At 46.7% G+C, this 230,686-nt stretch carries 185 protein-coding genes and 3 tRNA genes (1 of these 188 running past the window's edge); 79 read left to right on the forward strand and 109 right to left on the reverse strand.

The window, feature by feature from the left end; all coding sequences use genetic code 11:
- Positions 1-7 precede the first annotated feature (7 nt).
- The 4 genes from ABIE50_RS00310 (at position 8) to ABIE50_RS00325 (ending at position 3,805) form a co-directional block, all read left to right on the forward strand.
- Positions 8-2,158: a sensor histidine kinase gene (locus ABIE50_RS00310; protein ID WP_209857017.1), complete on the forward strand. Its 2,151-nt coding sequence runs from the start codon at positions 8-10 to the stop codon at positions 2,156-2,158.
- A gap of 19 nt (positions 2,159-2,177) precedes the next feature.
- Positions 2,178-3,275, forward strand: a complete 1,098-nt coding sequence (locus tag ABIE50_RS00315) for a sensor histidine kinase (RefSeq protein ID WP_142685707.1) — start codon at positions 2,178-2,180, stop codon at positions 3,273-3,275.
- Entirely contained in the window at positions 3,259-3,678 is a 420-nt protein-coding gene (locus ABIE50_RS00320) for a response regulator (protein ID WP_185937227.1), read from the forward strand. Before ABIE50_RS00315 ends, ABIE50_RS00320 begins: the two co-directional genes overlap by 17 nt.
- A 54-nt stretch (positions 3,679-3,732) precedes the next feature.
- Positions 3,733-3,805: transfer RNA gene (locus ABIE50_RS00325), tRNA-Ala, on the forward strand.
- A gap of 134 nt (positions 3,806-3,939) precedes the next feature.
- Here ABIE50_RS00325 and ABIE50_RS00330 read toward each other — a convergent pair.
- The 5 genes from ABIE50_RS00330 to ABIE50_RS00350 form a co-directional block, all read right to left on the reverse strand.
- Positions 3,940-5,223: a hybrid sensor histidine kinase/response regulator gene (locus ABIE50_RS00330; protein ID WP_209857015.1), complete on the reverse strand. Its 1,284-nt coding sequence runs from the start codon at positions 5,221-5,223 to the stop codon at positions 3,940-3,942.
- 76 nt (positions 5,224-5,299) lie between these two features.
- The gene (locus ABIE50_RS00335; protein WP_209857013.1) at positions 5,300-5,872 is read right to left on the reverse strand and encodes a chemotaxis protein CheB; all 573 of its coding nucleotides are present in this window, start codon (positions 5,870-5,872) and stop codon (positions 5,300-5,302) included.
- Positions 5,873-5,889: 17 nt separating this feature from the next.
- Positions 5,890-6,717: a CheR family methyltransferase gene (locus ABIE50_RS00340; RefSeq protein WP_209857011.1), complete on the reverse strand. Its 828-nt coding sequence runs from the start codon at positions 6,715-6,717 to the stop codon at positions 5,890-5,892.
- A 2-nt stretch (positions 6,718-6,719) separates the two neighbouring features.
- A complete protein-coding gene (locus tag ABIE50_RS00345; protein ID WP_209857009.1) occupies positions 6,720-7,097 on the reverse strand; it encodes a response regulator in 378 nt (125 codons plus the stop codon).
- 1 nt (position 7,098) lies between these two features.
- Positions 7,099-11,109, reverse strand: a complete 4,011-nt coding sequence (locus ABIE50_RS00350) for a response regulator (RefSeq protein WP_209857007.1) — start codon at positions 11,107-11,109, stop codon at positions 7,099-7,101.
- Between the two features lie 135 nt (positions 11,110-11,244).
- Here ABIE50_RS00350 and ABIE50_RS00355 point away from each other — a divergent pair, with 135 nt between their 5' ends.
- Positions 11,245-11,667, forward strand: a complete 423-nt coding sequence (locus ABIE50_RS00355; protein ID WP_142685700.1) for a response regulator — start codon at positions 11,245-11,247, stop codon at positions 11,665-11,667.
- Between the two features lie 149 nt (positions 11,668-11,816).
- Here ABIE50_RS00355 and ABIE50_RS00360 read toward each other — a convergent pair whose 3' ends face one another.
- On the reverse strand, positions 11,817-13,217 hold the full coding sequence (locus ABIE50_RS00360; RefSeq protein WP_209857005.1) for a S41 family peptidase: 1,401 nt from the start codon (positions 13,215-13,217) through the stop codon (positions 11,817-11,819).
- A 127-nt stretch (positions 13,218-13,344) separates the two neighbouring features.
- Here ABIE50_RS00360 and ABIE50_RS00365 point away from each other — a divergent pair, with 127 nt between their 5' ends.
- Positions 13,345-15,708, forward strand: coding sequence for a hypothetical protein (locus ABIE50_RS00365; RefSeq protein ID WP_209857003.1), 2,364 nt, complete (start codon positions 13,345-13,347; stop codon positions 15,706-15,708).
- Between the two features lie 5 nt (positions 15,709-15,713).
- Here ABIE50_RS00365 and ABIE50_RS00370 read toward each other — a convergent pair whose 3' ends face one another.
- Together ABIE50_RS00370 and ABIE50_RS00375 are read right to left on the reverse strand one after the other, a co-directional pair.
- Entirely contained in the window at positions 15,714-16,130 is a 417-nt protein-coding gene (locus ABIE50_RS00370; protein ID WP_209857002.1) for a VOC family protein, read from the reverse strand.
- Between the two features lie 59 nt (positions 16,131-16,189).
- Positions 16,190-17,413, reverse strand: a complete 1,224-nt coding sequence (locus ABIE50_RS00375; protein ID WP_209857000.1) for an ROK family transcriptional regulator — start codon at positions 17,411-17,413, stop codon at positions 16,190-16,192.
- Positions 17,414-17,646: 233 nt separating this feature from the next.
- Here ABIE50_RS00375 and ABIE50_RS00380 point away from each other — a divergent pair.
- From ABIE50_RS00380 to ABIE50_RS00400, 5 genes are all read left to right on the forward strand, one after another.
- Positions 17,647-17,728, forward strand: a tRNA-Leu gene (locus tag ABIE50_RS00380).
- A gap of 216 nt (positions 17,729-17,944) precedes the next feature.
- Complete coding sequence (gene tig / locus ABIE50_RS00385) at positions 17,945-19,324, forward strand: trigger factor (RefSeq protein ID WP_209856998.1); 1,380 nt, start codon at positions 17,945-17,947, stop codon at positions 19,322-19,324.
- The gene (gene clpP / locus ABIE50_RS00390) at positions 19,314-20,015 is read left to right on the forward strand and encodes an ATP-dependent Clp endopeptidase proteolytic subunit ClpP (RefSeq protein ID WP_142685694.1); all 702 of its coding nucleotides are present in this window, start codon (positions 19,314-19,316) and stop codon (positions 20,013-20,015) included. Before tig ends, clpP begins: the two co-directional genes overlap by 11 nt.
- Before the next feature lie 219 nt (positions 20,016-20,234).
- Positions 20,235-21,479 (forward strand): ATP-dependent Clp protease ATP-binding subunit ClpX, encoded by a 1,245-nt coding sequence (gene clpX / locus ABIE50_RS00395; RefSeq protein WP_142685693.1) that lies wholly within the window; start codon positions 20,235-20,237, stop codon positions 21,477-21,479.
- A gap of 54 nt (positions 21,480-21,533) precedes the next feature.
- Positions 21,534-21,821, forward strand: coding sequence for a hypothetical protein (locus ABIE50_RS00400; RefSeq protein WP_209856996.1), 288 nt, complete (start codon positions 21,534-21,536; stop codon positions 21,819-21,821).
- 112 nt (positions 21,822-21,933) lie between these two features.
- Here the strand turns inward: ABIE50_RS00400 and ABIE50_RS00405 are convergent, their stop codons facing one another.
- From ABIE50_RS00405 to porX, 7 genes are all read right to left on the reverse strand, one after another.
- The gene (locus ABIE50_RS00405) at positions 21,934-22,092 is read right to left on the reverse strand and encodes a hypothetical protein (protein WP_209856994.1); all 159 of its coding nucleotides are present in this window, start codon (positions 22,090-22,092) and stop codon (positions 21,934-21,936) included.
- A 147-nt stretch (positions 22,093-22,239) separates the two neighbouring features.
- Positions 22,240-22,692 carry a hypothetical protein gene (locus ABIE50_RS00410; RefSeq protein WP_354027821.1) on the reverse strand — a complete coding sequence of 151 codons (453 nt, stop codon included), beginning with the start codon at positions 22,690-22,692 and terminating at the stop codon, positions 22,240-22,242.
- A 455-nt stretch (positions 22,693-23,147) separates the two neighbouring features.
- Complete coding sequence (locus ABIE50_RS00415) at positions 23,148-24,287, reverse strand: acyl-CoA dehydrogenase family protein (protein WP_209856990.1); 1,140 nt, start codon at positions 24,285-24,287, stop codon at positions 23,148-23,150.
- Positions 24,288-24,302: 15 nt separating this feature from the next.
- The gene (locus ABIE50_RS00420) at positions 24,303-25,325 is read right to left on the reverse strand and encodes a ComEA family DNA-binding protein (RefSeq protein WP_209856988.1); all 1,023 of its coding nucleotides are present in this window, start codon (positions 25,323-25,325) and stop codon (positions 24,303-24,305) included.
- 73 nt (positions 25,326-25,398) lie between these two features.
- Entirely contained in the window at positions 25,399-26,160 is a 762-nt protein-coding gene (locus ABIE50_RS00425) for an MBL fold metallo-hydrolase (RefSeq protein WP_209856986.1), read from the reverse strand.
- 23 nt (positions 26,161-26,183) lie between these two features.
- Positions 26,184-26,507, reverse strand: coding sequence for a hypothetical protein (locus tag ABIE50_RS00430; RefSeq protein ID WP_209856977.1), 324 nt, complete (start codon positions 26,505-26,507; stop codon positions 26,184-26,186).
- Between the two features lie 26 nt (positions 26,508-26,533).
- Positions 26,534-28,087: a T9SS response regulator signal transducer PorX gene (porX, locus tag ABIE50_RS00435; protein ID WP_142685686.1), complete on the reverse strand. Its 1,554-nt coding sequence runs from the start codon at positions 28,085-28,087 to the stop codon at positions 26,534-26,536.
- A gap of 340 nt (positions 28,088-28,427) precedes the next feature.
- Between porX and ABIE50_RS00440 the strand changes: the two genes are divergently transcribed.
- The 8 genes from ABIE50_RS00440 to ABIE50_RS00475 all read left to right on the forward strand — a co-directional run bounded on the left by ABIE50_RS00440 (position 28,428) and on the right by ABIE50_RS00475 (position 36,296).
- Entirely contained in the window at positions 28,428-29,672 is a 1,245-nt protein-coding gene (locus tag ABIE50_RS00440; protein WP_209856975.1) for an HD domain-containing protein, read from the forward strand.
- A 68-nt stretch (positions 29,673-29,740) separates the two neighbouring features.
- Positions 29,741-30,790, forward strand: coding sequence for a UDP-3-O-(3-hydroxymyristoyl)glucosamine N-acyltransferase (gene lpxD / locus ABIE50_RS00445; RefSeq protein WP_079473567.1), 1,050 nt, complete (start codon positions 29,741-29,743; stop codon positions 30,788-30,790).
- Positions 30,791-30,830: 40 nt separating this feature from the next.
- Positions 30,831-32,246 carry a bifunctional UDP-3-O-[3-hydroxymyristoyl] N-acetylglucosamine deacetylase/3-hydroxyacyl-ACP dehydratase gene (locus tag ABIE50_RS00450; protein WP_209856973.1) on the forward strand — a complete coding sequence of 472 codons (1,416 nt, stop codon included), beginning with the start codon at positions 30,831-30,833 and terminating at the stop codon, positions 32,244-32,246.
- 4 nt (positions 32,247-32,250) lie between these two features.
- Positions 32,251-33,051 carry an acyl-ACP--UDP-N-acetylglucosamine O-acyltransferase gene (lpxA, locus tag ABIE50_RS00455; RefSeq protein WP_079473565.1) on the forward strand — a complete coding sequence of 267 codons (801 nt, stop codon included), beginning with the start codon at positions 32,251-32,253 and terminating at the stop codon, positions 33,049-33,051.
- Positions 33,035-33,652, forward strand: a complete 618-nt coding sequence (locus ABIE50_RS00460) for an ABC transporter ATP-binding protein (RefSeq protein ID WP_209856971.1) — start codon at positions 33,035-33,037, stop codon at positions 33,650-33,652. Before lpxA ends, ABIE50_RS00460 begins: the two co-directional genes overlap by 17 nt.
- Before the next feature lie 47 nt (positions 33,653-33,699).
- Positions 33,700-34,974, forward strand: coding sequence for an MFS transporter (locus ABIE50_RS00465; RefSeq protein WP_209856969.1), 1,275 nt, complete (start codon positions 33,700-33,702; stop codon positions 34,972-34,974).
- A gap of 44 nt (positions 34,975-35,018) precedes the next feature.
- Entirely contained in the window at positions 35,019-35,858 is an 840-nt protein-coding gene (locus tag ABIE50_RS00470) for an MBL fold metallo-hydrolase (protein ID WP_209856966.1), read from the forward strand.
- Between the two features lie 57 nt (positions 35,859-35,915).
- Positions 35,916-36,296, forward strand: coding sequence for a co-chaperone GroES (locus tag ABIE50_RS00475; RefSeq protein ID WP_260607463.1), 381 nt, complete (start codon positions 35,916-35,918; stop codon positions 36,294-36,296).
- 83 nt (positions 36,297-36,379) lie between these two features.
- Here ABIE50_RS00475 and ABIE50_RS00480 read toward each other — a convergent pair whose 3' ends face one another.
- A complete protein-coding gene (locus ABIE50_RS00480; RefSeq protein ID WP_142685680.1) occupies positions 36,380-36,583 on the reverse strand; it encodes a helix-turn-helix domain-containing protein in 204 nt (67 codons plus the stop codon).
- A gap of 21 nt (positions 36,584-36,604) precedes the next feature.
- The gene (locus ABIE50_RS00485; protein ID WP_209856964.1) at positions 36,605-37,087 is read right to left on the reverse strand and encodes a DUF2975 domain-containing protein; all 483 of its coding nucleotides are present in this window, start codon (positions 37,085-37,087) and stop codon (positions 36,605-36,607) included.
- Between the two features lie 166 nt (positions 37,088-37,253).
- On the opposite strand from ABIE50_RS00485, the gene ABIE50_RS00490 reads away from it, so the two are divergent.
- Together ABIE50_RS00490 and ABIE50_RS00495 are read left to right on the forward strand one after the other, a co-directional pair.
- Positions 37,254-38,807: a helicase HerA-like domain-containing protein gene (locus tag ABIE50_RS00490; protein WP_209856962.1), complete on the forward strand. Its 1,554-nt coding sequence runs from the start codon at positions 37,254-37,256 to the stop codon at positions 38,805-38,807.
- 51 nt (positions 38,808-38,858) lie between these two features.
- Positions 38,859-39,905 (forward strand): Gfo/Idh/MocA family oxidoreductase, encoded by a 1,047-nt coding sequence (locus ABIE50_RS00495; RefSeq protein ID WP_209856955.1) that lies wholly within the window; start codon positions 38,859-38,861, stop codon positions 39,903-39,905.
- A 217-nt stretch (positions 39,906-40,122) separates the two neighbouring features.
- Here the strand turns inward: ABIE50_RS00495 and ABIE50_RS00500 are convergent, their stop codons facing one another.
- Positions 40,123-42,027: a RecQ family ATP-dependent DNA helicase gene (locus tag ABIE50_RS00500; RefSeq protein WP_209856953.1), complete on the reverse strand. Its 1,905-nt coding sequence runs from the start codon at positions 42,025-42,027 to the stop codon at positions 40,123-40,125.
- Positions 42,028-42,517: 490 nt separating this feature from the next.
- On the reverse strand, positions 42,518-44,635 hold the full coding sequence (locus ABIE50_RS00505) for a heavy metal translocating P-type ATPase (protein ID WP_209856951.1): 2,118 nt from the start codon (positions 44,633-44,635) through the stop codon (positions 42,518-42,520).
- Positions 44,636-44,830: 195 nt separating this feature from the next.
- Here ABIE50_RS00505 and tsaE point away from each other — a divergent pair, with 195 nt between their 5' ends.
- Together tsaE and ABIE50_RS00515 are read left to right on the forward strand one after the other, a co-directional pair.
- Positions 44,831-45,268, forward strand: a complete 438-nt coding sequence (gene tsaE, locus ABIE50_RS00510) for a tRNA (adenosine(37)-N6)-threonylcarbamoyltransferase complex ATPase subunit type 1 TsaE (protein WP_209856949.1) — start codon at positions 44,831-44,833, stop codon at positions 45,266-45,268.
- A 42-nt stretch (positions 45,269-45,310) separates the two neighbouring features.
- The gene (locus ABIE50_RS00515) at positions 45,311-46,528 is read left to right on the forward strand and encodes an alanine dehydrogenase (RefSeq protein ID WP_142685673.1); all 1,218 of its coding nucleotides are present in this window, start codon (positions 45,311-45,313) and stop codon (positions 46,526-46,528) included.
- Positions 46,529-46,671: 143 nt separating this feature from the next.
- Here ABIE50_RS00515 and ABIE50_RS00520 read toward each other — a convergent pair whose 3' ends face one another.
- The 3 genes from ABIE50_RS00520 to ABIE50_RS00530 form a co-directional block, all read right to left on the reverse strand.
- The gene (locus ABIE50_RS00520) at positions 46,672-47,472 is read right to left on the reverse strand and encodes an undecaprenyl-diphosphate phosphatase (RefSeq protein ID WP_209856941.1); all 801 of its coding nucleotides are present in this window, start codon (positions 47,470-47,472) and stop codon (positions 46,672-46,674) included.
- A gap of 75 nt (positions 47,473-47,547) precedes the next feature.
- Positions 47,548-47,823, reverse strand: coding sequence for a DUF3098 domain-containing protein (locus ABIE50_RS00525; protein WP_209856939.1), 276 nt, complete (start codon positions 47,821-47,823; stop codon positions 47,548-47,550).
- 37 nt (positions 47,824-47,860) lie between these two features.
- Positions 47,861-48,733 (reverse strand): cell division protein FtsX, encoded by an 873-nt coding sequence (locus tag ABIE50_RS00530; protein WP_209856937.1) that lies wholly within the window; start codon positions 48,731-48,733, stop codon positions 47,861-47,863.
- Between the two features lie 260 nt (positions 48,734-48,993).
- Between ABIE50_RS00530 and leuS the strand changes: the two genes are divergently transcribed.
- Positions 48,994-51,759, forward strand: a complete 2,766-nt coding sequence (gene leuS / locus ABIE50_RS00535) for a leucine--tRNA ligase (RefSeq protein WP_209856934.1) — start codon at positions 48,994-48,996, stop codon at positions 51,757-51,759.
- Between the two features lie 147 nt (positions 51,760-51,906).
- On the opposite strand, the gene ABIE50_RS00540 is transcribed toward leuS, so the two are convergent.
- The 3 genes from ABIE50_RS00540 to ABIE50_RS00550 are packed head-to-tail and all read right to left on the reverse strand — an operon-like array spanning position 51,907 to position 54,344.
- A complete protein-coding gene (locus ABIE50_RS00540) occupies positions 51,907-52,173 on the reverse strand; it encodes a hypothetical protein (RefSeq protein ID WP_209856932.1) in 267 nt (88 codons plus the stop codon).
- Positions 52,174-52,183: 10 nt separating this feature from the next.
- Positions 52,184-53,593 (reverse strand): radical SAM protein, encoded by a 1,410-nt coding sequence (locus ABIE50_RS00545; RefSeq protein ID WP_209856929.1) that lies wholly within the window; start codon positions 53,591-53,593, stop codon positions 52,184-52,186.
- Positions 53,586-54,344 (reverse strand): prolipoprotein diacylglyceryl transferase, encoded by a 759-nt coding sequence (locus ABIE50_RS00550; RefSeq protein WP_209856927.1) that lies wholly within the window; start codon positions 54,342-54,344, stop codon positions 53,586-53,588. The genes ABIE50_RS00545 and ABIE50_RS00550 overlap by 8 nt, the downstream gene beginning before the upstream one ends.
- A gap of 66 nt (positions 54,345-54,410) precedes the next feature.
- Here ABIE50_RS00550 and ABIE50_RS00555 point away from each other — a divergent pair, with 66 nt between their 5' ends.
- Together ABIE50_RS00555 and ABIE50_RS00560 are read left to right on the forward strand one after the other, a co-directional pair.
- Positions 54,411-55,097, forward strand: a complete 687-nt coding sequence (locus ABIE50_RS00555; protein WP_142685665.1) for a peptidoglycan DD-metalloendopeptidase family protein — start codon at positions 54,411-54,413, stop codon at positions 55,095-55,097.
- A 109-nt stretch (positions 55,098-55,206) separates the two neighbouring features.
- Complete coding sequence (locus ABIE50_RS00560) at positions 55,207-56,058, forward strand: endonuclease/exonuclease/phosphatase family protein (RefSeq protein WP_209856924.1); 852 nt, start codon at positions 55,207-55,209, stop codon at positions 56,056-56,058.
- Positions 56,059-56,135: 77 nt separating this feature from the next.
- On the opposite strand, the gene ABIE50_RS00565 is transcribed toward ABIE50_RS00560, so the two are convergent.
- From ABIE50_RS00565 to ABIE50_RS00575, 3 genes are all read right to left on the reverse strand, one after another.
- Entirely contained in the window at positions 56,136-56,897 is a 762-nt protein-coding gene (locus ABIE50_RS00565) for a hypothetical protein (protein WP_209856922.1), read from the reverse strand.
- Between the two features lie 138 nt (positions 56,898-57,035).
- A complete protein-coding gene (locus ABIE50_RS00570) occupies positions 57,036-58,349 on the reverse strand; it encodes a M28 family metallopeptidase (RefSeq protein ID WP_209856920.1) in 1,314 nt (437 codons plus the stop codon).
- Between the two features lie 8 nt (positions 58,350-58,357).
- The gene (locus ABIE50_RS00575) at positions 58,358-60,769 is read right to left on the reverse strand and encodes a TlpA family protein disulfide reductase (RefSeq protein ID WP_209856918.1); all 2,412 of its coding nucleotides are present in this window, start codon (positions 60,767-60,769) and stop codon (positions 58,358-58,360) included.
- 105 nt (positions 60,770-60,874) lie between these two features.
- Here ABIE50_RS00575 and ruvB point away from each other — a divergent pair, with 105 nt between their 5' ends.
- Positions 60,875-61,903: a Holliday junction branch migration DNA helicase RuvB gene (gene ruvB, locus ABIE50_RS00580; RefSeq protein ID WP_142685660.1), complete on the forward strand. Its 1,029-nt coding sequence runs from the start codon at positions 60,875-60,877 to the stop codon at positions 61,901-61,903.
- 180 nt (positions 61,904-62,083) lie between these two features.
- Here ruvB and ABIE50_RS00585 read toward each other — a convergent pair whose 3' ends face one another.
- The 3 genes from ABIE50_RS00585 to ABIE50_RS00595 form a co-directional block, all read right to left on the reverse strand.
- Positions 62,084-62,785, reverse strand: coding sequence for a response regulator transcription factor (locus ABIE50_RS00585; RefSeq protein WP_142685659.1), 702 nt, complete (start codon positions 62,783-62,785; stop codon positions 62,084-62,086).
- A 123-nt stretch (positions 62,786-62,908) separates the two neighbouring features.
- A complete protein-coding gene (locus tag ABIE50_RS00590; protein ID WP_142685658.1) occupies positions 62,909-63,700 on the reverse strand; it encodes a DUF3108 domain-containing protein in 792 nt (263 codons plus the stop codon).
- Positions 63,701-63,709: 9 nt separating this feature from the next.
- Positions 63,710-64,576, reverse strand: coding sequence for a lysylphosphatidylglycerol synthase domain-containing protein (locus ABIE50_RS00595; RefSeq protein ID WP_502913886.1), 867 nt, complete (start codon positions 64,574-64,576; stop codon positions 63,710-63,712).
- 154 nt (positions 64,577-64,730) lie between these two features.
- Between ABIE50_RS00595 and ruvC the strand changes: the two genes are divergently transcribed.
- Together ruvC and ABIE50_RS00605 are read left to right on the forward strand one after the other, a co-directional pair.
- Complete coding sequence (gene ruvC / locus ABIE50_RS00600) at positions 64,731-65,291, forward strand: crossover junction endodeoxyribonuclease RuvC (RefSeq protein WP_185937224.1); 561 nt, start codon at positions 64,731-64,733, stop codon at positions 65,289-65,291.
- 182 nt (positions 65,292-65,473) lie between these two features.
- Positions 65,474-66,169, forward strand: a complete 696-nt coding sequence (locus ABIE50_RS00605) for a response regulator transcription factor (RefSeq protein ID WP_209856914.1) — start codon at positions 65,474-65,476, stop codon at positions 66,167-66,169.
- A 3-nt stretch (positions 66,170-66,172) separates the two neighbouring features.
- On the opposite strand, the gene ABIE50_RS00610 is transcribed toward ABIE50_RS00605, so the two are convergent.
- The 5 genes from ABIE50_RS00610 to rsmA form a co-directional block, all read right to left on the reverse strand.
- The gene (locus tag ABIE50_RS00610; RefSeq protein WP_209856912.1) at positions 66,173-66,562 is read right to left on the reverse strand and encodes an HIT family protein; all 390 of its coding nucleotides are present in this window, start codon (positions 66,560-66,562) and stop codon (positions 66,173-66,175) included.
- A gap of 84 nt (positions 66,563-66,646) precedes the next feature.
- On the reverse strand, positions 66,647-67,120 hold the full coding sequence (gene greA, locus ABIE50_RS00615; protein ID WP_142685653.1) for a transcription elongation factor GreA: 474 nt from the start codon (positions 67,118-67,120) through the stop codon (positions 66,647-66,649).
- Positions 67,121-67,305: 185 nt separating this feature from the next.
- Positions 67,306-67,677 carry an NAD(P)-dependent oxidoreductase gene (locus tag ABIE50_RS00620; RefSeq protein ID WP_354027823.1) on the reverse strand — a complete coding sequence of 124 codons (372 nt, stop codon included), beginning with the start codon at positions 67,675-67,677 and terminating at the stop codon, positions 67,306-67,308.
- Complete coding sequence (locus ABIE50_RS00625) at positions 67,619-68,236, reverse strand: NAD(P)-dependent oxidoreductase (protein ID WP_354027824.1); 618 nt, start codon at positions 68,234-68,236, stop codon at positions 67,619-67,621. The genes ABIE50_RS00620 and ABIE50_RS00625 overlap by 59 nt, the downstream gene beginning before the upstream one ends.
- Positions 68,233-68,988, reverse strand: coding sequence for a 16S rRNA (adenine(1518)-N(6)/adenine(1519)-N(6))-dimethyltransferase RsmA (rsmA, locus tag ABIE50_RS00630; protein ID WP_209856910.1), 756 nt, complete (start codon positions 68,986-68,988; stop codon positions 68,233-68,235). The genes ABIE50_RS00625 and rsmA overlap by 4 nt, the downstream gene beginning before the upstream one ends.
- A 130-nt stretch (positions 68,989-69,118) precedes the next feature.
- On the opposite strand from rsmA, the gene pdxA reads away from it, so the two are divergent.
- A complete protein-coding gene (gene pdxA / locus ABIE50_RS00635) occupies positions 69,119-70,180 on the forward strand; it encodes a 4-hydroxythreonine-4-phosphate dehydrogenase PdxA (RefSeq protein ID WP_209856908.1) in 1,062 nt (353 codons plus the stop codon).
- A 2-nt stretch (positions 70,181-70,182) separates the two neighbouring features.
- On the opposite strand, the gene ABIE50_RS00640 is transcribed toward pdxA, so the two are convergent.
- The 11 genes from ABIE50_RS00640 to ABIE50_RS00690 all read right to left on the reverse strand — a co-directional run bounded on the left by ABIE50_RS00640 (position 70,183) and on the right by ABIE50_RS00690 (position 97,867).
- Complete coding sequence (locus tag ABIE50_RS00640; protein WP_142685649.1) at positions 70,183-70,479, reverse strand: winged helix-turn-helix domain-containing protein; 297 nt, start codon at positions 70,477-70,479, stop codon at positions 70,183-70,185.
- A gap of 102 nt (positions 70,480-70,581) precedes the next feature.
- A complete protein-coding gene (locus ABIE50_RS00645; protein ID WP_209856906.1) occupies positions 70,582-71,232 on the reverse strand; it encodes a hypothetical protein in 651 nt (216 codons plus the stop codon).
- Between the two features lie 11 nt (positions 71,233-71,243).
- A complete protein-coding gene (locus tag ABIE50_RS00650) occupies positions 71,244-73,400 on the reverse strand; it encodes a TonB-dependent receptor (RefSeq protein WP_209856904.1) in 2,157 nt (718 codons plus the stop codon).
- Positions 73,401-73,510: 110 nt separating this feature from the next.
- Positions 73,511-88,660 (reverse strand): DUF8696 domain-containing protein, encoded by a 15,150-nt coding sequence (locus ABIE50_RS00655; protein ID WP_209856902.1) that lies wholly within the window; start codon positions 88,658-88,660, stop codon positions 73,511-73,513.
- A gap of 421 nt (positions 88,661-89,081) precedes the next feature.
- Positions 89,082-90,659 (reverse strand): F0F1 ATP synthase subunit alpha, encoded by a 1,578-nt coding sequence (atpA, locus tag ABIE50_RS00660; protein WP_142685645.1) that lies wholly within the window; start codon positions 90,657-90,659, stop codon positions 89,082-89,084.
- 82 nt (positions 90,660-90,741) lie between these two features.
- Positions 90,742-91,302, reverse strand: coding sequence for an ATP synthase F1 subunit delta (gene atpH / locus ABIE50_RS00665; protein WP_209856900.1), 561 nt, complete (start codon positions 91,300-91,302; stop codon positions 90,742-90,744).
- 69 nt (positions 91,303-91,371) lie between these two features.
- Positions 91,372-91,866, reverse strand: a complete 495-nt coding sequence (gene atpF / locus ABIE50_RS00670) for a F0F1 ATP synthase subunit B (protein ID WP_142685643.1) — start codon at positions 91,864-91,866, stop codon at positions 91,372-91,374.
- A 123-nt stretch (positions 91,867-91,989) separates the two neighbouring features.
- The gene (gene atpE, locus ABIE50_RS00675; protein WP_079471016.1) at positions 91,990-92,247 is read right to left on the reverse strand and encodes an ATP synthase F0 subunit C; all 258 of its coding nucleotides are present in this window, start codon (positions 92,245-92,247) and stop codon (positions 91,990-91,992) included.
- A 94-nt stretch (positions 92,248-92,341) separates the two neighbouring features.
- Positions 92,342-93,493: a F0F1 ATP synthase subunit A gene (atpB, locus tag ABIE50_RS00680; RefSeq protein WP_354027825.1), complete on the reverse strand. Its 1,152-nt coding sequence runs from the start codon at positions 93,491-93,493 to the stop codon at positions 92,342-92,344.
- A 284-nt stretch (positions 93,494-93,777) separates the two neighbouring features.
- Positions 93,778-95,538 carry an ABC transporter ATP-binding protein gene (locus ABIE50_RS00685; protein WP_209856896.1) on the reverse strand — a complete coding sequence of 587 codons (1,761 nt, stop codon included), beginning with the start codon at positions 95,536-95,538 and terminating at the stop codon, positions 93,778-93,780.
- A 130-nt stretch (positions 95,539-95,668) separates the two neighbouring features.
- Complete coding sequence (locus ABIE50_RS00690; RefSeq protein ID WP_209856894.1) at positions 95,669-97,867, reverse strand: hypothetical protein; 2,199 nt, start codon at positions 97,865-97,867, stop codon at positions 95,669-95,671.
- Between the two features lie 369 nt (positions 97,868-98,236).
- Between ABIE50_RS00690 and ABIE50_RS00695 the strand changes: the two genes are divergently transcribed.
- Both ABIE50_RS00695 and ABIE50_RS00700 read left to right on the forward strand, forming a co-directional pair.
- Entirely contained in the window at positions 98,237-98,920 is a 684-nt protein-coding gene (locus ABIE50_RS00695) for a response regulator transcription factor (RefSeq protein ID WP_079471020.1), read from the forward strand.
- A gap of 168 nt (positions 98,921-99,088) precedes the next feature.
- Entirely contained in the window at positions 99,089-100,138 is a 1,050-nt protein-coding gene (locus ABIE50_RS00700; RefSeq protein ID WP_185937222.1) for a sensor histidine kinase, read from the forward strand.
- A gap of 77 nt (positions 100,139-100,215) precedes the next feature.
- Here the strand turns inward: ABIE50_RS00700 and ABIE50_RS00705 are convergent, their stop codons facing one another.
- Positions 100,216-101,463: a porin gene (locus tag ABIE50_RS00705; RefSeq protein ID WP_354027826.1), complete on the reverse strand. Its 1,248-nt coding sequence runs from the start codon at positions 101,461-101,463 to the stop codon at positions 100,216-100,218.
- 254 nt (positions 101,464-101,717) lie between these two features.
- Here ABIE50_RS00705 and ABIE50_RS00710 point away from each other — a divergent pair, with 254 nt between their 5' ends.
- Complete coding sequence (locus ABIE50_RS00710; protein ID WP_209856890.1) at positions 101,718-102,641, forward strand: helix-turn-helix transcriptional regulator; 924 nt, start codon at positions 101,718-101,720, stop codon at positions 102,639-102,641.
- 6 nt (positions 102,642-102,647) lie between these two features.
- On the opposite strand, the gene ABIE50_RS00715 is transcribed toward ABIE50_RS00710, so the two are convergent.
- From ABIE50_RS00715 to ABIE50_RS00780, 14 genes are all read right to left on the reverse strand, one after another.
- Positions 102,648-104,132 carry an MBOAT family O-acyltransferase gene (locus tag ABIE50_RS00715; protein ID WP_142685636.1) on the reverse strand — a complete coding sequence of 495 codons (1,485 nt, stop codon included), beginning with the start codon at positions 104,130-104,132 and terminating at the stop codon, positions 102,648-102,650.
- A complete protein-coding gene (locus ABIE50_RS00720) occupies positions 104,119-105,405 on the reverse strand; it encodes a GDSL-type esterase/lipase family protein (protein ID WP_209856881.1) in 1,287 nt (428 codons plus the stop codon). The genes ABIE50_RS00715 and ABIE50_RS00720 overlap by 14 nt, the downstream gene beginning before the upstream one ends.
- On the reverse strand, positions 105,377-106,783 hold the full coding sequence (locus ABIE50_RS00725) for an SGNH/GDSL hydrolase family protein (protein ID WP_209856879.1): 1,407 nt from the start codon (positions 106,781-106,783) through the stop codon (positions 105,377-105,379). Before ABIE50_RS00725 ends, ABIE50_RS00720 begins: the two co-directional genes overlap by 29 nt.
- 21 nt (positions 106,784-106,804) lie before the next feature.
- The gene (locus ABIE50_RS00730; protein WP_209856877.1) at positions 106,805-107,380 is read right to left on the reverse strand and encodes a glucosaminidase domain-containing protein; all 576 of its coding nucleotides are present in this window, start codon (positions 107,378-107,380) and stop codon (positions 106,805-106,807) included.
- Between the two features lie 327 nt (positions 107,381-107,707).
- Entirely contained in the window at positions 107,708-108,196 is a 489-nt protein-coding gene (locus ABIE50_RS00735) for an amino acid--tRNA ligase-related protein (protein ID WP_354027827.1), read from the reverse strand.
- 4 nt (positions 108,197-108,200) lie between these two features.
- On the reverse strand, positions 108,201-109,181 hold the full coding sequence (gene aspS / locus ABIE50_RS00740) for an aspartate--tRNA ligase (RefSeq protein WP_354027828.1): 981 nt from the start codon (positions 109,179-109,181) through the stop codon (positions 108,201-108,203).
- A gap of 13 nt (positions 109,182-109,194) precedes the next feature.
- Entirely contained in the window at positions 109,195-109,461 is a 267-nt protein-coding gene (locus ABIE50_RS00745; protein WP_354027829.1) for an OB-fold nucleic acid binding domain-containing protein, read from the reverse strand.
- A 128-nt stretch (positions 109,462-109,589) separates the two neighbouring features.
- On the reverse strand, positions 109,590-110,639 hold the full coding sequence (locus ABIE50_RS00750; protein WP_209856876.1) for an NAD(P)/FAD-dependent oxidoreductase: 1,050 nt from the start codon (positions 110,637-110,639) through the stop codon (positions 109,590-109,592).
- Between the two features lie 72 nt (positions 110,640-110,711).
- Positions 110,712-116,726, reverse strand: a complete 6,015-nt coding sequence (locus ABIE50_RS00755; RefSeq protein ID WP_209856874.1) for an alpha-2-macroglobulin family protein — start codon at positions 116,724-116,726, stop codon at positions 110,712-110,714.
- 147 nt (positions 116,727-116,873) lie between these two features.
- Positions 116,874-117,761, reverse strand: coding sequence for a succinate--CoA ligase subunit alpha (gene sucD / locus ABIE50_RS00760; protein ID WP_209856872.1), 888 nt, complete (start codon positions 117,759-117,761; stop codon positions 116,874-116,876).
- A gap of 221 nt (positions 117,762-117,982) precedes the next feature.
- The gene (locus tag ABIE50_RS00765; RefSeq protein WP_142685628.1) at positions 117,983-118,798 is read right to left on the reverse strand and encodes an ABC transporter ATP-binding protein; all 816 of its coding nucleotides are present in this window, start codon (positions 118,796-118,798) and stop codon (positions 117,983-117,985) included.
- A gap of 2 nt (positions 118,799-118,800) precedes the next feature.
- Positions 118,801-119,544 carry an MlaE family ABC transporter permease gene (locus ABIE50_RS00770; RefSeq protein ID WP_142685627.1) on the reverse strand — a complete coding sequence of 248 codons (744 nt, stop codon included), beginning with the start codon at positions 119,542-119,544 and terminating at the stop codon, positions 118,801-118,803.
- A gap of 62 nt (positions 119,545-119,606) precedes the next feature.
- Positions 119,607-120,638, reverse strand: a complete 1,032-nt coding sequence (locus ABIE50_RS00775) for a hypothetical protein (protein WP_142685626.1) — start codon at positions 120,636-120,638, stop codon at positions 119,607-119,609.
- A gap of 242 nt (positions 120,639-120,880) precedes the next feature.
- Complete coding sequence (locus ABIE50_RS00780) at positions 120,881-123,196, reverse strand: NADP-dependent malic enzyme (RefSeq protein ID WP_209856871.1); 2,316 nt, start codon at positions 123,194-123,196, stop codon at positions 120,881-120,883.
- 145 nt (positions 123,197-123,341) lie between these two features.
- On the opposite strand from ABIE50_RS00780, the gene ABIE50_RS00785 reads away from it, so the two are divergent.
- Positions 123,342-123,782, forward strand: coding sequence for a DUF4293 domain-containing protein (locus ABIE50_RS00785; RefSeq protein ID WP_209856868.1), 441 nt, complete (start codon positions 123,342-123,344; stop codon positions 123,780-123,782).
- Between the two features lie 77 nt (positions 123,783-123,859).
- Here the strand turns inward: ABIE50_RS00785 and uvrA are convergent, their stop codons facing one another.
- Positions 123,860-126,676, reverse strand: a complete 2,817-nt coding sequence (gene uvrA / locus ABIE50_RS00790) for an excinuclease ABC subunit UvrA (protein WP_209856866.1) — start codon at positions 126,674-126,676, stop codon at positions 123,860-123,862.
- 286 nt (positions 126,677-126,962) lie between these two features.
- Here uvrA and ABIE50_RS00795 point away from each other — a divergent pair, with 286 nt between their 5' ends.
- Entirely contained in the window at positions 126,963-127,544 is a 582-nt protein-coding gene (locus ABIE50_RS00795; RefSeq protein WP_235015960.1) for an RNA polymerase sigma factor, read from the forward strand.
- 578 nt (positions 127,545-128,122) lie between these two features.
- On the opposite strand, the gene ABIE50_RS00800 is transcribed toward ABIE50_RS00795, so the two are convergent.
- Positions 128,123-129,322, reverse strand: a complete 1,200-nt coding sequence (locus ABIE50_RS00800; protein WP_209856864.1) for a thiolase family protein — start codon at positions 129,320-129,322, stop codon at positions 128,123-128,125.
- A gap of 245 nt (positions 129,323-129,567) precedes the next feature.
- Between ABIE50_RS00800 and ABIE50_RS00805 the strand changes: the two genes are divergently transcribed.
- The 4 genes from ABIE50_RS00805 to ABIE50_RS00820 all read left to right on the forward strand — a co-directional run bounded on the left by ABIE50_RS00805 (position 129,568) and on the right by ABIE50_RS00820 (position 135,066).
- On the forward strand, positions 129,568-131,496 hold the full coding sequence (locus ABIE50_RS00805) for a hypothetical protein (protein ID WP_209856862.1): 1,929 nt from the start codon (positions 129,568-129,570) through the stop codon (positions 131,494-131,496).
- 147 nt (positions 131,497-131,643) lie between these two features.
- Positions 131,644-132,687 carry a dual-specificity RNA methyltransferase RlmN gene (gene rlmN, locus ABIE50_RS00810; protein WP_142685621.1) on the forward strand — a complete coding sequence of 348 codons (1,044 nt, stop codon included), beginning with the start codon at positions 131,644-131,646 and terminating at the stop codon, positions 132,685-132,687.
- Positions 132,688-132,744: 57 nt separating this feature from the next.
- Positions 132,745-134,307 (forward strand): pseudouridine synthase, encoded by a 1,563-nt coding sequence (locus ABIE50_RS00815; protein ID WP_209856860.1) that lies wholly within the window; start codon positions 132,745-132,747, stop codon positions 134,305-134,307.
- Between the two features lie 15 nt (positions 134,308-134,322).
- Positions 134,323-135,066 carry an RluA family pseudouridine synthase gene (locus tag ABIE50_RS00820; RefSeq protein WP_209856858.1) on the forward strand — a complete coding sequence of 248 codons (744 nt, stop codon included), beginning with the start codon at positions 134,323-134,325 and terminating at the stop codon, positions 135,064-135,066.
- Positions 135,067-135,121: 55 nt separating this feature from the next.
- Here ABIE50_RS00820 and ABIE50_RS00825 read toward each other — a convergent pair whose 3' ends face one another.
- The 7 genes from ABIE50_RS00825 to ABIE50_RS00855 form a co-directional block, all read right to left on the reverse strand.
- Complete coding sequence (locus ABIE50_RS00825) at positions 135,122-136,855, reverse strand: metallophosphoesterase (protein WP_209856856.1); 1,734 nt, start codon at positions 136,853-136,855, stop codon at positions 135,122-135,124.
- A 24-nt stretch (positions 136,856-136,879) separates the two neighbouring features.
- Positions 136,880-138,424, reverse strand: a complete 1,545-nt coding sequence (locus ABIE50_RS00830; protein WP_209856854.1) for a RagB/SusD family nutrient uptake outer membrane protein — start codon at positions 138,422-138,424, stop codon at positions 136,880-136,882.
- Between the two features lie 20 nt (positions 138,425-138,444).
- Positions 138,445-141,750, reverse strand: coding sequence for a TonB-dependent receptor (locus ABIE50_RS00835; RefSeq protein ID WP_354027830.1), 3,306 nt, complete (start codon positions 141,748-141,750; stop codon positions 138,445-138,447).
- A gap of 255 nt (positions 141,751-142,005) precedes the next feature.
- Positions 142,006-143,013, reverse strand: a complete 1,008-nt coding sequence (locus ABIE50_RS00840; RefSeq protein ID WP_209856852.1) for a FecR family protein — start codon at positions 143,011-143,013, stop codon at positions 142,006-142,008.
- 171 nt (positions 143,014-143,184) lie between these two features.
- Positions 143,185-143,787 (reverse strand): RNA polymerase sigma-70 factor, encoded by a 603-nt coding sequence (locus tag ABIE50_RS00845; RefSeq protein WP_209856850.1) that lies wholly within the window; start codon positions 143,785-143,787, stop codon positions 143,185-143,187.
- A gap of 311 nt (positions 143,788-144,098) precedes the next feature.
- Positions 144,099-144,734, reverse strand: a complete 636-nt coding sequence (locus ABIE50_RS00850) for a peroxiredoxin (protein WP_209856847.1) — start codon at positions 144,732-144,734, stop codon at positions 144,099-144,101.
- A gap of 435 nt (positions 144,735-145,169) precedes the next feature.
- Positions 145,170-145,799, reverse strand: a complete 630-nt coding sequence (locus ABIE50_RS00855; protein WP_209856845.1) for a hypothetical protein — start codon at positions 145,797-145,799, stop codon at positions 145,170-145,172.
- Between the two features lie 139 nt (positions 145,800-145,938).
- Between ABIE50_RS00855 and ABIE50_RS00860 the strand changes: the two genes are divergently transcribed.
- On the forward strand, positions 145,939-146,943 hold the full coding sequence (locus ABIE50_RS00860) for a helix-turn-helix transcriptional regulator (RefSeq protein WP_209856843.1): 1,005 nt from the start codon (positions 145,939-145,941) through the stop codon (positions 146,941-146,943).
- Between the two features lie 46 nt (positions 146,944-146,989).
- On the opposite strand, the gene ABIE50_RS00865 is transcribed toward ABIE50_RS00860, so the two are convergent.
- A complete protein-coding gene (locus ABIE50_RS00865; protein WP_209856841.1) occupies positions 146,990-147,712 on the reverse strand; it encodes a LolA family protein in 723 nt (240 codons plus the stop codon).
- Between the two features lie 108 nt (positions 147,713-147,820).
- Here ABIE50_RS00865 and ade point away from each other — a divergent pair, with 108 nt between their 5' ends.
- Complete coding sequence (gene ade / locus ABIE50_RS00870) at positions 147,821-149,461, forward strand: adenine deaminase (protein WP_209856839.1); 1,641 nt, start codon at positions 147,821-147,823, stop codon at positions 149,459-149,461.
- Positions 149,462-149,512: 51 nt separating this feature from the next.
- Here the strand turns inward: ade and ABIE50_RS00875 are convergent, their stop codons facing one another.
- Positions 149,513-150,604, reverse strand: coding sequence for an anhydro-N-acetylmuramic acid kinase (locus ABIE50_RS00875; RefSeq protein ID WP_209856836.1), 1,092 nt, complete (start codon positions 150,602-150,604; stop codon positions 149,513-149,515).
- 99 nt (positions 150,605-150,703) lie between these two features.
- Between ABIE50_RS00875 and ABIE50_RS00880 the strand changes: the two genes are divergently transcribed.
- The 5 genes from ABIE50_RS00880 (at position 150,704) to ABIE50_RS00900 (ending at position 156,124) form a co-directional block, all read left to right on the forward strand.
- Complete coding sequence (locus ABIE50_RS00880) at positions 150,704-152,575, forward strand: vWA domain-containing protein (protein WP_209856834.1); 1,872 nt, start codon at positions 150,704-150,706, stop codon at positions 152,573-152,575.
- A gap of 43 nt (positions 152,576-152,618) precedes the next feature.
- Entirely contained in the window at positions 152,619-153,272 is a 654-nt protein-coding gene (gene upp / locus ABIE50_RS00885) for a uracil phosphoribosyltransferase (protein ID WP_142685606.1), read from the forward strand.
- Between the two features lie 170 nt (positions 153,273-153,442).
- Positions 153,443-154,456 carry a PorP/SprF family type IX secretion system membrane protein gene (locus ABIE50_RS00890; protein WP_209856832.1) on the forward strand — a complete coding sequence of 338 codons (1,014 nt, stop codon included), beginning with the start codon at positions 153,443-153,445 and terminating at the stop codon, positions 154,454-154,456.
- 190 nt (positions 154,457-154,646) lie between these two features.
- On the forward strand, positions 154,647-155,411 hold the full coding sequence (locus ABIE50_RS00895; protein WP_142685604.1) for an EI24 domain-containing protein: 765 nt from the start codon (positions 154,647-154,649) through the stop codon (positions 155,409-155,411).
- Positions 155,411-156,124 (forward strand): SAM-dependent methyltransferase, encoded by a 714-nt coding sequence (locus tag ABIE50_RS00900; protein ID WP_209856830.1) that lies wholly within the window; start codon positions 155,411-155,413, stop codon positions 156,122-156,124. The genes ABIE50_RS00895 and ABIE50_RS00900 overlap by 1 nt, the downstream gene beginning before the upstream one ends.
- A gap of 36 nt (positions 156,125-156,160) precedes the next feature.
- Here the strand turns inward: ABIE50_RS00900 and ABIE50_RS00905 are convergent, their stop codons facing one another.
- Both ABIE50_RS00905 and ABIE50_RS00910 read right to left on the reverse strand, forming a co-directional pair.
- Positions 156,161-156,550, reverse strand: a complete 390-nt coding sequence (locus tag ABIE50_RS00905; RefSeq protein ID WP_209856828.1) for a hypothetical protein — start codon at positions 156,548-156,550, stop codon at positions 156,161-156,163.
- A gap of 24 nt (positions 156,551-156,574) precedes the next feature.
- Complete coding sequence (locus ABIE50_RS00910; RefSeq protein ID WP_209856826.1) at positions 156,575-157,948, reverse strand: M20/M25/M40 family metallo-hydrolase; 1,374 nt, start codon at positions 157,946-157,948, stop codon at positions 156,575-156,577.
- Positions 157,949-158,127: 179 nt separating this feature from the next.
- Here ABIE50_RS00910 and bshA point away from each other — a divergent pair, with 179 nt between their 5' ends.
- A complete protein-coding gene (bshA, locus tag ABIE50_RS00915) occupies positions 158,128-159,267 on the forward strand; it encodes an N-acetyl-alpha-D-glucosaminyl L-malate synthase BshA (RefSeq protein WP_142685600.1) in 1,140 nt (379 codons plus the stop codon).
- On the opposite strand, the gene ABIE50_RS00920 is transcribed toward bshA, so the two are convergent.
- The 8 genes from ABIE50_RS00920 to porU form a co-directional block, all read right to left on the reverse strand.
- Positions 159,264-160,637, reverse strand: a complete 1,374-nt coding sequence (locus ABIE50_RS00920; RefSeq protein ID WP_209856824.1) for a murein hydrolase activator EnvC family protein — start codon at positions 160,635-160,637, stop codon at positions 159,264-159,266. The two genes, bshA and ABIE50_RS00920, sit on opposite strands and share 4 nt — an antisense overlap.
- Before the next feature lie 88 nt (positions 160,638-160,725).
- Positions 160,726-162,162 carry a murein hydrolase activator EnvC family protein gene (locus ABIE50_RS00925; RefSeq protein WP_209856822.1) on the reverse strand — a complete coding sequence of 479 codons (1,437 nt, stop codon included), beginning with the start codon at positions 162,160-162,162 and terminating at the stop codon, positions 160,726-160,728.
- A gap of 90 nt (positions 162,163-162,252) precedes the next feature.
- Complete coding sequence (gene lolB1, locus ABIE50_RS00930; RefSeq protein ID WP_209856820.1) at positions 162,253-163,089, reverse strand: lipoprotein insertase outer membrane protein LolB1; 837 nt, start codon at positions 163,087-163,089, stop codon at positions 162,253-162,255.
- 24 nt (positions 163,090-163,113) lie between these two features.
- Complete coding sequence (locus ABIE50_RS00935; protein WP_209856818.1) at positions 163,114-164,850, reverse strand: tetratricopeptide repeat protein; 1,737 nt, start codon at positions 164,848-164,850, stop codon at positions 163,114-163,116.
- A 3-nt stretch (positions 164,851-164,853) separates the two neighbouring features.
- Complete coding sequence (gene dut, locus ABIE50_RS00940) at positions 164,854-165,297, reverse strand: dUTP diphosphatase (protein WP_111579902.1); 444 nt, start codon at positions 165,295-165,297, stop codon at positions 164,854-164,856.
- Positions 165,298-165,334: 37 nt separating this feature from the next.
- Positions 165,335-165,823: a 2-C-methyl-D-erythritol 2,4-cyclodiphosphate synthase gene (ispF, locus tag ABIE50_RS00945; protein ID WP_209856815.1), complete on the reverse strand. Its 489-nt coding sequence runs from the start codon at positions 165,821-165,823 to the stop codon at positions 165,335-165,337.
- A gap of 123 nt (positions 165,824-165,946) precedes the next feature.
- Positions 165,947-167,119: a type IX secretion system outer membrane channel protein PorV gene (gene porV, locus ABIE50_RS00950; RefSeq protein ID WP_354027831.1), complete on the reverse strand. Its 1,173-nt coding sequence runs from the start codon at positions 167,117-167,119 to the stop codon at positions 165,947-165,949.
- A 103-nt stretch (positions 167,120-167,222) separates the two neighbouring features.
- Positions 167,223-170,525, reverse strand: a complete 3,303-nt coding sequence (gene porU, locus ABIE50_RS00955; protein ID WP_209856813.1) for a type IX secretion system sortase PorU — start codon at positions 170,523-170,525, stop codon at positions 167,223-167,225.
- A gap of 255 nt (positions 170,526-170,780) precedes the next feature.
- On the opposite strand from porU, the gene ABIE50_RS00960 reads away from it, so the two are divergent.
- Positions 170,781-172,331, forward strand: a complete 1,551-nt coding sequence (locus tag ABIE50_RS00960) for an SUMF1/EgtB/PvdO family nonheme iron enzyme (protein ID WP_142685592.1) — start codon at positions 170,781-170,783, stop codon at positions 172,329-172,331.
- Between the two features lie 225 nt (positions 172,332-172,556).
- On the opposite strand, the gene bcp is transcribed toward ABIE50_RS00960, so the two are convergent.
- Positions 172,557-173,018, reverse strand: a complete 462-nt coding sequence (gene bcp / locus ABIE50_RS00965) for a thioredoxin-dependent thiol peroxidase (protein WP_142685591.1) — start codon at positions 173,016-173,018, stop codon at positions 172,557-172,559.
- 30 nt (positions 173,019-173,048) lie between these two features.
- Positions 173,049-174,737, reverse strand: coding sequence for a M23 family metallopeptidase (locus ABIE50_RS00970; RefSeq protein WP_209856811.1), 1,689 nt, complete (start codon positions 174,735-174,737; stop codon positions 173,049-173,051).
- A gap of 331 nt (positions 174,738-175,068) precedes the next feature.
- Here ABIE50_RS00970 and gldA point away from each other — a divergent pair, with 331 nt between their 5' ends.
- The 8 genes from gldA to ABIE50_RS01010 all read left to right on the forward strand — a co-directional run bounded on the left by gldA (position 175,069) and on the right by ABIE50_RS01010 (position 181,519).
- Positions 175,069-175,995, forward strand: a complete 927-nt coding sequence (gldA, locus tag ABIE50_RS00975) for a gliding motility-associated ABC transporter ATP-binding subunit GldA (RefSeq protein ID WP_209856809.1) — start codon at positions 175,069-175,071, stop codon at positions 175,993-175,995.
- 89 nt (positions 175,996-176,084) lie between these two features.
- Positions 176,085-177,374, forward strand: a complete 1,290-nt coding sequence (eno, locus tag ABIE50_RS00980; protein WP_142685588.1) for a phosphopyruvate hydratase — start codon at positions 176,085-176,087, stop codon at positions 177,372-177,374.
- An 87-nt stretch (positions 177,375-177,461) separates the two neighbouring features.
- Positions 177,462-177,773: an FtsB family cell division protein gene (locus ABIE50_RS00985; protein WP_209856807.1), complete on the forward strand. Its 312-nt coding sequence runs from the start codon at positions 177,462-177,464 to the stop codon at positions 177,771-177,773.
- Positions 177,774-177,883: 110 nt separating this feature from the next.
- Complete coding sequence (locus ABIE50_RS00990) at positions 177,884-178,102, forward strand: hypothetical protein (RefSeq protein ID WP_209856805.1); 219 nt, start codon at positions 177,884-177,886, stop codon at positions 178,100-178,102.
- Positions 178,103-178,141: 39 nt separating this feature from the next.
- Complete coding sequence (nth, locus tag ABIE50_RS00995; RefSeq protein ID WP_209856803.1) at positions 178,142-178,789, forward strand: endonuclease III; 648 nt, start codon at positions 178,142-178,144, stop codon at positions 178,787-178,789.
- Between the two features lie 50 nt (positions 178,790-178,839).
- Complete coding sequence (locus ABIE50_RS01000; RefSeq protein WP_209856801.1) at positions 178,840-178,986, forward strand: hypothetical protein; 147 nt, start codon at positions 178,840-178,842, stop codon at positions 178,984-178,986.
- A 104-nt stretch (positions 178,987-179,090) separates the two neighbouring features.
- On the forward strand, positions 179,091-180,308 hold the full coding sequence (locus ABIE50_RS01005; protein WP_209856799.1) for a nucleoside permease: 1,218 nt from the start codon (positions 179,091-179,093) through the stop codon (positions 180,306-180,308).
- 20 nt (positions 180,309-180,328) lie between these two features.
- Positions 180,329-181,519 (forward strand): Gfo/Idh/MocA family protein, encoded by a 1,191-nt coding sequence (locus tag ABIE50_RS01010; protein WP_209856797.1) that lies wholly within the window; start codon positions 180,329-180,331, stop codon positions 181,517-181,519.
- 55 nt (positions 181,520-181,574) lie between these two features.
- On the opposite strand, the gene ABIE50_RS01015 is transcribed toward ABIE50_RS01010, so the two are convergent.
- Together ABIE50_RS01015 and ABIE50_RS01020 are read right to left on the reverse strand one after the other, a co-directional pair.
- A complete protein-coding gene (locus ABIE50_RS01015; protein ID WP_209856795.1) occupies positions 181,575-182,162 on the reverse strand; it encodes a DUF6134 family protein in 588 nt (195 codons plus the stop codon).
- A 130-nt stretch (positions 182,163-182,292) separates the two neighbouring features.
- Positions 182,293-184,143 (reverse strand): 2-oxoacid:acceptor oxidoreductase subunit alpha, encoded by a 1,851-nt coding sequence (locus ABIE50_RS01020; protein WP_142685581.1) that lies wholly within the window; start codon positions 184,141-184,143, stop codon positions 182,293-182,295.
- A 281-nt stretch (positions 184,144-184,424) separates the two neighbouring features.
- On the opposite strand from ABIE50_RS01020, the gene ABIE50_RS01025 reads away from it, so the two are divergent.
- The 3 genes from ABIE50_RS01025 (at position 184,425) to ABIE50_RS01035 (ending at position 186,655) form a co-directional block, all read left to right on the forward strand.
- Positions 184,425-185,165, forward strand: coding sequence for a Bax inhibitor-1/YccA family protein (locus ABIE50_RS01025; RefSeq protein ID WP_142685580.1), 741 nt, complete (start codon positions 184,425-184,427; stop codon positions 185,163-185,165).
- Between the two features lie 251 nt (positions 185,166-185,416).
- Complete coding sequence (locus ABIE50_RS01030) at positions 185,417-185,734, forward strand: carboxypeptidase-like regulatory domain-containing protein (RefSeq protein ID WP_142685579.1); 318 nt, start codon at positions 185,417-185,419, stop codon at positions 185,732-185,734.
- A gap of 174 nt (positions 185,735-185,908) precedes the next feature.
- Positions 185,909-186,655, forward strand: a complete 747-nt coding sequence (locus ABIE50_RS01035) for a head GIN domain-containing protein (protein ID WP_209856793.1) — start codon at positions 185,909-185,911, stop codon at positions 186,653-186,655.
- A 103-nt stretch (positions 186,656-186,758) separates the two neighbouring features.
- On the opposite strand, the gene ABIE50_RS01040 is transcribed toward ABIE50_RS01035, so the two are convergent.
- The 6 genes from ABIE50_RS01040 to ABIE50_RS01065 form a co-directional block, all read right to left on the reverse strand.
- Positions 186,759-188,111, reverse strand: a complete 1,353-nt coding sequence (locus ABIE50_RS01040; protein ID WP_354027832.1) for a 2'-5' RNA ligase family protein — start codon at positions 188,109-188,111, stop codon at positions 186,759-186,761.
- Positions 188,112-188,120: 9 nt separating this feature from the next.
- Positions 188,121-189,389 (reverse strand): kynureninase, encoded by a 1,269-nt coding sequence (gene kynU / locus ABIE50_RS01045; RefSeq protein WP_209856791.1) that lies wholly within the window; start codon positions 189,387-189,389, stop codon positions 188,121-188,123.
- A gap of 400 nt (positions 189,390-189,789) precedes the next feature.
- Positions 189,790-193,347: an efflux RND transporter permease subunit gene (locus ABIE50_RS01050; RefSeq protein ID WP_209856789.1), complete on the reverse strand. Its 3,558-nt coding sequence runs from the start codon at positions 193,345-193,347 to the stop codon at positions 189,790-189,792.
- Positions 193,348-193,376: 29 nt separating this feature from the next.
- The gene (locus ABIE50_RS01055) at positions 193,377-194,498 is read right to left on the reverse strand and encodes an efflux RND transporter periplasmic adaptor subunit (RefSeq protein ID WP_209856787.1); all 1,122 of its coding nucleotides are present in this window, start codon (positions 194,496-194,498) and stop codon (positions 193,377-193,379) included.
- A 36-nt stretch (positions 194,499-194,534) separates the two neighbouring features.
- Positions 194,535-195,893, reverse strand: a complete 1,359-nt coding sequence (locus tag ABIE50_RS01060) for a TolC family protein (protein WP_209856785.1) — start codon at positions 195,891-195,893, stop codon at positions 194,535-194,537.
- Positions 195,894-195,897: 4 nt separating this feature from the next.
- Positions 195,898-196,509 carry a TetR/AcrR family transcriptional regulator gene (locus ABIE50_RS01065; RefSeq protein WP_209856782.1) on the reverse strand — a complete coding sequence of 204 codons (612 nt, stop codon included), beginning with the start codon at positions 196,507-196,509 and terminating at the stop codon, positions 195,898-195,900.
- Positions 196,510-196,674: 165 nt separating this feature from the next.
- Between ABIE50_RS01065 and ABIE50_RS01070 the strand changes: the two genes are divergently transcribed.
- The 16 genes from ABIE50_RS01070 to ABIE50_RS01145 all read left to right on the forward strand — a co-directional run bounded on the left by ABIE50_RS01070 (position 196,675) and on the right by ABIE50_RS01145 (position 212,551).
- Positions 196,675-197,283 (forward strand): DUF502 domain-containing protein, encoded by a 609-nt coding sequence (locus ABIE50_RS01070; protein ID WP_209856780.1) that lies wholly within the window; start codon positions 196,675-196,677, stop codon positions 197,281-197,283.
- Between the two features lie 108 nt (positions 197,284-197,391).
- Complete coding sequence (locus ABIE50_RS01075) at positions 197,392-198,372, forward strand: zinc dependent phospholipase C family protein (RefSeq protein ID WP_354027833.1); 981 nt, start codon at positions 197,392-197,394, stop codon at positions 198,370-198,372.
- A gap of 193 nt (positions 198,373-198,565) precedes the next feature.
- Positions 198,566-199,636 carry a 3-phosphoserine/phosphohydroxythreonine transaminase gene (gene serC / locus ABIE50_RS01080; RefSeq protein ID WP_209856777.1) on the forward strand — a complete coding sequence of 357 codons (1,071 nt, stop codon included), beginning with the start codon at positions 198,566-198,568 and terminating at the stop codon, positions 199,634-199,636.
- Between the two features lie 99 nt (positions 199,637-199,735).
- A complete protein-coding gene (locus tag ABIE50_RS01085; protein WP_209856774.1) occupies positions 199,736-200,980 on the forward strand; it encodes a DUF1015 domain-containing protein in 1,245 nt (414 codons plus the stop codon).
- A gap of 64 nt (positions 200,981-201,044) precedes the next feature.
- Positions 201,045-201,884, forward strand: a complete 840-nt coding sequence (locus ABIE50_RS01090) for a CPBP family glutamic-type intramembrane protease (RefSeq protein WP_209856772.1) — start codon at positions 201,045-201,047, stop codon at positions 201,882-201,884.
- Between the two features lie 95 nt (positions 201,885-201,979).
- Complete coding sequence (locus ABIE50_RS01095) at positions 201,980-203,053, forward strand: tetratricopeptide repeat protein (protein WP_185937214.1); 1,074 nt, start codon at positions 201,980-201,982, stop codon at positions 203,051-203,053.
- A 94-nt stretch (positions 203,054-203,147) separates the two neighbouring features.
- A complete protein-coding gene (paaN, locus tag ABIE50_RS01100; RefSeq protein ID WP_209856770.1) occupies positions 203,148-204,803 on the forward strand; it encodes a phenylacetic acid degradation protein PaaN in 1,656 nt (551 codons plus the stop codon).
- Between the two features lie 60 nt (positions 204,804-204,863).
- Complete coding sequence (locus tag ABIE50_RS01105) at positions 204,864-205,529, forward strand: YceI family protein (RefSeq protein ID WP_209856768.1); 666 nt, start codon at positions 204,864-204,866, stop codon at positions 205,527-205,529.
- 82 nt (positions 205,530-205,611) lie between these two features.
- Entirely contained in the window at positions 205,612-205,902 is a 291-nt protein-coding gene (locus ABIE50_RS01110; protein ID WP_142685565.1) for a 2TM domain-containing protein, read from the forward strand.
- A gap of 28 nt (positions 205,903-205,930) precedes the next feature.
- A complete protein-coding gene (locus ABIE50_RS01115; protein WP_209856766.1) occupies positions 205,931-207,745 on the forward strand; it encodes an AMP-dependent synthetase/ligase in 1,815 nt (604 codons plus the stop codon).
- A 60-nt stretch (positions 207,746-207,805) separates the two neighbouring features.
- Positions 207,806-207,877: transfer RNA gene (locus tag ABIE50_RS01120), tRNA-Arg, on the forward strand.
- Between the two features lie 364 nt (positions 207,878-208,241).
- On the forward strand, positions 208,242-209,624 hold the full coding sequence (locus ABIE50_RS01125) for a hypothetical protein (protein ID WP_209856764.1): 1,383 nt from the start codon (positions 208,242-208,244) through the stop codon (positions 209,622-209,624).
- A 33-nt stretch (positions 209,625-209,657) separates the two neighbouring features.
- A complete protein-coding gene (locus ABIE50_RS01130) occupies positions 209,658-210,167 on the forward strand; it encodes a hypothetical protein (RefSeq protein WP_209856762.1) in 510 nt (169 codons plus the stop codon).
- Between the two features lie 235 nt (positions 210,168-210,402).
- Positions 210,403-210,915: a hypothetical protein gene (locus tag ABIE50_RS01135; RefSeq protein WP_209856760.1), complete on the forward strand. Its 513-nt coding sequence runs from the start codon at positions 210,403-210,405 to the stop codon at positions 210,913-210,915.
- 57 nt (positions 210,916-210,972) lie between these two features.
- Entirely contained in the window at positions 210,973-211,527 is a 555-nt protein-coding gene (locus ABIE50_RS01140) for a hypothetical protein (RefSeq protein ID WP_209856758.1), read from the forward strand.
- A 493-nt stretch (positions 211,528-212,020) separates the two neighbouring features.
- On the forward strand, positions 212,021-212,551 hold the full coding sequence (locus ABIE50_RS01145) for a 2'-5' RNA ligase family protein (protein ID WP_354028278.1): 531 nt from the start codon (positions 212,021-212,023) through the stop codon (positions 212,549-212,551).
- Here ABIE50_RS01145 and ABIE50_RS01150 read toward each other — a convergent pair.
- The 7 genes from ABIE50_RS01150 to ABIE50_RS01180 all read right to left on the reverse strand — a co-directional run bounded on the left by ABIE50_RS01150 (position 212,548) and on the right by ABIE50_RS01180 (position 217,331).
- Positions 212,548-212,871, reverse strand: coding sequence for a hypothetical protein (locus ABIE50_RS01150; protein ID WP_209856754.1), 324 nt, complete (start codon positions 212,869-212,871; stop codon positions 212,548-212,550). The genes ABIE50_RS01145 and ABIE50_RS01150 overlap by 4 nt on opposite strands.
- Before the next feature lie 53 nt (positions 212,872-212,924).
- Positions 212,925-213,272, reverse strand: coding sequence for a hypothetical protein (locus ABIE50_RS01155; RefSeq protein WP_209856752.1), 348 nt, complete (start codon positions 213,270-213,272; stop codon positions 212,925-212,927).
- A 12-nt stretch (positions 213,273-213,284) separates the two neighbouring features.
- Entirely contained in the window at positions 213,285-214,037 is a 753-nt protein-coding gene (locus ABIE50_RS01160; protein ID WP_209856750.1) for an SDR family oxidoreductase, read from the reverse strand.
- Positions 214,038-214,078: 41 nt separating this feature from the next.
- A complete protein-coding gene (locus ABIE50_RS01165) occupies positions 214,079-214,819 on the reverse strand; it encodes an SDR family oxidoreductase (protein WP_209856748.1) in 741 nt (246 codons plus the stop codon).
- A gap of 85 nt (positions 214,820-214,904) precedes the next feature.
- Positions 214,905-215,843 (reverse strand): AraC family transcriptional regulator, encoded by a 939-nt coding sequence (locus tag ABIE50_RS01170; protein WP_209856745.1) that lies wholly within the window; start codon positions 215,841-215,843, stop codon positions 214,905-214,907.
- 76 nt (positions 215,844-215,919) lie between these two features.
- Positions 215,920-216,864 carry a polysaccharide deacetylase family protein gene (locus ABIE50_RS01175; protein ID WP_209856743.1) on the reverse strand — a complete coding sequence of 315 codons (945 nt, stop codon included), beginning with the start codon at positions 216,862-216,864 and terminating at the stop codon, positions 215,920-215,922.
- Complete coding sequence (locus tag ABIE50_RS01180; protein WP_354027834.1) at positions 216,864-217,331, reverse strand: DoxX family membrane protein; 468 nt, start codon at positions 217,329-217,331, stop codon at positions 216,864-216,866. The genes ABIE50_RS01175 and ABIE50_RS01180 overlap by 1 nt, the downstream gene beginning before the upstream one ends.
- 17 nt (positions 217,332-217,348) lie before the next feature.
- Here ABIE50_RS01180 and ABIE50_RS01185 point away from each other — a divergent pair, with 17 nt between their 5' ends.
- A complete protein-coding gene (locus ABIE50_RS01185; RefSeq protein ID WP_209856741.1) occupies positions 217,349-218,194 on the forward strand; it encodes an AraC family transcriptional regulator in 846 nt (281 codons plus the stop codon).
- Between the two features lie 51 nt (positions 218,195-218,245).
- On the opposite strand, the gene ABIE50_RS01190 is transcribed toward ABIE50_RS01185, so the two are convergent.
- The gene (locus ABIE50_RS01190; protein ID WP_142684896.1) at positions 218,246-218,527 is read right to left on the reverse strand and encodes a hypothetical protein; all 282 of its coding nucleotides are present in this window, start codon (positions 218,525-218,527) and stop codon (positions 218,246-218,248) included.
- A 147-nt stretch (positions 218,528-218,674) separates the two neighbouring features.
- On the opposite strand from ABIE50_RS01190, the gene ABIE50_RS01195 reads away from it, so the two are divergent.
- Positions 218,675-219,262, forward strand: coding sequence for an SMI1/KNR4 family protein (locus ABIE50_RS01195; protein ID WP_209856739.1), 588 nt, complete (start codon positions 218,675-218,677; stop codon positions 219,260-219,262).
- On the opposite strand, the gene ABIE50_RS01200 is transcribed toward ABIE50_RS01195, so the two are convergent.
- Positions 219,250-220,248: an AraC family transcriptional regulator gene (locus tag ABIE50_RS01200; RefSeq protein ID WP_209856737.1), complete on the reverse strand. Its 999-nt coding sequence runs from the start codon at positions 220,246-220,248 to the stop codon at positions 219,250-219,252. The two genes, ABIE50_RS01195 and ABIE50_RS01200, sit on opposite strands and share 13 nt — an antisense overlap.
- A 142-nt stretch (positions 220,249-220,390) precedes the next feature.
- Between ABIE50_RS01200 and ABIE50_RS01205 the strand changes: the two genes are divergently transcribed.
- Entirely contained in the window at positions 220,391-220,786 is a 396-nt protein-coding gene (locus ABIE50_RS01205; RefSeq protein WP_142684893.1) for a nuclear transport factor 2 family protein, read from the forward strand.
- A gap of 791 nt (positions 220,787-221,577) precedes the next feature.
- Positions 221,578-221,904, forward strand: a complete 327-nt coding sequence (locus ABIE50_RS01210) for a hypothetical protein (RefSeq protein WP_209856735.1) — start codon at positions 221,578-221,580, stop codon at positions 221,902-221,904.
- A gap of 4 nt (positions 221,905-221,908) precedes the next feature.
- Here the strand turns inward: ABIE50_RS01210 and ABIE50_RS01215 are convergent, their stop codons facing one another.
- The 7 genes from ABIE50_RS01215 to ABIE50_RS01245 form a co-directional block, all read right to left on the reverse strand.
- Positions 221,909-223,129, reverse strand: coding sequence for an ABC transporter permease (locus tag ABIE50_RS01215; RefSeq protein WP_209856733.1), 1,221 nt, complete (start codon positions 223,127-223,129; stop codon positions 221,909-221,911).
- 12 nt (positions 223,130-223,141) lie between these two features.
- Positions 223,142-223,891 carry an ABC transporter ATP-binding protein gene (locus ABIE50_RS01220; RefSeq protein ID WP_142684889.1) on the reverse strand — a complete coding sequence of 250 codons (750 nt, stop codon included), beginning with the start codon at positions 223,889-223,891 and terminating at the stop codon, positions 223,142-223,144.
- Positions 223,888-225,123, reverse strand: coding sequence for an efflux RND transporter periplasmic adaptor subunit (locus ABIE50_RS01225; protein ID WP_142684888.1), 1,236 nt, complete (start codon positions 225,121-225,123; stop codon positions 223,888-223,890). Before ABIE50_RS01225 ends, ABIE50_RS01220 begins: the two co-directional genes overlap by 4 nt.
- A gap of 13 nt (positions 225,124-225,136) precedes the next feature.
- The gene (locus tag ABIE50_RS01230; RefSeq protein WP_354028279.1) at positions 225,137-226,432 is read right to left on the reverse strand and encodes a TolC family protein; all 1,296 of its coding nucleotides are present in this window, start codon (positions 226,430-226,432) and stop codon (positions 225,137-225,139) included.
- Positions 226,433-226,870: 438 nt separating this feature from the next.
- Positions 226,871-227,332, reverse strand: a complete 462-nt coding sequence (locus tag ABIE50_RS01235; RefSeq protein ID WP_209856731.1) for a DUF983 domain-containing protein — start codon at positions 227,330-227,332, stop codon at positions 226,871-226,873.
- A 14-nt stretch (positions 227,333-227,346) separates the two neighbouring features.
- Positions 227,347-228,225, reverse strand: coding sequence for a helix-turn-helix transcriptional regulator (locus tag ABIE50_RS01240; protein WP_209856728.1), 879 nt, complete (start codon positions 228,223-228,225; stop codon positions 227,347-227,349).
- A 129-nt stretch (positions 228,226-228,354) separates the two neighbouring features.
- On the reverse strand, positions 228,355-230,686 hold the 3' portion of the coding sequence (locus ABIE50_RS01245; protein ID WP_209856726.1) for a S9 family peptidase. It continues 65 nt past the right edge of the window; the window shows 2,332 of its 2,397 coding nt (coding positions 66-2,397); its start codon lies off the right edge, out of view; the stop codon is at positions 228,355-228,357.

Here is a 230,686-nt window from a genome sequence, read left to right on the forward strand (position 1 = left end):
TTTCGTGATGCTGTATAAGATTGTAGGTTTATGGTCAATCTTTACCCTGATATCCCTGTTCCATGTAACGGCGCAACCCGTTGTATATAAAAACAGCAAATCCCTGTTACAGATAGGCGGCTACCTGGAACTGTATACCGATAAGGCAGATACCCTCACCATCGCCTCCGCTCCTATGCAGCCTTTCAGGATTTCCAAACAGGACGTACCTAATCTGCAGATCACTCCATATACACAGTGGGCAAGATTTTCCATCAACAACCAGTCGAAGTCAGAAAAATTGTTGCTGGAAGTAGAATACCCGATTATTGATGACATCACACTGTATGAACTGAAGCCCGATGGCACCATTAAACAAACCCGGCTGGGAGAATTCACCGCCTATAAGAACCGGGGATATGATCATCAGAACTACCAGTTTCCCCTGCGGCTGCTGCCTGGTGAAACAAGGCAGTTTTACCTGAAAGTTAAAGCAGGAGAGCAGTTGCAGCTGCCCATTTACCTGGGTACGCCGGAAAGCGTTTATGAAAAAAACAACAAACGGGAGCTCATTTTTGGTATATACGTAGGCGTTATCCTTGCAATGGCTTTCTATAATCTCTTCATTTTTATATCTACCCGCGACAATAGTTATCTTATTTACGTAAGCTACATCATTTGTGTGGGTCTTACCCAGGTAACGCTGCAGGGATATTCGTTCCGTTTCCTGTACCCCAACTATCCGTGGCTCGCCATGCATGCCACCGTACTGGTACCGATATTCAACGGGATTACCGCGCTGACATTTATCCAGAAGTTCCTTTCCACCAGGGTGAATTACCTGCTGGGACACAGGCTGATGAATGCAGTGAATATATTGTACCTGCTTTGCCTGATCCCTACTTTCCTGAACATGTACACGTTTGCGCAGATATTTGTACAACTGGATGCTTTCCTGGCGTCGACGATGGCCTTTGTTGTTGCCTGGCGCATCAGCCTGAAAGGAGTGAGAGACGCGCGTTACTTCCTGCTGGCATGGTCTGTATTCCTGAGCAGTGTGTTCATTTTCGTATTGCGCAATTTCAATGTGCTGCCCTATAATAACTTTACCTACTACGCACTGCAGATCGGTTCGGGTATAGAAGTATTGCTGCTGTCGTTTGCCCTGGCACATAAGATCAATGTATTCAAAGCGGAAAAAGAAGCCTCACAGCAGATGGCCCTGGCTATATCACAGGAAAATGAAAGACTGGTAAGAGAACAGAACATCATCCTGGAAAGTAAAGTAAAAGACAGAACAGAAGACCTGCAGGCCACCAACCTGGAGCTGAACAATGCGTTAACCAACCTCAAAGATGCCCAAACCCGGCTGGTGGAGAAGGAGAAAATGGCGTCGCTTGGTCAGCTCACAGCTGGTATTGCCCATGAGATCAATAACCCGATCAACTTTGTTACTTCCAATATCAAACCGCTGAAACTGGATATTGCCGATCTGAGAGAATTATTGAACCGTTATGACGAATTGCCGGGAAGTACAGATATATCCAGGTCGCTCGCAGAAATTGCAGCATTCAAAAAAGAGATTGATATTGATTATATCCACGAAGAAATTTCCTCTCTTATCAAAGGAATAGAAGACGGAGCTACGCGCACTGCGGAAATAGTGAAGGGGTTGCGTACTTTCAGCCGGCTGGATGAGAGCGAGGTAAAGTCCATCGATATCCATGAAGGGCTGGACTCCACGCTGGTGCTGCTGCGTAACGCCATTCCTCCTTATGTGAACATTGTAAAAGATTATGCAGAGCTGCCAAAAATTGAGTGCTATGCCGGTAAAATAAACCAGGTGTTCATGAATATTTTCAGTAACGCACTGAACGCGATCAAATCCAAGAAAGAACATCACGACGAATTCATCTCCATAAAAACAAAACAGGAAAACAGTTTCATTGTTATTACAATCAAGGATACGGGTATCGGTATGTCGGAAGCTGTACGGGAAAAGATCTTTGATCCCTTCTTCACCACCAAGGATGTAGGGGAAGGCACAGGGTTGGGATTATCTATTGTATTCAGTATCATTGAGAAGCATAAAGGCAGGATTATCGTGCATTCAGCCCCTGGCGAAGGAGCGGAATTTATTATATATTTACCTCTTAATATCGCTAATCATTTATCGTAATTAACCATAAGGTCTTTTAATGAAAGAAAACCGCATAAGAATATTATACATAGATGATGAGATTCATAACCTGAATGCGTTCAAAGCGAGCTTCCGCAGAAGTTATGAGATTTATACGGCTACTTCAGCGCAGGAAGGTAAACTGCTGCTGAAAGAGATCATGGTGCATATTATCATTGCAGACCAGAAGATGCCAGTATCTACCGGTGTGGAATTCTTCAATGAAATAAAAGATACGCTGCCCGACCCGATGCGTATCCTGCTGACCGGTTATACGGATGTGGAAGATATTATAGACGCCATTAACAAAGGACATATCTATTCCTATATCAAGAAGCCCTGGGATGAGCATGAGCTGCATAAAACCATCAACAATGCCTACGAGATATACCGTACACGCAAACAACTGCGGGAGAAGATAGAAGAGCTGGAGAAAACGAACGATGAACTGAACCGTTTCATTTATTCCACTTCCCATGATCTGCGTTCTCCCCTAATGTCTGTATTGGGTATTATCAATTTATCCAGGCTGGATAATTCGATAGTGGATCCCAACGGTTATATGAACATGGTAGAGGCCTGTGTATTAAAGCTGGATGATTTTATCCAGAAGATCATCGAGTACTACCGCAATTCCCGGCTGGAAGTAGAATATGAAAGGATAGACTTCAATACACTGCTAAATGACTGCATCACTGCGTTCAAACCGCAGAACACCCAGATCCTTTTTCAGACGAATGTAGACCAGGCAGTGGATTTCAGGGGCGACACCTTCAGGATCAGCGTTATTTTAAACAATCTTATTTCAAATGCTGTTAAGTACCAGAAACCGGAAGAGACCAACCCGATGGTTAATCTGTCTGTTAAAGTAGAACCGCATAAAGCCACCATCTGCATACGTGATAATGGTATCGGAATTTTAAGCGAGCATCTCAATAATATTTTCAAGATGTTCTTCCGGTCCAAAAATAATAATAAACCTGGTAGTGGTATTGGCTTGTATATTGTTAAGGAAGCGCTTAGTAAAATAGGTGGCACCATTAACGTAGAGTCCAAATATGGCGAAGGCACCCAATTTGAAATTACCATCCCTAACAGAAATGAATTCGATACCTGACCTGCGAGTCATATTGATTGATGACAATGAGATTGATTTGTTACTGCATGAAAAGTTGATCGGATTTCAACAAATCAGCAGAACCGTGATATCATTTGCCAATGCCAATAAGGCACTGGAATTCCTGTCTTCCAACATCGCGTTGCCCAAAATTCCGCCTACCGTTATCCTGCTGGATATACAGATGCCCGAGATGGACGGCTTTGAATTCCTGCAGGCCTTTGACTCCTATCCCCAGAAGATCAAGTCGCAATGCCATATCGTAATGGTATCTTCTTCACTGGATTATGGCGATATTACCCGTACCAATGCCAATCCCATGGTAGTTAAATTATTACGAAAACCCTTACTGCTAAAGGATCTGAAAGAAACCGTGGAAGGAATTTTCAAAGATTTTCTATAAAATGTTGGTGTTTACAGGAAAAAATATATTTTTGCATCCCGAACAACAATAAACGGGGGATTAGCTCATCTGGTAGAGCGCAAGCATGGCATGTTTGAGGTGAACGGTTCGAGCCCGTTATCCTCCACCCGTAAAGCCTGGCACTCAGTGTCGGGCTTTTTTTATGCAGATACCCGCTGCCCGTGATCAGGGATCAAGCTGAAAAGTTCGGGGATGTCCATAAATTTTAAGGGATCAAGCTGAAAAGTTGGGGGAAGGGGCTTACAACAACGCTTCGCTCATTTCGGCAGGTATGGTCCTGGGCTGTTTAAGAGGCAACACAATAATAAAGGTGGAGCCCTCTCCCTCCCTGCTCCTGGCGGTAATAAGGCCGCCATGCTTGTCAATTACCTTTTTGGCGATAGCCAGCCCGATGCCCGTACCTTCATAAAGATCGGAGGTATGGAGGCGCTGGAAGATGGTAAATATTTTAGAGAGATATTTTTCATTGAACCCGATACCATTGTCGCGGATAATGATGCGGCAATATTGCCCCTCCGTAAAGGCCGCGCTGTCCGGATTCAGATCGGTTACCGTATCGGCGGAAATATTTATTTCGGGAGGAGCATCTTTGCGGGAAAATTTCAGTGCGTTACTGATGATGTTTTGAAACACCTGGCGTATTTGCCCCGGAACCGCTTCAATCTGAGGCATTTTTTCCACAGTGATGACCGCATTCCGTTCCGTGATCATCAATTCCAGGTCTACCAGGATCTCCTCAATAATTTTATTGAAGTCGGTAATTTCGTTTATGCTTGCCACGGATAAACGTGAATAGCTCAACAGGTCGTTGATAAGCCTTGCCATGCGTTCTGAGGAGCTAACGATCCTTTCCATATAAGAGAGGGCGTTAGGGTCTGTTTGCAGGAAGCGGTCTCTTAAAATAGCTCCGAAAAGCTGGATTTTACGCAGAGGCTCTTTCAGATCATGGGAGGCTACGGATGCAAACTGCTGCAGATCATGGTTACTGGCTTCCAGCGATTTATTGATCTCCCTCAGCTCTTCTGTTCTTTCCCTTACTTTCTGTTCCAGCATATCATTCACCTGCTGCTGATGTGCAATCAGGGCTTCCTGAGCGAGCTTTCTTACTTCTACTTCTTCCTTAAGCGACTGATGCATTTGCTTCAGTTCCTGGGACTGCTGGTAAAGGCGGGAAAATGTTTTCACCTTCATCAGGAGTATATCCGGATCCACGGGTTTGGTAATGTAGTCAATACCACCGGAGTCATATCCTCTTACAATAAAACGTTTGTCTTTATTTACGGCCGACAGGAATATAATGGGAATGTCTTTGGCTTTACTATGGCCTGATAATGCTTCAGCTACTTCAAAGCCGTCCATGCTGGGCATTTGCACATCCAGGATAATGAGCGTATAGTTGTGCTTCAATATTTTTTTTAACGCTTCTTCACCGGACAATGCAGTGTCTACCTCGAACTGGTAAAGTTCCAGGGTTTTCCTGATAGACAATATATTTTCCGGCTTATCATCTACAATTAAGATCATACAGCATAATCATTAAACCCAGTGGGCAATGCTGGATACCGCCCCCTGTATTTTTTTTACAATGGCCTTTCAATAATCATACCCCTGCCATCCGGTTAATGAAAGCCGCCATTTCCTGCGGTTGCAGGATAATGTCAACAGGAGCCTGCATGATAGCTTGTTTTGGCATATAATCCACTTCCGCGCTGGCGGGGTCCTGCACGGCGGTGGTTCCCCCCGCATTATGTACGTCTATCAGGCCTTCCGTGCCATCGATGTTGGCGCCGGAAAGCAGTAATGCGGTCATGTTGCTTCCGTAGGCCAACGCTGCAGACGTAAAGGTAACATCTATGCTCGGCCGGCTGAAATTCACTTTTTCCGAATCATCCAGGGAAAAAGTATGATCGGTTTCTATCAGCAGATGGTAATCTGCCGGTGCAATGTAAACAGTGGCCGGTTGCAAGGGCTCCTTTTCCGCCGCTTCCACTACCGGCAGGCAGCATCTGGTAGATAACAGGTCTGTTAATATAGATTCATAATGGCTTTGACGGTGTAAAACGATCAGAATGGCTGCGGGAAGCGAGGCTACTAGCCCCGGCAGCAGTGTTAAAATAGGTTGCAGCCCACCGGCTGAACCACCTATTACAAATAAATACGGTGCTGTACTCATAAACTACTTATTTAGTATTACAACTGCACCTTCCGCCAGATTTTTTCCCGGTTCTCCAGTTGCCGGAACCTGTCGGCCACACTGGTGAAGTTAAGGGTTTCTTTACTTCCCAGTGCAAGGAAACCTAACTGCTCCAGACTGTCGCTGAACAGTGTGAGTACCCGGTCCTGCAGTTTTTTATTAAAATAGATCAGCACGTTGCGGCATATGATCAGCTGAAATTCATTAAAGGAGCCATCTGTTACCAGGTTATGCGGGGAGAAGATGATCTTCCTGCCAAGATCTTCCCGGAACTTGGCATATTCATAGTTGGCCGTATAATACGACGAAAAGTCTTCCCTGCCCCCTGCTTCCATATAGTTGCGGGAGTATTGCTGCATCTGTGAAAGCCGGAACATTCCCTTACGGCCTTTTTCCAACACGCCGGCATTGATATCTGTTGCATAGATCACCGCCTTGTGCAGTAGTTTGGCTTCTTTGAGCAGGATAGCAAAGGAGTATACTTCTTCCCCGGTAGAACAGCCTGCATGCCATACGCGGATAGACGGATAGGTGGCCAGCACCGGTAATACCTGGGTGCGCAATGCCTGGTAGAAAGAAGGGTCACGGAACATTTCCGTTACATTTACCGTAATCTCTTCTACAAACCGTAACGCATATTCCGGATCGGAAATAATGCGGTAGCGGTATTCAGCAAAGCTGGGGAAACGGTCGGTCAGGTACAGGTGGTTTACCCGCCGGTTAATAGAGGCGGGAGCGTACTCTGTAAAATCATATCCATATCTTTCGAGTACGTCATTCAGCAACAGGGATACTTCCTGTTCACTTACCGGGTTCCTGCTCACATTTATACTGATAAATATTGCTGTAGCTGTAACAATAACTCATCTACATCAATCGGTTTTGAAATATAATTATCGGCGCCCGCTTCAAGGCACTTTTCACGATCGCCCACCATTGCCTTTGCTGTTACTGCTATCAGCGGCAGGCGGTTGTTTCCGGGCAGCGCGCGGATAGCGGCAATGGTTTCGTAACCGTCCATATCGGGCATCATAATATCCATCAATACCGCTCCTATCGAATGGGCTGCGGACAACAGCCTTATTGCCTCCATACCGGTGCCAACAGCTATTGACGGAATATTCCTGGATCTCAGCACCGCTTTTAATGCAAAAATATTGCGGGCATCGTCATCTACAATTAATACCAGTTTCTGTTCCATCATATTATTTCATGGATTTATCGTATAGCCATACCCGTAGCAACGACAATAACTGGTCCACATCTACAGGTTTAGAAATATAATCGGAGGCGCCTGCCTGCAAACATTTCTCCCGGTCGCCCATCATTGCCTTTGCTGTTACGGCAATTACCGGCAATGCTCTCAGCCCGGGTTGTTTCCTGATGGCAGCAATAGCATCATACCCATCCATTTCGGGCATCATCATATCCATCAGCACTATGTCTACCCGGTGTTCTTTCAGCTGCTCCAAAGCTTCTTTACCATCAATGGCCGACAACACTTTCATCTGGTGTTTCTCCAACGCTTTGGTAAGGGAGAAGATATTACGCACATCATCATCTGCCACCAGTACTGTTTTATCTTTCAGCACCTCATTCAGTACGCCCATTTTCCCGTTCCCTGTATGAGCTGCCGGTGCTTTTTCTGATACCAGGTGCAGGAACAGCGACACTTCATCCAGCATGCGCTGATAGGAATGGGCCGTTTTCACCACAATGGAATCTGCATACTGCTTGATACGCTGTTCTTCTGCCTTCGATAAACTTTTGCCGGTAAAAATGATAATGGGAAGATTTTCCAGTCCTTTTATTTCCTTAACCATTTCCAGCGCTTCATAGGCCCGCTGATCGGGAATACCCATGTCGAGGATCACACAATCAACATCCTGCTGCTGCAAAAGCGATACACCATCTTCCACATTATTGCTGATCTCTGAATTTACCTGGTAGTTACTGAGGAAGTAAGCCAGCGCTTTTGCATGTTTGGCATTTTCTTCCAGGATCAATACTTTCTTGGTGGAGCGCTGCAATACGAATTCCATTTTTTCAAAGATCAGCTGCATGCTCTGCGGGTCTACCGGCTTACTGATAAAGTCGACTGCACCTTTCAGGAGGCTTTCTTTTTTTGCTTCCATGGAAGACATGATATGCACCGGTATCGGCCTGGTGGCCGGATCGTTTTTCAATTCTTCCATTACCTGCCAGCCATCTTTTATTGGCAGCTGTATATCCAGCAGGATACCGATAGGCTTGTAGAGGCGCGCCAACTCCGCAGCTTCATCGCCCCGAACAGATACAATTCCTTTATATCCTCTTGCATGGGTGAAATCAAGCAGTGCCTTTGCAAAATGAGTGTCGTCCTCCACGATAAGGATCACCGGATCACCGGTTTCAATAAGTCCGCGGTCATCGTACACATCTTCCGGCACCGTAGGTGACAGGAATCTCTTCTTCTGTATTGTTTCCAGGTCCTCCACTACCGGCGACGGCAATACGGAAGGCTGCCCCGCAGTCACTACCTCCTTACGCATTATAGGAACTGTGATTATAAATTCACTTCCATCCCTGCCATTGCTCTTCACCGCGATCTGCCCGCCAAGCAGTTTTGCCAGTTCCCGGCTGATAGACAGTCCCAGGCCGGTGCCTCCATATTTCCTCCGGGTAGATCCGTCTGCCTGCTGGAAGGCTTCGAAAATCACCTGTTGTTTTTCTGCCGGGATACCAATGCCGGTATCTTTTACCGAAAAACGGATAGTTTGCAGATCTTCTCCTTCCACTACATCCAGCCGTACAAATCCTTTGGCGGTAAACTTCAGCGCATTCGACAGCAGGTTTTTAAGTATCTGTTCCAGCCTCACCTGGTCTGTTTCAATAGTGGCAGGTATGCCGGCATCTTTATGTATCTGCAGTTGCAGGCCTTTTTCTTTTGCTATAGGTTCAAACAGTGCCTGCATATTGGAGCATATATCTGAAATGGATACCTGGGTAAATTCCAGTTCCATTTTACCGGATTCGATTTTCGAAAGGTCGAGTATCTCATCGATCAGGGTGAGCAGGCCTTTACCTGAACTGTTGATCACCTGTGCGTATTCCACCTGGTCGCCATTGAGATTGGCGTCATGATTTTCAGAAAGCAGCCTTGATAACAATAAGATGGAGTTCAGCGGGGTGCGCAGCTCGTGCGACATATTTGCCAGGAACTCTGATTTGTACCGGGTGCTGAGCGCCAGCTCTTCTGCTTTTTTATGTATATCCAGGTTGCGTTCTACGATGATCTGGTTTTTCTCTTCCAGGAGCCGGCTTCTTTCTTCCAGCTCTGCATTCGACTGCATCAGTTCTTCCTGTTGCACTTTCAGTTCTTCTTCTGATACCTGGAGCTTTTGGGTTTGCGCTTCCAGTTCCACATTGAGGCTTTCCAGTTCACTGTGTTGCGTTTGCAGTTCTTCTGCCTGGGCCTGGGTTTCTTCCAGCAGTTCCTGAAGGCGTGTGCGGCTCCTGGTGCTTTGCAGGGCGATCGCAATATTTACTGCTGCCTGTTTGGCGAAATCCATCACATGCTCTTTAAAAGGGAACAGGGAGCCTATCTCTATTACGCCTTCCACGATACCTGCATGGCTGAGCGGAATGATGAGCACATAACCAGGCTGTGCGGAAGCTGCAGCACCTGCAATGTGCAGGAAATTATCCGGTGCTTCCGTAAGGTATAATGGTTCTTTCTGTAATACACTTTGCCCAAGTAAGGTTTTTCCTACCTCGATAACCTGGGGGGCCGGGTGGGCAGGTGATAATGCGTATTCAGCAGATAAATGCAGTTCGCCTGAATGCCTGATGTACAGAACGCCCGTTTGTGCCCCGGTGTATTGTACAACATCTGTTAAAGCGTCTTTGCTGAGTGACTCCATATCCTTTTCACTGAGCAATGTTTCACTTACCCGGTTAAGCCCGGTTTGAATCCACATTTTCTGTTCGGCGTTGGAGCGGAACGCCTTCAGGTCGGCCGCCATTTTTACCACTGCATTACCAAGAATATCGTCTTCACTGCGTGGCTTCACATCTATGTTGAAGTTTCCTTTCCCTATGCTATCTGCCGCCATGGCCAGGTCCTGGTTGGTTTGATCAATTACGTTAAAGGAGCGCGCCAGGCTGCCGATGGCATCTTTTGTATGTACCTGTGGCGCTGCTCCGGGCACTCCCCTGGAAATCTTCACTGCAGCTGCCTGCAGCATTTCGAGGCTGTCTGTGATACCTTTAATGGTATAAGTAATAAATACTATCACCAGTACAATGATGCCCACCAATACCAGCAGGTACCGGGTTTTCAGGTCACTTTCCTTTTGGGAGATAATTTTTGCATCCCTGCTTATCTTGTCCATCACGGAGCGTTGCAGCTGTTTTAGCTGATCTACAGACAAGGAAGAATTATTCCACCAGGAATCTGCATTGAAAAGGGTATCAATTTTCCGGGAGGCGATAGTGCTCCTGATAAAATCGTTGGTAACGGTCATCTCATTGGAAGACTCCATTTTCAGATAATCCTTTGAAATAGCCGGGGAGGCTTTATCTACCAGTTCCGCCCGCAGGGAGGCGTACATATCAGCATTGTTTTCCACACGGGCAAAATCTTCAGGCCATACTTCCTTTTTCAACATGAAATAATAAATATCCATGCGGATCATTCCCTGGTAGGCGGCCATCTGCGCCAGCAGGTATTGTGCATTCATATCCTGCTGTACCGCTTTCAATACGGGGATATCAGGGATATTGGTGGTTGCAAGATCGTTGAGGCGGAAAATAAGATTGGAGTAATAATCGAGCACTTCCCGTTGAGGCATGCTTTTATTGTCAATATCTTTTCTCTTTTTTGGAAGCGTATTTAGCAGGGAATATTCGAAGAAACGGCTATCATTGGCCAGCAGCCTGCCTTTCACAGCATCGATGGCAAGATCTGTTTTGGCGCGTTGCGTAAGCAGATCATTCAGGCTCCCGGTCTGCAATACATAGTTCACACTATTCCGGCGTTCCATATGAATTTCATCCGCCACTTTCATAATGGTGGTAGCGGTGGTAATTTTCTGTAACAGGTTATCGATAGTAGTTATATCTTCACTCTGCTTATTGAATACAGCTATGCCAAAATATACAAGACATACCAACGGTATTACAGCAACTAACATCAGTTTCCTTGGAAGTGGAAGCTGCATAAAGAATTTATTCATCTGCCTGAGCTTGTTTAATTTTTATAGGGTACTGTTCTGCAAACGGTGTTGCACACCGGCTTTTAGCATATTTCATTCCAACTGTACCACTAAACCGAATTATAATGATAATAAAATAACAACAAAATCATAGATTTGTCTCTATTCCAAAATGATATGCCTGATAGTTGTAAATATACCTCAGTCCTTTTAATTGACGATGATATAGATGACAGGATGATATTTGGTGAAGTATTAAAAGAACTGGCGCCAGATATCATTTACCACGAAGCTATAAACGGCGAAGATGCGCTGTTGAAGCTGAATAATGACATTGTACCCGACCTTATTTTCGTGGATCTGAATATGCCGCGGGTAGACGGAAAACAGTTCCTTGCAGAAATACAGCAGCAGGAACATTTGAAACATATTCCTGTCGTGATCTATAGCACATCCTCACATGAGTCGGATAAAAAAGAAACCAGGGAGCTGGGCGCGTCGTACTTCCTCACGAAGCCTAACAGTCTTCGTGAGCTTACACACATACTGACGGACCTTTTACAGCAGAAGTTATTTTAACAGAAAAGCCTCACAAGGAATTGTGAGGCAACGTTTCTACCATTGTTACTATTTTTAAACCCTCATATATGCGTGAGCATATGCTTTGTATCATAAAGATGGGTTTTAAATGATATCCAAGTGTTAACCAGATCTTAAAGACTTCTGCATTAAAATTGTTTTACTACTTCTTCCAGCCAACCTGCTGCATTAAAATTTATTTTCACCGCAGGCTGAATCCCTTTATTATCAATACCCTGACCAGCAGCCACTCTCCTTGAGCGGGTAACGGGATAATCAACCGAGAAATCGGGAGCTGTAAATTTCACCCTCGCTACATTTGAATAATCCAGTGCTCCGGCGGTAGGTGTTCCCATCAGTTTCACTTTCTGGCTCTGGGCGGCCTCCAGTAAGAACTGCTCCGCAGTATTACTGCAGCGACCATTGATCAGCACCGCCACTTTAGCCGGTAGGGGCACCGGAGCTGGCAGGATCATGTTTTCATCCGGTCCCATACTTACCAGCCGGCCCTGCAACCCGTCTCCCTGGTGGATGGCAGTGCGGATCTGCTCTACATATTCTTCAGGCAGTTTCCCGGTTTGTTCATCCAGGATATGGCCCCAGGCTGCAATGTTATCAGGGGTCGCATAAAAGTCGGCCCCGGTGATCCGCACGGGCTGGGTATACAACAAAGGCCGGAGCCGTTCAATGAGCTTATCGGCACCTAACCCGGCGTTACGGACATCTATCACCAGGTTGGGGTTTCTTCGCAGGTATTCATCGTTGGCGTTCAGTACGGAATCTGCCAGCGGATAAACAGTGGCGTCGAAGCTGCTGACCCTGAAGTAGGCTGTGCTGTCATTTATTTGCCGGAAGAAGAAAGGCGCTGCCGGCATATCGGTGAAGGCAGGAACTTCCGGTGTTATGCCGGCAGCCTGCTGTGGCAGTCCCGCCCCTGGCTTTTGCCAACCCATTGCAGCAAGCCCGTCATACAGCTTCCCAACGGTTAGGGTATCAAAATTTACGTGTTGTTCTGCATAGCTGATCAGGTCAAATTTATCCGGCCCGGTAGCGGCCAGCTCAAATAGCACGTCGCCAGGTTGCCAGCCGGGCACCGACGATTCCATGATTACAGCGGCGTAGGTACGCAATCCTCTCAGGTTTTTTACCAGGGCCACCTTATACAGTGACCCTGCCTGGTAAATGCCGGCGATACCACTTAACGGTTGCTTCTGGAGCAGATCGAGCTGCTGGGGTGTAAGGACTATTTTTTCCTTTAGCGGCGTATAGCCAATGTACAGGGAAAGATGCCGGTCTTTGAAAAAGCGCAGGTAACGGTTCACCAGCAGCAGGCAATGTGTAGCGCCTTTGATGGTGGCAGCCTGCAAACGCATCTTTGTAAGCATGGCCGTATAAGCCTGCTGTGTAACAGGGGTTACTTTGTCGATAAAACCTACATAATTCTTTCTCAGATAAACCTGTACACTATCAAATTTCTTCCTGCAATCGCACTCCTGCGCATATACTGCTGTGTTGCACAGGAGTAATAACAATACTGCTATTGCTTTCATGGCAAAGGATTGAAGTTTCTGGCTGATAATAAATGGTCTTTAAATATATATATTCGGCGGGAAACTATCAGAAAATATTTATCATCATCCCCAATATTAATAAATTACAGGTCCTAATAAAGCGCATATGTATTTAGACGAACTGGAAAGGCTGTATAATGAACAGGCGTATACGGAAGCAATTACCAAACTTGAAACATACCTGCAGGATCATCCGGGAGAGGCCCGGGGCTGGCAGCTGCTGGGCTTGTCGCAGCTGGAAAATGCCAAAGCCACCGATAACCGGGACCTTGCCACCGCCATGTATAATGAGGCTTACGAGGCATTCAGCCAGGTGCTGAGCATTGATTCCTCACATACTCAGGCCCGTGTACACCGCGCTTATATGGGAGCCAATATCATGGCCGACAAGGGAGATGAAACCATCAGCGATTGTGATATACTCATTGCCGGTGGCGATGAAGAATTAACTACCAAAGCATTATTATACCGCTTCCAGGTATGGGTGTTAAAGAATGAAACCGGCAAGGCGCTGGCAGATATGCACCATAATCTGCAGGTATATGAATCGTTGTATGCAGATGACCTGCCACAGTTGAATGTGGCGCGTTTTCAGTGCTTCACCCGTATCGGAGATGTATATTACCATACTGAAAACCGGCCGGCGGCACTGGAATACTATAAGCGGTCTTTTGAATGCACCGTGTTTAATAACCGGCTGTTATCCACCACATGGTTTGCCCTTGATATGGCAGATTATGAGTTTGCCGCCAGCATGCTGCAGGTAATGATCTCCTCAGGAGAGAATACCAAGGAAGATATGCTGCGTTTGCTCCGGCATATTCAGCAACTGCTTGCCGATGGCGTACGGAATGCGTCGCTGGCCAGGGAGTTCTGCAAAGGCACCACTGAATTCTGGCCGGAGTTTTTCGGGAACGATGATGATGAAGGCACCCTTGAACAGATTTCCACCGGCAAACGATTTATTTCGGAATACCCGGAGGAGGCCTATTTTTATCATTATACGGCTACTGCTTTCTTTAATATCGGCAGCTATCATGAAGCGCTGCCCTGGTATGAAAAATCACTGGCCATTAAACCGTATCCGTTCAGCATGGTAAGGTGGTATTTCACCAGCTATAAGGTAAACGGACAGTTCCCTGAAAGCTGGCCTGAAGTGGAGCATAACATCCCGTACGACTGGTACGCAGCCGGTGTTATCTTCACCGAGATTATCCAGCTGGAAAATGATAACGGGGTAAAACAGGCGACTGCTGCGCTGAAGCGGTTCCTGTATAAAAAAGCATTTGATATTTATCATGCCTACTGGTATGAAAATTCAGGCAGCTCCTATGCCGGTCATCCTCACCATTTCGCCATGTGCTGCAACAACTATGGCATTGCTTTATATGAAGGCGGCATCTTCGTGGAAGCGGCGCATGTACATACAATAGGCTACAATATGTCGCCCTTCTGGGAACAACTGGAATCCAGGGCAGATGCGTATCACAGCATGGGAAAACTGGCAGAGGCCATTGCCGACCGGCAAACCATCCTGGACAACTTCACCGGGGTATTACCGCTCATGTATTATGTGTCTATCCATGAAAGAATGATAGACGACCTGTGCGCACTGGAGAAACATCCTGAGGCATTGCATCTCTATGAAAAAATACTGGAAGAGTACAATACCTGGATTGTGAAGGATATGGAATCGCTGGAAGACTACGATCGTGAAACCATTATCTATAACATCGACCGTATTAAAACCGGGCGCGCGTTTATCCGGACCAACAGTGCAGACGACCTGAATGAGCGCATACAGGCACTGGAAACGCACCTGGTGGAAAAGCCCGACGACAGCGACGCTTACTTTAACCTGATGTACCTGTATTTTGACAATGCACAGTATGAGCATTGTATCGGCGCTATCAATAACCGTATTTCCATTGGCGGCATTCCTAAACTGCCGGTGATTTCACAGATGAAGATCTATTACTTCAGGGGAAAGGCCGCGTTAAAACTGGGCCGCTTCAAAGCCGCTATTGCCGACCTTTTACACACGCTGCAGATCATGTCTTCCGGCGATGCAGCGGATAATGCACCGAACTACCGGTTTGGCGTATACGCTTTCCTGGCGGAAGCCTATCTTGGTAACAGAGAATATGATGAATGCCTGTCTTACGCCACCCAATGCCTGAATATTTACGCCGCTAATAACTGGGCATGGGATACCGAAGCTTCTGCTGTAAGATATACTATGGCGCTGGCTTACGAGGCCAGGGAAGATATGGGCGCCTGCAAAAAGATCATTGACCAGATTGTTACCAACGATCCGGAATTCCGGCCTGCAGCAGAGAAAAAAAATGAATTGCGGGGAGGAGGATTGTTTTCTTTTTTCAGGAAGAAAAAAGAAAAAATACAGCTGTTTATTTTCCTGATGTCCCGGAAAGTAAACAGCTGTAAAGTTTATCGTCTCTTTAAAAGATAACCTGGTTACATAGGCTTGTTAAAGCTTACCATCCAGGGGATTCCGTACTTATCGGTAAACATACCAAAGCGGTGCGCCCAGAAGGTTTCTGCCAACGGCATTGTAACCTTGCCTCCGGCAGATAAAGCATTGAACAGTCTTTCCGATTCTTCGTTGGAGTCGGTGCCCAATGCAAGTGTAACGCTATTCCCGTTTGCCGGTGTTTGTCCCATCATACTGTCGGATGCCATGAGTTCAAACCCTGGTGCTTTCAGGTATGCGTGCATCACCAGGTCCTTTGCGGCCTCGGGTTGCTTATCGCTTTCCGGGGCTTCACCCATGGTCATGATCTGCAACTCTCCTCCGAAAACGCTTTTGTAAAAATTCATTGCTTCACGGCAGTTAGTGCCGAATGTGAGGTACGTTGTTAATGTGGTGGACATAACAATCATTTTTTAGGGTAAGAAAATGGAATTCAGGTAGATGATAAAGTTAGGTAAAACTAGCTTATGAGCACCTTATTTCTTACCAGCAGGCAGGCGCCGATAATACCGGCGCTTTCGCCCAGCCGCGACATTTTCAATTTGGAATCGTTACTAACCAGGCTGAGGGAATATTTTTTCATGGCGCTTTTTATAGGCAGGCGGATGTGGTCCTGTGTAGCGGCCAGTGCCCCGCCGAGTATCACCAGTTCGGGGTTGAAGATATTCATAAGCAGGGCTACGCCCCGGCCCAGGTTCTCTCCTACTTTGGCGATAAGCTCTATGGCCAGCATATCGTCGTTGTTGGCAGCCGCTATGATGTCGTGCAGGTGAATATCTTCCGGCGACTGATGGGTACGGGTGAGCATAGACGAAGATCCTGCTGCCAGTTTTTGCCGGAACATATTTACCAGTGCCCATCCGGAGGCTTCTGTTTCCAGGCATCCTTTTTTCCCGCAATGGCAGATGATTTCGTTGTCGAACATCGGGATATGCCCTACTTCCCCGCTGTAGCCGGACTTACCATAATACAGCTCCCCGTTGATAAGCACGCCCATACCAATGCCGTAGTCCAGGTTCAGGAACAGTACATTACGCTCTCCATTTACAAGATCGGAGCAGAATTCGCCATAGGCCATTGCCCTTGAGTCATTCTCCAGGAAAACACGGATACCTACTTTAGCGGCAATGACTTTACTGAGGGGTTCGTCGTCGAAATAGAAAAGGCTGTAATTGTACCCGGTAGCGTAGTTGATACGTCCCTGGATGTTGATGCCGATACCGAGGATCTTTTCCTTGGGAACTGTGAGCCCGTCAATAAAGTTGTTGATCAGGAGGCAAAGCTGCTCCAGGGAGGCTTTGGTGTTATCCAGTGCGTAAGGCAGTCCCTCCACCGTAGTAACGAGGTTTTTATGCAGGTCGGACAGGCCAAGGTTGAGGTGGTCGTGTTTCACGTCTACGCCGATGAAGAAGGCCGAATCCGGCACCAGGCCGTACAGGTTGGGCTTACGGCCGCCGGTAGACTCTATTTTGCCATAGTCCATTACCAGTCCGTCGGCAATGAGATCATTCACCAGGTTGGTCACTTTGGGAGTGCTGAGGTTGAGCTCCTTGCACAGGTCGGCAATGGTGGCGTTGCCGGAATTGGCGAAATAAGCCAGGGCAGCCTTTTTCAGGTTGATATTTTTATAGGCTACACCGGTAGCATTTGCGCTGTTCAGTTCTTCGAAGAAGGTTTTGGTCATAGCATCAGATAGACTTTTACAGTAATTGCCCTCCAATTTAACTGCTTAATTCTGATTTTTTAAAAAATTAGGGGAGGAAAGCGGCTGAATGTTGTCTATATAAATGATTTTGTTAATTCCCAAAAAATAATACCTTTGCAATCCTTTTTGAGCTAAAAAGGGACTCTTGTCATGTACACCCGGGCGGTTTTCCGGGCGGGGGAACAGGGAGGAGTAAGTTCTTTTTATTTACTGCGGATGTGATGAAATTGGTAGACATGCCAGACTTAGGATCTGGTGCCGCGAGGCATGGGGGTTCGAGTCCCTTCATCCGCACATATAATATTATGTGGCAATGCGTCAATATGGCAACGTGATAATGCTATGCTCCCCCTCACTTTCATTGTCACTTATGTCTTATTCAGACACAGTTTCACCTGATTTTATTCAAAAATAATTTCCTGCCATTCCTACTTGCCGTTGTGACTTCATGGCAGAAAAATAAACAAGGAATCATTATTGCTTCTAAAGAACATTTTATACAATTCAATTATGGCAACCGTTACGAGAGAAAACATTGGTTTATTGAACGATAAGATCACTGTGAAAGTGAGCAAGGAAGATTACCTTCCTAATTTTGACAAGGCAGTAAAGCAATTCAGCAAAAATGCGAACATACCAGGCTTCCGCAAAGGAATGGTGCCTGCAGGTATGGTTAAGAAAATGCACGGTCAGGCTATCTTTGGCGACGAAATTCTGAAAACTGTTGAAAGAGAACTGATGGGTTATGTGCAGGCAGAAAAACTGGAAATCTTCGGCCAGCCATTGTCCCTGGAAAAACAGGCAAAAGACCTGGATTACAACAAACCTGCTGATTACGACTTCGAATTTGAAGTGGGTCTGAAACCATCCTTCACCGTTACTCCCCTTGAAAATAATAAGACCACCCTCACCAAATATAAAGTAACCGTTACCGACGAAATGGTAAACGATGAAGTTCAGCGTTTACAGCTGAAAGGTGGCAAAACAACAGAACCTGAAACAATTACTTCTGAAGATAACGTGATTAACGTTAAATTCGAAGAATCAGACAAGGACGGTAATGTAGTAGAAGGTGGTATCGTAAAAGAGAACGCCTTACTGGTAAAATACTTTGCACCGGCTATCCAGGCTGAATTGCAGGGTAAAAAGAATGAAGACAGCATTGTATTCCAACTGGCTACTTCCTTTGATGAACAGCGCCTGGGCTGGGTCCTGAAAGATCTGGGCTTTGAAGCCGGCGACAAGGAAGCGGCAAAGAAATATTTCAAACTGACTATCACCAAAGTGGGTCTGATTGAAAAAAGAGAACTGAATGAAGAGTTCTTCAAAGAAGTTTATCCGGGAGAAGATATCACTACTGAAGAAGCTTTCCGCGCTAAACTGAAAGAAGAAATCGGCAAATACTGGGATTCTGAGAGTCGCAACCATCTTCACAACGACCTGTTTGAAGTACTGGTGCACGAAACGCCGATCGAATTACCAAAGGATTTCCTCAAACGCTGGCTGCAGGTAGGCGGTGAAAAACCAAAAACTGCGGAAGAGGCGGAAAAAGAATTCCCTTCGTTTGACCATCAATTACGTTGGACACTCATCAGCGATAAACTGGTTAAAGAAAATAAACTGGAAGTTTCTTTCGAAGACCTGAAAGAAAATGCCAAACAAAAAGTATTAGGCTACTATGGCGGCGCCGCTGCTGATGGAGCAGAATGGTTAGACAGCTACCTGGACCGCCTGTTACAGGATGAGAAATTTGTAGACCAGACTTACCGCGAAATGATCACTGCCAGGCTATTTGACTGGGCTGAAACAAAGGTGAACGTGAAAGAAGAGGAAATCAAAGCAGAAGATTTTGTTAATTTACCTCATAAACATCACCATCATGAACATTAATAATGAATTTAGAAAATATGCCATCCAGCATCGGGGAATCAGCAGCTTGGTAGTAGACAGTTACGCTAAAAGCCACCAGATCAACAGTCTGACTCCTTATATCCTTGAAGAACGCCAGATGAATATGACCCAGATGGACGTTTTCTCCAGGTTGATGGCTGATCGTATTATTTTCCTGGGAGACCCGGTGAACGATTACGTGGCAAACGTGATCACCGCACAGCTGCTGTTCCTGGAATCTTCCGACCGTAACCGTGATATACAGATGTACATTAATAGCCCCGGAGGAAGCGTTTACGCCGGCCTGGGTATTTATGATACAATGCAGATCATTTCTCCTGATGTAGCCACTATCTGTACGGGTATGGCGGCCTCTTTCGGCGCTGTACTGCTGGTAGCGGGCACAAAAGGAAAACGCACTGCGCTGAAACATGCACGTGTAATGATCCACCAGCCTCATGGCGGTGCCGAAGGCCAGACTTCAGACATCGAAATCACTGCGCGTGAATTCGTGAAACTGAAAAAAGAGCTGAACGAAATCATTGCAGGCCATTGCGGACAGCCGATCAAAAAAGTGGAAAAAGATTCTGACCGTGATTACTGGATGACTGCGGATGAAGCAAAAGAATACGGCATTATTGATGACGTACTCCAGAAAAATCCAAAGAAAAACCTGGAAACACCTCAGTAATAGGCTTAACGCTCAAGGCATAAATAAAGCTATTGTAGCGAAGATGACGGCGATACATATTAAAAAACGCTTCTATCTTCATTACAATAGCTTTTGTTTTGTGAGATGATAAGCTTTACCGTATTAAGACTTACGCTTTCGGCTATTTAGTGTAAATTTGTAACCCTGCAATATCAATGCAGACAATGATAGTTTCGTAGAAAAATAATCTATTCCGAAATGAAAGAATCTAAAATCCGATGCTCCTTTTGCAGCCGCTCCAAAGAGGAAGTGCAGATACTGATTGCAGGCGCAGAAGGACACATCTGTGAAAACTGCGTAGCCAACGCGCAGGAGATAATTGACCAGGAGTTATTTACCCCGGGCAAGAAAGCAGCTGCGGCCGTAGCTCCAAACTTCGCCCCAAAAGTGTCTAAACCCATTGACATGAAAAAATTCCTGGACGAATACGTGATTGGCCAGGATGATGCGAAGAAAATACTGGCAGTAGCCGTATACAACCACTATAAAAGACTCAATCAGCAGATTACCGATGATGAGGTAGAGATAGAAAAATCCAACATCATTATGGTGGGAGAAACCGGTACAGGTAAAACCCTGCTGGCTAAATCTATCGCTAAACAGCTAAACGTTCCCTTCGCTATTGTGGACGCTACCGTATTTACAGAAGCCGGCTATGTGGGTGAAGACGTGGAAAGTATCCTCAGCCGCCTGTTACAGGTATGTAACTATGATGTGGAAGCTGCTGAACGCGGCATCGTTTACATTGATGAAATCGATAAAATTGCCCGTAAGAACGATAACCCTTCCATCACCCGTGATGTAAGCGGAGAAGGCGTTCAACAGGGGCTTCTGAAGTTACTGGAAGGCACCGAGGTATTGGTACCACCACAGGGTGGCCGTAAACACCCGGAACAAAAACTGATCAAACTGAACACGCAAAATATTCTCTTCATCTGCGGTGGCGCATTTGATGGCGTGGAAAGAATTATCAGCAGAAGGATACAAACACACTCTATCGGCTTTACCGTTAACAAGGAAAAAGAAGAAGAGAACAGGAAACAGATCCTGCGTTACATCAATTCACAGGACCTGAAATCCTTTGGTCTGATTCCTGAATTACTGGGCCGTTTACCCGTGGTAACCTATCTCAACTCGCTCGACAGGGATACCCTGAAACTGATTCTTACCGAGCCTAAAAATGCATTGGTAAAACAGTACAAAAAACTTTTCAAGGTAGAGAACATCGATTTACAGATAGAAGAGGAAGCGATCGATTATATCGTTGACAAGGCAATGGAATACAAACTGGGTGCGCGTGGTTTACGCTCCATCTGTGAAGTGGTGCTGAGTGATGCGATGTATGAGCTGCCGTCTGCCAATGAATCACACTTCCATCTTACCAGGGAATATGCACAGGCAAAACTGGAGCAATCTACCCTCGTTAAACTGAAAGTGGCCTAACTGTTCCCGTTATCCGTGGGCAGTGGCACTATCTCTAACCATAAAACTCTATTTATGCAGGAACTCATTCAGCAATTACAGGACAAAGCCGGGCTTACAGCCGAACAGGCCGCACAGTCTATTGATGTGATAAAAGAATATGTGAAAGGCAAATTACCTCCTTTTATTGCAGGTACAGTTGATAACTGGTTTGCAGGTATGTCAGGAAAAACCGAGGAAAAAAAGGCGGGCCTGATGGATCAGGCAGGGGATTTTCTGGATAATGTGAAAGATAAAGCAGAGGATTGGGCAGAAGAAGCAAAAGAAAAAGTGTCTGACTTCTTCAACAAAGATAAAAAGTAAGTACAGATAATAGTGAAGAAGGGCTTTCCGGGAAGTATTTCCGGAAGGCCCTTCTTCTTTTTTAGAGGCTTCTGAGATAAAGATACAAAACGGTTAATTCTTCATCCGTGTACTAAGCGGTCATATTCCACGGCATATCTTTCACCTGCAGCTGCTTTCCCTCCGGCGTTCTGCCGGTACGCAGCGTGGTTATAAATTCGTTACAGTTCCATTTCCCTACATACCTGATATCAGCTACTGGAGTAGCATCCCCGGACCGGGTTATCGCCAACCGTTAATACCGCGTTATGGTAACCTGTGCAGGAATCCGCCAGATATTGGCCATATTCTTTTGTGTCGGATTGTTAATGGAGGTGATCAATTTTTTCAGTAGGAAACAACGGGATCTCTCCCTGCACAGAGAGGATTCTTCTCAACGTCACTGCCCGGGAATGGAAGGGGTACCTATTTGAAGCTGTGCGCTGCAAAACGCAATTACAGCCGCTATATCGGGATCATCCGTCCGGGTGAACTCTTCTGAAGGCGGGAGCAATAAAGGCTTATTTACGGTATTTAAACCATGCTTCGAGGCCTTTAACCGGTCTTCATTGTCGTAGTTCCCCTGCAAGCCTGCTGTTTCATAGGGAATATCACCTGCGACAATATGCCCGATGGCAGGATCATCTACCACCACTTTACCGCGCAGGTTTGCGCTGTGGCATTCGCTATAGCCCTTTATTCCATGTAAAGACCGGCCTCCGGCAATAGTTACCGGATCATCCGGGATGGGAATGTTTCTTACCGTAACTGAATGCTTTTTGCTGGCATGCTGATGGAAAAGAAAACTGGAAGCACCGTATATCAACAATACGATTATAAGCAGGACCGGCACAATGCGTACCGCCCGTTTTAAGATTCCGGAGAACATAACAATATCCGAATAATTACGGATGTAAAAGTAATAGGGATAAATATTACAGGTATCAGTAGAACTACTGAATTAAAGAAGAATCATAACGTGGATTACAGGCTTCACATTTTACTAAGCATCTTTAATACGGGATAAACCAGCCAGACCCGGTATAGAAAAGCACCCGTGTTACAGGGTGCTTTTCATTGCGTAAAAGTGTTTCAAATCTTTCTTGATTTTGTGTGTTAAGGTTGATAAACGGTAAAGAGTGATGAATTAACCCAAATTTAACGTTCCTTTTGCAATATTCAATAACACTAAAGGGGTAATATTAAGTTATTTTGAAAAAATGATGAGCGGCTTATAAACGGGTTTTTAATAAATTATAAAAATCACGATACCTCAATAGAATCAGTATCAATTGCAAAATCGTTATTCTATCTGAGCGCTTCCCGTGCAATCACAATTTTCTGGATCTCTGAGGTGCCTTCCCCGATGGTGCATAATTTTGCATCTCGATAAAATTTTTCTACCGGAAAGTCCTTCGTATAACCATATCCACCAAAAATCTGTACCGCATCATTGGCCACCCTTACCGCTACCTCCGATGCATAATATTTGGCCATAGCGGCCTGCATGGTCATTTTTATCTTGCGGTTCTTCATATCAGCGGCCTGCATGGTAAGCAATTCTGCGGCGGCTATTTCGGTAGCCATATCTGCCAGTTTAAAGGAAATGCCCTGGAAGTTGGAAATGGGCTGATCGAACTGGTGCCGTTCTTTTGAGTATTTCAGCGCCGCATCCATGGCGCCTTTGGCGATACCGAGCGATAATGCGGCGATGGAGATCCTGCCCCCGTCCAATACTTTCATGGACTGGATAAAGCCATCCCCCTCCTCTCCCAGCATATTTTCCGCAGGAATGCGGCAATTGTCGAATATCATCTCGGCGGTTTCGGATGCCCGCATTCCCAGTTTATTTTCTTTTTTGCCCCCGCTGAAACCCGGCGTTCCCTTCTCTACAATAAAGGCGCTCATGCCGTGACTATCACGCACGTCGCCGGTACGGGCTATTACCACCGCCACATCACAGCTTTTGCCGTGCGTGATCCAGCATTTGCTACCATTCAGTACCCAGTCGTTTCCCTCCCTCCTGGCCACACATTTCATATTCATGGCATCTGAACCGGTATTGGGCTCTGTAAGTCCCCAGGCGCCAATCCATTCGCCGGTAGCCAGCTTTGGCAGGTAGCGTTGTTTCTGCGATTCATTGGCAAACTGCAGGGTATGGCCGGTACATAAGGAATTATGAGCCGCCACACTTAACCCTATAGCTCCGCAAATACGTGCAATTTCACTGATCACTGTTACGTATTCCAGGTACCCAAGTCCGCTGCCACCATATTCCTGTGGCACGAGTACGCCCATAAGGCCCAGTTCTCCCAGCTGTTTGAATACCTGCACGGGAAATTCCTGTTGTTCATCCCATTCCATCACGTGAGGCTGCATGTTTGTTTTTCCAAAATCCCGGATCATTTGTGCAATCTGCTGTTGCATTTCCGTAGGCGCAAAATTCATAACCGTGTGGATTTATTATTTGATCTCAATGTAATGTTCAATTTTACGATAAATAATCTCATCCACCAACGGCAGGTTGCGGAGGTCGGATACCGCCCTGAAACCCGCGTGGCTACTACGATACTGCACTATAAGACGGGCCAGTTTATAGCGTATGTATGGATGAGCTGCCAAAGATTTTTCATCTGTGAGGTTGAGGTCTAGTTTTTTTAGAGAACTGCTACCGATCTGTAAGAACGGTTGAATTTTTTGAAATGTGGAGTCGGGTAAGCCATAGCATTCCGCCACCTGTTCCACGGAATAAAAGCCTCCCAACCGGTCGCGGAAGGCAATTATCCGCCTTGCAAAGCCTGGTCCGATGCCGGGAAGGGATTGCCAGGCAGTGCTGTCTGCCAGGTTAATATCAATAGGAGCAGCCGGAGCTTTCTTACGATAACGGGTGAACGAAATGGTATCATTTCGGGGGTAACGGTGACTGCTATCCTGGTAGTTATTGCTGTAATCCCCCGAATAACGGCGACTGCTATCCTCCCTGCCACCGCCATAGTGCCCGGCATAATAGCGATCCGGCCTGTCATATCTCCCGGACACCCCGGTATCCTCTTTACCTTCAATGCGCACATAAGGCATCAGCTGTGTGCACAATGCCGGCGGCAATCCATAAATCTTCCCAAGATCAGCTGGTTTCCTGAACCGGCCGCCACTGGCCAGGTATTTCCTTATAGTAGCAGCTGTACGTTCACTTACTCCCAGCTGCTGCCAACCGGCAACGGGCAGGGTATTCGGATCAAAATAACACAGGCCGGCATGTGCAGGCGGCAACACTACCGGTTCTTCCTCAGCAGTCCCCATTCCCGCTTCAAAGGCCAGCACCGCCGCTTTCAGATCATCACTACCGGTAGCAGGCACACGCCGCTGAAAATAAAAGACCAGGTCGGGAATATAACCGGTGATGAGCATAAGTATTGCCAACGTTATTATTCCAAACTGTTCCTTCCGTGAAAACCGCAGGTATTCGCGGGCAAATGATCTCCACATGGGTCAACAACAATTTTGTTCCCAAGCTATTCCTTTATATGCGGTAATCTGTTAACAGAAATAAAACGGCTCCTTAAATTTCAAGGCTCAGCCCATCATAAGCCAGGTGCGTACCGGCAGGTAACTCTTTTGATACCGATTCATGCAACCCCAGCTGGTGGCTGATATGCGTAAGGTATACTTCCGGTACATTTAATTCCTTGCCCAGAGCAATGGCTTCATCGAGTGTAAAATGAGAGATGTGTTTTTCGCGGCGCAGCGCGTTCAGTACAAGGGTTTTTGAGCCGCGGATCTTTTCTTTTTCCTCCGGCGCAATGTAATTGGCATCTGTAATATAGGTAAAGTCATGAACGCGGAAACCCAGTACAGGCATCTGGTGATGCATAACATGGATAGGCGTAACCGTTAGCCCGTTCACGTCAAAAGGGCCATCTGAAATAGTTTGCAGGTTAATCTCCGGGATACCGGGATACTTGAAATCAGCAAAGGCATAAGCAAATTCGCGCTTAATAACGCTCTGCGAAAACTCAGTGGCATAAATATTTATAGCGCTTTTCTGAAAATAATTAAAAGCGCGGATATCATCCATGCCTGCAATATGATCTTTATGGGAATGGGTAATGAGCACAGCTTCCAGGTGGCCTACCTTTTCACGCAACATCTGGTAGCGGAAATCCGGGGTGGTATCCACTACAATATTCCCCGCGGGAGCGGTGATCATAATACTGCTGCGTAAGCGTTTGTCTTTTTTATCGGTCGAGGAGCAAACTTCGCAACCACAAGCTATAACCGGAACTCCCTGCGACGTGCCCGTACCTAAAAATGTAACTTTCATCCAACATCATTTGTCTTTTTGGCCTATTCCGCAGCCTGTTCGCCCGGAGCCCCGTTTTCTTCTTCTCCCGCTTCGGGAATGGGTTTACTGGACTGTATCTGTTTGTACAGTTTATGCGACTCCGCCGTGAGCATTTCTTCGTCCAGCGGCAGGGTCGATAAAATATCGATCAGCGTATTGATACGCCCCTCCAGGTTCAGGAATTTGTTGATCACTACCACCTTCTTATGTTCAAGGATGCAGTAACCGGACAGGAAACTACCTTTTTCGAAGCGCAGTACATATTTAGCCTCCTCGAAGATCTTTTCCAGTTTGGTCAGGTTATTAGGTGTGATTTTGATATTCATGTTGCAAAAATAGCAAAAAGGTGTTGTTACTTCGTTACCATCCTGGCGAAAGGTACAATCATTTCTTCCAGGGAAATACCGCCATGCTGGAAGGTATTGCGGTAGTAATTCACAAAATAATTGTAGTTGTTCGGATAACAGAGATACCCGTCCCCTTTTGCAAAAATATAGGAAGAGTTTACGTTGGGCTTTGGCAATCCGGCATCACGGGGATCGCGGAAGGCCAGCACTTCTTTCGGATCATAATTCAGGTTGCGCCCGTGTTTGTAGCGCAGATTGGTAGTGGTTTGTTTATCCCCTATCACCTTCACAGGCGTTTTTACCCTTACGCTGCCATGGTCTGTGGCAATGATGAGGTTTATTTTTTTGTCGCTGATGCGTTTCAGCGCCTGGTGCAGCGGGCTGTGCTCAAACCAGCTGGCGGTAATAGAGCGGTAAGAGGCTTCATCGCCGGCCAGCTCCTTGAGTACTTCCATTTCCGTACGGGCATGGCTGAGCATATCCACGAAGTTGTATACGATCACGCTCAGCGGGTAATCCAGCATATTATGGATGTTGTTGAGCATTACCTGGGCATCGGCATGATTGGTCACCTTGGTGTAGGAAAAGCGGGGATCCAGTTTGAGCTGTTTCAGCTGGGCGGCGAAAAAATGTTCTTCATAAAGGTTTTTCCCACCTTCCTCATCATCATTCTTCCATTCCTGGGGGAATTTATGTTCAATATCCACCGGCAGCAGGCCGGCAAAAATGGCATTACGGCTGTATTGTGTGCTGGTGGGCAGGATACTGTAAAAAGATTCTTCCTCCACCAAACGGAATGATTCCTGGAAAATAGGCTGGATCGCTTTCCACTGGTCGTACCGCAGGTTATCTATCAGCAGGAATACATTGGGCACGTTGGGATCCAGGTTAGGCACTACCTTATCGCGGAACAGGGTATGCGACAATACCGGGGCTTCCTTTGCCTTCGGATGTAGCCAGTCGCTGTAGTTACGGCTGATGAATTTGGAGAATTCGTTGTTGGCCTCCGTTTTCTGGGCGTTAAACACTTCCAGCATTTCCGGGCTATTGGTTTTGGTCATTTCCATTTCCCAATACACCAGTTTTTTATAAATGTCCATCCACTCATTAAAGTCGGGATTGGAGCTGAGAGCCATAAACAGGCTGCGGAACTCCTGCTGGTATGCGGTGGTGGTCTTTTCGGCCACCAGTCTTTTGTTATCAATTATTTTTTTGAGAGATAATAATACCTGGTTGGGATTTACCGGTTTAATAAGATAATCGGTGATCTGGGAACCGATGGCATCGTCCATTACGTTTTCGGCCTCATTTTTAGTGATCATCACTACCGGGATCTGCTGGTCAATTTCCTTGATCTTGCTAAGGGTTTCCAGGCCGGTGATACCGGGCATGGATTCGTCCAGCAGCACCACATCCACCACCTGTTCTTTCAGGAATTCAAGTGCATCATGCCCGTTGGTCAGGGGGGACACCTTATAGCCTTTGCTTTCCAGGAAGATAATCTGTGATTTGAGGGACTCTATTTCATCATCTACCCATAGTATATTTATCTGACTCATAATAATATTTAAGGTTCCGCTAAAAAAAGGAATTTACCCTTATTTTTTGGCAAATATCATTCCCCGACTATCATTTGCCGGTAATTATATGTTAAAAAGGGCAGAACACGGTAAAATGATAGCAGGAAAAAGTGAACAGCCTGATAAAGTTATTTACCTTCGCATCCATGATTTACCTGTAACCTACCAATTGTTTTATACTGTCATAGGGGTATCGTGGATGCAGCGCGTCTTTATAAGTAAAAAAATTACATATAATTAATTTCGGGTGTAGTTTTGCATACAGGCACCAGGGATTCAGGCGCGGATGCCCCGCCTGAGATCGTATAATTAAATGCAAATGACCGAACGCAAGCGAAAAATTGTTAATGATCCGGTGTATGGCTTTATTACCATAGATCACCCGTTGATTTTTAACCTCATTTCACATCCATATTACCAGCGGCTCCGCCGCATACATCAGATGGCACTGGCCCACCTGGTGTATCCTGGTGCTATGCATACGCGGTTTCATCATAGCATGGGCGCCTATCATCTTATGAGCATGGCGTTGCTGGAGCTTCGCAGCAAAGGAACAGAAATTACCCCTGAAGAAGAAGTGGCGGCAAAAATGGCCATTTTACTGCATGATATCGGGCATGGGCCTTATTCCCATGCACTGGAGAACGGTATTATTGAGGGCGTGTCGCATGAAGAGATCTCCCAATGGCTGATGGAGGCATTGAACAGGGAAATGAACGGGGCGCTGTCGCTTACACTGGATATTTTTAACGGGCGTTATCATAAAAAATTCCTGCACCAGCTGGTCTCTAGCCAGCTGGATGTGGACCGGATGGATTACCTGAACCGCGACAGCTTTTATACCGGGGTGGCCGAAGGCACCATTGGGTACGACCGCATTATCAAGATGCTGATTGTACATAAGGGGGAGCTGATGGTGGAAGAGAAGGGCATTTATTCTATTGAGAAGTTTATCATTGCCCGGAGGCTGATGTACTGGCAGGTATACCTGCACAAAACTGTGCTCAGTGCCGAAAATATGCTGGTAAAGATCCTGACCAGGGCGAAAGCACTGGCCCAGGAGGGAAAGCAACTGTTCTGCTCCCCGGCTCTGGCATATTTCCTGTATAATACCATTACAAAGAACAACTTTGAGTGCGGGCCTGAATGCCTGGAACTATTTTGCCAACTGGACGATTATGATTTAATGGGAGCTATTAAGGTATGGACAACACACGAGGACAAAGTCTTGTCGCTTTTATGTAAATGGTTAATAAACAGGAACTTATTTAAGGTCGTATTAAGTAATCAGGCCTTCGACGGAAGTGCAGCACTATTATTGAAGGAACAGGTCAGACAAAAATGGGGGATTGAGGGTGCAGACCTGGATTACTTTGTTTTTACCGGTGCGGCCTCGCTGAGGGCTTACAACGTTAACGACGAGAAGATCAATATCCTATTTAAAGATGGAACTGTAAAAGACATTTCCTCCATCGACAATGCACTGATTAGCCATACACTGGCGATACCGGTAAAAAAATTCTACATTTGTCATCCAAAAATTCAGGCTAACAACGTTTTATAAGGAATAAAATGTTAAATAATAAGTTCATACTATCCGGTGTAGCCTGGAAAACATTACAATTTTAAACTATGCAGTTTAGCGCATTACAATTAGCTACCATGTTAGATGGTAAGCTGGAGGGAAATCCGGACGTAAAGGTGAGCAACATCGCCAAGATTGAGGAAGCTGGCGAGGGTATGCTCAGTTTCATTGCCAATCCTAAATATGAAGAATTCATATATACCACCAATGCCTCCATTCTGATCGTGAATGAGAGCCTGGTGATTGAGCGTCCCATCAAATCGACCCTTATCCGGGTAAAGGATGCCTATAGCAGCTTTGCGCTGTTACTGGAGCAGTACAGGTACCTGACCGGCAATAAGTCGGGCATACAGCAACCCTCCTACATTCCAGCCTCTGTAAAGATGGGTGAGAATGTATTTGTAGGCGCGTTCGCATACCTTGGCGAGAACGTAGTACTGGGCAATAACGTAAAAATATATCCCGGCGTATACCTGGGCGATAACGTGATTGTTAACAATGATTCTATCCTGTATCCAGGCGTAAAAGTATATGATAACTGCATTGTGGGCAGCCGCGTAATGCTGCACGCCGGTTGCGTGATTGGCGGCGATGGCTTTGGCTTCGCTCCCCAGCCGGACGGTTCCTATAAAAAAGTGCCCCAGATCGGCAATGTAGTGATCCACGACGATGTGGAAATTGGCGCCAATACAACCATCGACCGGGCTACCATGGGCAGTACGGTGATCCGTAAGGGCGTAAAACTGGATAACCTGATCCAGGTGGCGCATAATGTGGATATTGGCATCAATACCGTAATTGCCGCCCAAACCGGGGTTTCCGGCAGTACCAAAATTGGCCAGAACTGCGTTATTGGCGGCCAGGTGGGCATGGTAGGACATATCCATATCGCCGACAACACCAAGATCAACGCCCAGAGCGGCTTATCCAAGTCTATTACAGTACCTAATACCTCCCTCACCGGCTCCCCGGCGTACGATTATAAAAGTTCGCTGAAAAGTCAGGCAATTTTTAGAAATTTGCCGGACCTTGAAAAGCGCGTGAAGGAACTTGAAGAGATGGTAAAACAACTGCTGCAGGAAAGGGCGGGTGTATAAATGATTACTGATTAAATAGTTATATATTAGTTAGCTTATTATGGAAATTCAACAGTTGCAATACCAGCATACCCTGAAAGGCGAAATTACCTTATCGGGTATCGGCTTGCATACAGGCGCCCAAGTTAATATGACCCTTAAGCCGGCAACACCGGGGCACGGGATTAAATTTCAGCGTATCGACCTGCCGGGACAGCCCATCGTGAAAGCCGATGTGGATTATGTGGTAGAAACAACCCGCAGCACTACACTTGAGCACAATGGCGCCAGGGTAAGTACCGTGGAACACATCATGGCTGCCCTGGCAGGTACTGGTGTAGACAACGTGCTGGTGGAACTGGATGCCGGAGAAATTCCAATCATGGACGGCAGCGCCTATGCCTTTATTGAAGCGATAGAGAAAATTGGTTTACAGAACCAGGACGCAAAAAAAATATACTATACTATTGATACCAACATCAGTTATTATGATGAGAAGAAAAAGGTAGAAATGGTGGCGATGCCGGCAGTAGATTACCGTATTACCTGTCTTATCGATTTCAACTCTCCGGTGTTGGGCACCCAGCACGCTAAAATGAAAGGGATTGAGGAGTTCAAAACCGAAATTGCACCCTGCCGTACTTTCTGTTTCCTGCATGAGCTGGAATACCAGCTGTCGCTTAACCTGATCAAAGGCGGCGATATCAACAATGCGATTGTAGTGGTAGATAAACCGGTAACGGAAGAAGAGCTGACCCGGTTGGCAAAAGTATTTAACAGGGAAACCATTTCCGTACAGAAAGAAGGTATCCTGAACAATATAGAATTACGTTTCCCGAATGAGCCGGCACGTCATAAACTGCTGGATGTGGTAGGCGACCTGGCCCTGATCGGTTACCCGATCCATGCACATATCATCGCCAACCGCCCGGGCCACGCATCAAACGTGGAGTTTGCCCGTGCCATTAAAGCGTATATCAAAAAGAACAAGCATAACAAAGACGTACCTGTATACGATCCCAATCAACCACCTGTATTTGATACCCCACGTATTGAAAGGACATTGCCGCATCGTTACCCGATGCTGCTGGTAGATAAGATCATTGAACTGGGAGAAGAGAAAGTTGTAGGTATCAAGAATGTTACCTTCAACGAACATTTCTTCCAGGGCCATTTCCCTTCCAACCCTGTAATGCCGGGCGTTCTGCAACTGGAAGCGCTGGCGCAGGTAGGCGGTATCCTGGCACTGAACCGCGTACCTGATCCTGAAAACTATGATACCTATTTCCTCAAGATAGATAACTGCAAATTCAAACAGAAAGTAGTTCCGGGCGACACCATGATCCTGAAAATGGAGTTGCTGAGCCCCATCAGAAGAGGGCTTGTGGAAATGCGGGGGACAGTATTCATCGGCAATAAAGTAGCTACTGAAGCCGACATGATAGCACAAATTATAAAAACAAGAGAAGGCAAATAATAGCATGATCCACCCGCTTACATACATACATCCGGACGCCAAAGTTGCGCCTAATGTAAAAATTGATCCATTTACCGTTATACATAAAAACGTAGAAATCGGTGATGGTACCTGGATAGGTTCCAACGTAACCATTATGGAAGGAGCCCGTATCGGCAAAAACTGCCGTATTTTTCCGGGCGCTGTTATTTCTGCCATCCCCCAGGATTTGAAATTTGCGGGTGAAGAAACTACCGTTGAAATCGGCGACAACACCACTATCCGTGAATATGTGACGATTAACCGCGGTACTAAAGACAAATGGAAAACCAAAATCGGGAATAACTGCCTGATCATGGCATACAGCCACATTGCACACGATTGCGAAGTAGGTAACTACTGCGTATTTTCAAATAATACCACCCTCGCCGGGCATATTACTGTGGGCGACCACGTAGTGCTGGCCGGCATGGTGGCCATCCAACAGTTTTGTAAAGTAGGCGATCACGCATTTGTAACCGGTGGTTCCATGGTGCGTAAAGATGTACCTCCTTTCGTAAAAGCAGCACGTGAACCACTTTCCTATGTGGGCGTAAATTCCGTAGGACTGAAGAGAAGAGGTTTTTCTCTTGAAAAGATCAACTCTATCCTGGACATTTACCGCGTTATCTTTGTAAAAGGTTATAAATTATCAAAAGCCGTGAATATCATCGAAGCAGAATTTCCTGCCACCGATGAAAGAGATGAGATCCTGTCGTTCATCCGTGAATCAGGACGTGGTATCATGAGAGGCTATACTTCCAGAACCAATGACGATATCTCTTAACCAGGCAGGTAAGCGTTTTAACTACGACTGGATCTTCCGTCGGGTAACCCTCACCTTTAGTGAAGGACAACGCTATGCCATACTGGGTCCCAATGGTTCAGGGAAATCCACTTTATTACAGGTGATCAGCGGCGCCATTCAACATAATGAAGGCACCGTTACCTACAGCACGCCGGAAAAACCCATCGCTCCAGATGCGTTTTTCCGGTATTGTGCCATTGCAGCTCCATATCTTGAGCTCGTTGAAGAGTTCACTCTTACAGAGATCATCCAATTTCATCAACAGTTCAAAAATTTCCTGCCCGGTATCACACCGGCCATGGCCATGCAGCTGGTTGGACTGGAAAAAGCCGCCAATAAACAACTCCGCAATTTTTCTTCCGGGATGAAACAGCGTATCAAGCTGGCCCTGGCTATACTCTCAGATGTTCCTGTTCTCCTGCTCGACGAGCCCTGTACCAATCTTGATGCTGCAGGCATCTCCGTATACCAGCAGCTCATCAATGATTATGGAGGCAACCGCCTTATTATTGTAAGCTCCAACGATGAACAGGAATACTTTATGTGCCGCGAACATATCCATATCATGGATTATAAATAAAGATAAAATCAACGGGAATATTATCTTCGTGAAAAGCTAAAAGCTATATGAAGACTGCCAGTAAGAAAGTGATTAATGGCTGGGCCATGTACGATTGGGCTAACTCCGTGTACAACCTCGTTATCACCACTACTTTTTTCCCTATCTATTTCTTAGCAGTTACAGGCGAACATGTTTCCTTCCTCGGAATGAACTTTGTAAACTCCGCATTGTACAATTACTCCATGGCTGCCGCCTACCTGTTGGTGGCCTTCGCCTCTCCTATCCTGTCGTCTATTGCGGATACCAGGGGCAATAAAAAGAATTTTCTGCGCTTCTTTACTATACTGGGCTCGCTCTCCTGCAGCGCGCTCTATTTTTTTGATGGCGACCATCTGCTGCTGGGCGTGATATGTTTTATCCTCTCTACCATCGGCTATTGCGGCGGCCTTGTATTTTATAATTCGTACCTGCCGGAAATCGCCGCTCCGGAAGACAGGGACCGTATCAGTGCCCGCGGCTACAGTTTAGGATATGTAGGCAGTGTGATTTTACAGTTGCTGGGGTTTGGCCTGGTAGTAATGGGACCTAAACTGGGACTGGGTAAAAGCCAGCCGGTACAGCTTACCTTCCTGCTGGTAGGTATCTGGTGGTTTGGTTTTGCACAAATCACTTTTGCCCGCCTGCCCAAAAGCATTGCTACCAACCCACAGCACGGCGGCAGCGCATTTACGGAAGGTTTTAGAGAACTAAGGAAAGTATATGCCCAGGTAAAACAATTGCCGGTACTGAAAAGGTTTCTCCGTGGATTTTTCTTTTATAGTATGGGCGTGCAAACTGTAATGATGGCAGCCACCATCTTTGGCGGTAAAGTATTGAAACTGCCGGATGAAATGCTGATCGTTACCGTAGTGATTATCCAGATAGTGGCCATTGCCGGCGCATGGAGCATGGCCAGGCTTTCTGCACGCTTTGGCAATTTACGTGTATTGATTGCCGTTGTTATATTCTGGATAGGCATCTGCATTGCCGGTTACAAAATGCAAACAGCCATGCATTTTTATTTGCTGGCCACTGCGGTAGGGCTGGTAATGGGAGGCATACAATCGCTCAGCCGTTCTACGTATGCCAAGCTGATGCCGGAAACAGAAGATACCACTTCCTTCTTCAGTTACTACGACGTTACCGAAAAGCTGTCGATTGTAATTGGTATGTTTTCATTTGCTTATATAGATGATATCACCGAAGACATGCGTAATTCCGTACTGGCGCTGGTGGTATTTTTTGTGATCGGGCTGATCTGGATCATTTCCGCCCTGCGCAAGCAAAAACAGCTGGCCTGAATTAAGTACCTTTCAAAAAGCAACTACGGTAAAACTTAAGGATAATGAAATTATACACCATTGAAACAGGATTCTTTAAACTGGATGGCGGCGCCATGTTTGGCGTAGTGCCCAAAACTATCTGGAATAAACTGAATCCTGCAGATGAAAACAATCTATGTACCTGGGCCATGCGTTGCCTGCTCATTGAAGACGACAACCGCCTCATCCTGGTAGATAATGGCATTGGCAACAAACAGGACGCAAAGTTCTTCAGCCATTATTATCTGCATGGCGACGCCACCCTTGATAAATCACTGGCAGCACATGGTTTCCACCGTGATGATATCACCGATATGTTCCTGACCCATCTTCACTTTGATCATTGTGGCGGCAGCATTATCCGCCAGGGCGAACGGCTGGTTCCCGCATTTAAAAATGCTACCTACTGGAGCAATGAGGACCACTGGAAATGGGCCACACAGCCTAACGACCGTGAAAAGGCCTCTTTCCTGAAAGAAAATATACTGCCCATACAAGAAAGCGGTCAGCTGAAATTTATTGATCATCTTGAAGGCGTGAATTTTACCGAACATGTTTCGATCCGCTTTGCCAACGGGCATACCGATGCCATGATGCTGCCACAGATCAGCTACAAGGGTAAAACTATTGTATACATGGCCGACCTGTTACCTTCCACCGGTCATATTCCATTGCCATATGTAATGGCATATGACATGTTTCCACTGAAAACATTGCAGGAAAAGAAAAGCTTCCTGCAGGAAGCTGCTGACAAGGAATTTATCCTTTACCTGGAGCACGACCCGGTAAATGAATGCTGTGTGCTGCAACAAACTGAAAAAGGTATCCGGGCAGGTGAAACTTTTTCACTCAGCAGTATTTAGATCCCTGTCAGACTGTCATTTTTTTTGCTGCTGCATTATATTTGATAGCAACAATGTATGGCTATACATATAACAACAGATAATAAATTGAAAAAACTGATCGTTGTGGGCGACCGTGTGCTGATAAAGCCAGCTACTCCCCACGAGCGTACCAGCAGCGGGTTATACCTACCCCCCGGAGTACAGGAAAAGGAAAAGGTTCAACGCGGATATGTGATTAAAACAGGGCCGGGATATGTTATACCGGTACCGGCCGACAATGACGAAGCCTGGAAACCGGAAGAAGAAAAAGTAAAATATATTCCATTACAGGTGAAAGAAGGCGACCTGGCTATTTTCCTGCTCAGTGGTTCCACAGCGGTGGTATACGAGGAGGAAACCTATTATATCGTACCGCAGGCTGCTATTTTAATGCTGGAAAGAGAAGAAGACCTGTAAAACATCTTATTCATCTTATTAAATAAAAAAAATCTGCTAACGAATAGCAGATTTTTTTTGTCTATCATGTATGAAAAAGCACTCTATTCCTTGTATTCCAATATATCGCCCGGCTGGCATTGCAGTACCCTGCAAATCTCTTCCAGTGTGGAAAAACGGATCGCTTTCGCTTTGCCGCTTTTTAGTATACTGAGATTTGCCATCGTAATGCCCACCTGTACACTCAGCTCTGTCAGTGACATCTTTCTTTTGGCCAGCATCACGTCCAGATTGACAATTATCCCCATTGTATATTACAGTTTAGGTCATTAAATGGTGAGCGCCTGTTCTTCCTTGAGGCTTACCGCTCTTTCGAAAACGATGGCCAGCGCCAGGATCACCATGAAAGCCATCAGCAGCTCCCAGCTGGCTCCCAGTACACTCAGCAATCTGAAATAAAGCCGGTTGTTGTACACCTTCACATTATCTGCTGCTATCCATGCAAAAACAATTTTGGTGAGCAACAGCCCCGACAAAACAAGTAAGATCCCCTTTACTGCACTCAGATTTTTCCGGGAGATAATATCTTCACTCCCCGCGCCAATCAGCAGCCGGAACAGGTAAAAGGTCATTAACAGGTAAAGTAATCCAAGTATAGTATTCTGAAGCACTGCTGCTTTCAGGCCCGGCGTATCAGGATTAAATCCTGACTGAAAAAAAGCAACACCATTAAAGATCGTGATATAAACACTGATCAATACAGAAACGAGCAGCACGATTTTCAACGGGAGAAGATACTTACTGATTTTCATGTTACGCCCTGTTTATTACTTCAAAGGTATTTCTACTTTATCGAAATTCAAAATAAATTTATCGATTATCAATAATTAATGATCGATAAACAGTACATAATGCCTGATAATAATTTGAAGCTCAACCGCTTGTTCTTTTTATTATCTTCATAAAAAAAATTACGTCATGGCCAATCAGGATGCATTTCTGGAATATATCAAAAGCGGCTATACTTTTAAAGGCGAGCATTTCAAGCTGGGTTGTGCCATGCTGAACGGTGAAGTAGTAACCGGCGCGGATGTTTTCCTGCCGCTTAAAACGCTTAACCGTCATGGATTAATTGCCGGCGCTACCGGTACAGGTAAAACAAAAACATTGCAGGTGATCGCTGAAGGGCTTAGCGATGCCAGTGTACCGGTGTTATTGATGGACATTAAAGGAGATCTCAGTGGTATCGCTGCTGCAGGTACCGACAATCCCAAGATTGCGGAACGTTACCAGAAAATAGGCGGTACCTGGAGCGCCGCAGCCTACCCTTCTGAGCTGTTATCGCTCAGCCAGGAAAAGGGCGTACGCTTACGCGCCACTGTTAGCGAATTCGGACCTATCCTCCTGTCGAAGATACTGGAGCTGAACGATACGCAGGCTGGGCTGGTAGCCATGCTTTTCAAGTATTGCGATGATAATAAACTGCCCTTACTCGATCTGAAAGACTTTAAAAAAGTATTGCAGTTTGCAGGTGATGAAGGTAAAGCAGACCTGGAAAAAGATTACGGGAAGATATCTACTACCTCCACCAGCACAGTGTTGCGTAAGGTGATTGAACTGGAACAACAGGGCGCCGCGCTTTTTTTTGGAGAGAAATCTTTTGAGGTAGATGACCTGATGCGTATCAGCGACGATGGCCGTGGTATCATATCCATATTGCGTGTAAGCGATATACAGGACCGGCCGAAACTCTTTTCTACCTTCATGCTCAGCCTGCTGGCAGAACTGTACGCCACTCTTCCTGAAGAAGGCGACCTGGATAAGCCCAAGCTGGTAATGTTCATTGATGAAGCCCATCTTATTTTCAATGAGGCCAGCGATGCCCTGTTAAAACAGATAGACACTATTATTAAACTGATCCGTTCAAAAGGTGTGGGTATTTTCTTTTGTACCCAAAACCCGATGGATGTACCTCCTTCTGTACTGGGACAACTGGGTCTCAAAGTACAACACGCCCTGCGCGCCTTTACTGCCAACGACCGGAAAACCATCAAGCAAACTGCGGAAAACTACCCGCTGTCCGACTTCTATAAAACAGATGAACTACTTACCCAGATAGGCATTGGTGAAGCGCTCATCACCTGTTTAAATGAAAAGGGTGTTCCTACCCCCCTGGCCGCCACCATGCTGGTATCGCCCAGGTCACGCATGGATGTGCTGACAACCGCAGAAATTGACGGGCTGGTAAATAACTCCAAGCTGGTAAAAAAATACGGCGAAGAAATTGACAGCCAGAGCGCTTATGAGATCCTTACCGCCAAGTTGCAGGAAGCAGCCGAAAAGACCGCTGCCACTGAAGCAGCACCTAAATCTTCCGGCAAACAAAAACAGGAAAAAGGCGTATTGGAACAGGTAATGGACAGCTCTGTAGCCCGGCAGGTGGGCCGCACTGCCGCCAGTATTATCACCCGCAGTCTCCTGGGCGCATTGGGCCTCGGCGGAAAAAGCAGTAAAAGTAAAAGCTGGTTTTAATTACGCAACGACAGCAATTCGCTGTCTGCTTACATCAATATATTTAAGAGTATGAGTAGAATTATTAAAACGGGCGTATGCTCGTACGGCATGTCTGGACAGATATTTCATGCCCCTTTCCTGCATGTGAACCCTGGATTTGAATTTACAGCAGTAGTAGAAAGAAGTAAAAACCTGGCACGTCAGCGCTATCCTAACGTTAAAGTATATACGAGCGTGGAAGATATGCTGGCCGACAAAGACCTGGAACTGATTGTGGTAAATACACCCAACTACACACACTTCGATTTTGTAAAAGCCGCACTGGAGGCAGGAAAGAATGTGATCGTGGAAAAGCCCTTTACCGTCCACGCCGGAGAGGGGGAAATATTAGCCGCATTGGCCGCTGAAAAAGGCCTGCTGCTCAGTGTTTACCACAACCGCCGCTACGACAGCGACTATAAAGTTGTAAAACAGGTATTGCAGTCCGGTCAGCTGGGCGATGTACTGGAAGCAGAAATACACTACGACCGTTTCAAGGAAGAGCTGAGCTACAAAAAGCATAAAGAAGTAGGAGGCCCCGGTACCGGCGCCCTGTACGACCTGGGCTCTCACCTCATCGACCAGGCCATTACCCTGTTTGGCATGCCTAAACGGGTATGGGCTGATATCCGCATCATCCGCCGCGACTCTGTTGTGGATGACTACTTTGAACTGGTACTTTACTACGATAACCTGCGGGCCCGCGTAAAATGCAACTACCTGGTGCGTGAAGCCCTGCCGGCTTACCAGCTGCATGGCCGTATCGGTTCCTTTATCAAAACAAAATCCGATATCCAGGAAGCACAGCTGCAGAGAGGCTTATTCCCCGACAGTCCGGATTGGGGGGCAGAACAACCACATGAATGGGGCCTGCTTCATACAGAAATTAATGGCGAAGTGGTAAAGAAGTATATTCCCGGTGGCCATGGCAACTACATGGATTATTACCAGGGCATTTACGAAGCATTGGTAAATAAAGCCCCTAACCCGGTACCTGCGCAGGATGCCATTAAAGTGATCAAAGTAATTGAAGCTGCTTTTGAAAGCAGCAAAGAAGGCAAGGTGATCGATCTTTAACGCAGATTTTGTCTGACGCGGATTTTGTCTGACTCAGGATTACGCTGATTATACTGATTAATTTGATTGATCATGTCTGATTTTAAAGGATTCGGGGAGATGGGAGCGAATATCTGCTTTTATCTTCCCGAATTTTTTATTAATCCGGTAAAATCAAGAAAAATAAAATCAAATTAATCAGTATAATCAGCGTAATCCTGAGTCAGACAAAATCCGCTTATGGGCAGGAGAGCCGTCCGGCGTCGTCCCGTACTACCAGCCCTTCTTCGTTGAGGAATTGCAATACTTCCATCAGGTCGCTTCTTTTTACATCAGGCAGTTTATTTTGCAGCATATTAAACAGCAGTGGTTGCTCTTTCAGCACTGTAATAACATGGTCGGATATACGTTTAAATCCGGCGGCATCTATTGGTTGTGATTTCTTTTTCAAACAAACATCACAAACGCCGCAAGGTGCAGCATCTTTTTCCCCAAAGTAAGCCACCAGTTGCTGTGTGCGGCATATATCACGGTTACGGGCATACGTAAACATCGCTTCCAGCCGGTCGGCATACACTTTTTTACGCACTTCCACCCTTGCCATATTGATACGCAAGTTTTGTGCAGATACCCGTTCCTGCAGGAAGCACAGCTGCGGTTCATCGCGGCGGGGCTGATAATTTATTATGCCATATTGGTGCAGTTGCTGTAGCTGGGCCGCGATCTCATCATCTTCCGTAAGCATAATACGGCCTATTTGCCGCTCGTAAACGGGTACTGCATTATCGAAAATCCCTTCGTAAGTGCGTAACAGTGTTTTAATGATTTCCTCCAGGGCGGGGTAAGCATTTTCAAATTCATAAAGAGACTCCTTATTGGTAACGAATTCTGCACGAGACGGGAGGAATACGCTTTCACTGAGTTGCAGCACGCCTTCCTGTTCCAGCAGGCGCACAGCGCTGTATGCCATGGTGAGATTAAGGTGAAAAGTGCGGGCAAAATCGTTGATATCAAAATCGAAGTACAAACCTTCTGCGCTGCCAACGGGCACCTGCAGGTAATTAACAATGCCCTGGTATACTTCCCTGACCTGTTCCAGTGTAGGAAACTGCAATGCAATCCGCTCATGCATTTCGGCAAGCTCCTCTTCATTGTATAACAGCACCGCATATGCTTTCTGTTCATCCCTGCCCGCGCGGCCGGCCTCCTGGTAATAGGCCTCCAGCCCGTCGGGCATATCGTAATGCACTACAATGCGCACATCGGGTTTATCGATGCCCATACCGAAGGCGTTGGTACAAACCATGATGCGTGTTTCATTATTGATCCAGGCTTCCTGTCTGGCGGCTCTTTCAGCCTGTGGCAAACCGGCATGGTAATAACTGGCAGGAATACCCTGTAGCTCCAGCAGCGACGCAATTTCTTTGGTACGTTTGCGGTTACGGCAATAAACAATGCCACAACCGGGCACGCGGTCCAGTATATGTTTTACCTTATCAATTTTAGTGGGTTCTTCCAGTACGCTGTATGAAAGATTAGACCTGGCAAAGCTTTTGGTAAAAACCCTGGCATCTTTCATCAGTAGTTTCTCGCAGATATCTGCCTGTACCCGTGGGGTGGCTGAAGCGGTAAGCGCCAGCACCGGTGCATCGGGAAAAAAGCTACGGATATCTGCTATCTGCAGGTATGCCGGGCGGAAATCGTATCCCCACTGCGAGATACAATGCGCTTCATCAACAGCCAGCAAATTTACCGGGAGCCCATCACAATAGGTTTGAAAAAGTTTGCTTTGCAGTCGCTCGGGAGATACGTACAGGAACTTGCATCCTCCACGACGGGCGGCTTCCAGGACTCTTTCCACTTCCTGGAAGGGCATTCCGGAATATACAGCATAGGCGGTGATCCCTCTTTTTTTGAGATTAGCCACCTGGTCTTTCATCAGCGCAATGAGAGGAGTGATCACCAGGCATAGCCCGGGCTTTATCATGGCCGGCACCTGGAAACAAATGGACTTGCCACCGCCGGTGGGAAGCAAAGCCAGTGTATCCTGTCCTTCCAGTACAGCGTTCACGATATCTTCCTGTAAGGGGCGAAACTGTTCGTATCCCCAATATTGCTGTAATATGGCTACGGGCGTACTCAAATAAAAATTTAATGGTTAATACGAAGATACGCGATTAGCGTGGATTTTGTCTGACTCAGGATTATGATGATTTAGGTGATTACCTGATTTTAGTGTTAGTATATCAGGGATCACGGAGGGATAATGCTCTGCATAACAGGGCCGGGAGATTTGCGAAACAGTGGTAATTGATTGGGAGTACAGATACTTCCTGCATACCTGTCGCATACTTCTCAGATACTTGGGTGTCGTCTATATGTAGTACTCACTATACAGTCCTCATACAATCTTCATATACTCTTCATACGGTCAACACGAACTACTGATGCACTTTCAATGCTTAGTGCATGCACTTAGCCCTGTTTGAGGCGTAAAAGCGCTTTGTAAATAGTTTGGCAAAAAACGGCAAAAACGGCGGATTGGTTTTGCCGCTTATTGCCCTGATGGTAATTTAGTGGTAGCATTTATAAAAAAAAATCAAAGTAATCAGCGAAATCATCATAATCCTGAGTCAGACAACCTTCGCGCCGGTCACTTTTTTATAGCGCAGCCTAATGGAGTTTATGGCCAGCACCACGTCTGAAATAGCCATAACGCCCGCGCCCACAATAGGGTTCAGGAAACCGAGGGCCGCTACCGGTATCGCCACTACGTTGTAAATAAATGCCCAGAAAAGATTCTGTTTGATAGTGAGATAAGTATGTTTGCCAAGTCCCAGTGCCAGTGGCAGGGAGCCAAGGTTATTATTGAGCAGTACTACGTTGGCGCTTTGCATGGCTACCTGGGTGGCATCACTGAGAGAGATACCGATGGTGGCCTTTGCCAGTGCTGGCGCATCATTGATACCATCGCCCACCATAGCGGTAGGTGCGACTTTCATGAGCGCGTCTATTTGCTGTAGCTTTTGTTCCGGCGACTGCTCCGCATATACTTCCGTGATACCCAGTTTGGCAGCCAGTTCGCTGCATTTGCGGGTAGTATCGCCACTCAGCAGAACGGCCTTAATGCCGGATTGCTGTAGTTGTGTGATCACCTGGGCGGCTTCCGGCCTGATTTCATCGGTAAAATCGATCCATCCCGCCAGTTGCCCGTTCTTTATGAGGTACAGGTTATGGCTATCATCTTGCGTAACTCCACCCGCCATGCGGAAAGAACCTAACTGCCATTCATTACCAGCCTTATCGCTGGCGCGCATACCCAGGCCCTTGTGTTCCCGGACCTGCTGCAACGGCACTTCCCCGGCAGATTTCCAGATCGCCGCTATAGACCGCGCAATAGGATGTGAAGAATATTTTTCCAGGCTGTATACCACCTGTTTAAAGTCTTCCTCCGGCATATCAAAGAAGCGGTATTCTCCCAGCTGAAGCTTTCCTGTGGTGAGTGTACCTGTTTTATCGAATACAACCTGCCGGATGTCTTTAAACATTTCCAGGGTATGCCCTCCTTTGATGAGGATCCCATTGCGGGCAGCGCGGCCCAGTCCTACCATTACAGCGGCCGGTGTGGCCAATCCCATAGCACAGGGACATGAAATAACCAGTACGGCTACACTGCGCATCATGGCGGTGGCCAGGGTGGTATGCCCTATAAAATACCAGCCCAGGAAGGTAACCAGGGCGATGCCTAATACCAGGGGAACAAATATGGCGCTGATACGGTCGGCCAGTTTCTGCATGGGTGGTTTGTCGGATTGCGCCTGCTTTACCAGCTCAATGATGTACGACAGCACCGTGTCCTTACCGGTGGCAGTAATATATACTTTGATGGTCCCGTCTTCCAGTATGGTGCCACCTATTACTTTATCTTTTTCTTTTTTGCCCACGGGTGCGCTTTCACCGGTGATCATGGATTCGTTGGCATGGCCGCTGCCCCAGTAGATAGTACCATCCATAGGTATTTTATCACCGGTATTCACCAATACGCAATCGCCTGTACGCAGGGTACGGTTATCTACTTCACGAATGTGCTCATGACCATGGCTGGTGTCGATAAGCCGGGCAGTGGTGATCTGCATGCGGGCCAGCTCGGCAATAGCGGTGGTGGTCTGTTTCACGGATCTTTCTTCCAGCAGATTGCCCAGGAATACCAGCGTAATAATAGCCGCTGCAGTTTCATAAAACATATAATCCGGGTTGCCATACACCAAGGTGCCTACAAAGCTGTAAACAAAAGCAGCCGTTGCTCCCAGCGACACCAGCACGTCCATATTGGCCATACGGTTAATGATGGAGCGTATCGCACTGCGACCGAAGTGCCACATTCCCACCAGGTATACAGGCAGCGTAAGACCAAACTGTACCCATGGCTCATGTAACCAGGACCAGCTAACCCACATATGCAGCAGCAGGGGCAATGTAAATATGAAACAAAAAATAAATTTGAATGTAAGTGTAGAGTATATCTTCTTTTCTGTGGGTTTATCTTCCGGCATTACTACACGGTATCCCATTTGGGTGATCCCGTTGAGAATTTCCGTTGAGTTAGCGCCTTCCGGTGCGGTGAAGCTCACTTCTTCGGTGGCAAAGCTGACATTAACGTCCTGCATCCCTTTTTTCTCCAGGTATTTGGAAACGCCCAGGGCACAACTGGTGCAATGCATTCCTTCTACCTTGCAATTAATGGCTATCATCTGACATCTCTCCGTTTTTTACAAAGTTAGCAGCAGATGAAATAGGCAGATAAAATATTAATGCAACGAAGCGGCAGAACTACAGGGGAAGCACCCGGAAACAGGCTGGACAAGGGCTTTAGCCTATTTTTGACGCAGTGCTGCAACTTTTGCAGAATCAGGTGAGGATCTATTGCTTTCTCCTTATTTTTGGGGATGGAATGGACATTTACACTGGATCAATTACCGGAAACCGCCCGGCAGTTCTGGGATCAATTCGCTGATAAACAGGTTTTCACGCTTGACGGCCCAATGGGGGCAGGGAAAACCACCCTGGTAAAGGCTTTATGCGCCGCCAAAGGCGTGCAGGACGCTACTGCGAGCCCTACTTTTTCGATCATTAATGAATATGCCTATACGGATACCCAGGGAAAACCCCGCAGGATCTTCCATCTGGACCTGTACCGGCTGCGGGACGAAGCCGACGCCATCAGCGCCGGCGTGGAAGACACCCTTTACCAGGACGCTATCTGCTTTATAGAATGGCCCGATTTAGTAGCCCATATGCTCCCCCCGGATACCGTTCACCTGCGGCTGGAAGTTCAGCCGGATCAAAAAAGGGTTCTGCGTGAAATCGCTTCATCTTCCAAATGATGTATCTTTGAATACTTCGATTTAAAAAAACTGAACACGCATATGGAGCAGAGGCAAAAACCTGTAGTAAGTGCCGGGTTTACCTATTCACCACTGGAAGAAACGCTGGATATTCCGCAGAAAAATTCCCGTTTGTTTATAGGTATCCCGAAAGAAACATCCTTCCAGGAAAACCGGATTGCCCTTACGCCCGATGCAGTCAGCATTCTAGCGGCACACGGACATCATATAGTAGTTGAGCATAAAGCCGGGGACGGCTCCCATTATTACGATACCGACTATTCAGAAGCCGGGGCAGAAATCGTATACGACAAAAAAGAGGTCTTTAAAGCGGAGATCATCGTGAAATCCGCACCGCTGAACGATGAGGAGATAGAACTGCTGCACCCGCACCAGATCGTTATTTCCCCTATTCACCTGGCTGCGCTGAAAGCGCCACAGGTGCAGAAAATGATGGATAAACGCATCACGCTGCTCTCTTTCGAGAACCTGAAAGATGATGCAGGCACCTACCCTATTGTAAGGGCCATGAGCGAAATAGCAGGAGGGGCCTGTATGCTGATTGCCGGACAATACCTGAGCAACGATAACAAAGGGAAAGGGATACTCCTGGGCGGTGTTACCGGTATCCCGCCTACTAAAGTAGTGATCATAGGCGCCGGCATCGTGGGTGAGTTTGCAGCCCGTACTGCGCTTGCCCTGGGATCTTCCGTAAAAGTATTTGATAATAATATTTACAAGCTGAAAAGGCTGCAGAATAACATCGGGGTACGTGTATTCACCTCTGTTATCCAGCCAAAAGTGCTGGCAGAGCAGCTTCGCAATGCCGATGTGGCCGTAGGAGCGCTATCATCGCAAAGCGGCCGCACACCTGTGGTGGTCAGTGAATCGATGGTGAGCAATATGAAAGCGGGCTCCGTGATCGTAGACGTGAGCATTGACCGGGGTGGCTGTTTTGAAACCTCTGAGATCACCACCCATGAAAACCCCGTATTCAAAAAGTATGATGTGGTGCATTATTGCGTACCCAACATTCCTTCGGGGTTTGCCCGTACCGCTTCTGAAGCCATCAGCAACGTGCTGATGCCTCTACTGGTGGAAGCGGCCGATGACGGCGGGTTTGAAAACCTGGTATGGATCAAGCGGGGCGTACGCAATGGCATTTATCTGTACAAAGGAGCACTTACCAACTACCATCTCAGCGAGAAGTTCAAACTGAAATATACTGATCTTGAGTTGTTGCTGGCGGTAAAAGGTTAACGCGGATTTTGTCTGACTCAGGATTTTAATGATTTATTTTTTTTTAAATAATTAAGGGAAATATAAGCTGATATGTGCTTGTATCTCCCTTAACTGTTAAATAAATAAATCATCAAAATCCTGAGTCAGACAAAATCCGCGCGTTATACTTCGAGCTGGTAGCCCAGCAGTATGGCCGCTATTATGATAATGCCCACCACAATGCGGTAATAGCCCCACATTTTGAATCCGTACTTCTTTACAGCGCCTATAAAGAATTTGATAGCGCCCAGGGCTACAATAAATGCCACGATATTACCAATCAGCAGCAACTTGAGGTTTTCCGGGTGCGCAGTTAATAACTCCTTCCCCTTCAGCAGTTTATAGCCGGTTGCAGCAGCCATGGTGGGCACTGCCAGGAAAAAAGAGAACTCGGCGGATACATTACGGGACAGATTTTGCTGCATACCGCCAATAATGGAGGCTGCACTGCGGCTGGTACCGGGAATAAGCGCCAGGCACTGGTAAAGTCCAATACGTAAGGCGGTGAAAATATCTATTTTTTCTTCTGTGAGAATCGTAGGCTCTTTAAACCAGTTGTCTACAAACAGGAGGATAATACCACCTACCAGCAGTGTAATACCTACTGTAAGCGGGCTTTCCAGCATGGCATCGATCTTTTTGCTGAACAGGAAGCCGAGGATTAACGCGGGGATCACGGCTATGGCCAGCTTCAGGTAAAAGCTGAAGCGATTTTTATCAAAAACCAGGAATTTTCTCCAATAAAATACCACCACCGCCAGGATGGCACCCAGCTGGATCACAACTTCAAATAGCTTGGTGAACTCATCTTTACCAATACCCAGCAGCGCGCTCACAATGATCATATGCCCGGTGGAGGAAACCGGCAGAAATTCCGTTAAACCTTCCACGATGGCAATAATGATAGCCTGAAAAACATTCATCGAATTTAATATGGTTAAAAGTTAAAAAAAAAGCGATGAGGGATCATCGCTGTTAAAATACTTTTATAGAAGCAATTATGCCTTTGGTTTTGGGCGGTGCATAATAGCATACACTTCTATCACCAGGCCCAGCACAATAACAATGGGGGCCAGGGTGATTCTGCGGAAGCTATATACCTGTTCCGGTTTGAAGCTGTTAGGATCACTGGAATCGCCTCCCATCATAAGAAGGAAGCCCAGGATGATCACCACAATACCGGCCAGCATGAATTTGTAGTTTTCTTTTGGAAAAATAGGGCGGCTATCGGCCAACGCGTTTTCTGCCTCCTTATTTAAAGCTGTTTTAGCCATAGTGTTTGGTATTATATCTTCATTAAAGATTTTAAAATTAATACAGATCGTCCAGTTTAAGGCGCAGGTACTTCATTACCGAGCGGTGTGTGCTCACCAGTGAAATACTGATCCCTATCAGGATCATGCCTACGAAAAGGAGCGCTATCATCAGGTTATCACGCAATCCTGCCAGTTCGGGCAACAGCTTATCGGCTACGGACATAATGCCTATCAGGCCGGCGATAGCTATTACTGCGGCAATGGCGCCATTGGCAATACTCCGCAGATCGAACGGTTTGGCGATAAACCAGCGGGTGGCCCCCACCATCTGCATGGTTTTGATCAGGAAGCGGTTACTGAACATGGCCAGGCGAATGGTATTATCTATCAGGAATATCACCACCAGGCAAAGCAACCCGCTGATGATCAGGATAATTAATCCTATCCTATTTACATTTTCATTCAGTTTGCTCACCAGCATGCGCTGATAGGATATTTCCCGTACAATGCTTTGCTGTGAGAGCTTATTTTCAATGATCTTCAGGCTGTCGTTGTTCACATAATTGGCGTTAGCCTTTATATTGATACTGCTGTACAGCGGGTTATATTGCAGGAGGGTAATAAAATCTTCCCCGAAATCCTTCCTGAACCGCTGTGCTGCCATGTCTTTAGACACATACTCAATGGACTTAATATATGGCTTGTGCGACATGGAATCGCGCAGGGCTATGGCCTGTGCTTCTTTTACGTTGTCCCGGAGGATTACCTGTATCTCTATGCTTTCCTTAAAATACACACTCAGCTTATTAGCATGTATTACCACCAGACCCAGTGTGCCCAGTAAAAACAATACCAGTGCTACACCAATGATGGAGTACAGGTAGGATGGTTTCGACTTCTTTGCTGATGATTTCCCGGATTGCGCCATTAATCTGCAGTTTATCGGCGAAAATAATAAAAATTAGTAGTTATGTGTTTAATTTTGCCAACCCGGTCAGGTAATACAGTCTTTCCGGGCAATAGAACAGCAATATAGAGAGATGTTAGGGAATGACATTGGAGTATTAATGAATTTAACATTATTTTGCTGAACAGGCATTGTACAACTTTTTAAATTATAACTGATAACGCCTTAATGACCGGACGTATTGTTTATATCCGGACAATTAAGGTTCATCTACAACCGATATGGAATACAATTTCAGGGCAATCGAAAAAAAATGGCAGCAACAATGGGAGCAATCGCATGCTTACCGGGTGAGCAATGACAGTCCAAAGCCGAAATGTTATGTACTAGACATGTTCCCCTATCCTTCCGGGGCCGGCTTACACGTGGGTCATCCGCTGGGATACATTGCAACGGATATCTATTCCCGCTATAAAAGACTAAAAGGCTTTAACGTACTCCACGCAATGGGATACGATGCTTTTGGTTTGCCTACGGAGCAATATGCCCTTGAAACAGGTCAGCATCCTGCAGTGACCACCGAACAGAATATCAAAGCGTTCCGTGAACAACTGGATAATATTGGCTTTTGTTACGACTGGGACCGGCAGGTAACCACCAGCGATCCTTCCTATTATAAGTGGACACAGTGGATTTTCCTGCAGATCTTTGAAAGCTGGTACAACCGCAGCACAAAGAAAGCGGAGCCTATTGCTTCCCTGGTAGCTATTTTTGAGAAAGAAGGCAATGCCGGCCATATCTGCCCCGGCGACCGGAGCATACAATTCACTGCGGCTAACTGGAAAGGCTATAGCGAGAAAGAACAGCGCGATATACTGATGCAATACCGCCTGGCCTACCTGGCGCATGCGGAAGTAAACTGGTGCGCCGCACTGGGCACTGTGCTTGCCAACGACGAAGTAGTAAATGGCGTAAGTGAGCGCGGCGGGTACCCCGTGGTAAAGAAGAAAATGAGCCAGTGGTTCCTCCGTATCACCGAATATGCCAACCGTCTGCTGGAAGGACTGGAAACAGTGGCCTTCAGCGATGCCATGAAAGAAATGCAACGTAACTGGATCGGCAAGAGCCAGGGCGCCGAAATTAAGTTCGCCCTGAAAAACTCAACCGAACACGTAGAAGTATACACTACCCGCCCTGATACCATTTTTGGCGTGGACTTCATGGTACTGGCGCCTGAGCATGACCTTGTAACGCGGATCACTACCCCGGAACAAAAAGCAGAGATCGACAAATACCTGGAATATGTGCAAAGCCGTTCCGAACGGGAACGTATGGCCGATGTAAAACAAATCACCGGCTGCTTTACCGGCGCCTACGCCATCAACCCGTTCGATGGCCGTGAAATACCTGTGTGGATAGCGGAATATGTGCTGGCCGGTTACGGCACCGGGGCTATTATGGCAGTGCCCTGCGGTGATCAGCGCGACTATGGCTTTGCCCGGCATTTCAATATTCCCATCACCAATATCATTGGCGACGCCTTCAACGGGCAGGAAGCTAATCCTACCAAAGAAGCCAAACTGCAGAACAGCGGCTTCCTCAATGGCATGGACATGAAACCCGCTATGGATGTGGTGATCACCAAACTGGAAGAACTGGGTATCGGCAAACGCCAGATCAACTATAAAATGCGCGACGCCGGCTTCAGCCGCCAGCGCTACTGGGGAGAGCCCTTCCCAATCGTTTATAAAGACGGGGTTCCATATGCCATGGACGAAAAAGACCTTCCACTGGAATTACCACACGTGGAAAACTATAAACCCGGGGAAGAAGGTGAAGGTCCCCTGGCCAATATCACCGACTGGGTAAACATCGCCCCCGGCGTAAAACGCGAAACCAACACCATGCCCGGTTATGCCGGCAGCAGCTGGTATTTCCTGCGCTATATGGATCCGCACAATGATAAAACCTTTGCAGACCGTAAAGCCACCGATTACTGGAACCAGGTAGATGTGTACGTAGGCGGCACCGAACACGCTGTGGGGCACCTGCTCTATTCCCGTATGTGGACCAAGGCATTGTACGACCTGGGACATATTGGTTTTGATGAGCCGTTTAAATCGCTGATCAACCAGGGTATGATTGGTGGCAGTTCCCGGCTGGTATATCGTGTTCGCGGAACGCATCAATATGTATCGCACGGTTTGAAAGACCAGTATGAAACAGATGAGCTGCACGTGGATGTAAATATTGTAGATGGGGTGGAACTGGATACAGAAGCATTCAAAAAATGGAAGCCGGACTTTGCAGATGCAACATTCATACTGGAGGATGGCAAATACATCTGCGGCGTACAGCTGGAAAAGATGAGCAAACGTTTATTCAATACCGTTAATCCAAATGACCTGGTAGAAAAATACGGCGCTGATACTTTCCGCATGTACGAAATGTTCCTGGGGCCGGTAGAACAATCCAAACCCTGGGATACTAAAGGTATTGAAGGCGTTCACCGCTTCCTGAAAAAACTGTGGCGCTTGTTTGCCGACGAGCAGAAAGGTATCCTTGTTAATGAGCAACCTGCTACACCGGAAGAGCTGAAAATACTCCACAAAACCATCCAGAAAATAGATCATGATACTGCCAGCTTCTCCTATAATACAGCAGTAAGCCAGTTTATGATCTGTGTAAATGAGCTCGCCACACTGCGTTGTCACAAACGGAGCATCCTGGAACCTTTGCTGATCCTGCTTACCCCATATGCGCCTCACCTGTGCGAGGAACTGTGGCAGTACATAGGCAATAATGAAAGCATCCTGAATGCACTTTACCCGGTATTTGAAGAGCAGTATATCAAAGAAAGCGCCTTCAATTATCCGATTGCCATCAACGGTAAAACCCGCTCTGAAATGGGCTTCCCCCTGGATGCTGCTATACCGGACATTGAAAAGGAAGTTCTTGCCAGTGAGATAGTACAGAAATGGCTGGAAGGTAAAGCGCCTAAAAAGGTGATCATCGTAAAAGGGAAAATGATCAATGTAGTGATATAAGGATCACTGAATTTTATAGAAAAGGGGGGTGTCAAAAAATGACACCCCCCTTTTTTTTACCCGATGGAGATAGCCGGTAATGTTAGATCCTTGTGGAAGCAGCGATGCCAGCACCGCATGATTTAAAATATTCTTCATGTAGGTATCTTACCTGATAACACTTATCCCGCTTAAAGCAATCCCGCACATAGATAACCCGATCAGCAAAATAATCCCTGAAGAAAGCAACATCGCCTTCCCAATCTGATTTTTATTTGCAATGATCAGGATGAGGCCAACTATAAAATAACCACCCACCAGTACGAGGGCCAGGATCCCCGCTATCACAATGCCTTCATCACTCATGCACATCAACAGTAAAATGGCCAGGGGGATAAGTGTAAATAAAAGTACGTTTTTGAAAAACTCATTCATACATCATCGTTTAAATAATGGGAATAAATGTCCGTTCTTCCTGGAGTTGCTTCAAATATGTTTCCTTATCATCACGGTAAAACAGGTTCATGGTTTCAAACGGGATGATACGGCCATCTTTATGAACAATATGGACACAGGATTTCTTGATAGCCCGTACATCAAAATCGTATGCGTCCAGGAAGCGCATGATCACGATGCGGAACAGGTTCGTATAGTCGAGGCCGGGAGCCTGTACCTGCGGCAGGCAGCAAAGCAGCGACTGCATATCATTAACAGCGGCATCAGTAGAGATACCGGTACTGAATATTTTCAGGATGTGCTGATGCAGTCTTTCATCCTGCTCATATACGATAGTATTTTTTGAGTTGTTCAGTAGTATGGCCGGGTCTACATAGCGGGTAAGCGGGTACACCTGACCGTCAATTTTGAGCGCATAGGCCATAGCCAGGGCGTCTGGGTTACAGGGAACGGGAATAATGTCATGATCATTCCAGACCGGCGATTGTTCGAGGATGCGCTGTCTTACTTCTGTTAGCGTAATACGGTCGGTAGCGGGGTCAAAGCCATCAGTACGGCCAGCCACCTGTACCGGTTGAAAGGTAACACCGCGAACGCAGGGCTGCTTCAGGGCATAATCGATGATGGCTCCTATTTCATCTTCATTCACCCCGCGTTGCAGTGTAACCACCAGTGTAGTACTGAGATTCACTTCATTGAGATTTTCCAGCGCCTGTTTCCGGACATCCGTAAGATCCTTTCCCCGCATGCGTTCCAGCGCCTCCGGCTTAAAGCTGTCGAACTGAAGATATACTTCAAAATCCGGCATATAGGTAGCCAGGCGTGCGGTGAACTCTTTGTCCTTTGCTATGCGCACACCGTTGGTATTGATCATAAGATGCCTTATAGGCTTACGTTTGGCGATATCCAATATTTCAAAGAACTGTGGGTGGATAGTAGGCTCTCCCCCACTGAGCTGCACCACATCCGGCTGTCCTTCATTTTCCACGATGATATCCAGCATCTGTTCTATTTCTTCCAGGGTGCGGTGCCGGCCGTAATGTGGCGATGACATTGCATAACAGGTAGGACAGGTAAGGTTACAGCGATCTGTTACCTCAATTACACTCAGGCAGGAATGCTGCTCATGATCCTTACAGAGGCCACAATCATATGGGCAGCCATAATACGTGCTGGTATTGGTTTTAAGCGGGGCTTCAGATGGTTTGTTATAGTTACGGGTATTCTTATAATAATTAATATCAGTGGCTATCAGCACTTTCTCCTTTCCGTGATGCGGGCAATGTTTTACCATGAAAACCTTTTCATCTTCAAATATCACCTTGGCATCTACACGACGCAAACAGGTACTGCAGATACTGAGGGTAAAATCATAATAGGTATAATTTTTTTCAGGCATATTGTTTTTGTGTTAGTCGTGATGGGAAAATGATCACCGGTGAATAATAAAGCAACCCTGCCAAACAGGCCAGCTGTATGGATCCCAGGCCGAAAGCAAAACGGTATCCGGGCTTGATAAAATCGAGCCCGAAACGGAACAGCAGGTAGCTGATCATGAAAAGTTTAAACCGCGCGCCGTTTACCAGGGGATAGCGCCGGCCGGCAGCTCTCAGCATCTGCCATAATAATATCAGAAAAATAATTTCGTAGAGAGATACAGGATGCCGGGAGATACCGTCGCCCAGGTCAAGGCCCCATGGCAATGAGGTGGGCAGACCGTAGGTTTCTTCATAAATGCCCATGGTAAAGCAGCCTATACGGCCTATGATCATGGCCAGTATCAGCGGATACACAAAAAGGTCGCCGGTAGAATGCCGCTCTCCTACCGCTTTTTTGATCAGCTCCACTCCTGCCAGGCCGCCGAGCAATCCTCCTACAATAGTTTTATTCTGATAAATGTAAAGCAACAGGTTACCGGCCTGGTACAGGCCCGGAGGATTCTCCAGCGCACCTAACAACCGGCTTCCCAGCAAAGCGCCGAAAATAGCGCCTATAATGGCCCAGAGGCGGTTATTATTCTCCACCTGGTCGCCCTGCTGCTTGCGCAGGTATAAAAAATAGCGGAAGCCGGTAAACATGCCCAGGGTTTCCGTTACTGCATGCAGCGGAAGGTGTAAGGAAAACAAATTGATATAAACGGGGAACTGCAAAGGACCAGCATTATTTAATACACAAATTAATATTTATATTTAGACGAAAGTCAAGCCATACAAAATATGTTACAGGAGGTTTTAAAGAAACACCAATCCGCCTTCAAGCCGGTTATTCCGCTTTTGGGAGATCATGAATCCCTGCTGGTAATGGATTTCACCGCCAATAACACTACGCTCACTAAAAACATACTCCAGGATATCAACCGGTTTAGCAGGTATATAAACAATACACTGGAACAGAGCGGCTGCCGGCTGGGTATTGGCGGCTATGCCGAACACCGTACTATTTACGCGGTAAGCCCTCATTTTGACGCGGGGGAAGAGCCGCGCCGCCTCCACCTGGGCATTGATATATGGGGGGAGGCCGGTACCCGGCTTTATGCGCCTATGAATGCGCATGTACATAGTTTCCGTTTTAATGACCATTTCGGGGATTATGGCGCCACCATTATACTACAGCACCAGCTGGACGGATACACCTTTTATACGTTGTATGGCCACCTGAGTATTTCCAACCTGCAGGGATTATATGAAAATATGCCCATTACAGCCGGACAACCGTTGGCGCATTTCGGTACCCCGGCCGAAAACGGCGGATGGCCGCCACACCTGCATTTCCAGATAATTGAAGATATGCAGGGATTCCGCGGGGATTATCCCGGTGTATGCCGTTACAGTGAAAAAGAAAAATACCTGCAAAACTGCCCCGACCCCGATGTGATCCTCCAGCTGAATCAATACACCCACTAACAGGCAATTTTCCAGGATCAGACGATTCAATATCTTATTAATAAATTATTCCCCGCCATTAGGATTTATCCGTCCCCGTGCTATTTTTACAGGCTAAAATTGAATTTGTATGAGAAGATTATGGCTGACGGCTTTTTGCGGCCTGCTGGTGAATGCCCTTGCAGCACAGGTTCCATTGAAGGTGATGACTTTCAATATACGCTATAATAACCCGGACGACAGCGCCAACGCATGGCCTCACAGGAAAGATAAAGTAGCTTCGGAAATCCTGTTCCTGGGTGCAAATACACTTGGTGTACAGGAGGCGCTGAATGACCAGATGCAGGACCTCCAGCAAAGACTGCCACAGTATAAAATGATTGGCGTTGGCAGGGACGACGGAAAAACAAAAGGAGAATACTCCGCTATATTTTATGATACCGCCCGTTTACAATTATTAAAGAGCGAAACTTTCTGGCTGTCGGAAACCCCAACGGTAGCGGGTCACATAGGATGGGACGGCGCCTGCACCCGTATTGTAACCTGGGGAAAGTTCAGGGATAAGAAAACGAATAAAGTGTTTTATCATTTCAATACCCATTTTGATCACAGGGGGAAAATTGCACGCAGGGAAAGTGCAAAACTATTGCTGCAAAAAGTACATCAGATCACAGGGAAGGAGCCAGCTATTATTACCGGCGATTTCAACGCCACTCCGGATGATGAGCCCATTCAGATTATTATAAACCCAAGTGATCCGCTGCATTTAACGGACAGCAAGGCGATCAGTAAAACGCCTCACTTCGGTCCTGCCGGCACTTTCAACGGATGGAACATTGCAGAAATGGATGACCAGCCCATTGATTACATCTTTCTCAAAGGAAAGTATGATGTTTTAAAACACGCCAGTATCTCTGAGATCTGGAAAGGCAGGTATGCTTCCGATCATTTTGCCGTATACGCGGAAATCAATATCAGGTAGTGAAATAAATAACGGATCTGCAGAGAGATGCTCATCGTCTATCTCCCACAGATCCGTTATTTAAAAGGTTCTGCTGATTAGTCGTGGGTATGTTCCACCGACATGCTGTTTTCCAGGGCGTTTACCACTTTATTGTGGAGATTGCCGTTAATGTCTACACTGATCTTTAACTTACCATTGGCGAAGGAGCCGGTAAAGTCGCCGATCTGCAGTTTGGTGAGGATGAGGTCCATAGAAATTTTGAGGGAACCTTTCCAATCAATGTTGGTATCGGTTACCACTACATCCTTTCCTTTCGCCAGCAATTCGATCTGACCGGAGAGAAGTATTTCTACCGGTATTTTTTTGCTATCCCAGGTAATAAATCCTATCAGTCTTACAGCAGGATCTTTCTTATCTCCTTCTACCCTTGCATACACTCTTACCTGCTGGTAAGTTCCTTTAGGAATTTTAATGGCGCCCAGTATAGTAGGTACCTGTTTAAGGTCAATCTGCCTGTCTGTCTTCAATTTGAATTCCACTTCATCTTTACCACGTTTGGCATCGAAGCGGATTTCCCTTAAACGTGCGGTAGCAGTGTCCCAGGTAATGTCGAAACCACCAGAGGCTGCTTTAGCCATAGATGCGTCGCCGGTGATCGCAGACAAACGTCCGGAGGCATCAGGTGATAAAGTAGCTGTTGGATTGATCGCTGAGATTTCGTAGCTCACGCTGGCAGCGTCCGCATCGTCGATTGGTTGATTAGTATCTGGTTTCGCCATGTCCGTATTGGCACACGAGGATAGCAAGATACTGGCAATGCCTATGGCACCACAGAAGTGTAAGATTCCGGTTTTCATATCGATATGGTTTTAATGACTATGGGGAAAAATTCGTGGGCTAAATTTAACAAAGAATTTGGAAAAAAAAATCAGTTTACTGTTAATTAATAAAGAATGATCCGGCTGAGCTTCGTTCAACCGGATCAATATATGATGCTATTTCTTCAACAGCTCTTTTTCAATTCGTGTAGGCGTATCCGTTCCATTCACAATTGACCCTGCGCTGATAGCTATTGCCTTAATAATATCTGTAATATTCCTGATATCCAATGTCGCCAGTTCATCTTTTACGGTATGATAATAGGCATCCTTATCGATCTGTGTGGTGGAAATGGTATGCGCCGGTACCCCTTGCCTGGCGAGGGTGGCATTGTCTGACCGGTAGAACAGGTTTTGTTCGGGGTAAGGATCCGGATGGAAACTGAAGGTAGATCCTTTAAGGTTCCGCTGAAGGATAGGACCGAAATCGGATCGTTCAAACCCGGTGATAAAGGCGCTGTTCTTACCAAATTTGGATTCCTTACCAATCATCTCGATATTAAACATGGCCATTACTTTTTCAGGATCCTGGTGCTCGGAGAAATAGCGCGATCCATGTCCGCCGGATTCCTCTGCAGTGAAGGCAACAAAGATCACCGAGCGTGCAGGCGGGTGCTTGCTGAAATACTTCGAGAGCATGATCACAGCGGTGGTGCCCGAGGCATCGTCATCTGCGCCATTGGCGATACTGTCGCCCGCTTCTGAAGGCAATATCCCCAGGTGATCATAGTGACCGGAGAAGATCACGAACTCATCCGGTTTTGTTTTGCCCCTGATCATACCAGCTACATTGGCAAAGTGCTGGGCTGTAATTTCCCTTCGGATATGGATACTCCAGGAAGCGGTATCGGGTACGTCTCTGGGTGCGAATACAAGTATCACCTGCTTGCCTGCTACAGGCACTGCTTCCAGTTCATCTTTAGTATCATAGCTATGTTCTGAAAAAGAAGCGGTGATGCCGCTGAGGTAACCATTCATAGCGGCTCCCACCCAAACAAGTGTGTTTTTCTCCACTGCTGCAGGGTTACGCAGTATTTTCATGAGCTCAGCAGGGGCATTGGCGTGCACAATATTGTAGCTGCTGTCCTTTTCCCAGTCGAAGCTGCTGCCGGTACCCACCGGAACAACGGGCCAGTTCTGTTTCTCCCCGCTAACGGTAAGGGATACACTGGTAGTTTTCAGGCTGTACTTACTAAATTCCTGCAGGAAGTTCTTTTCACCGGGAAGCGGCTGAAGACCGGCTTTGCCAAACTCGCTGCTGATAAACTGTGCGGCCTTTTCAATACCGGGCGTGCCGGGGAAACGGCCCTGCATATCATCTGCAGCCAGGGTGCCGATAATGCGCGCTACCTCTTTTTCTTTAATGTCCTGTGCAAAGCCGGTAACGGAAAGGCTGCCGGCAGCCAGTAATAATAACAATGATTTCTTCATATAAGCGGTTAGTCCTTTTTTTTGTTGTTTATTCTGACGGGTGGTTGCTGCCCTTTTTCATTTGTAAAATAAGCATTACTATATGTTTGCAGGATGGCAGCATAATCTGCTCCAAACTGCAAGTCTAACATTTTCCCGTCAGGTGAAACTAACACTTTGGTAGGATAACCTCTTACTTTATATGATTCTTCTATCCGGGTATCGGAATGGGCTGCGGGGAAAACATATTTGTTGGCGGCTATAAAATCGCGGGCTGTTTCCAGTGATTCATGGCAGGAAATGGCCAGGATGGCATTCTGCGGGCGTTTTCCTTCATTTATTTCTTTTGCCAGTTCATTGAGATGGGGCAGATCCTCCCTGCATGGTGCGCACCAGGTACCCCAGAAATCCAGCAACAGCCATTTTCCCTGGTAATCCGCCAGGCGGATGTCTTCATTATTCATGCCTTTCAGGGTAAAATCCGGTGCGTCTTTCCATTCTTTCAGCAATACATCCCGGAAATAATCATTAAAGGATTTACCGGGAAAATGTGCATTAAAAAAAGCCCTTGTGCTGTCCAGCATATCCGGCTGAACGGCCAGCTGCCCCGATAGCACTTTCATGGCGTCCTCCGGCTGGCCTAAAGCCGCCAGCTCCCTGGCAAAGTAAGTACTGTAGTTTTCTTCTCCATGAAGAAGCACCCGGTCGTAAAAGCTTTCGTATGCTTTGTCTGCATTACTTTTAGGCTCCGTGGCGGCAGCCATGGACAGGTAATTCAACGCGGCTTTCTTATCAGTTAGTTTGGTGGTTTCGTATTTGAGATAATAAGCGTGTGACAGCAGGTATTTATTAGCGGCCTTTTTTTCTTTCAGCTCCGGGTGCGCTGTCCAGAAGACAGTATCGGCCAGGTTCACTTTAATATCGTTCAAAACCTTATCCAGCAGGGTATCCGCGGCAGCGGGCATATTGGCCTTCCGGAGTATGTCCTGTACCAGCAACTCGTACCTGGCGGCTTTGCCTAACGTCATTTCTGCCGCGCCTGGGTTACCAAAGCTTGCGACAATAGTTTTTAATATAGCCGTATCCGTTGTATGCATAGCTTTGTTCCACAACGACATAGGCCTTACGGACACCTGTAAAACACTATCCTTCTCCTCCAGCAACCGGTTCATCAGCAATTGCGCGCCGGCAGGCGCTTTCCTGCTTTCCTCAAATATCTTCGCAATGCGGGCTTCGGAAACTCCCTGGCTCCGGAACTCCTTTCCCGCATCTGTTGTATCAAATTCACGCTGTGGCAGGTTTTGTACGAAAGACTGATCCAGCCAGGAATTGAGCGACCACTGATTGGTGGATAGTAGTTTGATCAAAAACATCGCACTATCCACATTTTTGTAGTATGTATCCTGTAATTTGTTAAACAGATGCGAGAAGGATCCTGCCAACGCTGCTGCGGGCAAGTCTTTCAGGGCATTCCGGTATTGCTCGTACATGTACTCGGAATCATGTCCGTAAATGTCGAGCTTCGCCCGTTTAAAGGCCAGCCGGTCGCCATACCTGGGTGTATTCACTGCCAGGAACTGTGCAATTTTTGCAGAATCAGCCTCATTATTCACCTTTAGCCAGTTGCTGTAGTTGCTCATGCGCATCAGTGTATTGAACCAGGCGGTATCGGCTGGTAAAGGTTTTGAGACGGCAGGTATTACGGTCACGTCTTTCGCTACCACGACGCTGCCGTTCTGCAGTACCTGCAGGCTCCGTAATTCCAATGCGTGTACATTGCCTTTATTACGGAACAGGCTATACGAAAAATTACCGGTTAGCCGTATACTGTCTTTGTTATTTTCTTCCGGAACACCGGTTACCCTTACCAGGTCTTTATCTGCACCGGTAATACGAAAATTCCAGGGATGTTCATTCCATTCTTTGTTTACAGCAAGCTGTGTTGGTTTACCGGGGAAGAAATACTTCAATTCAGCATGCATGAATGGCCAGGTGTATGTCAGTACTCCCTTAATATTATCGGTGATGGCCACGGAAGCGGCAGCCGGTTCAGCAATGGCCATGGCATTCACCGGGGCGCTGATGCTATCGTTGGGGAATATTTTAAACATTAACGGCCGGTGTAGCAACAGCATGAATTCCATCATACGCCAGTCGCCGGTATATGTAGCAGGCTTCCCGGAATTAAAATCAAGTCCCGGCCTTTTCAGAGCCACACTTTCCAGTTCATAGGCAACAGTAGCACCGCCATCCGGCTCAGTGGCGGTAATGGTAAGCCTGACGGTTTTAGTTATATACGTTGCCTGGTTACCGGGAACGCTGTCTTTTGTGATCACCTGGTACCGCCAGGAATCATTCTTTTTAAACTTTGACTGGGCGGAAGTACGAAGGGAGGAGCCAGCGAGGATGAGGTAAACAAGGAGCAACAGGTACTTTTGCATATAGGGGAACTTGATTTTAGATATTTAAAATACGCATATAAAAATGAACCAGCAATAGCTGCCTGCTACCTTTGAATATTTGTGTATTTTTGAGCATATACAATTATGTCCAATCAGCCTTTAAGACCAGAAGAGAGTAAGCTCAGCGCTGCTGACAAAGAGTTCGAAAATAGTATACGTCCCCGGGAGATCGTTGATTTTTCCGGCCAGGACCAAATTATCGAGAACCTGAAGATATTTATTAAAGCGGCGAAAATGCGTGGGGAAGCGCTTGACCATGTGTTGTTCCATGGCCCTCCGGGCTTGGGTAAAACCACCTTGTCACGTATTGTGGCTAATGAACTGGGCGTAAATATCCGTGAAACTTCAGGGCCGGTAATTGAGAAGCCCGGCGACCTGGCCGGTTTGCTCACCAATCTGGAAGACAAGGATGTGTTGTTTATTGATGAGATTCACCGGTTAAGCACAGTAGTGGAGGAATACCTGTATTCTGCCATGGAAGATTACCGTATTGATATTATGATCGACACCGGTCCGAGTGCACGTGCTATCCAGATCAACCTGCTACCGTTTACCCTGATCGGAGCCACTACCCGGTCTGGGTTGCTCACTGCCCCGCTGTTATCGCGGTTTGGGATCAAATCGAGACTGGAATATTACAATGCAGCCACCCTGCACAAGATCATTTGGCGGGCTGCGGGTTTGCTGAATACAAAGATCACTTCAGATGCTGCGAGTGAAATAGCACGGCGTTCGCGTGGCACCCCCCGTATTGCCAATGGGCTGCTGCGCCGGGTACGCGACTTCGCCCAGGTAATAGGTAATGGGGTGATTGATATGGAAATAGCCCTCCTGAGCCTGAAAGCGCTGAATGTGGATGAATATGGCCTTGATGAGATGGATAACCGTATCCTCAATACCATCATTGAAAACTTCAAGGGAGGCCCGGTAGGCATCACCACTATTGCTACTGCGGTAGGGGAAGAAGCGGGTACCCTGGAAGAAGTATACGAGCCATTCCTGATCCAGGAAGGGTTCATCAAACGTACCCCGCGGGGAAGGGAAGTAACGGAAAAAGCGTATATCCACCTGGGCAAAACCCCTTTCAGGGGTGGGTCCAATTTATTGTTCTGACACGCGGGTTTTGTCCTTGAACACTGATTACGATGATTATAATGATTTGTTTGATTTAATCATATTGATTTAAAAAATTAAGGGAGATAGAAGCATATCGGCTTTTATCTCCCTTAAATATTTTAAAAGATATCAATGAAATCATCAAAATTATCCTAATCAGTGTTCAAGGACAAAATCCTAGTCTTTTACCACCAGGCGGAAGCCGTTACCATGAATGTTTACGATCTCGATATTGTTATCTTCTTTCAGGTATTTGCGCAGTTTGGCTATGTATACATCCATGCTGCGGCCGTTGAAATAAGTATCGCTACCCCATATTTTCTTTAATGCAAGTTCCCGTGGCAGCAGATCATTTTTATGTTCACACAGCATGTGCAACAGTTCGTTTTCTTTAGGAGATAACGTATGTGTTTCACCGTTATGTGCCAGGGTGCGCAGGCGGGAGTTGAACGTATAAGAGCCGATCACAAATTCGTGCACTTCTTCTTCCTTGTTGTTCAGTTCCTGGTTGCGTTTCAGGATAGCTTTGATCTTCAGCAGCAGCAGTTCGCTGTCGAACGGCTTGGAAATGTAATCATCTGCGCCGAGCTTATATCCCTGGATAATGTCTTCCTTCATGGTTTTGGCAGAGAGGAAAAAGAGGGGGATATCCGGGTCTACGTCCCTGATTTCTTCCGCCAGTTTAAATCCGTCCATATTGGGCATCATAATGTCCAGCAGGCAGATGTCAAATTTTTCGCGGCGGAAGGCTGCCAGGGCCAGGATACCATCGCGGCATAATTCCACATCATAGTCGTTCAGCTCCAGGTAATTCTTCAGCACCATGCCCAGGTTGGTATCATCCTCAGCCAATAATATTTTCGGTTTACGTTCTTCCATAATCATAAAGGATTGATTATAACAAATATAAAGTTTTCTGCGGCACGAAAGGTCGGTAAAATTTGGGGGCCGGCCCTCAAATGAATTGTTAAACTTATGGGTCGGGTGGCGGCTTAAGCCTTGTTATTTCTTGTTTAACAGCGAGGTGAAGGGGTAACGGAGGTTAGAGTAATTAATCATATCTACCACGATATTCCCTACAGATATAGGGCTTTCAATGCGAAGCGGCACCTTGTTGGCGTCGTCGCTTACCCATACCGTCATTTTTTCACCGCCTTCGAAGATGGTTCCTTTGATGAGGAGGGGTTTAAACTTAATGGCCCGGAATTTCCCGAATTTGGTATTTACTTCTTCCTTACCCATGTACCTGATGTAGATATTGTATACCTGGTCGTCCAGGAACATAGCGAAAGGCACTTTATCGCCGGTGTTATACTTGTTAAAGTCGATGTTGCGGGCATAATAGATAGCGCTGATCACGTCCTGTACACAGGGGGGCACGGCAAAGGTGCCGTTTGTGCTGATAGCCTGATGAGCGGCCTGGTTAAACACCACATTATTAAAGATCTTGTACCCGCCTTCGTTTACATTCCGGATAAATTTGAGGGGTTGCAGGGTGGCGGTGTCTATGTAGCTTTCGTATTTGTCGCGCACTTTAAAGATCCAGTCGTATGCCCGGTAGGTTTTGCCCTCGCCGGTAACATGATAAACATCGCGGTTGGCGAAGCGTTCCAGAGCCACGTTAAAGGTGGCTTCACCTGCGCCTACATACATTTTGCCGAGGTTATAGAATACTTTCAGGGTAATGCTTTCACCGGCATTGAAACTGGAGTTACGGATGGAGCAAAAATCGTTTTGTGCTTCAACGGGTTGAATACAGGAAAGTCCTAAGATGATGAGTAGCAAATACTTCATGGATGGAAGCTATTTTTCCTTAAAAATTTTTACTCCTAACAACAGCACACTTCCCAAAACGGCCGGCAGTACCAGGTTAATCAGCCATATACCTACAGTGGCGGCCACAATGGCCACGGTATTGGAGCTGAGTAACCCAAGAAAAAAGATACTTACCTTTCCGCGAACGCCTAATTCAGCGATGGCGATGGTAGGAACTCCTGCCATTACCAGGTAGATGACACTGTTGAGCAGGAAGGCCTGCCACCATAGAAATTCCATGCCAAGTGCGTCCAACAAAATCAAATACTGTGCCGAGAAGACTACGTACCGGAGGGCTGAAAGCAGCAACAGGTAACGTAAATCGCCGGATGAGTACTTAACAATGATCTGCACAAACACCTTCGCTTTCCGAAGGAAGGGTATCTTTTCAAATACAGACAGAATGATTTGTAACCGAAAATATAACAATATCGTCAGGCCACAAATTACTGCGCCTGTAATCAGCACTAATTTCTGCCATAAAGAAGACGTAAGGAAGCCGCTTTCTTTTGCCAGTGCGAAGTTATTGATATAATAGAGCAGACCAATTAACCCAAAAATAATAGTGACAATCAGCTGGCTGAAGCTTCCTACAATGGTAGCCGCAATGGCTTTCAGCTTATTATGGTTTTTGAGATAAAGGATCCGTCCACCGTACTCGCCTACACGATTTGGGGTATTTATAGACAGGGATACGCCGGAAAGGATGGCACTGAACGACCGCAGGAAAGAAACTTCCTCCAGCGGTTTCACCAGCTTCTGCCACTTGCGGGCTTCCAGTCCCCAGTTGAAGAGCATAAGTACCATAACGAGGAAAATACCCACCCAGCCTCTCTCCTGTAGTGCTCCCCACATATGCCGCACAGATTCCTGCAGGTTATCACGATGGATGAGTTGCGAATAGATAGAGTATGCCAGCCAAGTAAAAAGCCCCGCTCCTAATAAGTAATTGAGAATTATTTTGGTACTTTTGTTCAGACAGTCAAATTTTGGCAAAAATAAACTCCTGTTGGCAAACAAGTCAAAAATAATTCTCGGCATTGACCCTGGCACCCTTGTAATGGGCTACGGGCTTATACTTATAGAAGGAAAAAAAGCCAGCCTCCTGGAGATGAGTGTATTGAAACTCTCTAAATTCAAAGATCACTACGAAAGACTACAACTGATTCATTGCAGAGTACAGGAGCTGATTCAGCAGCATAAACCAAGCAGTTTTGCCATTGAAGCGCCCTTTTTTGGTAAGAATGTGCAAAGTATGCTAAAACTGGGCCGTGCCCAGGGCGTGGCTATTGCGGCTGCTATTCAGGCCGGCCTTGAGGTCACCGAATATTCCCCGAAAAAAGTAAAACAATCTGTTACAGGTAATGGTAATGCAGATAAGGAACAGGTTTGGCTGATGTTGCAACGCATCCTCAGTATCTCAGAACGCCCTGATTACCTTGATGCTACAGATGCCCTCGCAGTGGCGGTATGCCACTTTTATCAGGAAAATAATCCGCTCGCAGGAATCACCAAGGCAAAAGGCTGGGATAAATTCCTTCAGCAGCACCCCGAAAGGATCTCAAGGTAAAAAGCACCCGGCTAAAAGGTTATTTCATAAATCCGTAAATTGTAGTTACTTTGGTTGAAATAAAAACCCAATTAAAAGCTAACGGCCATGCGCCCGGATAACAGCTTAACTATGAAAAGTCATCATTTGTTATACATGAACCGTATAACAAGCTTTTTTATATTAATCAGCATCAGGCAGATATGAAAGCAAGAATCCTATTGGTGGAAGATGATCAAAATATTGGTGCGGTTACAAAGAAACGATTGGAAGAAGCGGGCTATGATGTAGTGCACAGTATAGACGGCCAGGCAGCCTGGGAACAATTCCAGTTACGCTCATTCGATATTTGTTTGCTCGACGTGGTAATGCCCAAAAAAGACGGTCTACAACTGGCGCAACAGATCCGCGAACTCAATGACCATATTCCTATATTATTCCTCACTTCTAAAAATGAAAAAGAAGACAGAATAGCCGGACTCCAAATCGGTGCTGATGACTATATCAGTAAACCATTCAGTATGCAGGAACTGATCCTTCGGATAGAAGTTTTCCTTAAACGTACCATGAGCCGCGGGAAAGATAAATCGAACCTGTATACTATAGGGCAACTGACCTTTGACTATGAGGATCTGCGCCTCTATACTTCCAGTGGTGATATATCCATTTCTGTTACACAAAAGGAAGCAGACCTGCTGAAATACTTCTGTAATAATCCCAATAAAACTTTAAAAAGAGAAGACATCCTTTCCAATGTATGGGGAAAAGATGACTATTTCCTGGGACGCAGTATGGATGTATTCATCACCAAACTGCGGAAACATTTCAAATCAGATCCGCAAATCAAGCTGGAAACCGTACATGGTGTAGGATTCCGCTTTAATATCCCTTCAAAATAGCCACTACATTGCAGCGATAATCTGCGCCTGTAGCGCTTTAAATTCTTCTACAGACAGCTTTAGCTTACTGCGGGAAAAGTTCATATCATCTGCGGAATTGATCGGGATCAGATGCATATGCGCATGCGGCACTTCGAGGCCTACCACACTAACGCCTATACGATTACAGGGAACCACTTTTTCTATGGCCTGTGCAATAGGCTTGGCAAACAATAACCACTCCTGCAGCAGGTTGTCGGCTACATCAAAGAACTTATCCGTTTCAACTTTGGGTATCACCAGGGTATGTCCCTGTACCAGCGGAAAAATATCCAGGAAAGCATAAAAATGTTCGTTCTCTGCAATCTTATAACTTGGAATCTCGCCTTTGATAATTTTCGTGAAGATGGTCATAGTATCTAGTTCTTGGTAACATGATAAAAAGAAACAGGGGCTGCAAATGAATGCAACCCCTGCAAATATCACGAAAAAGTAGGCTTATGCAGTTATATTATCGATCTTAAATTTAATCTGCCCGTTTGGCGCCTGTACTTCCGCTACTTCGCCTACATGCTTGCCTAAAAGGCCTTTACCGATCGGGGAAGTCACTGAAATTTTGCCGGCCTTCAGATCCGCTTCCGTTTCTGAAACAATCTGGTAGGTAAAAGTCTTTTTATTAGCTACATTGGTAATGGTTACCTTACAAAGGATAGACACTTTTGAAGTATCAATTGCATCAGCACTCACTATCCGGGAAACAGCAATGGCATTTTCCAGTGCGGCAATCTTCGCTTCATGCAAACCCTGCGCTTCTTTGGCGGCATCATATTCGGCATTTTCCTTTAAGTCACCCTTTTCCCTGGCTTCTGAAATAGCACGTGCAATTTCTGCCCTTCCCTTTGTTTTAAGTAAGGTCAGCTCATTCATCATTTGATCAAGGGTTTCTTTCGTAACGTAATTTATGCCAGACATAACCTGTTTGTGTTTTTTTGGTTATAAGAAAAAAAAATCAACGCCTCCATTTGCACAGAAGCGTTGTTTACTGGTATTATTGCAAATATAATGAAATTTGTATAAAGAAAAAACCTCCTTATTTCGGATATAAATAAATTGATAATCAATCATTTATATCCAAAAAGCAACCTGTAGGGTCAGGTCTAAAGAATATTCAGTTTCTCCAATACAATACGGGCCATTTTGATGCTTGCCTGATGGGAATACCCGGCAATATGCGGGGTTACCACTACATTATCGGCTTTCAGCAACCAGGCCAGTTGTTCTTTTTCTTCTTCGTTATAAGTAGTCAGTTTTTCATTTTCCAGCACATCCAGGCAGGCGCCTGCCAATACTCCGTTACTGAGTGCGGCAATCAGGTCGCGGTTATTCACCAGCTTGCCCCTTGCCACATTCATAAACCACACCGGCCGGGCAAAAGAAGCAAAAAAGGCCGAATTGCCCAGGTATTTTGTTTCAGCGGTAAGTGGCAGGTGCAGGCTTACTACATCTGCTTCCCGGAATATCTCCTCCATGGTAGCCTCTTTCACGGCTGCTGTACCAAAACCGGTTTTTATATTTATCATATGCCAGGATGTTGACATCGAACCCCTGCAATTTATGCGCAAAGGTGCTGCCTGTATTACCATAGCCGATTATTGCCACCGTTTTGCCGTTCAGCTCATATCCCCTGTTCCCGTCGCGCTCCCAGATCCCCTGCCTGAGCTCCAGGCTGCTCTTCAGCACATTATTCAACAGACACAACAACATGCCCACGGCCTGTTCACCTACTGCATCACGATTACCTTCAGGGCTGCTCACGCAATGAATCCCTTTGCTTTCTGCGTAAGGTACGTCTATCAGTTCCATGCCTGAGCCTAAACGTCCGATCCACTGAAGCTGCCGGGCCTGATCAATCATCTTTTTATCTACATGGATACGGGTGGTAACAATCAGCCCGGTACAGTCCCCGATTTCCCGGTATACTTCATCATAAGTAACAGCTGGCAGGTAGGTAACTTCATACCCCTTGTTTTCGAGCTGTTCAATCAGATACGGATGTGTTTTCGCTGTAATTAATACTTTTCTGCTCATATCATCTTATGGGATAATGCTGCAAAATCAGCCACACTCAGCTCCTCTGCTCTTTTTGTAAAGATGGGATCCTGTGCTAACAGCTCCTTGTCGAACATCGTTTTAAGCGGATTACGCAGTTGCTTGCGCCGCTGGCCGAAAGCCGTTTTCACCAGTACAAAAAATTTGCGCTCAGAGGCAATATCTGCCGGTTGCTCCAGCCTGGTAAGGCGGATCACGGCAGATTTTACTTTTGGCGGCGGATTGAAGCAGTTTTCATGTACTTCAAACAAATATTCAATCTTATAATAAGCCTGTAACAATACGCTCAGGATACCATACTCCTTGTTCCCATGAGGCGCTGCAATACGTTGCGCCACCTCTTTCTGGAACATTCCTACAACCACATCCACCTGCTGGCGCCAGTCCAGCACCTTGAACATGATCTGGGTAGAAATATTATAGGGGAAGTTGCCGATCAGGCGGAACGGGCCTTCAAAAGGCAGGGCTGCATCGAGGATGCTTTCATTGATCAGCTTACCTTTGATGGCAGGGTATGTTTTTTCCAGGAACTCTACCTTCTCCTTATCCAGTTCTATGGCTTTAAAACGGATGCCGGGCAGCTGCAACAGGTATTTTGTGATGGCGCCCCCGCCAGGGCCCACCTCCAGCACTTGCTGGCCGTCGATTACAGGTAGCGACTCCACAATCTTTCTCGAGATGTTTTCATCTGTGAGAAAGTGCTGGCCGAGTGATTTTTTTAGTGTATACATTGTGAAGCGCAAAGATAAAGTATTATTACCTTTTGGCCCTTGCCTTTTAGCTTTTGAGGAGGCTGCCGGCTAAAAGCTGAAAGCTAACCGCTAAATACTTTATATTTGCCATTCATTGAGGCAATTCAGCATGAGTACTACCCAGATCAACAAACCGGTAATCGGTATCACCATCGGTGACATCAACAGCATAGGCGCCGAAATCATTATCAAAACCTTTATGGACACGCGTATGATGGAATTTTGTACGCCGGTGATCTTCGCGTCCAACAAAACCATCAACTTTTACCGGAAGCTGATGAATGAAAATAATTTCAACTACCAGAGCATCAAAGACTTTACCCGGCTGAATCACAAGCAGGTGAACGTGTATAACTGCTGGGAAGAGGAAGTTCAGATCACCCCCGGAGTACTGAATGAAACCGGCGGCAAATACGCTGCCCGGGCGCTGGAAGCAGCCATCAACTGTTTAAAGGATGGATATATCTCCGGCCTGGTAACAGCCCCCATCCATAAAAACAATATTCAAAGCAGCAACTTTAACTATACCGGTCACACTCCTTACCTGAGGGATTCCTTTAATGCAAAGGATGTGCTCATGTTTATGACCGCTGATAATATGCGCGTGGGGCTTCTCACGGAGCACGTGCCCCTGGCCGATGTAGCAAAATACGTCACCAAAGAAAACATCCTGGGCAAACTGCACCTGATGAGAGATAGCCTGGTTAAGGACTTCGGTGTAGACCAGCCAAGGATCGCGGTATTGGGGCTCAACCCGCATGCCGGCGACGAAGGGTTGATAGGCCGGGAAGAAATTGATCATATTATCCCTGCCATCCGGCACGCTAAGGGCAACGGGATACTCTGTTTCGGACCATATAGCGCCGATGCCTTCTTTGCAAGGGAAATGTTCAGACAGTTTGATGGTGTACTGGCTATGTACCACGACCAGGGCCTTATTCCATTTAAGTCGCTGGCCAGCGGCAATGGTATTAATTATACCGCCGGATTGGGTATTGTACGTACTTCCCCGGATCATGGCACCGCCTTCGATATCGCCGGTAAAAACCTGGCAGACCCTGATTCTTTCAGACAAGCCATCTTCACCTGCCTGGAAATACTGGAACAGCGGCAGCGCTATGCAGAAAATACCCGGAACCCGCTGAAGAAAACAGAGCTGGCGTCTGAATAGCTTTATGACTTACCCGTTTTCAGGTAAGATTGAATGGAAGTAACATAATTTCCGAAGGCTTTCCTGCCGGCGGGTGTTATTTTACAGATGGTTTGCGGATAGTTATCTTTAAACTGTTTCACTACAGAAATATATTCCGCGTCGCGTAACTTATTAATCTGCACGCTCAGGTTGCCTGCAGTAGCATTTGTTTTTTCTTTCAACAGTGTAAATTCTGCTTCTTCTTCACTGATCAACACGGACATAATAGCCAGCCTCAATTGTGAATGTAATACCGGGTCCAGATCTTTAAAGTCCATGAGCTTAATTTCTTATACAGTTATTTTGATATTCAGCTATTTTGTTTCCATGGTAATACCAGGGAAACAAAATAACTAAATATCCGGTAATATACTACCCTGCTATTTCTGACTTTGTTCCAGCAGCTTACGGGTATATGCTTCTCCCCAATGTGGCGCTATACTGCTTTCCGGCTTGAATGCCGCAAATTTTTCCAGTGCCAGTTCCAGCGTTGTTTTCGCTTTTGATTTACTGCCACCCCATTGTTCAGGTGTAAATAATAAAGATTGTCCCTCTAACATATAAATCCGGGGATTTTCCGGATTGAGGCTTTTCGCCTGTTCAAGCTGGGCAGCGGCTTCCGGCCCAAACTTCATACCGCGCGTCATGGGGTCTACTGTTAACCGGGCGGTAGCTACCAGTGAACGGATACATGCAATTTCTGAATTCTTCGGACTTAGCGCTTCCGCTTTATCCAGGTTACTTTCTGCCTTATCTGCCAGCGGATCTATCTGGCTTTTGTCTTTTAGTGTAAATGCCTGCATCACCTGCATATAGGCAGCATAGTAATAAGGCAGCCACTGGCTTTTTTCCGCATCAGCAATACGTTCAAAAGTGTTGGCCTTTTGTTGTAACGCCTCCTGGGTAAAAGTACTGCTGCTATCCAGGTCAGACGTTTGCTTCGTCATGGCTTCTGTGTATTGAGCGCTTTGCGCAATGGCAGCCGTAGCCAGGCTACCGGTAAATAAAAAAGCAAGAAAGAGTCGTTTCATATTTATTGTGATTAGAGGTTATTAATAACATCCTGTCTTCTGTCGATTCCGAAATTCATGAACATACCCAGGTAAATAAATCTTGGTACGTTGGGAACTACCTCATCCCTGCGTAAACCATCGGAGGAGTAATGATAGCCAAACACCTGTTTATTGCCCAATACGTTGCTTACGGATAATACAAAAATGGTAAACGCTTTCCGGATATTAGTCAGATAACTGGCGCTCACTCCCACGGAATTATAGGTCATTGTGCGGTCGGACATGAACTTATCTGTGGGCTGATTTGGATTATAATAAGGACGACCTGTTGCAAATGAATACGTTAATCCCAGGTTGGTACTGAGTTTGGGCAGGAAATGCTTGTACACAATGCTGGCGGTGTGATTGGCCGCGAAATCTGGTTGTACCCGGAACGGATAATTCAGGTAATCGCGTTTTGTATCCAGGTAAGAATAGGAGATCCAGTAATCCACATTTTTAAAAGTTTTCCTGTCGCGCCAGAATAACTCTACACCCTGGGCATATCCGCTGCCATTGTTGTTATACATTGGTACTGTTTTTACCAGGTCGGCATATTTCTTATAAAACACTTCCGTACGGAAAGTATAATCAGTAGCCACCCGTTGATAACTGAGGATGTAGTGTGTGGCTTTCATATAACCAAGGTTGCGGTCGAACCGGATATATTGTGGCTCCGGCTTCTGGTAATAATCACCATAAGCCACAGAGAACTGGCTGAAGTTATTTACTTTGTAGGCCAGCGACACACGGGGCGCAAAGTTCATTTCACCAAGAACAGAACTGTATTCAGCGCGGCCACCTACACGCCCTACAAAGCTGGGCGTAAAATAAATATCCCCTTCTGCAAAAGCAGCCGTATAATTATCTGTAAAATTGGCTTTGTTCCGGTTAAAGGCAGATCTTTCTTCAGCATACTGGTATTCACCGCCGAAGCGCAATACGGAGAAGCGGCCGAGGTTCTTGTAAAACATCACCCTGCCCTGGCTAAGGTTCGACTGTACTTTGATCAGTGAGGGCCCGGGATTTTTCTGTAAGGTATCTGCATCAATATTATCAGTATTACTGCTGAAAGAAGTCCCGATATACAGGTGCCAGTCGCGGCCGATGTTCTCCCGGTAAGTAAGATTCGTATATACGTTATTGTTGTGCAGCTTAAAAGATTCCGTATAGCCCGGGTATTCCAGGCTGTTGGAGTTGAATCCCATTTTGGTCCAGTTCCCGTAGCCATAAAATTTGAGCATGCCTGTACGGGAGGTTTTGCGCCGGAAATTAACGGAGGTGCCAATGATTTCAGGGCCGAGATTGGGTGCATTCTTAGGCTTAATAATATTAAAGTAAGGCGCGAGGTTGGTATAATCTGCCTCTATCCCGTAGGATGTTTTTTTATCTTTTGAAAGATTGTCCAGCCCTGCATTCACACCTATTACAGATACGCCTACTGTGGAAGAAGAGCGTTCGGGCAGATCGATAGATTCGAGGATAAGCGCAGACGACAGTCCCTGGCCATACTGCGCGGAGTAACCTCCACTGCTGAAGGTGGTGCCCTTAAACAGGAATGGGGAAAAGCGGCCACGGCCCGGGATATCCGGCAGGCTGCTGTAAAAAGGATTCCTTACCAGCATGCCATCAATCAGGGTTTGCGTTTCATAACCTGTACCACCCCGTACAAACAGCCCTTCGCGATCGTTTGTTTGCTGGGCGCCCGGTAATGTCTTGATGGCATTGGCAATATCGGCGCCGGCGCCGGCCGTAGTTACAATATCCAATGGTTTCAGTACCGTGCCTTTCTTATCGTCGCTGGCTTCAAAGCTGCCAGCCGAAATGGTTACCACACGTAACGCGTTTACCGCACTCTTCAGCACAATATTCAGCTGCTCCCCTGCTGCGGTATTTATTTTCAACTCAAGCGTCTGGTAACCTGTAAGCGAGGCGGATAATAGCTGGTCGCCGGTAGCCGTGGTAGTAAAGGAAAAAGAGCCGTCGGCCGCAGTAGTAGCGCCGTCGTAGGAACCTTTTAATGCGATGTTCACGCCTGGCAGGGGATGCTTTTTGCTGTCGGTCACTTTACCGCTGATCTTATTCTGTGCCAATGAGAATAAGGGTGTAAAAATGAGGAGACACAGATACCGGCTGATGTTAGACATATGAAGGGATTAATTACACATCAAACATAAACTAGTTTATATTATAAACCAAATACAATAAAAGAAACCGGGTAAAATACCCGGTTTCTTCCGTAATTATCAGTTTTTAGCTATCGAAGCAGCTCAATCCAGCCTTTGTAGCTTCGTTCGCCCGTTGGTGTATTCAGCTTGAGTATGTAGTAATAAGTGCCTTCATTCAGGGAATCACCGGTCCATTCGTTCTGGTAATTCTTCGACTGATACACCATACTTCCCCAGCGGTTATAAATAAACAGGGAAGAATTGGGGTATCTCAGGATGCCGATGATAACGAACTTATCGTTCTTTCCATCACCGTTAGGCGTAATCACATTCGGCACCAGGATATCATCGCCTGTAACGGTAACTACCTTACTCACCGCGATATTGTTGGATCGGTCCGGATCAGGTAACAGCGAGGTAGCAGTGGCACTGTTAATCACATCGCCGGTATTGGTGATCCGGGTAGTATATTTCAGTGTAGCCGTTTGCGTGAGTACCAGGCTATCCAGGTGCCATACCAGTATCCGGGTGGCAGGGTCATAAGTAACTTCTCCAATGCCTGCATCAAATCCATTGATAATATCCAGGTTATCTTTCAGCGTATCCCTTACTTCAATCCGGGTGGCGCTAAACGGACCAGCATTATTCAATGTTAACACAAAGTCCGCCTTGCTTCCAACCTGCATAGGCGCCGTGCTGAGCAGTTCTTTCTGCAATTGCAGATCTGCCGTTGGAATAGCCGACACAGTGGTAATTACAGTGGTGCTGGTATTATTGGCTGAAGCTGTATCCACCGTGCCTGCCGGAGCGGCAATAACCGCCTGGTTACGCAACTGTACCGTACTGTTCACCTTACCGGTGATCACTATTGTAACAGCTGCTTCTGCCGGGAATGTGCCTATAGTAGCTTTTACCACATTTCCTGTATTCGCGGTTTGCACATTACCTGCCCCACCGTTTACAGTTACCGACCGTATATAAGCTCCCTCAATATTTGCCGGTAGTATATCTGTGATCACGGCCCCGTCGCCTGCCGCCGGGCCACCGTTTCGTGCAACAATGATATAGGTGATCGAATCATTTTCCATGAGTTGAACCGGGCCTGATTTGGTCACAGAAAGATCCAGCTTCCTGATACCGGGTACTATTTCAGTTGTTACAGGATCTGACGGCACAGGCGTACCCGTTCCCTGTTTTACAGTAGCTGTATTAGTAACGCCAGTGATCTCCGCATCTTCGGGGATAACGCCTTTAATATTCACCTGGATGGTATTAGCGCTACCTGCCTCCAGGTTACCGGTTACAACGATATTATTGCCGCTACCTGTTGCCCCGGCGGTTACCTGCGAAGTGCCATTGGCGGTGGCAGTCCAGGTTACCTGCGTAATGGCAGCATCCACCACATCAGTAATATTGATGCCTGCAGCAGCGGAAGGTCCTGCATTGGAAGCAATGATCACATAACGGATAGTGTCTCCTGCATTCACGCGGGCAGATCCCGTTTTAACAATACCCAGCTGCGAACGGCTGCTCACCTGTGTGGTAGCCGTTGCCGTTACGGTTGGATTATTTGCATCCTTAGCGCTGGCAATATTGGTAATACTACCGGTGAAGGTGGTATTAATTTTACCGTTGATCTTTATGTTGATGGCATTACCAGGGCCTGCACTGATATTACCATTCAATAACACATCGCCGCTGCCACTGCTGTTGCCTGTGATCTGCGCGGCACCTTTGGTGGTAGCCGTCCAGCTAACCCCGCTCAGTGTATCGGATACCATATCACTGATCTGTATGCCTGTTGCATCGGATGGGCCATCGTTGGTAACCGTAATGTTGTATTGTAAGCTGTCACCTGCAATGGCGGTTGCTACTGCCTGTTTCACGATACGCAGGGATGGTTTCTTCGTTACCGTTGTTGTTACCGGAATACTTGGAATGGAATCACCGGCTGATGGTTTCAACGTAGCGATATTTGATAATGCAGTAACTGTTGCGTCTGCAGGCACCACTCCGCTTACATTGACTACTATAGCATTGCCGTTGCCTGCGGCAATATTACCGGTTACCAGCACCTGGTTACCACTGCCCGATGCACCGCTGCTAACCTGTGAAGCACCATTGGCTATTGCTGTCCAGGTAACGCCTGTAATAGCAACCGGCACCGCATCGCGGATGCTTACACCTGCCGCATCAGAAGGGCCGGCATTAGTAGCGGTGATCACATAGTGAACAGAGTCGCCCGCATTTACCTGGGCATTACCTGTTTTTGTAATAGCCAGTACGGATTTGCCAATAGCCTGTGTGGTAACAGAGGAAGTAACTGTTTTTCCGCCGGCATCTGTGGCACCGGCAGTGTTAACGATGCTATCCCTAAGCCCTGCTGCGGTTTTACCGGTGATCCGGAGTTGCACAGTATTATTGTTGCCTGCAGCAATATCTGCCGTCAGGTTAACTGTGTTGCCGGTACCGGCTGCGGCGCCCGTGATCTGCGCATTACCGGCGGCTATGGCGGTCCAGCTTACGCCGGTAAGTGTAGCCGGCACAATGTCACTGATCTTTACATTATGTGCATCAGAAGGGCCGGTGTTACTTACAGTGATCACGTATTGCAAGCTATCGCCCGCATTTACAGTTTGCGGCGCCACCTTCACAATGCTAATGCCCGGCGCATTCTGTATATTGGTTGTTACTGTTGGCGAGCTAACCGTATCACCACCTGCGGTTCTTCCGCCGGCCGTGTTCACAATAACGCTTGTAGCACCTGCTGCAATATTGCCATTCACTGTAATCTGTATGGTGTTACCTGCGCCTGCAGCAATATCGCCCTGCAATTGTATACTGTTGCCTGTTCCGGCGGCAGGTGTTGTTACCTGAGCATTACCTGATGCCACGGCTGTCCAGCTCACATTGGCGATGGCCGCAGGTACTACATCCGTAATCGTAAATCCTTTCACATCAGACAATCCCTGATTGGATGCAGTAATCACATAACTGATACTGCTACCTGCCTTAACTGCAGCAGGGCCTATTTTATCCAGTTTAATAACGGCTTCTTTAACAACCGTCATACCTGTAACGGATGTGTATTCATTACCGCGACTATCAGTTGCTGTAGCGGTATTTGTAATCTTACCTTCGTACTCCGGATCTATCTTACCGCTGATAGTCACCCGAATACCATTAGCAGTACCGGCAGGCACATCTCCACTAAAGGATATCCGGTTACCCACTCCGGTTACCGGCGTACCGGCAGCCAATGTGGCGGTTCCCCTCGTGGTAATAGTCCAGGTTACATTTGTTATCTGCGGCGGCACTACATCTGTTACCGTTGCATTTACCAGATCAGATGGACCCTGGTTGCCAAGATCTATCACATAACTCACATTGCTGCCCGCGATAGCTTTCTGGGGACCGGATTTTGTGAATTGTACGCCCGGTTTATTGAGGATATGCGTATTAACAGAATCTCCTGAAACTATATTTCCGCTTATACTTACCAGTGCTTTATTCTGTACGATACCTGATAATCCCGGCGCAACAGTTCCCGTAATAGTTACGAGTATATTATTGCCGGCGCCTGCCGGAATGCTGCCACGCACCGTGATATTGTTACCGGTGCCGGATGCAGCGCCAATCAGGGTACTGCCGGTAGCTGCCGCATTCCATGTTACCTGTTGTATCGCGGCAGGCACCAGGTCTGTAATAGTAATGCTGTCTGCATCTGATGGGCCTGCATTAGCTACCAGTAATGTATAATTAATAATGCCACCCGCAGTTATTGAATCGGGCGCTGATTTATTGATCCTTATAGTGGCTCTTTTATCCACCTTTGTAATTACCGGCGCTGTATTGGTGCTTACCGCATTCAGGCTATAGGCAGCGATATTGGTAATATTTCCGGAGAAGAAAGCCGGGATGGTTCCACTCACACTAACGACTACACGGTTATCTGCACCTGCGGGCACGTTGGCTGTAAAGCTAACGTTACCTGCCCTGTTAACAATATTGCCCCCGTTAATACCTGCAGTTCCCTGTGCGGTAGCGGACCATACCGGGTTTTGCAATTCCGCTGGAAGCACGTCTGCTACAGTTACATTCAATGCATCGGAAGGCCCGTTGTTGCTTAACACAAGGTTATAGCTGATGGTACTGCCGGCTGCAGCAGTTGGCGGACCGGATTTGGTTAACTGTATTCCCGGCTTGCTGCTGATCTGTGTTACCACCTGGTTAGACGGATAATCCACCCCACCCGCAGTAGCCCTGGCCTGGTTGGTTAAGCTGCCTGTTTGTGAAGAAGGAACCGTAGCTGTAACCACTATATGGATAGCGTTACCGCTACCTGCAGGAATACCTGCGGTGAAGTTTACGTTACCAGGTTGCTGCTGCAGGTTGCCGCCATTAATGGAAGCAGTGCCCACTGCAGAGGCAGACCATCGCACATTTTGCAGGCCGGCCGGTAACGTATCTGCTATCACAATATTGGTGGCATCAGAAGGGCCATCGTTATATACATCTATCGAATAGGAAATAGTATTACCGGCAGCCACTGTATCAGGCGCCGCTTTCACCAGCCTGATACCGCTAAGGGTTTTTATTACAGTGGTTACCGTATCCGTTAAAGCAGCGCCTGTAACAGGTGTTACAGCAGCTATATTCACCAGCTCGCCGGAAGCGGCAGGATCTGCTGTTCCATTCACGGTTACCAGTATAGTATTCGCACTGCCCGGTGGTATAGTTGCCTGGAAGCTCACATTACCTGTCTGGTTACTGAGGTTACCTCCACTGATAACCGCGGCGCCGCCGGCGGTGGCCGACCATACCGTGTTCTTCAGCGCTGACGGCAATACATCTGTAACCGTTATTCCCTGCGCAGTAGAAACACCTGTATTGGTAACAGTGATGGTATATGCCAATGGCGCACCGGCAGCCACGCTGGCCGGACCGGATTTGCTGATGCCAATAGCCGGCCGGTTGATCACCTGGGTATTTACTTCATTACTCAAAACAGATTGCCCGTTACTTTCCGCTACGGCCCTGTTCATTATATTTCCTGTAAATGCAGGATCTGTGTTACCCGCAATCGTTACTCTTATCAGGCCTCCAACAGGGATGTTTCCTGTTATTTGCAGTGAATTACCTGTACCGGTTCCGCCGCTGATAATGGTGGCATTGGCGGAGGTAGCGCTCCACCGCACATTTTTCAGTTCTACAGGAATGCTATCCCTGATACTTGTACCGTTAGCTACAGATGGCCCGTTATTGCGGATATCAATTGTATATCTCACCGTATCGCCACCTGCAATCTGTGCGGGTCCTGATTTCAGAACAGATAATCCGGGTGCGGAGGTTACCTGTGTATTTACAGATACTGTGGCGGGGGTCGGATCCGTTACTCCTGCCGGTGGAGTGGCGGCAGCCGTATTAGTAAGTATGCCGTTAAAGGCGGGATCTACCACGCCTTCCACTGTGATAGTAATAACACCACTGTTAGCCGGTATATTTCCGGTCAGTGATATGGCATTGCCGTTACCGCTACTGTTATTTACAGTAGCGCCGTTGGTACCTGCAGCTGTCCAGCTTACATTGGTAATGCCTGCAGGAACATTATCTGTGATCGTTGCTCCTGTTACATTTGCCGGCCCTGCATTGGTTACTGTGATCACATAGGTGATCTGCTTACCTGCCGCAATGACTGCAGGCGCTGTTTTATTAATTCTAAGATCAGCAGAGTTGTTGACCGAAGTAACTACAGTACTTACTTTATCGGTACCGGCAGAAGCGGTAACCGTATTTGTGATTGTAGTTGCGGCCAATGGGCTTACAGTACCCGTAATAGTGATAGTGATAGTGCCACTGTTGCTGGCTCCCAGCGATGCTCTTTCATTGCTGACAGAACCGCTGCCACTGAGATTTACCATGGATGCATTGCCACTCACCACAGCAGACCAGGTAACGCCTGTAATATCTGCAGGAACATTATCAGTAATAAACACTTCATTCGCATCAGACAGCCCGTTATTACTCAGCACAATGGTATACGTAATCTGATCATTTACATTCACACTTGCAGGCCCTGATTTAGATACCTGTAAACCAAGATCTGTAGTAACGTTGGTACTGATGCTGCTGGTGTTATTAGCAGGATTGGTTTCGGTTACAGTGGATGGCATGTCAACCGTAGCAGTATTCACTATGGTACCAGTAGCAGACGGATCTACAGTACCGGTAATGGTCACCGTTACTGTGTTGCCCGGGCCCCCTGCTATACTTGCATTCAGGGTAACGGTATTGCCTGTAATCACGGGATTGCCGGCAATAGCATTTCCACCAACCATTGCACTTACGTTGGTAATATGGATGGATGCCGGCACCACATCGGTAATGCTGGCAACATCCACATTGGAAATGCCATTATTGGTGACTACCAGCTTATAGGTGATTTGCTGTCCTGCTGCAATATTGGCCGGACCTGATTTCACGATCACCAGGTCGGCTTCTTTCCTCACATTTGTGACTACGCTGGAAGTAGCCGGGTTGGTATTGGTCATGTCCGGTGGTGGCGTTACTGTAACGGTATTGATAATATTGGCGCCGCTTACCGTAGCAGGGTCCAGGGTTCCGTTTACAACAATGTCGATGCTGCCACTGCCTGCAGCTATATTAGCCTGCAGGGTTACATTCCCGGTGCCGCTGCCTGCTGATACAAAACTTCCTGCGCCGTTTGACACCGCAGTCCATGTTGGTTGCAGTATACCGGCAGGAATAATATCCGAAATTGTGGCTCCACTTACATTAGACGGGCCTTCGTTGGTCACTTTAATGGTATAGCTAACCCGCTCACCCGCTACTGCGCTGGCTGGCCCGCTCTTCACCACCCGCAAAACCGCTTTGCGGCTGGTGATGGTAGTTACAGCCGCAGTCACCTGTGCCTGTCCGGGGACAGTAGCTGCAGCCGTATTAACAATCTGGGCACCGGTAAATTCCGGATCCAGTTTACCCGTTACCGTTATATCTACTGCATGCCCGGCGGATGCAGGAATATCAGCTGTAAGCTGGATATCCCCTGTGCCGCTATTACTGCTCACTGTGGTACCTGCACCGGCAACGGTTGCCGTCCATACCGGTTGTAGTATTGCCGGGTTAATAACATCTGCAATAGCTATACCCTTTGCATCCGATGGTCCGGTATTGGATACACGGATGGTATATGTAATTGTATCGCCGCTGAAAGCGCTTCCCGGGCCATTCTTTGTGAGCACTATGCCGGGCTGCGAATCAACTGCAGTAGTTAGTGTATCCGTTAACGTTACAGGAAGTTCAGGAGAGGTAACATAGGCAATATTCCTCAATGGCGCTCCGGTATAAGCGGGATCAACTGTTCCTTCAACAGTGACCACGATACTGTTGGCGGTAGCTCCTGCTGCAAGATCTGCGGATAGATTTATAAGATTGCCTGTATCTGAGCTGCTACCATGTATCACGGCATTTCCTGTTGCAACGGCTGTCCAGGTAACATTACCAACAGCAACAGGTACAGTATCCCTGATTTGCAAACCGGTAGCGTTAGACGGACCATTGTTATGCAGTGTGATCTGGTAAACGATCCTGGCGCCCGCAGACACTGATGCCGGGCCTGTCTTACTTAAAAGTAAAGCAAACTGTTTACCTATGTGTGTAGTAGTTTCATTGGAACTAACAGGTGTGCTTCCCGCCGGCGTAACAGTAGCGGTATTCCTGATATCGCCGGTGGCAGCAGGGTTCACGGTACCATGAACAGTGATTATTATACTGTTACCTGCGCCTGCGGCGATAGCACCGTTTATGGTAATATTATTTCCATTTCCGGCACCTGTTTGTACAGATGCGCTACCAGCAGTAACGGCCGACCAGGTTACGTTTTGCACGGTAGCCGGCACTACGTCTGCAATAGCAATAGCCTGCGCATCAGACGGGCCAATATTGGTTACTGTAACCGTGAAGGTAATATTGCTGCCGGCAGGAATGGTATCCGGCGCGCTTTTCACTACCTGTATGCCGGGCGCATTAATCACTGTAGTGGTAATGCTGTCGCTTCTTACTGTATCTTTGCCGGGCACTGCTACAGCCGCCGCATTCATCAGGGTGCCGGTATAGCTGGAAGCCAGTGTACCGGTAATATTTATGAAGATATGATTACCGGTGCCTGCATCCAGGTCTGCATTCATTGTTACATTGTTACCGGTACCTGTAGCCCCACTGGTAATATTTCCGCTGCCTGTAAGACTGCTTGTCCACTTCACATTTTTAACGGCTGCCGGTACAATGTCCTGTATAATAATGCCCCGGGCGTTGGAAACGCCAAAGTTGGTGATGACCAGCTGGTAACTCACCTGTTCACCGGCTTTTACCTGGGAAGGACCTGTTTTACTGATATGTATGGCAGGATCATTCGTGATTAATGTTGTTACACTGGCTTCCACTGTTGGAGCGCCTGTTACCGCCGCGGTAGCGGTATTTTCCAGGGTACCTGTCGCGGCTGCGCTTACAGTGCCGTCTATAGTTACGGTAACGTCGCCTCCTGTTGGAATATTTGCAGTCACCGCTACTGCATTGCCATTACCGGTACTTCCTGTTGTTATTGCGGCCCCGCCGCCGGTGGTAGTTGTCCAGCTGGTATTTTGTACGATGGCATTTACATTGTCCGATATATTTACGCCCGTTGCGTCAGATACACCTGTATTCCTTACCTGTACAACGTACCGTATGCGTCCTCCTGCTGAAAGGGTGGTAGCGGCAGTTTTGGTGATCTGCAACTCCGGCTTGCCGGTAATATGGGTTTGTACAGTATCAGATGTAATCGTATTGCCGTTAACGTTAGCGGTAAAATGATTGGATAATGTTCCGGTAGCAGATGGCGCAAGCGTTCCCTGTACGGTAATAACAATGGCCTGTCCTGCGCCGGCAGGAATATTACCGGTAACATTTACTGTATTACCGGTACCTGAAGCGCCGCTGGTAATAACCGCCCCGCCCATGACAGTAGCGGTCCACTGCGTATTTGATAAAGACGCAGGTACCACATCTGTGATCGCCACGTTAACAGCGTCAGATAACCCACTGTTTGTTGCTGTCAGAGTATAGGTAACCGCTTGCCCTGCCACTGCAGTATCCGGAGCGCTCTTGGATAATTCCACACGCGGACTGTTTACTACATTTGTAACAACAGGATCAGATGGCACCTGTGTACCACCTTCGGTACCAGCAACAGCCCGGTTGGTTATCGGGCCGCTGAAGGACGGGTTTATCCTGCCACTGACATGGATCAATATATAATTGCTGTCGCCTGCCGGAATGTCGCCAACCAATTGTAATATCCCGCTATTAATTTCGGCAGTTAAATAAGAAGCAGTACCCTTTGTTGTTACCGTTAGCACCGGGTTCTGAACAGGTACCGGCAGTGTATCAAACAGTGTAACCTTAAACGCATCAGAAGGACCACCGTTGTTGATTTGCAGGAGATAATCAATAGCGCCGCCTGCATCTGCTGTTGCGGGTCCACTCTTTGTGAGTGTAAGACCGGGCCGGTTGTTGATCTTTGTAATGATCTCCTCTGAGTTAACAGGCGGCTGATCAGTTACTGCCACACTTGCCGTGTTATTGATATTACCTGTTGCACCAGGGCGTATGGTACCATGCACTATAATGGTCACCTTATTATTATTTCCCGCTGGAATGTTGGCATTCACTAATATCGTATTGCCGTTACCGTTAGCACCGCTGTTGATCACAGCGCTGCCGGAAGCAGTAGCGGTCCAGCTCACATTTGTCAGTAATGCAGGAGCTATTTCGTCCGTAACAACAGCCTGCATTGCGTTTGAAGGCCCGCTATTGCTAACTGTGATTATATAGGTTACTTCCGTTCCTGCATCGGCTGTTGCCGGACCTGCCTTTATAATCTGTAATCCGGGTTTATTATCTACCACTGTTTTATTAACAGCTGTAACAATGGTATCACCGGGCAATTCCGCAGTAGCGGTATTGGTGAGTGTATCCACTGCGCCTGGAGATACGATGCCATTGATCTGTACAAGAACTGCATTTCCTGTGCCGGCCGGGATATTCACTATTGTGCTCACGTTATTGCCACTGCCTCCGCCAACACCACCTGCAGCAACAGCCGCTGTACCGGTAGTGGTAACCGTCCAGCTGGTATTGGTTATAGCGGCAGGCACTACATCTTTGATTGTTATACCGGTTGCATTTGATGGGCCGGCATTCACCAGTCGCAGCACATAATTCACCGGCTCTCCGGCGGCTACATGTCCTGTTGCCGGGCCTTGTTTAACAAGCGTAAGACCGGTGGTACTTATCAGTGTGGTATTAACGGTATTGGAAGACACCGCCGTACCCGCCGGAGGTGTTGCTGTAGCGGTATTTGAAACACTGCCGGTGGCAGCAGGATCTATCGTGCCATTGATATTTACAGTGATGGTATTGCCTGCACCGGCAGGTAAACCAGCTGTAAAATTAACAGCTCCATTGCCGCCAGGAACACTGGTTGTAGCGCTGCCACCAGCTGTCACTGTCCATACCGGGTTTTGTATCTGTGCAGGCAGCTGATCTGCAATTACCACGTTCGCTACATCCGAAGGGCCGTTGTTAACGATCAGCAACTGGTAACTGATACCGGTACCGGCTGTAGCGCTGGCCGGGCCTGTTTTTGTAATGTCAATATCTATCTTAGGATCAGAAGTATCAATATCAGATGCAGTATTACCGGATGGATTAATATTGTTATAACCGGATGGAACATCAATGCTGGCAGTATTTGTAAGAGAGCCCGTAAATCCAGATGGTATACTTATCGTTAACGTATATACGATTTCACTGCCTGCCGGCAAATTCACCTGTTCATTAATAGCACCCGATCCTGAGGTAGCGGACTGGCTTCCACCGGTGGTATTGGCTGTCCATGAAGCAGTGGTAATACCTGCTGGCAGCGGATCTCTGAAGGTGGCGCCTATCAGGTCAGATGGTCCTGTGTTCTGTACACTGATCTGGTAGGTGGTAGAAGTACCCGCGGTGTAGGTAGCTGTATTATCGGTTTTGGTCACTTTTACCTCTACGGATCTGCCTACCGGTGTAACCAGTGTGCTGGTGGCAGGTGTGGAATCTGTTGTGGAGGCCGGAGGTATTGCTTTTACGATATTGGTCAACCCGGTGCCTGTATATCGCCCTTCTACTTTGCCGGCAATCGTTAGTGTTACCGATTTTCCCGGGGGTAGTAATACTCCTGTCCAACTGGCATTACCGGCTGAATAAATTCCTTCAGACGGCGTATAGTTATTTGCTATAAAGCCAGCCGGCAGGGAGTCATTTACGGTGAATGTTTCTCCCTGTGAAATAGTGGAAGGCCCGTTATTGGTAACCGTAATGGTATAAGTAAGAGGCAACCCTGCAGTGGCGTTGGCAGGAGAAGCGGTTTTAGTAACGCTGAGATCAATTACGCCAGCCTTCACCACAATATTTACTATTCCTATAGCACAAGCGCCCTGGTTATCACATACCTGGTACCTGTAAGAATCAGTGCCCACGGCACCTGCGGCCGGTGTATACGTAAATGTGCCATCAGCATTCTGTATAACGGTGCCATAAGATGGCTGTTCTATCAATGTAGTGGTTACCGTGATAGGCTGATTTTCCGGATCACTGTCGTTGGTCAATACATTGCCGCTTACCGGCACATCCCTGGTGGTGGTGTAATTATCCGTTACCGCTACCGGTGGATTGTTAGGCACAATACCGCTCACCGTGGAGCTGTTGTTGGCCGCAACCGGATCGGGCGTATCTGCCGGGCTGACTACGGAGGCCGTGTTGTTGATGGCATCGCCGCCTATTGCAGTTGCAGCAACTGTTCCTGTTACGGTGATCACAATTCTATTACCGGCTGCAAAAGGCAGGTTTCCTGTGGCATTCACAGACGGCCCTGTACCTGCGGCAGGCTGTACGCTAACGGCAGTACCACTTACAGAGGAAGTCCATGAAGCGTTCTCCATTTTTACCGGGAGCAGGTCCTGTATCTGTAAGCCGGAAACATCAGATGGCCCCAGGTTTTCAATGGTAAGTGTATAGGTAAGCGGGCTACCGGTTTTATACGTATTGCCTGCATCCGATTTGGTGATCTTCAGATCTGCCTGCCGGATATAATTGAGTACAACGGTATCATTTGATGCTGCGCAGTTTCCGTTGGAAATGGTCCAGACAAGCGTAGCGCTGGTATTGGACTGTAGTGTAACATTGGTATTAGAATTGGCGGTATCTGCAATTACTGCTGTTCCGCTGATCAGCGTCCAGGCGCCGGTACCATTTACCGGTGCATTGGCGTTCATTATAAAGCTGCCATTGTTGTTTTTTGTCTGGTCCGGGCCGGCATTCGCCACATCCGGCTGCGCGTACACGTGTACCTGTACGGTATCTGCAGAAGAGGCACAGATGCCGTTACTGATAGTCCAGGTAAATATATAGGTACCTGGTGTAAGATTTTGTATCCCTGTATTTGGTGAAGCTGCGTTTACAAAAGTAACGGTGCCCGGGCCGGCTATCTGCCTCCAGGAGCCTGTACCTGTAGTGGCAGTATTAGCGGCCATTGTAGTGGTGCTGACGTTGCATAACTGCTGATCCGGACCGGCATTTGCGGCAGAAGGCAATGCATCAATTTTAACAGCAACTGTATCTGTAATAACATCCGCACAACCAGATCCTGCACTGGTCACCAACCTGCGGAACCAAGTGCTCTGGCTAAGTGCAGGGGCGTCATATAGTTGTTGCATGGCGCCTGAAATATCTGTAAAGTTGATACTGTCTGTTGATGATTGCCAACGGTAAGTATATGTTCCTGTTCCGCCGGAAGGTGCAACAGACTGGGTAAATGCAGCAGGATTGCCGTTTGCACAGAATAGCTGGTTACCGCTGATAATTCCCGGTGTAAGTACCGGGTTTACTTTGATCAGTATTGCCAGGCTGGTGTCGCTGCAACTACCTGCTGTAACCACCCTTCTGTACCAGGTAGATTGCTGTAATGCCGGTGGCGTATAGTCTTTTCCGTTAGATGTTCCGACAGCAGTAGCAAATCCGCCGGTGGCACTGCTGGTGCTGCTTTGCCATAAGTATACCGGTGTTCCCGTAATTGCGGGACCCACTAATGGGGTGGGCACGCTGCCAAAGCAAACAGATTGTTCTGCAGTCACTGTATTACTTTGTATAGTTGGAGAAACCGAAACAGAACTGGTGGCGATATTATTACACCCAACTCCTGACGGATCCCCGTTACATTCCACATCCGGGTCGGTAGGCCCTGTACCGGAAGCGTTAGTAGCATCGGGGTCTGTTACGTCAGCTGGGCGGAGTATACTCGATTTGGTTACCAGGTTACCGCCGGAGGGCACTGCAGATACCGTACCTGAAATAACAAAAGAGATCACAGCGCCGTTGTTCATATTTACGGTAGCGCTGTAAGCATTTCCAATTACGCCACCAGACACGATTGCAGCTGTGCCTGTAATGGTGGGTGTAACGGTGACGCCGGTTAATTCTGCCGGAAAAGAGAAGTTAAACTTCGCACCCGATGCGGTATCTGGTCCATTGTTCCTGATGCTGGTAGTAAAGGAAATCCTGCTACCGGCACAAATAGCCGGCAAACTGGGGATGTTGTCAACCACCTGCAGATCGGCCTGCCTTTGCTTTACTGTGACGGTGATGGCACGCGGAGCACCGAATACATAAGTCCATGTATCAAGCAACACAGCATCGCCATAATTATTCGTATACCTATGCCCGTTAGTAAGGCTGTTAATTCCCGGGCTTGCAGAGGCATTAATAGGTACCGGTGAGCCGGCGCGAGCGCCCAGCAATTCATCATTCCAGTAAACAGCGGAATTAGGTGCATTAGGGCCGTTGGTACGCGTAATAACAATTCCGTTTGCATTGTTTTCTACATCTATGTAAGGGAAATGCACTTCCCCCGAAAACAGCACAACGGATATGTTAATGGCTGTACCATTCGCCACATCGTTACCCTGGCCGTCCTTACCATCCCAAAAAACAACATTCTCCCCTATGACCGACGATCCGTTAATGATACGGTCTGTAGGATCATTAGTGCTCCCATTATTGTTTACATCCAATGAGATTCTGAAGTTACAATTCTGGTTGGCTGTAAACCGGATATATCCTCCAGCCAGGGGCGGCGTACCTGGTTGACTGGCTGCACCTTCTTTTCCGGTAAAAGAGATATTGGTAACAGTGGGGATAACAGGTGCGTTGATTAGCCAGGTAGATGAAGCCCTACCGCCTATCCAAGCCGGGGCGGTAGCTGGCATTGTCATGTCGGGGGAATTATAGAATATCTTGTGGGTGATGTTGGTAGCATCATCCGGTATATTGGGAGTGTTAATAAGGTAGGTGTTATTGGGTGGAAAAACCTCGTTAACGGTCGCACTTTTGTATATAGGCGCGCCGGTTGTATCCTGGACACCTTTATTATTTACAAAGAAAGCAAAGAGAAAGGGCTGAATACCATTGGTGGCTACGGTGTAACTAAAGCCATCTTTTGTAAGCACATTAAACCGGCCATAAAAAGTGGATGTAGCTGAGCCTGCATTCGCAGTAAAAATATTCATGTATGCCCGTCCTGGCTTTGCCACTCCGGCACTTGCCACTGTAATGTCCCAGGCTACAATAAACGGCAGCGCACTCACCATAATTTGATTGGCGATTGTCCAATTGGCGTCTGCCGCCTGCGTGATATACATGGCTCCTGAAAAGGCAAAAGGATTTGGGGAAGTAAATTCCACGGTCCATATCCCTTCTTCTTCCGCTAATACAGTTCTGCTGTAAGCATCATACCCACCTGCGGCGAGTGCTGAAGGACCAGCTAGCTCTTCTGTCCTGCTATTGATCCGGCCTGTGGTAAGGGAAGCTCCCGTGGTATATACGGTACCGTTAGGCGCCACCAATCTCGTAGTTCCTGCCCCTATGCCCTGTGCACTGGAGCCGATATAGATCACCTCTCCCGCTTTCGCATATACGAACATCCTCCCGGGGTTTTCAATGTTCGTTGCACTAGGCGAACTCGCCATATACGCCCGGTTGCCCTGGGCGCCGGAAGGGTATATGTCCTTACTACCTTCTGCCAGGCAGCTCACAATAGGAAATAAAGCTAATAATACAATTGAACAAAGGGTCAGAAGTTTTCTCATAGAAAGGTTTTGCATTTCTGCCAACTGCTGAACAAACACATTTTCGTAATCGCATTAACCCGGGGTTCAGGCAACTGTACTCGATTTCAGGAAAAACGAACTAATTGTTTATGGATAGTGTACGGACTATTTTGGTGATACTTACTCTTTAGTGGTAAAGGCTATGAACAATACTTCGAGTGGAAGGGATTATGAACTGATCAGGACTCCTTACGAATAGATTTTGAACTAGCTACAGCAGCAAATTTATAGCGGCCTCACCATATAAAACGCGGATCTTTTATATTTTCTTTTTAAGAAGATTTATAAAATATAATATAATGAATTTTTAAAATTAGATAAGAACTGGTACCCGTATAAAAAAAATCCCCTCTGCCAGGATGGCAAAGGGGATCTGTATTTTTAGCGATAAATGCTGTTACTATGCGAATCTTGGCTTCAGTTCATTAGCCAGTGTAACCATTTTTTTCAGGCCATCTTCAGGCAGGTTACCTTTTTTGAACTCTGCGAGTACTTCTGGTAAACGCACCTGCATTTCATTCAGGAACGCTTCTTCGAAAGCACGAACCTGTTTAACAGGAACGTCGCGCAGTAAACCGTTGGTACCAAGGTAAATTACTGCAACCTGTTTTTCTACGGCATACGGGCTGAACTGGGCCTGCTTCAGGATCTCCACGTTACGTGCACCCTTGTCGATAACTGCTTTGGTAGCAGCATCCAGGTCGCCACCGAATTTGGAGAAAGCTTCCATTTCACGGTATTGTGCCTGATCGAGTTTCAGGGTACCGGATACTTTCTTCATGGATTTGATCTGCGCGTTACCACCCACACGGCTTACAGAGATACCTACGTTGATAGCAGGACGGATACCGGCGTTGAACAGGTTACCTTCTAGGAAGATCTGACCATCGGTGATGGAGATTACGTTGGTAGGAATATAAGCAGATACATCACTTGCCTGTGTTTCGATGATAGGCAATGCAGTCAGGGAACCACCGCCTTTCACCAGATGTTTGATAGATTCAGGCAGATCGTTCATCTGTTTTGCGATAGCATCATTGTTGATGATCTTAGCGGCACGCTCGAGCAAACGGCTATGCAGGTAGAATACGTCGCCAGGATATGCTTCACGACCCGGAGGGCGTTTCAGCAGCAGGGATACCTCACGGTAAGCAACCGCCTGTTTGGACAGATCATCATAAACGATCAGTGCAGGGCGGCCTGAATCACGGAAGAACTCCCCGATGGCAGCACCGGCAAACGGAGCGTAGAACTGCAGCGGTGCAGGATCAGCAGCGTTTGCAGCTACGATGGTAGTATAAGCCATAGCGCCTGCTTCCTGTAATGTTTTCATTACACCGGCAACAGTAGATGCTTTCTGGCCAATAGCTACGTATATGCAATAAACAGGTTTACCTGCATCGTAAAATTCTTTCTGGTTGATGATCGTATCGATACAGATAGCTGTTTTACCTGTCTGACGGTCACCGATTACCAGCTCACGCTGTCCACGGCCTACAGGGATCATGGCATCGATCGCCTTTACACCTGTTTGCAGTGGCTCTTTTACCGGTTCACGGTACAATACACCGGGGGCTTTACGCTCCAGCGGCATTTCATACAGTTCACCTTTGATAGGGCCTTTACCATCTATCGGCTCGCCCAGTGTATTGATTACGCGGCCAACAACACCTTCTCCCACGTTAATGGAAGCGATCTTGCTGGTACGGCGTACTTTATCACCTTCTTTAATACCTGCTGACTGACCCATCAATACCACACCCACATTGTCTTCTTCCAGGTTCAGTGCAATTGCTTTTACACCATTGCTGAATTCTACCAGTTCACCGTAACCTACATTGCCCAGTCCATATATGCGGGCAATACCATCACCCACCTGCAATACAGTGCCCACCTCTTCCAGGTCGGCAGAAGCATTGAAGTTGCTTAACTGCTGGCGTAAAATCGCCGAAATTTCATCAGGTTTAATATCAACCATAATTATGATTTTAAAAAAAGTCGTTAAAGAAAATTAGTATAACGACAACAGCTTTGCGTGTACGCAGCGGCTGCTGTATTGATTAACGTAATTCAGATACGTAAATATTCTTGTTAAACTGCTGTTTGATATCTTTCAGATCACGCAGGATAGAAGCATCAAACAACTGGTCGTTGGCTTCAAGTACAAAACCACCGATCAGTTCAGGATTTACGGCTGTTTCCAGCTGTACCTGCTGAGTGGTTTCACTGGCAATCTTCTGTTTGATCACATCCAGTGTAGTATTATCCAAAGCAACAGCAGTGGTGATTTTCACCGGGCTGATGTTTTTCAGTACCATGTACTGGCGTGCAAACTCGGTGGTCATTTCAGCCAGCGCGCTTTCACGGCCTTTGCTTACCAGCAGGTTTACAAAAGAACTGGTAGTAGTGCTGATACGGCCTTCAAATATGGCGGCCAGTATTTTCTGTTTCTTATCGGCCTTTATGATAGGGCTTTTAAGCAAACTCACCACATCAGGGTTGCTTTTCATCACCTGTTGTAAGAACAGCATGTCTGTATGCACCACTTCCAGCTGGTTCAGTTCCTGAGCCAGGCTTATCAATGATTTTGCATACCGGGATGCTAAACGGGGATTCTGCATATTAAAAAAGCTTTTAGCTTGCAACGTTCAGCGTTAGCTGTTTAACAGCCGGCGCCACCCGCTGGTATCTTAGTTCAATTTGATTTCTTCTGCCAGTTGTTTCACGTAACCTTCCTGTGCTGCTTTATCAGCCAGTTCCCTTCTCAGTACTTTTTCAGCTACTTCGATCACGAGATTGCCTACCTGGTTCTTCACATCCGTTAACGCTGCCATTTTCTGGTTTTCGATAGCGGTGTATGCTTCACTGATGATCTTCTTTGCTTCTGCCTGCGCCTGGGTTTTGGCTTCGCTGATGATCATGTCTTTCGCCTCTTTTGCTTCTTTCAGGATCTTGCTTCTTTCAGCTTTAGCTTCCGCCAGCACATGCTCATGTTCAGCTTTCATCTGGGCCATTTCTTCCTTCACTCTTTCTGCAGTGGCAATAGAGTCGGTAATGGAACCTTCCCTTTCCTTCAGGGTAGCGAGGATTGGAGTCCAGGCAAATTTTTTCAGGATCAGGAAAACGACGATGAAAATGAATAATGAAATAAGAAACAAGCCTAACGCGGGTTGCAACAGATCCATATAATTAGAATTTTATTTTTTTTATGTTGATGTTTTCTGGATTCAGGTAGATTGATGATTCGCCTGTAATAAAAGATTACTGCATCCATTGCCCTGTGCGCCGGATGCAGTAAAAAGTTTGGCTTACAGAACTACCGCCAACAGACCAGCGATTACACCGAAGAGAGCAACACCCTCAACCAGTGCAGCAGCCAGGATCATGTTCGCACGGATGTCGTTAGCAGCTTCTGGTTGACGAGCGATAGACTCCAGAGCGCTCTTACCGATGTTACCAACACCAATACCAGCAGCGATAGCCGCGATACCAGCACCAACAGCACCACCAGCTTTAGCCAGACCAGATGCAGCAGCAGCCTGCAATAAAATAGACAAAAGTGCCATAATGAATATGTATTTGAATTATAAAAAATTTCGAACTAATAAAGCGGTCGGCATTTAACTTTCGGGCAAAGGCTTAAAAGCTAATTCCGTATGCTTAGTGGTGGTGTGCCTCATCATGTGCACCTTCCATGGCCTGGCCAATAAATACGGCTGTCAGGTTAGCAAAGATGAACGCCTGGATAAATGCTACCAGCAGTTCCAGCATCATCATCACGATATTAAACAGAACAGTGATAGGCAGGAAGCCATAACCAGCTACCTTGTTTAAAGATCCGAAAATGAACACCAGGGATATAATACTCAGGATAATAATGTGACCTGCCAGGATATTGGCAAATAACCTGATCATCAGAGATACCGGTTTGGTAAATACGCCGATCAGCTCTACCGGCGCAAGGATGAACTTAACTCCAAAAGGAACCGGAGGATTGAAAATGTGACCCCAGAAATGTTTATTGGTGCTGAACATAGTGGCAATAAAGCTGATGATAGCCAATGCCGCCGTTACTGCCAGGTTACCCGTTACGTTGGCGGAGCCAGGCAACAATCCCAACAGGTTGTTGATCAGGATAAAAAAGAATATTGTCAGAATAAAAGGCGTATACCTTTCTGCATGCTTGCCGGGAATATTAGGCTTTACCACTTCATCACGCATGAAAATGATCACCGGCTCTATAAGGCTTTGGAAACCTTTCGGGGCTTTCTTTGAACCACGTACCCTGTAAGCCTTTGCTACGCTCAGCATCAGGATCACCAGCAATACAGCGGCAATGATCATGGAAGTGATATTCTTGGTCATTGAAAAATCGTAGATCTTTTCATCGGTAGGGTTGCCATTGGCATCTACTGCAATCACCTTACCATCCATGTATTTGGCCGGATCCAGCCCTTTTTCATGCAGGTAGTGCGAATTTACCAGCTGGTAACCATCGTACGCTTTATGACCATGCTCAAATTCAGAAGAGGAAAATACAGAAGTACCACGTGCAGGGTTGTAAATGATCACCGGTAAGGGGATAGTTACATGAGTGTCGCCCATACTGAACAGGTGCCAGTCGTGGGCATCCTTTACGTGTCCGAGAATTACTTCCTTAGCATCAAATTTTTTAGTCTCACCTTCTTCTCCTCCCTTACCTTCTTCTCCTTCATGAGGTGCAGCTGCCGCTGTTTCATGGTGGGAAACCTCCTGTGCAAAGGAAAAATTACTAAAACTGTGAAGGCCTAAAACCATCACAAGTGCTACCATTCTATGTTTGAACCAATTGAAAGAAATCACCGTTTTCTGAAATTTTGCGCAAAGATACTCGTTTTTATCTTCAAAATTAAGCGACTACGGAAAAAAAGTAAGATATATTGTAATTACATTGATAACCAGGTTATTGCAGGTTAAAAATGCCCCTTTTTTTAATTAAAAAAGACCGTTGAAAACAACAGCCCCGGAAACTATTTTCATATTAATATTTTTATCATTCATTGAGGCTCCGCTTTGCCCATCTCCGGCTGATATACAAATTATATCACCTAAGCTTCTCACACCCTGCTCACATTAAACTGCATGCTATGCAGTTTGAAGTAAAAACCTTCCAGTTTCAGCAACTCATCATGGGTACCCATCTCCTTAATTTCCCCCTTATCCAGCACGATAATTTTATCGGCCTTGCTGATGGTGGAAAGCCGGTGGGCAATAATGATAGCCGTGCGGTCGGCAATCAGCTTGTCGATCGCCTGCTGTATCATCATTTCCGATTCGGTATCCACAGAAGAAGTGGCCTCATCCAGTACCAGGATAGCCGGATCGTATAACAACGCCCGCACAAAAGAAATCAGCTGCCGCTGCCCCAGGGAAAGCGTGCTTCCCCGCTCCATTACCTGGTAATCGTATCCACCAGGCAGCTGCATAATGAAATCATGGATCCCTATCAGCCGGGAAGCCTCTTCTACCTTTGCCCTGCTGATGTTACTGTTGTGCAGGGTAATATTATCATAAATAGACCCGGCAAACAGGAACACATCCTGCAATACCACCCCTATCTTACTGCGCAACGATTCCAGGGAATAAGCCGGCAGCTCAATATCATCTATCTTAATACTTCCCTTCTGTATTTCATATAACCTGTTAAGAATACTGATAATAGTGGTTTTACCGGAACCGGTATGCCCCACAATTGCTACCGTATCGCCAGGCTTTGCATGAAAACTGATATTTTTCAGCACATAACGCTCATCTACATACGCAAAGCTCACATTGTCAAAAGTGATAGCCCCTTTCATGTTTTCGGCCGACTGATGCCCCCTGTCCGGAATATAATCCTGGTTGTCGAGCACTTTGAATACCCGTTCACTGGCCACCATGCCCATCTGCAGCGTGTTGAACTTATCTGCCAGCATCCGCAGCGGCCGGAACAGCATATTCAGGTACATGATGAAAGCGATCATCACCCCCTGGGTAACCTCGTAATTCAGTACCTTGTTGGCTCCCCACCATACCATTAACCCCAGCGAAATAGCCAGGATAATTTCCACCACCGGGAAAAAGACAGAATAGGCAAAAATGGCATCGATATTGGCTTTGCGGTGCTCCTTATTGATATGCTTAAAACGGGCAAACTCTCTTTTTTCAGCGGTAAAAGCCTGTACCACTACCATTCCTGTAAGATGCTCCTGCACAAAGGCATTCAGCGCCGATACCGCGTTACGTACCCTGTAAAAGGATTTATTCACGCTTTCCTTGAAGATGTATGTGGCAAAGATGAGCACCGGGAAAGGCGACAGGCTGATGAGGGTCAGCCGCCAGTCTTCCATAAACATCACTACCAGTATGGCAATGATCATTAACAGATCTGCCACAATAGAAATGATACCTTCGGAAAACACATCATTGATGGCCTCAATATCATTGATAGTCCTGGTGGTAAGCGTACCAATGGGGGTTTTATCAAAGAACGCCAGGTTCAGGTGCACAATCTTTTTATATACCGTTACCCGCAGGTCTTTTACCACAGATTGCCCCAGCCAGTTGGTGAGATAGGAAAAATAGAACCGCACCACGGTTTCCAGCAGTAACAACCCTATTTGCACAATCGTTACCAGCACCAGCATCTGCATCAGCTGACCGGCTATATACTTATCTACCGTTACCTGGATCAGGTAAGGGCGTAAAGGGGAAATAGCGGCCAGTACCACCGTTAATATCATGGAGATGTAGAAGGATCGTTTGTAAGGGGCCGCGAATGAGAAGATGCGCCGTAATAAACTGAAGTCAAATACTTTCTTTACCGCAAGATTTTCCAATGTGCCAGGTTTAAACTATGTAACAAACCTACGATAAAAAATAATTACGCAGGACTTACTGCGAATGTCGGGTACACAAAAAAAGAAGGCGCAGGAGTCCTGCGCCTTCCGGGAAAATAATTTATAACCCTTATTTCTTTTCGTCTTTCATAATCTGTTTGTAGGCCTTAATGAATATGGCGCCCAGGTTTTTATGCGGCGGCACATAATCGCTGAAAAGGTCTTTGTTGCGGGCATCACCGGCAAACCGTTTGGTGAGCTGCGCCCACATGATCACCCAGTCCACATTCTTGCCGGAACGCACCTGGTCTTCCAGGCTGTGGATAATAGGTTCGTTTACAAAACGGGTACCCACCTGTTTGGAGGAAATGATATGCGCCTCCGGCGATTTTTCCAACACGGTAGCCAGGTTATGATAACCGCCACAGGATCCCAGCACCACTATCTTGGCAGAGCTTTGCAGGTTATCCAGGGTGGTATTGATATGATAGCTATGTCCGCGGTGAATGAAGATAGTAGGATGGATATCATTTTCATCCAGGTATTCAGACAGTTTGGAAATAGCTTCTTTATCCGCAGGCTCATCTGTTGGCAGGTTTGCGTAAATAGTAGTGGGCTTTCCCTTCAGCGAGGTGATGGTAGTCCAGTATTTATTTTTGCTTACTCTCCAGTCGGACGAAGGGAAGTTGGTCATGAAGCTGGCGTACGACTCCTGGCCGTCTTTATCTCCATAAAAAAACACCTGCTGATACACTCTTCCGCTATCGCTCTCAAGTGTGTTAAAGGTAACGTAGTTGATAGGCGGCAACTGCAGCTTGGCAGCCATATCCGTGGCTTTGGACGAATCATTCTCTGACTTCGATTCGGTTTCAAACAGGCTGCTGAGCAGCTGGTAAATAACGGTTCCGCGTTTATCGTTATGCTTTCTTACATAGTTCAGATTCTTCTTTACCTCCTCGCGAAGGAATTCCAGCAGTTTCTCATCACGGATACTTCCAAAGGAGTTGGCCACATCCACGGCGTCTTCCAGGTCTTCGGTCTTTTCCAGGTTCTGCACGTATTTCTGCATGAGATAGTTGGAATTTTCCGGGGCCATGGACTTCAGGAAATTATCCAGTGTATTGAAACCGGCGGCCATGGCAATGAACTTTTTGAAACGGTCAAAATTCACCATCATCAGTAAGCTGTCGCCACGCGGAGGCTTCATACGGAGCATCATCTGGTCGTACAGGCCTGCATTATTGTGATTGGTATAACTCGAAGTGTACAGTTCTTCCTGACCGTTAATGATCAGGTAATACAGTTCTTCCGGCGTAAAGTTCTTGACGATGGCAAACCTTACCGGGGCGGGCTCTTCATGCAGGTCGTTTACGGAGCGAATATACAGCAGCGATTTTGCCTGCATATTTTCCATCATGGCTTTCAGGCCGTATGGATTTTGTCCGTCGCTTTTCATTTTCTGCAAGGCAATAGTGGACTTTACCATCTGTTTGAAATACTGGTAGTCGTTGTCTACTATTGGCTCCAGTTTCTCCACGGTAGTGGTACCTGCCAGGAGCTCGTCGATGAAAGGCAGTATCCTGGTGCTTTGGGGCGACTGCCCTATACGCACAATCTGTTGTACAATCGGATCCTGGTTACGTTTGATAGCATTGGCCATCGGGGTGTAGGAAGTAGCATAGGTAAGTATCTGGTTGGGATATTTACGCGCTACGGCTGCCACAATGGAATCGGTGCCCGGGTAGTTGAGATAATCCGCCAGTTTGGGCATTACCGTTTCCAGGTTATTGAAGGCATATTTAGAGAATACCTGTCCCCTCGCATCTTTGTAGCCGGGGTTATCATGAAACGATTCGATGATCCTTTCGGATGCGTCATAAGAAAGGTTATTGATATAAGGCAGGATACTCTTCCCCTTGATATCGGCATGCATCATATTGCGGAAGGCAGCCACCATAGCGGGAGCTTCTTCCGGATCAATTTTACTGCGCGCCCGCTTCTGGTTGTAATCTTTCACCATTACATAAATAGCGGAGAGATACTTTACCTTCAACCGGTGATCCAGTGAATCGTTGTCCTCTATTTCCTGCTGCATATCATCCACCTCTTTTATCAGGGCGTTAGTCACCTGCAGGTTGATGGTCTGATCCTCCGAAACTTTCACGAGGTCATCCGCTTTCCCGTCAAATTTGGCGGCAGCGGCCTGCTCTTTATCGATGTTGTCATGAAACCCTTGTCTGCTGATTGGAATCGGATGGTGGCTGCTTTGCGCCTGCATGTGGCTTGCTGCCAATACAGTCAGCGCGGTTACTAATAAAAATCTTCTCATACTAAATGTGATCTTTTCCCAGGGACCAGATAGCAAATTTACAACCAAATACAGAGTTTGCCAGCATTTGGTTACTATCTATTGTTTTTTAAGAAGAAATATATTCATAATATTTCATCTGTAAATAGACGATCCGGGTTTGGCTGATATTATCTTCAGAAAAACACAGAACGGGTTACTTTTTTCATAATCATATAGCTATGAATAGCGAATAGTTGGCATATTGACACTGCATCATTATTTGGCGTACCTTGTTGCGGAACGCGGAAAACCAGTCTGATATTGAATTAACAATTTCATAATGTTAATTTTCCATTAATCACGGAGATGGCTTTATAATTTTGTCCCGTCTTTTTAAAAGCAAAATTTATGATAGACCAAGCGGTTGCAGGAAAAATTCTGGTAGTAGATGACGAGTTGGATATTCTGGAAATTATCAGTTACAATCTTAAAACAGCAGGTTACGATACCGTAACGGCGAAAGATGGTAGCGAGGCTATCCAGAAAGCAAAGATATTCAGACCGGATCTGATTATGCTGGATATCATGATGCCAAACAAGAATGGGATCGATACCTGCCGCGAAATCAGGAAAATCCCTGAGTTCAAAGACACGATGGTATTGTTTCTAACTGCGCTCAATGATGAAAAATCGGAAGTAGACGGATTAAATATGGGAGCAGACGATTACATTGCCAAGCCCATTAAACCTAAGTTGCTGGTAAGCCGTATCAATGCGCTTTTCCGCCGTTTACACAAACCCGAGGAAACCCGCGTAACACTGGGCGACCTGATCATCGACCGGGAAAAGTTCACTGTTACATACAAAGGGCAGGAAATCATCCTGGCAAAGAAAGAATTTGAGCTGTTGCAGTTACTGGCGTCCAAGCCCGGCCGTGTATTCCTGCGTAACGAGATCCTTAACCAGGTATGGGGTACCGAAGTGATTGTGGGCGACCGTACCATCGATGTGCATATCCGTAAGATACGCCAGAAAATAGGCATCGATTTAATCACGACCGTAAAAGGTGTAGGCTATAAATTCGAAATGTAGTCTGCCGCCTGTTAGCCTTTAGCTGCCGGCATTCCCGCCGCAGCGTATTCAAATCCCACCAAAACATTTCGCCGGCAGCTAAATACTGCTGGTTAAAAGCTATTACTGTTGTCAAATAAAAAATTTAAAGTAATTTCCCATTATTACCTTAATTACTCACTTTGGAGTATGTTTAAAGCAAAAAACCTGTCCCCCCAGAAGTTAGCGGGGTTTACAGCCCTTATCATATCTGCCGTTATTGCGCTGGGCAGCCTGGTAATAGATGGCAACTGGAAAGTGGTAGTGGGAGCTTTTGTGCTTACTTTCCTCGTGTCATATTACCTCTATCTTTATACCCTGCAGAATTTCATTTACAGGAAGATAAAGCTGATCTACAAATTCATTTACCAGACCAAAGCGTCGAAACGGGAAGAGTTCTTCCAGAAAAATATTCTTCCGTTGAAAACCATTGAAGAGGTAAGTGAAGATGTAGAGAAATGGGCCAGCCAGAAAAAAGAAGAACTGGAGAACCTCCGCCGGAATGAAGAGTTCCGCAAGGAATTCCTGCTGAACCTTTCCCATGAGCTGAAAACACCCATTTTTGCCGTTCAGGGCTATATTCACACACTGCTGGATGGCGCGCTGGAAGATCCCAACGTAAATAAGCTGTTCCTGAAAAACGCTACCAAGAACATCGACCGTCTTTGCCGGCTGATCGATGACCTGGATGAAATATCCAAACTGGAAAGCGGGGAAATGACCGTGAATGCGGAAGTATTCGTTATCCAGGACCTGATAAAGGATGTATTTGATACCCTGTCGCTGAAAGCCAATACCAAAGGCATTAAGTTCAGTATCAAAAAAGGCTGCGAAGCGCCACAGCCGGTATATGCCGACAAAGAAAAGATCCGGCAGGTGCTCATCAACCTGGTAGATAACTCTATTAAATACGGCAAACCCGATGGCCATACCATTGCCAGCATTTACAGCATGGATGGCAAAAGAGTGCTGATAGAAATTTCCGACGATGGTATAGGAATGGCAGAAGAACACCTGCCTCGTGTATTTGAACGGTTTTACCGTACCGACAGGGCTCGTAGCCGCGATATTGGCGGCACCGGCCTGGGCCTGGCCATTGTTAAGCATATCGTGGAAGCCCACGATCAGTCCATTACCGTACGCAGCAAACCCGAAATAGGCAGTACGTTCGGGTTTACAATGGAATCAGGAAGAGAATAAATTAATCATTACCGATAAAGAGGAAGAGGCAAACAGGTAGTATCCTGTTTGCCTCTTCCTCTTTATAAGCCGGGCTGTTAAAAACGATACTGCATCCTGCAGGTAAGCACATTATCTTTCAGGTCATCTTTAAACCCTTCCAGTTCCGTGCTTTCATTGGTAACCCAGTCGTAATACACCATGAATTTCAGGTGTTCATTGGCATAGTAAAGGTAACCGATGCCTACCGTGTTATAGCGTATATCCGCGGGGGTTAGCCCTGCACCCGGGGCGCCGATCTCTTTACCTTTTACCTTTGTATTGGGATCGTACCAGTCGTACTTCAATACTGCCTGGTGTTTTACACTACCGAGGTTTTGAATATAATAAAGATATGCACCGTCAAAACTGCGGATATACAGCGGTTGTAAACTTCCGTCTGCCGCTACAGGGATAGTGCCTGGCGTTTCAGTGGTGGACGCTGTGGCTGTTTGTTTTCCCCGGAGATACTCTGCGCGGAACTGGGTATAACCCCTCTTTTCACCATTGGAGATCTTCCATTGTACATCCGCCCCGAAATAGTGCCGGGGAGCGATTCTTCCTACATTGGCCGCTGATGAATCTACCATAAAAACAGGCTTCCCGCCGGTGGCCCCCATGGTGTAAATTTGTTTGGTAAACTGCTGCATGCCGCCGTATAATACAGAGGCGCCACCCGATAACTGGCTTTTTGTTCCCTTTATCTTCTGCGGCTTTATGGCAATACGCCCGATAAAATCTTTATGGCTGTCGAAATCAGTGGTGGCGGTCAGGCCCTGCCCGTTAAAAGCGCCTGCATCTATTTTCAGGAAACGCAGGGGATGATCTTTACGGCGGGGCTCAAAGGAGATCATTGCTCCGAGGTCCCGTTCCGTTTTCATCAGGATCTGTGACATCCGCCCACGCTCAGGGGTTTCACGGTCGGCCGACGACAGGTTCACTTCATAACCAAACGGGCGGGCGAACATTCCCCCCACCAGCGAGAACAAATTAAATTTCGTCTCAAAAAAACGACCATAGAAGTCCCGGATATTTACACCTCTTTCAGTACCATCGAACTGGAAAGCAAACTGCACCACCGGCATGTCTTCCTTGTTATAGCGTTCGTAATCCACCCGGATACGTCCGCGGCGCAGGGTAAAGCGGTTATCGGAGGCTGCCGGGAAATTCCCTGCCGCATAGCTTTGGGCGCCCCTCGACTGCGCCATCTGGAATTGTGGCTGAATATACCCGCTGAACCGCAGTGCATCATATTTCATATACATGGATATCATCCCCTTCCCCATTTCGGTAGTGGTATCTATCATATCCATCAGAAATTGCGCACGGGCAGTTCCCGTGAAACATAACATCAAAATAACGATCGGAAAAATTCTGGCAGTGCGCATCAGATACTGAAATTATTGCGCAAAAGTATAGAATTAGCCATTATTTAATCCAGTTGTTTATGCTTTAAGCGGGTAAATCGTTAACAGCTCGTTAATCCATTCCTGTTGCGGCCGGCTTATCTGTTGCCTTCGGGCTTTAAAGTAAATTAGGTTACTCCAAAAATTACGCCTCCATGAAACCATCAACTTTTAACCATTGGGAGAAAAAATTGCAACTGGCCATTTCATTATCCCATGACGATCCCCAGGGCGACCGTGGCCTCAAGGAAGTAGCTGCACTGATCAGCGAATCTGTGGATAACTTCTCGCATAAATTTGCAGAGATGTACGGAATTTCTTACATGCATTTCACAAAGAGACGGAGAGTGGAAGCAGGTGCAGGATACCTCCGGCACAGTGATTACAGTGTGGGAATGATCAGTGAAATGTGCGGGTATACACAATCCAGCTTTACCAAAGCATTCAGGGAATTCTTTAATGAGGCCCCCATCAGCTTCCGCAACCGGCTTCACCTGGAAAGTGAGAAGAATACGCTGGAACGCACCAAAATTGCCTCCACACCACATGATGATCCACAGCATCTCATTTTCACTACAGACCGTACGGAAGACATCAGGCTGCAGGATTACCTGCTGTATTATAATATCCTCCCCAGGAACGGCGGCGACCCGGTGAGAACAATGGTGGAATACCTCAGTAACTACCAGAAGCAGCTTTACGCCATTAAAACATCACTGGAACTGCCCGGCGCCATGATCATCACAGGTACCCTGGACATAGTGCCCGTGACCGATTATTCAAAAATGATGATGTATGTAGGTATTATGATTCCCATGCAAAACGAGTACGATAAAGCCCACAATCAGGTGCGAAGCTCATTCCAGCAACCATACAGCCTTTTTACGAAACGTGTTCCAGGCGGTCATTATAAAAAACTGCCGGTACCCATGAACTTCGCAGCGGCCGGCCTGCCCATGTACGAGTTTATTAACAACAGCTGCCGTGCAGGATACTTCAAAATGAGCGGTAACCACTTCTTCATTTCACTGACAGGCGAAAATGATTCTGAAATCTATATTCCCTGGCAGAAACGGTAAAAGATATTAAAACTGGAAATAGATCGGGATCATTGGTTGGGTACTTTTTACCTGTACCAGTAACCAGATGAAAGCCACCATGATAGCTACACTACCCGCCACTGGAATACGGCCAAGTATCTTCTCCACGGAGAATTCCACTCTGGAAGGCAGGAAATGTAATATAAAGCCGAGTACCATTACCCAGAACACAGCGGTATAACCGTTATACAGCTCCAGGGCTATCTCGGGCTGAAAATCGTATACTACCTGGTGTATCAGCGACCATGCGTCATGAAAAGTGGCTGCCTTGAAAAATACCCAGCAGAAACAAACAAAGTGGAAAGTGATAAGCACCCCAAGTATTTTAAAGAAAGTAGCTTTCCATCCCGTGATCACTTTTTTGCTTTTCTTCAGGTAATCGATCCTTACCTTATCAACCGCCAGCGCACTACCGTGCATGGCCCCCCAGAAAATGAAATTCCAGCTGGCGCCATGCCAGAAACCCCCAATCAGCATGGTTAGCGCCAGGTTAACATATTGGCGCACCTTTCCTTTACGGTTACCTCCCAATGGTATGTACAGGTAATCGCGCAACCAGCTGGACAGCGAAATGTGCCAGCGGCGCCAGAATTCCGTAATGGAAGAGCTCTGGTACGGAGAATCAAAGTTGGGAGGGATCTTAAAACCGGTCCACCGCGCAATACCCAGCGCCATATCAGAATAACCGGAGAAGTCACAATAAATTACCAACGCATAACCATACACGCCCATTAAACATTCCAGGCCGGTATGCTTACTGGGATCATCAAAAATATATTGTACAAAGTTCTGGTAAATGAAATCCGAGATAACAATCTTCTTAAATAATCCCCCCATGATCAGGTACATTCCCTTACCGATATCTTCTGAACTGAGACGGTAAGGCATGGAAATCTGCGGGATAAAATCCGCCGCGCGCACAATTGGCCCCATCATCAGTTTCGGGAAAAAAGAGAGGAAGAAAAGATAGTCCATAAAATTATCCACGGGCTTGATTTCATCCCGGTACACATCTATGGTATAGCTAAGGTTTTCAAAAGTATAAAAAGAGATACCAATAGGCAGGATCAGCTTTAGCGTGGAAATATGCCCTGCTGTGATATCGTTGACGATCCCGATAAAAAAGTTGGTGTACTTGAAATAAAACAACAACCCGATATTCAGGAAAATACTCAGTATCAGCAGCGATTTCTTTACCTTTTTATCGGGGCTTTCATGGATCCATCTCGACAAATTAAAGTCTACAATCGCTGAAAGTATGACCAGTCCTACGTAATAGCCGCAGGCTTTATAAAAGAAATAAAGTGAGAATACCGTATATACCCATACCCTGGCGGTTTTATTCCTGCTTACCAACAGGTAACACATCAGGAATAGCGCAAAGTAATAAAAGAAGAACCCACTGTTAAAAAGAACCGGGTCTGACTCATGGTACGACAGTTGGTATAACAATTTATTAATGTCGATCATCGGAGGTTAATGGATTTTTCTTTGTTTGCTGTAGATAATGTGTATAAGAACGTTGCAGGGCTTCGTATAACAACTGTCCCTGTAACTGGTATCCTCTTGCATTAAAATGAATGTGATCGGGGGCCCAGCCTCCTGCAAATCTGGCTTTCTGCGCTTTATTTACCGCATTAAAATTCCAGCAGGCGATGCCGTGCTGCCGTGCGTATCCCATGATCTGCTGGGTCACCATCGAGATATACGGATTAGGATAATAAGCGGTGTGGTATACTGTTCTGTATTTCTTTTTGCCTACTTTTTTACGGGTAGCTTTACGCACTGCACGCATACAATCGGGAGGAGTGGTGAGCAGGATGTTTACGGAGGGGTCTTGTTCCCGGAGCACGGTTACCGCTTTGTCTATTTCATCCCTGAAAGCCAGGGGATCCATTCTGCCGCCATAGGCTTCGTTAGTGCCCAGGGAAATGATAACCAGCCGGGGTTTCAGCACTGCCATCTGCGCCAGCAGGATATTGCTGATTTCATTGTAATGCTGGAACATGGCCCCGTTAATGCCAATACTGTGGTACAATACCCCGTTGCGGCTGTTTTCCATAATAGCGCCATAAAACCTGAAGGGACCGTTGCCGGTGCCTTCCCATCTTGCCTGGAAAGATTGTGATGTTTGCAGGAAATCGAGAGTAGCTTTGCTGAGGGTAGATGAACCAGGAAAAGGGGCAGGCGTTACTGTTACCGTAGCATCCGGCACCACAAGGGTATTGTTGGTATTACCGGCATCATACAGGAGGGTTACTTTACGGAAATTATTATCCATTGCACCATCTGTTTTACCGCTGAACGACAGGGTAGGCGCGTCATTCTGGGAAATGATGACAATACCGCCGGGACCCAGTACATCAGATTTATTCCGGTCTACCACCCGTTCTGAAGCCCACCTCACGGTGCTGTTCCACTTGAAATCTTCTGGTCCGTTGGTTCCTGCCAGGTTGTATGGGAAAACATATCCCCTGCCGGCATAGCCAAACCGGCTTTGCAACATGGAAGCAACAGTAAGCGGGAAGTATCCTGCCTGCACGTGGGAATCGCCCAGGTGCAGGATGGAAATTACATTACTGTCTGCTTCATGAAGCGAGGAAAAAACGTTGTACAACGCCGTATCCTGCTGGATATTGCCGGCATCGGCCATTTGTTGTGCATAAGTTGTAAATCCGCAGAGTATCAGTAAAAGCACTGCCACCCATTTTGCGCTAAGGTTGTTGTGCCTGACTGTATTCATTCATAATAGCTTTATAAAGCAGCGCTCCAACTTTGGCTGCTCCCGTTCTGTTAAAGTGTGTATAGTCCTTGTTGGCCATCACAGTGTCTCCCTCTACCCACTTTACCATAGCACCTTCGCCGCCCATGGCGGCAAAAAGGTTCCAGTAGGCGGTACCATGACCAGCGGCGAGGTCGTGCTGTACTTTCAGCAGTGCTTCCACACCTGGTGCGGTAATATATTTGTCGGCTTTTCTGTAAGATTTATCGGCAGTACCGATGATCAGGAATGAAGTTGATGGCAGGTCCCGGCGGAGTGAGTCCATCACTTTCTTCATCGGGCGCTCATACCAGCTATAGTCAGTGAGTTCCGGGCGGAATAATACATTGGCGCCGTAGTGCATCACCACCAGGTCGTAAGGACGTTCCTCCTGCATGCGACGGATCATACTGGCAGACAAGCGGCCAAGTTCCACTCCGCTGATACCTCTGAACGAATAGTTATCTACATAAATACCATCCCCGTTTTCAAAGCAAACACCATAAAAAGGCATTGCGCTGCCGGTGTTGCGGATAACTACGGAAGCAGTTCCGGTATCCTGCCGAAGATCCAGCCTGTTCACCGGCTCATTACCGGAAAGCGTATAGGCCTTATCGTTAATAGTGATGGCACCTGATCCGGCAGGTCCGTATAATACAGACACTTCGCTGAATTTGTCGAGCAGCGGCTTTTTCACAGGGGAATACTTCACCCAGCTGTTGCCACCGGGATAAAAGGTATGCCCTGACAATCCGAGGGTAACATCAGACGGCGGTGAATTCTTATAATGATAATCTTTCCAGTCGGTAGAAAAAGTATGTGTGATAGTGGTTCTGAAAGATGCTACCACAGAAGTAACCGGCACAAATCCTACACCACCTCCACCAAAATAATGCTGTAAGCTGTCGCGCAGATCACCGGTGATCAGGTCTCCTTCGATCATAGAATCACCGAAATAGGCAATCCTTACCTTGCGGCGTTTACCCGCTTTCAGCTCTTTAAGTGCAGTGAGGAATTGTTTCATCCCAACGATAGAGTCGCCGGGCACAGGGGAGGCATATTCCATGATGCCGGTATACGACATGAAGTCGTGTGTATGATCCGGGTTAGGCACATGCGGATTACCGGCTGTACCGGTGCTGTCTAAACCAGAAAGCTTACTGCTGTCGTTGCCGCCTGCAGTAAGCTTTTGATCGTCCGGGGAAGTGGAAGTTGTTCTCAGTTCTGATAACATATCCAGCTTCCGGAATTGAAAGTCTTTATATGAAAAGCTGTAATTGAGCTGTGACAGCCCTACTACGCAAACTAAAGTTCCCAGAATAATATAGAACGGGTAGGCAGACTTATTTTTGCCGGACATAGTTTAATGATCTGTAGCACATCACTGTTCGCCTGCTGCCGGCATGCCTACGGTTAACCATTTTTGTGATTCCGTTGCCACGCTATCCATACCTGCGTCCAGCTTATACAATTTATAGCGGTTAATAATGTTTGTCACTCTTTTTATCCACTCATGGCCGGCAGATGAATAACCGCTATGGTTCATCTTTTTGAGCCACACGGTAAATTCGGGGTTACCTTTTAATTCGCCAAACCATCTCTTACGTGCCAGTACTTCCACAAAATGCTCATAGGAAGCCATGTCTGATACATACTGTTTGTACACAGACCTTGCTCCCGGTTTAACTTTGGATATATTATTTTGTCCAACGATACCAAAGTGGTTGTGCAATAATTTTGCATTCCTGCTTGTTCCGGTGCCTGATTCCAGCATCGCTATCCCGAGGATAACGCTGGCTGGGATACCGGTTTCCTGCATTAATTCTACAGAAACCGGTTTGAATTTCTTCAGATAATTATTTGTGGATTGTTGTGCAAACCCAACATTGCTGAGCATTAGCAATAATAACACCGCACATAACCATACTGTCCTCTTAAAGAATGTTGAAATTCTCATGGTAGTATTTTTTGATACAGGTGATAGTTCCTTCTTTGTTTTCAGCATCATTTTCTTACCTCACATATCAACGATGATCACACCGCAATATTACTTTAAAAATTTAAATAATACGACCTTCTCTTTTTCTTATCTAACCCGTTAATCTCTTGTTAAAAAAATTGTACCTCATATTTGTGCCAATCCCCTTTGATGCGGCACTTTGCCATATCAAAGGGGATTTTTAGCGACAAAAGCATTCCCTCTTGCAAAGACTATGCCGGTAAGCCTTTTTTCCGCGGAAAGCATGTTAGCAACTTGTTAAACATGCTTTTCCAAGCGGGCTTATTATGACTTTACCAGGCTGATCTTCAATTCATTAAGCTGTTGCTGATCAATTTCAGCGGGCGCATCCAGCATTACATCGCGCCCGGAGTTATTTTTCGGGAAAGCGATAAAGTCGCGGATACTTTCACTGCCACCCAACAGCGAACACAGGCGGTCAAATCCGAAGGCAATACCTCCATGCGGGGGCGCACCATATTCAAATGCCCCTAACAGAAAGCCAAACTTGTGTTCTGCCTCTTCCTTGCTCATTCCCAGGGCTGCAAACATTTTCTGCTGCAGGTCGCGCTGGAAAATACGGATGGAACCACCCCCTACTTCTGTGCCGTTTAAAACTATATCGTAGGCGTTAGCCTTAATTTTGCCGTATTGTGAAGGATCATCCATCAGAGCTATCTGCTCCGGCTTTGGTGACGTAAACGGATGGTGACGGGCCACCCAACGGTTTTCCTCTTCAGCGTATTCAAATAACGGAAAGTCTATAACCCACAACGGTTTAAAGTCGTTTTTTGTTGCGTAAACCGAGGCGTTCTCCCATTTCCAGGCGGAGCTCGCTGGCAGCTTTACGGGTACGCTCTTCCTTGCCAGCCAGCACCAGGATTAGATCTCCGGGTTGGGCCTGACATTTTTGCGCCCATAATTTGAGTTGCTCCTCGTCAAAAAACTTATCCACAGAGCTCTTTAATGTACCATCTGTGTTATAACGCACATAGATGAGCCCGCTCATGCCGATCTGCGGGCGCTTTACCCAATCCGTCAGCTCATCCAGCTGTTTGCGGGTATATTCTGCACAACCTTTGGCAGCAATAGCCACTACCAGTTCTGCATCATCAAATACTTTAAAGCCCTTGTTTTTAGCAGTATCGTTCAGGTTTACCAGCTTCATTTCGAAGCGGATATCCGGTTTATCGTTACCATAATATTCCATCGCATCATCAAAAGTCATCCGCGGGAAGGCTTCAGGAAATTCAATGCCTTTTATTTCCCTGAAGATGTGCTTAAGCATATGCTCAAAGGTGCTCAGGATATCTTCCTGGTCTACAAAGCTCATCTCACAGTCGATCTGGGTAAACTCCGGCTGCCTGTCGGCGCGCAGATCCTCATCCCTGAAACATTTCACAATCTGGTAGTAACGGTCGTAGCCACTCACCATCAGCAATTGCTTAAAGGTTTGGGGCGACTGTGGCAGCGCGTAGAACTCGTTGGGGTTCATGCGGCTGGGCACTACGAAATCGCGTGCGCCTTCCGGGGTGGATTTGATCAGGAAAGGAGTTTCTATATCCATAAACCCGGCCGTATGCAGGTAGTTACGGGCAGCCCTTCCTACCTGGTAACGCAGTTCCAGGTTTTGCCTTACAACGTTACGGCGCAGGTCGAGAAAGCGGTATTTCATCCGCAGCTCATCTCCTCCGTCGGTATCATCCTGCAGGGTAAACGGCGGCGTTTTAGCTGCATTAAGGATGGTAAAATCGCTCACAGTGATCTCTATATCACCGGTAGGGATATTTTTTATTTTTATTTGAACGCTCGGTTACGGTGCCTTTTACCTGGATTACAAACTCACGGCCCAGCGGCTGTGCATCCAGTTTAGCATTCAGGCTTTCCCCGAATAATAATTGAGTAATACCATAACGGTCCCGCAGATCAAAAAAATTGATACTGCCAAACTTTCTTACTGTCTGTATCCATCCGGCCAAAGTTACTTCCTGGCCCACCTGTTCCATTCGTAATTCCCCGCAAGTGTGCGTCCTATACATGCGTAAATAGTTGATTTAGTTAGTTTTATGGTTGCATTACGGGATAAGCAATCATCAATTGGCGACCACTCTCCAGTTGTTCACTTATGCCCATAAGGGGGGCAAAGATACGGTTTGAATCGGGCATTTTATGCCCGGTGTATGTTAAAATATCGTTTGAGGTCTATTTCCGGCATCAGCGGTGCATTGGCAAGAAGCACATCCCTGAAATGCGCTGCCATAAAGGGCGCAAGCGAACATCCTTTTGTTCCCAGCCCGTTAAAAAGCCCTACAGGCGGTAGTTGGGGGTGGAAACCGGCTATAGGGCGACGGTCATTCCCTGATGGCCTTACCGCCGAAAGCTGATCCACTATTTCATACGGCACTTTCAACAGCTGGCGGAGGCTTTTTTCCAATATTTCCCGCTGCTTTAAAGTAGGCCGGTCATCTTCATAATCCCACACGAAAGAAGATCCTCCCCAGAATAACCCATTGGCCTGCGGTACCAGCGTGATCCCCTTCTTGATAACATCCCCGGTTTCCAGTCCAGGTATCTTCACCAGCAACACTTCTCCCTTATTAGGCAAAAACTTTATCTCCTTAAAAAAAGGAAGCCCCGGGGTACCCGCTCCATCACAGAAAATAATTTTAGCGGCAGATATATCTCCATAAACTACCTTATTCTCCCTGATCTCCAGGCGCTCAATATCCAGGTGGGCTTCCACCAGTGCATCCTGGTCCTGTAAGTAACGGCGATAAGCCGGCAAAAGCGAACGGAGGTTTACCGTAGCGCCACGTACAATAGCCGCGCCGTAAGGCTGATCCAGGAAAGCGGCATATTTCATGACAGCGGGCAGCTGCGTATATTCATTACCGGTAGTTTTATTCAGAAAAGCTTCCCTCATCTGCATCGATGGAAAAACCGTCCACAGTTCCCGTTCTGTAAAAACCGGCACCTGCAGCAGGGCCGATAGCTGCTCATAGGTGGTTTTGGCAAACGGGTAAATAGTATCATACATCCAGGCCGGTTCAAATCTGCGGCCAGACACAGGGTTAATGATCCCGGCCGCTACCCTGGATGCGCTGTTGGGTTTGCCATCATCTATAACAATTACTTTTTTGCCTGCCTGCAACAGGAACCAGCTTAACATGGTACCTGCTATTCCCTGTCCTACAATAATGTAATCAGCGTTCCTCATGCCCTCAAAAATAACAATAAAAAAAGGGCTGATGGATATGCCCATCAGCCCTTTACAAACTATATCACAATTTTATTCCGTCACTTTTACATTAAGCCCGCTGCTATGTGCTGAAAATTCAGGCGCATACATACACTGGGCGGTACTGATACCATTGGAAAATTTACCCTGATGAGTAACAAACAGCGTGTATTCAAACACATAGGTTCCCTTTGGCAGATAACTGAAAAAGAAATCTGTAGACGCGTCCCGGGTGCTTTCATAGTAGCTTAATCCATCCTGCCATTTGCTGCTGCTGATTACATTGGTTGGCTCAAAACAAGCTGCCCGCATGTCTTTCAGGTGAATGTATTCCATCTGCCTGTCGGCCCGCAGCACTATCCTCACTTTCACTTTGTCGCCAACTTTCAGCTCATTGCCTTCATTGATTTTTGTGAGCACCGGTCCTTTGTCGCTGTTCACTTCTTTGAACAGCTCTTTTTCCAGTACCAGTGGTGTAGCTGCAGCGGTAATTTTATCCAGGTCTTCAAAGTACTGCCAGTACACGGCTCCCCAGGATGGCTGCCCTTTGCTGCCGCTCACAGTTACGCTGATATTGCCCATATCCGGTTTCACTGCTTTAGCAGCTATTTTTTCTTTAAAATAACCGGTACCCGCTTCTTTGGCAGCAGGCCTCACCGGGGTATTTCCAAGTTGTACGGATACTTCGGGTGAAGCGGCCAGCCAGTTATCGCCCTGCAGGAGCATGGCATAGCAGGCGTCTGCAGTGGCTTTGGTGGTATGCCAGTTATTGGTTTGCTTATTCTTTAACAACCAGGTTTTCATATCTGCCACGGCGGCGGCATCCTTGCCTGCCACCTGGAAGGCTTCTATCAGCAGCGACTGCGTTTCAACAGGCGCCTGGTACCAGTTGTAACCACCGGTTACATCTTTCCAGTACATACCCATTTCTTTGCTGTTCATGGCATTCTCCTTCAGTGATTTCAGTATAGCCGCCGGCGTTACCTGGTCATTCTTTTTAAACTGCGATAAGGCTATCATTCCCTGTGCGTAGCGGCTTTGTTTTGTCCAGTATTTCTGCTGCTGTGCATAGTAAAAATCAAATGATTTCTTCATGGCAGCAGGCACCGGTTTATCGAAGAAGCTGCGGGCGTACAGGTAATGGATCTGCACCTGGCCAATCTGCTGTTCTTTCATATTGGCCTTTGTTTTTACCAGCCTGTAATAATCTTCATCCAGTTCCTTATCCAGGTAATCGATCGCTTTCATTGCCATTGCGGTAGCGGCAGGGTCTTTCTCACCGGTAAGCTGCTGTAAATGGCCCAAACCGGCTACGATATACTGTGTGAGGAACCTGTCTTCCCACATACCGGTAAACCATGGAAACGCACCATCCGGTAACTGCTGGGCAGTTAGCTTGTTCAACGCCGACTTCCTCTCCTTCTGCATCCGTTGCAGATCGAACAGCAGAGCAATATTCTTTTTTTGCTGTGCCTCATTCTTTGCCTCCAGCACCCAGGGTGTTTGCTGCAGCAATACAGATTTCAGCTCTTCATTTTTCGCCAGGTTGCTTTCCAATGCCGCTGTATCTGTAATTTTCCATTTATCGAAAATAGCTTTTAAGCCGGGTGTAGCATTACTGATATGGGTGGCCAATGCGTTGGCATAATAGCGGTTAAACACCTGCTCAGCGCATTCGTACGGAAATTCCATGAGGTAAGGCAGCGCCTGAACCGCATACCAGGCCGGGTTGCTGGTATATTCAACGGTAATACCATGTTGTACGATAGTTTGTGAAGAATCGCTGTGCAATAATTTATCAAAGGTAAAATCATGTTTGCCATCGCCACGAACCGGTAATGGCAGCGATTCTGTTACCAGCATCCGGTTGGTTAACACCGGTAATGCATTTTCTTCTCCATCGCTGAAATTCCCTGCCTGTGCGGTAATCCGGTAGATAAGGGCGCTCTGGAACCCGTGCGGTATCTGGATCGGGAAGCTCACCACTGTGCTCTGTCCTGCCTGGGCGGTGAAATGCTGCAACGGGAAAATATTCTGGAACCATCCGTCTACCGGCTGCATAGTAGTAGCATCCAGCAATTCCAGGTGTGCCTGGCCTATCAGCTGGGAGTCGGACAGGTTGCTCACCTTAGCAGTGAACTCCATTTTATCTCCCTCCCGCACAAACCGTGGCGTGTTAGGCTGCACCATCAGCACTTTTTGTGTTACAATGCTGGCGCTGGCATAACCAAAGGCCAGGTCTTTCGTATGAGCAAGGCCCTGGAAGTTCCATTTGGTAAGCGCTTCCGGAACGGTAAATTCAAAGGTGATGTTACCGTCTTTATCAGTGTGGAGATCAGGGAAGAAGAAAGCTGTTTCCTGGAAGTTTTTACGGATAGAAGGCGTTGCAGGCTCTTTTTCCTCTGCCGGGGTTTCTTCCCCTTCAGCCTTATTGGCTATTGCTTTGTCCTTTATGCTGTCATCGGCTATTGCTGCAGGTGCAGGAGCCATGGCCATTTCCTGCATGACAGGTGCATTGCCGGCCTTTGCTACAGTCTTCAGTCTTCTTGTGTCGTATTCTAACCGTCCTCCTCCCGGGTAACCACCCATATTCCAATCGAACAGGTTCAGCATTTCATATCTTTTATCTTCCGCAGCATGCGCTTTCCTTTCGGGATCATAAAGCCCTGCAGACACATCCATCTTAAAGTTCTCCCTGCCATTAAACGTAAGAAGATTATATACATATGGATAGATAGAGGGCTTATACCATTGATGCGGTACAAATTCATCAAGGGAGGCATCATACATAGATGCCAGCATTTCAGCGGCTACTTTTTCATTTTTATAACCGGAGATCTGCGCTGTCCATTTTTCTTTTTCTCCCGGTAATAATTTATCACGATGGGTGCCCAGCTTTATTTGCAGATCCTTGTTATCCCAGGGTACTGTTATGGTTGGGCCCTCTGTAAACACCCGGTTATCTTTTACAAATACATAAGCCAGCGCTATATTTCCCCGCTCGTTTTCCGTTACAGGGAAATCAAGTTGCTTTATACCGGAAAATTCAAGCGAAGAAACGATCTCTTTGGTCGTTGCTGTTCTCTTTGTCTGGATCAGGTGAATATTACCGGCGGCAGACCCCAGCAGGATAGTAGCGGTTTTCCCCGGTGATACGGTAGCGGCAGCAGGATAACTCCATAAATAAACCGGCGCCGGCAGCGCTTTGGGATGGTCATCAATTAATTCAAAAGTCGCTTTCTGTATAACGGATTCATTGTTCCTGTCTTTTGTACTTACCTCCAGCTCATAGAATCCCGGGGCCAGCTTCCTGGTGTCCAATGTCACTTTCCCTTCGGGATCGCTGGCAATGGTCTCCCGGATCACTGCTGCCTGGCGGGGCCAGTTCCTGCGATCGTCTTCATTTTTATAGATGTCTACCGGGAACGCCTGTACGTAGCTGGCCTCATCCATTACAAACTGATCAGGCGCTTCCCAATAGCGGGGACGCAGCAGGCGTTTGTTGGGCGTAAGGGGTTTTACGGCTATAGTAAGACTGGCAGGCTCAAAGCCTCCGTTCAGGTTGCGGGAATAGATCTTCAGCGTTTTAAAATCTTCCTGCTGCAGGCGATCAGGTGCGTTCACCACAATTTCCATAGACTGGTAGCCCACGCTGATAGTTTGGCTGCCACTGCGGGTTTCGCCGTTCAGATCTGTTACATCGGCGTGTACCACGTAAGTAAATACCGGTTTGGTAGCCGGGTCTACTGATTTATCGCTAAGTGCCGGGAACTTTACCAGGAAAGCGCCGTTGGCGTCTGTAGTGGTTTCGCCATGACTAATTTCCCTGGAAGATCCGTATGGAACAGCTATCTTATAAAATAACCAGGGGTAAGGGTACCTCACTCTCCGCTCCACCCGGTACGTAACTTTTCCGCCATCTATGTTATTCCCGGCAAAGGCCAGGGCTTTGGCATTGGCTGTAACGGTATCCCCTATACGATAAGTGCTTTTTACGGTATCGAACTGTACATAAAATTTAGGGCGTTTGTATTCTTCCACCTGGAAGGCCAGGTAACCGTTCCCTGTTTCATCTCTCAGGCTGTAAGCCCCGTTCATACGGCCTTCCGGCAATACAAACTTCCCGGAATAAGCGCCATATTCGTTAGTAGTTACGCTGATGGAATCAGCCTTATCGCCATTGGCGTCGTACAACGATAGGGTAGCTTTATAGTTAGTGAGCACATCGCTGCCGGTTTCATTGATCCGCTTTTTTAAAACAATTCCTTTAAAGTAAATGGTCTGGCCAGGGCGGTAGATGCTCCTGTCGGCGAACAGGAAAGTTTGCGGCTTAGGCTCCTGTTCCCGTTCGTTGTTGGTATAATAATACCGGTGTGTATCTATATATAATTCGTCCTGCCCGTTTTTCCAATACAGGCGCAGGTTGTTATTTTGTTTCATGGGCGCAGGTTTTACGCTGCCATCTTTACCGGTAGCTAATTTTTCCACCAGTGCCCATTCATCTGAATTGTTGTTCTTATTTCGCAGTACCTGGAGGTCAATACCCGCCAGCGGCTTCCCGGTAGTGCGATGAAGGGCATAATAAACATCCCCGTTTTCCAGGTAGCTGATATTTGATACCCAGGTCATTTGCATGGCCATGGGGTTATTTTTCATCTTAAACGCCGGATCGGCGCTGGATAACAGCATGTAATGCCCTGCCGGCAGGGCATCTATTTTAATTTCTGCTTTATGGGTGATATAATCCTGCGGATCGGGCAGGGCCTGTTCCCAGGATTTCATCGCGGGGCGCGACAGCATCAGCTGCCAGTAGGTATTTGCCTGGTCGCGGTAATTATTTTGCGCTTTGCGTAACAGCTTCAGAAAAGTGTCGTCTATTTTAAAGATGCGCAGGTAGATCTTGTTAATATTCTTATATCTCACCAGGGTTCTGAAGGGCAGCTCAGGAACATTTACTGATTCTGTTACCAGTTCCAGGAATTGTTCATTGATCTCATCCAGCATATAGGCACAGGCCACCCCTCCGGCGGATGCCGGGGCCAGCGCTACTGCTTTTTCGCAGATAGCTTTTGCCTTCTTCATATTATCCCCTTTGGCATCATCACCTGCATTTGCTTTCTGCATATAGTAAGCCGCCTGCATCTGCATTACAACCGTTACCTCTTTTTCGCCTGTGTAAGCCAGCGCCGCCTGGTCCAGCGCCTGGAGGTAAAGGGCGTCCTTGTTCTCCATAACGGCCACCTGGTTTATCCAGCTTATCCTTTCCACATCAACATCCAGTAATGCTGCCTTATCGCCGGCATGCAAACGGGTCAGTTCCTGCAGGATCAGCAGGGCGTGGTATTGCAGGGAAGTGCTGTCGGAACTGGTAAAGCGGTGTGCGGCAAAGGTAGCGGCAGGTGCAAAGGCTGCCGGGTCGGTAAGCTCAAACTGGTTAGCGGGATTGGTGATAGCGGCTTCTCCCGATTTAAAATACTCCAGGGCGCGGTGGGCCAGTAAATCGTACAGGGTTGGCCGTAGCTGCCGGGTATTTTCTTTAACAATAATCGCGTCAAATGCAGTGAGACTTGTTTTCTCTAGCATTTCCCGGTTAAACAGGGAAGCCTGGTAAGCGGCTGTAATTTCCTGGTGCAGCCGGTCGGCCCCCCAGGTAGTTACATCCGTTCCTTCATCACCTGCAATGGCAGTACGGTTATAAAACCTGTAGCGGTTGTATTGAAAATACCGGTACAGCATTTCCGCCCTGATGCTTTGCAGGATGGCCTTTTGAGGGCCGGTGGCAGCAGCGGTCTGTTTTTCTATTTTCTGCAGGTTCTGCAGGGTACTACTGTCATTGATCTCCGCATTGTACTTCATCTGGTAAATGAGCGCTTTGATCTGCTGAGCAGGTATTTTATCTTTTACGGCCTGGGCATAAATATCGTTGACCACCTCCAGGGCTGATTTGGGTAATCCCTTTTCTTCCAGTGCGGTGATCTTCTTCCAGGAGTTATCGTAATTGAACTGGGCCATTATCTTATTACTGCTAATGATTAAAACAATGAATATTCCGATGAATAAACGCATATAGGATCGTTATTTACAGTAAGTTACTTCTTTTACTGATGAGGATGCCAGTACAGTCGTGGTTTCCATAAAGGGGAACAAAAAAGGTGAAAAGTGTTGGAATGAATCTCCTCACTTTTCACCTTATATATTTTTACCGGCAGATAATTATGCCAGGGCTGCTGTTTTACTTAATACTTCCGCCATTGTTTTACCAATGTTGGCAGGACTTTCCACAACGTGAACCCCACATTCCGCCATGATCTTCATTTTCGCGGCAGCGGTATCTTCAGCGCCGCCAATGATAGCTCCGGCGTGACCCATACGGCGTCCCGGAGGCGCAGTCTGACCAGCAATGAAACCAACTACAGGCTTGGTGCCATTTTCCTTGATCCATTTGGCTGCATCGGCTTCCATGCTACCGCCAATTTCACCGATCATGATGATGCCTTCAGTTTCAGGATCGTTCATCAGCAGTTCCACAGCGTCTTTGGTAGGTGTACCGATAATAGGATCTCCACCAATACCGATAGCGGTAGAAACGCCTAAACCGGCTTTCACCACCTGGTCGGCAGCTTCATAAGTTAAAGTTCCGGATTTGGAAACAATACCGATCTTACCCTTTTTGAAGATAAAGCCAGGCATGATACCTACTTTAGCTTCATCTGCGGTGATAACACCAGGGCAGTTTGGTCCGATGAGGCGGGTAGTTGTACCCTGCAGGAAATTCTTTGCCTTGATCATATCCTGTACAGGAATACCTTCTGTGATACATACTACCAGGGCAATACCCGCTTCGGTAGCTTCCATGATTGCGTCGGCTGCAAATGCAGGAGGTACAAAAATGATAGAAACATCTGCACCGGTTGCCTTTACCGCATCGGCTACTGTGTTGAATACCGGGCGCTCCAGGTGTGTAGTGCCGCCTTTACCAGGTGTAACACCACCCACTACCTGGGTACCATATTCAATCATCTGTGTAGCGTGGAAAGTACCTTCTGTACCGGTAAATCCCTGAACAATCACTTTGCTATCCTTATTAACTAAAACACTCATCGCGCTTGTTTTATTGGTTTAATATTATATGTCTGATTCTTCTGGACGGCAAAAATAAGCCGATTTCCCTAATTCTGCAATTTAGTGCCTTTAAGATAAAGCTACCAATTGGTTGGGAAAATAATTGGCGGTAAATAAGGAGTACTCAGGCAGCTGGCAGTGCCGGCAAATAAAAATCCATATATTATATATTATCTTTTTTACTGATAATAAAATACCTGTTACTTTTCTCCCTGCTCTTTTTTCAATTGCTCCCGCCACTTGCCATCCTTAAATAATTCCAGCTGACGCATTTCCTTTGCTTCCCGCAGGAACTCGGAGGCAAAAATAAAGTCGTTTAATTTCTGGTCCTTGCTGAATACAATATCCTTATTGCTCCCCTCCCATTGCTTCTGGCCTTGGTACATATACACGATATGATCACCGCTTTCCATTACAGTGTTCATGTCATGGGTATTAATAACGGTAGTGATATTGTATTCCTGTGTAAGCTCTGTAATGAGCTTATCGATCAGCAGCGAGGTTTGCGGGTCCAGCCCGGAGTTGGGCTCATCACAAAAAAGGTACTTCGGGTTGAGCACAATGGCACGGGCAATCCCTACCCTTTTCTTCATTCCCCCGCTGATCTCGGCAGGGAATTTTTTTGCGGCTTCTTTTAACTGTACCCTTTCGAGACATTCAGCTACCCTGGCCTTTTTCTCTTTCAGTGTACCTTTACCGAACATTTCCAGGGGAAACATTACATTCTGTTCAACTGTCATACTGTCGAACAGCGCGGAGCCCTGGAACAACATGCCTATTTCCTGGCGTATTACCTTTTTCTCTTTTTCATCCATGGCGGTAAAGTCCTGCTTATCATACAGCACTTTTCCCGCGTCTACGCCCATCAGTCCAACAATGCATTTCATCATCACGGTTTTACCGCTACCGCTGGAGCCGATAATGAGATTTACCTTGCCGGGTTCCATTATTGTTGATACGCCCTTCAGTATTTCCTTATCCCCAAAGCTCTTTCTTATGTCTTGCAGTTCAATCATGATTACAGTAATATGGCCGTTAATGCGTAGTCCATGAATAATATCAGCACGCAGCTTACCACTACGGCAGTAGTGCTGGCTTTACCTATTTCCAGTGCGCCGCCGGTAACATTATAGCCATAGTAAGCAGATACGCTGGCAATAATAAACCCGAAAGTATAGGATTTAGCCATCGCAAAAAATACGTTATATGCCTTGAATTCCTGCCGGAGCCCCTGCATAAACTGCTCTGAGGAGATAATGCCGGATAGCACACCTGCTTCCTTTCCTCCCCATATGCCGAGGAAGCCTGCAATAGCCACCAGTACCGGTATCATCAGTACGGCTGCCAGGATTTTAGGCAAAATCAGGTATCCCTTGGTGTTGATACCCATGATTTCCAGGGCGTCAATCTGTTCGGATATCCGCATGTTACCCAGTTCCGAGGCTATTTTTGACCCGATCACACCCGCCAGTACAATACAGGTAAGTGTTGGCGCAAATTCCAGGATAATAGTGTCTCTTACCACCTGTGCGATGGTGCTCTTTGGAATAATAGGGCTTACCAGCTGATAGGCGGTTTGCAGGGTAGTTACACCTCCCATGAACAGGGAAATAATAAATACTATCCCGAACGACCCTACGCCGATATCCACACATTGCTGCATAAATTGCTTCCAGTACATCTTCATGTTTTCCGGGCGGGAAAACATGCCTTTAAGCATGAGCAGGAAATTTCCGAAATGATAGAAGAATTTGAACTCCATAACTGATCAAAGATAGGAAGGATTTTTTCAATCATATCCTAATTTAAGATTTAATACAGGGCCTAACGTAAACTACTCACCAGCAAACGCTTCAAACTGCGCTCAATAATCTCCCCCATCGTTTTACAGCGGGAAAATACGGGATCATGATAATATTCTGCCAGCTCATCTCCCAGCTGCTGGATCTTCTCAGGAAAAGAAACCCGGTCGGTCATGATCACATCCCGCAGGTCCTTGATGCGGTGCCGCTGCACTTTAATACGGCGGGCAATTACGGCACGCTCCTCCTGCTGGTACTGTTTCACCACTTCTGCATTGAGGTGCTTAATGGCCAGTTCCACAAATATGCGGTTCTCTTTAAAGTATTGGGGCATATATAAGGTACGCCTGCCCTCATAAAACTGCTGGTCAAAATCAATGGCACGGATACGGAACTGTACATCGTCAAAATCCGGCGTAATATCAAAAATGAAATTATAAGAACGCATATCACCCAGCAACCGCACAAAGCAACGCTCGTTGAATTTTACAAACTCTTTGGCTATACGTTTAGGGTTAAACTCCGGCCTGTTCAGGTAATGCAGGATAAACTGGTCGCCAGGCACCCCTGCAATATGCTCTTCCACGAGGGTATTGCCATCTATCAGGAAGTTCATCCAGTAGGGAGACAGGATATGTTCCAGTTCCAGGCCATAAATACGGGAGGCATCGGCAATTTTGATATAAAAATAGTCGTACACCTCATTGTAATTATTTACAATTTTGATCCGGAAAGGATGTGAATTCCCAAAAGTACAATAGTCGATACGCTCAATATGCAAATGCTCTTCGGCTGTCTGATCACCACCGGCTTTCAGGATGGAATATACCCGTTTCAGCCCTGCATGGATGGGGCCTACCATACTTTGCGGATAAAAAACGGTTTCCCACAACGTATCTTTTCCTTCCTTATCGTACACTGCTATTGCCTGGTCGTAATACCGCAGCTCCTCGTAAGATATAGGCAGCTTCACTTCCCGTTCATATAACTTAAGATACCTGCGGAAAGCGGAGTTGATCGGAAAAAATATCTTCTTTCGGGAAATAGTTTGCATAGAATAAATATAGCGAATTTTGTCTGACTCAGGATTAAACGCGAAGGTTGTCTGACTCAGGATTAAACTGATTACGCTGATTACGCTGATTTGATCTTTGAGGATTTTTGAATGATTTAAATGATTTGGGGAGATAGAAGCGAATCTGCTTCTATCTCCCCAAATCATTTAAAATCAAAAAGATCAAATCAGCGTAATCAGTCTAATCCTGAGTCAGACAAAATTCGCATCGCCGAAGGCGATTATTTCTTCTTCTTATCTTTATCCTTGTTGTCTTTTGCTTCGCGACAGCATTTTTCCTGCGCATCTACCACGGCAATGTTCACCATGTTCACAATTTGTCTTACAGTGCTTCCCAGCTGAAGGATGTGCACCGGCTTTTTCATTCCCAGCAGGATGGGGCCAATAGCATCAAACCCGGCTACTTCCTGCAACAGGTTATAAGCAATATTCCCTGCGGCCAGGTTAGGGAAGATGAGTGTATTTACTTCTTCTTCCAGTAATTCCGTAAACGGATAATTATCTTTCAGAATTTCTTTATTGAAAGCCATTGCTGCCTGGATCTCTCCATCTACAATGAGGGATGGGTCGCGTTGCTTCACAATTTCACGGGCCTTGCTCATGGTCTGTGCTTCCGGCGTCTGGCTGCTGCCAAAGTTGGAGTAGGAAAGCATGGCAATGCGCGGCGTCAGGTTAAAATGCTTTACTTCCTTTGCCACCATCATGGTAATGTCCGCAATTTCTTCCGCAGTGGGATTAAAGTTGACGGTGGTATCTGCAAGGAATAAAGGTCCGCGTTTAGTTTGAATGATATACATACCGGCTACACGCTTTGCACCATCTTCCATACCTATTACCTGCAATGCCGGACGGATGGTATCAGGATATTTGCGTGTTAACCCGGAAATCAGTGCATCTGCTTCTCCTGTTTCCACCATCATACAGCCGAAATAGTTACGTTCCCGCATAATTTTACGCGCTTCATAAAGGTTCAGTCCTTTACGCTGGCGTTTCTTGAAGAACAGGTCGCCAAAGCGGTGACGCATTTCCTTCATGTCTTCACTCTTCGGATCTATGATCACCACGTTGTCAATTTCGATGGCGTTTTCCAGCATCAGCTCACGGATACGGTTCTCGTTACCCAGCAGGATCGGGTAGGCGATGCCCTCATCGTTCACTACCTGTGCAGCTTTCAGCACTTTCAGGTTATCTGCTTCCGCAAATACCACCTTCCTCGGATCACGACGGGCTTTGGTACCGATGATCCTGAAGAGCTGATTATCCAGTCCCAGACGGTGATTCAGCTCATTCCTGTATGCTTCCCAATCGGTGATGGGCTTATGCGCCACGCCGCTTTCCATGGCAGCTTTGGCTACCGCAGGGGCTACCGTGCTAAGCAGGCGGGGATCCAGGGGCTTGGGAATGATATATTTAGGTCCGAAAAAAAGATTCCTTTCATTATAGGCAAGGTTCACGATGTCCGGTACCGGCGATTTTGCCATATCGGCCAGCGCCCGCACTGCTGCCAGTTTCATGGCCTCGTTGATCTGCGTAGCCCTTACATCAAGCGCTCCGCGGAAAATGTAAGGGAAACCCAGTACATTGTTTACCTGGTTGGGATAGTCGGAACGGCCGGTAGCCATAATAATATCCGGGCGTGCGGAAATAGCCGTTTCGTAAGCAATTTCCGGGTCGGGGTTCGCCATCGCAAACACGATGGGGTTTTTCGCCATACTCTTGATCATTTCCGCCGTTACCACGTTTCCTACAGACAGTCCGAGGAACACATCCGCACCTTTCAGGGCTTCTGCCAGTGATCTAATTTTAGTATTGGTGGTGAATTGTTTATGTCTTTCTGAAAGATCCTGGCGGTCTTTGTTCAACACTCCGTCTTTATCAAACATGATAAAGTTTTCCGGTTTGGCGCCCAGCGCTACGTATAGCTTTACACAAGCCATGGCAGCGGCTCCTGCGCCATTCACCACTATCTTTACTTTCTCTATTTTCTTCTTTACCAGTTCCAGTGCATTCAGCAACGCTGCGGAAGAAATGATGGCAGTACCATGCTGATCATCATGCATGATCGGGATTTTCAGCTCTTTCCTGAGCCTGTCTTCAATTTCAAAGCACTCAGGGCTTTTGATATCTTCCAGGTTAATGCCTCCGAAAGTAGGCTCCAATGCTTTTACAGCAGCTACAAAGGTATCGGGGTCCTTCGCATCCAATTCTATATCAAATACGTCAATATCAGCGAATATTTTGAACAACACCGCTTTTCCTTCCATCACCGGTTTACCGGCCTCAGGGCCTATATCTCCTAATCCCAATACAGCGGTACCATTGCTGATAACGCCCACCAGGTTACCTTTTGCGGTATATTTATAAACGTTTTCTACATCGTTGAAAATTTCTTTACACGGTTCTGCTACTCCAGGTGAGTAAGCAAGGGAGAGATCCCATTGTGATTTTGTGTCTTTCGTAGGTATAACTTCTATTTTGCCCGGCCTGCCCTTTGCATGATAATCCAACGCATCCTGCTTATTCAGTTTCTTTGCCATATAAATATAAGATTGTTATTGGGCGTGCAATATACGAAGTATTGGATTAAGGCCATCCACCCAAATAGTGGGATATCCCTTCATTATTAAGCATGCTAACCATTAAAATTACTTACTTTTACAGTGTTAAACATTCGTAAATATCATGATACAACGCATCCAGAGTCTCTATCTGCTATTGGCTGCCGCCGCAGGCGCTGCTGCTCTGTCTTTCGATCTGTGGAGAGCCACCCTTTCCAATGGTGTAAAACAATCTGTAAACGCCTCCAGCAACTATCTCCTGTTTGTACTGTACGTCGTTATCATCCTGCTGGCCCTGGTCACCATCTTTCTTTTTAAGAAACGTAAGCTACAGTTCAGGCTAACCATATTTAACATTCTTTTTGGTTTCGGAGCGCTGGCCTGGCAATATTACGTGGTACAGCAAACGGCGAATAAACTGAACAGCGGCGGTGTTTCTATCACCACGGCTTCTTATTTGCCGGCATCTTTTTTACCTATTGTTATTATTATACTCCTGTTCCTTGCCGCAAGAGGAATTTATAAAGATGAGAAACTGATCAAATCCCTCGACAGGCTGCGATAAAGCAGGAAAATCAACAGTATTAAAAAAGCCATTGCCTGCTGCAAACGCAACAGGCAATGGCTTTTAAGTTCTATTACTTATTTAAGGAATTTCCCGGTATAACTTTCTTTGACTTTTTTTAACCCCTCCGGCACCCCGGCATACAGCAGGTTACCGCCACCGGCGCCGCCTTCAGGACCAAGATCAATTACCCAGTCGGCACTCCTGATCACATCCAGGTTATGTTCAATCACCAGCACTGTATGCCCCTGGTCGATAAGGGCATTAAATGAATCCAGCAACTTCCTGATATCATGAAAATGCAGGCCTGTTGTGGGCTCATCAAAAATAAACAGGATATGTCCCTGTGCTTTACCCTTGCCCAGGAAGGAAGCCAGCTTTACCCGCTGTGCCTCACCACCACTCAGCGTATCGCTGCTTTGGCCCAGTTTCACATAGCCTAATCCCACACTGCTCAACGGCCGTATCTTGTTGCACACATCTTTTTCATCTTTAAAAAAGTCCAGTGCTTCATCTACGCCCATTTCCAGTACTTCATAAATATTTTTCCCTTTATAGGTCACTTCCAGTACTTCGTCTTTAAAGCGTTTGCCTCCGCAGCTTTCGCAGGTAAGATGCACATCGGCCAGGAACTGCATTTCCACGATCACTTCCCCTTCCCCTTTACATGCATCGCAGCGGCCGCCATCAACATTAAAGGAAAAATGCTTTGGCTGGAAACCGCGCATCTTACTCAGTTGTTGCCGGGCATAAAGATCCCGGATCTCGTCGTAAGCCTTGATATAGGTAACCGGGTTGGAGCGCGACGATTTACCGATGGGGTTCTGGTCAATCATCTCCACCTGTGTAATGTCGTCCAGCGCGCCTTTGAGTGCTTTGTGATTCCCTACCCTTTCAGCAAATTCACCTTTCAGTTTCATCAGTGCCGGATACAGGATTTGCTTTACCAATGTGGTTTTACCGGATCCGCTCACGCCACTGATCACAGTTAGTACCTGCAACGGAAAATCAACGGTAATATCTTTCAGGTTATGCTGACGGGCGCCTTCAACAGTAATAGCTTTTTTCCATTTACGGATTTTGGCCGGCGGGTCAATGGTGTACTGGCCGCTGAGGTATTTTCCCGTAAGACTTTTACTGTCTTTTAAGATCTGCGGATAGGTACCTTCAAAAATCACTTCTCCTCCCAGGTGGCTGGCCAGTGGCCCCATATCGATGATATAATCGGCTTCTTCCATCATCTGCTCATCATGTTCCACTACTACTACCGTATTGCCAAGATCGCGCAGTTCTTTCAACACCGAAATCAAACGGTGGGTATCCCGTGCATGCAAACCAATACTTGGCTCATCAAGAATGTACATGGAATTGGTGAGGTTACTTCCCAGGGTGCGGGTGAGCTGAATACGCTGGCTTTCGCCACCACTGAGGGTATTGGCCACACGGTTCAGGGTAAGGTATCCTAATCCCACATCCAGCAATGTTTTGATCCGGTGGTTGATCTCAATGAGGATACGTTTCCCGATCTGTTGTTCAAACTCATTCAGCTGCAGGCCATCAAACCATTGTTTCAGGTCTGATACCGGCATATCTACCAGCTCCGCGATATTGCGTCCGCCAACTTTTATATAGAGCGCTTCCTTGCGCAAACGTCCGCCTCCACAATCAGGGCATACGGTACGTCCGCGGTAGCGGGCCTGTAATACACGGTATTGCACCTTGTACAGGTTTTGCTCCACCATTTTAAAAAATTCGTTCAGCCCGTAGAAGTGCTCGTTGCCTGTCCAGAGCAGTTTTACCTGTTCATCGGTAAGCTCCGCGATAGGTTTATGAACGGGGAAGCCAAATTTACGGGCAGTTTTAATGAGCGCTTCTTTGTATTCGCCCATTTTTTCTCCCCGCCATGGAGCCACCGCACCTTCAAAAACGCTTAACCGTTTATCGGGGATCACCAGGTCGGCATCAATTCCCAGCACCTGCCCGAAACCTTCACAGGTAGGGCATGCGCCGTATGGGTTATTGAATGAGAACAGGTTGGGGACCGGCTCTTCAAACTGGATCCCATCCAGCTCGAAACGGTTGGCGAAATGCTGAATGTCCTTACCATCGGTTTCCACATAGCAATCGCCTTCACTTTCGTAAAACGCGGTTTGTACACTATCGGCTATACGATGTTTATCATCTTCCTCAAAATCCTTTGCTACCAGGCGGTCTATGAGCACCCATGCGTTATCGGGAACAGCTATTTTCTTCTGCTCCAGCAGCTCCTCTATACGTAACAAGCCGGTGCCCTCGCTACCGGGAACGTATAAACGGGAAAAACCTTTCTGTACCAGGATGTTCAGCTCTTCCTTCACATCTCTTTTCGCATGCCTGCGGAAAGGCGCGAGCAGTAACACTTTAGTGCCATTTTTCAAGTTTATGATGTAATCCACCACATCGCTTACTTCGTGCTTTTTTACCAGTTTTCCGGAGATGGGGGAATAGGTTTTGCCTATTCTTCCATACAATAACCGCAGATAGTCGTAGATCTCCGTCATCGATCCCACGGTAGACCGGGGCGTGCGGGTGATCACTTTCTGCTCAATTGCAATAGCGGGACAAATCCCCTTGATGTAATCCACATCGGGTTTGTTCATCCGCATAAGGAACTGCCGGGCATAAGAGCTTAAGCTTTCAGCGTACCTGCGCTGCCCTTCCGCATACAGGGTATCCATGGTAAGGGAGGATTTACCCGAACCGGACACACCGGTAACAACTACCAGCTTGCTGCGGGGAATGGAGACGCTTACATTCTTAAGATTATGTACCCTGGCTCCTTTTATGAAAATCTGGTCCTGTGGGCTAACTTCCTGAGGATCAATTCTTGTTTGTTTCTTTACTTTTGTTGCCATGACAGAACAAATTTAAGGGAAAAGATGTTAGCTCCGCGGGTCACTTTTTACAGATGTACAGGATACGCTAAAAGCTAATACCTATGCGCGGAAAGCTATTTTTTATTATTTGTTTTATTGAACTAATCTTTTATATTTGCATAGGACCAGATCTATCTCGCTGGATTTTCCGAAAATCATCTTTAACTAAAACTGTTCAATATCGCCTAAACTCTACTTAATTAAAACAACCGAACTGGCTGTAAAATCTGTATTTATTTACTAACCCGCCTAGTTGTAGAAGTTTATGCAAGTAATGTACAAATTGTGCGATGAGCAGTTGATTACCCTCTTTAAAAAGGGGCATTCTTCCGCATTAGAAGAGTTGGTTCACCGTCATAAAGATAAGGTGTTCACTTCTATTCTGTTACTGGTTAAGGATTCCTTCCTCGCGGAAGATATTTTCCAGGACACCTTCATTAAAATTATTGATACCATCAGGGCTGAACGTTATACTGAAAAGGGAAAGTTTTTACCCTGGGCAATGCGTATTGCGCATAACCTTTGTGTAGATCATTTCCGTAAGATCAAGCGGACACCGATGATCAGGACAGGGGACGATAAGGATATTTTCGATGTGTTGGGCTTCAGCGACAGTTGTGCAGAAGAGAAGCTCATCACCCGCCAGAGCCACGATCGCGTTCGCAGGATGCTGGATATGCTGCCGGAAGAACAACGGGAAGTAATTATCCTGCGCCACTATGCAGAATTAAGTTTTAAAGAAATTGCAGATCTCACGCAAGTGAGTATCAATACCGCACTGGGTCGGATGCGTTATGGTCTGATCAATCTCCGTAAAATGATGACGGAGAAACAAATCTGTCTATGAGGAACCCTTTTTTTTGCTTGCCAGCAACGAGCGGCCGGATGTAATGTCCGACCGCTCGCTATTTTAGGGGGTGCGAAGTTTGTCTGACTCAGGATTAAACTGATTACGCTGATTTTATTTTTTGGGGATATAAATGATTTTAAAGCGGTATTGCCCCGTTAAGGCAAGAATGGGAGTATAGATGCTTCCCGGATACTTCTCAGATACTTAGGAGTGGTCTATGTGTAGTACTCCTCATATAGTTCTCATACACTCCTCATACTGTCAACACGAACTAATAATGCTCTTTCAATGCTAAGTGCATGCACTTAGCCCTGTTTAAGGCGTAAAAGCGCTTTATAAAATCCTGGAAATAGGTTTGCAAAAACCGGCAAAACCGGCGGATTGGTTTTGCTACTCATTGCCCGGATGGTAATTTAGCGGTAGATTACCAGACAACAATGATTTAAAAAGATTTGAGGAGATAAGCGGTTCACGTAAATCTCCCCAAATCCTTTTAAATCCAAAGTAATCAGATCAGCGTAATCAGTTTAATCCTGGGTCAGACAACATCCGCGTAATCGCCGAAGGCGATCTGCTCAGATCCGCTCAAACACCATGGCAGCGCCCTGCCCTACGCCCACGCACATGGTGGCTAAGCCATATCTTGCACCTTCTCTCCGTTTCATTTCGTGGAGCAGTGTGGCGGTAATGCGTGCACCGCTGCAACCCAGCGGGTGACCAATGGCAATAGCGCCTCCGTTTACATTTACGATATCCGGGTTTAATGCCAGGTCGCGCATACAGGCGAGCGACTGTGCAGCAAAGGCTTCATTAAGCTCAGCCAGGTGCAGCTGGTCTACCGTTATGCCGGCACGCTGCAAAGCTTTTCTGGAGGCTGGTACCGGGCCTATCCCCATAATGGAGGGGTCCACTCCCGCTACCGCCATGCCTTTTATTTGCGCCAGCGGCTGAAGATTAAACTGCTTCAGCGCTTTCTCAGATACAATTAATACGGCCGCCGCACCATCATTAATACCGGAAGAATTGCCCGCTGTAACGGAGCCGCCTTTTGCAAAAGCCGGACGTAAGCCGGAAAGCTTTTCCAGCGTGGTATCACGGGGATGCTCATCTTTTGAAAAAATAACCTGCTCCTCTTTATTAGGTGTGATGGGTACCGGGATAATTTCATCCTGCCATTTACCCGCCTCCAGTGCCTGCCTGTAAAGGGTTTGGCTCCGCAGCGCAAAAAGATCCTGTTCTTCCCTCCCTATCTTCCATTGATTCGCCACATTTTCTGCAGTTTCACCCATGGAAAAAGGATAATACATGTCTGCCAGTTTTTTATTGGTAAAACGCCAGCCGATAGTAGAATCATACATCTCTGTTTTACGGCTGAAAGCCCCGTCGGACTTGCTCATCACAAAAGGCGCCCGGGTCATGCTTTCCACGCCGCCGGCCAGGTACACATCCCCTTCCCCGCACATAATGGCGCGTGCAGCATCCATAATTGCCTGCATACCGGAAGCGCATAAACGATTTACGGTATTACCTGCCACCGTTACCGGCAATCCCGCCAGCAAGGCCGCCATACGCGCCACATTCCGGTTGTCTTCACCAGCCTGGTTGGCAGCACCGGCAATCACATCTTCTATTACAGCAGGATCAAGGGAAGGATTTCTTTCCATCAGCGCTTTGAGCAGCAGCGCCAGCAGGTCATCCGGGCGTACCATACTTAATGCGCCTCCATAGCGGCCTATGGGCGTACGCACCGCATCTACAATATATGCAACTTGCATGTGGTTGTTTTGGTTTATATGCAAATAAAACACATCCCGCCAACTCAACCAATAAAACTACCAGGGCGCCGCTATTGATAGCGGCTGGCCTAAGACGGGGAATTTTCATCCTGGTTACGCGAAAATTTACAAAAACCGCCAGATATACCCCTATTTCCGCCTTTCAGTAATTGTCGCTTGCCGGCTCCGGTTAGCGGAACTAGTTTTGCCGCTGTCATTAATTTTATCAAAAAATAACCCCAAAAATGAAACACCTTAGAAGCCTGGTGTGGCTGGCAACCTGTTTGCTCGGCATCACACCTGTAATTGTGAAAGCTCAGCAACCCGCAGGAGAAAATGAAGCAAATCTTTCCGAACTTCTGTACAGACCCATTAAGCCCACAGCCAAAATAATGGAAGGCCCCGAACCTTCCCGGCAGGTAGCCATTCCCCGTAGCGCCGTAAACGTGAGAAACCTCCGGGCCGCTCCTAAATGGAACATGGCGGCAGACAACAATACACGGCAAATCAATATCGATAATCTGCAGCTGTTGCCGGATAAAGTGATTACTTTTAAAAAAGTCAATGCCCCGGCGTATTGTACGCCCCCTACTGTAACCATCGGCTGCTGCAGTTATTCCATTAAAGACGAAGTAGCCGGCAAAAATCTCCTGTACGCCTCTCCGGCAGCGGTGTTCAGCAATGAAAACGATGCCCGCACCTTTGCACAGAGCCTGTCGCCCAAAGTACCGTTCTTCCTTCCGTATACCAACAGCAAGGTATATCCGGCCGGCGCCTGGAAATATGATAACGGCAGTGGTCACGGCTCGATCGACTTCCTTAAAACCAGCGATGCCTACGGCCCCGGCATAGATCCTACTTTTGGCGTGTATGCCTCTGCAGCCGGAAAAGTGGTTACCGCGATGTGGGACCCGTTCTTTGGGAATGTGGTGATCATAGAGCATAAAGCGGCAGATGGCACCTCTTACCGCACCGGTTACTTCCATCTGCGGGGTGGATTTGATCATGATGTGGCCAATGCGAAAGCCATCAATGTAAAAGACCCCAATGATAAAGACGCCCGTGATACCAAGTATAAAAAATTCGCTAATCTCCCCAACCCCTCACAATTATTATGGGGTACCAATGCACAAAAGCTGAAAGTAAAGGCGGGAGATAATGTATTTGCAGGTCAGCAAATTGCCTGGGCCGGCAATACTGGCTTTGGAGGCGCCGGATGGGGACTTAACCAGGATGGTACTCCCACCAATCCCAATACTGCCAATAACCACCTTCACTTCATGCTTTGGATAAAAAGTCCTGGTACCGGGGCCGACTGGATGGAAGTAGACCCCTATGGAGTGTATGCCACCTCAGAAAGCAGCAACAGCTCATGTTATGAAATAGGCGCCAATGGCGGGTTTAACAGGTTCTTTGCGCCATTCTATCCTTCCTTTCATAATGTACCGGTGCAATATATCACCCAATACTGGGGCTACTACACCGGCATGGGCATGGCGCTGCAAACACTAAGCGTACATAAATCAGGCAACCAGTACCTGGCTTCCGGCTCTTTTCAGCAGGGACTACCCGGCGCCTGGTACTGCCGAATTAACATGAACAGTACCCAATACCAACAGTATTTCGACGAGTACTACGGAAAAGGATATATTCCCCGGCAGATCTCCGTTACCAGTGATAACGCCGGTAACCCCCTGTTCACGGCCATCTGGCAGAAAAGAGGCAATGAAAGCTTTGCCGCCGTACACAATGCAACCGATGACGTATATGCCGCCAAATGGAAAACCTTCGTGGAACAACAAAAAATGCGCGTAACCGAGCACGTAGTGTATTATGTGGGTGGGAAACGCTATCACGCCGGGGTATTCGGCAGCAGCAACCCCGGAGGATTTTATATGTATTATGGCATGAATGCTAACGACTTTGTGAAGAAGTTTGATGAACTGAACAAAGCCGGGCTCATGACCGTAAATGTAAATATCGAGGAAAACGGAAGCCAGAATAATGTAGGCGGGCTCTGGTGGCCCAAAAACAAGGCATATTATTCTTATATGAATATGTCTCCGGCCGACTATCAGGCTAAATTTACCGATCTCAACGCCCAGGGATACAGGCTGTTCAGGGTGCAGGGATATGATAATTCCTCCCATTTTGCCGCCATCTGGATGAAGTAGACCGAATATACTCACAAAAGCGGGTGCCACAGCTGAAAACGGCTGTGGCACTTGTTTTTAAGGTCATTCTGTCAGTACGCCAATATTACGTATCTTTGCAGTTACTTTCCGACTGCCGTAAGGCAGCCAGTGGCTCAAATAATGATAATGAAGTCTGACAATAAAAACATCCGGCACTTAAGTTTACCGGCTTTACAGGAATATTTCGGATCAATAGGCGAAAAGCCTTTCCGTGCAAAACAGGTATACGAATGGCTCTGGCTACGGCATGCCGATAGCTTTGAGGCAATGACCAACCTCTCCAAAGAATTAAGACAAAAATTAACGGAGCATTTTACCCTTCCGGCTGTTAAGATAGATGCCGTGCAACAAAGCAATGACGGCACCATCAAGAGCCGTTTCCGCTTACACGATAATCACCTGGTGGAAGGCGTGCTGATCCCTACAGACACCCGGCAAACTGCCTGTGTGTCATCGCAGGTGGGCTGCAGCCTGAGCTGTAAGTTCTGTGCTACCGGCTATATGGACCGTAAGCGTAACCTCGATTATGATGAAATTTATGACGAAGTGGCCCTTATTAATAAACAGGCCCTGGAATCGTCCGGTAAAAAACTGAGCAACATTGTATTCATGGGCATGGGCGAGCCCCTGCTTAATTACAGGAACGTGCTGCAGGCAATTGAGCGCATCACTTCTCCCGATGGACTGGGTATGTCGCCAAAACGCATTACCGTTTCCACTGCCGGCGTAGCCAAAATGATCCGGCAGCTGGGCGACGATAAAGTGCGTTTTAACCTGGCATTGTCTTTACACGCAGCCAATGATAAAAAACGCAGTGAGATCATGCCTATCAACGACTCCAACAGTCTGAAGGAACTGATAGACGCATTGAACTACTTCTATAAGGCTACTGAAAATGAAATCTCTTTCGAATATATCCTCTTCAAAGATTTTAACGACTCAAAACAGGATGCTGATGAGCTGATTAAAATATACAGGCAGGTACCTGCCGACCTGGTAAATATTATCGAATACAACCCGATCGATATGGCCAGGTTCCAGAAGCCGGATGCCCAGACTGCTGAAGAATTCATGGAGTATCTTGCAAAAAACCGTGTGAATGCAAGATTACGCCGCAGTCGTGGTAAAGATATTGACGCTGCATGCGGGCAACTGGCCAATAAAGGCTGATACAATAATAATATTCCTATTGATCATCCGGGCATGATCATCAATCAATAATAATTTATGAAGAAAAAACAACCTGCTAAAAAAGGGTTTGGTCCATCAAGGGATAACAAATTTGGTAACAGCGACAAACCAGCAGGCAACCGCAACCGCTCTTCTGCTGATGGCGAAAGGCCAGGAAGAGCATCTGCAAAAGATAATCGCGGCGCTGATAGTTCCTCCTCCCGTAAACCCCGCTTTGACAGTGGAAATACCGGCGATGAAAAACCTTCTTTCCGCAAACGCACTTTCGACAGCAATGGCAGACCAGCCCGCAAAAAAGGCCCTGCTACCGATAGCCTGGGAAATGACAGACCCCAACGCGGCAAACGAAGCAACAGCGAAGATAAGCCGGCATTCAAACGCAGCTTCGGTGAAAAGAATGAAGAGAAACGCTCTTTCGGCAGAAGCGATGATAAACGTTCCTTTGGCCGCGACGAAAAACCTGGTTTCCGTAAACGCTTTGATAAAGAGGAAAAACCTTACAAACGTAACAGCGATAACGATTTCAAAGACGGGAAAAATAAACCGGACAGCGAACGCGCTTTCAGCGCTTTCAGAAAAGATAACGAACGCCCGGAACGCACACGCAGCTTCGACAAGGAAGATAACGGTGAAAGGCCTCCGCGCAAACGTACCTACAACGCAGGAACCACCAGGAAAAGCGACGACAGCGCCTTTCATTTCCATGGAGAAAAGAAAAAAGGCGGCAAGGAAACACCCAGCGGTTTTAACCGTAAAAAATTCTTTGACAAAACCAATGAGCGCTTCGCTGATAAACAGGACAGGAAAAAAAGCATAAAAGAAAGAAGCACTAACGATAACGAATATACGAACGAACACAAGGAAAGTATATTCGGACCGGGTGAAATGCCCTTGAACAAATATGTGGCGCATTGCGGTCTTTGCTCCCGCAGGAAAGCGGTAGACCTGATCAAGGAAGGCAAAGTAACCGTGAACGGGAAAGTGGTGCTTGAACCTGCCACCAAAGTAACTGCCGCCGATGTGGTAACTATGCAGGATAAAAAGATCACTCCTACCAAAAACCTGGTATACATACTCCTGAATAAGCCAAAAGGCTACATCACCACCACCGATGATCCCGAAGGCCGCAAAACCGTAATGGACCTGATCCAGGACGCAGCTGAAAATGAAAGGGTATATCCTGTAGGACGCCTCGACCGTAACACTTCAGGATTACTGCTCCTCACCAACGATGGTGAACTGGCACAGCGCCTGGCGCACCCTAAAAACAATATCAAAAAGATCTACCAGGTAGAACTGGATAAACCGCTTACCAAAACCGATTTTGATAAGATCGTTGCCGGCGTAACCCTGGAAGATGGCGTAGCCTTTGTAGACGCATTAGGCTACGTGGATCCGAAAGATAAAAAGCAGGTAGGCATCGAAATCCACAGTGGTAAGAACCGTATTGTGCGCCGCATTTTTGAGCACCTGGAATATACGGTGGAAAAACTGGACCGTGTAATGTATGCAGGGCTTACCAAAAAAACACTGAACCGTGGCCAGTGGCGCTTCCTCAGTGAGAAAGAAGTAATCCTGCTGAAACACTTTAAAAAATAACCGCCGAATTACGGAATGCGATTAACAGAACATATTATACTGGAAACGCCTGATTTTGTTGTGGTCAACAAGCCTTCAGGAATACTTACATTACCCGACCGTCATGATAACGAGCTTACTTCCCTCATAGCGGTTATGAAAAAAGCCTACGGGGAAATTTATACCGTGCACCGGCTCGACCGCGACACCAGCGGTATTATACTGTTTGCCCGTAACGAAGCGGCCCATAAATATTTCTCACAGCTTTTTGAAAGCAGGGATGTAAAGAAATTTTACCTGGGCCTCGTAAGTGGCCAGCCGGTGCCTAAACAAGGCAACGTAAGCGAAGGTATTATGGAACACCCTGTACAAAAAGGTAAGATGGTAACTAACCGCAAGGGAAAACCTTCTTCTACGGATTACGAAGTGCTGGAGGAATTCGGGCTTTACAGCCTGGTGAGAATGCAGATCCACACCGGCCGTACTCACCAGATCAGGGTGCATATGAAGTTCCTGGGTCACCCTATTGCAGTAGATGAATTTTATGGCAGTGCCCAACCTGTGATGTTATCTTCCATTAAGAAGAAATTCAAATTAAGTAAGCACACAGAAGAAGAAAGGCCGCTGCTAAGCCGGTTGGCCCTGCATGCCTCTATGCTGATCTTTACGGATCCTAACGGCAAGGAATATACGATTGAAGCGCCTTTGCCAAAAGATATGAGCGCATTGCTGACACAGCTGCGAAAACATCGTGGCAAGCAGCCAGCCAATGAAGAATAAAAAAATAAGGCCGGGTAATTATACCCGGCCTTATTTTTCACTGTTACTATCCTGACTATTTCACCAATTCAGTTGCTTTTCCCTGGTTTGCGGCTATAGTGCTCCCGTTTTCAAGATAGATCCTGCCATCCCTGTAAACGGCAGGATAAGTTTTCCCATCTTTAAAATAATTCCCGGGAACCGGGATATCACCTGCCTTTCCAAGCTTTACCGGTGCTTTAAACCTGTCAATAATCCACTCCCCGGTTGAAGGGCGGAATACGGCCATTTCGGCCCTGCCATCGCCATCATAATCACCGGGAACGGGAATATCGCCCGGCACATGTTTTACCTGCAGCGGGATATTGCCCAAACTTGTTTGCCATATAGAATTATCGGTGCGGAATATTCCTACATCCAGCAAGCCATCCCCGTCATAATCTGCCGGAACAGGAATACCATTTTTATGCCCGAACCTGATACTGTCCATGCCATTGAAATACCAGGTTAAATTAGACGGGCGGTACACTGCCACCTCTGCAAAACCATCCCCGTCATAATCGCCGCATACCGGGATATCCCCTTGCTGTCCGAGTACAATAGCTTCTCCATCCTGGAAATAAAACCTGCCTTCTGAGGGTCTGAACACAGCCAATTCCGTTTTGCCGTCACCGTTATAATCTGCCGGAGCGGGAATATCCCCCTCTTTACCAAATGCTACATCCTGCTGCCCTGCTATCTTCCATACCCCCCCGGTAAAGAAAGCGATATCAGTTTGCTGATCATTGTTGTAGTCATGATAGCGGGCTACTGTTGTATGATGCAGCCAGGGAAGAGTAAATTCGCTGTCTGCATCCTTCTCTTCCTCCCCCGTATAGGGTGAAAAAGTGCTGACACTGATCAGGTCTTTTGATCTGGAAAATTTCATCAAACGCATTAAGCCATGACCACCATCCGGCCGGCTCTGGTAATCAGATAAAAATGACCTGATAATATTGCCGGCGTACCCATCCTGCCGGTATCCTTCGCCATTATCTCCCACATGTCCTGATAAGGTTAGCATCACATTAGGGTAGCTTTTCAACCGGTCGAATACACGTTGGGCCTGTTTGGAAAATTTCGGAAAGCCTTTCTCATTGGTACCCGCTTTTTTATTGAAATGAATGATGGAGTGACTAACAAGTATTGCCTTCCTGTCGCTGTATTTCTCCAATAACTGGCTGGCCCATTTGTTCATTCCCTCAATATCTTCTCCATAGGAATCATATTCTAAAAAGATGCTGATGAACTTAATTCCACCGGCTTCAAAAAGATCATAGTGACTATCATTATTATCGCCATAGTGGCCGCCATACCATTTCTTATCTTTAAAATGCTCAATACCAAAATACTTGTTGTACTGATCTGTTTTACCACTTACAGGATACTGGCTTTTAGTCTGGTCGTGATTTCCTACCGCCAAGCCGTATGGAATACCTTGCGGATACCCTGGTTGTGGCTTTTCCAATACATACATCGACGCGGCAGCATTTTCCCATTGCCGGGGGAACTTCTCACCATCATCTGATATATCTCCGAGATGGATCACGTATTTAATGTTTTCCTTTATCGCATTCTTTACTATCCATTCCGTTTGCGCAGTAAACATTTCCTTCTTCCCCCCATTCTTCTCAGCAGTATAATACTGGGTATCGGGAAGAACAACAATTGAAAACTCATCTTCTTCTTTTTGCACCTGCTCACCTGCAATGCTGTGACCGGTTACAGCCAACAGTAACAATATATAAAGACCTCTGTGTAGTTTCATCATCACAACATACTCATTTAAAAACTGCTAAAAATAACCGGGATTCTGTATGATCTTCGGATTTAACCCTACCTCATTTTGCGGTATTGGAAATAATAACTGGTGCTTATCAATTGCATAGGCATCGGAAGAAAGATAAGGAAGCTGTTCCCTGATCTTTACACCAAAAGCATTGATCACCGTTAACGCCTTACCGCTTCTGAGCAGATCGGTCCAGCGATGGTTTTCAAATGCCAGTTCAACTCTCCGCTCATGAAAGATCTTTTCCCGCAGCTGGGCAGGATCGGTATTGGTGTAATCAGCCAGGCCGGCTCTTCTTCTTACCCTGTTTAAAGGGGCGAGTGCGTCTGAAGATTTGCCCTGTTCATTTAAAGCCTCTGCAAGTAAGAGCAGGGCATCTGAAAAGCGATATACAGGGAAATCGTCGCCGGAGCCGGTAGGTGCTTCAAGCGGCGCATGCAGATATTTCTTGATGTAGGGAACACCAATTTTGCCGGTAGCAGGAACATAGTTGATAATGCTTTTTGCAGCTGAATAACTGAAATACCGGCTGGCATCATAAGTACCTTCTGCAATACCAATGGAAGCATCCAGGCGTTTATCGCCGGCCTCAAAATCACTGATCAGGTCATCGCTGGGCGTATTCCATCCGCCGGAACCGGTATTGTCGATTGAAATACCTGTTAACAGTTTAGTGTCTTTACTTCTCGGTAAAAAATTAAAGGGAAGCGGATTTGGTGTAGCCCCGGTTAATGTACCACCAAGGAACTGGATCTCAAAAACTGACTCTTTACCATTTTTATTTGATGGCATAAATGCATCTGCATAGTTTGCATTGAGATCATATCCCATAGTAAGCATGCTGTTTAACAGCTTTTCTGCATCTGCCCATTTCTTCTGAAGGGCATACACTTCAGCAAGCAATATGGTAGCTGCTCCTTTTGTAGCTTCGCCGGTTTGCGGGAACTTTGCAGGAGACGGCAGTTCAGCAATGGCGTCCTGTGCATCGGCAATGATCTGGGCATATACTTCTTCTTCTGCGGCCCGCGCTTTAAAAGCTTCTTCTGCAGTGGTTACTTCTTTTATAAAGAGAGGAACGCCACCATATAAACGTACCAGTTTAAAATAGTTCAGCGCTCTTAAAAATTTGGCTTGTCCGTCGAGATTTGCCTTTACATCCTCTTTAAGATCGCTGCTTTTCAACCTTTCGATAACGATATTACACCGGGAAATGCCGGTATAACTGTGTTGCCAGGTTGCCGCAACATATGCGTTGGTAGAAGTGTTCGTAAAGTCTGAAATGTTTTCACGCTCTACAATAGAGGTGCCCCTGTTACCTGGTATAGCCTGGTAAATAGTGTTATCGGAGTGCATTTCGGAAGTGAAATAATCATTCACCAGCACATCCCTGAGCGGTGCATAGGCAGCTATCACTGCTGCTCTGAATTGCTGCTCCGTTTTATAGAATACGCCATCAGTGTACGCATCTTCCGGCGACCGTTCAATAAAATCCTTGGTACAGGAAGTTGCTGCTGCACATAAGAGAGCGATCACTAAATATATCTTTTTCATATTTCGTCAGCGTTAAATGATTATTTAAATGTGGTGGTAAATCCAAGAGAAAAAGTTCTTGGTATAGGATAGGCGTTTTCGTCTACCCCAACACCCAGTGTAGGATCAGATCCGCCCACATTTATCTCCGGGTTCATACCTGAATAGCCTGTAAGAACAAAGGCCTGCTGCACGGAGGCAAAAACCCGCAGGTTCTTTATCATGGCGTTTCTTAACGGCACGGTATATCCCAATGTTATATTCTTCGCAGTCAGGTAAGATCCATCTTCTATCCATTGACTGTTTACCTGTCTTCCCATTGCGGTGGTACCGGATTTTGTACGGGGATAAATACCTGAGCCGGGGTTATCTTCCGAGCGCCAGCGATCGGCTGCTGCTGCCAATGGTACCCTGGAGCCATCCATATTGGTTTGATAAGCCCATTTGGCAGCATTCAGTATTTTGCCACCAACAGAAAAAGTCATGTCGATAGTAAGGTCAAAATGTTTATACCTGAAGTTATTGACAATACCACCTGTAAATGTTGGCGTAGGATCACCAATAAAAGTGCGGTCGTTTACATCATCAATTACGCCGTCGCCATTGATATCTTTGACCTTGATGGTTCCTATATCGGAGTTGCCATTTGGTTTGGCAGCAGTGCTTAAATACTTGGGAGAGTTGGCCAGGTCGGCAGCATCTTTATATAATCCTTCAAAAACAAAACCATAGAACTCGCCAAGATGATGACCTACCTGCTGCCGGTAATAATCCGAGCTCACTGTTCCATTTCTCCTGATATATCCGGGATCTACAAGGTTAGTGATCAGGTTCCGGTCGAAAGACAATGCCAGGTTGGTATTCCATTGTAGCGCACCCGTCAGGTTTCTGGAGCTCACAGAAAATTCATGGCCCCACATTTTAAGCTCGCCTACATTGTAAATGATCTGGTTAAAGCCCGATGAAGTTGGAATGGCACGTTGCTGAATAAGTCCGTCTGTCAGTTTATGGTAGTAGTCGTACGTGAAGTTCAGGCGGTTATCGAACAGGCCAAGCTCCAGCCCGATATCCAACTGCTTATTGCGCTCCCATCTCAGGTCCTTATTAGGCAGCCTGTTAATGGTTTGCCCCTGGGTAACCGTATTATTAAAGTTGTAATAATAAGTTCCTATAGTGGCCTGCGGATCATAATTGCCGGCAAAAAAGTTATTCCCTGTAATCCCGTAACTGGCGCGGAGCTTCAGGAAGCTAACGGGTTTTACATTCTTCATGAATGATTCGTCGGTAATGATCCAGCCTGCAGACACTGATGGGAAGCTGCCCCACTGCGTATTCATACCGAATTTTGAAGAGCCATCACGCCTGAGTGCGGCCGATAAAAGGTACTTTCCTTTATAATTATAATTCAATCTTCCTATGGTCGACAGCAAGGAATAAGACCCTGCACCACTGCTTCCGGTAACGCTTGTAGCGGCGCTCAGGTATTCAATATCATCGCTGGTAAAACCAAGGCCGGTGAGTGTGTTACTATAAGTACTGTACTCCTGGGCTGAATAGCCTACCAATGCCTCTATATTATGGTCTTTCAGGAAGGTTTTGTTATATACCAGGTTTCCTTCTGCTGTCCATGAGCCGTTATCAACAGCAGAGCTGGTGCCGGTGGTTTGCCCCTGCGTACCGGTGACCAGGCCTGACTGGAAATATTTACGTGTTTCTGCGCCCTTATCTGCTGCGAGATTTGCTTTAACGCTTAACCCAGGTAAGAACTCGTAGTTCAGGTAAATGTTACCCAGTATACGGGTTGTTTTATAATCGTCGTTCGTTAATTCATAGGTAGCCAGCGGATTGATATAAGCCACCATACCGGGGGAAGCAACGTTGCGGGTATAGGTTCCATCTGCGTTGTAAGGACTTACCAGCGGGCTGGCTTCGAAGAATCTTTCGAAATAACCTCCCACCCCATCACTACTCAGCCTGTTGTTATGATCCAGCCTGTAGCTCGGCGCCAGGTTAAAACCTGCTTTAAGTTTATTGTTTGCAGTGGTGAAATCCTGGTTAAAGCGCATTGAGTATAACTTCGTCCCGGTGTTGATCAGCACACCCTGTTGCTCCTGGTAGCCGGCGATTACCGTAGAGGAGGAATGTTCACGGGCCGATTGCACCGTGAGGTCATAGCTTTGAATAGGAGCGGTTCTGGTTAACAGCTTAAACCAGTTGGTGCCCTCTCCATACTGCTCCGGATTATCATAGGCCGCGTGGTAGTCTGCAGAAACTGAGTAGCCGGGCTCATATTTCATTCCATCTTCTGCGCGTTCTTTCATAAACGTGGCAAACTCCCTTGCATTCATCATTCTCGGCAGTTTACCGGTAGGGATCTTTTGTAAACCGTAGTAGCTGGAGAATTCGATTTTTGCATCTCCCGGTTTTGCATGTTTGGTGGTAATAAGCACTACCCCGTTTGCAGCTCTTGATCCATACAATGCGGTAGCAGAAGCATCTTTCAGAAAACTATAACTTTCTATTTCTGCGGGATTAATATTATTGATACTTCCTGTGATCGGGTTGCCATCAATTACAAAAAGCGGTTGGTTACTGGAGTAAAAAGAGGCGGCGCCACGGATAATAAAACCCATACCACGTCCGGGCTGGCCGCTGGTTTGGGATACCTGTACACCGGCTACTTTTCCCTGCAGCTGCTGGGCAAACTGTGTTACAGGCATATCCTGCATGCCCGATGCATCTACAGTGGCAATGGAGCCGGTTATCTCGCGGCTTTTTTGTTTTCCGTAACTAACCACTACTTCTGTCAGTTTATTATCCGCCAGCTGCAAAGAGAAATCGAGCGTCGTGATTTTTCCTTCTTTTATAACAGTGTTAGCTGATCTCTGGGATCTGAAAGAAATATAAGATACTTCAACGGTATAGCTGCCCGGGGGAAGTTTTAAGGTATAATTACCATTGGCATCGCTTTGAGCCACCTGGCCGCTCTCCAGCACCCGCAGTGTTGCGCCGGGTAAAGCGGCTCCTTTCTCATCAACCACCCGTCCTGATAATTTACCAGGTTCCTGTGGAACGGGCTTTGTGTCGATCACAACATATCCTTCCACTATTTTATAATCAAGATTGGTTGATGCCAGCACTTTTTCGAGCAGGTCTTTTACGGTTGATCTATCGGAATCGATACTGATCCGTTGTTTAAGCCCTGTCATCAACTTTTCAGGCAACACGAACCTGATACCGCTCTTTGCCTGGATGGTCAGCAGGCTTTCCTTTACGCTGGCATGATCCAGCTTAACAGCAATCACTTTGTCCAGATGCTGGCCCCGGGCATTTCCGGCGAAAAGCATCCCGATAAAAGTAAGTTGTGCGACTAAAAGTATACATGAACATCTCATCATAAACTTAATTGTGGGATGTAATCCTTTTTGCATTAATTCTTGTATTAATAGTTGGCCCGGGATCAGCCGGAATTATTGTTACTTTAATCCTATATCCTTTTTGCCTTTGACGGGCCTACGGTTCTGACAACATCAAATGCGGCATCCTTCTCCAGGATGGACAGCTTTTTCTTAATACATACTCTTTGCTTTTATCTTTTAAGTTCAGCGAATAACGATCTCTCCGTTTTTCGTTTCGTAATTAAAATGTCCTGCGGCCGCGAGCACATTTAATATCTTATCTATTGATCCACTGGCATCCACTGTCAGTGTCATTCTTTCCGTTGATTTTGTATGCTGTCTGAATGTGATCTTCACATTATACCATCGCTGTAATACTTCAGCGATATCATTGAGTGATGCGTTGCTGAATGTTAACCTCGCTTCCTTCAGATCCAGTACTTCTTCCGGGTCAACTGTCTGCATTTTAACTTCGTTATGATCGAACAGTATTTTCTGTCCTGTGGTCAACACTGCCAGTGACCTGGAAAAGCTACTGTCTACCTGGTCTACCCTTACTTTCCCTGTGGCTACTTCCACCAGCAAAGGCTTATTTTTAAATGCCTCTATTTTAAAAGAAGTGCCCAATACTTTTGTTTGCACCTGGCCGGTATGAACCGTAAATGGCTTATGTTTTTCCTGCGTTACTTCAAAAAAAGCTTCTCCGTATAAATAGATATCCCTGGTATCTTTTGAAAAATTTTCGGGATACTTCAGGCTGCTGCCTGCCCCCAGGTATACTACACTGCTATCGGAAAGAATTATTTTTGACCGGTGCCCGTTCGGGTTACGGGTTTCTACAAGGGCCACCTGGTCCCCTTTTTTATTGCTTAAATAGCTGATGGTGTAAACACTCATGGCTGCCAGGATCAGTCCAATCCAGATGGCTGCATTCCGCATGGATAACAGGCGTTTGAGCCCACCCTTGCGCACAGTAGTTACCGGTCCTATCCTTTCATGCAATGATCTTTTCAGATCATGCTGCCGGGGATGAGCAAACTGATCATGCTCAAACACTTTCCAGTCTTTAGCCGCATTTGCCGTCAGGGCCTCATCCAGTAATTTTTCTGATGCGGGATCTTTCAGAAATAAGTTTACAAGCCTTTCTTCTTCGGCCGAACATTCGCCCGCTAAAAACTTCTTAATTAATTCCCGGTTTATTTGTATTGACATTCTATTTTAACAGAGCACTAAAGGTTCCCGTTACTTATATAGGGACAAAAAAGAAGAGGAAGGGCTATCCGTTACGTGAGCAAAACCAAGACATAACGTTCTGGTAACATTGGTATGGCTGATGAGGTATGGCAAAGCCCATGTGCATGCAATTCCTCATTCGTGTTAACACTACGGGTGAGGAATAAACAGCGTCATTGCAATAATTACCGGCAGTACGGTATCGCTATGGTTATTGAGCTGTTGTCTGAAATGATTCAGGGAGAATTTAATATGATTTTTAACGGTGTTAACAGAGATCTTGAGGTCGTTGGCAATTTCAGCATGGGTTCTGTTTCCTTCCCTGCTCATTTGAAATACGATTCTTCGCTGGGGGCTCAGTGAGTCGAGATGGAAAAGATATTTCTCCTCCAGTTCCCTGGTATGTAGCTGATGATCGGCCGGAGAGGCTATAAAGGAAAGATCGTTCTCAATAAATTCTATGGGTGTTATAGCAACTGCCTTTTTGCGGATGGCCTTAATAGTGGCATTCCTGGCCGCTCTGAAGATATATGGTTTAAACTCGCCTTCTATCTGCAGTGTATGTCTTTTATCCCATATCCACATCATCAGGTCCATTATGGCCTCCTCTGCGAAATATTCATCTTTAACATAGCCAAGCGCATAATTATACAGCCTTCCAAAATAACGATCAAATAAGTTATTAAATGCTTTGAGATTATCTTTGGTACATTCTTCCAGTAGCTGCTTATCTGATAGTGAACTATATTCCATAAAAATGGATTGAATGTATTTTTCAGCAAAACTAGAGTCCAGCTTTTATTTTTCTGCTACGAGGAATGTTAACTGTGCATTAATAAACTGTTACCGGTTCATAATATTTGATGTTGGCAATGCGGGTGTTCCCGGCGCTTTAAACTGAAACCAGGTGTTTGGTATACGGGGGGAAGAATAACCAGGCCGGAGATATGGGTGTTGCCGGTTTGCAGGGGCATAAAAAAAACGGGGAGAAATCCCCGTTTCGTAAAAATCAAAAACCAACCATTAAAAAGTCTTTATAGAGCAGCCTTACGGCTCTTTAAATATTATTTATTGGGCTGTGGTGTTGTTCTCAGATAAGGCTTGATAATTTTATGGCCTTTCGGAAAACGTGCAGGGATATCTGCTGTTGGCACCGCTGCCGTAACGATTACATCTTCTCCATCTTTCCAGTCTGCAGGGGTAGCCACGCTATACTTGGCGGTCAGCTGCAGGGAGTCCAATACACGGAGCACTTCTACGAAGTTCCTTCCTGTAGAGGCCGGGTAGGTAATGATGAGCTTTACTTTCTTGTCTGGTCCGATAATAAACAACGATCTGACCGTAAATGTTTCAGAGGCATTTGGATGAATCATATCATACAGGTTAGCCACTGTTTTGTTTTCGTCTGCAATAATAGGAAAAGTTACGTCACACTGTTGTGTTTCGTTAATATCATTTATCCAGCTCAGGTGTTTATCCAGCGGATCAACGCTTACAGCCAGCACTTTAGTATTACGTTTTGCGAACTCGTCCTTTAACTGGGCAGTTCTGCCCAATTCGGTGGTACATACCGGTGTAAAGTCTGCCGGGTGAGAAAACAGGATACCCCAACCTTCGCCGAGGTAATCGTAAAAATCTATTTCCCCTATTGTAGTATTGGCCTTGAAATTAGGAGCGGTATCTCCCAGTCTTAAACTCATAGCTTTACGATTTAATTGACCAAAAATAGTATTTTCCTACAAGATTTATAGACTTTAAGGGATTTTTTTCAGAAATTTGCGCTTTTTTTTCCCGGGCGAAGAATTTGGGAGTTAACAAACAATGGAAATCAGGGGTTAATTCAAACGGATCCCGGGCAGATGCCTTTGGGTATCAGGGGTTAACGTGCAATAGATGTAAGGCGGAGCGGTTAACGAACATGGCCCGGGGGAAACATCAACAGATGTCTGGAAATTAACATACATGGAGGTGGGGGTTAACATAAATGGATTTTTTTTCATCATTATGTGTTTCAGGGCTAACGTAAAATGGATACAGGGTTTTCAATGAATAAAAATAGTCAGGGTTAACTTAATGGACATAGAGCGTTTGTTCATGAACAAATACGGGTCCATCAATAAAAATATGGTCAATCTCTATTTGGCGGCAGAAGTATGCAACTGCCAGGCATAATAAGCCATACTGAACTTGTTATCGTTTTCCAGTGCGGCCATTGCCCGGGCTGTATCTTCTCCCAGTTCTAATTCAATAAATCCGAGATACAGGTTATACGCATCATGAAGCATTTGTATACAGTGCTCCATTTTTTCGTTAATGTCGTTGGGCTTATACTGTGCCGCAGGCGGCAGCGTAGGCTGCACGGGAACCGGCATCTGGATCACGCGCTCAATATAATAACACTCCTCATCCGCATATGCTTCCCAGTTGTCATCCTGCTGCAGGCATGGCCTTCTCATATGAAATATGAGACGATCAAATACCACTGCTGCTCCCAGTTCTGCCTCCAGGTCTATAATATCCGGCGTACGGCGCATATCTTCCAGCTTCTTCACAATGGTCATCTGTACGGCATCATGCCTGTCCTGGCTGAAACGCAGCATGGTGTTCATTACTTCATAAGTAGTTACAAAATCGCAGGGATACCACACCTCATCCAGTAGCGCCTGGCCCCAGAGCGTCAGGTAATTGGAGTCATCCATGATGATCTGCCCAATTGAAATGGCCTGTACCTGCGTAATTGCTGTAGTTGTATTTACCTTGTTCATAACCATGAGGTTTTAATAACACTACAAATCTACCGGCCCTGCACGCAAGGGATTTGCGTAGTGATCTTTTGATGATAATTTTTTTAATCCTCGTCGCAAAAGCGGGAATTGTTTATTTTTATTATCTAAATTTTATCTTTTGCCAAAGAATAAAGACGCGGTGTCGCGCTACCGCTGGATCGATGAGCGGCTGCGCAATAAGCAGAAACCCAAACCTACCCTGGAGAACCTGATTGAATATGTATCGGATAAAATGGGAACTGCAATATCTACCCGCACCATCCAGAAAGATATCCAGGATATGCGCCAGGACCCTGAACTGAATTATATGGCGCCTATCGTATATGAGCGCAGCAGCGGCACTTACCGCTACTCAGACGATAGTTTTTCCATCAGTAACTCCCCTATAGAAGAAGCAGATCTGCAGGGGCTGGAAATTGCCATTGGCATACTGGAACAATTCCGGAGCCTGCCGGTGGTACAGCAATTTGAAGACGCCATCCTGAAAATTGCGGCCAGTCTTAAAATGAACAGGGAAGCCCTCCAGCATAAAGGGCTTATTAAATTTACCAGGGCGTCCCAGTATAAAGGCGCAGAACATATCCCGGAAATAGTGGACGCCATTAAAAACCTGGAAGTGATCCGCATTGCCTATCAGAGCTTCGACCGCGATGAGCCCAAAGAGCATTGGGTAGAGCCCTATCATCTCCGCGAATACCAGCACCGGTTTTACCTGATCGGCAAAAGCCAGAAAACACGCGGCGGCGCAGTAGTTACCTTTGCGCTGGACCGGGTAGTGAAACTATGGCCCACCAATAAACATTTTGATGAAAAGAATTTTGATGAAGCCAGCTACTTCCAGCATGCAGTAGGCATCACTGTACACGATGGGGATCCTGAACATGTATTACTGAGCTTTACCCCTCGGCAGGGTAAATATGTGAAGTCGCAACCCATCCATTCCTCCCAGGAAATAGTGGAAGATAACAATGATGAATGCCGTATATCCCTTCACGTTGTTATCAACCCCGAACTTACCATGACCCTGCTGAGTTATGGCTCCCAGGTAAAAGTGCTGAAACCCGCGCACCTGGCTAAGAAAATGGCTGAGGAAGCCAAAGCCATGGCGGCGTTGTATAAATAGGCCCAACCGCTATCGGACTGTACATGGCCCGATAGCGGAACTGCGTTTAAGGATTAGGTTTGGCAAACAAACTATCCGCCACGGGCTGATTCGTTTCTATCTTCAGAATATTAATTTTCACTCCGCCCGGATCCTGCTCTGTTATGCCAGGATAAGCCAGTCCCTCAGGTGTTTTCTTATAATCAGACAACAATGTTACCAGGTCCACTTCCTGGCCCTGTACACTCATATGATTGGTGGCCTTCACAAGCAGGTAGGTTTTGGCATCCAGGTAAGCAATACCCGATGTACCATCAGCAGCAGTGATCTTTAGCTTATAAGCCGGTGATCCGTTCACAGTATCTTTCCCCTGCACTTCTATCTTTTTGCCTTTGCTTTTGTAGTCATACAGCTCTCCTCTCAGGTCCAGCTGGGTTTTCATCAGCTTGAGCATCTCAGGGTTCATGTCCTGGGGCGTTGTTTGCTGCATCACCGGCATCAGGCTCCAGCCTGCATTACGGGTTACCACCTGCACATTGCTGGTGCCATTTACCGTAAACTCCAGCCGCATGGCTTCACCCTGCTTCACCCACCGCTTAATAGGAATCGTTTGCCCCTGTACTTCCATATTTCCCTCTGCATACTGCGATTTGATGCCTTTCAATTTCTCATCACCTCCCATCGCCTCAATATTCCTGGCTATCAGCTCATCAGCAGATTGTGCGCCGGCACAATAACCAGCCAGCAGTAAAGCGGTTAACAGTGTATAAAACCTGGTTCCTGTCATCATAAAAAATATTTTCCGTTGAACAATAAAGATACCTCAAAACAACTCCGGCATCTCTTTTCAAAAAATACGCCAGCATTGAAAATACGACCTATTCCTTAGCTTTGCAAAATGAATACATTCCAGCTCTCAGGCAACCTGGTAGATATACTGCAACAGGAAATATACCCGGCTACGCTCCATATAAAAAATGGCCGCATCAGCAACATCGAACGCAACAATAACAAATACAACACCTACCTGCTCCCGGGCTTTACGGATGCGCACGTACATGTGGAAAGCTCTATGCTCATTCCTTCGGAATTCGCCCGGCTGGCTGTTGTACACGGCACCATTGCCACAGTAAGCGATCCGCATGAAATAGCCAACGTTATGGGTGTGAAGGGCGTGGAATATATGCTTGAAAATGGCCGGAAAGTGCCCTTCCGGTTTAATTTCGGCGCTCCCTCCTGTGTACCGGCCACCGCTTTTGAAACTGCCGGGGCAACAGTAACCGTGGCAGATATTGAAGCATTACTGCAGAGGAACGACATCAGGTACCTTACAGAAATGATGAACTTCCCGGGCGTACTGCATAAAGATCCGGAAGTACTCGCGAAAATAGCCGCCGCCCAAAAAGCAGGGAAGCCTGTAGATGGCCATGCTCCGGGCCTTCGTGGCGAAACCGCCGCTGCATACATTGCCGCCGGCATCAGCACAGACCATGAATGCTTTACCATAGAAGAAGCCAGGGATAAGCTGCAATACGGCATGCATATCCTCATCCGTGAAGGAAGCGCTGCGAAGAACTTTGAAGCCCTGTATCCATTGCTGCATGATCATGCCGACCGTATTATGTTCTGCAGCGACGACAAACACCCGGATAACCTGGTGGAAGGCCATATCAACCTGCTGGTAAAACGGGCGCTGGCCCACGGTGTTGACCTGTTCAAAGTATTAAAGGCAGCATGTATTAACCCGGTACTGCATTACAAACTGGACAATGGCCTGCTCCGTGTAAATGACCCGGCAGATTTTATTATAACAGATGATCTGCAAAAGCTTAATATACTGGCCACCTATATCAATGGTGTGAAAGTGGCGGAAAACGGGCAAACGCTGATACCTTCCATTTCCTCATCTCCCGTAAATAATTTTATAGCAGATCCCATAGCCGCCGGTGATATTCGTATACCCGTTAACGATAGTAATGTAAAAGAGATGAAAGTAAAAGTGATCGGCGCGATGGACGGGCAGCTGATCACGAACACACTCTCCGCGGTAATACCGGTTACCAACGGCGGAATAACCGGCGATACCCAACAGGATGTTCTCAAACTGGTGGTAATAAACCGTTACCGGAAAGCGCCGCCGGCAATAGCATTTATTCAGGGCTTCGGCCTGCAACACGGCGCCATTGCGTCTTCTGTGGCACACGACAGTCACAACATCATTGCGGTAGGAACTACCGATGAAGACATAGCCGCAGCTATCAATACCGTGATCGCCGAACAGGGCGGCATCAGCGCAGTGGGGAATGGAATGGTACAGGTATTGCCATTACCGGTAGCAGGACTGATGAGTAACCTCGACGGCTATACGGTAGCCGCCCGGTACAGTGCGTTGGACAAAGCATCGAAAGAGCTGGGATCCACGCTGGCATCCCCTTTCATGACATTATCCTTTATGGCATTGCTGGTAATACCGCATTTAAAACTGAGTGACCGTGGATTGTTTGATGGCGACAGCTTTCAATTCACAACGCCTTACTAAATAAAAAAAGCAGCGGATTCCGCTGCTTTTTTTATGACCTGATGTCTCCTGTTAACGGGTGGCCCACAATGCACCGTTAACGGAATCCCTTGATGCGCCCGTAACCCCGCTCAATACATTTTCTTCCTGCCTCCAGCGCAATGTTCCGATGAGCGCCATGATCAGTGCTTCCTTGAAACTAACGGTTTGTTCATCGGGCACTTCCACGGTAACATCCAACGGCTCCAGCTGTTGCCGGATCGTGTTTACCAGGAAAGTATTAAATGCGCCGCCACCGGTTACCAGCATTTTGCTGGGGCCTTCCGGCAGCTGCTCCTTCAGTGCTTTCACAGCAAGGGTCACCTGTGCGGCAATGTGCTCTACATACGTGCGGAGCTTACCCTGTACAGACAGACGTAAAGGCGCTATCAGCGGCAATATGGTATCGGTGCCAAAATCGTTCGCCAGTGATTTGGGCCATGGTTTGGAATAATAATCCAGTTGATTCAATTGTTCCAGCAGGCTGTTGTCGGCCACCCCGCCAGCTGCCAATGCCCCGCCATCATCGTAAGGCTTATTCAACGCTGCTGCCAGCGAATTCAGCACCCGGTTGGCCGGGCATATATCAAACGCCACAAACTGCTCCGGCAGCTGCGCAGAAATATTGGCAATGCCCCCCAGGTTAAGCCAGTACTGATACCCTGGCAACAGGTATTTTTCGCCGATAGGCACTATAGGCGCTCCCTGTCCGCCCAGCGCTACATCCACCGCTCTCAGGTCGTTGATAACGGGCAATCCCGTTACGGCGGCAATGGCAGCGCCATCGCCCAGCTGCGCCGTCATTTGCTGTGCGGGTATATGGAACGTGGTATGGCCATGTGAAGCAATAAAATGAACTTTATGATCCAGCTGGTTCTTTTCAATAAAATCCAGGATGCGCCGGCCGGTATAATGCCCGTAAGCGGTATGCAGCAACAGGTAATCTTTTGCCGGCAGGGAAGTGGCCTGTGCCAGCATCTCCACCCATTCCGGCTCATAAGGCAGGCTTTCTGAAGCCCTGATAACATAGGTCCATTGTCCGCGTATCTCGGTCAGTTCTGCAAAAACTATATCTAATCCGTCTAATGAGCTACCAGACATGGTGCCAATCACGTTATATACCATCTACAAAAATTTCAGCAAAGGTAGTTTTAAAATATTTTTTTTACGACTTATGGAAACAGGGCCCCTCCGTACATCCTACAGGCAGAAAACTACTTCGCCATGAAAAAATATCTCACTTTACTATTGCTCAGCTGCCTGGTGGCATTTACCGCCACCGCCCAACAGGCAAGGGTTATTACAGGTATTGTAACAGACAGCCTGCTCAAAAGCCCTATTGCCAATGTGGTGATCAGGGTAAAAGGAACAGATGTATTAACCGCTACTGATAAAAAAGGGCAATTCAGCCTGAAAACCACCACCGGTGCGCTGATACTGGAAGTAACCGCCGCAGGATACCCGGTGAAGGAAATAACGGTACCTGCGGGGCAAAATAAACTGAAAGTGCAGCTTACCGGTTTGCAGCCGCTTGATAAAAAAAGGAACCAGTATGTAATGCAGGATAAGGCGCTGGCTGAAGTGGTGGTGGTGGGCTACGCCGCACAAGCACGCAGGTCCATGACTGGTTCTGTTTCCACTATCAGGGGCAATCAGATGGGCTATATACCCTCGCCTGTACACAATACGGAAGACTACAGCCCTATTAACGAAAATATTTTCCATGCGGCCAGCGACCAGCCACTCAGTACTTTCAGCATCGATGTGGACCGGGCCTCTTACAGTAACGTACGCCGCTTCCTGAACCAGGGCATGATGCCCGAACCGGATGCGGTAAGAGTGGAGGAAATGATCAATTATTTTGACTACCAGTATAAAGCCCCCGAAGGGAAAGACCCGGTGGCCATTTACACAGATATGGCCATTTGCCCCTGGAATACAAAGCATCAGCTGGTACGCGTGGCACTGAAAAGCAAACAGGTGGATACCCGTAACCTTCCTGCATCCAACCTGGTTTTCCTGATAGATGTTTCCGGTTCAATGTCTGGCGAAAACAGGCTGCCACTGGTAAAAAGGGCCTTTGCCGTATTAACGGAACAGCTCCGGCCGGAAGACAGGGTAGCCATTGTGGTATATGCCGGCGCCGCAGGAGTAGTGCTCCCCGCCACCAGCGGCAGCGATAAGAAAAAGATCCTCACCGCACTTGATCAGCTGGAAGCCGGCGGCTCCACTGCAGGTGGCGAAGGCATAAAATTGGCCTATAACATTGCCGGCGAATTGTATTCAAAAAACAGCAATACCCGCGTAATACTTGCTACCGATGGTGATTTCAATGTAGGCGTTTCCAGCGATGGAGAGCTCACCCGGATGATTGAAAAAGAAAGGGAAAAAGGCATTTCTCTTTCAGTACTTGGTTTTGGTATGGGTAATTATAAGGATAATAAACTGGAACTGCTGGCAGATAAAGGCAATGGTAACTATGCCTATATCGATAATTTTGAAGAAGCCCGCAGAACCTTTGTGACCGAGTTTGGCGGTACACTTTTTACAGTAGCCAAAGATGTAAAGCTGCAGGTAGAGTTTAACCCGCAATTCGTACAGTCGTACCGGTTGGTAGGCTATGAAAACCGCCTGCTCGCCAATGAAGATTTCAATAACGATAAAAAAGATGCAGGGGATATGGGTGTGGGTCATACCGTAACTGCCCTGTATGAAATTATTCCTTCCGGCGGGAAAAACGAAGCCGTTAACTGGGTAGACCCGCTGAAATACCAGCAGGGCAAAGTGATTGGTAACAAATCGGAAGTACTTACGGTAAAGCTGCGTTACAAACAGCCCGCCGGGGATCGTAGTATCCTGATGGAAAAAGTGCTCCCTTACAGCAACCAGGAAATTACAGATGCTCCGGAAGATTTCCGTATGGCAGCTGCCGTGGCAGCCTTCGGACAATTGCTGCGCCATTCTGCATTTAAAGGCACCGCCACCTACGATGACGTGTTATCCTGGGCAGGCAATTCCAGGGGAACAGATGCGGAAGGCTACCGCGCTGAATTCATCCAGCTGGTGAAAAAAGCGATGCTGCTTGACAAAGAGTAGTTCCACTATTTTTCGGTATTTTGCGGCCTCAAAGGAACAGCTCATGATTATCAATTTAAGTGAAACCAATTCATTGGTGGGAGAATGGCTAAGCGAGATCAGGAATATAGACGTTCAGCAGGACCGTATGCGTTTCCGCCGCAATATGGAACGGCTGGGAGAAGTAGCTGCATATGAGATCAGCAAAACACTGGATTATGAAGAAAAGGAAGTAACTACTCCCATGGGTATTGCTACCTGCCGGGTGCTGAAATCACAACCGGTACTGGCTACCATCCTGCGCGCCGGACTGGCATTGCACCAGGGTTTGTTACATTACTTCGATAAAGCAGACCACGCATTTGTTTCTGCTTACCGCAAACATAACCACGATGGTTCTTTTGACATCAGCCTGGAATATGTGAGCACTCCTTCCATCGACGGGCAGGTGCTTATCCTTTCCGATCCCATGCTCGCCACCGGCGCTTCACTGGTAAAAACCATAGAGCACCTGGAGGAAATTGGTAAGCCCAGTCATATACACCTGGTGGTAGCTATTGCCTGTACGATAGGAATTGAATATGTATTGCGCAATACCAAAGCTAATCTTACCATCTGGGCAGGAGATATTGATGATGAGCTCACCGCCAAGGGGTACATAGTTCCCGGGCTGGGAGACGCCGGGGACCTGGCCTTCGGAAATAAATTACAACAATAACATAGAATAATCGTTTTGCAGATAGCAGTTTTGTATCTTTAAAAAAGAACAAAGCTGCTATCGTTTTTTTATCAGATGGGATTTTTATACATGAATTTAATTTGATATGTGATTTTATTAGCGTACCTTCACCCGTATTGCATAATACCCTATGCTATAAGCTTAATTATATGAAAAGAGCTTTACTATTCTTGGCCATATTACTTTATTTAAATCCTCTACGGGCGCAGGACCCGCACTTCTCGCAGTTTTTTGCGTCGCCGCTAACCCTTAACCCGGCATTTACAGGCTTATTTTCAGGAGATTATCGTTTATCCGGCAACTACCGGTCACAATGGAGGAGTATTTCCACTCCCTTTGTAACAGGTACTGCAGCTATTGATTTTGGCATTTTAAAAAACGTGATCTCTTATACCGACATCTGGGGAGTGGGTCTTATGGCGATGTACGACAGGAGTGGCGGCGGAGCACTCACTTCCAGTTACCTTTCCTTCAGCACGGCCTATCATAAAGGGCTGGACCCGGAAGGAAATCATACCCTGGCTATCGGCCTTCAGGGAACGCTGGTACAAAAGAGGATAGACAATACCAAACTGCAGTTCGAAAACCAGATCGATAACAACGGTTATAACCCAATGATTCCCAGTAATGAAACACTGGTAAATCCAAAAATATCCTACTTCGATCCAAACATCGGTATTTTATACAACGGCCTCATCGGCGAAGCATCCAATATTTATATGGGCGCTTCCTATTACCATATCACCCAGCCTACTGAATCATTTATGAACCTTACCCAAAACCGGCTCAGTTACCGCTGGACGGTACACGGGGGTGGTTCTGTTCCGGTAAACGGGCAAGACAGGTTTCATGCCAGTATCCTGTACATGAAACAAAGCACAGCTTCCGAATTCACCTTTGGTGGCGCCTATGGCTTTATGCTCAACGATATGGATAATAATCCCACCACCTTTTACCTGGGTAGCTGGTACCGGATGAAAGATGCCATTATTCCTTATGTGGGCCTTGAAATCAAAGGCTTCCAGATAGGCCTTACCTACGACACCAACGTGTCGAGCCTGAAGCCAGCCTCCAACTACCGCGGCGGCCTCGAAATTTCCCTTATCTATATTCACACCCGGAACGAAAACAACAAATATAAAACCCTCTGTCCGCGTTTCTAAGACAGCGATCTTCCTTTCAAAATCATTATCCTGACCCGGGAAAAATAGCAAAAGAAACCTGCGCTATTCTTCCCGGATCAGGATAATCATTTAAAATCATAACAATCATTGTTAATTTTGCGTTAGTTTCGCTACTCTTTCATATAAACCAGGAAAAACACACATTCAGTTACAATAAAATATTCAGGCGTTGTTTTCATTCAGAGAAGTACTGTCGGCAGTCCAGTCTTACGGAAAAGCCCATCAATTCATACTACAGCATAAGTTATGGAAATGGATCCTGATTCCGGGAGTCATTTATTGCCTGTTGTTTTTTACAGGATTTTACTTTGTATGGGGCTACTCCGGCGATTTTGTGGAATACCTCACCCGCCTGCTGCACATCACAGAATGGGTACAGGACCTGGAAAGCAGCTGGCTGAGTTTTCTTTTTATCCTGGTAGCGTTTTCTATCCGGATAGTATTCGTGTTCTGGTATTTCTCCTATTTTAAGTATCTCTTCCTGATAGTGGCTTCCCCTGTATTTTCCTATTTATCTGAAAAGACAGAAGCCATACTGGATCATAAAGACTTTCCCTTCAGCTGGTCCCAGCTGGGGGAAGATATCCTGCGGGGCATCAAGATGTCATGCCGGAATATCGTTTATCAGACAGGCGCCATACTGGCCCTGTTACTGCTTTCCTTTATACCCGTGCTGGGCTGGATCACCCCGATGCTGGGATTCTTTATTGAATCTTATTTCTACGGCTTTTCCATGATGGACTACAGCTGTGAAAGACACCGCCTGAATATGTCGGAAAGCATCAACTTTATCCGCCAGCACCGGGGCATGGCCATCGGCAATGGTATGGTGTTCTACCTGTTTATGCTCATTCCCGTACTGGGCTGGATGCTGGCCCCTTCCTATGCTGTAATTGCAGCTACCATTGATTTACAAACAAAAAGACTGAAATAATGAATGCTACCGGCAATGTGTACCTGGTTCCTACTGTTTTGAGCGCCGATGCCCTGTTCAGTATTCCCGCTTATGTTACCGCTATTGTACAGCGGTTATCAGTTTTTTATGTAGAAAACGAAAGAACAGCCCGCAGGTACCTGAAATCGCTCGACAGAAATATCGTGATAGATAACCTGCAACTGCTGCCTATGAATGAAAACCAGGCGCCGGACCTGGTCCTTGCTAAAAAATTATTACTCGAAGGAAAAGATATAGGCATCCTCAGTGAAGCAGGATGCCCTGCCATCGCAGATCCTGGCCACCTCATCGTACAACTTGCACATACCATCAATGCAAGGGTTATTCCCATGATTGGCCCCAACTCCATGCTGCTGGCCCTCATGGCCTCCGGTATGAATGGCCAGAATTTCCAGTTTGTTGGCTACCTGCCTGTCAAATCTCCTGAAAGAACAAAAATGATCCGCGACCTGGAGCAGGAATCAGAAAGGAAAAAGCAAACACAATTGTTTATTGAAACACCCTACCGTAATAACCAGCTGCTGAAAGATATACTGGATAACTGTAAAGACTATACGCAACTTTGCATCGCTGCGGATATCACCGCTCCCACGGAATATATTAAAACGAAAACGGTGAAGGAATGGAAAAAACAGTTGCCCGATCTTCATAAACGACCGGCCATTTTCCTGTTATACGCGGGGAAGGAATAAAAAAGGGGAATTACGATGCCGTAATTCCCCGGTATTTTAAGGCAGGTCCTGTTTCACCGGATCCTTGATAGAGATAATACTGTCTACAATAAATGCACTGTATCCCCTCCATGGAATAGCACCCAGGTACTCTTTGTAGTGCAACTCCACCATTTTCCCGCTGGCCGTCATTAACTGTTGTGCAATCCTTTCGCTGCTCACGGAAAACTCGAATTCGTTCGACTGGATCGTACCGGCTACCTTCCCGCGGTAACCCGACTGTATCACTTTGCCTTCATAGGTTTTAAAGATGTATCCCTTCTGCACAAAATAATTCAGCTCTCCTGCTTTAACTCCCTGTCCGAAAACAAAGTAGTACTTGTAAAAGAAAATACCGCCCAATACCAGTATAATAATAGATACAATGATAAAGACAAACCGGCCCATAATTAGTTTTTTGGTGATGGATGATCAGAAATTCTGATCTACAAGATAAATGAAACCTGCCATACCAAACGCACCCAATTCAAGTTCTCTTTTATTCACTGCTTCAAATACATCATTTGCCGCGTGGTGAAGATCAAAATAACGCTGGGAATCAGGAGAAAGCTCGGCCATGGGTGTACCTATTGCGGCATTCAGCTGGCCCACGTCCACGCCGCCTCCCGGTTCATCAAAATCATAGATGCCATAAGGCGCAAAAAGCGGCTTCCAGCTATCCACTTTGGATTTGAGGGCAGGGTCCATGGTGGTGGTGAAACCCCGTGGCGTAAAACCGCCGGCATCGCTTTCCAGGGCAAAAATATGCTTTTCACCGCGGGTTCTGGCTACTTCTGCGTACTTCTTGCCGCCACGGGTACCGTTTTCCTCGTTGGCAAACAGTACTACACGCAGGGTATGTTCCGGCTTCAGGCCCAATGCCTTAAAGGCTCGCAGCACTTCTATGGATTGTACGCAGCCCGTGCCATCGTCGTGCGCACCCTCAGCCACATCCCATGAATCAAGATGCCCGCCAACTGTGATATACTGGTCGGGGTACTTACTGCCTCTCAGTTCGGCGATCACGTTATGCCCGATCGTGTCTTTCTTCATTTCGCAATTGGTACGAAGAAATACACTGGCGCTGTTGTCATCCTTCAAACGCTGGCTCAAACGGTCGGCGTCTTCCAGTCCGATGGCCACTGCCGGGATTTTGGGATAGGCACTGTCGTACTGCATGGCGCCTGTATGCGGGAAATTATTGGCGCCGTGCGACATAGACCTTACGATCACTGCCAAAGCCCCATACTTCGCAGCCCGGCTGGCGCCCTGGCCACGATATTTTACGGCATCGCCATAAGAATAAAATGTTTTTATAAATGTGGGGTTAAAGTGATAGTTATAAAAAACGATCTTTCCCTTTACCTGGTCCTTTTTAGCTTCCAGGTCATCGAAGGAAGCCACTTCCAGTACGGGAGCAGTTACGCCATCGGGCCCACTGCCCACTGAATTACCCAGGGCCAACACTTCCAGCGGTGGTATAAAGTCCCGCCGTTTGGAGATAATGCGGGCTTCTTCCTTGGCGCCACGCACCCAATGTGGCACCATGCACTCCTGGAGATAAACGGTGTCTGCACCGGCTGCTTTAAGCGCCTTTACGCCCCATTGCTCGGCTTCTGCCATCTGCGGAGATCCCGCCAAACGGCCCCCGATCTGCTTGGTGAGCACCCGGAGGTTTTCGTAGGCGGTGCTATGGGTCAATACTTCATCAGCTAGTTTCCTCAATGTCACTGAATCCTTCTCCTGCGCCACAGCCACGGCTGGCAGGGTACAGGCTAACAAAATTGGCACAATATAATTTCTCATTGCAGCAGGTTAATTTATGGTTAAAACTAATAAAAAAGTAGAAGGAGAAAAGCATAAAGGTGTCCGGCGGTCAATTCGTTTGGCATACCATTACCGGCTACCGCTCATCCCTCTCTCCTATGCATTATGTGATATCGTGTTGCTTTTTAGTACCTTTGCAGGATGCAAAAAATCAACTCATGCGCATAGGAATAGTATGTTACCCTACGTACGGTGGTAGTGGGGTGCTGGCCACAGAGCTGGGGAAAGCCCTGGCAGATAAAGGCCATATGGTCCACTTTATTACATATCAGCAGCCTGTAAGGCTTAACGCATTTCACGCTAATATATATTATCACGAGGTTCAGGTGCCTACATATCCACTTTTTGATTTTCCTCCCTATGAATCTGCCCTCAGCAGCACCATGGTGGATGTTATCATTAACCAGAAACTGGACCTGCTGCATGTTCACTATGCTATTCCACACGCATCTACCGCCTATATGGCCAAACAGATCGTGAAAAAGCATGGCAGAACGGTACCTTTTATCACTACCCTGCACGGTACAGATATTACCCTGGTGGGTAAGGATAAAACCTATGAGCCGGTAGTAACCTTCTCCATCAACGAGTCGGACGCAATTACCGCCGTTTCTGAGAATCTGCGGGATGAAACCTATAAATCCTTCCCGATTGAAAAAGATATAGCGGTCATTTACAACTTTGTGGATACTCAACGCTTCAGCCGCCGGGAACTGCCTCATTTCAGACAGGCGATTGCGCCCAACGGCGAAAAGATCCTGTTGCATGTATCCAACTTCCGTAAAGTAAAACGGGTACCTGATGTGGTAAAGGTATTTGCCCGGGTACGTAAAGAGTTGCCGGCGAAACTGCTGCTGGTAGGCGATGGTCCTGACAGACCTTCTATCGAATGTCTCTGCCGGGAATTGGGTATTTGTGAAGATGTAAGGTTTGTGGGAAAACAGGAGCAGCTGGAAGATGTGATGTCTATCAGTGACCTGTTCCTGCTGCCATCGGAATATGAAAGCTTTGGATTGGCGGCACTGGAAGCAATGGCTGCACGGGTACCTGTGCTTTCCTCCAATGCGGGAGGCTTACCGGAAATAAATATCCCGGGGCAAACCGGCTTTATGAGTAATGTGGGAGATGTGGAAGGAATGGCCGCCCATGCAATAAGACTGCTGAAAGATGAAGCCTTGCTGGAGCAGGTAAGACAGGGTGCCTGGGAACAGGCGCAGCGCTTCCATATCGATAATATCATTCCTCAATACGAGGCTTTATACGAAGAAGTATTACAAAAACAGGTACAGCTGCTCTAACGGGCGCGTATCCACTTTTCGGGATTCTGTTTCACCATGTTGCGATAAATCTGTAATTCTATCTCCCCGGCATTGCTACCTGCACCCGGAGCGGCTACACCCAGTGTTTGCCCGCGTTTTACAGAAGCACCCTTGCTAACACGAACATCCAGTAATCTCACATAGTTGGTAAAATATTTTCCGTGGCGCAGGGTTACCATATATCCTGCGCCCGGTACCATAAAGACCATAATTACTTCTCCGTCAAAAATGGCTTTTACTGCGGCTCCCCTGGCAGTGGCGATGATAATGCCATTGTGATCCACTTCAATTTTACCTACCCTGCCGGCGCCGAAATGACCAGTCACACGGCCTGCATCTACCGGCCAGGGTAAACGGCCGCGGTTCGACTCAAAATCGCGCGATAATGTAAGCGCCTCCGGAGTGGCCACCAGCGCATCTTCACTGGAAGTTTTCTCTAACGGGGCCTCCTCTTCTTCCTTCTCCTCCTTCTCCGCTTTCACGGGCAATTTTTTCCCTGCTTTTCTGGCGGCGGCAATAGCAGCTCTTTTACGGGCAGCAGCCTGTGCACGGCGACGGGCGTCTGCAGCCTTTTTGCGGGCCAGCGCCTGTGCCGCGGCCTTCTTCTGTGCCGCAGCTATTTCCCGCCTGATGGCATCCTGGATGGCCCGGTCTACCTGGCGGGCTTCAGCCTTATTTTTATTAATACGCTGCTGTAACTCCTGCTCCTGGTCTTTCAGCTGTGCAATAGCCTTATCTGCCTCTTTCTTATCTTCCAGCAGGTCTATCCGCTGTCGCTGCTCCGTTTGCAGCGCCCCGGTTTTCCTGGCTTTCTGCTGTTGCAGCGCTACCAGCTTCTCGCTAAGCAATACTTTGGTAGACAACAGGCTCTCTGCATCCCGGCGCCTGCTTTCGCGGTATTGCTGCAGGTACTGATAGCGGCGTATAGCATCATTAAAACTGGTGGCAGAAAAAAAGAAGTTCAGCACACTGTAAGAGTCACGGGTTTTATAAGCATACACCACCAGCTGTGCATACCTGGCCCGGAGAGAATCCACTTCTTTCTCCAGCGTTTGTACATTACTGTTAGTATTGCTGATGTCCCCTTCTATTAAACTGATTTCATTGTTGATATGAACGATCTGCGCATTGCGGGTAGAAATCTTCTGCAATAGTTCCCGCTGCAGGGCTACATTTTGCCGGGTGGATTTCTTTGTTTGCTGCAGGGCTTTATTGGCTTCTTCTATTTCTTTTAATAACTCCTGCTTACGGTTTTCCAGTGCCGCGCGCGATTGCTTACTACCCCGCTGAGCATGCAACAGCACAGGCAATAGCCATAGAGCCATCAAAAGAGGGATCAACTTTCTCAAAAAAAATTGCATTTGGTTAGTAAGCGCAAAGCTGAAAGCATCCTTAAATGCTTTCAGCTTTATCTCGTATAGTTTCAGCTATTTTAAATTATCTTCTCCGGATCCACTGCTCAGGATTCTGTTTGGTAATGCCTTTCCATATCTGCAGTTCCACCTCACCGGTATTTTCAATATCGTTGGTGCTGGCCGTACCAATTACCTGGCCCGTTTTCACATTATCCCCTTTCTTCACCCTGGTAGTTTGCAAACGTACATAGGTGGTAAAGTATTGTCCGTGGCGGATAATAATTACATATCCTGAACCTGGCATTACTACCACGGATTTTACTTCCCCGTCAAATATAGATTTTACGGCGCCGCCTTTAGTGGTGGCAATCACAATACCATCGGAAGGTACCTGGATATGCTCCATCACTGCATGCTGGTGAATACCAAAATGCTCGATGATATTACCGGCATCAACCGGCCATGGGAGTTTACCGCGATTGGCTTCAAAACTTTCAGACAATGCCAATGCCTCAGGAGTGGCTTCCAGCACGTTCTCTGTACGGGCCGCCGGTTTCTCCGGTTCAGGCGCCGGCTCCGGTGTTTTTGCCGGAGGAGGGGCCGGTGTTGGCGCCGGTGTATTGGCAGCGTTGTTATTGTTATTATTGGCGGCAGCTGCTTTTGCCCTTTCCGCAGCAGCCAGTGCAGCGGCTTTACGGGCTTCTTCCTCACGCCTGCGTTTTTCTTCTGCGGCTTTACGACGGGCAGCTTCTTCTTCCGCGGCCTTACGGCGGGCTTCTTCTATTTCCCTGCGGATTACCGCCCTGATGGCCAGTTGTACCTTCTGGGCATCTTTCTTACGCTGGTTAATATCTGCCACCAGCTCTTTCTCACGACCTTTCAGTTTATTCAGTACTTCATCTTTTTCCTTCTTATCTATTTCCAGGGTATTACGTTGTTCCTGCTCCGTTTTCAGCGCATCAGAGCGCCTTACCCGCTGTGATTCCAGGTTCTGGATCTTCCGGTTCAGCTGTTCCTGTGTAGACACGATATTATCTGCCTGGCGGCGGCGGTATTCACGGTATTGTTTCAGGTACTGAAAACGTTTTACTGCATCATTAAAACTTTCTGCAGAAAACACGAAGTTCAACATATCATAAGAAGAGCGGTTCTTATAAGCATAGATCACCAGTTGCGCATACTGGGCTTTCAGGGTGTCCAGGTCTTTCTGCAACGTTTTCACATCCCGCGCAGCGGTATTAATATCTCCGTTGATAAAATTAATCTCCTCATTGATATTATTGATCAAACGGGTACGCAGCGTGATCTTGTCGCGCAGGGCGCGCAGCTGGCCAAGACTTTCCCTGGTAGATTTCTTGGTTTCCTTTAATTGTTCATTTGCCTCATCTATTTCTCTTTGCAGGTCCTTCTTTCTTCGCTCCAGTTCTTCCCGCGATGGTTGCTGCTGCCCATTATTCTGGGCAACCAACATAGCTGGCAGTAACCATAGCACCAACATAAACGGGATAATCTTCTTCAAATACAACATGACTAAATTTAGTAACTGCAAATTAAATAAATATACAACGTTTATTAGTTTAATGAAGGCGGCATTTACTCAATTAACATTTTACATACGCTTATAGCTGGCGGGCATGCTGAATGGAAAAGAGAGCGGCACATCAAAATCGTACCGTGTAAAATCGAGCGCCACTTTGGTAACGTTCTTTTCTTCAATATAAATACGGCGGGTAGTAGGGAATTTGCGGCCGGCTACTTTTGTATAATCGCCATAGGTAAGCTCGCACGACCTTTTGGCAGTACCTGTACTGTCTTTATCCATCACTTTGCTTTGCTGCAATCCGTAGTCATCCGCAAAAACATTGAAGAGGCTGATAAACTTTGCATGATCGCAACTGAAAGAAATGATAGCGGGTGTTTTTACTACCTGGTATATGGAATCTGTAAGATACACCGGGTTACCGATCAGCATATCCTGCAGGGTATTGAAATCGAACGGAATATTCAGCAGCTCTTCAGCATCCGTCATTTTCCGGAGAAATAACTGCTTATCCAAACGGTTGTACATTTTAAGGCTATCCCGCGTGATCACTGCCCTGATCACTTCATCTACAATCGGGGCTGAAACGGATATCCATATGATGCTGTCTTTTTTAATACGGAAAGTAGCATTCAGGTTATTATGGCTCTTCTTGTCTGTTTCAAAAGCCAGTTTCATTTTACCGGAAAAAGTATTGAATTCAATATGATTGGCGTGGATACCTTTCAGCATTTCGCTGGTGAAACGGGTCAGTTCCGCGTTCGAGGAGCTGTCGCCTCCAATGGTTACCTTATTTGTATCAGCTGCAGGGAAAGTACTACGCGCCAGCTTCTTGGGATGACGGCAGGCCATCATTCCCAAACCGGTCATTATAATTAAAAGTGTGACTTCTATTTTTTTCTTCATTGAGCGATGACTTATAGCAAATGCTTATTGAATATATCTTTTTTCAGCGATCTTACGGGCCAGGTCTACAGAGGATGCTCCCTTGTCTTTAGCCATCTGCCAGTATTCCACCGCTTTTGTAACTTCTTTCAGATTAAACAGGATATCACCATAATGTTCAAGCACATTCGGATTTTTCTGTGCTTCCGGGTATTGCAATGCCTTTTCAATCCACACTTTTGCTTCTGCAAATTTTTCCTGGCGGAAAAGGATCCAGGCATAGGTGTCCATGTAGGTGGGGCTTTCCGGTTCCAGTTCCAGTGATTGTTTTGACATTTCCGCCGCTCTTTCCAGATTTTCGCCCCTTAAAGAAAGATAATAGCTGTAATTATTCATGATCAGCGCATCTTTCGGACGAAGCAGCAAAGCGCGCTCATAGCTGCTGTCCGACTGCTGGTGCTGCCCGGTAGCATGATAGGAGTCGCCCAGCAGGGAATAAATATCTCCCAGGAATTTTTTCTCTCCATTGCCTATTTCCAGTGCAGTGTTCAGCGAACTGATAGCGCCCGGGTACTGCTGCAGGAGGAAACTGGCTACTCCTTTAAAATAGTAACCCATAAATTCTTTAGGGAATTTACTGGTTACATTATTGCTGAGCGCCAGTAATGCGGTGGGATCATCTTTACGGGAATAGATCCACATCAGCTGATACCAAACGGAGAAACGGCTGTCGTCAAGGCTCAGGGCCTTTTTATAGCTTACCTCTGCACTGTCCAGCATATCCGCCTGTGAAAACATATCCCCTCTGAGTGCATATGCTTTTGCATCTGCCGGATGTGCTTTGATGATGAGGGAAGTCAGCTGCAGTCCTTCATCCAGCTTGGCCGTATCCGTATTCATCATTTGCAGGTACGGGTATACGTACGCTACCTTTTCATCAATACTGTAACCCGGATTGGCAAATGCTTTGGTAAGATTGCTCCAGTAGGTAACCGTATCATTATTTTTCTTTGCGTAAGATGCCAGCGCGATCAGGGCCCTTGGATTATCAGGGTCTTTGGACAGGATGGTATGATACACTGCTGCGGCATCCGGTATACGGTCGTTTGCATCGTAGATCTCTGCCAGCAGGTAGTAGTACCTGATCTCTTCCGGTTCCTGGCTGATCAGTTTTTTTATTTCTGCCGCCGCTTCATCCACCATACTCATTTTAAGCAGCAGTTTCTGCTTCTGGTAAATAAGTTCTTCCACAACGCCCACCTTCTTTTCCAGCTGGTCAAATACCGCAAGTGCAGAGGCGGGTTTATCGGCTTTTGCCAGTAAAATTCCTTTGTTATAAAGATAATCTTCGTTATCGGGGTATCTTTGGGTAAGGCCTTCAAACACATAGGCAGCACTGTCAAATTTCTCATTCACGGCATAGGCGTCTGCAAGCGTTACCTGGAACCAGTGGTTCTGCGGATCCAGTGCTGCAGCGCGACGGGCAAAGATGAGCGCGTTACCGGCATTCTGTACTTCTATAAAAAGACGTGCTAATTCGTAGTTAACGGTGGCGTTGTTTTTATTCAGCCGCAGGTAGTCCGCGTACTGGGTAATAGCCGTGCGATAGTCACCCAGCATTTTGGAGCGCTGGGCAGCAAAGAAGAGGCTATCCGCCCGCTGCGACAACACAGTGGAATTATTAATGGTGGCGTTTTTGCGTGATGCTGATTGTTTGGCACCACTACAGGCTCCCATTAATAACATCCCAGTCAGCCCTATAACGGTGAAGTATATCCGCATTTATCAGGATTTACCGGTATGTCCAAATCCTCCCACACCTCTAACGGTTTCTGTCAGCACGGTTACCGGTTCTATGACCGCCTGAACAAAAGGAGCAATAATCATCTGGGCAATACGGTCGCCAGGTTGTATGGTTTGCGGTTCATTGGATAAATTGATCATAATAATCTTAATCTCTCCGCGATAATCTGCATCTATCGTGCCAGGCGTATTCAGGAGCGTAAGCCCCTGCTTAATGGCTAAACCGCTACGGGGGCGGATCTGCGCTTCATAGCCGGCAGGCAGTTCCATAAACAAGCCGGTAGGGATCAGCATTCTTTCCAGCGACTGCAGGGTTACCGCGGTTTCCAAATGTGCGCGAAGGTCCATTCCTGCCGCATCTGCCGTTGCATAGGCCGGTAATTCATTACCCGACTTATTGATTATTTTCACAATGATATCCGCCATTGAACAAAGATATTTTAAAATAATTATGAATGGTGAATTACTGGGTGATATGCTCCAGCAGTACCACCGCATGTGCTGTAACGCCTTCCTCACGGCCTACAAAACCCAGCTTTTCAGTGGTAGTGGCCTTCACAGATACATCTTCAATGCCCACATGCAGGATTTTTGCGATCACTGCCTGCATCTCGGGTACATACGGCTTCACTTTCGGCGCCTGCAAACACAAGGTGCTGTCTACGTTTACCACCTGGTATCCTTTCTCTCCTATCAGCTGTGCGCACCGGGCCAATAATATTTTACTGTCGATATTCTTGTAAGTATTATCAGTATCCGGGAAATGTACTCCTATATCTCCCAGGGAAAGCGCTCCCAGCATGGCATCACAAATGGCATGTAATAATACATCGGCATCGCTGTGTCCCAGCGCACCTTTATGATGTGGCACCAGTACTCCTCCCAGCCAGAATTCCCGGCCTTCTGTCAGCTGATGGAAATCTACTCCCAATCCTATACGTATCCTACTCATATTTGTAATAATTAAATCATTTTGCCAATCCGCAAGGTAAGCCAATAAATATAAAAATCCCCCCGTTTTGCGGAGGGATTCAATTGATTCAATCATTTATATAATTAAACGACTAAATATGTGTTACCATCCTGTACGGCTTTCTTCATCCCTGGAGCCCAGGTCGAATGTAAGCGTAAACCGAAGGGTATTGGAAAGCGGGTTACGCTGGATTCCTGAGCCTGAAGGCACCAGGTAGGAAAAGTTAAGCCCGAAGACGTCGTACTTAACACCAATACCAGCGGTAAAATATTTGCGGTTACCCTTGTTCTTATTTTCATTAAAGTAACCGGCCCGTACAGCAAACTGCTGGTTGTACCAATACTCCATGCCAACAGAATACATCAGCTCCTGCAGTTCTTCCTTAAGAGGTGCATCTCCGAAAGAGCTGAAGATCCCTTCCAGTGTGCCTTTCTCCTTATATAAGCCGGCAGTATCCGGTGTAGGCACCAACAGCTTATTGATATCCAGCGCAAAGGTGAGCTGGTTGGCTTCATCCAGCGCTATGGTATAGGCTGTACCAATGCCCAGGTTAGTTGGCAGGAAGTCTTTATTGGCCGCAGAACTGGTGTAGGAAATTTTGGTACCGATATTCGTAATAGCCAGCCCTACGTTCAGCCTGTTAACCAGGCCATCATCTTTCTCAAAATCTTTGGTGTAAAATCCAGACAAATCAGCAGCAAAGGCTTTACCTGGCTTAATGCTCACGCTGCCATTGCTTTGCCCGCCAGCCAGGTTGGAGTAAATATAACGGGCTGTCAGGCCTATGCCGAAATGATCTGACAGTTTACGGGCATAACCTGCATCCAGCGCAAATTCACGCGGACGGAAATCACCCGTGGGTGTGCCGGTTATATCTGTAAAGTTGATCGTTCCCAAAGAAAAATATCTTAACGAACCGGAAATGGCCTGCTGTTCATCCAGCTTTGTATAACCGGATACAGTGGCCAGGAATACATCGTTTACCAGCTCTTTTAACCAGGGTGTATAAGTTACCGATAACCCGCCATTCTTTTCAGCAAATGGAAGCTTAGACAGGTTATTATAAATAGAAGATGCATCCGGTGATATGGCCACTCCCACGTCGCCCATGGCTCCACTGCGTGCATCCGGTGTAATTCTCAGAAAAGGCACCGCGGTATTGATGGTGTTGGTACGCCCATCTGTTTGCCCCGGGTTAGGAATTTGCGCTGAGATTTGTAAACTTATGAAAGTACCGTAAATGAACACAAGGCCCATTGTTACCTTTCGGATCATGCAGAATTTGTATTTGATAAGGATGTAAAAATAATCTTATTTATTAATATAACATAGAAAGGGGTTTATTTGGGATAATGGTAAAATTATTTCCCGGCATAGACTACAATAACATCAGCTTACCGCCTTTTACTTTCGTACCCGTGGAAGTTCTGATTGTTAGCCTGTACACGTACAACCCTGTGGATAGTTTTGCTCCCGAATCATTACTACCATCCCAGGGCATGCCCTCAAAACGACCAGCGGTGGAAATTATTGTGCTCCGCATTGTTTTTACCAGTCTTCCGGCTAATGTAAACACCTGTAATGTAAGCTCCAGCTCTTCTCCCTGGCGGTTATGCAAAAAAGAAAAACGTGTCACGTCATGAAAAGGATTCGGAAAATTCCTGACATCATCTACCGCCAGTATGCCCTGTTCAGCCACTTTGAAATAAATAGTTGCTGTAGCCCCATTGTTCCATGCATCCCATGCCCTGACCGTAATTTTATGTTCTCCAGTTGACAATCCCTTTAACGGGAAAAGTACATTACCTTTCTTATAGCTGTCCAAAGATGCCCCAAAATAATCATTTAACACAAAATATTCTGTACTATCCAGAATTGCCGTTAGCCTGTGAAACTCATTATTCCCTGAAATGTTGATACCGCTGCTGTCTGCCAGATCTATTATCAGTAAAGGATCCGGGCCTGTGATATCCCCGCTTCTGAAATTACGGTTATCAAGCCAGGCATTTATTGCCGGACCGGTAACATCAGCCACCGGTGGTGAAGCCTGGCCACCGGTGGTGAAATTATCAAAATAACCGTTACCATCCTGCCGGTCGTTACTGGTATAATAACTGATCTTTCCTCTACCGTTACCTTCCCTGGTATCGGCGGGGGCCATAAATGTAAAAGAAAACCTGCCGCCACTCACTGTTTGGGTTCCCTGGAACAATACGTTCTGCTGCACCCTGTATGCAGCCACCTGGCTCCCGGCATCATTGCCACGGGTTTTCAGCAGGGCCGGCTGATCGTATACCGTTGTATAAAGAATGCCGTTATAATTGGATACGGGGTTCCCCTGTGCATCTGCTATATGGCCCTTTACAGTATAGGTGCCAAGGCCCTTCACGGTATCGGGTAATCCCCTGGTTGCCCTCCCATTGATAGAATCTGTGATCACGCGGTAGGTGGGATATGCCAGGGTAAGCGCCGGGTCTCCCAGGAGCTGGAACTTACGGTTATTTACTGCATCGCCGGAACTGCTGTAAGTAAGGTTCTTCGCCAGCATGGATGCAGTACCCAACGCAGGCATACGCCCATCTGCAGATGGTGTAAACGCCACTTTAAAATAGTTAGCGTTCATCAGCTGGTTGGAGGCTGCAAAAACCGCGCGGGTAGTAGTCATCAGCGCAATTGCCCCACCTGTATGCTGCAATAATATTTTATGCCCCAGCGAAGTGATGCCCGGATCATCATAGGGCGCAAAATCACAGGTGGCTGTAATAAACAAGGGAAGCCTGTTTTCGTTATGCCAGTCGCTGGTACTGGCAGCATCCATTATATTTTCGGCAGCCAGGCGCGCATTGCTGCCATGACCCGTATAATTCAGTACCAGTGTACCTTTATTTATCCTGCCGGCAATGGCTTTATTTACTTCCGGGTAAAGTGCGCCTGAGCTGCCTGTTTCCTGGGGATAGGCATCTGCATAGATCTTATCTGTATTCATCACCTGCGCACTGCTCCATAGGATATCTCCCATTTTCTCCGCATCTTCAAAGTGCAGGTTATCATCTTCATCATCAGCCAGCAGCGTTACCTGGTTACGCCAGGCGCCAAATGCAGCCGGCTGCCGGTACCGCAGGATCTTATCCACCGCCAGCCTGGCCTCTGCTTCATTACGCGCAGGAATACGGCCAATACCGATATCCAGCAGATCCGGTTTATCGTTCCGGGTAATGTCGCCATCATCTTTCAGGATGCCAAAATAATCGTCGGAAACATACGACCTGATGGCATCAAGGGAAGCCTCGCTTTGCCAGGAGGGAACATCATTGGTGTTGTTTTTTACCCGCTGCCGGTAGTCGTAAGACGCGGCGCCCAGCAACAGCAGGTAACGTGGCGCCGGCCCCCGGTCGTAAAACATTTTTACATAGTCCCTGATCGCTGTAGGATCCGGCGTTCCGGATGCGAACTCCTGGTATACCTGGTCAATAGTGGTTACCTGCACCAACAGCTGGTCTTCCGCCCTGTGCATGGCCGCCAGGCGCTCTGCCTGCGGCAGCAGCCTGCGTGTGGTAACAATGATCATATCCGCCGGGCTGCTGCCATGCAGGTCCTGGTTCGGCACAGTGCCGGCAAAAACGGGTGTCTTCGCAGCCGAGGTATTAAAAGCAAGGTATTCGTGCAGCCGGTCGTTTTTGCCGGTAAACAGCAGGGAATCCCCTTGCAGGATGGTTTTCATTATCAGGGGTTGCAGCGGATCCGTAACATCCCAGACAGACGTTTGCGCGTTGGCGTTATGTACCGCAAAACGGCTGGGCTGCCCGGTACCGGCATACCGGGTGCTGCGGAAATCCAGCATGCCTGAAGCAGGCAATACCGGAGCACAACGTGCCTGTACCTCCAGGTAATCAAGCCATCCCCGGTCGTTGATATTTCCCGGTAAAAATTCCACGCCTATTTCCAGCGCTGCCTGATCCGTATTTGCACCGCCGGCAGTGGCAGCTGCGGTAGCCACGCCTTCAAAGATATTACCGGTAACAGGCAGCAGGTACATATTGGTTATTGCCGCCGCTTTGTTTATGGTGGCGTTGAAATTGCTTCCACTGCCGCTACGTGCCGCTGCCCGCATACTAACCCACACTTTTCCTTCCGGGGCCGCAGGCAATTTAAAACCGTAGCTGCGGGTAAGCCCAACTACTTTACTGAATTCCTGGCCCCACCATTGTTTCCCGCTGTTGAGGAAATTAATGCTGTCCCGCTCGTAAAAATCATGAAAGTCGAAGGTATATTCCGGAGCCGCAGCTGCCGGCTCATCGCCGGCCGCACTTATCCTGAGCCCTGTTCCGGTGGTGGTGATATAATACCAGGCAGTGTCGGCATACAGGTTCCGCTGATGCGTAAAAGTTTTGGTGCTGCTGTTATAGAGCCAGCGATGCGGCCCCGGGGCGTAAAAAAGGGCATAGTCGCTGCCATCCAGTATACCATCTCTCCCATCTTCTACCTGCAGGGCCACTTCCGGCAGGTCGTCGTAGCGTGGTACGGCATTAGGCTCCCCCAGCATCTGCCCCCCGCTGCCGTACAGCCGCAGCCCGGCAGCGCGCAAACCCGTGATGCCCAGGCTTTGCAGGAAGGCGGCATCTATTTTATAAACCCCGGGAGCGCTGATACCTATTTTATACCAGCTGCCGGTTGCCAGCACTGAATTTTTTTTATAGGGCCGAAGGCTGCTTTGGGCATATATTTCCCCCGTCCTCAAAAAAGAAAGCAGGAATAGGACTATAAAAATATAACTGAGTTTCATTACCTTAATCGCAGTTTTTCGGCCGGTTGATGTAGAAAGACCCTTATCAGCGGGAACGATTGGCAGCAAATTACAAATTAATTTTTTTCGCCATAAAATAAAAAAGAGTACATTTGCGTTTACTGTAAATATACTAGACTAAAGCTGTATCGCATGCGTAGATTAACCTCTTTATCATTGCTCGTAGGTACCAGCGTAATGCTATCCATGAGTGCCTGTCATAAAGACGGCGGGGGACTTTTCGGTAAGAAGAAGCAAGCTTCTTCCGCTACAGGCTGGAACTATAACGACCAGAAAATGGGTGGTTTCAGTGTAGCAAAAAACGTGAACCAGCAAACTGGTCCGGGCCTTGTTTTTGTACAGGGTGGTACATTCGCCATGGGGGCAACGGAACAGGATGTAATGGGCGACTGGAATAATATTCCGCGCCGTATTACGGTTTCTTCCTTCTATATCGATGAATCTGAAGTAGCCAACGTACATTACCGTGAATATCTTTACTGGCTGAACCGTGTATACGGGGAATCATTCCCTGAAGTATACCGCAACGCAATGCCGGATACCCTGGTATGGCGTAGTGAGCTGGCCTATAATGAGCCGCTGGTGGAATATTATTTCCGTCACCCGGCCTATAACGACTATCCTGTAGTAGGCGTTACCTGGAAACAGGCCACCGACTACTGTAAATGGCGTTCCAACCGTGTAAACGAAAAACTGCTGATGGATAAAGGGCTCCTTTCCAAAGCAGATGTGAATAACCAGTCGGACGACAATACCTTCGACACTAAATCTTACACTGCCGGTTTGTATGAAGGTACTCCGGGTAAAATGTCGAAGAGTGCAAAAGATCAGTTCAAAAATTCCGACGGAACTCCCCGTAATGCCGCTTTTGAAGATGGTATCATGCTACCCAACTACCGCCTTCCAACTGAAGCAGAGTGGGAATATGCTGCACTGGGTTATATAGGTCAGAACCCCGGCCCTTCCAAAAAAGAAGGCAAACACGGAGAAGAGCTGATCATGAACAAACAGGTTTACTCCTGGGGCACCAACACCAGCGGTTTACGTGATATCCGCCGCGGTACCATGCAAGGCCAGTTCCTGGCCAACTTCAAGCGCGGTTCCGGTGATAACATGGGTGTGGCCGGCGGTTTGAACGACCGTGCTTCTATCCCTGGTCCTATCCGCTCCTTCTATCCTAACACATTCGGCATCTACAATATGTCAGGTAACGTGGCAGAATGGGTACTGGACGTATACAGACCACTCAACCCGATCGATGGGGAAGACTTCAACTACTTCCGTGGTAACAAATTCCAGACTGTTTACCAGAACGAGAATAAAGAGTTTGAAAAAGACAGCCTTGGCCACCTGAAAATGCGTGATGTAACGGATGAAGAAAGCGCCAACCGTCTTAACTACCAGAAAGGTGATGTGATCAACTATCTTGATGGTGACTCCCTCTCCCAGGTGGAATATGGTTATGGCATCACTACCCTGATCAACGATAAATCACATGTGATCAAAGGCGGTAGCTGGAACGACCGTGCTTACTGGCTTTCACCAGGTACACGCCGTTACATGCAGGAAGATATGGCCACAAACACGGTTGGTTTCCGTTGTGCAATGGACCGCGTAGGCAGCCCTGAAGGTAACAAGTTCAAAACAGGTAACCTGTTTAAGAAACAACGTCAGAAGAGATAGTGCGGAAGTGATCGCCTTCGGCGATTGTCTTGGAACACTGATTACGCTGATCTTGATGATTCGTTTGATTTAACTATAACAGATTTTAAAATAAATAAGGGAGATAGAAGTAGTAATACTTTTATCTCCCTTGTTCTTTATAAAAAAAATCAAAAATAAAATCCGGTAATCATTAAAATCAGCGTAATCAGTGTTCCAAGACAATCGCCGAAGGCGATCCCTCCGCTACTTCCACAATTCCAGGATCTCTTCCGTATGATTCTTTGTGTCGGGCTTTTTGATGATATGCGCAATCACTCCTTTCTCATCAATAAGGAAAGTAGTCCGGTGAATACCATCATAGGTTCTGCCCATCATCTGCTTTTCTCCCCATACACCATACTGATGTACAATCTTCTGGTCTTCGTCTGCCAATAAGGTAAATGGCAGTTCGTATTTCTCAATAAATTTCTGGTGACTTTGTTCACTGTCTGTGCTTACACCTACTACTGCATATCCTTTTTTCAGCAGGGTATCATAGTTGTCGCGCAGGTTACAGGCCTGTGCTGTACATCCTGGCGTCATATCTTTCGGATAAAAATACAATACCACCCGTTTGCCTTTAAAATCAGTCAGGGACACGGTTTTGCCATGCTGATCCTTTCCTTTGAAAACAGGAGCTTTATCGCCTTCTTTTAAGTTTGTCATATCTGTGGTTTTAACTGTTTGAATGATCTCTTAACGTTTGAATGATAACCTGTAGCTGCCTTCATTCCCCGCTATATCAGTTACTTTCATCACCAATACATGCGCACCCGGCTGGCAATGCTCGTCGAACGTATAGGTGAGCACGTTACCCCTGCGCGAAAACATCAGCCATTTACCATCCAGCTCTGCACGGTAGTTTTTAATACCACTGGCATCGCTCATGGCAAATGATATTTTAGCGGCTTTTGAAAGTACAGCGCCGGGCTTCACTCCCAGCGGCGTTACTTTTGGAGCTACCGTATCCACTTCCAGGTGGAAGTTACCGAAATCACGGAATGTGCCTTTATACCAGCCATTCTCCAGCGTAGTGGCAGAAGTGCTGCTGCCTTGCCCTTCCCGTACCATCACCATTTTCGACTGCAGGTATTCCGGAACATTCCGGGTAGCGCGAAGCCTTACATCGAACAGGTCGTGCACCGGTACCAGCGCATTATGCAGGTGATATATGTTGGAATAGGCTTTGGCTCCTGCCGGCGCAGTTTCAAGATAGTCAAAGCATACCTGGTCGTACAGCGCTGTTTCATCCAGGTAGAATTCCACCTGGTTATTTTCAAAAATATTACGGGAATCAGGGTACATGGTATTGGCGCATGCTTTCTGTGTATCATTGGTGCCCGACTGTTGCAGGGCCAGCTTTACTGTAGATGTATTTCCATACGCATCTTTTACAAGCAGTTTTACCTGGTGCACTTCCCCATCTGAAAGATGGATGGTACCATCGCCTTTCAGGTCGTGGTAAATATCCAGTTTATTGCCTGGCAGGGAAAACACCAGCTGGTAGTATGGGCCCCCGCCTTTCTTTATTTTATAATCGATATGTGCATTCAGGTAGCGGGTTTCATCATAACCGATGTTATCCAGCTGGAAGTCGATATCCGGTTCATTATTCTGGAGCAGCGTTACTTCATAAATACCATAAATATTACCGGTATTCATACGGTCTATAGCGCTGAGGCCAATGCCGGCCTTCGCGGTATTCACCTTCACCACAGGCTGGGTGGTTACGTACTCGCCGCCCACTTTCTTTAAGGGCAGGATGAGTGGCTTTTGTTCGTAGATACTTTTTTCGCGGTCGTATATGGCCAGGCGATATACATCCGGCGCTTTGGTATCTGCAATATCAAATCCAAAAAGCAACGGGTTCAGCGGCTTTTCAGTGGTGGTGTTCCTGATCTCAAAGTGCAGGTGCGGACCGGCAGATCCGCCTGTATTGCCGCTCCATGCTACAAAGTCCCCTTTCTTCACGGGAAACAGGCCGGCGGGGATGGTAAGGTCGCTGGCCCAGCTTTCCGCCTGGTATTGCTGTTTCTTCACATACTGTTGCAGCGCAGGAAAAAAAGCATTCAGATGCGCATACACAGTCGTATATCCATTGGGGTGAGTAATGTAAAGTACATTCCCAAAACCCGTGTGCGATACGCCTATGCGGCTTACATAACCGTCTGCGGCGGCATGTACCGGCAGGTTTTCCTTTTGCTGCGTTTTAATATCCATTCCTGAATGAAAGTGATTGGGCCGCAGTTCCCCGAAGTTACCGGCCAGTATGATCGGTATACTCAGCGGGTTCCTGAAGTAGCCTTGCGGATAGTCCTTCACCGGGATAGATTGCGCCTGTAGTAGTTGTGGTAATAAACAAAATAGACCAATGACTCTTTTCATAATATGCAAATGTAAGCGGATTTTGTCTGACTCAGGATTATGATGATTATGATGATTACACTGATTTTATTTTTTCATTTGGTTTTGTTTTCAGAGAGATATTGGACAAGGTTCATGCCAGTGGCTGGTAATATATTTCGTAGGTTCTTATACGGTATTAAACATCCCTGTTAAAAGATTTAAAAAATGCCGGCATCTCCATTATTATCTCCCCGAAAACAAAACCAAACCAAATGAAAAAATAAAATCAGCGTAATCATCATAATCCTGAGTCAGACAAAATCCGCGCTTTTTTAAGTACTTTAGTCCCCGCAAAAACGTGCAAGCATACATGTCTATCCAGGTATCAGAACTCAGCAAAGTATACGGCGAACAAAGGGCAGTGGATGCAATTTCCTTTGAGCTGAAAAAGGGGGAGATCACTGGTTTCCTGGGGCCCAACGGTGCAGGAAAATCCACCACGATGAAAATGATCACCGGCTTTTTGCCGCCCAGCAGCGGTAAGGCCAGTGTATGTGGTTTCGACATAGTGTCCCAATCGCTGGAAGTGCGTAAAAGGGTGGGGTATCTGCCCGAATCCAACCCGTTGTACTATGATATGTATATCCGCGAATTCCTGGAGTTTGTGGCCGGTGTGCACCAGCTGGGAAAAGCCGGTGCAAAGCGTATTGCCGCCGTCATTGAACAAACGGGGCTGCAGCCGGAGCAGCACAAAAAGATCGGGGCATTATCCAACGGGTATAAGCAAAGGGTTGGCCTGGCCCAGGCCCTGCTGCATGATCCGGAAGTATTGATCCTGGACGAGCCCACTACCGGGCTGGATCCCAACCAGCTGGCCGATATCAGGCAGCTGATCAAAGACCTTGGCGCCAATAAAACCGTGATCCTTTCCACGCATATTATGCAGGAAGTGGAAGCCCTGTGCGACCGGGTGATCATCATTAACAAGGGAAAGATCATTGCAGACGATAAATTATCGTTAATCCGTGAAAACAGCAGCGGGAATGGATATTTACAGGTTACCTTTACCGAGCCGGTTACCGAGGCCGAATTGCTGGCAATTCCCGGCATTACCCGTGTGGTAGCCCGGGAAGACCATAGCTGGCAGTTGTTTACCGGCCAGGTGGACGAGGTGCGAAAAAACCTGTTACAATTTGCTTTGATTAATAACAGGAACATCCTTTCTTTGCAGAGCAATTCACAAAGCCTGGAAACAATTTTCCGGGAATTGACAAAAGCCCCAGGCAAACAACTGTAGCCGTTAGCAACCCGGAGTGGTAAGGGACTAACAGCCGCGGCGAGCGCCAGGTGCTAAATAAATAGCTAACAATAATAACTTTTCGAATTATGAGTACCATTTCAGAAATCCATGCCAGGCAGATCCTCGACAGCCGTGGTAATCCTACAATTGAGGTTGATGTAACCACAGAAGACGGACATTTTGGCCGTGCAGCAGTTCCATCCGGTGCTTCTACCGGTAAACACGAAGCAGTAGAACTGCGTGATAATGATAAAAGCGTTTATATGGGCAAAGGCGTACTGCAGGCCGTAAATAACGTAAACGATATCATAGCGGATGAACTGATTGGCTGGGAAGTGACGGATCAGGCCGGCATCGATAAAATGCTCATTCAACTTGATGGTACTCCTAATAAAGCTAAACTGGGCGCCAACGCCACCCTCGCAGTGAGCATGGCCGTTGCCAAAGCTGCTGCCGAAGAAAGCAACCAGCCACTGTACCGCTACCTCGGCGGTGTAAACGCTTTCACCCTCCCCATTCCTTTAATGAACATCATCAACGGTGGTGCGCACGCGGATAATAAAATCGACTTCCAGGAATTTATGATCGTACCGGTTGGCGCTCCTTCCTTCTCTGAAGGTTTGCGCTGGGGCGTGGAAATTTTCCACCACCTTAAATCCGTACTGAAAAAGAAAGGATACAGCACCAACGTAGGCGACGAAGGCGGTTTCGCTCCTGAAATCCAGAGCAACGAAGAAGCCATCGAAACCGTACTGGAAGCTATCAAAGCAGCCGGTTACGAACCAGGCACCCAGGTAGCTATCGCCCTGGATGCCGCCAGCAGCGAAATGTATGATGATGCTACCAAGAGCTACAAATTCTACAAAAGCTCCCAGAAAGTGATCAGCAGCGACGAAATGGTGGCTTACTGGACTGAATGGGTAAACAAATATCCTATCGTTTCCATCGAAGATGGTATGGCAGAAGATGACTGGGAAGGCTGGAAAAAACTGACTGAATCCGTAGGCAACCGCGTACAGCTGGTGGGCGACGATCTGTTTGTTACCAACGTACTCCGTCTGAAAGAAGGTATTGATAAAGGTATCGCCAACAGCATCCTGGTAAAAGTAAACCAGATCGGTACTGTAACGGAAACCATTGATGCAGTAAACATGGCCCACAAAGCCGGTTATACTTCCATCATGAGCCACCGTTCCGGCGAAACTGAAGATACTACCATCGCCGACCTCGCCGTAGCCCTGAACTGCGGCCAGATCAAAACCGGTTCCGCTTCCCGTACAGACCGTATGGCGAAATACAACCAGTTACTCCGTATCGAAGAAGCACTGGGTGAAGTAGCGATCTATCCTACCAACTCCATCAGTGTAAAAAAATAACCCTCAGGGGAAAAATTTCTGGATCTCGGGTACCCGGCACATCAGCGCCGGGTATCTGAAATCCAAAAATCATTTGTAAATTGCTGTATGTCCGGATTAAAGTCCATAAAAGTGCCCAAGCTCCTGAAGAATAAGTTCTTCATAGCTTTTGCTGCCTTTATTATCTGGATAGCCTTCCTGGACAAAACCAACCTCATGCTCCAATACCAGTTCCAGACAGAGGTTAACAAGCTCGAAAACCAGAAGGAATTCTTTATCCGGGAAATCAGACAAACCCGGGAAGAACAGCAGGAACTGCTCTCCAGCCCCGAGAAACTGGAGAAATTTGCCCGCGAAAAATACTATATGAAAAAGGATAATGAAGACCTGTTCATTATCTCCCCGGCACCCGCCCAATAGCCCTGCTCACTACCCTTGTGCGTCTTAAAAATTTATCTTAAATTAACAATAGAATCCGGGCAAAATCCGTTATAAAAGAGAACCTATTGTTAGTATTAAAATAATTATGCATGAGTAATTTTACACTTTCTGTACTTTCAACCCTGTGTCTTGTTACTAAAAGCGATATTAAACATCACCAGGAAGATCTTTCATTTACCCGGGAAGAACAAGCCAGCTTTGACGACACCAAAGCAGCCCTTAACACGGTACACTATGCGCCAAGAATGGCCACTCTCCAGCTGATTTTCGACTACGCCGCCGATAAACAAAAAACGGAAGAGCAGTAACAGCCACCTTACTTTTTCCATTTTTCCTATCTTTATGGCATGACTCAAAAAGAGCGTTATGCATTTGTTCTCAAATACTTTGAGGAACATGTTCCCAATGCCGAAACGGAACTCATCTACGACAATCCATACCAACTGCTGGTAGCCGTTATCCTGTCGGCCCAATGCACCGATAAACGGGTGAACATGACCACCCCTGCCATCTTTGCAAAATACCCGGACGTATACGCCCTCAGCACCGCCACATTCGACGAGCTGTTCCCGCTGATCCGCAGTATCAGCTATCCCAACAACAAAACGAAGCACCTCATTGGGATGGCACAAATGGTGGTCGAAGATTTTAACGGGGAAATACCCGCTACTGTGCCGGAACTGATAAAGCTCCCCGGAGTAGGCCGTAAAACAGCCAATGTGATCACCTCTGTGGTGCACCAGCAGCCCAATATGGCAGTAGACACACATGTGTTCAGGGTTTCCGCGAGGATAGGGCTTACCACCAATGCCAAAACACCGCTGCAAACAGAACTGCAGCTGCTGAAAAATATTCCTAAAGAAAAAGTACATATCGCCCATCACTGGCTCATACTGCATGGCCGTTATATTTGTGTAGCCCGGAGCCCGAAATGTGGCGAATGCGGACTAAGACCGGCATGTAAATATTATGCAAAACTGGTAAAGGCAAATTAATATGCGCCCATTCCTCCACCCGCAATGGGAAGTTCATCCCGTTACTGATTTTGATTACCATTGCAGTACCCGCACATTCATTGTACGGCGCCGCATTTGAAAACATGCTGCAGCAAACGCCCGGAAGCGCGCTGCTTGCTGCGGGGTCCGGCATTACTGTAACGCCCGGTAAAAAGATCAGGCACAATACTTTGTGAACTACCGGAGTTTATATTATCCATCAAGAATTTCATCTCACAATTATGAAATTTGCTTATCTTAAGCGGTTCATCAAGATTCAATCAATAAAGCATTAGTCGTTATGAGATCAGCTGTTAGGGTACAACTATCCTTTATGATGTTCCTGGAATTCTTTATCTGGGGCGCATGGTTTGTGACATTAGGAACCTTCGTATTAAAAAATCTGCAGGGCGCCACCGATACCCAGGTGGGATATGCCTTCCTTACACAATCTATCGGGGCAGTGATCGCACCTTTCATTGTAGGCATTATTGCCGACCGCTTTATTTCGGCACAGATCATCCTTGGCGTGATACACCTGGTGGGGGCCGCACTGCTATGGATCTGCTCGGGCATGACCAGCTACGACAGTTTCTACCCCGTATTACTGGTGTACATGATCCTTTACATGCCTACACTGGCATTGGTGAACTCCATCTCCTTCCGGCAGATGAGCGATCCGAGTAAAGAGTTTTCTTTTATCCGCGTATTCGGCACTGTTGGCTGGATCATTGCCGGCCTGCTCATCGGATGGTTACAGTGGGAGAAAACAAACTCGCTTGACCTCACCTTTAAAATGGCAGCTGGCGCATCACTCCTGCTGGGATTGTTCAGCTTTACACTGCCTAAAACACCGCCTGCCAAAAAAGGTACGCAGATCTCGGTAAAAGAGATCCTGGGCCTCGATGCTATACGGATGCTGAAAAACCGCTCCTACCTGCTGTTCTTCCTGGCATCCATTGCCATCTGTATACCCCTGGCATTCTACTACAATTTCACGAATCCGTTCCTCAATGAAATAGGCATGAACGCAGCTGCCGGCAAGCAATCCATGGGACAAATGTCAGAGTTCCTCTTCATGCTGGTGATGCCGCTGTTCTTCGCCAGGTTAGGTGTAAAGAAGATGCTGGCATTAGGTATGCTCGCCTGGGTGGTACGTTATACCCTGTTCTCCTTTGGCGATATTGATGCCAACTACTGGATGCTCATTGTAGGTATCATCTTACACGGTATCTGCTATGACTTCTTCTTTGTAACCGGGCAGATCTACACCGATAAAATTGCCGGTGAAGAATTCAAGAGCTCTGCCCAGGGCTTTGTAACGCTGGCTACATATGGTGTGGGAATGCTGATAGGCTTTATCATTTCCGGGCCTATTGTAGATGCTTATAAAACCGGTGCAAACAGTCACAACTGGCACACCATCTGGTTGATCCCAGCAGGTATCGCAGCGGTAGTATTAGTGCTGTTTATGTTGTTTTTCAGAGATAGTAACAAGAATACAGTTGTTAAACATTAATCATCGGCAAAACGATTATTATGGCAAAAATAGCAATGCTTGGTTCAGGTTTTATTGCGCGGTTCTACGCTGATTCCCTGCAGGGGCAACGCAGCCGCGATAAAATTGTAAGCGTGTATTCCCGCCGGGAAGAAAGCGCACAAAAATTCGCCGCAGATTATGACGTCGCTTTTCAGACCACGGAAATGGAAGCCGCCATTGCCCGTGCAGAAGTAGATGTAGTTTGTGTATCGCTCCCCAATAACCTGCACGAAGCAGCCATCGATCTGTGCTGCAAGCATAAAAAGGCAGTGATCTGTACCAAACCGCTGGGACGCAACGCCCAGGAAGCAAAACGGATGCTGGAAGCAGTGGAAAAAGCAGGTGTCTTCCATGGATACCTGGAAGACCTCGTGTACACTCCTAAGTTCCTTAAAGCGCTGCAAAGCGTGAAAGACGGGGCATTGGGAAGGATACTCTGGGCTAAGTCGAGGGAAACGCATCCCGGCCCGCACAGCGAATGGTTTTGGGATAAAGAACAGGCCGGTGGTGGTTGTATCCTTGACCTGGGCTGCCACTGCGTGGAAATAGGCCGCAACTTTATCGGGAAAGATATTAAACCGGTAGAAGTGATGTGCTGGGCAGATACACAGGTAAAACCCATTGATGCTGAAGATCATGCCATTGGCCTGGTGAAATATGAAAACGGCGCTATCGGCCAGTTTGAAGTAAGCTGGACTTTCCGCGGCGGCCTCGATCTGCGCGATGAAGTAATGGGAACAGAAGGCACCATCTGGCTCAACAGCTTTTTACGTACCGGCTTTGATATGTTTACCACCGGCAAAGGCGCTGATTATGTAGCCGAGAAAGCAGAAAGCAACTCCGGCTGGCTGTTTCCCGTTGGAGATGAGCTCAATGAACTGGGATATAATCACATGTTCACCAATATGTTTGATGCGATGGAGGCCGGCAGGGAAGCCAATGAAACTTTCTATGATGGTTACGTGGTGAACGCTATCCTGGATGCGGCTTACAAAAGCGCTGCCACCAAGCAGTGGGAACCGGTACAACTGGAAATATGGCGCGGACAGGAAGGGCTTACCAAAGCAAAAACCTTAACCGACTACAACGATCAATATTACCTGGTAAAAGAAGAGATGACGCATTTCGGGGCAAAGAAACTGATCCTGAAAGATAAAGCGAGCGGGCAGATCATTGAACAGGTATTATAATTAATAAGATGGAGGTGATTGTCCCGGTACATCTGCCAGGATAATCATCTCCTTCTCAGCTTATTTTTACAAACATGGCTTTACCAAGTGCATGATTTACTTCTACCGACATTAAGGTGCCGTTTTCATACCTGAACACATTCTTTTTTCCTTCCGGCAATATCAGCTCATACACACCTCCACCCAGTGATTTCAATGGCAGGAAACGGCCAAGCGTTTCGGAAAATACCCGGTTTATCTGCCTGGGCTCCGCGAAGTAAAGATCTGCTACACACTCTTCTATTTCAGTATCCAGTACCGATTTTTCCCCATTCACTATTATCGTATATTCTTTACCGTTACGCCTCACAATGGCCTGTTTATCTTCACCGGTTTTACCGGATACCCTCGATACCCTGGCATTGGTCAGTACGTTGTTATTATATTCGCTCACAATATCGCTGTTGATCTTTGAAAGCATTATCTGGATCCGTGTTCTTATAATGATGCTTTTGGCAGCGCCGGTAAGTTTGCGGTTAGCTTCAATGGTTCCTACAGCATGATTGGCAATACGCACTTCGAAAGTATTGGTTTGGGCACCTGCCTGCAAATACAATACAGCTACTGTAATAGTGGTAAACAAAAACCTTAAAAGACTATTCATAATAGTTGACTTAAACTAACAATATTTTCCTGAGGAAGTAGTAGCTGTAAATGTCTTCCCGTCAAGGAAAATACAAAAAATCCTGTCACAACGGACAGGATTTTTTATTGTGTGCTTTAAAAATAATAGCTTACGCGAGCATTTCCCTGATCTTTGTGATCAGTTCCCCCTTTGTAATAGGTACGCCCATTATTTTATGATAACCCTGTGCATCAATGAGGTACTGATCGCGGATCACTTTGATCAGCTGCCCGTTATTGATTTCAGGGATCAGTACTTTATCGTAGCTGTGCAATATTTCTCCCAGGTTTTTAGGGAACGGACGGATGTAACGGATATGTGCATGTGCTACTTCATGTCCTTCTGCCAGCAGGTCCAGTACAGCGCTTTTAATGGCGCCATAGGTAGATCCCCAGCCTAGCACGAGGACTTTTCCTTTTTCCGGACCGAGCTCAATTTTCTGTAATGGAATATGATCTGCAATCTTATCTACTTTTTCCTGGCGGATCTTGACCATCAGCTGGTGATTTTCCGGGTCATAGCTAACATTACCGGTGATGTTTTGCTTTTCCAGGCCGCCAATACGGTGCTCCAGGCCTGGTGTGCCGGGTACTGCCCAGGGGCGTACCAGGTTCTCATCGCGATGATAAGGCAGGAATTGCTCTTCTCCTTCTTCCAGGCCTTTTTTGAATTTCACTTCAATACCGGGAAGGTCTGCTGCTTTGGGAAAGCGCCAGGGCTCGGAACCATTGGCGATATAACCATCACTGAGGAAAATAACCGGTGTCATATGCTTTACAGCGATCCTGAAAGCTTCAAATACAGCATCGAAACAATCTGCAGGAGTGGATGCGGAAACGATTGGCATCGGGCACTCCCCGTTGCGGCCGTAATATGCCTGTAACAGGTCCGATTGTTCCGTTTTGGTAGGTAAACCGGTAGAAGGCCCCCCACGTTGGATATCAACGATGATCAATGGTATTTCCAGCATTACGGCCAGGCCCATTGCCTCGCCTTTCAGGGCCATGCCGGGGCCTGAAGTAGTGGTAACCCCCATATGACCGCCATAGGAGGCGCCGATAGCGGAGGTAATACCGGCAATTTCGTCTTCCGCCTGGAAGGTACGGATCCCAAAATTCTTAAAGCGGCTCAGCTCATGCAGGATATCAGAGGCCGGGGTAATGGGATAGGTACCCAGGAACAGCGGCAGGTTTGCTTTCTGCGAAGCTGCTACCAGGCCATAAGCCAGGGCGGTGTTGCCCGTGATGCTGCGGTACGTACCTGGCTCCATCCGGGCTTTTTCCACACGGTAGCGGGTGGTAAAGGCTTCTACGGTATCTGCAAAGTTGTAGCCGGCATGCAGTACTTTCAGGTTACTTTCCAGGATCTCCGGTTTTTTGCCGAATTTCTCCCGGAGAAATACTTCCGTATTTTCCATGTTACGGTCGTACAGCCAGTACAGGAATCCCAGCACGAACATGTTTTTCGCACGGTCTTTTTCCTTCATACCCAGGGTAGTATCTTTCAGCGCTTCACGCGTCATTTTTGTCACATCCATGGTATGCAGCTGGTAAGCGGCCAGGGAGCCGTCTTCCAGCGGATTTACGCCTTCGGGGTAGTTAGCCAGGCGAAGGTTTTTGGCATCAAAACCATCTGTATTGGCGAGGATAATGCCGCCTTTTTTAAGCCCTTTCAGGTTCGCCTTCAATGCGGCGGCGTTCATCACCACCAGTACATCGCAGGCATCGCCCGGGGTAAATATCCTGTTAGAAGAAAAGTGAAGCTGGAAGCCGCTCACACCCGGCAAAGTACCTATCGGGGCACGGATCTCCGCCGGAAAATCGGGGAATGTGCTCAGGTCATTGCCGAATAACGCGGTATTATTCGAAAACTGGGTACCTGTTAACTGCATCCCGTCTCCACTGTCGCCTGCAAATTTTATCACTACATCCTCCAGCTGTTGAATCGAAGTATTAGGCATCTATTTATCTTTTAAGGTATTCTTTTTTAAAGATGTAAATTTAGGTAATCGGGAGCTAGGAACCCACTGGCCTGCAATATTATTCCCGATCCGATCACAAAAGTACACAACTTTAGTAGACTATTCTTATCAGAATAAAGCATTCCCATTACTTATAGTTATGGCTGATAACGGGAAGTTATGGTTATAGAAATGCTAATTTTACCCGTTTTGAGCAGGATAACTGCCACTGGTATCAAATCAAGTCGTATTTTTAAGCCATTAAATTTAAACTATACTTTATGGCACTCTTTCAATCGAACAACCCTGTACTAAAGCAAAGTGTATTTGATAAAGCGCCTCACATTGCAGGGGAAACCATGACGATCCGTGGTACGGTGAATAAAATGTCTTTTATGCTCCTGATGTTAATGGCAGCAGCCGTCTTTTCATGGGGAGAATTTTACAGGAATAGCGGCAGTGTGTTGCCATTGGCATTTGGTGGAGCTATAGGCGGATTTATACTGGCATTGGTCATCATTTTCAAAAAAGAATGGTCGGCCTACCTGGCCCCCGCATACGCTATAGCAGAAGGTTTGTTCCTTGGAGCTATTTCCGCCATGTTTGAAGCAAAATGGCCGGGCATTGTAATGCAATCCGTAGGCTTAACGTTTGGTACTTTTATCGCCATGCTGATCCTGTACCGCACAGGTGTTATCCGGGCAACCGAGCGTTTTAAATCAATTGTGATGACGGCAACCCTGGGTATTGGTATCTTTTACCTGATCGCCATCGTACTGCGCATGTTTAACATTGAAATGCCGCTGATCCACAGCAGTGGCACGTTTGGAATTATATTTTCCCTGGTGGTGGTGGCTATTGCAGCCCTGAACCTGATCATGGATTTTGACATGATAGAACAGGGTGCTTTGCAGGGCGCTCCCAAATACTTTGAGTGGTATGCGTCTTTCGGACTGATGGTTACCCTGGTTTGGTTATACCTGGAAATACTCCGTCTTATGAGTAAGTTGAACAGGAGATAAGCGATAGCGATAATATCTTTAAAAGGCCGTCACAGTGAATGTGACGGCCTTTTTTTTGAATGCGCTTTATCGTTTTTGTTAATGTCTTCCAAAAGATATGTTAAATGCCGGGGCTCAAAATATTATGGCATCGTAATTGCAAAAATCGGTTATAACAACAAGTTCTTTTACATCTTAAAACAGTGAAAAAAATGCTAACACATTTACTTACCATGTAACCTTTATTGTTAAACCGTTAAAAATTGTAAGCTATGAAGAAGATAAAAGTAAGCATGTTAGCACTTGCAGCTGTAGCGTTTGGAGCATTCGCCTTTAAAGGCGCTGATGGCGGAACCATAGCAGGTAAAGTAACACCGGCGGAAGGAGCCACCGAAGCGTGGGCCATCCAGGGAACAGACACCTTAACATCGCCTGTTACTGATGGCGCATTTAATTTTCAGAATGCTAAACCAGGGGCATACACCGTTATTATAGGAGCGAAAGCGCCATATAAGCCTGCAACTGTTACAGATGTTAAAGTGGATGATGGAAAATCCACTGATTTAGGAGAAATTAAATTAGAACATTAAACAAGAGCAATAGTTTGTTTTCATAGGGGTTAATCAAAAAGCCGGTTCCGTACGTCTGTACGGCCGGCTTCTTTCATTTATGCCCTTTTTAAACATAATCTTTTCTGCCATGTAGGGGTAAATGTTTCTCTAAGCGTCATTTCTTAAAGTACTTCCTTTTTTAAAATGATGTTTATGAAAAAGCAGTTTATTATAACGTATACAAGTCTGAGTATTGGATGGTTGCTGCTGATGATTGCCATCTTCAGCATTATTTTATCCGGTTGTACAAAAGAGCGTATTTCCGGCTCCGGCAATGTGGTAACGGAAACCCGCAGTACCGGCCCTTTCACGGATGTGGAAATATCCGGGGCATTTGAGGTACACCTGTTGCAGGAAAACAATTCAAAAGTAGAAATAAAGGCGGAGGATAATATTATCGGGGCTATAGAAACAGGTATGCGCAGCAACACTTTATTTATCCGGGTAAAAAACCGGGTCAATATCCGCAATCACCAGCCAATGAAAATATATGTGCACAACCCTCTTTTTCAACGTATAAAGTTCGATGGTTCGGGATCCTTAGATAATCAGGATACCATACATACCTCCTTATTTAAGTATGAGATCAATGGCAGTGGCGATGCAGCCCTGGTATTGGATGTTGCCAACCTGAACGCCTCCATCAATGGTTCCGGCAACATCAAGCTCCGGGGATTTGCAGGTTCGCTGAACAGTGAAATCAATGGCAGCGGTAATATCGCGGCGATGAACCTGGAGGTGCAGCAGGCGCATATTACCATCCGCGGTTCCGGTGAGCATGGCGTGTATGTAAGAAAAAACCTGGACGCCAGGATCTACGGCAGCGGGAATATTTTTTATACCGGTGAGGCGAAAGTGGTAGCAGATGTAAAAGGCTCGGGCAGGGTGGCAAAGCAGTAAATGATCCAAACTTCGTGTTACCTACACTGTTATACTGTCTGTGTTTAAAACGAGAAGGCCCCCGCAATTGCGGAGGCCTTCATTATTTTAAGGGGATCCTTTATCAGGCGCCACCTAATTTGCATTTCTGCAGCACTTCCCATGATTTACCGTTGTGACGGAGGAAGTAGAGGTTATTTACTTTAAATGTAGCCTCATACTCCTTGTTTTCATATTCAGGCCATGCCTTGTTGAATTGCTCATCTTCCAGGTCTTTAAATGCCACGGTAACGTGTGGAGTAAATCCTGTACGTGCCAGCATGGTGCTGAAGCCAAATTCCTTACGCAGGAAGTTGATCAGCTGACGGTGCATAGCAGACATGGTTTCACTTTTTTCCACGTTGATGAACAATACACGGTTCTGCTTATTCGGGAAAGTACCAAAGCCTTTCAGGGAAACTTCGAAAGGTGCCTGTGTTTTGGCAAATTCCGTCAGTTCGTCGCAGAAAGCTTTTTCCAGTGCCGGATCAGCAGTGAAAGGAACCTGCAAGGTGATATGCGGTAATACTTTCAATGCGTACATTGGTCCGTATTGTTCTGCAAATTCCTGCTTGATTTTTATAATTTCTTTACCTACTTCTGCAGTTGGCAGCAGTGCGATAAAGTATATTTTATTGTCTGGTTTTGGCTCAAAGCGCTGAGGTCTTCCTCCCTGTCTTGGTGCGCCGCCGCCGCGATTGTAACCACCGCCGCCACCGCCGCGGTTGTAACCACCACCGCCGCCGCCACGGTTGTATCCGCCGCCGCCACCGCCGCGATCGTAACCACCGCCGCCACCGCCACGGTTGTAACCACCGCCACCGCCGCCGCGATCGTATCCACCGCCGCCACCGCCACGGTTGTAACCACCGCCGCCACCGCCGCGATCGTATCCACCACCACTGCCACGGTCGTATCCACCACCGCCACTGCGGTCGTATCCGCCACCGCTGCCGCGATCATAACCACCGCCGCCGCCACTGCGATCGTATCCACCACCGCCACGGTTGTAGCCTCCGCCACCGCCGCCGCGATCGTATCCACCGCCGCCGTAACCACCACCACCGCGGTTGTAGCCACCACCGCCACCGCGGTCGTATCCACCCCCACCGTTGTAGCCGCCACCTGCGCCATCACGGTTGTAATTGCCGCCACCACCATCACGGTTGTAGCCACCACCGCCGCCGCGATCATAGCCACCACCTTCACGGTTGTAGCCTCCGCCGTCACGATTGTAGTCTGTACGCGGACGATATCCGCCTTCTCGATTGTAACCAGTGCGCCCTTCTGAGCCACCACTGTTGTAGTCGGGTTTGCCGCCTTCCCGCTCGTTATTTAAATTGGGTTTGTCATCGCCTTTCTCCTTATTGGGATCATTCTCTTTGTTGGTATCAGAAGAATAAGGCCTGCGGGGGCGTTCGTTTCTCTCAAAAGTCATCTTACTTAATTAAGCGTTTGAAGCAATATTAGCTATGATTTCATAAAAATGAAATACGTCCTGATAGGAGTTATATAAGGGTGCCGGTGATACCCTGATAACCCCGGGCTCTCTCCAGTCAACGATTATACCGGCATCGGTCATCCGTTGATGTATCTCTTTACCTTTGTCTAGGAACAACAAAGATAACTGAGCGCCACGTTCATTACAATTTTTCGGTGTTATAATCTGGAAATTTATGCCTTTTAACTGTTGTAAAAGAAATTCAAGATAATTGGTCATTCCTTCACTTTTGCTACGTAAAGCGCCGATACCGGCCGCTTCAAATAATTCCAGGGATGCTTTCAGGCTAACCATGTTAAACACCTGAGCGGTGCTCTGTTGCCATCCTTCAGCTTCTTTTTTAGGCACAAACCCTTTTTCCATTTTAAAACGTGCACTCTCTTCATTGCCCCACCAGCCTCCTAATCTCAAAAAATCACGGTCGCTGGCGTGTTTCTCATGCACAAATGCGCCTCCTACTGCGCCGGGTCCGCCATTCAGGTACTTATATGAGCACCAAACGGCAAAATCTACTTCCCAATTGTGCAACTCTACCGGTATATTTCCTGCTACATGTGCCAGGTCGAAACCTGCGTACGCGCCTGCTTTATGTGCAGCTGCTGTTATAGCGGGTATATCAAAAAACTGTCCGGTATAATAATTTATACCTCCAAACAAAACCAGTGCTAAGCTATCACTTTCTCTGTTAATAATCTCCAAAATATCTTCTAATCTTAGCAAATATTCTCCGGGTCGCGGGGAAACTTCTATGATTGCACTCTCCGGATCGTATCCATGTAACTTTACCTGGGTTTCAACGGCATATTGGTCACTGGGAAATGCTCCTGCCTCCATTAACACTTTAAACCGCACTTTGTTTGGCCTGTAGAAACTTAACATCATCAGATGCAGGTTCACCGTTAAAGTATTCATCACCGTCAGCTCCTGCTGGCCCGCACCCAATATACCTGTTAAAGGCTTACTGCAATATTGCTGATAATATAACCATGGATTTTTAGCCGACCAATATCCCTCCACCGCACACTGCTGCCAATCCGCCAATTCCTGTTCTATCGCCTTTTTCACATTTTTGGGCTGTAATCCGAGCGAGTTACCACATAAATAAATAGCGTCCTTTCCGTTACGTTGTGGAAAATAAAACTGATCTCTGAATTTATTTAAGGTATCCTGTTGGTCCTTCTCCTTAGCAAATGCTAATGATGCTACATACTCCATGGTCTTCCAATCTTACGCCTTATTATTATTCTTTTAATGGCGGTACTGCTGTTGTCAAGAAAGCTGTGCTGATTATCTTATTTCTCTGCTTATACTGATTATTATTACAGGCAAAATGGCCTAACTGTTCAAAACAGGCGTCTTAGTTTTATATTATATTCTCTCTTACTTTATCATATGGCATATAAGGCTAAGGCTGTATATGGCTAGTAACGTGTCAACAACTGTCTGAGGGGTCAAAAGTAATAAAGGCTTTTCAAATGCCACTCATTCCAAATGTTAAAATTTGTTAATGAAAGAAAAAAACTCTTTCCGGGTGTAATATACAAAAAAAATCCGTCCCGAAGAATCGGGACGGAGACTGTTAACCTACAACTGTTACACTGTATTGAAAAAAAGTTTAATTCACGGAAATTCCCTCTACCTTTTTCTTCCCTAATACCGGCTCCTCATCGGCCTCCGGCTGTGGGAAGAAATTATATGGCTTGGGCGATAAATATTTCGGATCATGCAATTTCCTTACCTCCTCCCGTTTCATGAACACAGCCTTGAGGATCAATACCAGGAAAGGCACATATTTCAGCCAGCGGGGCATGTTAAACCTGTCCAGCACATCTATGGAGCGCTTGTTCATAGCGTACATCACCGGCACCAGCACCAGGGTCAGGAAGGTAGCGAAGATCAGCCCGTATACCATTGTCCAGGCCAGCGGCCCCCAGAAGGCCACGTTATCTCCTCCAAAGAAAATATGCGGCTTGAATTCACTGAACAGGGCGGCAAAATCAATATTAAAGCCCACTGCAAGCGGAATAAGCCCCAGGATTGCAGCAATGGCGGTCAGTATTACCGGGGTCATACGGGTACGGCCCGCCTCCACTACCGCTTCATATACCGGCGTATTCTGCTGGATCAGCAGATCCGTAAACTCAACCAGTACAATACCATTACGCACCACAATACCTGCCAGGGCCATAATACCTACCCCCGTCATTACAATGGAAATATCCATTTTAAAGATGGAGAAGCCCAGGAACACGCCTATAATACTGAACAGGATCTCCATAAAGATGATCATCGGACGGCCAATGGAATTGAACTGGGTTACCATAATCATCAGGATCAGCCCAAATGCACCCAGCATCGCCATCACCAGGAAGTTCATGGTTTCCTGCTGGTCTTCCTGCTCACCGGTCATTTTTATTGTCACAGAGTTCGGATGCGTGAAATCCTTCAGCGATGTTTCAATATGCTGCACTACCTCATTGGCATTCGCACCGGTTAAAATGTTGGAATACAGGGTAATTACACGCTTCTGGTCAATACGCCGGATACCTGCATAAGTATTGGAATAATGAATATCCGCTACGGCCGACAACGGTACCTGCCTTATCGCCCCACCCATGTTCATATCCCTGTACACCAGGTTGAGGTTCATCAGGTTATTGATATTATTCCGCTGATCCTCATTCAGTCTTATCATAATCTTATACTCATCCTTTGCATCACGGATCTTGGAGGCTTCAAATCCAAACAGCGCTGTACGGAGTGCCATACCTATCTGACGGGTAGAAATACCTTCTGCATTCGCCCTCTCCCTGTCTATATTCACCACGATCTCCGGTTTGTTGTCTTCGAAATCGCTTTTCAGCTCTTCCACACCGGCGATCTGCAGGGAATCGAGATAACGTTTAAGCCTGAACGACGTACTGGTGAGCTCATCAAAATTGTCGCCTGATATTTCAATGTTAATGGGCTTACCGGTTGGCGGACCACCCTGCTCCTGCTCTACTGTAATATTTGTACCCGGGATACCTTTTACCGCTTCGCGGATCTTATCGAGATATTGTACGGTCGACTGCCCGTTCCTTGCACCGAACTCCACGAAAGCCACCGTCACTTTACCTTTCTGCGGCTGCACGCTGAGGTCCATCTGTGAAGGATCACCCGCGCCCTTGGCCACATTGGAGATAATAGACTCTACAATCGGGTTCTTATCTCCTACCACCTTTGTAATACGCTTTTCCACCAGGTTGGTGATAGAATCGGTATACTTCTGGTCGGTCCCGTTAGGCAATTCTATATAAGTATAAATGAAATTGGGATCTGCCTGGGGGAAGAATACCACCTTGGGATTTCGTATAGCCGTTAACATGATACTGAAGATCAGCAGCCCAAATGTGGCTACTATAATCCATACCGGGCGCCATCCCAGCAGGCACCACTGTAATATGCGTTTATACCGCTCCTGTACCTTTGGCCAGAACCCATGCTGGAAGCGACGTGCCACGCCACCTAACCAGAAACGCTCCAGTACGATCATCAGGTAAAGGAATACTACAAAATTACCTACTCCCATACTGCCGTTGGCATAGCCTATCAGGGCTATAAGCGCAAATACACCGGAAAGGATGCTGAATTTCTTATCAAACTTAGGCTTCGGATGATTCTCTCCTTCATGCCTGTCCATAAAGTCCACCGCAAACACGGGGTTAATGATATAGGCCACCACCAGGGAAGCACCCAGCGTTGTGATCAGGGTAACCGGCAGGTAGAACATGAACTTACCGATCACACCAGGCCAGAACAACAGCGGCACAAACGGCGCCAGTACCGTAAGCGTACCGGAAAATACCGGCAGGAACACTTCCCCCGCGGCTATTTTAGCCGCCTTCACAATGCCCAGGTCCTTTCGCTCATTATAGATACGGTGCACGTTTTCTATCACCACAATGGCATCATCTACCACAATACCCAATGCCAGCAGGAAGGAGAACAACACCATCATGTTTAATGTAAACCCATACACCGGCATCAGCAAAAACGCGATGAACATGGAAATGGGTACAGACAGCGCCACGAAGATCGCGTTCACTGCTCCCATGAAAAACATAAGGATAACGGTTACCAGCAGGAAGCCGATGATAATGGTGTTGATCAGGTCATGCAGCGTTACACGCGTGGATTTCGACTGGTCTGCAGTGATAGTTACATCCAGTCCCTTAGGAAAATAATTTTCCTTCATATCCTTTGTAATGGCCTGGATCTTATCAGATGCATCAATGAGGTTTTTACCACTCTGCTTGATGACGTTCAGCGTAATTACATTTTTACCGCCAAGGCGCGCATAGCTTTCCTGTTCCAGGAAACCATCTACCACGTTGGCAATATCTTTCAGGTATACTGTTGCGCCCGACTGTCCCCGTACAATAATATTTCCTATCCTTGAAGGGTCCTTATACTCTCCTTTTACGCTGAGGGTACGCTTCTGGCCATCCATAGCAACAAGACCACCGGAGATCGTAATATTTTCTCCCTGGATAGCGCCAATGATATCGTCAAAGCTGATCTTGGCAGCGTCCATCTTGTATTTGTCCACGTTGATCTGGATTTCCCGCTCCAGCTCCCCTACCAGGTCTACACGGGTAATTTCATTCAGCGCTTCAATCCGGTCTTTCATATCATCTGCATACCTCTTCAGGGTTTGCAGGTCAAAGTCGCCGGAAAGGTTCACGTTCATGATAGGGATCTGCGACACATCTATCTTCACGATCTGCGGCTCCTGGGTAAGATTCTGCGGAAGATCTTTCTTTGCATCGTCCACTTTTTCCCTCACCTGCTGACGCGCGGCTTCAATGTCTTCATTGGCATTGAACTCAATGGTGATGGCAGAGAAATCCTGCATGGAAGTACTCTTGATCTTCTTCACACCGGAGATGCCGTTCAGTTGTTTTTCTATCGGTTTGGTGACCGTTGTTTCCATATCTTCCGGGGAAGTACCGGCATTGATAGTGTTGATATAGAACTGCGGGAACACTACTTCCGGAAACTGCTCCTTGGGCAGGTTGATATAAGAAAGTATACCTGCAAATGCAATGATAATGGTAGCCACGTATACGCTCACCTTATTATCAATGGACCAGCTGGTAGGCTTAAATTCTTTATGGAGATTATCTTGCATACGCTTGGTTTTGGCTGTGTGAATCAGCTTTATAATTTAATCAGGTCGTTATCATTCAACCCCTGAAAACCGGTAGTGATTACTTTATCACCTGATGCCAGGCCACTCCTGACTTCAGCCTTATCGTTGTATGTACGGCCCAGATCTATTGTTTTGCGCTGTGCCACCATTTTACCGTTGGCGTTTTGCGCTACCATTACATAAGGTTTTCCTGAAGTATACTGGATCACGCTTACAGGGATCACTACTGCATTTTTGGCGGTATAGTCTACGATCCTGATACGTGCAATCATATTGGGACGCAGGCCTGCATCCGGTTTCAGCGGCACTTCAATTTTGATGGTACGGCTCAGCGGATCAATGGTCCTGGAAGCAAAACCAATAGTGCTGCGTATTTCACGGTTAATATCCGGGAAAGACAGGATCACTTCATCGCCTGATTTCAGCAAGCCGGCATAAGCTTCTGCAACATTGGCGGTTACCTTCAGGTTGTTGGCGTTTACCACGCGGAAGGCTGGTGCACCGGGGGCGGCATTATCTCCCACTTTGGCGATCACCGCATCTACAGTACCGCTGATCGGGGCAATAATGCGGGTTTGCGCCTGTTGGTCCTGCAGGGTAGCCATCTTCTTTTCCAGGCTTTCTTTCTGGTTCTTTGCATTCAGGTATTGTACTTCAGAACCAATTTTCTGTGACCACAGGTTCTTCTGCTTTTCAAACAGCGTGTTGGCCAGTTCAAGCTGGGTACGCAGTTCAGCCATGTTGGCCCTCAGTACCTGGTCGTCTACCTGGGCCAGGGTCTGACCCTGCCTTACGGCCTGCCCTTCTCTTACCAGGATACTGGTGATGACGCCGGGCACACGGGCGGAAACGTTTACGTTTTCGCGGGCGTCTACACTTCCCTGCACATCTATATAATGTTGAAATATGGTATCGGTAATTGCTGTTACCGTAACATCTTTCATTTTCTGCAGCGTATCTTTTACTCCTACTTCTTTTTCCAGTGCTGCTATCTTCTTATCGATCTCCTCATTATATTTTACTTTCTCCTGTTTGAGCTTTTCCAGCTGTTCGGATTTATTTCCTCCACCACCGCAGGCAGCGAACACCAGTGTGATTGCAGGGATCAGGAAAGCATATTTTTTGGTCATATAGTTAGTAGTGAATGGTGATAGAAATAATGAAGCTTATAATTTGCCGTATGATTTCAGCAGGTCTACTTTTGCTACAATAGCGTTAAACAATGCAGTGAAATAATTATTCTGTGCAGTGAGCAGGTCGTTTTCCGCTGTAGTCATTTCCAGGCTGGAACCTACGCCCTCCCTGTATTTGATCTGGGTGGTATGATATACGTCCTGCGCCAGTTCCATATTTTTCTCCTGCGCCTCCAGTGTAAGCACGTTATTCTTAAACGTGGAATACGACTGTTCTCTTTCCAGGTCGATGCCCAGCTTTGCATCTTCAATGGCTACTTCACTTTTCTTTACTGCCAGCCATGCCTGGTCTACCTGCCGCTTGCGCTGCATCCCCGTGAAGATGGGAACAGAGAGGTTCAACCCTGTGTTTACATAACCGTACCACATCTGGTTCTGGAAGTAATCAAATTTATCACTTCCCCTGAGCGCGCCGGTAGAACCGAACAATTGCAGGGAAGGCAAACCTTTCAGCTTATATCTTTTCAGATCATATTCATTCGCTTTCTTCTGTGATTGCAGCAACTGGTATTCGATACGTTGTGAATAATCGAATTTGTCCATATCCAGTACATCTGCCACGATCTTCTCTGTAGAGAGTGTATCCGTTAACGTTATCTGCTGTTTCAATGGCATGCCCATCTGGTATTTGAGCGAAGCAGTGCCAAGTTCAACCAGGTTGCGGAGTTTTGTTTGCTCTGTTTGCAGGTTGGTGTATTGCACCACCAGGCGATCTACATCCAGTTTTTCAACAAGACCGTTTTTATAGATCTCTTTGGTTTCATTGAGGATCTTTTCCAGGGAGGTGATGTTTTCACTGAGGATCTGGAGCGCTTTGTTGGCAGACAGTACATTGTAATAGGCTTTGTACACGCTGGATTTCACATCTATTTCCGCTTTCTGCACCTGTTGGGATACCAGGTCTTCCAGGGTTTTGCGCGCCTGCAATGCTACCAGCACACTTGGGTCGAAGATCACCTGTGTAAGTCTTACTTCGCCAAGGAGGTTATGCGGCAGCTGGAAGGAAACAACAGTAAAGGAATCTTTGGGCAGACCAAAGTTCCTCATGTTAAACATCTGTTTCTGGGTAATCGGGTTGTACTGGTAAGAACCGGTACCGGCAATGTTGGGTAGTGCCAGGCCGCTAACCTCCTTGTTTTTCGCCAGCTGGATGAGTTCGTCCAGTTTAGCGGTTTTAACTGTGCTCTGATTGGCCAGGGCAAAGTCGACCGCTTCTTTGGCAGACAAACGGATGGGTTCAGGCGAAACCTGCTGCTGGGCGCCGGCAGTAATGGCCAGGTTCAGCAACCACACCATAAAAGCCATACTGGTGAGCCTTTTGATTGATAGCATAGTGTTATTTATTTTGCGATAGTTGTTTATATTCTTCAATAAGCCGGTATCCTTTTACAGATGCCACGCCATATAAAAAATTCTCCAGCAACACTTTCTGCACTTTGTTCATATCATTGGCGGCGGGGAACACTTCCGGCTGGAAACAGATCATACATCCGTGAATGCGGTACTGTGTCAGTATTTTAATGTCGATATCGGGCCGGTATACTCCTTCGCTGATACCTCTTTCCATGTTTTCCCGGATCATGGTGGCCAGGGTATTATTCTGGTAATCGAGGAACAGCTGGTAGGCTTTGGAATGGAATTTCTGCAGATCCAGGACAATGACCGGGTTCATATTGCGCAGGCGGCGGTCCAGCATATCCATTACCAGGAATAATTCTTCAATGGCGTCTTTCGATTTTTTCCGGTCTTCCATACAGTCTTTCGTAACGATATTTATGAACCGGCCAATGGTCTGACAAACCATATCGTCCTTGTCAGTGAAGTGAGCATAAAGTGTTTTCTTCGAGATACCCATCCTCTCAGCAATGTCATCCATTGTAATGGAGCGGGTACCAAACTGACGGAAAAGGCTGAAAGCCGTGTCCATAATGCGTTCCTGTACTTCCATAAATTGCGGCGTTAACCCTGTAGTAATGCAGAACAAAACTATGGAAACTTTCCAAACTTCCAAAGTTTCCAGTACTATTTTTTTAAATGTGGCAACATTCAATTAACTGGCCCTTACTTCCTCCTTTAAGGTTTATTGTCTAATTTGCAGCCCTAATCACAAACCATGTCGCCAAAGCTTAGATTAAAAGTATTTGCATCAAGATTGCTGCGTTACTTCTTTCAGGGACTGCTCATACTGGCGCCCATTGGTATTACTGCGCTTACCTTGTACTGGGCGTTTATTACTATAGATAATATTATTCCGAAGGAACTGATCCCCGAAGATGCCTCGTTTAATTTCCTCAAGTATAAGGGGGTGGGATTTGCCCTGGTGCTGCTGCTGATCATCGTGGTAGGTTACCTGAGCTCCTCCTTTATCATAGGGCGGATCTTTGATTTATTTGATCATCTCCTGGAACGTACACCCTTTATTAAATATATTTATACCTCTATCAAAGATGTATTTGATGCGTTTGTAGGGGAGAAGAAAAAATTTGATCACCCTGTGCTGGTACAGATTTACGGGGTAGATGTTTGGGAGATGGGATTCATTACGCAAACCGATGTGAGCAACCTGGGCCTGGAGGGATACATGGCCGTATATGTGCCGCATGCCTATGCCATTACCGGTAAGGTGTTTATGGTGCCGAAGGAAAAGGTTAAACCGCTCACCAACGTTTCCGCCGGCGAGGCTATGAAATTTGCCGTAAGCGGTGGGGTTACCCATATATGACCTGACAAAAACATTTGCTGCAACAATGTTGATATTTTTTTATCCCTGGAGATAAAATATCAGCACTCTTTTTTTCGCTATATTCGTCTTCCCAAAAAATATAGCGACATGTTAACCCACACCAGCCTGCGGATTCCCGCGTTCATTACCATTTTCTTATTTTGCAATGTAACCGTTTATGCATGGGGCTTTTTTGCGCACCAGCGGATCAACCGGCTGGCAGTGTTTTGCCTGCCGCCTGAAATGATGATCTTCTATAAGCCGCACCTGGAGTACATCACAGCACATGCCACGGATCCGGACAAGCGCCGTTATGCCGTAGCTGAAGAAGGCGCCCGGCATTATATCGACATTGATCTGTTCGACAGGCCGCCCTACGCGCAGATCCCCCGCAACTGGGCGGATGCGGTAGCAAAATACGGTGCCGACTCGCTCAACAGGAATGGCATTTTACCCTGGCATCTTGAAAAGATGCTGGCCATGCTCACTGCCGCTTTCCGGGAAAAAGACGCCCGCCGCATCCTGCGGCTTTCTGCTGAAATGGGTCATTATATAGCGGATGCACATGTGCCTTTACATGTTTGCTCCAACCACAATGGCCAGTTTACCGGCCAGCAGGGAATCCATGGCCTGTGGGAATCCCGCATCCCTGAATTGCTGGCCGACCAGACCTTCGATTACTGGGCAGGAAAAGCAGTTTATATCTCCGAGCCCCGAAAGTATATCTGGAATATTATCAGGGTAAGCGGAATGGCCGCAGATACAGTGCTGGCCTGCGAAAAACGGTTAAGTGAACAGTTCCCTCCGGGAAGACGTTACGGATATGAAAACCGGAACGGGGTATTAATTCGTACTTACGCAGAAGACTATACGAAAGCATACGCGCTTTCCATGGGCGACATGGTAGAACGAAGGATGAAAAATGCGATAGCGGCTGTGGCAGCCGCCTGGTATACCGCCTGGGTAAATGCAGGGCAGCCCTCGTTGCAGGAACTGGCCCATACAGCCCTTACCCCGGAGGATCTGCCGGAGATGGAACAGCTGCAGCGTGAATGGCTGCAAGGTAAGCTGAAGGTGAGAGAGGAGTAGCCCGGTTAAAATATTTGTGGTATTACTTAATAATTAGAAAAGAAATTTTATCTTTGCCCATACCATCTTTTAGCCTGTCCTACACCACGCGCCTTACTGGTTTTAAAACACCCGTGCCGTTTTTTTTCCGTTTCCTTAGAAAAACCAAAACAAAGTGGAAAGATCAAAAAATGAATTTAATCTGAATCGCAACATGAAGGTGCATAATTTTAACGCAGGTCCTTCTGTATTACCCAACGAGGTATTGTACAAGGCCAGTAAAGCTCTGATCGACTTTGAGGGGTCGGGGATGTCTATACTGGAAATTGGCCACAGAACACAACCGTTTGTAGCGGTAATGGACGAGGCGCGTAACCTGGTGAGGGAACTGATGCAGCTTGATGACGACTTTGAAGTACTCTTTTTACATGGCGGCGCCACCACGCAGTTTATGCAGGTGCCGATGAACCTGCTGGAAAGCAGTGATTCCGCCGCTTATGTGGATACCGGAGTATGGTCTAACAAGGCCATCAAAGAAGCAAAATTGTTTGGCTTCGCCGACGTTGTGGCGAGCTCCAAAGAAAGCAACTACAATCACATTCCCAAACAGTTTACCATCCCGCCACAGGCAAGCTATCTGCACATTACCACCAACAATACCATTTATGGTACGCAGTGGCAAATGACGCCTGTTACCGACGTTCCCCTGGTAGCAGACATGAGCAGTGATATCATGAGCCGCAGCATGGACTTTAACAAGTACTCGCTGATTTATGCCGGTGTACAGAAAAATATGGGCGCCGCCGGCGCTACCATGGTAGCTGTACGGAAAAGCATACTGGGCAAGGTAACACGCAAAATACCGGCTATACTGGATTACAGGAACCATATCGAAAACGGTTCCATGCTGAATACCCCTCCCGTTTTTGCCGTATACATCTCTATGCTAACCCTCCGGTGGCTTAAAGAACAGGGCGGCATTCCTGCCATTGAAAAGATCAATGAGAAAAAAGCCGCATTACTCTACGACGAAATTGATCACAACCCGCTGTTCCGCGGCACCGTTGTGAAAGAAGACCGTAGTAAAATGAATGCCTGCTTCATCATGGATAAACCGGAAATGGAGGAAGAGTTCCTGAAATTCTGTAAAAAAGAAGACATTGTTGGTATCAAAGGACACCGTCTCTCCGGTGGGTTCCGCGTATCTATGTATAACGCATTGCCATACGAAAGCGTAGAAGTAATGGTGGAAGCCATGAAATACTTCTCCCTGAAAAAGGCATAAAAAATATCCTGAATTAAATACGGAGTTGCAGACATACCCCCCGTCTGCAACTCCGTATTTTTTTTATTATTACATTTACCACTCACACATATCTACATCATGGCTATTATAAAACCGTTTAATGGATTAAGGCCAGCAGCAGATCTGGCAGCAAAAGTAGCTGCAAGGCCCTACGACGTACTCAGCTCGGAAGAAGCCAAAGCAGCGGCATCCGGTAACCCTTATTCATATTATCATGTTTCAAAATCTGAAATAGATCTGCCGGAAGGGACAGATACCCACAGCCAGCCTGTATATGACAAAGCCGCGGAAAACCTGCACCGGATGGTACAGGAGGGCACCCTTTTCCTGGAACCACAGGCCGCCTATTATATCTATAAGCTGGTGATGAACGGCCGCTCACAAACCGGCCTGGTATGCGTTTCCTCTTTATCAGACTATGATAACGGCATCATTAAAAAACATGAATTTACCCGGCCCGATAAAGAACTGGACCGTATCAATCATATCAAAACCACCAAAGCACAAACCGGCAACGTATTCCTTGCCTATAACGATGTGCCGGAAATAAACGCACTGGTAGATCACTGGCAGGAACATAACCAACCAGTATACGACTTCACTGCTGATGATGATATCCAGCACACTATTTGGGTGATCAATACCCCCGCAGCCATCCAGGAGATCACTACCCTTTTTGCCGAAAAAGTGCCATGTACCTACATAGCAGACGGCCATCACCGCGCCGCTTCCGCCAGCCTGGTACGGGCCGGATTTGAAAAAGAAGGAAAGATCACTTCAGTCGATAACCCCGTAAATTATTTTCTCACTACCATTTTCCCGGCCAGCCAGCTGGCCATCCTGGATTATAACCGTGTAGTGAAAGATCTCAACGGCCTCAGTAAGGAAGCCCTGCTTTCCCAACTGGACTACGACTTCACCGTGGAAGAGATCGGGCACCTGCCGCAACAACCTTCCATGCTGCATGAATTCAGCATGTACCTGGACGGCAAATGGTACCGCCTGGTGGCAAAAGAAGGCACCTACACCACCGATCCGATCGGCATCCTTGATGTAACCATCCTCTCCAATAATGTATTGGACAAACTGCTCGGCATCAAAGACCAGCGTACCGATAAACGTATCGATTTTGTAGGCGGCATCCGCGGCCTGGAAGAACTGGTGAAACGGGTAGACAGCGGGGAAATGAAAGTGGCATTTGCCCTTTACCCGGTTACCATCCAGCAGCTGTTTGACATTGCCGACAGCGGAAATGTGATGCCACCGAAAAGCACCTGGTTTGAACCCAAGCTGCGGGACGGACTGATTACACATATTATTTAAGCACCCCTGGTTCCCACATGGGTGGGAACCAACCCCTTATCCCATCATCTGAACCCTTACACCTATGCCTACGCACCCAAATCCTGATTTGCTCCAGGATATCCAGGAAGTGGATATCCCCACTTATCCTTCTATGAAACAAGCATGGTTAGTAGCACTCGTACTGTTCCTGTTAAGTAATGCTATCCATTTCTCTTTTTACTACCTCAGTGGCTATATCCCTTTTGAGTTGATTTATACTACATACCTGCTGGATGTAACGCTTCCGCTTTTGCTGATAACCAGTTACCTTGTGGTTCATCGTCAAAAAGCACATGGCCCCGGAATGGGCCTGTCGCTATATATTCCCAGGGGCAATAACCTCTGGATGTTGCTGGTTATTGTGCCAGCGCTATATTTCCAGCTGATCTTTCTACGATTCTTTATAGGAGAACTTTCTTTCACCTGGGATGGCCGCTGGCATATGATACATAAAAAAATAATGTACTGCCTGGTATTTGTTCTGCTGATCCCGGCCATGCAGGAATTTGTTTTCCGTGGCGTTATATTAAACGGCTTATTAAAAAGGTACCCGCCAACTACCTCTGTTGTCACAGCTTCACTCATAGCTGTAACGCCTTATATTTATCCCACCAGTATGCTGCTTTACCTACCTGTTACTGCTTTCCTGTCATGGCTCTACTACCGGTCGCGCAGCCTGGTATTTACCTTTCTATCCAATGCTTTGCTTGGTATTATTCCATTTGCCCTCAATTTTAGGAGGACAGAAAACACCATCAGTGCGCGGGCTATAGCCGAAGGTACTGATGCTACTACATGGCTGGCCGTAGCCGTACTTGTTTTCTGGGTTGGTATTATATTTTTTAATAAAGACATCCTGGACTCGAATGATAATTTAAAATAATATAGAGAAGATATTCCTTCTGTCTTCCTGCCCACAGATTGATGGGTGGCACATTACCCCATTTTCCTTACTTTTACAGCAAACGACAGACAGGGATGAACATACGGTCTTCTTTATTGAAAGCACTTTTTGTTGCGGGAGTTTTATTTTCACAGGTTGCAGTTGCACAGGATGCCAAAGAGTTGTATAACACAGCTACCGGCTTTATTCGTAGCGGGGATTATTCCAATGCCATACTGGTGCTGAACCAGGCATTGCAGCTTGAACCGGACAATTTTGAACTGAAAAAACAACTGGGTTTTACTTACTACCTGAAAGGCGACCTGGTAAAAGCAAAGACCGTGATTGAACCGTTGCTCAGCAGCAGGGAGGCAGATGTACAGGTGTTCCAGATAGCGGGGAACATCTACGTGGGAAGAGAAGAATGGAAAACCGCACAGCGTATGTATGAGCGGGCTATCAAAAAATTTCCCAACAGCGGGGAGTTATACAATGATAACGGTACACTGCTGATGAATTTCAAAATGTACGACGGGGCGCTTCGCAGCTGGATCAAAGGCATTGAACAGGATCCAGGGTTTCCCGGAAATTACTACAATGCCACCAAAACATACGACTTCAGCAATAACCCCCTGTGGTGCATCCTGTATGGAGAAACCTTCATGAATATGGAAAGTTTCACCACACGCACCGCGGAAATCAGGAATATAGTACTGGAATCTTATAAAAAATTATTCAATGATCCTTCCCTGTTTGAAAGCGCGTTACCGGAAGACAAGAAAGGCAGAAAGGGCGGCAACGAATTTGTAGAGGCATATAAAGCTTGTATGGGTAAACAGATCAGTGTGGTAACCGGGGGAATAGACCCTGATGCACTGATCATGGTACGTACCCGTTTCCTGCTGGACTGGTATAACTTTTACGGTATGAAATATCCATACGCCCTTTTCGATTACCAGCGCCGGTTGTTACGGGAAGGAATGTTTGAATCGTATAACCAGTGGCTGTTTGGCCCCAGTGCCAACCAGGCCAGCTACAAGGCGTGGGTGGGATTACACAAAACTGATTATGATGCTTTCCTGAAATTTCAGCGCAGCAATCCGTTAAAGCCGAAACCTGATGAATATTACAACGATGGAAGGTTTACGCTGATCAATTCCGGGTATTAGTATTTAGATATTTTTTGATTTACCGGTTTGGCCAATTAGTTGCTGTAGCAACTGAATGACTAAATCCGTAAATTGTAAATCTCAAAATCTGAATATGCTCGTTAACAAACACCAAAACATTATCGACAATGCTGTAAAGGCGAACCACGAACGAACTTTCTATTCGCAATACCCGGAGCACCCCAAAGCTTACGGTGAAGAGGCTCATGCAAAAGGCGTACAGAGCTATCAGCAATTGCTGGGAAAGCCTTTCAAACAGTTACTGCAAACCGGCGAAACCAGCTGGAGCGGAGAGGAAATGTCGCCTTATACCCTTGAGGTGCTGGGCGTTACCTACCCTGTTTTTCCCGTGGGCGACCTGTTAAAGAAAGCCACAGAAGCCGGCAAAGGCTGGGCAAAAGTACCCGTGGCAGAAAGAGCCGGTATTCTCACAGAAACGCTGGAAAGAATAAAGGACTACTTCTTTGATATTGCCAACGCCACTATGCATACCACCGGCCAGAGCTTTATGATGAGCTTCCAGGCCTCCGGTCCGCATGCCAGCGAACGTGCCCTGGAAGCCATTGCCACCGGTTATCATGAACTGCAGCGGTACCCGCCCTCCGTAACCTGGGAAAAGCCGATGGGCAAAACCAGCATTAAACTTTATAAAACATTCAAACCTATACCCAAAGGCCCCGGCGTAGTGATTGGCTGCTCTACTTTCCCGGTGTGGAATACACTTCCCGGCGTATATGCCGACCTGATCACCGGCAACCCGGTGATTGTGAAGCCACATCCGAAAGCTGTGCTGCCTATTGCCATTGCACTGAGCGCCATTCAGCAATCGCTTCGTGACAACGGCTACGATCCCCATCTGTGCCAGTTGGCAGCCGACAGCACCGACCACCTGATCGCAAAAGAATTGTGCGGGCATCCGGACGTGAAACTGATCGATTATACAGGCGGCAGCGCCTTTGGCAACTACGTGGAATCATTACCGGGCAAAACAGTATTTACGGAAAAAGCAGGCGTTAACTCAGTGATCCTCGACAGTGTTACCGACCTTGACGCAGTTATTCAGAACCTTGCATTTTCTGTGAGCTTATATTCCGGGCAGATGTGTACTGCGCCGCAGAACTTTTTTATCCCCGAACAAGGCATCAAAACTGCCAATGGGCAGGTACCCTTCAATGAGGTAGTGCAAAAATTCAAGGAAGCAGTAGTAGGCCTGGTAAACCATCCGAAAATGGGAGCCGGCACACTTGGAGCCATACAAAACGACAGCACCCTGGCCCGTGCAAAAGAAGCGCGCCACCTCGGCGGTAAAGTGATCCTGGAAGGTACCCCGGTAGTGAATGAAGAGTTCTCCAACGCCAGGGTATGCGCCCCCACTATTGTGGAGGTGACCAGCGCCGATACTTCCATCTATGAAAAAGAACTTTTCGGCCCGGTGATCCTCATCATTAAAACCAGGGACACCGCACACAGTATACAGCTGGCCAAACAAATGGCCCAGAAATACGGTGCCATCACCTGTGGGGCATATACCACAGATCCATCTGCCAAAGAAAAAATAACGGAAGAGATGAACAGCGTTTTTACTCCCGTATCTTTTAATCTTACCGGGTTCATCTGGGTAAACCAGCACGCTGCTTTTTCTGACTTTCATGTTACCGGTGGTAACCCTGCAGGTAATGCCAGTTTTACCAACCAGGAATTTATTGTGAAGCGGTTTGTGTGGGTAGGCAACCGGGAACTGGCGGAATAAGGAATATATCAACAAGCGCCCTTCCTAACCGGGCGCTTGTTTTAAAGTATATAAGTATTTATGAAAAGATGTTTATGTATAATGCTCATAATGGCCTGTGGCATCATTGCATGTGAACAGGCGCCTAAAGCCGATAAAGCCAGGATCACCGATGCACAAACGGTGCAGGCGGGTACCGGCAACGCGTATCTTCCGGATACCGCTGCCAGCATTGTGAAATGGATAGGCACCAAACCCACCGGTAAACATCATGGCTCCCTGAAACTGGCCGGCGGCGCATTATACGTAAAAGACAGCCTCATTACCGGCGGTCAGTTTATCATCAATATGCATTCACTCCAGGATATTGACCTGGCAGCTGATTCCGCAATGAAGCGCAAACTGGAAACTGAGCTGAAGGGAGAAATGTTTTTTGATGTAAAAAAATATCCTGCCGCTACCTTCGAGATCACGGAAGTAACTCCTTTTCATCCGTCAGACGGCGATGAGCTTACACTCAGGAATGCCACCCATATTATCAAAGGGAACCTTACCCTTAAATCCGTTACCAAAAACATCTCCTTCCCTGCCAGGGTAACCTTCAAAGACAATAGTATTGCGGCAATCGCCAACTTCAATATAGACCGTACCCAGTGGGGTATCAGCTATCGCGCAGATAAATCCTTACAGGATAAACTCATCAATTCACAGGTAAACATCTCCTTCGATATCAGGGCTAACCGCTAAGCCTGTTTTTTCCGTTTTTTTCTGCATTAAGCCAATAAAATGCTTAAATTTAGTACAACACCGGTACCTAAAACTTACTTCCATGGAAACAACTCAAGAAAGAGATAACCGACTTTGGCGCATCGCAAAAGCCAGGGCTGGATTTAAGTCCCACCTGATCATTTATCTCGTGGTTAACCTGGGACTATGGGCAGTATGGTTTCTGACAGACAGTGATAAAACACATGGTACTCCCTGGCCCATATGGCCTGCGCTTGGATGGGGCATTGCACTGGCTTTCCAATATTTTAATGCCTATCACAAAGATTCCTTCGGGAATGCCCTGGAAGAATATGAAAAACTGAAAGAACAAAAACAGCACACACGTATCTGATATTTAGCCAAAACAAAATTACAGCAGCATGGACCAACCGCAACGACTATTTGATGTGATTTCCTACCAGTTAGCCAATTATCCCAAAGAAGATATGCTGGCGGGCAAAGAAAACGGGCAATGGCAAAAGTACAGTACAAAGGAAGTAGCCGACCTTACTCTCAGATTCAGTTCCGGCCTGCTCAAACTGGGCATCAGGCCGGGCATTAAAAAGAACGAGGAAAAGGATAAAATAGCCATCATTTCACCCAACAGGCCGGAATGGATCATTACCGACCTGGCATGCCAGCAACTGGGCGCCGTGCTTACCCCCATTTACCCGACCATCAGTGAAACTGAACTGGCTTATGTATTGAATGATGCGGAAGCGCGCATCCTTTTTGTAAGCGATAAAGACCTGCTCGCTAAGGTTATCTCCATGAGGGACAAATTCCCCACCATCCGCGAAATATTCACCTTTAATAAAACAGAAGGCGCGCGCCACTGGTCGGAAATCCCCGAAATGGCCGATACTGCCGATTTTGAACAGATTAACGAGATAAAGAAAAATATTTCCCCGGAAGAACTGGTCACCATTATTTATACCTCAGGTACTACCGGCACGCCCAAAGGCGTAATGCTCAGTCACCATAACATTATGAGCAATGTACTGGCCTGTCAGCCCTATCTGCCCGTTAATAAAGAGGCCAAAGCCCTCAGCTTTCTTCCATTGAACCACATATTTGAAAGGATGGTCACCTACCTGTATCTCTGCTCCGGCGTACCGGTTTACTACGCGGAGAATATGGAAACCATCGGCGACAACCTGAAAGAAGTAAAGCCCACCATCTTTACCACCGTGCCCCGGCTGCTGGAAAAGGTATATGAAAAGATCATGACTACCGGCCTGGAGCTTAAAGGCATTAAAAGGGCCCTGTTCTTTTGGGCGGTAGACATTGGTAAACGGTATGAAATCAATAAGGATCAGGGGGCCTGGTATAACCTTCAGCTCAAACTGGCCAATAAACTGGTTTTCAGTAAATGGCGGGCCGCCCTGGGTGGCAATATCCAGGCCGTTGTAAACGGCGCCGCCGCCTGCCAGGTGCGCCTGCTAAAGATCTTTACCGCCGGCGGTATACCTATTATGGAAGGTTACGGCCTCACTGAAACATCGCCCGTGATCAGCGTAAACCGCATCAATGTGGAAGACCGCATGTTTGGCACCGTAGGGCCTATTATCAGCGGCGTAGAGGTTAAGCTTGCAGAAGACGGGGAAATTCTCTGTAAAGGCCCCAATGTAACCATAGGCTACTACAAACGTCCCGATCTTACAGCAGATGCCATTAAAGACGGCTGGTTCCACACCGGCGATATAGGGGTTATAATCGACAATAAATTCCTGAAAATAACCGACCGGAAAAAGGAACTGTTTAAAACCTCCGGCGGCAAATTTGTGGCACCACAGCCTATCGAAAACAAATTCAAGGAATCGCCCTACATTGAACAGATCATGATTGTTGGGGAAGACCGTAAATTCACAGCAGCACTCATCGTTCCTGCCTTCAGCAACCTCCGCAACTGGGCGCAAAAGCGGGGTATTACCGCCACCTCCAATGAGGAGCTGATAAAAAACCCGGATGTACAGGACCTCTATAAACAGGCGGTAGATAAATACAACCAGTTTTTCAGCCATATTGAACAGGTGAAAAAATACCTGCTCCTCCCCCATGAATGGACGGTAGACGGGGGCGAGCTTACCCCTACCCTGAAGACAAAGCGGAAGGTGATCCTGGAGAAATTCAAAAAGGAGATCGACAGCATCTATGCCCCGGCCGGTGGAAAAGTAGATATAGAAAGTCTTTAAATATTAATTTAAAACCCTTACTTTTGCCACCCGATCCCAGGATTTGGGTTAAAAAGTGATGGCCTCATAGTTCAATGGATAGAATAGAAGTTTCCTAAACTTTAGATACAGGTTCGATCCCTGTTGAGGCTACAAAAACGTTTATTCGCCCAATTTCAGTCTTACTGAAGTTGGGCGTTTTTCATTACTGGACGTGTGTTTCAGTGGCAAGAACGGCAAAGAGAAATTAACTAATTGTTTGTATAAATAACCTTCAGGGCTTTGCTGATGCGATAGAAAGTATTTCCTTCTTGCAACCTAATACAGCACAACTGTACACATGTCGAGAATAGGAGCAGGCCCAATCCTATTTCTTATAGCAATAGTCCCAAATGCAATAAATTTATCTAGTATGTTAATTTGTATGATCCATTTTGTCCATATCAGTCGAAATAAGTTATTTTGATGCAAATATTGTTTGAGAATGGTCTTTTAATTAACCCACCCCTCCTTAACGATGATTAAGATTGTTATGCAACCCCTCAAGTCGTACGTGGCTGCGCTTGTTCTTTTGGTTTTAGCTATGTCTAGCTGCCAAAAAGAAACTTCTGAATTAACTCAAAATCGGCCAACCGATATTTCGATTGAAGAGGCGAAGAACTGGCTTTCACTCGGACCATCAGGTATTCAGCCGATAATCCTGCAACACCGTAATCCTGGAACTCCGGATTGGGGAAATGCCCAGTTTTTTAAGTTTCAAGACAAATCGAGTATTTTAAAAGTTCCATTAATCGATTATTATCTTCCTGTCGGCTACCGGGACATTTTGTTTCAGAAAGATTCAAATGGGATTATCTTGGGAGCTATTCAGGAAATACGGCCAGGTAAAGCATATCTGGCTGCAAAAGGTAGGGATAGAGATGAAAACATGAGGCAATTTGTGACCAATGAGGATTTTACCGGTGACATAATTATTTTTGATCCGTTTGAGAACGTTCCTCTCAGGGGCAGACGTTTTAAAGATGGCCTTGTGACTGGTAACCTGAAATACAAATCACGGGCTTTGATGGTGGATGATCCCATAGATCCGCCGAAGCCAAAGAAAAAACCAGCAGGCGTGGATGACGATGATCCAGCCTTTGAAATTGACCTTCCTGCAGTGGAAGTGACCGCACCAGGATCGCGTACTCCAAGTACCCCTGGTACTGATATACCATTCCCCTCAGAACCTGTACTGCCCAAGCCTGGAGGGCCGGTTACTCCTAATAATCCAATTCCTATTGGTGGTGGCGGGGGAAGTACATCTACAGGAGCAGGAAAGAATTCTATCAAAGAAATTAAAACAGATCAAATTACTAATCAATGCTTATCTGAAGCAATAAGGCTAGCCCTTGATAAAGGATTAAAGAATGAAATAACTACCACATTCAATAATTTATTCTCTGGTACAGACGGTTTTGATATAACCTTTAAAGAAGCAGCATTGGCTAAATCAACTTCTGCGCAAACTGAAACAGTTAGTCGCTATGACATTGAGATTACGCTAAATAACATTACACTACCAAATTCATCTAAAGAATTCATAACAGCAACCATTTTGCACGAAGCTGTTCATGCTATGTATGATGCCAAAGGCGTTTCTACTGGCGCCAATAGATTAAGCTTTTCTGAATATGTTCAACATAATTTAATGGCTGATAGATACGTGAAGGAAATCGCTTCAGCCCTTCGAGCAATATTTCCTACACTCCCTGAGGATGACTCTAAAGCATTAGCCTGGGAGGGCTTACAAGACGGGGCTTCATGGAAAGCAATGAAACCTGCTGAGGCCAACAAGCTACTGTTATTAGGAGATGAATATGATCAGTCCCATAAAAAAGGAACAAGGTGTTCAAAATAGATTGATACTTAACTAAACTTAAATTGGAATGCTATGAAACTAGTTAAATACATTATTCATAATATACTGATCGTGAATGCAATTATTTTTCTTATAAATCCCGTTCACGCGCAGAATAAATTTAATACCACTGAAGTAAAAAAAATTGAGAAAACAATATCGAAGTTGGTCAAACTCCCGGCTGATTTTAAAGAAAGAAAAAACTCTGCATGTTTTTCAATAAAATTCACGTTTGCCCACGACTATGTGCTCACGCAAATCGCCTCCTCTTCGAGATCCCCATCTGGATTGGATTCTGGCCTATTTAATATAAAAAATTATTCAGATATAAACTGGTCTAAGTTATTTAGGGCTAATATTAAAAAAGCTAGTGAATTGATAATCGTAGTTTCAATACGCCCAGATGATAGCATCGATGAAGTGCCAAATATTACACACTACCAAGTAGATGATCTCTTTAACTTTAATAATAATAATGATGCAAGCAGTGTCTATATTTTGCCCAGAACTTTCGCAATTCAATACGGTCGAGTTATAAAATAATGTCGGATTGAATTAACACCATTCTTCGGAAAATGTAATGTACATCACAAAAACGTTTGTTTTTGAAATAAATTCCATTCCACTGATGTAAGATAACATGAAACTATAGCTTATGCTTAATAACCTGGTTTTAGTGATGATAAATTTAATTTTATTTCCATGCGTATCTCTCCGACCAGTGTACTTGTTCGAGGGATATGTATTAAATTGGTTGAACCCAGCAGCAGCGTAATATATGAAGCTATCTGACATAATAATCAGCTCTTTCCTTTCCATTCTTTCTTATGGGGCCTTTGCTCAATCTAAAACTGAAGAACCTAAAGCAAAGGTAAAGTTTTACAAAACATTGGATTCTCTGATAGCCCCATTAACAAAAGGAAAATATGATGAATTTTCATACATCTTCCGAATAATGCTTGATTTTGACAACAGTGAAAAATTGAAAGTAGTTAAGACCTCTGATTCATCCCCACGCGATCTTTACAAAGTGGTAGATACATTAAAGATCTTACGGATTAACTGGAAAAAAGTCTTTGATGACAATATCAGAAATAGAAAAGCAATTATTACAGTTTACTATATGAAGGAAAGAGATAATGGGTCAGTATTGTTCCAGTCTGCTGATGACGCGTCAGTATATATTGATCAGTTTGGTGAAGACGTGATTACTGAAAAAGAAAGGGTTACAAGGTATCTTAACCTTTCGGTACATATAAAAAGATTTGCAGGGAAAAACCGACCGTTTTAGAAGTCGATTAAACAACTCAATATCTTTTATCTTATCAGGATCTTATTGTAGTAGTGTATGGGGGAACTCAAAAAAAGTCGAAAGATATTTACAGGATTATTGCTTTGCTTTTTGTGTTTGATTAAAACTACAGTAGCTCAAAAATATTCCGAATCAGAGCCAGAAATATCTAAATTGTTGGATCTGATTGATTCAGAGAGAAAAGAACTCAGAAAAGAAAGTTGCCCTGATTGTTCATATATTACATTGATTAAATTGTCTTTCAAAAAGAATGAATTGGACAGTATTTCACTTTCCTACTCGACTCCGCTTTCTTTGCTTCCGTTAGCCGACAAAATAAAAAAACTCCAGATAAACTGGAAGGCCATTCTAAAGAAAGCTGGAGGTAAACAGAAAATTATATTGCCTGTTATTTATCTAAATAATCGATCGGGGGGATCTGTATTATTTGCGGATGGAAATGATCTCCTTAAGGGTATGTTTGAATTTGAGAAAGGTGACATATTAAGTATAAAAGAGGCTATGTATTGGTGGTCGCCAGTCTGGATTATAACCGAGTCTGGTGCGAAGGAGGGTAAAATGGTACCGGATAGCACGCAGCTTCATCGGTAATGATCCGATATGTTTTCACAATGCTTATGTTTAATAACCAAAATTAGAATAATTATACCTTAAAGGGTATAAATTAACTTAGAGTCTTCTCATTTATACCCTTTAGGGTATAACATCAATGATTACATATCCCATCTTCACTGTTAAAGGCTCATGTATACTATCGCCGTCTCTCCTTCAGACCATCCCTATACTTTACCAGGCGGTAAAACAACAATAAGCCAACCAACCGCCTAAAGGATCGGCTAATATGCGGCGCAAATACGGCTTAAATACGGGGCATATACGGCGAAACCCGGGAGTATCCATACAGTAAGATGCCAACAAACGGGCGTACATTATAAATGTATAACAGTTCTTTCATATCAGGCTGCTATTTTATATAAATAGCCGGCTAAACCAACCCTACGCGCATTTTGTTATCCCTGTTATGCCACGCCGCCATAATCCTGATCAGCTGCCACTTTTTCCACCGGACTCCATTCCTTCCAAAATGGTCTCCTATTTCATTATCATCTCTCCGCCCCAAAATATAACAGATGCTGTTAAACTTCTGGAGCACGAGCTTTACAACCTGATCCCAGGCGCTAAAAGCGACCAATTCCTAAAAGCGCATATTTCTTTGCTAAAACTAAACTGCGAAGAAGCAGATACGGAAATCATTAAGCTGGTAAAAAAAGCAGTTGAAATATGCGGGCTGGCCCGCTTTGAAATTGAGTTGAATGGATATGATATTTTCCGGCATGGGTATACGTCAGATTCACTCGTTTTAAAAATCCGTTATCCTTATCCAATAACAGAATTGCATAAGTGGCTGTTCAATGCGTTTAAGCCTAAGCATAAACCCCAAAAAATAACACCACACCTGACAATAGTGAAAGATATCCCACATAATAAGCTGAACGGAATAAACCTGTCCGGCTTTGATTATCATCACTCTTTTTTGTGCGATAAAATTACCATCCTGAAAAAATCTTCTACAGATACTATCTATAAACCACTTTTTGAAGTGCCATTACCCTAATATTCCGCCTGTCCTATATCCAGCCTGTTGATCTTACCATCCTTATCAATATGAAATTTAAAATAGGTTTTGAAATCACCCCACTGGTCGCTATGAAAGCGGCCATATACATCCAGTCCGTTGTTCTCCACTTTGTCGATACTGGTAAAGCGTTCATGCCCTATTGCCTTCTGCCAGAATGCTTTAAAATCCATCTTATTCCCGTCATCATACAGTGCTGCCTTATCAGTGAATAAAGCAAACCATGCTTTGCTGTCATTTGTTTGAAGGGCATTTACCGCCTGCTTCACGGTGGCGTTGGTAAGTTTATCTGTATTCATACTAGGTTTGTTTTGCTGCACAAAGAGGGCTGTGATGATCAATAATAAGGTTTTCATTTTGCGAGCGGGTGTTGTAGATAGATGATAACAAGATTCAGGAGAAAGAAGGGTACTTCTATAGCTGCTCCCTTCAGATCCCTGCCGTATAATGAAAAGCAGATAATCATCAGGATAGAGGCTGCCATCAGGAAGTTGCCCAGTAAGAATGTCCTGGGATACAGGATCATTAAAGCACTCAACACCGTAATTACACCGTTAATAATGATGGCTGTTTTGCTGAAATGCCAGCGGCTGAACATGGCGATCATTTCCGGTTTCTGGCCGATCATGGCCAGGCCTTGTTTCAGGCCCATAAACACGGTAAAAATAATCAGGGCGGCATTGAGTACTTTAAGTATCATAACAATAGATTTTTAATTGGTGGCTCCTCCGTTTACCAGCAGGTGCTGGCCGGAAACAAAAGAGGATAAATCGCTCGCAAAAAACTCAGCCAGGTTAGCCACATCTTCTACCTCTGCGAGCCTTCCCATAGGGCAGCTATCCAGTAATTGTTTTCTCAGTTCAGGATAAGCTGAGGGGTCAGCAAAAATACCGGAGTGATCTACCGCGAATGGGATAATCGAATTTACGGTAATTCCTTTATGTCCGATCTCTTTGGATAAAATATCTACCAGGTATCTTGGAGTGGTTTTGCTGCCTCCATAAACGGCCATACCGGGTACGGGGAAAGAAGTGGTGCTGGAAGCAATGTAAATAATACGGCCATTATTTTCCACATGTTTTGCGGCCTGTTGCATAGTGAAGTAAGTGCCTTTTGTGTTAATGGAAAATACTTTGTCGAACTGCTCTTCTGTAAATTCCGTTACCGGTACTTCTACCATTTCTATGCCGGCATTGGCTACTACGATATCAATTTTACCAAAGGCTTCTTTTGCTGCTGTAAACAGTTTCTCAAGATCGGCTACCTTACTAACGTCTGCCTGTACGGCGATTACGCGCGCACCCATAGCAGTGATGTTGCTTAATACTTCATCTGCAGATGCTTTGTCTTTTGAGTAATTCACTACTATATCGGCGCCCAGGGCGGCATAACGTTCTGCAATGGCTTTACCGAGCCCTCTTGCTGATCCTGTGATCAGCGCCACTTTGTTCTTTAAGCTGTTCATGATATTTGCATTTATTTTTTTTGAGAGATGATATTGAATGATCAGGCCATACCACCATTTACACCGATATTCTGGGCATTGATCCATTTGGCGTCGTCGCTGGCGAGGAATACCACTACGCGGGCAATATCGTGAGGCTCGCCAATACGGTTGAAAGCAGAAAGAGATGCCAGCCGTGCGATCAGTTCTTCAGATTTGCCATTGGTAAATAACTCCGTATCGGTTGGGCCGGGTGAAACGGAGTTTACATTAATGCCCCGGGTGCCTACCTCTTTGGAGAATACGCGGGTGAGCTGTTCCACTGCTGCTTTAGTGGCTACATAGGTGGCATAGGCAGGCAGCATTATACGGTTTACAGAGGTGGAGAAGTTAATGACGCTGCCGTTATCTGCCAGGCGGGTGGCCGCTTCCCTCATGGTGTTGAAAGTACCTCTTACATTGATATCGAACTGACGGGAGAAGTCTTCATCGGAAGTATCTTTGATCAGTTTGGTGATCATGATGCCGGCATTGTTCACCAGTACATCTATGCGGCCATAATGTGCAATGGCTGCATCAAACAGGGCTTTTACCTCACTGCTTTTACTTACATCGGCCTGAAGCGCAATGGCATCGCCGCCTTGCTGTTTAATGCCGTTTACTACCTGCTGTGCTGCATCTTTGCCGCCTGCATAGTTAACGATCACTTTTGCGCCTGCAGCGGCCAGCTGCCGGGCTATTTCAGCGCCAATGCCCCTGGAAGAACCGGTAACCAGGATGATCTTATCTTTTAAAGTGCTCATATTTTTGTGTTTTAATTTGATAACACAAAGATGAGCCAACGGTTGCCCGGAAAAGTATAAGAATTACACTAATAGTTACAAATTTCTAAGATGCATGCTGTTTCCTGTAAAGCACCGGGGAAATGCCGGTTTGTTTCTTGAAGTAATTACTGAAATGGGTAGCTTCCGTAAATCCCAGCTGGCTGGCAATTTCCTTGATGGATGCAGGGGAATGCTGCAGCAGTGAGCGGGCTTCTGTAATGGTCTTTTCTGAAATCCAGGTACCTATAGGTTTCCCTGTTTTGCTTTTGATCACGTTACTGAGATAATTGGGATGCAGGTGCTGGGCGTCCGCATAATCCTGTACCCTGAATACTTTGTCGGCCTTGCCACTTACCAGGTCGCGGTAATGCTGCTCCAGCGTCCTTTTAAACTGTTTCACGATCTGCGAGCTGCGGTTCCCTTCATAGATGGGGTTATAATCTTCCCAGAAATATTCTTTGATCTTCAGCAGCAGTACTACAAACAGGTTGCCTATCATCCTTGTTCTGTATGTGGAAGAGGATAAATATTCCTTTTCTATCTGCAGGTATAATTGTTCAAACTCCGCAAACACCTCCGGTTGCAGGGTTCTGGGCGGTACAGTTTCCGCAAGAAGAAAAGGGAACTCCTCAAAGATCTTCGGATGTACATTTTCCTTGAGAAAAGATTCACTGAGGGTAACCAGGTGCACATCATTGATCTGCTGCCATTCGAACGACTTAAAATGCCCCGGGTTAGTAAAATAAATAGTTCCGGGAGAAGTGTTAAAAGTTTGTTCATCGGTAGTATACCGGCCGATGGCATCTTTCACAAAAACAAAAGAAAAGAAATTGGTACGGTATACGATAGAAGTATAGGGCAGCTCATAATGAATATCCTTCAGGTTGTGAATGGTAAAGGCGGTTTTCGCATCAATACTGTCTACCGGCAAACCCTGGTAGAGATACTGATCCAACAGGCTGTTAAAAATGATCCTTTCCTGGCGTGCTTTCCTTTCTGGCATTGGATGTTGCTTTGTGTGAAATTAAATAAAAAAAGACAGGCAAATGATACCTGTCTCTCTTATTTAACTTCATACCTTACTCCCTGACTGTTCCCTTATCCGCCAGCGCCATCTTCGCTATATCATCCTTTCTTTTAAACGCCACGCCTGCATGTTTCTGCATATAGGCAAACAACTCGCTGGTGGCTTTCACCAGTTGCGGGGTACCGCCGATCCTGTCGTGAAAGCTAATGGACATCATCCGTTTGCGGCGGGCAGACTCTTCATACAGCTGATCGAATTCCATTTTTATCTGTTGCAGGAACTGATCGGAAGAGAACCACTGCCCTGCTACCAGCTGTATGTCATTGCAGCGCAAAGTATAGGGCACTACTACAAAGTCGCTCCCATTCACTTTTGTAATAAACGGCTCATCGCGGCTCAGGTCATCTATATGATACAGGAAACCCAGTTCCTGCAGGATATTAAGGGTATTATCGCCCCGGCGCAGCCAGTTGGCGTTATATCCTACCGGGGTAACGCCGGTGGCTTTCCTTACAGCTTCCACGCCATCTGCAATGAACTTTTTTTCCTCTTCATAGGGCAGCATGTACTGCGATGACCAGTCGCGTCCATGTGCTGCGGCTTCATGCCCACGTTGTACAATTTCCCTGGCCAGCGCAGGATGTTTTTCCACAGCGCTGCCTACCATATGCGAGGTTACTTTGATGCCATGCTTATCCCAGTTATCGAGCATACGGGGAATGCCTTCCGTGTAGCCATACGCGTACCAGGTGGCCGCAGGAAGATCCTTATAGCCTTTCAGCATATTCTGTGGGAATGGGCTCTCGGGCCGGTCCGGCTGCCCCCCGGCTTCAAACTGCATAGACACAGATACTACCAGCCGGGAACCATCTGCCCATCCGGGACCAGTTGCGGCTGCCGGGGCTGCTTTGGTTTGTGCCAGTGCCGTTCCAGGAAGCACTATACCTGCCAGGCCCGCCAGGCCGGCTGTTCTCAGGAATTCTTTTCGTGTAGTCATTATTTTTTTATGAGATGATCAACCGCAATAGTGTTGTATTGAATAAAAGCCAGCAGTACTGCGAAGAAAGCGGCATGGATCAGCTGGGAGGGCAATGCTTCCCAGTTTTCGATCATAGCAGTTCCAAATATGAGAAGCACCATTACCGCCCCGCCGGCAATAAGGGAGACCCTGGTAAATAAGCCCACCAGGAGCAACAGCCCGATTACAAATTCGGCAATAGGCAATACATAGCTGAATGGTACCACCAGCAGGTCTGGCAGCATAGATTTCTCAAAGCTTTTAATCATCCAGGCGCTGAAGCCATTCAGCTTGGGAAGCCTTACCAGGCCGTGGCCAAACATACTGGCGGCTACTGCCAGCCGGAACAACAGAAATGCGATAGCGTTATTTTCCATTTGTGTGAAATTTTGTACAACAAAGATCAGGCGGAAGCGGGTAAATAATTTGTACTTTCTTAGGATCATTCTGTACTTTTGCAGGTATGCTACAGGAGAATTTATATCAGCCTTTTGAGATTGAATACCGGGAATGCACAGAGTGCCCGATAGATCCGCATAAACACAACTTTTTTGAGCTTGTATATATAGTGGAAGGCACTGGCATGCAGTGTGTGAACAAGAACCAGCTGCCCTACAGCCCCGGGAAACTGTTCCTGGTAATGCCGCAGGACTGCCACTCGTTTGATGTACAGGAATCCACCAAGTTCTTCTTCATCCGGTTTAATAACATCTATCTTCAAAATCAGCATAAAGACTGGATACAACAACTGGAATTCATTTTCCAGAACAATAACCATATGCCGGGTTGTATCTTAAAAAACAAAAATGATAAACCACTGGTAAAAGCATTGGTAGAAGCGCTGATCCGTGAACTGGTAAACCAGCAGCCTTATCACCGGGAAATGGCCCAGCAGATTGTAAATACCATGATCATGGTGATTGCGAGGAATATACTGCTGCAAATGCCGGAACAGCCTAAGCATCCGGCCAAACAGGATGCTTCCATGAATATACTGCATTACATACACGAAAATATTTACACACCGGAAAAACTGCGTGCGGAACAGATTGCGGCCCACTTTAACATTTCACCTACTTACCTGAGCGAATATTTTAAACGTAACAACGGCGACAGCCTGCAGCAGTATATTACCCAGTATAAACTGAAGCTGGTGGAAACAAGACTGCAATACAGCAGTATGCGGGTGGGGGAAATTGCGGATGAACTGGGATTTACAGATGAGAGCCACCTGAACAGGATGTTTAAAAAATATAGAGGCGTAAACCCTTCCGCCTTCCGGAAAGAGTTGCAGCTGCAGCATAACTAAAAAAAAGCGCCCACAATGTGCAGGCGCTTTTTACAATAATTTTTTTCGTCACTATTCTTCGTCCTCTTCTTCTTCACCATCGTCTTCCAGCCACTCCATGTAAGAGTAGTACCAGTCTTCCAGCTGTTCCAGCAGTTCCTGTTTTTTTTCCGGAGCGTTCTTATAAAATTCTTCTACATTGTCGATTTCATGAATGATATCGATGTAGGCAGTTTCTTCATCTTCTTCTACCCGTTTGGCAAAGAAGCGGGGTTTTTCGGTATGAAAAATATATTCATTTTCCGGATCTGTTACAGGGTCGTCTGCAATGAGAAATTTAGGTAGCTGTGCCATAAAGGAGTTATTTACTTTTAATGATGTTGTACGTATTTACAAGAGCTACAAAATTATTGATAATTAGCTTATAAAAAACATGCAGCAGGAATGAATAAATTTATTGATTAAATTTCACATCTTTATAGTCGTTAAAACCCATACCATATGCAGCAATATTGGCTCAGATGGGAAGAATGGATGCAGCGGAACGCCCCCCGGCTGCTTAATATCCTTCATCCCGGTGTTACTTTTGAAGCGGTGGAATCCCTGGAAAAACTCATAGGAGCTGCTATGCCGGCTTCATTCAAAGCATTTTATGCTGTTCACAACGGCCAGCAGAAAGCCAGGGCCGGCCTGGTAGATGCAGATCAGCTGCTGAGCGTGGAAGATATCATTACACAATGGCATCACTGGAAAGACCTGCTGGATGCCGGCACTTTCAACTATCATGATGAGCCCATACTTTCCACACCGGATACCGGCATTAAAAACGATTGGTGGAACCCGCTGTGGATCCCTTTTACCGGCGATGGCTTTGGCAATCACCTGTGTATTGACCTGGACCCCGCACCGGAAGGAAAACAAGGGCAAATCATCACATTCTGGCACGACGACAGCCATCGCGCTGTTATAGCCGGTTCGTTTGAAGAATGGCTGCAGGACTATCTCAGCGCCCTGGAAAAAGGAGAATATATTTTTGTGAAGAAATGGGGAATCGTACATAAAGACACGTTCCTGAACTACAACGATTGATGATACTGTACCGGTGAACTGCCTGTCCACCGCTTGAAAGCCCTCGTAAACGCACTTAGCTCATTATAACCAAGCATCCAGGAAATATCTTTCAAAGGGTAATTACCGGAAGAAATATAATACACCGCCAGTGAGTGCCGCACCGCATCTGCAATATCCTGATACTTTACGCCTTCTTCTTTCAGTTTCCGCTGTAAACTGCGCGGGCTCATATTGAAATTAGCCGCCATATTGTCCAGCGACGATACGCCAAGATAAGAGTTGGCCAACAGGTAATTATAGATCCTGTTCTGCAGGGTTTGCGGCTGCCCCTGTGCTTTTGGCAGGCTGCTTACTTTTTGCAGTAAAAGGTTCTGAAGCTCGTAGTTGGCCGTTAACAACGGCTCGTCCCAATACCTGCTGTCAAATACCAGCATATACTCTCCTGCCCGTTTCGACGGCCTGCAACGAAAAACACGCTCATATTCTGCCGGATCAGGAACGGTATAGGCCAGTCGTGCTGCCTGCGGCACAATTTTCTCCAGCAGCAAACCATCCAGCTCATGGATCACCATCATCAATAAAAGATCGATCAGTTGCCGGAAAGCGTAGGGCGGTGCCGCTCCGTAATCCACTACCGGCAGCAGCCGTACTGTAAAGTTCCTGGAAGTACGGGTTACTTCCATCCTGCACTGGTCTGTAACCAGGTGCGTTAAGGCGGCAGCATGTGTGAGCGCTTCCCCTACGGTGGCGCTGCTCCTGATAATTTCACCCACTACACCCAGGGCGGCAGGTTGCAATGATTCACCGAAATGCAATCCGAATAAGGGATCGTTGGTTAGCCTGCCCGCATTCAACCACAGGTCCTGCAGCTGCTGCGCGGTAACAGGCGCTGCATGATTTTTTTTTAACGCCGCCAGGTCGATGCCTGACAGCTTACAAAGCTGTGCCGCATCTACATCACGTTGCACAGCATACGCGATAATACTTAATACCAGCTGTTTCATATAACAAAGGTATTGGCTATGCAGATTACAAAAATCACAGTGTCGTAAAATGGTAAGTATTTGTCGGGTAAAGATAAATGATTAAGGACAGCCGGGTAATAGCTTTGCATTATCAATTCATCAACAATAAAAAATTATAAAAATGGAACAACAAACATTACAGGTAGTAACAGATTTTGTAAATGCCGTACAGCAGGTGAACCTTGAAAAACTGGGCGCCTTGTTGCACCCTGAAGTAACCTGGGAACAACCGGGCAATAACCGCTTCTCCGGTATCAAAAAATCAAGCGGGGAAGTATTCCAGATGGTAGGCGGCATGTTTGAAGTATCACAAAATACCATGTCGCTCCAGGCTATAAAAACCATTGCTGTAAATGGTAACCAGGCATCTGTTGTACTTACCTGGAAAGCATCCAGGCCAGGTGCGGAACTGCATACAGATAACGTAGACGTATATACGGTAGAAGACGGAAAAATTGTGGCGGCAAAAATATATGCGGAAGATATCCTGCAGGAAAATACTTTCTGGGGCAACTGATCAAACAATTATCACGGGCAACACCTTCCGGGCAACGGGCAGCCTGGAAGGTGTTTTTTATTTACAAATACTTCCCCCTGCTGTTACGGATAACAGTTAATTTTTTTCAGCATTTGTTAATAAGGAGAAATCAACTACCGGTTGTATTATGGCTACGCGTTACTTTTATTCTCCCCGTGAGGTGTAGGAACAGATAGATACAGACCAATCGAACTACTTCACAGGCAGAGGGTTTACCGTACATGAATATACGAAAATAAAATGATCCCGTATGGGGAAAATTCCCGGTATGTACCTGGTAATACGGTAAAAAGAACATTTGTAAGAAACTGTATTTCAATAAACAAATCAAATGGCATTATTGTTGAATAACAAAGAGCATAAGGCAATCTTTTTTTAAAAATTAAAAAAACATAAACATGAAAAACTCCAAAATTTCTGATAGCTGCAGCGGTTGGTGTAGTATTAACACTGGCGGGCCAACACACTTTTGCGCAGGGAATAGACAGTACCGCCAAAAAAGTAGGGCATAAAACAGCATCTATTGCCGTTAAAGGGGCCTCCGCCATTACGGATAAAATTTATAAAGGCAAGGAAGGACCAAGCGGAGAAACCGTTTACATCGATAAAAAAGACAGGAAATATATTGTAGATGAGAAAGGCAAGAAGATATATCTGAAGAAATCGCAGATACATGATAAAAAGAAAGACTAGATCTACACTGCCATAAAATAAGCCGGCCAGGGAAACCTACCGGCTTTTTGTTGCCTGTAATCTTAAAACTTCCCCTTATGCAACTGAAGCCAGGCACCTGCTATAAGGTTAATAGCAAAACCATTGCGACACTGCAGCAATTCGGCGAATATGAATTTATAGTAGCTGTGATCCATGCCAACGATACCTCCGACAGTGCAGTTTTTGAGCTCAAAAAGCTCCTGGGCCATTATAGCACCGAACAGGAAATAGCCACCCGACAGGCTGTGGAAACCCATGCCGATGGATTTTCACTGGAAGATATTACCGGCCGGCAACTCAACCTGCCGCAATTTGAAAAGGAAAGCGCCTTTATAAAATGGATCAGTGAAGGCATTGCCACACCCTGCGATTGCAACGCTTAAAAAACTACTCGTAACGTAATGCTTCAATAGGGTCCAGCCTGGAAGCCGACTGTGCAGGATAATAGCCAAAAAACACCCCTGTAAAGGCACATACCACAAAAGAGAGCACAATAGAGGATTCAGACACCAACGTAGGCCATCCCAGGGTAAGGGTAATTACTTTGGCAGACGTAATTCCCAATACCACTCCTATCAGGCCGCCGGTAACGCTGATGATAATAGCTTCCACCAGGAACTGCAGTAAAATGTCGATGCCCCTGGCGCCGATAGACATGCGCAATCCTATCTCCCTGGTACGCTCTGTAACAGAAACATACATGATATTCATGATACCGATACCGCCAATCACCAGCGAAATACCTGCAATTGCTGTTAACAGGATGGTAAGCAGACTGGTGGTTGAGCTCAGTGTTTTTATCAGCTCTTCCATGGTTCTCACCTGGAAATTATTTTCATCGGAGGGCCGCAGCCGATGCGTTGTTCTGAGGATGTCGGTAATTTCATTGGTGGCCTGTTCCGAAGCGCCTTCGCTTATGGCCGAAGCATAAATGCTCTGGAAATAAATAGTAGCCAGGATACGCTTCTGTACCGTGGTATAGGGCGTGAGAATAATATCGTCCTGGTCCTGCCCGAAAGAGCTTTGTCCTTTTGGCGCCAGTGTTCCAATTACCTGCAACGGGATGGACCCCAGCCGGATCACTTTTCCTACCGGGCTTTCCCCGCTTGGGAACAGGTTATTGATCACGGTTTGCCCCAATACGCATACCTTGGCAGCAGTGGCCACATCAGCATCCGAAAAACTGATCCCTTCATTTATCGTGAGCTTGCGTATATCGAAGTAGGAAGGCGCTACTCCCTGCAGGGAAGTGGGCCAGTTCAATGCCCCGTAAATGGCCTGTCCTTTGGTGGATGCCACTGGTGATACCGCACTCACATACTCCGCATTCTTTTGTATGGCCAGTACATCTGCAATGGTAAGCGACTGAAAGCTCTCTCCTCCTATTCTTACCCCACCGGCCACATTACTGCTGGGCAAAATGGTGATCATATTGGACCCCATACTGCTCAGCTGCGACTGGATGCTTTCTTTGGATCCCTGCCCTATAGCTACCATCGCAATAACAGCGGCCACACCGATGATGATGCCCAGCATGGTCAGGAATGCCCGCAACTTATTGCGCTGCAAGGCTTTTAACGCTATCATTATGAGATTGACTGCACTCATGCTTTCGGTTAATTAGTAGTCTTCAGCCGGAGGCAATGCTGCCAGGGCTTCCTTTGCCGACCGTATGTTCTCATTTTTACTGTCCTTCACCACTTTCCCGTCGCGCAGCATCACCGTTCTGCTGCTGAAAGCGGCTATATCCGGTTCGTGCGTAACAAACACTATTGTTTTTCCTTCCTGGTTCAGATCCTGCATCAGGGCCATAATTTCGTAAGAAGTACGGGTATCCAGGTTACCGGTGGCTTCATCTGCCAGTATCATTACCGGCTGGTTTACCAACGCCCTTGCGATGGCTACCCTTTGCTGCTGCCCGCCCGAAAGCTGGCTGGGGGTATGATCTTCCCTTTCGGCCAGCTTCACTGCCTGCAAGGCATCCATAGCCCTGCTTCGCCTTTCCTGTACAGACAGCTCCGGGTTGTAAAACAACGGAAGCTCCACATTTTCCAATGCTGATGTTCGCGGCAACAGGTTATACGCCTGGAACACAAACCCTATTTTATGGTTCCGCAAACGGGCCAGTTCATTCCTCGACAGGTTGCTTACATTCACTCCATCCAGCAGGTAACTACCGGAAGTAGGTTTATCAAGACAACCAAGAATATTGAGCAGGGTGGTTTTCCCCGAACCGCTGCTTCCCATAATGGTCACAAACTCGCCCGCAAATACATCAAAAGACACGCCTTTCAGTGCACGTACTATTTCAGTACCCATCACAAATTCACGCTTGATTTGCTGCAGTTCTAATATTTTGTTGTTGCTCATCGTCTTCGCCCTCCCATTTTTGGTAAAAACGGACTGCTGTTGCCGGTTGCGCCGGCCACGGCGCCACCCGCGCTGACACCAGTTATTACCACATCATTTTCGTTTAGCCCTGAGAGTACTTCAATATGGGTATTATCATTCAGCCCTGTTCTGATATGCCTTTGCACCAGTGTATCGCCCCGCAGCAGCCAAACGTAATTGGAAGAGCCTATGCGGGCGGTACTTTTGAACCTGCCACCGGTTGTATCCTTTGTTTGGGCAGTAGTACCACGGTTTCTTCTCACGGCGCTTTGTATCACATAATCTTTGAGCTGCACGGAATCAGGAATAAATTTCAGCGCTTTCACCGGCAGCAGCAAAGCTGTATCTTTTTCTGCCGTATAAATGGTAACGTTGGCCGTCATGCCCGGCTTCAGTTTCATATTATCATTAGGCGCGTTGATAATGGTGTTATAGGTAACCACGTTGGAAGAAACAGATGGCTGCAGCCTGATTTCCTGGACGCGGCCTGAAAACACATCTTCCAGGTAAGCATCAACGGTGAAGGTTACACGAAGTGAATCTTTTACGTTGCCTATATCCGCTTCATCCACACTGGCTTCTACCTGCATCTTTGTAATATCCTTTGCGATCACAAACAAGGTAGGCGTATTAAAACTGGCGGCCACTGTTTGTCCTACGCTTACATTCCTGTTCAGCACTACTCCATCAATGGGGGAGTGTATTTCTGTAAAGGAGAAGTTCTTTAATGCTGAATTCAGCTGGGCCGTTACGCTGGCTACGTTTGCTTTGGCCTGTCCTATCTGGTTGGAGGCAATATCATAGTCGGCCTTACTGATGGCGCCTGTTTTATACAGCAGCTCCTGCCGCTGGAAATTGTTCTTCTGGTACTCCAGGTTGGTTTGGGCCACCTGTACATTGGCACGCAGCTGATCTACCTGTGCCTGGAAAAGATCTTTGTCCAGCTCCGCCAGCAATTGTCCTTTCTTCACCTTCGTGTTAAAATCCACATACAGGTATTTGATAGTGCCCGACACCTGTGTACCAACAGCAACGGTATCTACCGGCTGTATGGTACCGGTGGCCGTTACAGTAGTGGCGATATGCCCGTATTCCGGTTTGGCGGTATCAAACCTGACTGGTTCTTTCTTCTTCCTGATGAAGAAAAACCAGATCGCCACCAGCAGCAGTACGATCACCACCGTTATGATAACACCTTTATTTTTTCTCATACCTCATTTACATTTATAGTTTTACCGGTGCGCCCCTGTAAAAATCATATATCCTGATATTCAGGGCGGCATTGTATTTTGCCTGTATATAAGATTGTAATGCCTGTATATATAAATTCTTCTGCTGAAGAAAAACCACCACATTGGCAGCCCCTACTTTCAGTTGTTCGCTGGCGATCCTGTAGCCTTCCTGCGAATATTTCAGCTGTTCTACCGCGGCATCGTACTGCGATTGTGCATTGAGCACATTGATATATGCCTGTTCAATGGTTTGGGTAAGATTGGTTTTTGTATCCTTCAGCGCCAGTTTCGACTGATCTACTTCTATTTTTGCTTTTTCCACATTGGTTTTTACAACCCGGCGGGTGAAAATGGGAACAGATAAAGTGATTCCTATCTGCTGGTAAAAATTATCATCCATTTGCTTGAAATAAGCGCTGCCTGCCCCTCCGCTAACATAAGAGGATCCCAGCGAGCCTCCCGCGGTAAGCGTGGGCAGGTAGCCGGCTTTCGCCTTTGCCAGGTCGAGGTTAGACACTTCTATGCCCAGTTCGCTGCTCTTAATTTCCGGCCTGTTGGCCAATGCGGAATCCTGCGTTTCCTGCAACGCATATAACCTGTCATTACTGATCAATGTATCCGGTTCCTGGATCTCGAAATTGTAACTGCTGGGCAGCTGCAACAGTTGTTTCAGTACCAGCTTGTTCTGGCGGTGCTGGTTTTCAGCATTCACCAGCGTGTAGCGGTCGTTGGCCAGCTGCGCCTGTAGCTGCACCAATCCTATGAGGGCCATGCTGCCCACATCATATTGCTGTTGCCCCTGTTTTACCTGCGCTTCGGAAGTGGCTACCACATCCTTTACGTACACAATGTTTTCCTTTGCCAGTAAAATGTTCAGGTAAGCCTGCGTAATCAGCACCGTGATATCATTGATCTGCGAGGCAATGTTCAGGCCGGCTATCTGCGTAAGCAGATTCTTTTGTTTAATATCATTATTAAGATACCCGCCCTGGAAAAGGATGACATTTGAGTTAACACCGTAATTGCCTGTGGTATTCACCCGGTATGACGAACTGCCTGCGGCAGTAGTTGATTTTCCACCGTTAAGATCCTGGGAAATGGTACCGGTAAGATTAGGCAGCTTTGCCGCACGCGATAGCAGCAAATCCTGTTCGCTGCTCATCCTGCTCAGGCGCAGGCTGTTCAGCTGGATATTATTTTTCAGCGCATAGTCGAAGCACTGCTGCAGCGTCCATTGTGCGGGAAGATCCTGCAGGGTGCTGTCCTGGGCGTTTAGCCGGGACCTCACTGACAACAAAAAAATGAAAAGGATTACTAATCTTCCGGGCTGTCTGAAAAACATCATCGTATAATCATTGATGTTAGTAAAGGCTACAACTGGAATAAGGGGCCAAATGCTGATACAATATACTCAATTATTCATCTTCCAACATCAGCGATACCTCCTGCTCTTCTTGCTCCGTTCCCCTGCAAGGGTTATTTTTTTTGCCGTAATCCGCGACTGTATGCGATCCGGACATCAACACCCACCCCGTGTTAAGTACTGTTAATTATTGTTAAACCCCGTAGCGATACTTATTTAAGGAGATCCGGTAACTGCTTTGCAATAACAAAAAAACGGACCTACAGAAAGATAATAACGGATAAGTCGTCCGTTTGTTCTCTCCATAGATCCGTAAATTACTATCTCCGTTCTATTGGTTGCTTAGTCCTCTCTTTCAGCGCCCTATATAGCATTTTTAAAAGTAGCATTTGACCTGCCACTGCCCTGTGGCGGGCCTTGTTGCCAGTTCTCATCGTAGTACACAAAAAAGGCCATCCAGATGGTACGGGACCACCGCATCAGCACGGGTTGCAATATTACCAGCAGCAGGGCATTCACTCCCAGCCACCAGAAGATGCGGTTATCATAAATGGAAAAGCCTATGAACAGCCACCAGGCGATAAGGCTGGCCACACATACTGCTATCGACAGCGCATAGCTGACATAGCCGGTGCCGTAATAAAATCCTACCTCTACTTCCACCGGCTGGCCGCATACCGGGCATGTATCGGGCATCTTCAGGCAGTTTTTCAGGTCGTAGGGATTTTTTGTAGTATAGATAGATCCCCTTCTGCAACGGGCGCACTTATTCCCCAGCAGGCTTTTCAGCAGGCCGGGTTTTACATTATTTTTATCTGCACACATAAAATGAATTTTTATCAGGAGATATGCTTCCGGAATTCCTCCGGCGTTGTTCCTGCGTATTTTTTAAAAAACTTGGTGAAGTAAGAATTGTCGGCAAAATTGAGCTGGTAGGCAATAGTAGCTATACTCATATCTGCATTGATCAACAGCCGTTTGGCTTCCAGCAGTACCCTGTCGCGGATAATTTCCCCTGCCGATTTTCCCAGCATATGCCGGCAAAAAGCATTGAGATAATTGGGTGTTACATACAGCAGGGAAGCATATTCTTTTGGCAACCGCAACTGCATATAATGCTGTTCTACCAGTTTGCGGAAGTTGCGCAGCAATACATAGTTGTGAGGCGGCTCCTGCTTTGCCGCGCCCTGCCTGCTGGCACGGCTAACCTCAATAAACATTCCCAGTACGTGCAGCCGCAGCATATCCTGGCTATATGGCTGTTCTCCTTTTATTTCTTTCAACATTGCCTCAAACTGTGCAGTAACCACCGGCATCGCTGCTTTAGGCAGCTGCACCACTCCTTCCGCGCTAACCCCGCTGAAAAAAGGAAACCGTTCCACGTAGTCTGCGTCCTGCAGAAAAGCATTAAAGAACCCTGCAGATACATTCATCACGTAACCTTCTATCCCGCCGGAAAAAAACCAGCTGTGTACCTGCCCGGGTATCATAAAGTATAACTGTCCCGGTTTAACGGGAAACTTTTCAAAATCGATAGTATGACTTCCGCCTCCGGCAGTAAAAAACGCCAGGTGATAAAACGAATGCCTGTGTGGGAAATGTATATCCCGGTGAGCTGCCAGGTATTCAGAGAACCTTGCTACCAGTATATCTTCAGATGCCGGCTTACCCATAGCCAGGGAACAGATATCGTATGTTGGAATGAGCGCCTTTGACATGATGCAACAAAGGTACAAAGGAAGTAAGAAGGGGGGTTGTGGTATTAGGGGGTTTAATGGTACTTTTTACTTATTACGATAATTTTTGTGATGATCCGGGCCGGATCATCACAAAAATTACGGCGCTTACTATTGTTTCACATATTTCATCAGCCATTCGTCCATTTCCCACAACATATGCAGGATGCTTTCCCTGGCGGCGTAGCCATGGCTTTCCTGGGGCAGGAATACCAGGCGTGCGGTGCCGCCGTTTCCTTTAAGGGCATTGTATAATCTTTCGCTTTGCACCGGGAATGTACCGGAATTATTATCCGCTTCCCCGTGGATCAGGAGTATGGGCGTTTTCAGCTTATCGGCGTAAGAGAAGGGCGACATTTTATAGTATACTTCCGGCGCCTGCCAGTAGGTGCGTTGCTCGTTCTGGAAGCCGAAAGGCGTTAAAGTGCGGTTATAGGCGCCGCTGCGGGAGATGCCTGCCTTAAACAGGTTCGTATGTGCCAGCAGGTTAGCCGTCATAAATGCGCCATAGGAATGCCCTCCCACTGCGATACGGTCTTTATCGCCAATACCCATTTCTGTGATCTTGTTCACCGCCGCTTCCGCATTCATTACCAGCTGGTCAATAAAAGTATCGTTGGGCTCTTTATCTCCTTCACCTACAATAGGCATTTCGGTGGCGTCCATTACTGCAAAGCCGCGGGTTACCCAGAATACGGGCGAGCCATAGTTCACGCGGGTGAACCGGTAGGCGGAGCCACGCACCTGTGCGGCATCGCTGGCAGACTTGTATTCCCGGGGGTATGCCCACATCAATACCGGCAGGCGGCCATCTTTGGCAGGGTCATATCCTTCCGGCAGGTATAACATAGCGGTGAGGTCCACACCATCTTTCCGTTTGTATTTCAGCAGTTGTTTCTGCACACCTTTCAGCTGCGGCTGCGGATGGGGAAAGGCAGTAAGCGCCACGGATGATTTCTTTTTAAGATTTTGCAGGTAGTAGTTTACGGGAGATGATACTGATTCCCGTGCAATTACCACTACAAGTTTGGCCGGATCAATCACGTCGGCCACCTGCTCATAGTAAGGCGCTGATGAGCGCCAGAGGATCTTTTGTTTGCCGTTGTTTAAATTAAAAGAAGACAGGAAAGGCCGGTCTCCTTCAGGAGAAGCACCGGGGGCCGTCATCAGTAATTCCTGTGAAGGCGACACATATAATACAGACCTGTTGTACTGGTTCCTGATGGTTACCGGTGATCCGGGATCGTTGTAGCGGTCATTTTCGGAGCGGTCTATCAGTATAACCGGCGCCTGTGAAGGATTAGCCGGGTTAATACGGCTCACCTTTATTTTCTGTTGGGTATTGTTGGCGTCGTATACCAGTGCCAGCTGATCGTTTGCCCAGCTGATGCCCGCAAAGCGGTTCACTGTTCTCACCAGCTCCTGTGGCGCAGCGGTGAATGGCGCCGGCAGGGTATTGATCACATCACGGAAAGGCACTTCCTTTTTAGGATCGCCTCCATCCAGGGCCTGTACCCACCAGATAGTGGCCGGTGCATCATTACGCCAGGCGAAGTGTCGGGGATAGTTGCTGGTAGCATCAAATCCTTTCGGGCGCACTTCATCCAGCGGGTTGCTGGCCAGTTTCTTTACCAGCTCTCCATTCATTTTCCACACTTCCACTTCTGTAGGAAAACGGCTTGAGCCCACCAGGTAGGAATACGGGCGGTGCAGGCTTTCCATCAGCAGGTATTGATTATCCGGCGATGGGGAGGCGGTTACATACACTGCGGGTTTGCCGATCACCTGTTCGCTGCCTTCGCCGATGATCACCGGTTCGGACCGGAAGTAATAATCAAACAGCTGCTCGTCGTAAGGATTTTTCAGCATGTCCTGGTAAGTAGCTGCAGGAGCGGCTTTACCGGAGGTTTGCTGTACGGTTGGCCCTTCCGGCGCCAGTGGTTTTTCGGGCGCTTTACCAATGGAGGCAGGTACCGCCAATACCAGGATACGGTTATCATCGATCCAGGTAAACGCAGGTCCTGCTATATCATTCAATGCGCGCGTGCTTTGCTGTGTGGCTGCACCGGTGGCAATATCTGCTTTCCACAGGGTGATGCGGCTGTTGTCTGTAATGGTAAAAGCGATGCTTTTTTGTGAGGGCGACCAGCTGATGTTGCTGATGCGTGCATTGGCAGGCAGGCCGGTAACTGCGTATTCATTGTTGCCTTTGATGTTTTTGATGCGGATGGCAGTGATATAGGCAGCGCGGCTGGGGCCAAAGTTGGCCGGGTTGATGCGGGCTCCTGCCAGCCGGTATTCCGGCTGCGACAACTCTTCAATAGAAGGGTAACTGGTTCGCTCCATGATCAGCATTACATCTCCCTTACTGCTAAAGTCGGTTGACGGCGAAGGAGCTGCCATAGCCAGTTCCATGATACTTTTCGGAGGGACCTGGTATTTC

This window comes from Chitinophaga sp. OAE865 (assembly GCF_040546735.1).
Classification (GTDB): domain Bacteria; phylum Bacteroidota; class Bacteroidia; order Chitinophagales; family Chitinophagaceae; genus Chitinophaga; species Chitinophaga polysaccharea_A.

Excerpts from the sequence above, each read along its gene's own strand:
- ABIE50_RS00330 (WP_209857015.1), bottom strand. The coding sequence starts at position 5,223 with ATGATCTTAATTGTAGATGATAAGCCGGAAAATATATTGTCTATCAGG.
- ABIE50_RS00825 (WP_209856856.1), bottom strand. The coding sequence starts at position 136,855 with ATGATGAAACTACACAGAGGTCTTTATATATTGTTACTGTTGGCTGTA.
- ABIE50_RS01240 (WP_209856728.1), bottom strand. The coding sequence starts at position 228,225 with ATGTCAAAGGCGCTCATTCCAACATACGATATCTGTTCCCTGGCTATG.
- ABIE50_RS00770 (WP_142685627.1), bottom strand. The coding sequence starts at position 119,544 with ATGGAGTTCAAATTCTTCTATCATTTCGGAAATTTCCTGCTCATGCTT.
- ABIE50_RS01125 (WP_209856764.1), top strand. The coding sequence starts at position 208,242 with ATGATTAAGATTGTTATGCAACCCCTCAAGTCGTACGTGGCTGCGCTT.
- ABIE50_RS01115 (WP_209856766.1), top strand. The coding sequence starts at position 205,931 with ATGGACCAACCGCAACGACTATTTGATGTGATTTCCTACCAGTTAGCC.
- ABIE50_RS00875 (WP_209856836.1), bottom strand. The coding sequence starts at position 150,604 with ATGGTATATAACGTGATTGGCACCATGTCTGGTAGCTCATTAGACGGA.
- ABIE50_RS00425 (WP_209856986.1), bottom strand. The coding sequence starts at position 26,160 with ATGAAAGTTACATTTTTAGGTACGGGCACGTCGCAGGGAGTTCCGGTT.
- ABIE50_RS00450 (WP_209856973.1), top strand. The coding sequence starts at position 30,831 with ATGGAAATTCAACAGTTGCAATACCAGCATACCCTGAAAGGCGAAATT.
- porX (WP_142685686.1), bottom strand. The coding sequence starts at position 28,087 with ATGAGTCAGATAAATATACTATGGGTAGATGATGAAATAGAGTCCCTC.
- ABIE50_RS00730 (WP_209856877.1), bottom strand. The coding sequence starts at position 107,380 with ATGAGAATTTCAACATTCTTTAAGAGGACAGTATGGTTATGTGCGGTG.
- atpF (WP_142685643.1), bottom strand. The coding sequence starts at position 91,866 with ATGGATCTGTTGCAACCCGCGTTAGGCTTGTTTCTTATTTCATTATTC.
- ABIE50_RS00645 (WP_209856906.1), bottom strand. The coding sequence starts at position 71,232 with ATGAAACGACTCTTTCTTGCTTTTTTATTTACCGGTAGCCTGGCTACG.
- ABIE50_RS01060 (WP_209856785.1), bottom strand. The coding sequence starts at position 195,893 with ATGCTATCAATCAAAAGGCTCACCAGTATGGCTTTTATGGTGTGGTTG.
- ABIE50_RS00370 (WP_209857002.1), bottom strand. The coding sequence starts at position 16,130 with ATGTCCACCACATTAACAACGTACCTCACATTCGGCACTAACTGCCGT.
- sucD (WP_209856872.1), bottom strand. The coding sequence starts at position 117,761 with ATGAGTGTTTTAGTTAATAAGGATAGCAAAGTGATTGTTCAGGGATTT.
- ABIE50_RS00595 (WP_502913886.1), bottom strand. The coding sequence starts at position 64,576 with ATGTGGGGAGCACTACAGGAGAGAGGCTGGGTGGGTATTTTCCTCGTT.
- greA (WP_142685653.1), bottom strand. The coding sequence starts at position 67,120 with ATGTCTGGCATAAATTACGTTACGAAAGAAACCCTTGATCAAATGATG.
- ABIE50_RS00650 (WP_209856904.1), bottom strand. The coding sequence starts at position 73,400 with ATGTCTAACATCAGCCGGTATCTGTGTCTCCTCATTTTTACACCCTTA.
- ABIE50_RS00320 (WP_185937227.1), top strand. The coding sequence starts at position 3,259 with ATGAATTCGATACCTGACCTGCGAGTCATATTGATTGATGACAATGAG.
- ABIE50_RS01040 (WP_354027832.1), bottom strand. The coding sequence starts at position 188,111 with ATGACTTTTGAGAGAAACGAACGCCCCCGCAGGCCTTATTCTTCTGAT.
- ABIE50_RS00775 (WP_142685626.1), bottom strand. The coding sequence starts at position 120,638 with ATGCAAACTATTTCCCGAAAGAAGATATTTTTTCCGATCAACTCCGCT.
- ABIE50_RS00695 (WP_079471020.1), top strand. The coding sequence starts at position 98,237 with ATGATAGACCAAGCGGTTGCAGGAAAAATTCTGGTAGTAGATGACGAG.
- ABIE50_RS01090 (WP_209856772.1), top strand. The coding sequence starts at position 201,045 with ATGCCTACGCACCCAAATCCTGATTTGCTCCAGGATATCCAGGAAGTG.
- ABIE50_RS00420 (WP_209856988.1), bottom strand. The coding sequence starts at position 25,325 with ATGTGGAGATCATTTGCCCGCGAATACCTGCGGTTTTCACGGAAGGAA.
- ABIE50_RS00640 (WP_142685649.1), bottom strand. The coding sequence starts at position 70,479 with ATGGACTTTAAAGATCTGGACCCGGTATTACATTCACAATTGAGGCTG.
- ABIE50_RS00430 (WP_209856977.1), bottom strand. The coding sequence starts at position 26,507 with ATGAATATCAAAATCACACCTAATAACCTGACCAAACTGGAAAAGATC.
- ABIE50_RS00560 (WP_209856924.1), top strand. The coding sequence starts at position 55,207 with ATGAGAAGATTATGGCTGACGGCTTTTTGCGGCCTGCTGGTGAATGCC.
- ABIE50_RS01130 (WP_209856762.1), top strand. The coding sequence starts at position 209,658 with ATGAAACTAGTTAAATACATTATTCATAATATACTGATCGTGAATGCA.
- ABIE50_RS01055 (WP_209856787.1), bottom strand. The coding sequence starts at position 194,498 with ATGACCAAAAAATATGCTTTCCTGATCCCTGCAATCACACTGGTGTTC.
- ABIE50_RS00310 (WP_209857017.1), top strand. The coding sequence starts at position 8 with ATGCTGTATAAGATTGTAGGTTTATGGTCAATCTTTACCCTGATATCC.
- ABIE50_RS00725 (WP_209856879.1), bottom strand. The coding sequence starts at position 106,783 with ATGTCCGGCAAAAATAAGTCTGCCTACCCGTTCTATATTATTCTGGGA.
- ruvB (WP_142685660.1), top strand. The coding sequence starts at position 60,875 with ATGTCCAATCAGCCTTTAAGACCAGAAGAGAGTAAGCTCAGCGCTGCT.
- ABIE50_RS01035 (WP_209856793.1), top strand. The coding sequence starts at position 185,909 with ATGAAAAAGCAGTTTATTATAACGTATACAAGTCTGAGTATTGGATGG.
- ABIE50_RS01155 (WP_209856752.1), bottom strand. The coding sequence starts at position 213,272 with ATGATACTTAAAGTACTCAATGCCGCCCTGATTATTTTTACCGTGTTT.
- ABIE50_RS00545 (WP_209856929.1), bottom strand. The coding sequence starts at position 53,593 with ATGCCTGAAAAAAATTATACCTATTATGATTTTACCCTCAGTATCTGC.
- ABIE50_RS01200 (WP_209856737.1), bottom strand. The coding sequence starts at position 220,248 with ATGAAACAGCTGGTATTAAGTATTATCGCGTATGCTGTGCAACGTGAT.
- ABIE50_RS00485 (WP_209856964.1), bottom strand. The coding sequence starts at position 37,087 with ATGAAAATCAGTAAGTATCTTCTCCCGTTGAAAATCGTGCTGCTCGTT.
- atpH (WP_209856900.1), bottom strand. The coding sequence starts at position 91,302 with ATGCAGAATCCCCGTTTAGCATCCCGGTATGCAAAATCATTGATAAGC.
- ABIE50_RS01135 (WP_209856760.1), top strand. The coding sequence starts at position 210,403 with ATGAAGCTATCTGACATAATAATCAGCTCTTTCCTTTCCATTCTTTCT.
- ABIE50_RS01110 (WP_142685565.1), top strand. The coding sequence starts at position 205,612 with ATGGAAACAACTCAAGAAAGAGATAACCGACTTTGGCGCATCGCAAAA.
- ABIE50_RS00415 (WP_209856990.1), bottom strand. The coding sequence starts at position 24,287 with ATGAATTTTGCGCCTACGGAAATGCAACAGCAGATTGCACAAATGATC.
- ABIE50_RS00910 (WP_209856826.1), bottom strand. The coding sequence starts at position 157,948 with ATGAGAAATTATATTGTGCCAATTTTGTTAGCCTGTACCCTGCCAGCC.
- ABIE50_RS00585 (WP_142685659.1), bottom strand. The coding sequence starts at position 62,785 with ATGGAAGAACGTAAACCGAAAATATTATTGGCTGAGGATGATACCAAC.
- ABIE50_RS01015 (WP_209856795.1), bottom strand. The coding sequence starts at position 182,162 with ATGAATAGTCTTTTAAGGTTTTTGTTTACCACTATTACAGTAGCTGTA.
- uvrA (WP_209856866.1), bottom strand. The coding sequence starts at position 126,676 with ATGGCAACAAAAGTAAAGAAACAAACAAGAATTGATCCTCAGGAAGTT.
- ABIE50_RS01205 (WP_142684893.1), top strand. The coding sequence starts at position 220,391 with ATGGAACAACAAACATTACAGGTAGTAACAGATTTTGTAAATGCCGTA.
- ABIE50_RS00935 (WP_209856818.1), bottom strand. The coding sequence starts at position 164,850 with ATGCGGATATACTTCACCGTTATAGGGCTGACTGGGATGTTATTAATG.
- ABIE50_RS00785 (WP_209856868.1), top strand. The coding sequence starts at position 123,342 with ATGATACAACGCATCCAGAGTCTCTATCTGCTATTGGCTGCCGCCGCA.
- ABIE50_RS01225 (WP_142684888.1), bottom strand. The coding sequence starts at position 225,123 with ATGAGAAAAAATAAAGGTGTTATCATAACGGTGGTGATCGTACTGCTG.
- ABIE50_RS00620 (WP_354027823.1), bottom strand. The coding sequence starts at position 67,677 with ATGGAGGAGATATTCCGGGAAGCAGATGTAGTAAGCCTGCACCTGCCA.
- ABIE50_RS00700 (WP_185937222.1), top strand. The coding sequence starts at position 99,089 with ATGTTTAAAGCAAAAAACCTGTCCCCCCAGAAGTTAGCGGGGTTTACA.
- ABIE50_RS00365 (WP_209857003.1), top strand. The coding sequence starts at position 13,345 with ATGTATTTAGACGAACTGGAAAGGCTGTATAATGAACAGGCGTATACG.
- ABIE50_RS01150 (WP_209856754.1), bottom strand. The coding sequence starts at position 212,871 with ATGAATACAGATAAACTTACCAACGCCACCGTGAAGCAGGCGGTAAAT.
- atpA (WP_142685645.1), bottom strand. The coding sequence starts at position 90,659 with ATGGTTGATATTAAACCTGATGAAATTTCGGCGATTTTACGCCAGCAG.
- ABIE50_RS00575 (WP_209856918.1), bottom strand. The coding sequence starts at position 60,769 with ATGCAAAAGTACCTGTTGCTCCTTGTTTACCTCATCCTCGCTGGCTCC.
- nth (WP_209856803.1), top strand. The coding sequence starts at position 178,142 with ATGACTCAAAAAGAGCGTTATGCATTTGTTCTCAAATACTTTGAGGAA.
- rlmN (WP_142685621.1), top strand. The coding sequence starts at position 131,644 with ATGAAGTCTGACAATAAAAACATCCGGCACTTAAGTTTACCGGCTTTA.
- ABIE50_RS00480 (WP_142685680.1), bottom strand. The coding sequence starts at position 36,583 with ATGGGGATAATTGTCAATCTGGACGTGATGCTGGCCAAAAGAAAGATG.
- ABIE50_RS00840 (WP_209856852.1), bottom strand. The coding sequence starts at position 143,013 with ATGTCAATACAAATAAACCGGGAATTAATTAAGAAGTTTTTAGCGGGC.
- ABIE50_RS01215 (WP_209856733.1), bottom strand. The coding sequence starts at position 223,129 with ATGAGTGCAGTCAATCTCATAATGATAGCGTTAAAAGCCTTGCAGCGC.
- ABIE50_RS00880 (WP_209856834.1), top strand. The coding sequence starts at position 150,704 with ATGAAAAAATATCTCACTTTACTATTGCTCAGCTGCCTGGTGGCATTT.
- lpxD (WP_079473567.1), top strand. The coding sequence starts at position 29,741 with ATGCAGTTTAGCGCATTACAATTAGCTACCATGTTAGATGGTAAGCTG.
- ABIE50_RS00350 (WP_209857007.1), bottom strand. The coding sequence starts at position 11,109 with ATGAATAAATTCTTTATGCAGCTTCCACTTCCAAGGAAACTGATGTTA.
- ABIE50_RS00795 (WP_235015960.1), top strand. The coding sequence starts at position 126,963 with ATGCAAGTAATGTACAAATTGTGCGATGAGCAGTTGATTACCCTCTTT.
- ABIE50_RS01210 (WP_209856735.1), top strand. The coding sequence starts at position 221,578 with ATGCAACTGAAGCCAGGCACCTGCTATAAGGTTAATAGCAAAACCATT.
- clpX (WP_142685693.1), top strand. The coding sequence starts at position 20,235 with ATGAAAGAATCTAAAATCCGATGCTCCTTTTGCAGCCGCTCCAAAGAG.
- ABIE50_RS01075 (WP_354027833.1), top strand. The coding sequence starts at position 197,392 with ATGTTAACCCACACCAGCCTGCGGATTCCCGCGTTCATTACCATTTTC.
- serC (WP_209856777.1), top strand. The coding sequence starts at position 198,566 with ATGAAGGTGCATAATTTTAACGCAGGTCCTTCTGTATTACCCAACGAG.
- ABIE50_RS00315 (WP_142685707.1), top strand. The coding sequence starts at position 2,178 with ATGAAAGAAAACCGCATAAGAATATTATACATAGATGATGAGATTCAT.
- ABIE50_RS01070 (WP_209856780.1), top strand. The coding sequence starts at position 196,675 with ATGTCGCCAAAGCTTAGATTAAAAGTATTTGCATCAAGATTGCTGCGT.
- ABIE50_RS00360 (WP_209857005.1), bottom strand. The coding sequence starts at position 13,217 with ATGAAAGCAATAGCAGTATTGTTATTACTCCTGTGCAACACAGCAGTA.
- ABIE50_RS00745 (WP_354027829.1), bottom strand. The coding sequence starts at position 109,461 with ATGTATAGGACGCACACTTGCGGGGAATTACGAATGGAACAGGTGGGC.
- ABIE50_RS00490 (WP_209856962.1), top strand. The coding sequence starts at position 37,254 with ATGGCCAATCAGGATGCATTTCTGGAATATATCAAAAGCGGCTATACT.
- ade (WP_209856839.1), top strand. The coding sequence starts at position 147,821 with ATGAATACATTCCAGCTCTCAGGCAACCTGGTAGATATACTGCAACAG.
- ABIE50_RS01030 (WP_142685579.1), top strand. The coding sequence starts at position 185,417 with ATGAAGAAGATAAAAGTAAGCATGTTAGCACTTGCAGCTGTAGCGTTT.
- ABIE50_RS00625 (WP_354027824.1), bottom strand. The coding sequence starts at position 68,236 with ATGAGCAGAAAAGTATTAATTACAGCGAAAACACATCCGTATCTGATT.
- ABIE50_RS00440 (WP_209856975.1), top strand. The coding sequence starts at position 28,428 with ATGACCGAACGCAAGCGAAAAATTGTTAATGATCCGGTGTATGGCTTT.
- ABIE50_RS01065 (WP_209856782.1), bottom strand. The coding sequence starts at position 196,509 with ATGGAAGTACAGGAACGCATTATGGACACGGCTTTCAGCCTTTTCCGT.
- ABIE50_RS01170 (WP_209856745.1), bottom strand. The coding sequence starts at position 215,843 with ATGCCAGAAAGGAAAGCACGCCAGGAAAGGATCATTTTTAACAGCCTG.
- ABIE50_RS00905 (WP_209856828.1), bottom strand. The coding sequence starts at position 156,550 with ATGGGCCGGTTTGTCTTTATCATTGTATCTATTATTATACTGGTATTG.
- ABIE50_RS00590 (WP_142685658.1), bottom strand. The coding sequence starts at position 63,700 with ATGAAGTATTTGCTACTCATCATCTTAGGACTTTCCTGTATTCAACCC.
- ABIE50_RS00820 (WP_209856858.1), top strand. The coding sequence starts at position 134,323 with ATGCGATTAACAGAACATATTATACTGGAAACGCCTGATTTTGTTGTG.
- ABIE50_RS00830 (WP_209856854.1), bottom strand. The coding sequence starts at position 138,424 with ATGAAAAAGATATATTTAGTGATCGCTCTCTTATGTGCAGCAGCAACT.
- ABIE50_RS00720 (WP_209856881.1), bottom strand. The coding sequence starts at position 105,405 with ATGAATACAGTCAGGCACAACAACCTTAGCGCAAAATGGGTGGCAGTG.
- ABIE50_RS00335 (WP_209857013.1), bottom strand. The coding sequence starts at position 5,872 with ATGAGTACAGCACCGTATTTATTTGTAATAGGTGGTTCAGCCGGTGGG.
- ABIE50_RS00605 (WP_209856914.1), top strand. The coding sequence starts at position 65,474 with ATGAAAGCAAGAATCCTATTGGTGGAAGATGATCAAAATATTGGTGCG.
- ABIE50_RS00815 (WP_209856860.1), top strand. The coding sequence starts at position 132,745 with ATGAAGAAAAAACAACCTGCTAAAAAAGGGTTTGGTCCATCAAGGGAT.
- ABIE50_RS00755 (WP_209856874.1), bottom strand. The coding sequence starts at position 116,726 with ATGCGTTTATTCATCGGAATATTCATTGTTTTAATCATTAGCAGTAAT.
- ABIE50_RS00800 (WP_209856864.1), bottom strand. The coding sequence starts at position 129,322 with ATGCAAGTTGCATATATTGTAGATGCGGTGCGTACGCCCATAGGCCGC.
- ABIE50_RS00400 (WP_209856996.1), top strand. The coding sequence starts at position 21,534 with ATGCAGGAACTCATTCAGCAATTACAGGACAAAGCCGGGCTTACAGCC.
- ABIE50_RS01195 (WP_209856739.1), top strand. The coding sequence starts at position 218,675 with ATGCAGCAATATTGGCTCAGATGGGAAGAATGGATGCAGCGGAACGCC.
- ABIE50_RS00465 (WP_209856969.1), top strand. The coding sequence starts at position 33,700 with ATGAAGACTGCCAGTAAGAAAGTGATTAATGGCTGGGCCATGTACGAT.
- paaN (WP_209856770.1), top strand. The coding sequence starts at position 203,148 with ATGCTCGTTAACAAACACCAAAACATTATCGACAATGCTGTAAAGGCG.
- eno (WP_142685588.1), top strand. The coding sequence starts at position 176,085 with ATGAGTACCATTTCAGAAATCCATGCCAGGCAGATCCTCGACAGCCGT.
- gldA (WP_209856809.1), top strand. The coding sequence starts at position 175,069 with ATGTCTATCCAGGTATCAGAACTCAGCAAAGTATACGGCGAACAAAGG.
- ABIE50_RS00525 (WP_209856939.1), bottom strand. The coding sequence starts at position 47,823 with ATGGCTAAAACAGCTTTAAATAAGGAGGCAGAAAACGCGTTGGCCGAT.
- ABIE50_RS00855 (WP_209856845.1), bottom strand. The coding sequence starts at position 145,799 with ATGAACAAGGTAAATACAACTACAGCAATTACGCAGGTACAGGCCATT.
- ABIE50_RS01050 (WP_209856789.1), bottom strand. The coding sequence starts at position 193,347 with ATGCAAGATAATCTCCATAAAGAATTTAAGCCTACCAGCTGGTCCATT.
- ABIE50_RS00970 (WP_209856811.1), bottom strand. The coding sequence starts at position 174,737 with ATGAAAAGAGTCATTGGTCTATTTTGTTTATTACCACAACTACTACAG.
- ABIE50_RS00570 (WP_209856920.1), bottom strand. The coding sequence starts at position 58,349 with ATGAAGAAATCATTGTTATTATTACTGGCTGCCGGCAGCCTTTCCGTT.
- ABIE50_RS00890 (WP_209856832.1), top strand. The coding sequence starts at position 153,443 with ATGAAAAGAGCTTTACTATTCTTGGCCATATTACTTTATTTAAATCCT.
- ABIE50_RS00515 (WP_142685673.1), top strand. The coding sequence starts at position 45,311 with ATGGAGCAGAGGCAAAAACCTGTAGTAAGTGCCGGGTTTACCTATTCA.
- pdxA (WP_209856908.1), top strand. The coding sequence starts at position 69,119 with ATGAGTACTACCCAGATCAACAAACCGGTAATCGGTATCACCATCGGT.
- ABIE50_RS00375 (WP_209857000.1), bottom strand. The coding sequence starts at position 17,413 with ATGACCAAAACCTTCTTCGAAGAACTGAACAGCGCAAATGCTACCGGT.
- ABIE50_RS00715 (WP_142685636.1), bottom strand. The coding sequence starts at position 104,132 with ATGATCGACATTAATAAATTGTTATACCAACTGTCGTACCATGAGTCA.
- ABIE50_RS00845 (WP_209856850.1), bottom strand. The coding sequence starts at position 143,787 with ATGGAATATAGTTCACTATCAGATAAGCAGCTACTGGAAGAATGTACC.
- tig (WP_209856998.1), top strand. The coding sequence starts at position 17,945 with ATGGCAACCGTTACGAGAGAAAACATTGGTTTATTGAACGATAAGATC.
- porV (WP_354027831.1), bottom strand. The coding sequence starts at position 167,119 with ATGATCCGAAAGGTAACAATGGGCCTTGTGTTCATTTACGGTACTTTC.
- ABIE50_RS00540 (WP_209856932.1), bottom strand. The coding sequence starts at position 52,173 with ATGAATGAGTTTTTCAAAAACGTACTTTTATTTACACTTATCCCCCTG.
- ABIE50_RS00900 (WP_209856830.1), top strand. The coding sequence starts at position 155,411 with ATGAATGCTACCGGCAATGTGTACCTGGTTCCTACTGTTTTGAGCGCC.
- ABIE50_RS01185 (WP_209856741.1), top strand. The coding sequence starts at position 217,349 with ATGCTACAGGAGAATTTATATCAGCCTTTTGAGATTGAATACCGGGAA.
- ABIE50_RS00555 (WP_142685665.1), top strand. The coding sequence starts at position 54,411 with ATGTTACAGGAGGTTTTAAAGAAACACCAATCCGCCTTCAAGCCGGTT.
- ABIE50_RS00780 (WP_209856871.1), bottom strand. The coding sequence starts at position 123,196 with ATGGCAAAGAAACTGAATAAGCAGGATGCGTTGGATTATCATGCAAAG.
- ABIE50_RS01095 (WP_185937214.1), top strand. The coding sequence starts at position 201,980 with ATGAACATACGGTCTTCTTTATTGAAAGCACTTTTTGTTGCGGGAGTT.
- ABIE50_RS00460 (WP_209856971.1), top strand. The coding sequence starts at position 33,035 with ATGACGATATCTCTTAACCAGGCAGGTAAGCGTTTTAACTACGACTGG.
- ABIE50_RS00470 (WP_209856966.1), top strand. The coding sequence starts at position 35,019 with ATGAAATTATACACCATTGAAACAGGATTCTTTAAACTGGATGGCGGC.
- ABIE50_RS01025 (WP_142685580.1), top strand. The coding sequence starts at position 184,425 with ATGGCACTCTTTCAATCGAACAACCCTGTACTAAAGCAAAGTGTATTT.
- ABIE50_RS01105 (WP_209856768.1), top strand. The coding sequence starts at position 204,864 with ATGAAAAGATGTTTATGTATAATGCTCATAATGGCCTGTGGCATCATT.
- ABIE50_RS01220 (WP_142684889.1), bottom strand. The coding sequence starts at position 223,891 with ATGAGCAACAACAAAATATTAGAACTGCAGCAAATCAAGCGTGAATTT.
- ABIE50_RS01165 (WP_209856748.1), bottom strand. The coding sequence starts at position 214,819 with ATGAGCACTTTAAAAGATAAGATCATCCTGGTTACCGGTTCTTCCAGG.
- ABIE50_RS01190 (WP_142684896.1), bottom strand. The coding sequence starts at position 218,527 with ATGGCACAGCTACCTAAATTTCTCATTGCAGACGACCCTGTAACAGAT.
- ABIE50_RS01175 (WP_209856743.1), bottom strand. The coding sequence starts at position 216,864 with ATGACTACACGAAAAGAATTCCTGAGAACAGCCGGCCTGGCGGGCCTG.
- ABIE50_RS00850 (WP_209856847.1), bottom strand. The coding sequence starts at position 144,734 with ATGAGTTTAAGACTGGGAGATACCGCTCCTAATTTCAAGGCCAATACT.
- dut (WP_111579902.1), bottom strand. The coding sequence starts at position 165,297 with ATGGCGGATATCATTGTGAAAATAATCAATAAGTCGGGTAATGAATTA.
- ABIE50_RS00705 (WP_354027826.1), bottom strand. The coding sequence starts at position 101,463 with ATGATAGATACCACTACCGAAATGGGGAAGGGGATGATATCCATGTAT.
- ABIE50_RS00495 (WP_209856955.1), top strand. The coding sequence starts at position 38,859 with ATGAGTAGAATTATTAAAACGGGCGTATGCTCGTACGGCATGTCTGGA.
- ABIE50_RS00655 (WP_209856902.1), bottom strand. The coding sequence starts at position 88,660 with ATGAGAAAACTTCTGACCCTTTGTTCAATTGTATTATTAGCTTTATTT.
- upp (WP_142685606.1), top strand. The coding sequence starts at position 152,619 with ATGATTATCAATTTAAGTGAAACCAATTCATTGGTGGGAGAATGGCTA.
- ABIE50_RS01235 (WP_209856731.1), bottom strand. The coding sequence starts at position 227,332 with ATGTGTGCAGATAAAAATAATGTAAAACCCGGCCTGCTGAAAAGCCTG.
- ABIE50_RS00475 (WP_260607463.1), top strand. The coding sequence starts at position 35,916 with ATGGCTATACATATAACAACAGATAATAAATTGAAAAAACTGATCGTT.
- bshA (WP_142685600.1), top strand. The coding sequence starts at position 158,128 with ATGCGCATAGGAATAGTATGTTACCCTACGTACGGTGGTAGTGGGGTG.
- ABIE50_RS00985 (WP_209856807.1), top strand. The coding sequence starts at position 177,462 with ATGTCCGGATTAAAGTCCATAAAAGTGCCCAAGCTCCTGAAGAATAAG.
- ABIE50_RS01005 (WP_209856799.1), top strand. The coding sequence starts at position 179,091 with ATGAGATCAGCTGTTAGGGTACAACTATCCTTTATGATGTTCCTGGAA.
- ABIE50_RS00505 (WP_209856951.1), bottom strand. The coding sequence starts at position 44,635 with ATGATAGCCATTAATTGCAAGGTAGAAGGAATGCATTGCACCAGTTGT.
- ABIE50_RS00690 (WP_209856894.1), bottom strand. The coding sequence starts at position 97,867 with ATGAGAAGATTTTTATTAGTAACCGCGCTGACTGTATTGGCAGCAAGC.
- ABIE50_RS01145 (WP_354028278.1), top strand. The coding sequence starts at position 212,021 with ATGGTCTCCTATTTCATTATCATCTCTCCGCCCCAAAATATAACAGAT.
- ABIE50_RS00710 (WP_209856890.1), top strand. The coding sequence starts at position 101,718 with ATGAAACCATCAACTTTTAACCATTGGGAGAAAAAATTGCAACTGGCC.
- ABIE50_RS01160 (WP_209856750.1), bottom strand. The coding sequence starts at position 214,037 with ATGAACAGCTTAAAGAACAAAGTGGCGCTGATCACAGGATCAGCAAGA.
- lpxA (WP_079473565.1), top strand. The coding sequence starts at position 32,251 with ATGATCCACCCGCTTACATACATACATCCGGACGCCAAAGTTGCGCCT.
- ABIE50_RS00565 (WP_209856922.1), bottom strand. The coding sequence starts at position 56,897 with ATGAAAACCGGAATCTTACACTTCTGTGGTGCCATAGGCATTGCCAGT.
- ABIE50_RS01180 (WP_354027834.1), bottom strand. The coding sequence starts at position 217,331 with ATGATCCTAAGAAAGTACAAATTATTTACCCGCTTCCGCCTGATCTTT.
- kynU (WP_209856791.1), bottom strand. The coding sequence starts at position 189,389 with ATGGAGTATGTAGCATCATTAGCATTTGCTAAGGAGAAGGACCAACAG.
- atpE (WP_079471016.1), bottom strand. The coding sequence starts at position 92,247 with ATGGCACTTTTGTCTATTTTATTGCAGGCTGCTGCTGCATCTGGTCTG.
- ABIE50_RS00610 (WP_209856912.1), bottom strand. The coding sequence starts at position 66,562 with ATGACCATCTTCACGAAAATTATCAAAGGCGAGATTCCAAGTTATAAG.
- ABIE50_RS00750 (WP_209856876.1), bottom strand. The coding sequence starts at position 110,639 with ATGAGGAACGCTGATTACATTATTGTAGGACAGGGAATAGCAGGTACC.
- ABIE50_RS01140 (WP_209856758.1), top strand. The coding sequence starts at position 210,973 with ATGGGGGAACTCAAAAAAAGTCGAAAGATATTTACAGGATTATTGCTT.
- ABIE50_RS00765 (WP_142685628.1), bottom strand. The coding sequence starts at position 118,798 with ATGATTGAACTGCAAGACATAAGAAAGAGCTTTGGGGATAAGGAAATA.
- ABIE50_RS00345 (WP_209857009.1), bottom strand. The coding sequence starts at position 7,097 with ATGATGGAACAGAAACTGGTATTAATTGTAGATGACGATGCCCGCAAT.
- ABIE50_RS00990 (WP_209856805.1), top strand. The coding sequence starts at position 177,884 with ATGAGTAATTTTACACTTTCTGTACTTTCAACCCTGTGTCTTGTTACT.
- ABIE50_RS00520 (WP_209856941.1), bottom strand. The coding sequence starts at position 47,472 with ATGAATGTTTTTCAGGCTATCATTATTGCCATCGTGGAAGGTTTAACG.
- ABIE50_RS01010 (WP_209856797.1), top strand. The coding sequence starts at position 180,329 with ATGGCAAAAATAGCAATGCTTGGTTCAGGTTTTATTGCGCGGTTCTAC.
- ABIE50_RS01020 (WP_142685581.1), bottom strand. The coding sequence starts at position 184,143 with ATGCCTAATACTTCGATTCAACAGCTGGAGGATGTAGTGATAAAATTT.
- ABIE50_RS00835 (WP_354027830.1), bottom strand. The coding sequence starts at position 141,750 with ATGCTTTTCGCCGGAAATGCCCGGGGCCAGCATCTGGACAAAGTGATT.
- leuS (WP_209856934.1), top strand. The coding sequence starts at position 48,994 with ATGGAATACAATTTCAGGGCAATCGAAAAAAAATGGCAGCAACAATGG.
- rsmA (WP_209856910.1), bottom strand. The coding sequence starts at position 68,988 with ATGTATACACTAAAAAAATCACTCGGCCAGCACTTTCTCACAGATGAA.
- ABIE50_RS00960 (WP_142685592.1), top strand. The coding sequence starts at position 170,781 with ATGCGTAGATTAACCTCTTTATCATTGCTCGTAGGTACCAGCGTAATG.
- atpB (WP_354027825.1), bottom strand. The coding sequence starts at position 93,493 with ATGGTAGCACTTGTGATGGTTTTAGGCCTTCACAGTTTTAGTAATTTT.
- ABIE50_RS00805 (WP_209856862.1), top strand. The coding sequence starts at position 129,568 with ATGAAACACCTTAGAAGCCTGGTGTGGCTGGCAACCTGTTTGCTCGGC.
- lolB1 (WP_209856820.1), bottom strand. The coding sequence starts at position 163,089 with ATGAAGAAAAAAATAGAAGTCACACTTTTAATTATAATGACCGGTTTG.
- ABIE50_RS00530 (WP_209856937.1), bottom strand. The coding sequence starts at position 48,733 with ATGGCGCAATCCGGGAAATCATCAGCAAAGAAGTCGAAACCATCCTAC.
- clpP (WP_142685694.1), top strand. The coding sequence starts at position 19,314 with ATGAACATTAATAATGAATTTAGAAAATATGCCATCCAGCATCGGGGA.
- tsaE (WP_209856949.1), top strand. The coding sequence starts at position 44,831 with ATGGAATGGACATTTACACTGGATCAATTACCGGAAACCGCCCGGCAG.
- ABIE50_RS01085 (WP_209856774.1), top strand. The coding sequence starts at position 199,736 with ATGGCTATTATAAAACCGTTTAATGGATTAAGGCCAGCAGCAGATCTG.
- ispF (WP_209856815.1), bottom strand. The coding sequence starts at position 165,823 with ATGAGTAGGATACGTATAGGATTGGGAGTAGATTTCCATCAGCTGACA.
- ABIE50_RS00865 (WP_209856841.1), bottom strand. The coding sequence starts at position 147,712 with ATGATGACAGGAACCAGGTTTTATACACTGTTAACCGCTTTACTGCTG.
- bcp (WP_142685591.1), bottom strand. The coding sequence starts at position 173,018 with ATGACAAACTTAAAAGAAGGCGATAAAGCTCCTGTTTTCAAAGGAAAG.